The 167,694-nt window shown below is 37.6% G+C and carries 145 protein-coding genes and 1 tRNA gene; 73 read left to right on the plus strand and 73 right to left on the minus strand.

What is annotated here, in order from left to right; genetic code table 11:
- The 7 genes from M0R16_03520 to M0R16_03550 all read left to right on the plus strand — a co-directional run.
- On the plus strand, positions 1-284 hold a 284-nt coding region (locus M0R16_03520), incomplete at its 5' end, for a T9SS type A sorting domain-containing protein (GenBank protein MCK9611951.1).
- 97 nt (positions 285-381) lie between these two features.
- On the plus strand, positions 382-660 hold the full coding sequence (locus tag M0R16_03525) for a hypothetical protein (protein MCK9611952.1): 279 nt from the start codon (positions 382-384) through the stop codon (positions 658-660).
- 16 nt (positions 661-676) lie between these two features.
- On the plus strand, positions 677-2,104 hold the full coding sequence (locus M0R16_03530) for a T9SS type A sorting domain-containing protein (GenBank protein ID MCK9611953.1): 1,428 nt from the start codon (positions 677-679) through the stop codon (positions 2,102-2,104).
- Positions 2,105-2,115: 11 nt separating this feature from the next.
- Entirely contained in the window at positions 2,116-8,499 is a 6,384-nt protein-coding gene (locus M0R16_03535; GenBank protein MCK9611954.1) for a PKD domain-containing protein, read from the plus strand.
- A 483-nt stretch (positions 8,500-8,982) separates the two neighbouring features.
- Positions 8,983-10,323, plus strand: a complete 1,341-nt coding sequence (ffh, locus tag M0R16_03540; GenBank protein ID MCK9611955.1) for a signal recognition particle protein — start codon at positions 8,983-8,985, stop codon at positions 10,321-10,323.
- 98 nt (positions 10,324-10,421) lie between these two features.
- Entirely contained in the window at positions 10,422-13,970 is a 3,549-nt protein-coding gene (locus tag M0R16_03545; GenBank protein ID MCK9611956.1) for a PKD domain-containing protein, read from the plus strand.
- 82 nt (positions 13,971-14,052) lie between these two features.
- Complete coding sequence (locus M0R16_03550) at positions 14,053-14,886, plus strand: DUF4339 domain-containing protein (protein MCK9611957.1); 834 nt, start codon at positions 14,053-14,055, stop codon at positions 14,884-14,886.
- Positions 14,887-14,926: 40 nt separating this feature from the next.
- Here the strand turns inward: M0R16_03550 and mtgA are convergent, their stop codons facing one another.
- From mtgA to M0R16_03570, 4 genes are all read right to left on the minus strand, one after another.
- Entirely contained in the window at positions 14,927-15,610 is a 684-nt protein-coding gene (mtgA, locus tag M0R16_03555) for a monofunctional biosynthetic peptidoglycan transglycosylase (GenBank protein ID MCK9611958.1), read from the minus strand.
- Entirely contained in the window at positions 15,611-16,564 is a 954-nt protein-coding gene (locus M0R16_03560) for a transketolase family protein (protein MCK9611959.1), read from the minus strand.
- Positions 16,565-16,654: 90 nt separating this feature from the next.
- Complete coding sequence (locus M0R16_03565; GenBank protein MCK9611960.1) at positions 16,655-18,052, minus strand: VWA domain-containing protein; 1,398 nt, start codon at positions 18,050-18,052, stop codon at positions 16,655-16,657.
- Positions 18,053-18,063: 11 nt separating this feature from the next.
- Complete coding sequence (locus M0R16_03570) at positions 18,064-18,909, minus strand: transketolase (protein MCK9611961.1); 846 nt, start codon at positions 18,907-18,909, stop codon at positions 18,064-18,066.
- A 151-nt stretch (positions 18,910-19,060) separates the two neighbouring features.
- Here M0R16_03570 and ychF point away from each other — a divergent pair, with 151 nt between their 5' ends.
- Positions 19,061-20,158, plus strand: a complete 1,098-nt coding sequence (gene ychF, locus M0R16_03575) for a redox-regulated ATPase YchF (protein ID MCK9611962.1) — start codon at positions 19,061-19,063, stop codon at positions 20,156-20,158.
- A 4-nt stretch (positions 20,159-20,162) separates the two neighbouring features.
- On the opposite strand, the gene M0R16_03580 is transcribed toward ychF, so the two are convergent.
- Together M0R16_03580 and M0R16_03585 are read right to left on the minus strand one after the other, a co-directional pair.
- Positions 20,163-20,567, minus strand: a complete 405-nt coding sequence (locus M0R16_03580; protein ID MCK9611963.1) for a tetratricopeptide repeat protein — start codon at positions 20,565-20,567, stop codon at positions 20,163-20,165.
- Positions 20,568-20,670: 103 nt separating this feature from the next.
- Positions 20,671-21,219: a hypothetical protein gene (locus M0R16_03585; GenBank protein ID MCK9611964.1), complete on the minus strand. Its 549-nt coding sequence runs from the start codon at positions 21,217-21,219 to the stop codon at positions 20,671-20,673.
- A 165-nt stretch (positions 21,220-21,384) separates the two neighbouring features.
- Between M0R16_03585 and M0R16_03590 the strand changes: the two genes are divergently transcribed.
- The 4 genes from M0R16_03590 to M0R16_03605 are packed head-to-tail and all read left to right on the plus strand — an operon-like array spanning position 21,385 to position 23,908.
- Positions 21,385-21,636, plus strand: coding sequence for a hypothetical protein (locus M0R16_03590; GenBank protein MCK9611965.1), 252 nt, complete (start codon positions 21,385-21,387; stop codon positions 21,634-21,636).
- Between the two features lie 59 nt (positions 21,637-21,695).
- Positions 21,696-22,280, plus strand: coding sequence for a nicotinamide riboside transporter PnuC (gene pnuC, locus M0R16_03595; protein MCK9611966.1), 585 nt, complete (start codon positions 21,696-21,698; stop codon positions 22,278-22,280).
- Positions 22,244-22,792 carry an ATP-binding protein gene (locus tag M0R16_03600; protein ID MCK9611967.1) on the plus strand — a complete coding sequence of 183 codons (549 nt, stop codon included), beginning with the start codon at positions 22,244-22,246 and terminating at the stop codon, positions 22,790-22,792. The genes pnuC and M0R16_03600 overlap by 37 nt, the downstream gene beginning before the upstream one ends.
- A gap of 48 nt (positions 22,793-22,840) precedes the next feature.
- Positions 22,841-23,908 carry a T9SS type A sorting domain-containing protein gene (locus tag M0R16_03605; protein ID MCK9611968.1) on the plus strand — a complete coding sequence of 356 codons (1,068 nt, stop codon included), beginning with the start codon at positions 22,841-22,843 and terminating at the stop codon, positions 23,906-23,908.
- A 6-nt stretch (positions 23,909-23,914) separates the two neighbouring features.
- Here the strand turns inward: M0R16_03605 and M0R16_03610 are convergent, their stop codons facing one another.
- Complete coding sequence (locus M0R16_03610; protein MCK9611969.1) at positions 23,915-25,144, minus strand: hypothetical protein; 1,230 nt, start codon at positions 25,142-25,144, stop codon at positions 23,915-23,917.
- Between the two features lie 35 nt (positions 25,145-25,179).
- Between M0R16_03610 and M0R16_03615 the strand changes: the two genes are divergently transcribed.
- Both M0R16_03615 and M0R16_03620 read left to right on the plus strand, forming a co-directional pair.
- Positions 25,180-26,220, plus strand: coding sequence for a DUF2027 domain-containing protein (locus M0R16_03615; GenBank protein MCK9611970.1), 1,041 nt, complete (start codon positions 25,180-25,182; stop codon positions 26,218-26,220).
- Positions 26,221-26,284: 64 nt separating this feature from the next.
- Positions 26,285-27,496: a hypothetical protein gene (locus M0R16_03620; GenBank protein MCK9611971.1), complete on the plus strand. Its 1,212-nt coding sequence runs from the start codon at positions 26,285-26,287 to the stop codon at positions 27,494-27,496.
- Between the two features lie 16 nt (positions 27,497-27,512).
- On the opposite strand, the gene M0R16_03625 is transcribed toward M0R16_03620, so the two are convergent.
- The 7 genes from M0R16_03625 to M0R16_03655 form a co-directional block, all read right to left on the minus strand.
- A complete protein-coding gene (locus M0R16_03625) occupies positions 27,513-28,496 on the minus strand; it encodes a YfiM family protein (protein MCK9611972.1) in 984 nt (327 codons plus the stop codon).
- A 50-nt stretch (positions 28,497-28,546) separates the two neighbouring features.
- Entirely contained in the window at positions 28,547-29,887 is a 1,341-nt protein-coding gene (locus M0R16_03630; protein ID MCK9611973.1) for a phosphomannomutase/phosphoglucomutase, read from the minus strand.
- A gap of 10 nt (positions 29,888-29,897) precedes the next feature.
- Positions 29,898-30,725, minus strand: a complete 828-nt coding sequence (locus M0R16_03635) for a lysophospholipase (protein MCK9611974.1) — start codon at positions 30,723-30,725, stop codon at positions 29,898-29,900.
- A gap of 180 nt (positions 30,726-30,905) precedes the next feature.
- On the minus strand, positions 30,906-32,018 hold the full coding sequence (mltG, locus tag M0R16_03640) for an endolytic transglycosylase MltG (protein ID MCK9611975.1): 1,113 nt from the start codon (positions 32,016-32,018) through the stop codon (positions 30,906-30,908).
- Between the two features lie 2 nt (positions 32,019-32,020).
- Positions 32,021-32,542, minus strand: coding sequence for a GNAT family N-acetyltransferase (locus tag M0R16_03645; GenBank protein MCK9611976.1), 522 nt, complete (start codon positions 32,540-32,542; stop codon positions 32,021-32,023).
- Between the two features lie 6 nt (positions 32,543-32,548).
- A complete protein-coding gene (gene dapF, locus M0R16_03650; protein ID MCK9611977.1) occupies positions 32,549-33,331 on the minus strand; it encodes a diaminopimelate epimerase in 783 nt (260 codons plus the stop codon).
- Positions 33,328-34,065 carry a hypothetical protein gene (locus M0R16_03655; protein MCK9611978.1) on the minus strand — a complete coding sequence of 246 codons (738 nt, stop codon included), beginning with the start codon at positions 34,063-34,065 and terminating at the stop codon, positions 33,328-33,330. The genes dapF and M0R16_03655 overlap by 4 nt, the downstream gene beginning before the upstream one ends.
- A 155-nt stretch (positions 34,066-34,220) precedes the next feature.
- Here M0R16_03655 and M0R16_03660 point away from each other — a divergent pair, with 155 nt between their 5' ends.
- Both M0R16_03660 and M0R16_03665 read left to right on the plus strand, forming a co-directional pair.
- Positions 34,221-35,669 carry a Do family serine endopeptidase gene (locus M0R16_03660; GenBank protein MCK9611979.1) on the plus strand — a complete coding sequence of 483 codons (1,449 nt, stop codon included), beginning with the start codon at positions 34,221-34,223 and terminating at the stop codon, positions 35,667-35,669.
- 147 nt (positions 35,670-35,816) lie between these two features.
- A complete protein-coding gene (locus tag M0R16_03665; GenBank protein MCK9611980.1) occupies positions 35,817-36,683 on the plus strand; it encodes an RNA polymerase sigma factor RpoD/SigA in 867 nt (288 codons plus the stop codon).
- 10 nt (positions 36,684-36,693) lie between these two features.
- Here M0R16_03665 and M0R16_03670 read toward each other — a convergent pair whose 3' ends face one another.
- From M0R16_03670 to rsfS, 6 genes are read right to left on the minus strand one after another with little or no spacing between them, the layout of a single operon-like run.
- Complete coding sequence (locus M0R16_03670) at positions 36,694-37,356, minus strand: phosphatidylserine decarboxylase family protein (protein ID MCK9611981.1); 663 nt, start codon at positions 37,354-37,356, stop codon at positions 36,694-36,696.
- Positions 37,353-38,183, minus strand: coding sequence for a phosphatidate cytidylyltransferase (locus M0R16_03675; GenBank protein ID MCK9611982.1), 831 nt, complete (start codon positions 38,181-38,183; stop codon positions 37,353-37,355). Before M0R16_03675 ends, M0R16_03670 begins: the two co-directional genes overlap by 4 nt.
- Complete coding sequence (locus M0R16_03680) at positions 38,180-38,383, minus strand: DUF2007 domain-containing protein (GenBank protein MCK9611983.1); 204 nt, start codon at positions 38,381-38,383, stop codon at positions 38,180-38,182. Before M0R16_03680 ends, M0R16_03675 begins: the two co-directional genes overlap by 4 nt.
- Before the next feature lie 5 nt (positions 38,384-38,388).
- Entirely contained in the window at positions 38,389-39,039 is a 651-nt protein-coding gene (locus M0R16_03685) for an LUD domain-containing protein (GenBank protein ID MCK9611984.1), read from the minus strand.
- A gap of 17 nt (positions 39,040-39,056) precedes the next feature.
- Positions 39,057-41,315 (minus strand): ATP-dependent zinc metalloprotease FtsH, encoded by a 2,259-nt coding sequence (ftsH, locus tag M0R16_03690; protein ID MCK9611985.1) that lies wholly within the window; start codon positions 41,313-41,315, stop codon positions 39,057-39,059.
- Between the two features lie 54 nt (positions 41,316-41,369).
- On the minus strand, positions 41,370-41,747 hold the full coding sequence (gene rsfS, locus M0R16_03695) for a ribosome silencing factor (GenBank protein ID MCK9611986.1): 378 nt from the start codon (positions 41,745-41,747) through the stop codon (positions 41,370-41,372).
- Between the two features lie 100 nt (positions 41,748-41,847).
- On the opposite strand from rsfS, the gene M0R16_03700 reads away from it, so the two are divergent.
- The gene (locus tag M0R16_03700; GenBank protein ID MCK9611987.1) at positions 41,848-42,585 is read left to right on the plus strand and encodes a biotin--[acetyl-CoA-carboxylase] ligase; all 738 of its coding nucleotides are present in this window, start codon (positions 41,848-41,850) and stop codon (positions 42,583-42,585) included.
- Between the two features lie 62 nt (positions 42,586-42,647).
- Here M0R16_03700 and M0R16_03705 read toward each other — a convergent pair whose 3' ends face one another.
- From M0R16_03705 to pyrE, 5 genes are all read right to left on the minus strand, one after another.
- Positions 42,648-43,565: a T9SS type A sorting domain-containing protein gene (locus M0R16_03705; protein ID MCK9611988.1), complete on the minus strand. Its 918-nt coding sequence runs from the start codon at positions 43,563-43,565 to the stop codon at positions 42,648-42,650.
- Between the two features lie 167 nt (positions 43,566-43,732).
- Entirely contained in the window at positions 43,733-44,401 is a 669-nt protein-coding gene (locus M0R16_03710; GenBank protein MCK9611989.1) for a fibrobacter succinogenes major paralogous domain-containing protein, read from the minus strand.
- Between the two features lie 511 nt (positions 44,402-44,912).
- Positions 44,913-45,776 (minus strand): hypothetical protein, encoded by an 864-nt coding sequence (locus M0R16_03715; protein ID MCK9611990.1) that lies wholly within the window; start codon positions 45,774-45,776, stop codon positions 44,913-44,915.
- Positions 45,777-45,905: 129 nt separating this feature from the next.
- A complete protein-coding gene (locus tag M0R16_03720) occupies positions 45,906-46,319 on the minus strand; it encodes a hypothetical protein (GenBank protein MCK9611991.1) in 414 nt (137 codons plus the stop codon).
- Position 46,320: 1 nt separating this feature from the next.
- Positions 46,321-46,962, minus strand: coding sequence for an orotate phosphoribosyltransferase (pyrE, locus tag M0R16_03725; protein ID MCK9611992.1), 642 nt, complete (start codon positions 46,960-46,962; stop codon positions 46,321-46,323).
- A 22-nt stretch (positions 46,963-46,984) separates the two neighbouring features.
- On the opposite strand from pyrE, the gene M0R16_03730 reads away from it, so the two are divergent.
- A complete protein-coding gene (locus tag M0R16_03730) occupies positions 46,985-47,590 on the plus strand; it encodes an NUDIX domain-containing protein (protein ID MCK9611993.1) in 606 nt (201 codons plus the stop codon).
- A gap of 341 nt (positions 47,591-47,931) precedes the next feature.
- On the opposite strand, the gene M0R16_03735 is transcribed toward M0R16_03730, so the two are convergent.
- Complete coding sequence (locus M0R16_03735; GenBank protein MCK9611994.1) at positions 47,932-49,782, minus strand: tetratricopeptide repeat protein; 1,851 nt, start codon at positions 49,780-49,782, stop codon at positions 47,932-47,934.
- Positions 49,783-50,080: 298 nt separating this feature from the next.
- Between M0R16_03735 and M0R16_03740 the strand changes: the two genes are divergently transcribed.
- The gene (locus M0R16_03740; GenBank protein MCK9611995.1) at positions 50,081-51,415 is read left to right on the plus strand and encodes a T9SS type A sorting domain-containing protein; all 1,335 of its coding nucleotides are present in this window, start codon (positions 50,081-50,083) and stop codon (positions 51,413-51,415) included.
- Positions 51,416-52,047: 632 nt separating this feature from the next.
- On the opposite strand, the gene M0R16_03745 is transcribed toward M0R16_03740, so the two are convergent.
- On the minus strand, positions 52,048-54,156 hold the full coding sequence (locus M0R16_03745) for a M3 family metallopeptidase (protein MCK9611996.1): 2,109 nt from the start codon (positions 54,154-54,156) through the stop codon (positions 52,048-52,050).
- 188 nt (positions 54,157-54,344) lie between these two features.
- On the opposite strand from M0R16_03745, the gene M0R16_03750 reads away from it, so the two are divergent.
- Entirely contained in the window at positions 54,345-55,184 is an 840-nt protein-coding gene (locus M0R16_03750) for a hypothetical protein (GenBank protein MCK9611997.1), read from the plus strand.
- A gap of 25 nt (positions 55,185-55,209) precedes the next feature.
- Here the strand turns inward: M0R16_03750 and M0R16_03755 are convergent, their stop codons facing one another.
- From M0R16_03755 to M0R16_03780, 6 genes are all read right to left on the minus strand, one after another.
- Positions 55,210-55,797: a class I SAM-dependent methyltransferase gene (locus tag M0R16_03755; protein MCK9611998.1), complete on the minus strand. Its 588-nt coding sequence runs from the start codon at positions 55,795-55,797 to the stop codon at positions 55,210-55,212.
- Positions 55,794-56,762, minus strand: a complete 969-nt coding sequence (locus M0R16_03760) for a class I SAM-dependent methyltransferase (GenBank protein MCK9611999.1) — start codon at positions 56,760-56,762, stop codon at positions 55,794-55,796. The genes M0R16_03755 and M0R16_03760 overlap by 4 nt, the downstream gene beginning before the upstream one ends.
- Positions 56,763-56,804: 42 nt before the next feature.
- Complete coding sequence (locus tag M0R16_03765; protein MCK9612000.1) at positions 56,805-60,218, minus strand: hypothetical protein; 3,414 nt, start codon at positions 60,216-60,218, stop codon at positions 56,805-56,807.
- Positions 60,219-60,224: 6 nt separating this feature from the next.
- Positions 60,225-61,619 (minus strand): hypothetical protein, encoded by a 1,395-nt coding sequence (locus M0R16_03770; protein MCK9612001.1) that lies wholly within the window; start codon positions 61,617-61,619, stop codon positions 60,225-60,227.
- Positions 61,620-61,736: 117 nt separating this feature from the next.
- On the minus strand, positions 61,737-63,224 hold the full coding sequence (locus M0R16_03775) for a B12-binding domain-containing radical SAM protein (GenBank protein MCK9612002.1): 1,488 nt from the start codon (positions 63,222-63,224) through the stop codon (positions 61,737-61,739).
- A 22-nt stretch (positions 63,225-63,246) separates the two neighbouring features.
- The gene (locus tag M0R16_03780; protein MCK9612003.1) at positions 63,247-64,809 is read right to left on the minus strand and encodes a B12-binding domain-containing radical SAM protein; all 1,563 of its coding nucleotides are present in this window, start codon (positions 64,807-64,809) and stop codon (positions 63,247-63,249) included.
- Between the two features lie 19 nt (positions 64,810-64,828).
- On the opposite strand from M0R16_03780, the gene M0R16_03785 reads away from it, so the two are divergent.
- The 3 genes from M0R16_03785 to M0R16_03795 all read left to right on the plus strand — a co-directional run bounded on the left by M0R16_03785 (position 64,829) and on the right by M0R16_03795 (position 67,934).
- Positions 64,829-66,559, plus strand: coding sequence for an HAD-IIIC family phosphatase (locus M0R16_03785; GenBank protein ID MCK9612004.1), 1,731 nt, complete (start codon positions 64,829-64,831; stop codon positions 66,557-66,559).
- A 78-nt stretch (positions 66,560-66,637) separates the two neighbouring features.
- On the plus strand, positions 66,638-66,880 hold the full coding sequence (locus tag M0R16_03790; protein MCK9612005.1) for an acyl carrier protein: 243 nt from the start codon (positions 66,638-66,640) through the stop codon (positions 66,878-66,880).
- 151 nt (positions 66,881-67,031) lie between these two features.
- Positions 67,032-67,934, plus strand: a complete 903-nt coding sequence (locus tag M0R16_03795) for a class I SAM-dependent methyltransferase (GenBank protein MCK9612006.1) — start codon at positions 67,032-67,034, stop codon at positions 67,932-67,934.
- 96 nt (positions 67,935-68,030) lie between these two features.
- Here the strand turns inward: M0R16_03795 and M0R16_03800 are convergent, their stop codons facing one another.
- From M0R16_03800 to M0R16_03810, 3 genes are read right to left on the minus strand one after another with little or no spacing between them, the layout of a single operon-like run.
- Positions 68,031-70,226, minus strand: a complete 2,196-nt coding sequence (locus tag M0R16_03800) for a hypothetical protein (GenBank protein MCK9612007.1) — start codon at positions 70,224-70,226, stop codon at positions 68,031-68,033.
- Entirely contained in the window at positions 70,207-71,946 is a 1,740-nt protein-coding gene (locus M0R16_03805; GenBank protein ID MCK9612008.1) for a hypothetical protein, read from the minus strand. The genes M0R16_03800 and M0R16_03805 overlap by 20 nt, the downstream gene beginning before the upstream one ends.
- Entirely contained in the window at positions 71,946-73,259 is a 1,314-nt protein-coding gene (locus tag M0R16_03810; GenBank protein MCK9612009.1) for a hypothetical protein, read from the minus strand. The genes M0R16_03805 and M0R16_03810 overlap by 1 nt, the downstream gene beginning before the upstream one ends.
- 294 nt (positions 73,260-73,553) lie before the next feature.
- Here M0R16_03810 and M0R16_03815 point away from each other — a divergent pair, with 294 nt between their 5' ends.
- From M0R16_03815 to M0R16_03835, 5 genes are all read left to right on the plus strand, one after another.
- Positions 73,554-73,961, plus strand: coding sequence for an FdtA/QdtA family cupin domain-containing protein (locus M0R16_03815; GenBank protein ID MCK9612010.1), 408 nt, complete (start codon positions 73,554-73,556; stop codon positions 73,959-73,961).
- A 13-nt stretch (positions 73,962-73,974) separates the two neighbouring features.
- The gene (locus M0R16_03820) at positions 73,975-75,084 is read left to right on the plus strand and encodes a DegT/DnrJ/EryC1/StrS family aminotransferase (GenBank protein MCK9612011.1); all 1,110 of its coding nucleotides are present in this window, start codon (positions 73,975-73,977) and stop codon (positions 75,082-75,084) included.
- Between the two features lie 27 nt (positions 75,085-75,111).
- Complete coding sequence (locus M0R16_03825; protein MCK9612012.1) at positions 75,112-76,047, plus strand: glycosyltransferase family 2 protein; 936 nt, start codon at positions 75,112-75,114, stop codon at positions 76,045-76,047.
- 166 nt (positions 76,048-76,213) lie between these two features.
- Entirely contained in the window at positions 76,214-76,969 is a 756-nt protein-coding gene (locus tag M0R16_03830) for a methyltransferase domain-containing protein (GenBank protein MCK9612013.1), read from the plus strand.
- A gap of 69 nt (positions 76,970-77,038) precedes the next feature.
- Entirely contained in the window at positions 77,039-78,751 is a 1,713-nt protein-coding gene (locus tag M0R16_03835) for a hypothetical protein (GenBank protein MCK9612014.1), read from the plus strand.
- A gap of 11 nt (positions 78,752-78,762) precedes the next feature.
- On the opposite strand, the gene M0R16_03840 is transcribed toward M0R16_03835, so the two are convergent.
- The 7 genes from M0R16_03840 to M0R16_03870 form a co-directional block, all read right to left on the minus strand.
- Entirely contained in the window at positions 78,763-80,289 is a 1,527-nt protein-coding gene (locus M0R16_03840) for a radical SAM protein (protein MCK9612015.1), read from the minus strand.
- Positions 80,290-80,313: 24 nt separating this feature from the next.
- Complete coding sequence (locus M0R16_03845) at positions 80,314-82,449, minus strand: glycosyltransferase family 2 protein (protein MCK9612016.1); 2,136 nt, start codon at positions 82,447-82,449, stop codon at positions 80,314-80,316.
- A 113-nt stretch (positions 82,450-82,562) separates the two neighbouring features.
- Positions 82,563-83,300 (minus strand): ATP-binding cassette domain-containing protein, encoded by a 738-nt coding sequence (locus tag M0R16_03850; protein MCK9612017.1) that lies wholly within the window; start codon positions 83,298-83,300, stop codon positions 82,563-82,565.
- 5 nt (positions 83,301-83,305) lie between these two features.
- Complete coding sequence (locus tag M0R16_03855) at positions 83,306-84,061, minus strand: ABC transporter permease (GenBank protein ID MCK9612018.1); 756 nt, start codon at positions 84,059-84,061, stop codon at positions 83,306-83,308.
- 86 nt (positions 84,062-84,147) lie between these two features.
- Entirely contained in the window at positions 84,148-84,717 is a 570-nt protein-coding gene (locus M0R16_03860; GenBank protein MCK9612019.1) for a UbiX family flavin prenyltransferase, read from the minus strand.
- Entirely contained in the window at positions 84,714-85,334 is a 621-nt protein-coding gene (locus tag M0R16_03865) for a PorT family protein (GenBank protein ID MCK9612020.1), read from the minus strand. Before M0R16_03865 ends, M0R16_03860 begins: the two co-directional genes overlap by 4 nt.
- Positions 85,334-86,299 carry a hypothetical protein gene (locus M0R16_03870; GenBank protein ID MCK9612021.1) on the minus strand — a complete coding sequence of 322 codons (966 nt, stop codon included), beginning with the start codon at positions 86,297-86,299 and terminating at the stop codon, positions 85,334-85,336. The genes M0R16_03865 and M0R16_03870 overlap by 1 nt, the downstream gene beginning before the upstream one ends.
- Before the next feature lie 292 nt (positions 86,300-86,591).
- Here M0R16_03870 and M0R16_03875 point away from each other — a divergent pair, with 292 nt between their 5' ends.
- The 4 genes from M0R16_03875 to M0R16_03890 all read left to right on the plus strand — a co-directional run bounded on the left by M0R16_03875 (position 86,592) and on the right by M0R16_03890 (position 90,401).
- Positions 86,592-87,020: an Hsp20/alpha crystallin family protein gene (locus M0R16_03875; GenBank protein ID MCK9612022.1), complete on the plus strand. Its 429-nt coding sequence runs from the start codon at positions 86,592-86,594 to the stop codon at positions 87,018-87,020.
- Positions 87,021-87,185: 165 nt separating this feature from the next.
- Positions 87,186-88,361 (plus strand): molybdopterin molybdotransferase MoeA, encoded by a 1,176-nt coding sequence (locus M0R16_03880; GenBank protein MCK9612023.1) that lies wholly within the window; start codon positions 87,186-87,188, stop codon positions 88,359-88,361.
- Positions 88,345-89,145 (plus strand): radical SAM protein, encoded by an 801-nt coding sequence (locus tag M0R16_03885; protein ID MCK9612024.1) that lies wholly within the window; start codon positions 88,345-88,347, stop codon positions 89,143-89,145. Before M0R16_03880 ends, M0R16_03885 begins: the two co-directional genes overlap by 17 nt.
- Positions 89,145-90,401 carry an Nramp family divalent metal transporter gene (locus M0R16_03890; GenBank protein ID MCK9612025.1) on the plus strand — a complete coding sequence of 419 codons (1,257 nt, stop codon included), beginning with the start codon at positions 89,145-89,147 and terminating at the stop codon, positions 90,399-90,401. The genes M0R16_03885 and M0R16_03890 overlap by 1 nt, the downstream gene beginning before the upstream one ends.
- A 7-nt stretch (positions 90,402-90,408) precedes the next feature.
- Here the strand turns inward: M0R16_03890 and M0R16_03895 are convergent, their stop codons facing one another.
- Together M0R16_03895 and M0R16_03900 are read right to left on the minus strand one after the other, a co-directional pair.
- Complete coding sequence (locus M0R16_03895; GenBank protein MCK9612026.1) at positions 90,409-91,245, minus strand: hypothetical protein; 837 nt, start codon at positions 91,243-91,245, stop codon at positions 90,409-90,411.
- Positions 91,246-91,253: 8 nt separating this feature from the next.
- Positions 91,254-93,011, minus strand: coding sequence for a M20/M25/M40 family metallo-hydrolase (locus M0R16_03900; protein ID MCK9612027.1), 1,758 nt, complete (start codon positions 93,009-93,011; stop codon positions 91,254-91,256).
- Between the two features lie 131 nt (positions 93,012-93,142).
- Between M0R16_03900 and M0R16_03905 the strand changes: the two genes are divergently transcribed.
- The 4 genes from M0R16_03905 to M0R16_03920 all read left to right on the plus strand — a co-directional run bounded on the left by M0R16_03905 (position 93,143) and on the right by M0R16_03920 (position 98,912).
- Entirely contained in the window at positions 93,143-96,364 is a 3,222-nt protein-coding gene (locus M0R16_03905) for a DUF2723 domain-containing protein (protein ID MCK9612028.1), read from the plus strand.
- Positions 96,365-96,384: 20 nt separating this feature from the next.
- Positions 96,385-97,002, plus strand: a complete 618-nt coding sequence (locus M0R16_03910) for a polysaccharide deacetylase family protein (GenBank protein ID MCK9612029.1) — start codon at positions 96,385-96,387, stop codon at positions 97,000-97,002.
- A 33-nt stretch (positions 97,003-97,035) separates the two neighbouring features.
- On the plus strand, positions 97,036-97,797 hold the full coding sequence (locus tag M0R16_03915) for a class I SAM-dependent methyltransferase (protein ID MCK9612030.1): 762 nt from the start codon (positions 97,036-97,038) through the stop codon (positions 97,795-97,797).
- A gap of 350 nt (positions 97,798-98,147) precedes the next feature.
- A complete protein-coding gene (locus tag M0R16_03920; protein ID MCK9612031.1) occupies positions 98,148-98,912 on the plus strand; it encodes an energy transducer TonB in 765 nt (254 codons plus the stop codon).
- 48 nt (positions 98,913-98,960) lie between these two features.
- Here the strand turns inward: M0R16_03920 and M0R16_03925 are convergent, their stop codons facing one another.
- Positions 98,961-100,007: a glucosaminidase domain-containing protein gene (locus tag M0R16_03925; protein MCK9612032.1), complete on the minus strand. Its 1,047-nt coding sequence runs from the start codon at positions 100,005-100,007 to the stop codon at positions 98,961-98,963.
- A gap of 86 nt (positions 100,008-100,093) precedes the next feature.
- On the opposite strand from M0R16_03925, the gene rsmG reads away from it, so the two are divergent.
- Positions 100,094-100,717, plus strand: coding sequence for a 16S rRNA (guanine(527)-N(7))-methyltransferase RsmG (gene rsmG, locus M0R16_03930; GenBank protein MCK9612033.1), 624 nt, complete (start codon positions 100,094-100,096; stop codon positions 100,715-100,717).
- Between the two features lie 65 nt (positions 100,718-100,782).
- Here rsmG and M0R16_03935 read toward each other — a convergent pair whose 3' ends face one another.
- Positions 100,783-101,046, minus strand: coding sequence for a hypothetical protein (locus tag M0R16_03935; protein MCK9612034.1), 264 nt, complete (start codon positions 101,044-101,046; stop codon positions 100,783-100,785).
- Positions 101,047-101,398: 352 nt separating this feature from the next.
- Between M0R16_03935 and M0R16_03940 the strand changes: the two genes are divergently transcribed.
- The 8 genes from M0R16_03940 (at position 101,399) to M0R16_03975 (ending at position 108,616) form a co-directional block, all read left to right on the plus strand.
- Positions 101,399-102,517, plus strand: a complete 1,119-nt coding sequence (locus tag M0R16_03940) for a glycosyltransferase (protein ID MCK9612035.1) — start codon at positions 101,399-101,401, stop codon at positions 102,515-102,517.
- Positions 102,480-103,757: an O-antigen ligase family protein gene (locus tag M0R16_03945; GenBank protein ID MCK9612036.1), complete on the plus strand. Its 1,278-nt coding sequence runs from the start codon at positions 102,480-102,482 to the stop codon at positions 103,755-103,757. Before M0R16_03940 ends, M0R16_03945 begins: the two co-directional genes overlap by 38 nt.
- A 370-nt stretch (positions 103,758-104,127) precedes the next feature.
- Positions 104,128-104,610: a hypothetical protein gene (locus M0R16_03950; GenBank protein MCK9612037.1), complete on the plus strand. Its 483-nt coding sequence runs from the start codon at positions 104,128-104,130 to the stop codon at positions 104,608-104,610.
- 127 nt (positions 104,611-104,737) lie between these two features.
- Positions 104,738-105,997, plus strand: coding sequence for a site-specific integrase (locus tag M0R16_03955; GenBank protein ID MCK9612038.1), 1,260 nt, complete (start codon positions 104,738-104,740; stop codon positions 105,995-105,997).
- 6 nt (positions 105,998-106,003) lie between these two features.
- Positions 106,004-106,486 carry a hypothetical protein gene (locus tag M0R16_03960; protein ID MCK9612039.1) on the plus strand — a complete coding sequence of 161 codons (483 nt, stop codon included), beginning with the start codon at positions 106,004-106,006 and terminating at the stop codon, positions 106,484-106,486.
- 453 nt (positions 106,487-106,939) lie between these two features.
- Positions 106,940-107,275, plus strand: coding sequence for a helix-turn-helix domain-containing protein (locus M0R16_03965; GenBank protein ID MCK9612040.1), 336 nt, complete (start codon positions 106,940-106,942; stop codon positions 107,273-107,275).
- 1 nt (position 107,276) lies between these two features.
- Positions 107,277-108,278, plus strand: a complete 1,002-nt coding sequence (locus tag M0R16_03970; protein ID MCK9612041.1) for an AAA family ATPase — start codon at positions 107,277-107,279, stop codon at positions 108,276-108,278.
- Positions 108,279-108,349: 71 nt separating this feature from the next.
- Positions 108,350-108,616 (plus strand): hypothetical protein, encoded by a 267-nt coding sequence (locus tag M0R16_03975; GenBank protein ID MCK9612042.1) that lies wholly within the window; start codon positions 108,350-108,352, stop codon positions 108,614-108,616.
- Here the strand turns inward: M0R16_03975 and M0R16_03980 are convergent.
- The 3 genes from M0R16_03980 to M0R16_03990 all read right to left on the minus strand — a co-directional run bounded on the left by M0R16_03980 (position 108,611) and on the right by M0R16_03990 (position 110,435).
- Positions 108,611-108,943: a hypothetical protein gene (locus M0R16_03980; protein MCK9612043.1), complete on the minus strand. Its 333-nt coding sequence runs from the start codon at positions 108,941-108,943 to the stop codon at positions 108,611-108,613. The genes M0R16_03975 and M0R16_03980 overlap by 6 nt on opposite strands.
- Complete coding sequence (locus M0R16_03985; GenBank protein MCK9612044.1) at positions 108,940-109,920, minus strand: RimK family alpha-L-glutamate ligase; 981 nt, start codon at positions 109,918-109,920, stop codon at positions 108,940-108,942. Before M0R16_03985 ends, M0R16_03980 begins: the two co-directional genes overlap by 4 nt.
- Positions 109,921-110,361: 441 nt before the next feature.
- Positions 110,362-110,435, minus strand: a tRNA-Pro gene (locus M0R16_03990).
- A gap of 211 nt (positions 110,436-110,646) precedes the next feature.
- Here M0R16_03990 and M0R16_03995 point away from each other — a divergent pair.
- The 4 genes from M0R16_03995 (at position 110,647) to M0R16_04010 (ending at position 117,069) form a co-directional block, all read left to right on the plus strand.
- Positions 110,647-113,019: a TonB-dependent receptor gene (locus M0R16_03995; GenBank protein ID MCK9612045.1), complete on the plus strand. Its 2,373-nt coding sequence runs from the start codon at positions 110,647-110,649 to the stop codon at positions 113,017-113,019.
- Positions 113,020-113,033: 14 nt separating this feature from the next.
- Positions 113,034-113,915: a DUF4249 domain-containing protein gene (locus M0R16_04000; protein MCK9612046.1), complete on the plus strand. Its 882-nt coding sequence runs from the start codon at positions 113,034-113,036 to the stop codon at positions 113,913-113,915.
- A gap of 11 nt (positions 113,916-113,926) precedes the next feature.
- Positions 113,927-114,862, plus strand: coding sequence for a thioredoxin-disulfide reductase (gene trxB / locus M0R16_04005; GenBank protein ID MCK9612047.1), 936 nt, complete (start codon positions 113,927-113,929; stop codon positions 114,860-114,862).
- Positions 114,863-115,014: 152 nt separating this feature from the next.
- Complete coding sequence (locus M0R16_04010; GenBank protein ID MCK9612048.1) at positions 115,015-117,069, plus strand: HDIG domain-containing protein; 2,055 nt, start codon at positions 115,015-115,017, stop codon at positions 117,067-117,069.
- On the opposite strand, the gene M0R16_04015 is transcribed toward M0R16_04010, so the two are convergent.
- The gene (locus M0R16_04015) at positions 117,032-117,667 is read right to left on the minus strand and encodes a WbqC family protein (GenBank protein MCK9612049.1); all 636 of its coding nucleotides are present in this window, start codon (positions 117,665-117,667) and stop codon (positions 117,032-117,034) included. The two genes, M0R16_04010 and M0R16_04015, sit on opposite strands and share 38 nt — an antisense overlap.
- A 153-nt stretch (positions 117,668-117,820) precedes the next feature.
- On the opposite strand from M0R16_04015, the gene M0R16_04020 reads away from it, so the two are divergent.
- Both M0R16_04020 and rlmB read left to right on the plus strand, forming a co-directional pair.
- A complete protein-coding gene (locus M0R16_04020; GenBank protein ID MCK9612050.1) occupies positions 117,821-118,702 on the plus strand; it encodes a hypothetical protein in 882 nt (293 codons plus the stop codon).
- A gap of 83 nt (positions 118,703-118,785) precedes the next feature.
- The gene (gene rlmB / locus M0R16_04025) at positions 118,786-119,532 is read left to right on the plus strand and encodes a 23S rRNA (guanosine(2251)-2'-O)-methyltransferase RlmB (GenBank protein MCK9612051.1); all 747 of its coding nucleotides are present in this window, start codon (positions 118,786-118,788) and stop codon (positions 119,530-119,532) included.
- On the opposite strand, the gene M0R16_04030 is transcribed toward rlmB, so the two are convergent.
- The gene (locus M0R16_04030; GenBank protein MCK9612052.1) at positions 119,529-120,425 is read right to left on the minus strand and encodes a DMT family transporter; all 897 of its coding nucleotides are present in this window, start codon (positions 120,423-120,425) and stop codon (positions 119,529-119,531) included. The genes rlmB and M0R16_04030 overlap by 4 nt on opposite strands.
- A gap of 91 nt (positions 120,426-120,516) precedes the next feature.
- On the opposite strand from M0R16_04030, the gene M0R16_04035 reads away from it, so the two are divergent.
- Positions 120,517-121,578 (plus strand): sulfotransferase, encoded by a 1,062-nt coding sequence (locus M0R16_04035; GenBank protein ID MCK9612053.1) that lies wholly within the window; start codon positions 120,517-120,519, stop codon positions 121,576-121,578.
- Between the two features lie 6 nt (positions 121,579-121,584).
- Here the strand turns inward: M0R16_04035 and M0R16_04040 are convergent, their stop codons facing one another.
- The 13 genes from M0R16_04040 to M0R16_04100 all read right to left on the minus strand — a co-directional run bounded on the left by M0R16_04040 (position 121,585) and on the right by M0R16_04100 (position 131,324).
- Positions 121,585-122,673 carry a T9SS type A sorting domain-containing protein gene (locus tag M0R16_04040; protein MCK9612054.1) on the minus strand — a complete coding sequence of 363 codons (1,089 nt, stop codon included), beginning with the start codon at positions 122,671-122,673 and terminating at the stop codon, positions 121,585-121,587.
- A gap of 56 nt (positions 122,674-122,729) precedes the next feature.
- Positions 122,730-123,362 carry an SDR family oxidoreductase gene (locus tag M0R16_04045; protein MCK9612055.1) on the minus strand — a complete coding sequence of 211 codons (633 nt, stop codon included), beginning with the start codon at positions 123,360-123,362 and terminating at the stop codon, positions 122,730-122,732.
- A 4-nt stretch (positions 123,363-123,366) separates the two neighbouring features.
- The gene (locus M0R16_04050) at positions 123,367-124,032 is read right to left on the minus strand and encodes a GNAT family N-acetyltransferase (GenBank protein MCK9612056.1); all 666 of its coding nucleotides are present in this window, start codon (positions 124,030-124,032) and stop codon (positions 123,367-123,369) included.
- Positions 124,029-124,946, minus strand: coding sequence for a glycosyltransferase family 2 protein (locus tag M0R16_04055; GenBank protein ID MCK9612057.1), 918 nt, complete (start codon positions 124,944-124,946; stop codon positions 124,029-124,031). Before M0R16_04055 ends, M0R16_04050 begins: the two co-directional genes overlap by 4 nt.
- Positions 124,947-125,008: 62 nt before the next feature.
- Positions 125,009-125,746: an SDR family oxidoreductase gene (locus M0R16_04060; protein MCK9612058.1), complete on the minus strand. Its 738-nt coding sequence runs from the start codon at positions 125,744-125,746 to the stop codon at positions 125,009-125,011.
- Positions 125,747-125,751: 5 nt separating this feature from the next.
- On the minus strand, positions 125,752-126,807 hold the full coding sequence (locus M0R16_04065) for a ketoacyl-ACP synthase III (GenBank protein ID MCK9612059.1): 1,056 nt from the start codon (positions 126,805-126,807) through the stop codon (positions 125,752-125,754).
- Positions 126,807-127,043: an acyl carrier protein gene (locus tag M0R16_04070; GenBank protein MCK9612060.1), complete on the minus strand. Its 237-nt coding sequence runs from the start codon at positions 127,041-127,043 to the stop codon at positions 126,807-126,809. The genes M0R16_04065 and M0R16_04070 overlap by 1 nt, the downstream gene beginning before the upstream one ends.
- Before the next feature lie 180 nt (positions 127,044-127,223).
- A complete protein-coding gene (locus M0R16_04075) occupies positions 127,224-128,225 on the minus strand; it encodes a ketoacyl-ACP synthase III (protein MCK9612061.1) in 1,002 nt (333 codons plus the stop codon).
- Positions 128,226-128,240: 15 nt separating this feature from the next.
- Positions 128,241-128,654 (minus strand): type II 3-dehydroquinate dehydratase, encoded by a 414-nt coding sequence (gene aroQ, locus M0R16_04080; GenBank protein ID MCK9612062.1) that lies wholly within the window; start codon positions 128,652-128,654, stop codon positions 128,241-128,243.
- A gap of 226 nt (positions 128,655-128,880) precedes the next feature.
- On the minus strand, positions 128,881-129,255 hold the full coding sequence (locus M0R16_04085) for a TerB family tellurite resistance protein (GenBank protein ID MCK9612063.1): 375 nt from the start codon (positions 129,253-129,255) through the stop codon (positions 128,881-128,883).
- An 82-nt stretch (positions 129,256-129,337) separates the two neighbouring features.
- On the minus strand, positions 129,338-129,970 hold the full coding sequence (locus M0R16_04090) for a virulence RhuM family protein (GenBank protein ID MCK9612064.1): 633 nt from the start codon (positions 129,968-129,970) through the stop codon (positions 129,338-129,340).
- 177 nt (positions 129,971-130,147) lie between these two features.
- Positions 130,148-130,609, minus strand: coding sequence for a hypothetical protein (locus tag M0R16_04095; protein MCK9612065.1), 462 nt, complete (start codon positions 130,607-130,609; stop codon positions 130,148-130,150).
- A gap of 139 nt (positions 130,610-130,748) precedes the next feature.
- Complete coding sequence (locus M0R16_04100) at positions 130,749-131,324, minus strand: rubrerythrin family protein (protein MCK9612066.1); 576 nt, start codon at positions 131,322-131,324, stop codon at positions 130,749-130,751.
- A 252-nt stretch (positions 131,325-131,576) separates the two neighbouring features.
- Here M0R16_04100 and aroB point away from each other — a divergent pair, with 252 nt between their 5' ends.
- The 5 genes from aroB (at position 131,577) to xdhB (ending at position 138,683) form a co-directional block, all read left to right on the plus strand.
- Entirely contained in the window at positions 131,577-132,653 is a 1,077-nt protein-coding gene (aroB, locus tag M0R16_04105) for a 3-dehydroquinate synthase (GenBank protein MCK9612067.1), read from the plus strand.
- Positions 132,654-132,888: 235 nt separating this feature from the next.
- Complete coding sequence (locus M0R16_04110; protein MCK9612068.1) at positions 132,889-134,133, plus strand: 3-phosphoshikimate 1-carboxyvinyltransferase; 1,245 nt, start codon at positions 132,889-132,891, stop codon at positions 134,131-134,133.
- A gap of 24 nt (positions 134,134-134,157) precedes the next feature.
- The gene (gene xdhC, locus M0R16_04115) at positions 134,158-134,919 is read left to right on the plus strand and encodes a xanthine dehydrogenase accessory protein XdhC (protein ID MCK9612069.1); all 762 of its coding nucleotides are present in this window, start codon (positions 134,158-134,160) and stop codon (positions 134,917-134,919) included.
- A 1-nt stretch (position 134,920) separates the two neighbouring features.
- Positions 134,921-136,351: a xanthine dehydrogenase small subunit gene (gene xdhA, locus M0R16_04120; GenBank protein MCK9612070.1), complete on the plus strand. Its 1,431-nt coding sequence runs from the start codon at positions 134,921-134,923 to the stop codon at positions 136,349-136,351.
- Positions 136,254-138,683 carry a xanthine dehydrogenase molybdopterin binding subunit gene (gene xdhB / locus M0R16_04125; GenBank protein MCK9612071.1) on the plus strand — a complete coding sequence of 810 codons (2,430 nt, stop codon included), beginning with the start codon at positions 136,254-136,256 and terminating at the stop codon, positions 138,681-138,683. The genes xdhA and xdhB overlap by 98 nt, the downstream gene beginning before the upstream one ends.
- Positions 138,684-138,777: 94 nt before the next feature.
- Here the strand turns inward: xdhB and M0R16_04130 are convergent, their stop codons facing one another.
- Positions 138,778-139,959 (minus strand): T9SS type A sorting domain-containing protein, encoded by a 1,182-nt coding sequence (locus M0R16_04130; protein ID MCK9612072.1) that lies wholly within the window; start codon positions 139,957-139,959, stop codon positions 138,778-138,780.
- A 276-nt stretch (positions 139,960-140,235) separates the two neighbouring features.
- On the opposite strand from M0R16_04130, the gene M0R16_04135 reads away from it, so the two are divergent.
- Positions 140,236-140,883, plus strand: coding sequence for a DUF4290 domain-containing protein (locus M0R16_04135; GenBank protein MCK9612073.1), 648 nt, complete (start codon positions 140,236-140,238; stop codon positions 140,881-140,883).
- A gap of 155 nt (positions 140,884-141,038) precedes the next feature.
- Complete coding sequence (locus M0R16_04140) at positions 141,039-141,512, plus strand: hypothetical protein (protein ID MCK9612074.1); 474 nt, start codon at positions 141,039-141,041, stop codon at positions 141,510-141,512.
- An 81-nt stretch (positions 141,513-141,593) separates the two neighbouring features.
- Here the strand turns inward: M0R16_04140 and M0R16_04145 are convergent, their stop codons facing one another.
- Positions 141,594-143,192, minus strand: coding sequence for a T9SS type A sorting domain-containing protein (locus M0R16_04145; GenBank protein MCK9612075.1), 1,599 nt, complete (start codon positions 143,190-143,192; stop codon positions 141,594-141,596).
- Between the two features lie 219 nt (positions 143,193-143,411).
- Here M0R16_04145 and M0R16_04150 point away from each other — a divergent pair, with 219 nt between their 5' ends.
- Genes M0R16_04150 through M0R16_04165 form a run of 4 tightly spaced genes read left to right on the plus strand, consistent with a single transcriptional unit; the run spans position 143,412 to position 146,585 of the window.
- The gene (locus M0R16_04150; GenBank protein MCK9612076.1) at positions 143,412-144,866 is read left to right on the plus strand and encodes a sodium:solute symporter; all 1,455 of its coding nucleotides are present in this window, start codon (positions 143,412-143,414) and stop codon (positions 144,864-144,866) included.
- Entirely contained in the window at positions 144,863-145,105 is a 243-nt protein-coding gene (locus M0R16_04155) for an ATP-binding protein (GenBank protein MCK9612077.1), read from the plus strand. Before M0R16_04150 ends, M0R16_04155 begins: the two co-directional genes overlap by 4 nt.
- Before the next feature lie 42 nt (positions 145,106-145,147).
- Positions 145,148-145,498: a YbjP/YqhG family protein gene (locus M0R16_04160; protein MCK9612078.1), complete on the plus strand. Its 351-nt coding sequence runs from the start codon at positions 145,148-145,150 to the stop codon at positions 145,496-145,498.
- Between the two features lie 34 nt (positions 145,499-145,532).
- Entirely contained in the window at positions 145,533-146,585 is a 1,053-nt protein-coding gene (locus tag M0R16_04165) for a thioredoxin family protein (protein MCK9612079.1), read from the plus strand.
- On the opposite strand, the gene asnB is transcribed toward M0R16_04165, so the two are convergent.
- Both asnB and M0R16_04175 read right to left on the minus strand, forming a co-directional pair.
- On the minus strand, positions 146,586-148,601 hold the full coding sequence (gene asnB / locus M0R16_04170; protein ID MCK9612080.1) for an asparagine synthase (glutamine-hydrolyzing): 2,016 nt from the start codon (positions 148,599-148,601) through the stop codon (positions 146,586-146,588). It lies immediately after the preceding gene.
- An 8-nt stretch (positions 148,602-148,609) separates the two neighbouring features.
- On the minus strand, positions 148,610-149,260 hold the full coding sequence (locus M0R16_04175; GenBank protein ID MCK9612081.1) for a protein-L-isoaspartate(D-aspartate) O-methyltransferase: 651 nt from the start codon (positions 149,258-149,260) through the stop codon (positions 148,610-148,612).
- A 127-nt stretch (positions 149,261-149,387) separates the two neighbouring features.
- Here M0R16_04175 and M0R16_04180 point away from each other — a divergent pair, with 127 nt between their 5' ends.
- Genes M0R16_04180 through M0R16_04190 form a run of 3 tightly spaced genes read left to right on the plus strand, consistent with a single transcriptional unit; the run spans position 149,388 to position 152,735 of the window.
- Positions 149,388-150,368: a Gfo/Idh/MocA family oxidoreductase gene (locus tag M0R16_04180; protein ID MCK9612082.1), complete on the plus strand. Its 981-nt coding sequence runs from the start codon at positions 149,388-149,390 to the stop codon at positions 150,366-150,368.
- A gap of 59 nt (positions 150,369-150,427) precedes the next feature.
- A complete protein-coding gene (locus M0R16_04185; protein ID MCK9612083.1) occupies positions 150,428-151,315 on the plus strand; it encodes a hypothetical protein in 888 nt (295 codons plus the stop codon).
- Positions 151,316-151,319: 4 nt separating this feature from the next.
- Complete coding sequence (locus M0R16_04190) at positions 151,320-152,735, plus strand: sugar transferase (GenBank protein MCK9612084.1); 1,416 nt, start codon at positions 151,320-151,322, stop codon at positions 152,733-152,735.
- A 2-nt stretch (positions 152,736-152,737) separates the two neighbouring features.
- On the opposite strand, the gene M0R16_04195 is transcribed toward M0R16_04190, so the two are convergent.
- The 4 genes from M0R16_04195 to M0R16_04210 are packed head-to-tail and all read right to left on the minus strand — an operon-like array spanning position 152,738 to position 158,096.
- Positions 152,738-153,322 carry a DUF4294 domain-containing protein gene (locus tag M0R16_04195; protein ID MCK9612085.1) on the minus strand — a complete coding sequence of 195 codons (585 nt, stop codon included), beginning with the start codon at positions 153,320-153,322 and terminating at the stop codon, positions 152,738-152,740.
- A gap of 46 nt (positions 153,323-153,368) precedes the next feature.
- A complete protein-coding gene (locus M0R16_04200; GenBank protein ID MCK9612086.1) occupies positions 153,369-154,148 on the minus strand; it encodes a C40 family peptidase in 780 nt (259 codons plus the stop codon).
- Positions 154,149-154,208: 60 nt separating this feature from the next.
- On the minus strand, positions 154,209-157,397 hold the full coding sequence (locus M0R16_04205; GenBank protein MCK9612087.1) for a S8 family serine peptidase: 3,189 nt from the start codon (positions 157,395-157,397) through the stop codon (positions 154,209-154,211).
- Between the two features lie 45 nt (positions 157,398-157,442).
- Positions 157,443-158,096, minus strand: a complete 654-nt coding sequence (locus M0R16_04210; GenBank protein ID MCK9612088.1) for a DUF2461 domain-containing protein — start codon at positions 158,094-158,096, stop codon at positions 157,443-157,445.
- 124 nt (positions 158,097-158,220) lie between these two features.
- Between M0R16_04210 and M0R16_04215 the strand changes: the two genes are divergently transcribed.
- The 7 genes from M0R16_04215 to M0R16_04245 all read left to right on the plus strand — a co-directional run bounded on the left by M0R16_04215 (position 158,221) and on the right by M0R16_04245 (position 167,446).
- Positions 158,221-161,325, plus strand: coding sequence for a gliding motility-associated C-terminal domain-containing protein (locus M0R16_04215; GenBank protein ID MCK9612089.1), 3,105 nt, complete (start codon positions 158,221-158,223; stop codon positions 161,323-161,325).
- A 68-nt stretch (positions 161,326-161,393) separates the two neighbouring features.
- Entirely contained in the window at positions 161,394-162,329 is a 936-nt protein-coding gene (cysK, locus tag M0R16_04220; GenBank protein ID MCK9612090.1) for a cysteine synthase A, read from the plus strand.
- Complete coding sequence (locus M0R16_04225) at positions 162,322-163,203, plus strand: serine acetyltransferase (GenBank protein MCK9612091.1); 882 nt, start codon at positions 162,322-162,324, stop codon at positions 163,201-163,203. The genes cysK and M0R16_04225 overlap by 8 nt, the downstream gene beginning before the upstream one ends.
- A 238-nt stretch (positions 163,204-163,441) precedes the next feature.
- The gene (locus M0R16_04230; GenBank protein MCK9612092.1) at positions 163,442-163,906 is read left to right on the plus strand and encodes a pyridoxamine 5'-phosphate oxidase family protein; all 465 of its coding nucleotides are present in this window, start codon (positions 163,442-163,444) and stop codon (positions 163,904-163,906) included.
- A gap of 125 nt (positions 163,907-164,031) precedes the next feature.
- Positions 164,032-165,498 carry a tyrosine-type recombinase/integrase gene (locus tag M0R16_04235; GenBank protein MCK9612093.1) on the plus strand — a complete coding sequence of 489 codons (1,467 nt, stop codon included), beginning with the start codon at positions 164,032-164,034 and terminating at the stop codon, positions 165,496-165,498.
- 441 nt (positions 165,499-165,939) lie between these two features.
- Positions 165,940-166,752, plus strand: a complete 813-nt coding sequence (locus tag M0R16_04240) for a hypothetical protein (GenBank protein MCK9612094.1) — start codon at positions 165,940-165,942, stop codon at positions 166,750-166,752.
- 52 nt (positions 166,753-166,804) lie between these two features.
- Complete coding sequence (locus tag M0R16_04245) at positions 166,805-167,446, plus strand: hypothetical protein (GenBank protein ID MCK9612095.1); 642 nt, start codon at positions 166,805-166,807, stop codon at positions 167,444-167,446.
- Positions 167,447-167,694 lie beyond the last annotated feature (248 nt).

The raw sequence follows: 167,694 nt of genomic DNA on the forward strand, positions 1-167,694 counted from the left end.
ATGGTATTTCTGGATTTGAAAAAATAATCCACCTTAATTTAACGTGCATCGTATATCCAAATCCTTGTAAAGGGATTTTGAATATTCAGATGAATAACTTTTCAGGCAATGACTTTTTAATAGAATTATTTAATATTAATGGTCAACTTGTTCATGCTGAGAAATATGAAAATAATAATTCAACATCTAATCAATTAAACCTCACAAATTATCCCAAAGGCTTTTATCTGTTGCGAATATGTGCTAATAACCAAACAATCATTAAAAAAATTATCTATTATTAAACCAATTAAGATGAAAAACAAAAAATCATTCTTTTACTTACTTCTGACGTTTGCACTTTTTTGCATTGTTGATAGTAATCAAGCTCAAACACAATCAATGCTTCTACCCATAAGCGGCTCATCAACTCTATCCGGGCCCACTAAAGTAATAAATTTCACTGATAATACAAATCCAGTGATGACAAATTTACCTGCACATTCTTTTTCGGTTCCTGGCGTTCCACAAACACAAGTAAATCCACACATTGAACAGCATTTAGAATTTGCCATCCCCTCCATGAACGAAAAATACCTCGGCCAGCACCCGATGTATGCCCAGCAAGTGGTGCATGATAAGGATGGAAAAATCAGTGAACAGTTATCAGTTAACAGTTAAAAGAAAAAATCAATTTATGAACACAAAAAACTTTTTACTTATCGCAACGCTTTTGCTTTCGCAAATTGCAGATGCGCAAACCATGTTTCAGAAACATTATGGTGGTCAATACGACGATGGCGGAGGCAGTGTTTTACAAACAGATGACGGAGGTTATATTGTCGCTGCGCAAACATTTAGCTTTGGAACTGGCACAAGTGATATTTATATTATTAAAACGGATGCTTTTGGAAATGAAATTTGGTCAAAGGTTTATGGCGGAAATGGTTGGGATGCTCCCTTTGGAATAATACCCGCAAATAACACTGGTTATATTATTGTTGGCCAAACTTCTAGTTTTGGTGCGGGAGCATCAGATGCTTTTTTGATGAAAATTAGTTTAAATGGTGATTCAGTATGGTTTAAAACTTATGGAGGGATTAAGGATGACGGAGCCAATAGTATAGATATTTGCACTGATAGTGGTTTTATTATTTGCGGAACGACTTGCAGCTATTCAAATGTGTTTTCAGCAGCTTATTTAATAAAAACTAACTCAAACGGTGATACTATATGGACAAGAACTTATGAAGAAAAGGATTACAATAATGCAAGTAGTATAATAACAACCCATGATGGAGGTTTTTTATTAGCTGGTATTGCTGAAACGGGGGGTGCACTCGGGGCTGATGGTTTAGTAATAAGAACAAACAGTAATGGCGATACTCTTTGGATGAAAATTTACGGAGGGCTTTCATATGATAATTTTTCTTCAGTATGTGAAGATAATAATGGTAATTTTCTCTTATGTGGAACTACTTATAATTTAGTATCAGGAAGCTATGATGCTTATATCTTAAAAATAAACTCAAATGGACAAGAATTGTGGAGTAAAACTTATGGTGGTTTTGATGTTGATAATGCAGGTTCAATAAAACATACTAATGACAATGCATTTATAATTGCTGGTTCAACCGAAAGCTACGGAGTTGGAGGGAAAGATGTTTTATTATTGAAAATAGACCAAAACGGAGACACCTTATGGTCAAAAACATTTGGTGGAACATCAGATGATGTTGCGGGGAGTGTACGACAAACAAATGATAATGGATTTATTATTACCGGTTACACAAAAAGCTTTAGTGCAAATAGTGATGTGTATCTAATAAAAACAGATGCCAATGGTTATTCCGGATTTGAAAAAATAATAAATATTAATAAAACACTCGCAGTTTTTCCAAATCCTTCAAATGGTTTGTTTTATATAAAAATTCCTGAAAGTCCAATAAGCAATCCTATAGTTGAAGTATATAACATTCAGGGGCAAAGAATTTTTGAAAATCAATTTTTCGGAATTATATCTGACAAAATAGAAATTAATATCAGAAACAATTCCAAAGGCATTTATATTATTTGTATTAAAAATAATAACTATTATAAATCAAGTAAAATAGTTATTAATTAAATCCGAAAACGATGAAAACACACAATTTGTTAAGCAAAACAATTATCATGTTGCTTCTTGCATGGCAATCAATGGCAATTGCACAAAACCAGTCAATATTGCTTCCTTTTTCAGGGGATACTTATCCTGCAACAGGATCGAAAACGCTAAACTTCATAAATTCAACGAATCCGGTTATATCAACCTTACCCAAACATATCTTTTATACAGACGTTAATCAGACAATTGAAGGTGACCCACATGATGAAGGAGATTTACACGCACCAGCAACTGACCCAAACAACCTTTACCTTTTCAACGAAAAATACCTCGGCCAGCACCCGATGTTTGCACAAACTGTGGTCCATGATAAAGACGGGAACATTTTATTCTCTATCATTGACTATAATATCTATAACAGGTATGGAGAATACTTTTCTTTAGCTAACGATTTTCAATTAGATTATTATCTGACTCGTTTTATAAATCCAACTTCCGCTTATACAAGCCTTGACCCGGAAATTGTGGTTTTTCCAATTTATAAAGAAGAAGAGGGGGGAGCGCCTGCATGTTATAAATATGGCATAATATACTCGTTTTTTACACGAACCAATTCAATCTCATTTGGTATATGCTATAGAACCCTGCAGTACGTTAATGACCAGGAAATTGTATTATCAGACCCAATTAGTTTAAATCAGACCTTCCAGGATGCTATAGTGAACTTTGTAGGTTTTTCGCCTGGCGGGTGGTGTGATGATGAGTCACATAGGAACTTGGCAATTGTGGAAATTGGGAACAATGAACATATGTTATTTATTCGTCTGTGGCATTTTCTGTGTGCAGTTAAGATATTTGATAACGGAATGATTGCCGACAATATTCACGTTGAAAATATCTTACAGGGCATGTATGTACAAGAACAAAAGAATCAGCCAGCTTCTGAAATGGAAGCCGTTTTTTATAATAATTATTTCTATGTCGGTTTGGGGTCTTGTTATAAAAACCCTGACAACCCTGTAAGCGGCAGCTATGCTCATGTTTGTATCTTGAAATTCGATAATAATTTAAGCTTAGAAAGCGGTTATCCGATTAACCATTGGATGCCACAGGGGAACAGCTCGCCGGAACGCATCAAGGGGCTTGAGTTTTCACCGAATTGCGACAGGCTGTTTGTTACTTACTCGGGTCAAAACAATTTGTATGCAATTAATACATCCGGTGCTATAAGCAACACCATTATGAATAATCCAGATTTTACTGCCGACCTTTATCAATACTCTGAAATTGAAACGGGCGCTGATGGAAATTTGTATTATTTACATGCTGAAAATAACGAAACCGGTGGAATTTCTCAGTATAACCCAAATTCTAATCAGTGGGCAACAAATGACCTGCAGGGGGTGAATAAGGTATATTTCTCACATGATTATGGCCAGGTTGGAGATCCGGATGCAAAAATACTTCTTTTTCAGGACCAGAGGGATTATGGGGATTATTCTCTGTATTTTAATAATATGAGTCAAAGCTGCTGTATTGATCATATTTATTACAGCAATTGGCCTAATATGGAGGATGATGCAATATGGGATATGGCAACCAATCCATTTCCTGACTTTAATGGCGTGGTTCGTATCAATGAGGATGTGGTAGTTCCCGCAGGCCGCGAGCTTACTATCAGGAATATGATATTTAAGTTTAGTGCCGGGAAAAAGCTGATAGTTGAACCTGGGGCAAAACTGGTACTTGATAATTCTACGATGACATCAGTTGATGATTGTGGTCTTCATAACCTCTGGCAGGGAATCGAAGTACAGGGCAACAGTACCCTAAGCCAATATCCGCAGTTAGTAGGTGGTAGTTGGGTTTTGGATCAGGGGAAAGTAGAGATAATAAACGGTAGTACCATCGAAAATGCGGTATGCGGTATTAAAACAATAAATGCTGACGGCACTGCTTCCGGCGGAATAATCCGTGCTAATGATGCAACATTTCATAATTGTAAAACAGCCATTGAATTTATGCCCTATCAGAACCATCATCCGACAAACCCCACCTTGAAATTAACGAACTTCAGTTTAATTAGCCAATGCACCTTTGAAACCGATGATAACCTTTATGCACAGGGCGCTGAGCCAGTAGCTTTTATTTCTTTAGCAGGCGTGCAGGGTGTAAAAATATATGGGAATACCTTTACGAACACCATCACACAAAACTACATCAACCGCGGTATAGGCATTTTGAGCACCTATTCGAGTTTTTATTTATTGCCTGTTTGTACATCACAGATGTATCCTTGTCCAGAGGAAAATTATAAAAAGAATACATTTAATGGCCTGCAATATGGGGTATGGGCAAGTTCACCGGCTTCACAATTTAATATTAAAATAAAAAATTGTATTTTCACTCGTAATTTCGGGAGTATTTCACTAAATGGAATAACCAATGCGGAAGTAATTGATAATTACATAGATGTCGGGCCAAGGTCTTTTTCAGGTGATGCGCCTTGGGACTTGTCGTATGGTTTGATGTTGGAACAATGCACAGGATATACTGTTGAAGAAAATAATTTTTTAACCAATGACAATGGTTCCTATGGTGTAATTGTAAGGAACTCGGGTCCTTCTCCGAATATAATTTATAGAAATACTTTTGATGGTTCTATTATACCTTTTCATGTGGAAGGAAAAAATGGTTTTTCTTCAATGATATTGCGCAGTGATAACGGAGATATTGCGTTACCTACTTTTTCCGGGTTGGTATTAAAGTGTAACGATTTTCAAGGTACAAATAATGAACTTTGGGATATTGAAATACCATGGGGTAGTATTTCCCCTTTCCAGGGAAGTTGTTATAATGATCAAACACCGGCAGGAAATCAATTTGACCATCCTGTTGGTCCTTATGGAAGAATAGCTGTAAACTATTATGTTTCACCTTTCACCTATTTTCATCATAGCGATCAAATTACGACTCCTTATATTTCGTCGTTTTTTATTAATTCATATCATGTTATTACATTAAATCCTTGCGGACCAATGTCGGAAAACACATGCCTTTCAAATTTCTCGAACTGTAATCCAGTCTGCTTAATAAATAATATTAATTTCTATTCAAGCGTATTGGCGCCTTGGAAGAATCAAATTATCAAAGGCAACAATCAAAATTTATTAAACAGAGTAATGACGGTTAATACAGCCGGAGGAATATCGTTTGCAGCATTAAGAGATACACTTTTGAGAGTTTCTCCGTATGTGTCGGATACTATCCTTATTGCTGCCATTGAAAAATATGACACCCTCGAACCGGAAATGTTGAAAGATATCATAGTTGCAAATTCACCGCTTACTTATAAAGTAAAAACGGTATTGGATACAAAGGCATTGCCCGATAGGGTAAAACAAGCAATTGATTCAGTTCAAAATGGTATTTCTGCAAGGAACGAACTGGAGGCGAAGATATCAGACACCGCCATGCTGATGGGATTAGCGGAAAATGAACTGATGCGGCAATATATGAATGATACCACAATAGTTGGAATTGATAGTGTTATTTCGTATTTTTTACAAAAAAAAGACAATATTTCAAGAAAGATTTTGGTACAAGCTTATTATTCAAAAGGAGACAGTTCAAATTTAATTTTGGCATTGGATTCCCTGAGATTGCAAACAATTGATGACACTCTGTTCAAGGAATTCTACAGCCTGATGGCAGATTTTTGTACTAACAAAAATTTATTGTATAACATTGATTCAATACAGGAACAGACGATAAGAAATATTGCATCTTCTAAAACAGAAGCGACCGTTTTTGCACAAACTGTGCTGGCAATGGTTTACAAAGAAATTCCTTCAATAGAATTAGAAAAAATATATATACCAGATAGCCTTAGCATTCATGGGTACCTTAGGAGCGACAGTTTATGCAGCGGATTACCCTTAGCCGGTGATACTATTTTTTTATTGGATGCAGATACCAACAGGATAACTTTTTTAACACCTGTTATAACAGATAGTGCAGGCTATTTTGCATTTTACCTGCCAGAACTCTTACAATTGAGTGATAACGCATCATATGGCTTTGGCACAACATACGCAGCGCCTGTAAAGAACTTTGAATTGAAAACCATCGAACAGTGGATTGCGGCAAGTCCTTTAAATCTGACACTAAGGAAAACCGAGGCAGATTTTATTTATGATACAATACGATGCTATGCAGGCAGTGTCCATTTTACCTCAATCGTTACAGACGGAAAAAAACCATATACGTATAGTTGGGATTTCGGCAACGACAGCGTTTCGACGAGCCCAAACCCAGCCATGCTCTTTGATACTACAGGGGCTTATCATGTTACACTTGTAGTTTCAAGTACAGACGGATGTACTGATACTGTTGATAAGACGGTTATTGTAAATCCTTTACCTGAAATTACAATAACGACATCAGATTCAACTATCTGTAAAGGAGATAGTGCAATATTGACTGGCTCCGGTGGTGCAACTTATTTGTGGAGTACTTCAGATACATCAGCGGTTATTACTATTGCCCCCGATTTAACTACCACATATACGGTAACAGTTACAAGTGCGGAAGGATGTACTAATACTGCAAGTTTTACAATTACTGTAAATTCTTTACCCACCGCTGCAATTAATTCATCAGATTCTACAATTTGTGCCGGGGATAGTGTAACTTTGACTGCATCGGGAGGTGTTACTTATTTATGGAACACGGCTGATACTACAGCAGCAATTATTGTTGTCCCCAATACAACTACCACATATACCGTAACCGTGACAAGCACAGAGGAATGTATAGATTCAGCAAACAAAACCGTTACTGTAAATATTTTGCCGACTGCTGCAATAACTCCGGCATCTTCATCTATATGCACCGGGGATAGTGTAACATTAACTGCATCGGGAGGTGTTACTTATTTATGGAACACCGCTGATACAGCGACAGTTATTACTGTTGTCCCCGATTCAACTACTACCTATAAAGTAACAGTGCTAAGTGCAGAAGGATGTGAAGACAGCGATACTGCAACGATTACAATTGATTGTGCCAGTATCACCGGGAGAACCATGTATGCAGGAAAGGCAAATGTCAACACGGCGCCTAACCCGCCAACATATAACTCAAGAACTTATGACATTAATAAAGAAATTGTAATACTGAAGAATCAGTCAGGCACCGAAATAGCCCGTGACACCTCGGATGCAAACGGCGCTTTTTCATTTACTAATGTGGATAATGGCACTTATACTTTGTTTTATGACAAATACACCGCAGATACGATGCAGTGGTGTAATAATGTGAACGCAGTGGATATAGCCTTGATCAAGTATTTAATTGCCAGTGATACCACTACAGACCCTTCGAGAAACTTCTCAAGGATATATAAAAAATCGGCGGATGTTGACAATAACGGTACCGTGGATTCAATTGATAGAGCAAGAATACAAGCCAAGGTAGCTTTCCCCAGCGATCCTACTAAAAACTTTCCAAAGGGAAACTGGGTGAATCTGGATACAACGGTTATCGTTAATGGCGCTAACCTTAATGTGACAATTCCTGTCATCAGCTATGGCGATTACAATGCTTCCAGCAGTAAATACAAAGATTCTGCTAATACATGGTCGCAGGTAAAATCTTTAACAGATGAGAACATTATCACTATTTCTGATGAAAGCCTGATACTTAATAACACCGGAATAATAGCAATCCCCCTTCAAATAAGCTCATCGCTGGATGATTTTGCTGCCATGAGTCTGGAATTATTTTATCCAAAAGAAAAGTTTAAATTAGTGAGTGCTTCTATGCCAAACACCAGCGATAGCAATGGGGTGTTTAAGATTAATCCTACCTTACAAGAAATTATTGATAATAACAATGATTTGCTGGTAACGGATGATAGCGGGATCATCAGGGTGGTGTTTGCCACAACTAATTTCTTTGATGTTACCAATAACGATATTATGATCTACCTTGGATTCCGCCCGCTTTATGAGCTGAAATCGGGAGAGCTAAATTTTAAACTATTCGGAACAGGAATAATTACAGACCAATATGGTAAAGAGGCAAAAGATATGGATTACCTTTTGATGCCCAAAATTTTCGTTCAGGGTAATCACACTGAAGCCGGGTTTGACTTTACGGGCTACCCAAATCCATTTAACAACAGTACAACGTTAACCTATAATTTACCTAAAAACGGAACGGTAAAACTCAGGGTTTATAATGTCTTTGGCGTATGTGTTTCCGAACTTGTAAATGAGGAACAAATGAGTGGAAAACACAGCGTTGTTTTTTCTGCAAAGAACCAACCGGCAGGTATGTATTCCTTCCGACTTGATTTTACCGGTGAAAACGATTCAAATTGTGTGGTATTGAAGATGATTTATTATAAATAAAATAGTATGCAACAAGTAATAATTCAGAAAGGCTGGACTATTACTTGTTGTTTATCTGATTGTTAGTGAGTAAAAGCATCGGCTGTTTGCCAAACCCTTCAATGATGACAAGGGTGTACCTAAACTACTCCCCATCGGTATTACAAATTGTAGTTGCTCATTAATCTCCCCTGTTAAGTCATCCCTGAAAAGGTTCCGACTCAAGCGGTCTTCTGTTTTGATCAATGGAATTGGCTCTTGTAGGGTTCGGCTGATGTTGGATAGCTTTACATCCTTTGAGGCCTGAATGCCGTATAGCATTTCTTTAACTAAACGTTTTTGAGTTTTACACAAATTTTTTGAGATTGTTCCTGAAAATTTGTTGCGTTGTAACTTTTTTGAGGAAACTCCAGAAATAATACATTTACATTTTATTTTTATGAATGGTTTTAAAATTTTGTTTGTTTTTATATATTTGCAAAAACAAATCATTAAACAATAACGATGTTCGAGAATCTGAGTGAAAAGTTTGACAGGGCGTTTAAAATTATAAAAGGCCAGGGGCATATTACTGAAATTAATGTTGCAGAGTCGTTGAAAGAAGTGAGAAAAGCATTGCTTGATGCCGATGTTAGCTATAAAATTGCAAAAAATTTCACCGAGGAAGTCAAGGCGAAAGCTTTAGGGCAAAATGTGCTGACCGCTGTTTCGCCCGGGCAACTTATGGTAAAAATTGTTCATGATGAACTCACACAACTCATGGGTAACGAAAAATCAGATATCAACATCAAGCAAAACCCGTCTGTAATTCTGATTTCCGGCCTCCAGGGCTCAGGGAAAACCACTTTCTCAGCGAAACTTGCAAATTACCTTAAAACAAAAAAGAATAAAAATCCCCTTCTCGTTGCTTGTGATGTTTACAGGCCTGCCGCCATTGAACAGTTGAAAGTCCTCGGGCAGCAAATTGATGTAAAAGTTTTCAGTGATACCGAAGACAACAAACCTGTTTCTCTTGCTAAAAAAGCCATCAGCCATGCCAAAGATATGGGCTTCAATGTTGTAATCATTGATACGGCCGGACGCCTTGCCATAGATGAAGAGATGATGAACGAGATATCTAATATCAAAAAAGCTGTAAACCCTCATGAAATTTTATTTGTGGTTGATGCCATGACAGGGCAAGATGCAGTGAACACAGCAAAAGCTTTTAACGATGTGTTGAACTACGATGGTGTTGTCCTGACAAAACTTGACGGGGACACCCGCGGTGGAGCAGCACTCACAATAAGGGCTGTAGTGAATAAACCTGTGAAGTTTGTCGGACTCGGGGAAAAAATGGATGCCATTGATGTTTTCTATCCTGAACGTATGGCCAGCCGCATCCTCGGCATGGGAGATATTGTATCTCTGGTTGAAAAAGCTCAGGAACAATTTGATGCCGAAGAAGCTCAGAAATTGCAAAAGAAAATTGCAAAAAATCAATTTAATTTCAACGATTTTATAAATCAGATACGACAGATAAAGAAAATGGGCAACATCAAAGACCTGGTGGGAATGATTCCAGGAATGGATAAGGCGATGAAGGATGTTGACATTGACGATAATGCTTTTAAAGGAATAGAATCCATCATAGGTTCAATGACACCACTGGAAAGGGAAAACCCTGACATAATTAACGGGAGCAGGCGTAAACGCATATCTCTTGGCAGCGGCACTTCGATACAGGAAGTAAACCGGCTGATAAAACAATTTGAAGACACACGAAAAGTGATGCGCTCCATGAGCCAGGCAGGGAAAAATCCTGTAAAACAAATGAGAAATATGAGGCAAATGATGAGAAAGTAAGACAAAATATTTATAAGAGAAATAAATTTAATGCATAAATAGCTTTTCAGTATATCAATAAAAAAATTTTATAAGTATTAATTTAAAAATATAATATTATGAAAAAAGTTTTTATGTTCATTTTTGCAATATTGATGATATATCATTTGCAAGTTTTTTCACAGCCGGGTTCTTCCTGTACAGACCCTTATGTAATAACGACACTGCCTTTTAATCAGAGCAGTATGACCACATCGGGCTTTCCCGATATATTTGATAATACAGATGCCTGCAACAGCGATTATATGACAGGAAATGATTTCATTTTTAGTTATACTCCTTCTGTTAGTCAGTATATTAATATAACACTATCCGGTACTGGGATAGGTGTAGGACTTTTTGTAACTAACGGTTGCCCCGACCCAAGTGGGATTTGCGTGGCAGAAAATGAAGCCATATTAGGAAACCCTGTCTTAACTAATGTTTTGCTTATCGGCGGAACAACTTATTTTATTATTGTATCCACATGGGATCCTATTTATAATTACATTCCCAATCCTTCAACTAATTTCAGCATTGATATAACAATGGAAAACCCTTTTAACCTGGCAATTGATGAAATTGTGAGTCCGGTTTCTTCCTGTGGTCTGACTAGCACTGAAAATGTTGAAATCAGTATTACAAATTACAGTTTAGTGCCCCTCGACAGCATAGCTGTGGAATACACTATCAACGGTATTATTCAGGCAACCGATACCATTTTCGACACCATAGACCCGAGCAGCACGCTAAATCATATTTTTTCTGTGCAGGCTGACCTTTCTCAGACAAACACATCTTATATACTTAAAACATACATAAAATTTACTGATGACAACCCTGTAGATGACACTACGACAGCCTCCATTACCAATTCCGTTTTGATAGATGCTTTCCCCTATTTTGAAGATTTCGAAACCGACAATGGCGGTTACGGCTCTGGTGGAACAAATTCTTCCTGGGCTTGGGGCGAACCTGACAAAACTGTGATTACTAATGCTTCTTCTCCCACCAAATGCTGGGTAACAAACCTGGTAGGCAACTATAATCAGAATGAAATATCACATTTATTATTCCCCTGCCTTGATTTCTCATCTTTAAGTGCACCTGTTATAGAATTTGACTTATGGGTAGTCACTTCAGGATTGTTAGACTACTGTCGTTTGGAATACTCAAAAGACAATGGTTCGAGCTGGCATACTGTCGGGCAGCAAGGTGACCCTATCAATTGGTACGATAGCGACAATGGCTGGTCAACAGCTCAGGCAAATTTTGTAACAGTACGCCATCGGATTGACAGCCTGGCTGGAGTTGCCAATGCCAAGCTACGACTGTACTTTTTCGGAAGCCTTGTTACTCAAGCCGATGGTATAGCTTTTGACGACATAAAAATTTATCAGGCTCCGGCATTCGACCTTGGTATTTCACAGGTTGTTTCGCCTGTAACATCTTGCGGTCTAACAGACAGCGAATATTTTGAAGCAAAGATTAATAATTATGGAGCAGACCCGCAAAGTAATTTCTTTGTTGCTTATTCTGTCAACGGCGCTCCATCAACTCCCGAACAAATAACAACAACCATTGACCCCGGAGAATCATTATTATATACTTTTACAACCCCCGTTGATATGTCTGTTATGCAACAATACAACATCCTTTGTTACACAAGCAATGCCGGTGATGCAGACCCTAGCAACGATACAACAGCCCTAACAATTAACAATTTACTCAGTGTAAGCACCTATCCTTATCTGCAAGATTTTGAAAACAGTGACGGAGGATGGGTAGGCGGCGGCGTTAATTCATCGTGGGCATGGGGCGAGCCTATAAAACCTGTGATTAATCATGCAGCATCACCAACAAAATGCTGGACTACAAATCTCACGGCTACTTCTAATATTCTCGAAAATTCATATCTGACCGGCCCGTGTTTTGATTTTTCAACACTTACACTGCCCGAAATTGACTTTAATATATGGTATGCCACATCCACTTTTGCACCCGGAACAGACAGTATTGTCCTAAAAGTTTCTGTTGATAGTGGGGCAACATGGACCCGTGTGGGCAGTATGGGCCAGGGAACCAATTGGTACAATACTCCTGACGGATGGAGCGGCAATTCCGGCGGATGGATACATGCCAAGCATGTTTTGACAGGTACCGGCGGTGAACAAAATGTACAACTGAGGTTTTATTTCTTCGGACCGTTATCAATCCCGGTTGATGGGCTGGCTATTGATGACATTCATATTCGTGAATCCCCTCAAAATGATTTAGGTGTTGTAGAAATTACAGCCCCTCAAAATGGATGCAACCTTAGCATCAATGAATTCGTCAGCATTCGTTATCACAATTACGGGCAAGTTACGCAAAACGATTTTGAGTTAAGTTACCAGGTTGATAACGGCCCTTGGGTAACACAAACCATGACATGGGACATTTATGCTGGGGAAACCATTTACCACACTTTCAGCCAGACCTACGATTTTTCAGCGCTGGCCTCATACACCATAAGAGCCACCACAGGCCTTGCAAACGATGAAGACCATTCCAATGATACAATATCCGTAACCATAGTTAATGAACCCGCAATTGACACTTTCCCCTTCGTTGACGACTTTGAATCCGATGATGGAGGATGGTATACTGCAGGAAATTCAAGCTGGGCATGGGGAGTTCCGGCAAGTGTTACACTCAACTATGCACATTCACCTGTCAATGTTTGGAAGACTAACCTGACAGGAAATGCCCTTACCAGCGAAGATTCATACCTTTACAGCCCTTGTTTTGACTTAAGTAATATGAGCGTACCTACCATTGAACTATATGTTTGGCATTCTACAATGCCTATGATGGGCTCTGCCGGCACACTTGAAGTATCAGTTGATGGCGGCGTATATTGGTCTGTGGTGGGCTACAATGATTTTACCAACTGGTATATTCAGGATATGACCGGAACAAATAATGGCTGGACAGGAGCTTCCTCAGGCTGGACATATAAAAAACATATACTTGATGGCTGCGCTTTCGAGTCCTCAGTAAAACTTAGAATACATTATAAACCCGGGCAAGTTGCCATAACACCCGAAGAAGGCCTTGCTATTGACGATATCAGAATCTTTGACGATTGCACCCCGCCCGATGCTAACTTTTCTTACTCTGCAAGCGGAACCAATGTTGTCTTTACCAACCTTACCACTGGCGGCACAGACTATTATTGGGAGTTCGGTGATGGAAACACCAGCCAGAACGCAAGCCCCGCACATATTTATTCTGACCTGGGTGTCTATAGTGTTACTCTCATTGCCAGCAATATTTGTGGCTCTGACACTTCAGAGCAGCTTATAGATATTACCAGTATTGACGAGAATGACTTCAATACATATATTAATTGCTCCCCTAATCCCAACAATGGAACATTTACACTTACTATTAATACGGCAGTTCACGAAAATATCTTGTTGGAAATTAATGATATGAAAGGAAGCACCGTGTATTCAGAAATATTAAAACCGAGTAATAGCGGAATTATTAAACAATTTAACTTTTCAGAACTCGGTAAAGGTGTTTATTTCATGAAACTGCAAGGCGAAATTATTCAAGCTTTTAAGAAAATTGTAATCAAATAACCTACTTCTTGCTTTGTAAATAAAATAAAACAAGTATAAAAGAGTAAATAATTTCCTTAAAATTTTATAAAATCATAATCACATGAACAAGTATTTCGTTCACGATGGTAAGAACCAAACAGGCCCTTTTACCCTTGAGGAATTAGCCAGCCAAAAAATTACCGCGAATACTATGGTATGGTGCGAAGGCATGAGTGACTGGGCAGAAGCTTCCAAAGTGGAAGAGTTAAAGTCTTTGTTGCCATCCACACCTCCTCCTTTGAAAACTTCAAGCACTCCTCCACCTTTAAAAATCAAAACTCCCCAAACTGCCGCAGAAGACAAATCAAAAAAGAAAAAACTTTTATATATACTTATTGGTGCAGGAGCAGGAGCAATTCTTATTACTGTGCTGGCGACACTGTTAATAGTGAAATCATGCAATTCAGAGAAAAGCAATAAGGGAGATGAAGAGTTTGGAAATAATGATAATACGGAGCAAATTGACGAGGGCACCATGGGAACTTCTGAGGGTGATGAAGGCGGAAAAAATGGTAAAGTTTCAGATGATGCAAAATTACAGGATAATAAATCTAAAGAGCAGAAAGAAGAAGCCGAAAAAGAGGCTTACCGAAAAAACTGGCGTAAATATGTATATGCCAAAAGCGATTATCAAACAGGACCCTTCAATAGTTTGATAAACCCCACAGTGACCGTAACCAATAGTTTACCTTATTTTGTAAATAAAGTAACTGTTGTAGTAACTTATTATCTATTTAATGGTGAAAAAGCAAAAACAGAAACCCTTACATATTATAACCTGAACGCCCATGGCAGTGAGCTTAAAAATACCCCGCCACCGAGCCCGGGTTGTTCATCAATAAAATCGTATATCACACATATTGAGTCAAGCTCACTTGGCCTTAATTCGAATTAAAGTAGTATGAATAAGGTTTCGTAAACAACCTTATAAGTAATTATAACTTCATTAAGGGAACGTAGTCCATCCTCTTCAGAATTGCCTGCCTGTACCTTAAGGTGTATTTAGAGGGATTGATAACCCTGAACTTTCGTGGATTGGGTAAAACAGCAATAAGAGATGCAGCTTCATAAGGGGTTAATTTTGATGAATGCTTTCCGAAATATTTCAAAGAAGCAGCTTCTGCGCCATATATTCCAGGCCCGAATTCCACCACGTTAAGATACATTTCCATGATGCGTTTTTTACCCCATACTATTTCTATTAATACCGTAAACCATGCTTCCAACCCCTTGCGAAGATAATCCCTGTGCGGCCATAAAAAAACATTTTTAGCCGTTTGCTGACTTATGGTGCTGCCGCCTTTGATGCGCTTTGTATTTTTTTGATTCGAATAATAGGCCTTCTTTATTGCCTTAAAGTCAAAGCCATTATGCTCCAGAAAATTATAGTCCTCTGCTGCTATAGCAGCTCTGAACAGGTTGGAAGACATTTTTTCAATTTGCACCCATTTGTAAGCACTTTCAACTTTCTTGTCATAACCCCGCAAAACCATAATTGGTGTGGCTATAGGGTGTACAAACTTATAGGTAAGAACAGGAATAAAAGTAATTATAAAAAAAATAAATAAAAGCCAAAGTAGAAATCTTATAACCCTATTTCTCTTTTTTCTCTTTTTCATTTATTTTCTCTGCAAAACTTTCTGCACAGCATTAACAATATTAATGGTATCAAGGCCGTATTTTGTCATTAGTTCAGCGGGAGTTCCGCTCTCACCAAACTTATCATCCACAGCCACCATTTCCAAAGGGGCAGGAAATTTTTTCACAAGCAACTGTGCGATGCTATCGCCCATCCCACCGTTCATCAAATGCTCTTCGGCAGTAACCACACATTTGGTTTTAGCAACGGAACTCAAAATTGCTTCTTCATCAAGAGGTTTGATAGTATGAATATTAATAAGTTCCGCGCTTATGCCTTTCTCAATCAGGATTTTTACAGCTTCCAGCGCTTTCCAAACTAAATGCCCTACGGCAAAAATGCTGACATCAGTTCCTTCAGATAATTTAAGGGCTTTGCCAATAATGAAGCGCTCATCCGCTGGAATAAACACAGGCACTTTAGGCCTTCCAAAACGCAGATAAACAGGCCCGATATGTTCAGCGATAGCTTTTGTGGCAGCCTTAGTTTGGTTAAAGTCACAGGTATTAATTACCACCATGTTCGGCAGCATTTTCATCAGGCCGATATCCTCCATAATCTGGTGAGTGGCACCATCTTCTCCGAGAGTTATACCTGCATGCGATGCGCATATTTTTACATTTTTATTCGAATATGCCACCGACTGCCTTATCTGGTCATAAACCCTTCCTGTGGAAAAATTGGCAAATGTACCCGTAAAAGGTATTTTACCTGCAATGGCAAGTCCTGAGGCTATCCCAATCATATTGGCTTCGGCTATCCCTACTTGAATAAATCGTTCGGGAAATTCTTTGGCAAAATCACCCATCTTTAATGAGCCTGTTAGGTCGGCACAAAGCGCAATAATATTAGAATTGGTTCTTCCCAATTCAAGCAATGCTTCTCCAAAACCCGAACGGGTATCTTTTTCTCCGGTTTTCTGAAATCTGTTCATGTTTTTTATTATTATTCACAGATATTGCAGATATTTTGAGGATAAATAATCCATCATCATCTGCATCATCTTCGGATTCTATAACATATATTAATAAAAATTTACACGTGTTGTAACTCCTGATTCAATTTTAAATGCTTTATCAATAGTATAAAAAGTGTGTGTTGCTCGTTTTGACCGGAAAATGATACGGTATTTGCCAGGCAAGATGTAGAGGGTTTCCTGAAGACCTTCCTCATTCAGTTTATATATCCAGGTAAGTTTGTTGTTTTCTTCAAGATAGAGGTCTCCGTATCCGCGCATACTAGCCTGTATCACAGCAATGCCGGGCATAGGAATCTCTACGGAAGTAGTATAACTTTGTTTGATGTCCACATCGGAAATATACATTCTCGGCAAACAAAGCACTTCAAGGTCGTACTTTCCTATAATGTATTTCGTTTTCTGGTCGAAGGACTGCACATTCAGTGTTTCCATTTTCCCCTTCTGGCGCACAATACATTGAAGGTTTTTTATTGTAGGATACTTCCCTCCTATTTTCAACTCGAGAGTTCCCTGTGGTGTGCTGAGAGCGATGGTAGTATGTTTCCCGGGAGTGATGGCTATACTATCACTGCTCACAGAGGGTATAGTATGTACCACAATGTCGTATGCCAGCAACGGGTCAAGCATAAGGGTGTCGGGAGAGCCTTCATTATTAAGGGTATGTACGAAATTGTATTTAATTGTCTTTGAAAAATTATCGTATAATGTCATACCAACGTTTGTCTCTGTTGGATTCCCTTCTGAATCCAGCAGGTTAATCTGTGCTGTTGTAGAGTTAAGCGCCTGAGAAATTACTACATTCAATGCTTTGCTAAATTCACTTTCTGTAGCAGCGTCGAAATATGTTCCCACGCAATCAAAAGATTCTTTAAAGCTTTTACCTATACCTATAATAAAAGGCTTGAGAATTATTCCTTTCTTTTGAAGGGCTTGTGACACTGCGCAAGGGTCTCCACCACATTCTTCCAAACCGTCAGTAATCAGAATAATTATGTTCCTGCAATTTTCACAAGGGGTAAAATCACTGCCGGCAGCTTCGAGAGATGCGGCTATGGGTGTTGTGCCCCGTGGATTAACCATTTTTAATTTATGTTTAATTTTTTCGGCATTATCAAATCCAAGAGGTATTTCTAATTTGCTGTCATCGCAATCCTGAGGTGGATAATATTTTTGATGCCCGTAAATCCTTAAGCCCAACTGCAGGTCAGTAATATTTTTCAAGCTATCGAGTAACTCCGACATCAACTTGCTTGCGATGGAAATTTTGCGGTCGCTTTGCCATGTTCCCAGCATACTCTGTGATGCGTCATACACAAACAAAATTCTTGTTGTAGGCTTTGGTTTGGGTTTTTCTTTTTCTGTAATTGTTACTTGTGCAGTCGTATAAAAAAAATTTAAAACAACTAATACAATGAAAAAAATATTTTTACGAAGCATATTCATGACAACAAGAATTAATAATCGCCCAGTGTTTCAGGCAATTGAGCCAATGCCAGTTTCAGCTGTTCATCGTTAGGTGCTATTCCATGCCATTTGTGTGTGCCCATCATAAAATCAACTCCATAACCCATTTCTGTTTTCATAATGATAACGACAGGAACCCCTTTAAAGGTATTCGCTTTTGCAATTATTAACATATCCAGAATTTCAGAGATGTCGTTACCATTCATTTCAAATACTTTCCATCCAAAAGCAGTAAACTTTGCTTTAATATCACCTAAAGAAAGTACATCATCCGTGTTACCTTCTATTTGCCTTCCGTTGTAATCAATAATGCTGATGATATTGTCAATTTTTTTTGCAGAAGCAAACATTATGGCCTCCCAAATTTGGCCTTCCTGTATTTCTCCGTCACCATGCAGGCAGTAAACAATATGATTGTCTTTTTCAAGTTTTTTTGCAATGGCCATACCTATCGCTACCGACATGCCTTGCCCCAGAGAGCCGGAAGCTACTCTGACGCCTTTAGTTTTTTCAGCCGTTGTGGGATGCCCCTGTAATGATGAATTTAGTTTGCGAAATGTTGCCAAATCCTTTATTTCAAAATATCCTGAACGTGCCAGTACACTATACCATGCAGCAGAAAGGTGTCCGTTCGAAAGGAAAAAAACATCTTCATTCCGGCCTTCCATGCTAAATGGTTGAGGGATATGCTCCATTACAGAAAAATATAGACAGGTCAGTAAATCAGAACACCCAAGCGAACCTCCGGGATGTCCTGAATTGACAGCATGTATCATACGCAGTAAATCGCGCCGCACTTGTGTCGCAATTTTTTTAAGTTCGTCAACCGTACGCATAAATATTTTTTTTCAAATATAATTTTTTAATTCACCTTAAACATCATTGTTAAAAAGTAATTGAATAAGTTTTTATGGCATTGATTATCAGTAGACTATTTTACAAAACCAAAAGCATTTATAAAATTAATACTTTTGTAAAAAAAATTATATGGGATTGAACTGTGGAATTGTGGGATTAGCCAATTGCGGCAAAACTACTATTTTCAATTGTATGTCAAGTACCAAAGCACAGACAAGTAACTTTGCTTTCACTTCCAATAAATCAAATCATGCTATCATCAATGTACCTGACGACCGTTTGTACGTGCTTGCCAAGCTTGTGAAAGCAGCAAAAGTAGTGCACGCCACAGTTGAAATTGTTGACATTCCAGGTTTAACAAAAGGAGCAAGCCAGGGAGAAGGCATGGGGAATTCCTTTCTCGCTGACATTCGTCAAACGGAAGCAATAATTCATGTGATACGCTGCTTTGATGATGTAAATCTGCCACATATTGAAGGTTCGGTAAATCCTGTCAGGGATAAGGAAATTATTGACCTTGAATTACAGATTAACGATCTGGAACAGGTGGAGCGAAAAATGCAACGTGTTGATAAAGCTGCCAAAACGGGTGATAAAGAGGCCAAACATCTTTTTGAAGTTCTCAAGTTGTATAAAAATCACCTTGAATCATTTCAATCAGCAAGAACACTTTCAATACCTGACGAAGAAAGAAAACTTGTCAGAGACCTCTGCTTGCTAACAGAAAAGCCTGTCATGTACGTATGTAATGTTGATGATGCTTCAGCAAGTACCGGGAATACTTATTCCGAACAATTGAAAGAATCTGTAAAAAATGAAAACACCGAAGTACTCGTCATAGCCGGAAAACTGGAGGCGGAAATTTATGAATTGGAATCGGAAGAAGACCGCATGGCGTTTCTTAATGATGTAGGCCTGACGGAGCCCGGAGTAAACAAACTCATCAAATCGGCATATCATCTGCTAAATCTTCGAACATTTTTTACTGCAGGCCCCAAAGAATCAAAAGCCTGGACAATAAAAACAGGGATGAGCGCCCCGCAGGCCTCTGGAGTTATTCATTCCGACCTTGAAAAAGGATTTATACGTGCAGAAGTGATGAAGTACGATGATTTTGTAAAACTTGGTTCTGAAAGCGCTTGCAAAGAAGCAGGGAAATTTAATGTTGAAGGGAAAAATTACATTGTTGAAGAAGGAGATATCATGCATATCCGCTTCAATGTGTGAGCGACTATCGACAAAATCGAAGCTTATCCCGCATATTCGCTTTACCTAGTTCATCCGCTTTTCTCCAGTCAGCGCAGGCTTTTTCATGCTCATTGATCGATTGATAAAGATTTCCCCGGTTTGCATAAGCGTCTGTAAAAGCAGGATTAATTTCTATCGCTTTGTTGTAATCAGCTATCGCACCCTGATAGTCAAGTGTACTGAATTTTAAATTTGCACGGTAATAATAAGGTTGGTCGAACAATGGATCCAACTCAATGGCTTTGTTAAAATCTTTTATTGCCTCTTCAATTGAATGGCTGTACATCTTGCGTATTCCGCTCTTGTTAAATTCAATTGCCTTCTCATGTTTTGATGTACAAGAACAAAGTAAAACAATACTTATCGCAATAAAAAATACTTTTTTCATTTTTGAAGTTTTCTATTGCAAAGTAAATATTTATTTAAGCAAATAAAAACTTTTTAAATAAAAAAAGCTCCCTAAGGAGCTTAAAAAATGAAAATCAAAATAATTATTTTTTCCATTTACGATATTCATCAAGCAGGCTTGCCGAAGACTCTGAGGGCTTGCTGACACTTGTTGACACAATGAGTTTCTTGAGTTTTGATGGCCATAATACTACAGGCATAACATCGCCACCGTAAGAGCCATTGGACTCAATGTAACTTTCTCCATCCACAGAACTGGCGTAAAACATAAATGGACTTTTTTTATCGAACTGATAAAGTCTCGCTGCCTGCAGATTCGGAAAATTCATTATCACTTCGCCACACAAAACACCATTCTCTTCATAAAGACGCTTTGAAATATTTTGTGCTTCCGGATATGATTCTTCAATCTTGCTGCCATTAATATAACTGCTCAATAACTCGTCAAAATCCTGTACCCTGGTATATCCAGCCGAATCCTCATCGGACATAATGTTGATATATTTTATAGTCAGTTTCCCTGAATTTTTACCGGTAAATTCAAAAGTGTATTGCTTACGCTCAACAGTAAGGCAACTTACCATAAAAAACACAAAAACTCCGATAGCCAGTAATAAAAAAATTCTTTTCATATTATTTGTTTTTTAAAAGCCGGAAGCAATCCTTTCTCCTGTAATGAGCCCGCCAGCCTTTGGTTAATAATTTATTTTTAAGGATTTGAAACATACAGGAATTTCTTTTCAAATATAGTAATAATTTTGCATGTACATTTGTAACCAATAAAAAATAAGTTTTATATGAAAATTTCTATAGAAATGAGTTATTATCCGCTTACAGAAGAATACAAACCTGAAATTCTTGATTTTATTAAGCGCATTAATACATACAAAGAACTTGTAGCTATTACAAACGGAATGAGTACGCAGATTTTTGGCGAATACCGATATGTGATGAACGCTATTACCAACGAAATTGAAAAATCATTTGAACTGCCACATTCCGTATTTATAATGAAAGTTATTAATGCAGATTTGCAGACGATAATTTAGATATAACAATAGCCAGAAGCCAATTATCGTTGGCATTTGGCTATTGACCCCAAAATAAAATGAACTGGATTACCGAACACTATATTGAGGTCACTGCCGCTATACTTGGAATCACCGGAGTGTTTCTCACTACCAGGCAAAACATCTGGTGCTGGCCCATAGGCTTGCTGAATGTAACACTATCCATATATGTATTTTTTATTGAAAAGTTATATGCAGATGTGATATTGCAGTTTTTTTACCTGGGAATGACATTATATGGATGGTACAATTGGATTTTTGGAGGGAAAAAGAAATATGAATTGCCGGTGCGCAGAATCAAAGGCAGAGAAGTGAGTGTTATGCTAATCATCGGGATTATTTTTTCTTTTGCCATGGGTTACATTATTGCTAATTATACCGATGCTGCATATCCTTACTGGGATTCAAACCTGACGGTGTGGGGTATCATTGCCACCTATGCCATGGCAAAAAAAATACTTGCACATTGGTTGATGTGGATAATTATTGATATAAATTGTACCGCTCTGTATTTTATTAAGCAGATGTATGCATTTTCACCTTTATATTTTATTTTTACTTTACTTGCTGTTTACGGATACTTTCAATGGAAAAAAGATTACAAAACCGAATATTCCGTATAGCTGTCACCGGACCTGAATCTACAGGAAAATCTGAATTGTCCGAACAACTGGCTAAGCATTATAAAACCATATTTGTTCCGGAATATGCCAGAGAATACATAAGCCAGCTTGGCAGGGAATATAAATACAAAGATCTTGAAATCATTGCCCGGGAACAAATAAACCTTCAAAATAAAGCTGAACATAAAGCAAATAAAATACTTATTTGCGATACAGAGCTCACTGTGATTAAAATCTGGTCAGAACACAAATTCAATAAATGCTCTGAATGGATAACAAAAAACTTCATAAAAAATACTTACGACCTGTATTTACTTTGCAATATTGACTTGCCTTGGGAATATGACCCTCTGCGAGAACATCCTCACCTGCGTAAGCATTTTTTCGACTGCTATGAAAATGAGCTAAGAAAAAGAGATGTCAGGTATATTATTATCAGTGGTAAAGGAAAAAAAAGATTACAAAATGCCATCAAAGAAATTGAGAAAGTTTTTTCTGATTTTAGAGTATAAAAAATATATTTTAAACATTAGTTTATTAACTTTGTAAAAAAGTTTTTAATGAAATATTGCATTCAGTTATTGTTTTTATTGTTATCATTTTCTTCTTACGCACAGATAGTGATTGACAGCACCGATATGCCTGACCCCGGAGATACGATAACCCGCAGATTTACTTATGACCTCAATAGTTTAAACTATCAACAAACGGATACCGCCTGTACTTGGGATTTTTCATCATTATCATCCGATTATTTAGTCAGCGACTCCTTTGTTACTGTGGGATCAACTGATTTTGCCTATGAAGTGATGTTTAACAATTTCTTATACCCGCAAAACAGGGCAACTGTTGCTTTACCACAGGAATCGCAAAACATTCCTTTTATTGATATTGAAATCACTGAAAGGTATAATTTTTATAAAAACACACATACACGTTTTACTATGTTGGGCATAGGTGCCAAAATAAACGACATTCCTATGCCCCTGAAATATAGCAATCCTGAAGTTTTATATAAATTTCCGATAACCTACAATAACCGTGACACCTCTGATTCTGAATATCATGCAAACATTCCGGGCATGGGATATTATGGTCAAAAAATCCATCGCGAGAATCACGTGGACGGATGGGGCACTTTGTTTCTGCCTGCAGATACTTTTGAAGTCATACGCGTAAAGTCAAAAGTAATTTATTCTGATACCATTTATTCGGATTCACTTGGATTCGGATACGAATTTGACCGCACTGAAACAGAATACAAATGGTTTGCAAAAGGTTTTCATGGCCCCGTGCTTCAGATAACAAAACAAGAATATGGCTTGGCTTCAGCAAAGTTTTATTACAATCCACCTCCGGACTTATCAATAAAACAAACAGAAACCGAAGAAATAATAAAAATTAACCCCAACCCTGCCAATGATTTCATACATATTTATTTCCCCAACTCCCCGGATGATTTCAGTATCATCATTACAGATATTACAGGCAGAGAAAAAGTTTGTTATGATTACCAACAGAATCAACAAAACCTTAACATCTCTGTGGCAAAACTTACAAAGGGATTGTACTTTTTAAGCATCGTAACACCTGATATTAAACTCACTAAAAAGTTTATAAAACTATAAGCTAAATTATTTTATAATTTTATCCAGAACACTTTTTGCAGCATATTTATAAAGCAACAAGTTCATCATTTTCAGCTTCACGTAATCCTCACTCATAAAACGGTATCCTTCGGGTTTTTTCCCAAAAACACCCGCCCCGGAGTCTTTGATGAGAAACCAGTATTTTCCCTCATAAATACAGTACCCGACGAGTTCCATACAGTGGTCGTCAGTAGTTCTTTCATCTGAAAGGCGCATCTGGCGGGAGTTGTCGTTAATGTATTCGGAAGGTATATCAAAACTCGGAATGATGCATGTTCGGTTTTTTGAGTCTATGCCCGGCTCACTCACATCGCCGCAAATACATATAGTATAGCCATTTTTTACCGCATCGGTAATAATTCGCATGTAATCATCAAGGCAAACATTGTAATAGTCTTGACTGTGCCACCAATTATCTTTTTCAACCAGTTCTCCTTTCTGATTAAAGGGCGCACTTTGGGTTGACATAAAACTGAAATAATCAGAAGGAATGATTTTTAGGTATTCTTTTAAAAAGGTTTCAGGAGAATAAGCTACACCATCGTATTGGAATTGTGCCGGTGGCTCTCCCATATATGAATTCAAAATTGACTTAATTGTATTTAATACTTCCTGCTCATTCCAAAAATTATCCTCTTTAACCTTTTCAAGATATGAAAGAATAGTTTCTATCATCACACTGTGGTCATATACTCTCTGCTCCGAAAGCAATCCGGAGTATGCGCTGTAGGGTACTATCCCATGCAATTTCATCATCCTGACCAGTGCATTGGATTCGGAACCTTCGGCATAATATGTTTTACCTCTTGTTTTTACAAAGTCCCTTGCACGTTCTATATAATCATAATAAACAACATACATCTCCGATAGTTTAACTTTAATTTTATACTGCCTGTAAATATCCGACTCCATCATAGCTATCGAACCAAAAGCCCAGCAGGTTCCTGTATTACCTTGAGATACCGCAGGGTTATGCCACATTTTTGTATACAAAGACGTGTCGTTTGGGTAAATATTTTCACCATTAACAACAGACAAATATTTGTAAGGTTCATAAAGAGTATTATTTTTAATAAGCTCCCTGAGAATAACATTTTCATAATACCCGGGGACATATTCCTTAAAAACGGCTTTATCTTTTTTTAGTGGTTGTTGTGCTTGTAATTGCATTGCTGTCATCAGCAACAAAGCAAGAATATTAAGATTTTTTTTCATACCAGAAGTTTTATACTTATATTTGAAATAAAAAAATGAAATTTAAAGTCGGTGATAAAGTTAAGTTTTTAAATGAAAAGGGTGGTGGAATTGTAAGTAAAATTATCAGCAATACTTTAGTTCATGTAGCCGTGAGTGATGGTTTTGAAATACCGGTGATGGTAAATGAACTAATATTAATAAATAGCAATACCGCCGCACAAAAATATTTCGACAACGAGCCTGATTTACCCCCGGCAAATATTTCAGACACTTCATCACAAAACTTTAACACGCCCGAACCTGCAAGGAAACCTTATGATATTCCCGCTGGAATTTATATTTGCATTGTTCCGCTCGACCAACGCCTGCTGATTGCCGGTGATGCCGAAATATGGCTTATCAACAACACCGGTTTTGATATGATATATGCATTATTTCTGAAAGACATAAACGGGTACCTGGGAAATGATTACGGGAGCATTCCTGCATTCAGCAAAACCAACATTCAACTGGCCGACAGGGAACAAACGGAATATTACACCAATGGAGTATTACAGCTGTTGTTTTTCAGCGATTTTATCGAAAATATTGCAGCTCCGGTAAACAAAGAATATAAATTTAAAGCTGTAAAATTGCTAAAAGAAGACAACTATATCGAAAATTCCGTTTTTAACAAAAAAGCTTTTATATATAAAATTTACGAGCTACCCGCAACTGACTCCAAAGATGTTGAAAAGCCCGCTTCCATTACTGATGTCCAGCTTAAAAGGGATTCACTGATACACAAACATAAAATAGAAGACGGCTTTGCAGAAGTGGACTTGCACATAGAAACCTTGTGCGAAGAACATGTATCCCTTTCTAAACACGAAAAGATGCAGGTACAACTTGATTATTTTACACGCTGCTTAGAGAATGCAATATCTGAAAATTATGAACGGGTAATTTTCATTCATGGAGTGGGTGCAGGAGTATTAAAACTGGAAATCACAAAAATTCTCGAACAGTATTCTTTCCTGGAATATTTTGATGCCAGCATTGCCAGATATGGCATTGGGGCTACAGAAGTTTTGATTTATAAGAAAAATAAGTGAATTATTATTTTTAACATAATAGGAAAAACCAGAGAAATTTTTAATAGTAAAACTGAATATTTTTATGCGGTTTTTATTATTTGTTTTTTTTATCGGCGTTAGCTATTGTTTTGCACAATCAGTAAAGGACACTAACCATATAAATTATATTGAAACCCATGAGCAATTTATTCCCTGTTTGCAATCAACACATCCGCTTGGGGTTTTTATTTCAAGGGTTCAACATAATTTCCAAAAGGAAGCGGCAAAAAAAATATCCTTTAGCTTTAATGTATCCAGCGGAAATGTATGGTTACCCTATGTGAAAGCCTACAAACCGGTTAATGAATCTGACAAAGATGTGTTAAGCTCTTATGTCTGGCATGAGCGAGAAACTTATTTTGATGAACTAAATACTCCTGCGCGTACCATTGAATTTATTGCCGACGGTGTTATCAGGCTTTACCAGCTTGAACTTAATATTCCTTTATCTGCAAATCAGGAACTCAAAATCAACTCACGAGCCATTTCGCTTGACCCCGGCAAACCGCCCTTTTCACTCCTGACCAGCGATCAGTTTATTGAATGGTTTCACAGCAATATCGCCGGCGGCGAAGACCCCTTTGGCCGAAAAGTACATGGACTAAACAGAACAGATTTTTTTTATAAAGATGAAAACGGAAAAACACTGAAAATTAAAAACGGTGATCTTGTTCTTACAGGCATTGATATATCATATTATTACTATCCTCGTTTTAATGTATTACAAAAAAAAGGTTTTTACACAAATTTCGGAATTCAACTTGGCGCAAACTTAAGCCCAGCAAATCCTTCCATGGATATAGGAATCAATTCTTCTCTGATGAAACAATTCAAACTTCGAAAAAAAAATGATATTCATATTGGGTTAAGTGCGGGGGCACTTCTACAGAAAGTTCTTAAAACAGGCGAAGGAGTTCTTTTAAGCAACAACAATTTTATATTTACAGCTGAATTATTTCTGAGCTATCGCAAACAAATCGGCACTAAGAGCAGCATATCCATTACCACCACATACTTTTTGCAAAGCCCTTATAACAAGAGAAAAGACTTTGAATACATAGTTTTGACCGGCGACAGAATACGCCCGCACTGGCATTATGCCCTATCACATCTTTACAGGATGCTTACCTGTCATAACTTTATCATTTCTTATTCACGGGGAGCATACTCTATAGCTGTTTATCTTAGGGAAGACCTGTATGTGGATAATGCACCGGATTCACAAACCGGGATAGCATTTCATATTGCTTTTTGATTTTACCAGATTATTTTCAGAAATACAGATAATGAAATTTAAACTGTCCTTTGGTATTATATTCAAGGGTTGGAAAAGGTACCTTTAAAACATTGACTGCAAGCAATAATGCACGTACCCATTTTTTATTTGTTTTCACTTGAGCAAAGTCCACATCAAAAGAGAGATAAAACTGCCGGTAACGCTCAAAATGCGGCAATGCTTCCCCTTTTTCGTTGAAATCAGGGTTGTGAAAACCACCCAGCATCCCTTCTGCTCCATAGCCTACTGAAATACACAACCATTTTGGAATTTTCGGCTGATTGGGAAACATAAGCCCGGAACTTACCGAAAGCCATTGAGTCTGCCCGTTATAATCTTTCAATATCCTTTCAATGACATTTCCACCAAGAACATCCGGCCTGTATTTTGCAAAATCAGTATGGTGGTAAGACATTTTAAGCTTCAGGCTACGATCACCTAAAAAGATTTCCTGTGAAACAAAAATGGCTGTACCGAGGAGGTTTGCCGTCATATCAGCCACTGAAAACCCCCAGTGCTCTGAACAGCCGTCAAGAATTTCTATGGTAGTCATATAAGCAAAACTAAGAGCACCCCCATACAATGCAGCCTTTCTTTTTTCAATTCCTGACCAACGAAAAGGATAATAACAGAAAGAGGATAAAAAACCGGCAGCTTTCATATGTGCCAATTTGTCCATCTGCATCCACTCACGGCTGTCATTAAAAAAATGAAAAGACGATCTTGGGTAATTTTTGTACCACAAATCATTCAAACCATATATTGATGCCGCATAAAGCGCTCCATCAATAGAAAGAACAGTAGCCAAACGCTTTTTGTTTAATTCATCCGGGTACCTGAAGAATGAATTTTCACCTTTACCCTGATGCAAACTTTCAAAACGATGGTTCATGTTGTCCAGAGTAATTGTTGTATGAGCAAAACCGGCATTCATATTTTGTTCCAAAGCAGGGGCCTGCGACAAAACATTATCCTTCATTAAAAAAAGTAATTGAATTACAATCAATATAAAATATTTGTTTTGCAAAGTCAGATGCTATAAGGTTTTAGTATGGCATTTGTTTTCTCAATTATACTTTTGAGCAATTCCTTATTATCGGCTTCAGCAATAAATCTCAGATAAGGCTCTGTGTTGGATGGACGCACATTAAACCACCAGTGTCTGAAATCAGCACGGTATCCGTCAAAGTCATAAAATGTCAGTGGTTTTTCATTTTCTGTAAAATGCTTCAGCAGAGCATCCATAGCATCTTTTTTCTGTTTAATTGTATAATTCAATTCTCCGGAGCTATGGTAAGCAGAAATATTTCTAATCAGTTGAGAAAAAGTCACTCCATTATCTTTCATATGCGAAAGCACATCCAATACTATCATACATGCGAGTATGCCGGAATCTGAATAAAAAAAATCCCGGAAATAATAATGCCCTGCATACTCTCCGCCAAAAAGTCCATTTATCTCTTTCAGCTTCGGGGCAGCATAAGCACGACCGACGCGCCACATAGCAATGCTATATCCCAGTTTGGAAATATATTCTCCGACAGCTTTTGAACTGCGTATATCCTGCAGCACCACACCTTTTTCTCTTTTAGCAAAATAATGTGCTATTACAGCAATAATAAGGTCGGGAGAAATAAACTGCCCTTTCTCATCCACAAACATTACCCTGTCGGCATCGCCATCAAATATTACACCCAGGTCATTTTTAAGGGCTATCACATCTTTTTTTAGTGAAACAACGTTTTCTGGTTCTAGTGGATTGGCTTCATGGTTTGGAAAAGTGCCGTCAGGTACAAAAAAGAGATAGTGAGGCTTCTCACCAAGAAGTTCTTTAATAAATAAGGAAGCCATGCCGTTTGAACAATCTATGCTTATATTAAGGTTGTTGATATCCGGCACAAATGGTTTCAAAAAATCAATATACTCTTTATGCTTGCTGAAAGAAATAATTTTCCCTTTGTGGTGCTGCCTTGAGGATAAATCTTGCTGAACATACCTTTCCAATTCTTTCAATCCTGTATCATAGCCAACAGGAAGTGCATTTTCTTTGGAAATCTTCAGGCCATTGTATTCTTTAGCATTGTGAGAGGCTGTAATCTGCACGGAAGCCTGAAAACTATATTTTGCTGTTGCCCAATAAACATAGGGCGTTGTAGCCAATCCAAGGTCATATACATCGGCACCGGCATCTGTAATACCTGCGGCCAGAGTTTCAAAAATCTCCGGAGAAGAAGTTCTCACATCACGTCCAACAAGTATCCTTGAAGTTTTTAGTAATGCCGGAAGATAAAAACCAATTTTGTAAACATCATCCTTATTGAAATCTGTATTGTATATACCCCTGATGTCGTATGCCTTGAAAGCGTCCATTCATTTCATCTTAGTTAGGGTCTTTGAGAAAAGACCTTATGTTTTCAAAATATTTGTTTTTGTCTTTAGTAAATGTTTCAGAAACATTAGCTCCTTTGACGATGAATGTTGTGGTGCGGTTTTTCTGAACTTTGCCCAGGTTTTTAACTTCAGTAACCGAATAAACCGGTTCCAGCTCCCCTGCAATAAGAAGTACGTTGTAAATGGATGTTCCGAAAGACTCAAGGGCATAATAAGGTTCGAGCATGTATTTGTTATAACCTAATGGCAACAGCACGTCAATATTCGCAAAATCTTTCAGGTTCTTTTTGATACCTTCCAGTGTAGAATATGGCGAATCCGCAATAATCTGCCAGATATCCTTGCGGTTACACCCTACACCAATGGAAAGCCCGGCTCCCATTTCTTTACCCCACAGGTTCACTCTTTTCATCTTTGAATGATATTTTCTTACGTAATCAATAGCTGCATTCAGGTCTTTTTCAAATTGAGCATAGATATAGAAATTATTGTTAATTGTAAAATCTTCGCTCTCACCATAGCCACGGTAATCATATGTTAGCACGTAATAACCCAATGTTACAAAATTGCTTGCTATTTCAATCAAATCCGCCATATTGCCATCACCGCTGCCACTTAAAATAACCATCTTAAATGATTGTTGCTGAGGTTTGTACAACCATCCTTTCAGTGTGAGGTTGTCAGAAGTGAGTATGGAAACCTCTTCGTAATCCAAACCGAAATCGCCAGGCTTTGCCGTATATGTACGTGAAGGCTTCAAGGCATAAGCAGATGAAAAAACCAATAAAACTAAAACTGCAAAAAGAAACTTTTTCATAATATATCATTTTTGGGTTTGTAAAATTATGCATTTTAAAAATATGTGGATTGCCGTATGTTTCATTTTTCAAACACATTTATTAACGAAACTCTCCTTTTACCAAAAAAGTGCCAAAGTCAAAAAAAAACAGGGTTTTGTCTTCACAACTGAACCAAACTTAATTGCGCTGAAGTTTTATTATTTTTTTATCTTCATCCTGTTGAGTGCTGCATGATATTTTTGTGCATTCTGAGAATGCTGTGCTCCTGTTTTGGCAAAATTGTGATACCCCGACAAATCTTCCTTCGCACAAAAATACAGATAGTCATGTTTTTCGTAATCCAGTACTTTGTCAATTACGTATGGTTCCGGTAAACAGATTGGCCCGGGGGGAAGGCCGGCATATTTGTATGTATTATATGGTGAATCGTATAATGTCTGTGATGTAAGGACTCTTCTGATATTAAAATCGCCAATTGCAAAAATAACAGTTGGGTCCGCTTGCAAGAACATTCCTTTGTTAATTCTGTTCATGTAAACACCCGCAACCCTTGACATTTCATCTTTTTTTCGCGTTTCCTGATAAACTATGGAAGCCAGAATAACAACTTCATCAGGAGTCAGCCCCATGTGAACCGCTTTTTCCCTGCGGGTTTCATTCCAGAATTTCTGGTATTCGTCATACATTCTTTTTATGAATTTATCGGCCTGTGTATTCCAAAAAAAGTCATAAGTATTTGGTATAAAAATGCACATAACATTTTCTGCCGTCAGGTTGTATTGAGCAAGTGCAGAATCATTATTCATAATTTCCATTAATGAGGAAGAATCCGCTTCCAGCAATTTGCCAACTCTGCCAGCTAATTTTTGCTTTATCCGGATATTATTGATGGTAAGATTTATAGGCTCCTGCCTTCCAGAACGTAACAAATTAATCAATTCATTGTTGTTCATATTGTTTTTCAAGAGGTAGCGCCCCGGTTTCACTTCAAGAGTGTAGTTTTTTTTTCCACAAAGCCATTCAAAAGAATCCATGTCAATAACAACGGAATCCTTGTTTAATAAAGACTTCACATCATTAAAATCTGAACCAGTGGGTATATACAAATACATGGTTTCCTTGTCTCCAAGGTTCACATTACTGATAAAAATTAATTTATAATATTTATAACCTATAATTGCTGCCCCCGAAAATAAGAGCAAAATCAATACAATAAGCCCCCGAAAAAAATTCCTTCGAACACTATTTTTCTTTCGGGATTTTTTTTCGGTTTTTACAGTTATGTGTTTTTTTTTCTTCTTAACAGGCATAATCACTCGTTAATGAATTGCAACATAAAAACATTTTTCCATATTTGGTTGTGACGCAACCAATGTTTTTTCAACCCGATATCCTTATATCCCATCTTTCGAAACAAGGCAAGACTTGTGAGATTATCTTCGGATATGTTGCAATAGAGCTGATGTAATCCTAAAGTGTTGAAAACATAATCATGCATCATTTCGAGAGTTGCTTTTGCGTATCCAAGTTTTTGTTTTTCAGGAATTATTATGATACCAATTCCTGCCCTTAAGTTCACGGCATCTGCATCAAAAAGTTCCACTGTGCCTATTCTCTGTGACTTTTCGGTGTCGTTAGTGGTGATAATCATTCTCAGTTGTTTCATGACAAAAAAATCCTGTTCACAACTCAGAATATATTGCTCAATGGCATAACGTGACAAAGGTGTGGTATTTTCGCTTAATGTCCAATTCGCGGTGTCATTTTCAAGCTGATACAGAAAATCGATATCCTCGGGTTCGGGTGCCCTAAGGCAAATGCGTTTATCATACATAATAAATCAAATTTCTATTTGTCCTGAAAAAACATGAGTGACAGGTCCTTCAAGCCAAATATCCTTATACGTATTTTCATTTTTTGTAAAACTAACTTTAAGATTCCCCCCTTTAGTTTGAATATTGTAGGTTGTTCCAATCATAAAGCAAGAGGCTGCAATTGCTGCAGCAGTAACTCCCGTGCCACACGAAAGTGTTTCTTCTTCCACTCCACGCTCATAAGTCCTAACATACAAATCGTTATCTCTTATCTCAACAAAATCCACATTGGTGCCCGCAGGAGCAAATAAGCTGCTATAACGAATTTCCCTGCCTTCTTTTTCAAGGTTAATTTCATCCGCATTACGAACAAAAGCAACATAATGCGGAGAGCCCGTATCCAGAAAATAATAATCAGGGCTTTGCCGTACTTCTGTAACATCATTCATTCTGAGCCTTACCATTGCTGTGTTTTTTTCCACAAGAATAACTTCTGCATGATGAATTCCGTCAACAGCTTTAAAAATTATTTTTTTATTAATATCAAAATGCTGATATGCGTAAGCAGAAATACAACGTCCACCGTTACCACACATGCTCCCCTCATGTCCATCAGAGTTAAAATACCGCATTGAAAAATCATATTCTTGGGAGTTTCCCAAAAGCAAAAGCCCATCAGCACCAATTCCAAAACGCCTGTCGCATAATAATTTTACGACATCTGTTGCCGGGTCAAATTTTTTGTCTTTGTTGTTAATAAGGATAAAATCGTTGCCCGTGCCATGAAACTTCTCAAAAACAACCGTCATAAAGTACTGAGTGTTTTTATTATGGATTCGTTCCTGACCTGATTAAATGGTTTGAAATTATCAGTATAGTCAATGGAGTAATAGTCTTTGTTATACTTGATAAATAATTGGTTATTATGTCCGAGCAGCGACAAATTGTTTACTTCGAGCAGACCAAAAACCACCAGTTTATTATCATCCATTTTATATCCCTTGTAATTTAAAGGAGACCTCCAGAATTCAACACGTAACATATCCGGTGACTTCCTTTTTGTTTTGTAATTTTCTGTCAGTATTGAATCCAATTCATACTGTTCATTGTCGGAAGGGACTTCACCGATTATATTAACCATTCTTGAGGTTATCATTTCGTCTTTTGTCACAACGATATTTTCGTGAGAAACCGGTCTGTCATCAAGAGTATCTTTAGTAATTTCGTTATTATATAATTCAATGAGCTCTTCCACACTTAACTTAGATGTATCGGATTTCAGGCTGTCAATAAATGTGTCAGGGATTTTGAATTTGGCTTTTTGATATTCATATTTCTTCTTTATAAATTCTTTCTCCTGTTGTTTATCATCATTGTAATCATTTTTGACAATAATATTCTTACTAAACAAATCACTGAAAAAATTATGCTTATCCAATTGCCACCAGATGACACCGCCTGCAACAAAAAAACCCAGGATAAGTCCAAGTAAAAGATATATTATTTTATTATCCTTGTAATTCATTCGTGTGGAAAATGACAAATTTTACACAAAGATAATACAAATAAAAAGATTTTGGTTGAACAAATTTTTTACTGAAATTTATACTATATGTGCTCTGAAGGCGTTTTTTTAATGCTAAATATTTAAAAATTAGGTATAGAATTTGATAGAAAAAAATTTCAAAATAAAAAGCAATGAAAAGAATAGTAACAACCATCGGAATTGCTCTGGCAACGAGCCTCATAACTATTTTGGCTTTCAGGTATGCCGACAATAAAAACCAAAATATACAGACCTATTTTAAAAATCAGTTGCCTGCTTATCCGGCATCATTCAGTCATGCGTCTTTCTCAACAAACCCTGATTTCACGGCAGCTGCAGAAAAAACAATACACGCCGTGGTTCATATACAGACTCAGTATTACTATAAAAATTCATATTATGACCAGTTTTTCGGTTATGACCCGTTTTTTAACTTTTTCAACCAGCGGCGTTATAACAACACACCCATTGAAACTATGGGTTCAGGTGTTTTAATTTCTGAAAACGGGTACATCGTTACCAATAATCATGTTGTAAATGAAGCTACTAAAATAATGGTCACATTAAATGATAAAAGAACTTATGAAGCAAAAATTATTGGCACTGATGCCGGGACTGATCTGGCTTTAATTAAAATTGAAGAAAATAATCTGCCCTATATCACCTATGGAAACTCCGATGAAGTTAAAATCGGGGAATGGGTTCTTGCTGTAGGCAACCCCTTTAACCTGACCTCTACCGTAACAGCAGGAATTGTCAGTGCCAAGGCAAGAGATATTAATATCTGGGGAGACAAAACTACTGTTGAATCTTTTATACAAACAGATGCAGCCATTAATCCGGGGAACAGCGGCGGGGCACTGGTAAATACCACTGGCGAACTTATAGGTATCAATGCAGCCATTGCCAGCAATACAGGTTCGTTCACAGGGTACTCTTTCGCTATACCTTCAAATATCGTTCGCAAAATCATTGCAGACATTATGGAATTCGGTCAAGTGCAACGGGCATTTATGGGACTCAGTTTTACTGACCTCGACAATAAGCTGGCAGAAGCAAAAAAACTTAAGGATTTAAACGGTCTTTATGTGCAATCCATTTACGAAGGCGGCTCCGCAGAAATTGCAGGCATTAAACAGGGCGATGTGATTGTTAAAGTCAACGGGAATAACATCCACAGTTCATCCGAAATGAAAGAAATTTTAATCCGCCAAAGGCCGGGAGACAAAATTGATGTTACCGTGCTTCGGGAAAATGAAGAAAAAAATTTCACTCTAACACTTCAAAACAGGGAGGGAGGCACTGCCATCCTCAATAAAAGTGCTGAAAGCCAAAATGTTTTCGGGGCAACGCTTACTGAGATTGATGAAAACACTAAAACCCGCCTTGGAATAAATAACGGAGTTAAAATAAGCAAATTAGAACGCGGAAAATTATCTAATGCAGGAATTAAGGAAGGGTTTATTATTACGCGCATTGATAATAAAACAATGAAAACGGTGAACGATGTAACCAATATTCTCTCAAGCAAACAAGGAGCCGTGTTAATTGAAGGCATTTATTCAAATGGGATGCAGGCATATTTTGCCTTTGCACTGTAACAATAAATGTTTCAATTCGTAAACAGTCATTTATAAGACATTATAAAAAGATTTGGTGGTTACAGAAAAAAGTTGTACCTTTGTACCCGTTTCCCATCAAAATTAAATTACTGAAAATCAATTATTTACAAGAAAGGTTTCTGTTAAATGAGGCAATTAAAGATAACAAAATCAATCACAAACAGGGAAACGGCTTCCCTTGACAAATATTTGCAGGAAATTGGCCGTGAAGAACTTATCACAGCCGATGAAGAAGTGAAGCTGACTCAGCAGATAAAGGCAGGAAATCAGGAAGCACTTGAAAAGTTGACTAAAGCCAATCTGCGTTTCGTTGTTTCTGTTGCGAAACAATATCAAAATCAGGGCTTGAGCCTTCCCGACCTTATTAATGAAGGTAATCTTGGACTGATAAAAGCCGCCAAACGTTTTGATGAAACCAGAGGCTTTAAATTTATCTCTTATGCCGTTTGGTGGATACGCCAATCCATTTTGCAGGCGCTTGCAGAACAATCCAGAATTGTCCGCTTGCCTCTGAATCAGGTTGGATCCTTAAATCGTATTTCCAAAGAATTATCACGCCTCGAACAAAAATTTGAACGTCCTCCCCTTCCCGATGAACTTGCTGAATCTTTAGATATTCCTCAGGAGAAAATAAATGCGGTAATGAAAATCTCCACCAGGCATGTTTCCATGGATGCTCCCTTAGCTCAGGACGAAGAAACCAAGTTCATAGATGTTTATATGAACGAAGACGGCCCAACTACAGATAATAACCTTATGTACGAATCTTTATCAAGAGAGATACAGCGTTCTTTATCCACACTTACGGATAAAGAAAGGGATGTCATTAACCTGTATTTTGGCCTTGGCATGAACCACGGGCTTACTCTTGAAGAAATTGCCGTAAAATTTGACCTGACACGTGAACGCGTTAGGCAGATTAAAGAAAAAGCCATCAGAAGATTGAAGCACACCTCACGAAGTAAATTGTTAAAAGCGTATTTAGGACAGTAAAATTTACCTTTTAATCTTTGTAACGGGCAATAGGAGTTATTCCTCCGCGGACTTTATCCTTAATTTTTACCAATATCTCGGTATCCAAAGGTAAAAGAATATCCACACGGGATCCAAATTTTATAAACCCCAGTTGGTCACACTGCATTGCTTGCATTTTTTCTTCTGCATAACATATGATACGCCTTGCCACAAAGCCGGCAATTTGTCTGACCAGAATCGGTGACCGCCCCTCGGGTTTTATGATGGTGGTTGTTTGCTCGTTCATATATGAAGACTTTGGTTTTCGGGCAACAAAATACCTTCCATAATAATCTTCTGTTTTAATGACTTTCCCGCTAACAGGGAACCAATTAACATGCACATTATTTAGCGACATAAAAACCGAAACCTGAATGCGTTTTTCATTCAGATATTTTTCTTCATTAATTTCTTCAATAGCAACAACCACGCCGTCAGCGCCGGAAAAAATAATCTTATCATCTAAAACAAAATCCCGCGAAGGCTCTCTAAAAAAACGTATGATAATAATGAGCCAGATAAACGTAAAAGCAAGCATCAGTATATCAAACAAAAGATAATCCTGAAAAAATAAAAATAAGGGGATATTTATAGCGAAAAATATCAGAATAAAAATCAGTATGATAACCTTACCTTCTTTGTGTATTTTCATAGGCTGTTAGCAATAAAAATATAAATGTATAAAAAAACAAAAGGAGCTGCAAACAAAATGCTGTCGAAACGGTCGAGCATGCCGCCATGACCGGGCAATAAACTGCCGGAATCTTTTACCTGACAACTACGTTTAAACAAAGATTCTGCGAGGTCGCCAAAAGTTCCGGCTAAAATAATGAGCATTGCTATTGCAAGCCAGTGGCAGAACAGAAAATCTTTAAACACCATAGAAAGGATAAATGCTGTAATTATCCCAAATAAAACAGCCCCAATAATTCCTTCCCATGTTTTTTTAGGAGAAATGCGTTGAAACAACAAATGTTTTCCAAATAAGTTGCCCGCAACATAAGCTGCTGTTTCTGTGACCCAGGTAATGATAAAAAAGCCCAGCAGAAGCTGTACCCTGAATTCACCAGTTATCTGAAAAGGACTGTAAAAAAAGTTAAGCAGTGATAAGGGCAGGGCAATATAATACACGCCAAGTAATGTTATGGCAATGTTAGTGAAAGGGGTTTCATGTTTGCGGTACATCTCTGCAACAAATATTAAACAAGCCAGAGGGATATTTAACAGAACCAATCCAAAACCTGAAATATTATGTGCATATAAAGCTACGCTTAAAAATAAAAATGCCCCTAAAATAAATCCTGCAATTTTTTGTGGTTTGATGTTGTCAGAATGTATTAAAAAATAAAATTCATGCTGGCACAACATGGTAACAAGCAAAAAAACCAACATGAATGAATATATACTCCAGCAAACCGATGCAATAACGATACTTATAAATATCAGGCCGGTAATTGTACGTATGATAACTTTTTTCACAGATTAAAATTATGAATCAGTGATTTGGCTTTAATCACATTATCCTGCAAAACATATAATTCAAATTCGCCAAAAAGGTATATAGAATCCTGTTTATTGACAATAAGTGCTTCAATTTCATTTTCCAGAAGCATTCCTTTAATAATTTCAACCTCATAAGACTTATTACTCTCATAAATATTTACCCAGTCACTTCCCATTTTTTTTATTCGAATGTATTATCATCTATTAAGAAAAGAAACAGTTCTCTCGGGCCGTGTGCTCCCATAACCAGAGTTTTTTCTATATCGGCAGTGCGGCTGGGGCCTGATATGACAGAAATCAGGGATGGCAAATTGTCTTTATATTTTTCTGTTATACCTGACAAAGCGTCGGGGAGGTCGGCAACTATCTGAGAAGAATAGGCCACTACAATGTGAGTGTCGGGATAAACAATAAGGCGGCGCCCCGAGGCCTGTGCCGATGAAACCATAATGCTTCCCAGCCTTGCTATGAGAAATTCGCAGAAAGTAATCCCCTGTTCAGCTTCTGTAATTGTATTCACATCCTGATGAAATGGCACACTGGCAACAGTAAGCATCTGCTTGATAATTTCCTCAAAGCAGTAAAGCTGATGCCATTTGTACTCTTCAGCAAAAGCTTTGATGTTATAAAAAAACTCTTTTTCATCAGCACAATAGACAAACTTACCGGCTATCGCAGTGAAAGCTTTAGCGAAAGCTACATCAAGCGGTGCTTCCGGTTGCTTAAATACCTGAGAAGAAAAATCAATTTCGCTGTAAGGGCATTCCGCTTTGTGGATGCCGGCATTTCGTACATTCTTCAATACTTTTTCCCTTGAGGTATATTCTTCCATAGGTGGGGCTTTAACGGTTACTGGTTTTCTTCCCTTGCTTCGTTTTCCGATGTCAATTCCTTATCTTCATTTGCATTTGCTTTTGCTTCTGTTTCTATTTTTATTTCGGGTTTTATTTCTGTGTCTCTTGCTTCCTGAAATAATGATTCAGGTGGCTGCAAATCTTCATTTTCGGGTTCCTGAAATATTTTTGGTTCAGAATTTACATTTTTGGGGGGTCTTGGTTTTCGTTTTGCCTTAGGGGTTTTTGCCTCCTGTTCTGTAGATTTTCTTTTTAATGTAAATTCAATGTCTCTGGCAATATCGTCAATATTGTGGCGGTCGGTAAATTTTCGTTTTCCGAAAATATGCTCCACATCTTCGCGGAATATCACTTCTTTTTCAAGCAGGAGGTTGGCCAGGGCCTTCACCTTTGGTTTATTGTCCCTGATTATCTTTTTTGCTCTTTCATATACGGTTTCCACTATTTTTCGGACCTCTTCGTCAATTGTTTGCGCCGTTGTTTCGCTATATGGTTTTGTAAGTGCATATTCCTGCTGCCCTGAGGAATCATAAAAACTCAGGTTGCCGATTTTTTTATTTAAGCCGTAATACATAACCATGGCGTATGCCTGTTTTGTAACGCGCTCCAGGTCGTTAAGAGCTCCTGTGGATACTTTTCCGAAATTTATTTCTTCCGAAGCCCTGCCTCCCATGATGGCACAAAGCTCGTCGCACATCTGTTCCGCAGTGGTAATTTGCCTTTCTTCGGGAAGATACCATGCGGCGCCTAAGGCTTTTCCCCGAGGAATAATAGTAACTTTTACCAAGGGCGCCGCATGCTCAACCAGCCAGCTGATGGACGCATGCCCTGCTTCGTGATAGGCTATCACCTTTTTTTCTTCTGAGGATATAATTTTGCTGCGCTTTTCCAGCCCCCCTACGATACGGTCAATGGCATCAAGAAAGTCCTGTTTGTCAATAGTTTTCTTTTCTTTGCGGGCGGCTATCAATGCCGATTCGTTGCATACATTGGCAATGTCAGCGCCCGAAAAACCCGGTGTCTGGCGTGAAAGAAAATCAACATCTATTTCCGGAGAAAGCTTCAGAGGTTTCATATGAACCTTAAATATCGCTTTCCGTTCTTCCAGGTCCGGCAATTCAACATGTATCTGTCTGTCGAAACGCCCTGCCCTCAAAAGGGCGCGGTCAAGTATGTCGGCACGGTTGGTAGCGGCAAGAATAATAACTCCGGCATTGCTCGAAAAGCCATCCATTTCAGTTAATAACTGATTCAAAGTATTTTCTCTTTCGTCGTTGGCTCCCGTCATAGGATTTTTACCTCTTGCACGGCCTATGGCATCTATTTCGTCAATAAACACAATACAGGGAGCTTTTTCTTTGGCGGTTTTAAAAAGGTCGCGCACACGCGAGGCACCTACGCCAACAAACATTTCCACAAAGTCGGAACCTGACAATGAGAAAAAAGGTACTTTTGCTTCACCGGCAACGGCTTTTGCAAGCAAAGTCTTGCCTGTTCCCGGAGGACCCACTAACAAAGCTCCTTTAGGAATTTTTCCACCAAGCTGTGTATATTTTTTGGGGTCTTTAAGAAACTCCACTATCTCCATAATCTCTACTTTGGCCTCCTCAAGTCCGGCAACGTCATTGAAAGTTATCGAACTACTGGTGTTTTTATCAAAAAGCTGTGCTTTGGACTTGCCCACATTGAATATCTGCGAGCCCCCGGTACCTCTGCCCATCATTCGCATAATAACAAACCACACAACTATCAATATCATAATGGGTATTACCCAACCCAGAATATCTCCGCCCCAATTGCGGCGTGTTTCGGGTATGATATCTACAGGTATGCGGGTCATAATAATGGTTTTCTCTTCTGCAGTTTTACCAATGGTGTCGTTCAGCATTATTGTTTTTTCCACTTCCCGCACCTTGCTTTCAAAATTATCAGGTGACAATATCTCAAATATATAATGCGGCCCCTTGTTGGAAGAACTGCTGCCAAAGCCTTTTTTACTGGCTACTTCTTTAAAAGCCGTATCACTTGCTAGGGCTTCCTTTGTGATATAAATTTCAGCTTTTTCTTTATTTACAACAACAACTTTTTCAACCTGCATCTTCTCGAGGTATGAAACAAACTTATTCCACGTGGTTTCCTTTACGCCACCGCTTCCCGAAAAGAAAAAATTCATTCCAATAAAAACTATTGCGAGCAAGGCATATATCCAGTAAAAGCTGAATTTCTTTTTCCCTCCCGGTTTATTGGAAAACATAGTGTTTTTCTTATCCTGATTCTGTTCGTTAGCCATGTTGTATCTCTCTGTTTTTTATTTTTCCGATTCAATATAATTCAACTTTGCGTCTGCCCATAATTCTTCGAGTTTAAAGAACTGCCTGGTTTTATCCTGAAAAATGTGAGCCACCACATCCACATAATCGAGCAATATCCACTCGGCATTTTGAAAACCCTCGCGGTGTGAAGGTTTCTGTCCCATTTCTTTCCGCACTTTTGCTTCCACGGCATCGGCAATAGCTTCGGCCTGCACACGAGATGTACCGTGGCAAATAACGAAATGCGAAAAGAAAGTATTATGCAGGTTCGAGAAGTCAATGCATACCACATTTCTGCCTTTTTTTTCGGCCATTTCTTCAGCTATGATATTGGCAAGACGCTCATCTTCCGTTTGTTTTCTCTTTCTTGGCATCAGCAAATTTTTGTAAATTTGCAAAGTTACTTATTTTTATCAATATTTGTTAATAAATTAATAGTACAAAGAGACTTGTGCAAAATTCCGGCACACAAAAATGAAAATAATCTTCCTTGAAGAAACCGACTCGACAAACAATCATGCCGAGAAGCTTATTGAGAGTGGTGCTGTTAACGAGCCATTATGTATTATAACAAACAACCAGATTTCCGGCAAGGGCCAGGGTAAAAATGTCTGGTTGTCGGAACCGGGTAAAAACCTCACATTCAGCATTGTTTGCTTCCCTGATTTTTTACCTGCAACTCAGCAGTTCTACCTTAACAAAGCCGTAGCATTATCCGCACTTGACCTGTTAAGAAAAATGCTTCCCATGCAGAGTATCAGTATCAAATGGCCCAATGATATATTTATTGAAAACAAGAAAGCTGCGGGAATACTCATAAAGCTGTGCGTTCAGGAAAACCTTATTAAATACGCCATAATCGGTATCGGCATGAACGTGAACCAGCAACAGTTCCCTTCGGAACTGAGTTCAGCGGTTTCGTTGATAAACTACCTGAACAGAGAAACCAATCTCAAAGAAGCTCTTGAAAAATTTCTTACACTTTTTGATGTGCGTTACAGCCAACTTAGGCAGGGCAAAAAAGCGCCCGTTGACAATGATTACAGAAATGCTTTATACAAACTGGGGAGAACAAACTTGTTTGAATATGACGGGAAACAAGTACATGCAAAGCTCAAGGGTGTGAACGAATACGGATGGATACAGCTTGAAACAGCGGATGGAGAACTTATTGAAGGTGATATGAACCGGGTGAAAATGATTTTGGACTAACGGGCCGTTGCCCTATTGCACGCGTTGCGAACGCGCGCGTACTGGGGGTTATGCACCGTAAATTATTCTTTTATTATCTTTTTCTGCAATGTCCTGTCATTACATGAAAATATAATAATGTACATGCCTTTCTTCAAAGTGCTAATGTCTAATTCTTGCTTATTATTGTATAAAACGCCTTGAAGTATTAGTTTTCCATCAATACTATAAATATAAAAGTTTTGGTTTTGTTTACCAACAGCGTCAATTGTAATTTTATCAACAGCTGGATTTGGATATATGTCTATTTCTTTAATAAGTTCATAATCATTTATATTGCTTGTCAGAGTATCACAAACACATCTAATGCTTAAACCATTAGTCCAACTATGAGATACTCTATATACAGTTGCTGTAAAGTACAATATATTGTAACCCCAAGCAGTAGTTGGATACGCTATAGTTGATGTCCAGAAATCAGCTTCATAATTAATTCCAACGAATTCACCTCCTGCAAATTCACGAAAACCACCGGGTAATGCAGTAAATTCGCTTTCATTTGTTGCATAGTTTGGGCTCATCCAATGGGATGTGCCAGCTTCTCTTAATTTTGTGCCAGCTACACTTTCGCCACCTAGATATCCAATAAGCGTAACCCAGTCAGCATCGGTTGGTACATGCCAGCCTGTCGGACAAATTTTATAGGTAGTTACAGCATACCAGTTGTATAATCCACCATACGTGGCATTAAATGTCGTAGAATCATTGTTATAATATGAATATGCAGGTGTTGTAAGATTAATCCAAACGGAATCAACTGTAACATTTGGTATTGGAGACCCATCGTTGAATGTTATTGTCTTGAGGTTTGAACCTAACCAAACCTGTGTGCCTATAATAACTTTGTTGTAAACATTACCATCAATGTCTGTTACCGTCTGACAAAAAACATGAATTGTCAGGAATGTTGCTACTACAAATAGAAAGATTTTTGTTCTCATGGTATTTTTCTTTTTTTATGGTGCATAACGGACATGTGCTGCTGCATGGCGGGGCGTCAAACGGGCGTGTCCGGCGGACACTGCACGTTTTGATGTCCCGCTTAAGTGTCCGGCAGGACAGTTTTCCCGCTGGCAGCAGCACAAAGTTAGCGTTTCGTTGGTTTTTATTAATCCTTAATACAACGTACAGATAATCCACTTCTCTTCCAGTCGACATTTTTGTATATATTGGCGTAATTATTGAGAATGATCATGTACCATGCTTTGTCTGTATTGTATTCAGTAGAACTCCACCAGTAGCCCTTCCATTTAATGAGGGTGAAGATGCCACTAAATCGGTAACCTCCTGGAAGTGCTGTAAATCCGTATTCATCAGTAGCTCCGGTATTAGGACTTTCCCAATGTTTTAAACCACTTTCTTTCATCTTTCCACCGGCAATACTTAATCCTCCTAAAAAATCTATTAAGGTAATCCACTCAGCATCTGTGGGTATATGCCAGCCTTTTGGACAAAGTTTGTCTGATTTTACAGCCCACCAGTTGTAAAGTGCGCCATAAGTGTTTTTGTTGCTATTGGGATTGTTTTCATACCAGCAATAACCAGGTGTAGTTAAATAGACCCAGTCCGTATTATCGGTCACATAAGGTATTGCTGTACCATCGTTGAAATGAGTGGTTTTTAAGTTCTCAGTCATCCATGTTTGATTTCCGATTTTTACAGTTTTGTAAACATTACCATCAAAATCTTTAACTGATTGCTCAGTTTGTGCTTTAATTAATGAATTTCCTATCACAATAAAGCAAAGTACAATTAACATTCCCTTTATATGTCTCATTTTTTTCTTTTTAATGATTAATAATTATTATTTGAATTTTTCATTTGTCTGTTTCCTAATCCAATGAACGCTAACGCCTGTGTTAGCGTATTACGTTTATTTTTACTTTAGTTTACGGTTACGTTTATTCCATTTTAACATCTTAAATTACTTATTATTAGCACTTTAATTTTTTTAATATCCGTTTGCAATCATTTGTCCCATAGGGATGCCTTTGGCATAAGCGTTTGTAATCGTCTCAACAAATATAATAATTATTTGAATTGATATAAAACTCGGAAAGTTTTTCTCGGAAGTATTTTTTGCATCTTCCGCTTTTTGGCAGGCACAGAAAATACATTTTACCGATTGCACATTCAATATAGTCCAATGTCGCCTTTTTCTTATTGGACTATTTTCATGTAGCATCGGCACTAACCATTGTAATTTATTTTTTGTCTTTTGACTAAAAAATAAATACAATTGGTATTACTTAGCCAGGGCTAATGCCGACGCAAAGTAAAAAATGCGCTCAATCCTTAACACATCGAACTGAATATGCAAAATCCCACATTGCCAGGCAGGTCCAGTCGAGGTAGCTGAAGCGTGAGTATAGTGTCAACGACCAGGAGGTTTGGGTGGCATTATAATCCGTGTCCTGCGTTGCACTCCACCAATAGCCATTTTCGCCTATTTTGCTGTATGCCTTTGGTCCGCCCCGCCATCCGCCGGGCAGCGCAGAAAAACCGCTTTCATTATTCCCGTTGCCATCAGCCACTATGCAGTTTTTGGCCTGCCATGCTTTTTGTTTGGCGGTCAAAGAGTCATTTTCTACTCTGACAGCCCAGCCTGTGGCAGATTTAAGTTTCGCCGGCGCTTCCTTTTTTCCGCCCAAATGCTGAATCATCGCAATAAATTCCGCTTCGCTGGGCAAATGCCATCCGACAGGACAAACGGTTTTGGCCGTTTCCCAGTTATATAAATAGCCGTATTTGGCTACGTTGGCCTCATTATCATCATAGGCCCAGCAGCCCTTGGTAGCTTTATAAGCCAGATTTTCGGCCATCCAGGTCTGGTTGCCAATAATTACCGTTTTATAGGTTTTACCATCGCGGGCATCAGTAAAAGTTCCGTTGGTATACCCCGGCAATACATCAAACTCATCACGGGTTCCGTTGGCATAGATGATGACAGAGATTTCTGATTTTTGCAATGAGTAAGATGGGCCTTCCGGATTATCAAATCTTTTATACTTTATAACCTCGGTTTCAATTTCTTTGACATAGGCTTTGATTTCATTCCCGTTTTTCAGGCGGATAACATCCTGCGAAAATGCCTTGGAAATTCCTGTGCAAACGATTAATATAACGCAAATCCATAAAAGTGTTGTTTTCATTTTTTCAAGGTATTATGCATGTTTTGCAGTGCTAATTCTGCGAACACGCGCGTACTGGGGAAAAGAAAAAACATTTGCAAACGCAAACTCTACCCTTACCTATTGCCTTACACCCTCTACCCCCACCTTCTAACTCTTCTCAAAATACTCTTTGAGCTTCTGCCCAAAGATATCCACCATATTTTGCAGCGGCCGCGAGGCCATCATGCTTATCATGGGAGGCATTTCGTGTTCAAATATGAATTCCGTTTCTGTTTCTGTTTCACTTGTAGCATTGAGTAAACATACCAGCTCAAAAGTAAAAGGTATTTTCGTGCCGGTGTCAGGGACTATCCTTAATTTGGAATTTGGGATTCTTTCGGTCATTTTGAGAGCAAGGGAGCCCATGCCACTAATGTCAAAACTGCAGGTGTCTCCTGTTGATTTCCAATTGCCGACCTGCTCGGGCATGAGGGTTTTAAAGTTGTTGAAATCGGAAAGAAAACCGTAGATATTTTCTGCCGGCTTATTGATTTTTGTTTTTTCACTTTTTATCTGTGCCATATCACTTCCCCCATTTTTCGGGAGCTTCGCGCCATTTTGCCAGTTGCGGAAGGTCTCTTTCGTTTATATAATTGTTTTCCACAGCTTGCTCCAGCAAGGCGTTATAATGAGATAGGGTAAACAAGGGGCATTTTGCTTTAGCAAAACCTTCTTCAGCGACAGGAAACCCATATGTAAATATAGCGACCATGCCTTTCACATTACATCCTGCATTTCGCAGGGCTTCTACTGCTTTGAGGCTGCTGCCTCCCGTAGAAATAAGGTCTTCGATAACCACCACCGACTGTCCTTTTTCCACCACGCCTTCTATCAGGTTTGTAAGCCCGTGATCTTTGGGCGCCGAACGCACATATGCTAAAGGCAATCCCATATCCTGTGCCACCAGCGCGGCATGAGCAATAGCGCCGGTAGCAACACCTACGATAACGTCCGGGCTACCGAACTCATCATTGATAATACCGACAAATTGCTGGCGGATATAGGTGCGAACCGCAGGGTAAGACAAAGTTTTTCTGTTGTCGCAATATATCGGGGATTTCCATCCTGATGCCCAGGTAAATGGTTTTTGCAGATTCAGTTTTATTGCTTTAATTTGCAAGAGGTATTCTGCAGTTTTTAATAAAGCATCGCTGTATTTTTTCATGCGACAAATGTACAAAGTTTACATGAACGACAAAGAAATTTTCTTCACAAAGAAGAAAGACATTGTTAATGAACATAATACATCACTTTTTCTGACCGACCCTGATATCAATAGAATTAATAACAACATCATAGAATTTATTAGCGACAATAAAAACAACAAATTATATTTTGTTCACAGAAGCCCAAAAAAATTATTTAAAGCCTTTGCTAAAAAATATAAGATTGTGAAAGCTGCAGGAGGCATAGTAAGAAATAAGGATGACAGGATACTATTTATTTTCAGAAGAGAAAAATGGGATTTGCCAAAAGGCAAGGTCGATAAAAAAGAAACAAAAAAACATGCCGCATTACGCGAAGTAACAGAAGAAACGGGACTTGAAACGCTTGCAATTCTTCGGAAAACTGCTTGTACTTATCACACCTATACCGAAAAGGAAATACAAATACTCAAAAAAACATACTGGTATGAGATGTTTGCCGACAAAGATGAGCCCTTACATCCACAAGCAGAGGAAGATATAACAGAATTAAGATGGGTTTCCTCACATGAAATGAGTGATATCATCCGTAATACGTACCCTCTTATTAAGGACCTGATTAAGGAATTTGAAGAGATTGGAGATTAGAGATTGGAAATTTTAAATTGAAAGTTGTAAATTTAAAATATTGTAAGAAGCGTTTTTTTATGCGATATTACTAACTATTTTGGTTGTTTTGTATTTTGTTTCTTCGCAGCCGTTTTTAGTAACCCGCCAACTGGTAGATACTCTTACTGACTACAAAAAAACACAAGCAGGAGTTTTTGATACGTCAGCAAACCCCTTCGCCGCTATAAAAAAGCATCACTAAGGTTTTAAACACAAATTCGTCATTTAAAAATTTATTTCTAAAGACCGTCATTGAAAAATTAATCATATAAGCGTAAGTAAATCAGCACATTGTAATGACGTTTCCGGGTAAAAACGATTTATTCTCTGCAATGTTTATATAAAACATTGTAGGCTTCTTTTATGCCCAGTTCGCCGGCTTTGCTGATATCTGTACACCCTTTTTCTTTTTCGCCCAAAAACAAAAATAAAATTCCGCGGTTAAAATATGCTTCTGCAAAAGTTTTATTGTAAAATATGCTCACGGTATAGTCCAGCACAGCGCCACCAAAATCATTCAACACACATTTCACATAAGCACGGTTATAATAAGCAAAGCAAAATGTGCTGTTTTTTTCTATGGATTTTGAAAAATCCAGCAGCGACTGCAGGTAATAATTGTTGTCTTTTGTGCTTGCAGGCGGCATGAATAATTGCCTGTTAAGTTGTTCGTCTTCTTCGTGCCGGCCTAAGGCAAAATGCATATTTCCTTTAAAAAAATCAATCAGGTAAGCATAGGCAGAAGTATCACTGATTTGCGCCGAAGTATTCAGAAATTCTTTGTAATTTACCATGGAGCCGGCAAGAAGGCAATCCCAGATTTCACATACCTCCGAAGCAGAACCCGCAAGTACGATGGAGTCAATTTTTTTTCGTTCGTCAGGCAGTTTCTCAACATCCACAATAGCGCTCCCTGTTGTGAATATCCATTTGTACGCCATGGGTTTAATTTTATTGAGCGCCTCCAGTTCTGTATTGTAAATGTTATTAGAATGGACATTAATTTTTTCAGTAAGGCTGATGCTGAACAAGGGTTTCATGATTATTTCATAAGGCCTGAACTGAATCTTGCCGCGCGTAGTATCAGTATTCTCAAACTCTGTCCTGAACTCAAAAAGTTTTTTAAATGAAGCTATCTCTTCCTCGCTATATTGTATGGAATCATTCCTGGACATAAGCATTTCAGCCATTTTTTTATCTTCCAGGCTGGTTCTGTAATTCTTCACTTCCTGATAGGCAGCCGCTCTGAAAAAATAAGCGTAGTAGAATGCCGGATAGAGAGTGATTACCTTAGAATAGTCATCAATTGCGCCATAGTAGTCGTTCAACTGATGTTTTATCTGCGCCCGGTAAAAATAAGCAAAAAGATTATCAGAGTTCAGTTCTGCTACCCGGTTGAAATCTGAAAGGGCATCATAATATTGCTCATGCTCTGCATAAAGGCAGGCCCGGTTATAATAACATTCTGCATTGAAAGGATTCAGTTCAATAACCTTTGCATAATTATGCAGAGCGTTTTCATATTCCTGCCTGCTATGGTAGTATGCTGCAAGATAGTAGTATGCCATCACATTTAAGCTGTCTTTGGATACGACGAAATTGAAATCATCTCTCCCGCTCACAGAATCGGCCAGAAAAAGTTTAATCTGCCCTCGCAAAATATATGCATTGTAGTTTGCCGGCTCAATGGTAATGGCTTTGTTACAGTCAGCCAGTGCTTTTTCGTATTTTTTAACGCTCATAAACAGGATGCTCCGGTTAAGGTATGCGTTGACATTGGCAGGGTTAAGCAAAAGCGCCATATTAAAATCTTCGAGTGCATGGATGCTGTCCCACATTTGTGTCCGGGTGTAACCTCTTGCATTATAATAATCCGAACTGGAGCTGTTCAACGCAATGGCTTTGTCGAAATTTGATATTGCATCAAAATAATCATTTTGTAATGTTTTTATGATACCCAGATAATAAAATGCAGGACTGAAGCCATGATGAATCCGGGTTGAGTTTTCAAAATCCGCCAGAGCGCCACGATTATCCCCTAATTCCATTTTCGCAATACCTCTGAAATAATATGCATGATGGTTTTCCGGCACCTCATCAATTATCTTGTTAAACAACAATATGGCTCCGGTATAATCGTTTTCCTGTATCCTCTCCTGCCCCTTCATCATATAGTGCTCAATATTGTACTGGGCATTAGCTGAAAGGCCTAATAATACTGTAAATGCAAAAAATAATAAAATATTTTTCTTGTAAAAATTCAAAATAACAGAGAAAATACGAGTGGATTAATTAGAGAAATAACAGCAAAAATAGCCTTTTATTGTTGTTTATTTATCAACAAATAAATGTTGACGTGCATTTAAACACCCTATATAATAACACAATTTCAGTTTTTTTATTTTTTTGCTTTTTAAAAGCAAAAAAAATATAATATATTTGTACCATAAACCAAATAAATAATTAATTATGAAACATTTAAAATTACTTTTTTTACTTCCGGCTTTCATATTGTTAGCCTGGAACACCTGGGGCCAAAACAAAACAACCTCAACAGTGAATGATGCATTGGAACAGGAGTTTGCAGATATTACAACTTATGCCGGTGATACAGTAAGAATAGCTTTTAGATATGAAGGAAATTATGCACATGAAAGGTATGTTGATGATATTTTGATAGAAGAAATACTCCCTCCTGTTATAAGCCCCGACAGCACAACCTTTGACCTCGCTTTTGCTGATGACGTTAACACCACCATAACCTGGAATGCAGCAACAGCAATTACAACTATTGCTGACAACCAGCTTACGCCCTTTACACTTATAGAAGGTACTGACTTTGATGTCTCAGGTAATACACTAACCATATATAGTACTTATCTTGCCGCTGTGTTGCTCGCAGAAAATGACGAAATAATACTTAGCCTGTCTTTTGATGAAGGCACCATACTGAGTTTTACAATTACAGCTATTCTGACCCCTCCACCTCCTGTGGTGATTGCCAACTGGAATTTTGAAAACAGCACCAAAAGAGAACTCATTACTGACGATGCTACATTTCTTTCCAATCCTTATACTGCCGATGACGGCATTACTTCCAACATTGATATTGCTCCAATAACTCTGGTTGGAGGAAGTGTTTTCGCCGGATGGGTAACAGGCGCTGGTGGAACAGGCACATACGCTGCTAACGCCGAGGCATGGAACGAAGGCACTGACACCAAATACTGGATGGTTACATGTAGCACACTTGGGTATGAAAACATTATATTAAGCTCAAAACAAAGAGGTTCAAATACCGGTCCCCGCGACTTCAAAGCACAATACAGTACTGATGGCACAAACTGGACAGATATTCCCGGTGCTACTATCACTGTTGGAGCAAACTTCACTTCCGGTGTCCTGAATGAAGTTCCTTTGCCTGTAGCATGTAATAACCAAAGTTCCCTTCAAATCAGATGGCTAATGACTTCAGAAACATCCGTTGCATCAGGCTCAGTGGGCGCCGGCGGGACTGACCGTATTGATGACATTTTGATTACAGGAACAGAAGTTAGTGTTTCTGTGGAAGAATTTTTATCAGGTTTTACGGTTTATCCCAACCCTTCAAACGGAAATTTTGTGATTGATGCCGATGATAATTTCCTGATGCAAATCACCGATATAACAGGCAGAATTATTTCTGAGCAAATATTGGTAAAAGGCAAAAACACTATCAGTATGACGAATCAGGTTTCAGGCATTTATCTGCTTCGCCTCACAAACAATAACAACACAAAAACGATGAAAATTATCATCAAATAAATTTTTGATTTGTTTTAAACAAGAAAAAGCCCGGATGATTCGGGCTTTTTTTTTAAAAAAAAGTCAGATTAAGAAACTGTTATGATTTTTTTAATAGCAAGCATAAATTTAAAATTTCACCTGTCAGACTGAGCCGAAACTCCTGAAACGACAGTAAAAGCAGTTTCGTGTCCCAGCCTGCCGGAGTACCCTGCATGCAGGTAGGTAAGTCGACCGTATGTTAATAATAAAAATACTCTTCCCTAAGAGCCCCACTTCGACAATCCCGATAAATCGGGATGCTCAGTGTAACTCGAAGTTTTTATATCTGATTTTGATAGCAATAGTAATATATAAATTCAAAAACAAAAGAGTTTCTAAATATTAGAAAAAAACCTATTGAGTAATTTGGGTTAATACAATTACTTGATATAATTTAACCCATCTTTATATTGTATAATGCCGATAGAGTAACTGTTATAGTACAATTTATTGGACTATTACAGATACCGTATCGGTATAAAATATTTTATTTGAATAATTTTGCTTAGGCTTCATCCTTAGTTTTTTTATCTTAACTGGCTCCGCCAATTTGTAAAAAAGTAAAGGCACGAATCTCTCCGTGCCTTTTATCTTTGAAATAATTGAAAATGTTATTTCTGATCTAAACCTCTGCGCTTCAGTAAAGGTTCAATAGCAGGATCCTGCCCACGGAATTTGCGGTACTGATCCATACCTTCGCCATCGCCGGATTCCTGCAGGCAGTATTTGCGGAATTTGGTTGCAAGGTCTTTATTGAATATATCGCCCGACTGCTTGAACGCTTCATAGGCATCGGCCACGAGGACTTCGGCCCAGAGGTACACATAATAACCGGCAGCATAGCCACCGCCCCAGATGTGTGAAAAATAAGTGGAACGGTAACGCGGCAATATTTCAGGTATCAAACCTATTTTGTCCATGGCTGCTTTTTCAAATTCTTTAATATTGATATCTGTGGGCTCTGTCAGGTTATGATAGTCCATATCCAGGATAGCAGCGGCAAGCAGCTCGGTCATATCAAACCCCTGGTTAAATTTTGAGCTGTTCTGAATCTTTTCAATCAGTTTGTTGGGAATCACTTCATCGGTTTTGTAATGTTTTGCATAATACTTCAGCACTTCTGTTTCGCTGGCATAACTTTCCATAAACTGAGAAGGAAGTTCCACATAATCACGGGGTACATTCCCTGCAGTACGGCTGTATTTTCCTTCGGTGAACAGGGCATGCAAACCATGTCCGAATTCATGGAAAATGGTTTCCACTTCGTCCCAGGTCAATAACGAAGGAGTATCTCCTGTTGGTTTTGTAAAGTTGCAAACGATAGATACAATAGGATCAACTTTTTTTCCGTCGCGCCATCCTGCTGATTCAAAGCCGCCGCACCATGCCCCGCCGCGTTTGGAATCACGCGGAAAATAATCAAAATAAATTATTCCAAGGTGTTTTCCGTCGGCTTCTTTCACCTCATACGTTTCAACGTCATTAAAATAAACCGGGAGGTTGGTTAACTTATCGAAAGTAATGCCATAGAGTTTGTTAGCTACATAGAAAATCCCGTTTTTCACATTATCAAGGCTGAAGTATGGTTTCATTTCATTTTCATCCAGATCATATTTTTCTTTACGGACTTTTTCAGCATAATACCACCAGTCCCACGGCTGAAGTTTGAATTTTCCGCCTTCCTTATCAATGATTTTCTGCATTTCAATTAATTCATTTTTAGCCATAGCAAGCGAAGGCGCCCATAATTTTGCCAGAAAATCATTAACAGCCTGTGGTGTTTTAGCCATGTTGTCATCAATGACATAAGCGGCATAGCTATCAAAACCAAGCAATTTGGCTTTCTGAACACGGAGCTTTGCCATTTTAGCGATCACTTCATTGTTATCGTTTGCGTTGCCGTTATCCCCTTTCATAAAGTAACCACGGTAAAGCTTTTCGCGAAGATCACGATTCTTGGCATATGTCAGGAAAGGCAACATGCTGGGTTTGTCGATGGTGAACAACCACTTGCCTTCCATGTTTTTAGCTTTGGCGGCCTCAGCGGCAGCATCAATAGAACTTTGTGGCAAACCATCCAGGTCTTCTTTTTTATCAATGGCCATCTGAAAATTTTTATTCTCTGCCAATAGGTTTTCACCGAATTTTGTTGTGAGTGTAGAAAGCTCTTCGTTGATCTTCTTCAGTTCTTCCTGCTTATCTTTGGGAAGATTGGCGCCAAGGCGTTCAAAGTCACGGTAATGTTTCTCTACGGCACGAATCTGCTGTTCATCAAGGTTCATTTCTTTACGTTTCTCATAAACCGCCTTAATGCGTTCAAAAAGCTTGGCATTCATGTAAATCTCATCGTTGTGTTTCGAAAAGCGAGGACTTATTTCCCGTTCTATTGCCTGCAAACGCTCATTTGTGGTTGATTCCGTCAGGTTAAAAAACACATACGCAGCTTTTGATAACAGATAACCGGATTTGTCAAACGGTAGAATAGTGTTGTCGAATGTCGGTGCTTCGGAATTGTTCACAATTTTATCGATTTCCTCATTCTGTTGTTTCATGCCCTCTTCAAAGGCAGGCATAAAATGCGTGGTATCAATCTTGTCGAAAGGAGGCACCTTAAAAGGCGTGTCATAATCCGAGAAAAACGGATTGTCATTTGCTTTTTTGGAGTTACACGCCCCAAAAATAATTGCGGCTAAAGCCATCATAATTAATGTTTTTTTCATTGGTTAAATTTTTGTTTAGTTATAAATTATCATTTTGATAAATAAAGGAAGGCAAAGTTACAAAATCATCATGTAAAAAATACGCAACAAATAAATTTATATTCATGTTAAAATGATTGACATTATCAAATTTTTAATTTTATATTTGTATTAAAAATCAATCCGTAGATTTCTTAATATGTAATTTTATGTCAATCAAAAAGGAGAATCATATCATGGCAGACAAAGGCACAAAAAAGAAAATCACCCGGGTAGGAGGCCCCGAAACCGCTTCGACTATTCCTGCATCAAACACACCTCCCCCAACTGAAGCCACAAAACCATATGTTACAAGTGACGAAAACAAAGCCAAAGCTAAAAAGTATCGCCTTATCGCGGTTATTTCATGGATTATTGCCATTGGTCTTGAAGTTGGAGCAATCCTTCTTTTGAACAAAAAGCCCGTACCCATGGTTTGGCTTATCGTTCTAATCGTGGCCGACCTCATCTTTGCCGTTATTGGTTCTATGTTGTGGAAAAAATCCAACAAGTTTAATCCTGCCTCCCAGAAAGAACCTATCAGATTTTTCATACAGAACCAGTTGGGCGCCATCATCAGTGTCATAGCTTTTCTGCCCCTCATTATCCTTATCTTCACCAACAAGAACATGACAGGTAAGCAGAAAGGGCTTGCCGGAGCCGTAGGTATAATTGCTCTTGTAATCGCAGGCTTTTTAGGCATTGATTTTAATCCTCCCTCGCAGGAAAAATACCAGGAACAAGCTCAGCACGCGAAGGATTCTATGCAAACCGAACAGGTTAAAGAACTTAATAATGGCATTGACCACGTGTACTGGACAAAATCCGGAAAAAGCTATCACCTGTATTCCGATTGCGGCTATATAAACACCGACAGGACCGACGAGATATTTGAAGGTACGGTATATCAAGCCAAACAACTGAAAAACATCACCGATATTTGCGACCGTTGCGCAAACAGGGCAAAGAAGGAGAAAGAAGCGTTGCTAAGAAACGATAGTGTGAAGTGAATTGTTAGAAGTTAGAGGTTATCAGTTATTTTTTTCTTTCAGGCTGTTGTCTTTCCAGAATAGTTAAGCCGTGCCCTGATTCGATATGGTCTTTTATCTGCCATTCGGGGTGGTCGTCAATAAACTCAAATATAGCGGCTTTCATTCCAGGTCTGCCATCGAATGGGTTTTTAAGCCCGAAGGTCTCGGTGCTGTGCATCATAATCCATTTCTTCACCCTGAGATGATGATGTTCCAGTTCTGCTTTAATTTGTCCATACCAATGATCGGTATCTATATACAGTAAGTCGGTTTTTTTTATTTTAGCTTTCAACACATCTTTTTGTATCATTTTAAAAAACATGTCATCATCTTGGGCAGCCTGCTTTATCATGCGGGCATTTTCAGTAATCACAAGGTCATAAGAATAAACTTTTTTACAACCGGATATCAAAAACGCCAACGTTGAACAACCGGTGTCAATACCAAACTCTGTAACTTTTTCGCATTGTGACGCATAGTATTTCAATATTTCAAGATGAAGTTTAACCGCTTCAGGCCTGAAACCCAAGCTGCCTTTTTTCATGCTGTCGTATAACTTGATAAGGTTTTTAGGGGTTAACTTTTCCATCATCCAAATATCAGATTATTTTTTTTATGAGCAAATAATAAAGTAGCATTGGCCAGTTCAAAATTTTTCTCCCGCTCCAGTTCTCTTACAAATGCCTTGTGGTAATATTTGTCACCTTCTTCCAACAATTCAGATACTTTCATCCGAAGGAATTCCTCTTTAGCCTCATCCTTCAATCCATTTGCCCAGTTTCTCAAAATCCATGTGAGCGACCAGATAGGCAAGCCATAAGGGCTTATATCGGTTTTGTCTGTAATGAGTAACCCATCGAAAAGGTTTTCAAGGCCACGGCTTGTCATATTATAATAATGGTGAGGGTAACCATGGTAAGGCTGAAGGAAAGGCACGCTACACAACAATTCCCCACCTGGTTTTAACACCCGTGCAATTTCTTTAGCACATAAAAACGGATCTTTCACATGCTCTAAGACTGAAAGAGAGATAAGTGCGTCAAAAGCATTATCCTTAAATGGTAGTTGTTCCCCAACAGCTAATACATCAGTAGTGTCGTAATCCACAATCTCAAGGTTTACCACATTATCATAATAAATATCTCTCTGCCCTGCCCCGCAGTCAAGTATGAGGCCGTGTTCATATTTGTTTATTAAATCCAAAACAAAAGGCTCGTAAATATTGCTGCTGACCATATCGGTATCCACAATATTATAAGTTTCACGGAAATCGTCACTTAAAAAATCAAAATTCAGGTTTTCCGTTTCGATATAAGGCATATCATTACGCAGCAAAGGTTTCACTTTTTCCTGTTTGCATATTTTAGCATCAACAATGGTAGAGATTGGCAGTCGTATGTTCCTTCCTTCTTCTTTGCCGAAAAGTTCAAAATGCTGGCGTCCCGAGGCGGCTACTCCTTTTTTAATGGCAATGGCGACATCGAAATTTGCAGCCAGGTAGGCTTCTTCCGTAAAATTTTCTTCTGTAGCTTTCTCAATTAATGTATAATTAGCCATTTGAACTGATTGGTTTGAACAAAGTTATAAAAAAATACAAATTTATTTTGAAACCGTATCATTTCTGTGAATAGGTTTTGGTTTTGATAACAATAAATGATTAATAATATCAATAGACATTTCCTGGATAACAATATCGGGCTTTTCTATAATAACAACTTCATGACAAAATTCAGGAGTCCAAAAATAAGATATTCGCTGAAAATTATGACTTAAATAATGACTTAACCAATTAGAAAAAGAGTCCCTGAACATCAGTACGGAAGGAGTTGAAATTTTATTGTTAACATAACTAATGGCTGGATTATTAGAAATAGAAATGGGGTAATTCAAATATTGTATTTCTGTAGGCATGGATAGTTTTTTGCTTAGAGGATATAATACCTCATTTTGATAATACTCGTTGATGAGCATTATTTTGTACATTCCATTAGCCACACCCTCACCACCAAAGTTTCTATTCATAAACTCTTTGTAATCTTCAGAAATCAAAAAAGAATCAGGCACGGCATCGCCAAATTTAAACCATTCAAAATCATTATAATTAGCAGGGGACGGGATTCCGGGGAAATCTTTTTTAATAGCTTCCACTATTGTTTTATATGCGTAATAAGCTCCATAAAAATTCCAATGCGGGTCGTCTTTGTAATAAATATCTTTGGGAGATGCCTGCCTTAAATCGTAAAGTGTTTGATAAACGTCAATAATGTTCAGACGGGTATTTTTCTTTAAATAGGAAAGAAACTGCTCTAATTTTGTAACTCCATTATGTTTATATATAGAAGGCCTTAACTTATCCTCATAAATCAGCAGTGCAGAAGGAGGAAAAACCAAATAAAATTTTATTCCTTTTTTTTGCAGCCAATTGTTTCGTTCGACCAATATATCGGACATTTTTTTCAATTCTGCTTCTGTTAATGGTTTTCGGTTTTCATAAGTTTCCAATATCCATCCCTGAATAAAAAACATCCAGCCATCTTTACCAAAATGTATTTTTTTGTTATTAATTAGTTCGTTAAAGGTTTTGTATTCAATCAGGTTATTTAAAGTAATGATATTGGTTCGTCCGGGAACATTATCAACAATAAAATTATTTATTTTGTTCGTAAAAGACTGGCATGAATCGATAGAAAAATCAGGGAAACTCTGTGCATTTCTTTTTTCTTTAACGATATAATTTTTTTTAGTACTAAAAATACTAAAACCAATTACATTTGAGATAAAAACAATAAAGAATATGTTTATAATGGCATGCCGGTAGTTGACTATTGGAAGTACTTTGCATATTACGAGTAACACCAAAAAAAGCACCATTGACAAAAAAATAAATATATGTTTCTTTAAAATCAACAAATATTCTGCATCATCAGATTGTGCAGCAGAGTTTAAAATAAAATAAGGGTCGGGGCCTGTAATATGATAAGTATTTCCTTTTTTCACCATATCATTGACAACGAGATAATCATATGGGATGCGCGAATAATTCCATGTTTTTTTAATCAACCCGGAACTTAATGCAATTTTGGGTTCTTCAATTGTTTTTACATTACCCTCTAAATCAACACGCTGAAATTTATATTTTTGTAAAAGTACCTGAGAAATAAAAACGCCCTTATGCTTGCCAGACAAGAGTTTCCATTCGCTCCAAAATTCGGGGGTATTATAATAATATAAAAAAGATGCCTCTATATTGTTTTTTGACGAAAGCTTCACATTAAATTCATCATCTTTTCCAATCCAGTAAAATATAAATACAAAGATTGATGTAAGCACCGAAATCAGTACATTTTTTTTTGGGTTCAGATTAAGAATAGCCGCAAATAATATCAGAATAAAAATAATCATCAACACGATAACAAACGCATGCTTGTTTTGATTCTCAGTTTGCAAAATGTTGAATGGTTTTAAATTAATCCTGACGGGCGTTTCGGATTTTGAAACTACAACATTATAATCAAGTGGCGATGACAGTAGCTGAGCGTTCGATATGTTGAACAAATTGGTATCTTTAGCAAGTAAGTTTTGTACTGTTTCTCCCTTGCAATAGTTTACAGAATTAAGAAAAATAGTGTCGTTGGCTGAAAGGTTTTCAATAAGAAGAAATAGTCTGTTGTCGGTGTTAATAGCTTTTTTATATTGAAATAATTTAAACCCGGGCTGAGATATTTCCCATTTAGCCAAACATTCATTAGAGTTGTTAATGCTGATAAATCCAGGACTTGATGTTCTTGCGGAAAAATAAATGTATTCGCTTTTATTGTCGGCAACAGGTGATTTCCATGGCTGACAAACTAAAACATAGGCAGCAGGTATGAAAAATAGTGTCAATTGCGAAATGTGAAATTTTGATTTTTCGATAAAATTCATGTAGCGACTCAAACAAATCAGGAGCATGAAAAATATCAGAGAAACAAATAAACATAACTTGTCTTTTAAAAATAACAGCCATTCTATACGCGATAAAAAATAACTGGTTGTAATTTTAAAATACGGGTCAGTTCCCGTAATGATGTATTTGTCTCCCTGCAGCACTATATCATTTAACAATATACATTTTTGGGGAATTTTGCTTAAAGAAAATGTTTTACAAATAAATGTATTTATAAAACTTATTTTTAAATCATCAATTACACGATTGTCTGATTCTATGTCAAATCTCAGGTATTTTTCTTCGTGTAAATTAATTGGGGTAGTGTAATTAAGAATATTTCCGTATTTATAATACTTTTTTTCGCCCGAAAACAAAGGCGTATGGTTATGAAAAACCTCAGGGTTTTTTATTTCATTTTGACTGCTTATTTTAACTTGCCAAATATCGTTGTGGTTAAGTACATAAACCACTACCATAATCATTGATGAAATAAAAACAGTGAAAAAGAAGTATTTTGATTTTGGTGCAAATATGAATATCAGCAAAAAGCATAGAACAAAAATTCCAATTATAACTATTTTCTTATAAAGGCCTAAATCATTGGTCTCCCATGAATAATAAGGAAAAAATGTAATACAGGCAGATTGGTTAGCTTGGATTGCAGTCAGTTGTATCTCATCTTTTTTAACATTGACCAATGCATTTGCAACCAGTGTTTTTTCTAAAAATGATTTATTCAGCGAAAACAAGCGATTATCACGATACAGATTAACACCAAGTATTGAAATAGTGTCGTGCGGCGAAAGATGTTCAATAATCAGGCTGATTGAAGAAGCATCTTTTAATGATCCATAAAATTCAAGGCTTTTATAACCGCTACTGTCAACCTTCCACGAAGTCATAACTTTATTGCCCGACAACAATGTAATATTTGTGTGAGAATTTGTTTTAACGGAAAAATAAAAATAATCATTGGTATCGGTATCAATGGGAACAGAAGATTTATAATCATCTTTAAGCAGAAAATACAAACAGGGTATGAACAGAAAAAGGAGATATATATATTTTATTCGGTTTTTAAACATCGCTTATCAGAATTTAAAGTAGAAAAACGGGTTAAATGATACGGTAATTAATCGCATAACCGAAAGTAAAAAAACGACTATCAATCCAAAAGTATAAACAGAATCAAACACTTTTTTTGTTTTCTCTTTTTTCAAAAATTTTGAAATTGATATAGGTACGCAAAGCGCAATTCCAACAGCCATAATCAAATAGTGTTCTTTCATAAAAAAAGAAGTTAGTCCCAGAGTGCCTTCTCTTGGAAAGCTGAACATAACGGAATAATAATCTAATGCCTGCTTCAAATCTTGTGTTCTGAACAAAACTCCTACAACCAAAAGAATAAACCATGTGTACAACATTCCAAAACCTTTGATACGTTTTAATAGTTTTAGCAGAAACAAAGCCTCAAGCCCCATCAATATCCCCTGAGTAAGCCCCCAGATAATATAATTCCATGTAGGCCCGTGCCAAATTCCGCAAACTACAAATGTTACAACCAAGGAAAAAAAAACTCCGGCATTACCCCAGTATCTTAATGACAAAGACAATGGGCTAAAGATGTAGTCTTTAATCCAGTTGGATAGTGTGATGTGCCAACGGCGCCAAAATTCTGTGATTGACCTGCTAATGTATGGATAATTAAAGTTTTCGGGGAGTTCAAATCCAAGCATTTTTCCTACGCCAATCGCCATATCAGTATATGCAGCAAAATCAAAGAAAAATTGTAAGGCAAATGCAAGCATGCCTACCCAGGCAACTTCAGGGCCAATACGCCAAAAATCTGTCTCAATAATTTGAGTTACTACATAACTGATTTGATCGGCTATCAGTACTTTTTTTCCTAATCCAATAATAAATCTTCTGACTCCTTCGGTAAAACGCGGCAAATCAAATTGGCGTTTTTTTAACTGTTGTTCAATTGCAGGATATCGTACAAGAGGCCCGAGAATAAGCTGAGGAAACATTGTAATGTAGAGGATAACATAAGCAGGATTTTTTTCAAAACGCTTGTTGCGCCTGTAAACTTCAATATTATACGAAATTGCCTGAAACGTAAAAAAAGAAAGCCCAAGCGTACTTATCGTTTTAATTTCGGGCAAATTTTGAACTCCGACATATATAAGATTATCAATGATAAAGCCGATATATCTGAAGTAAAATAAAATCCCACTAAAAGTGCACACAGCAAGGATAAGAAATATTTTTTGAAATTTTGTTTTTACAATAAAAAATGAAAATAACCATGCCAGAATGCTAATAACCAACAGAAGAACAACAAGTTTACCTGCTCCCCAAAAATAAAATACCAAACTGGCAATAAACAGAAAGAGGTTTTTAGCCCATATTTTTGGCAATAAATAATATCCTGCGAGAAAAACAGGAAAGAATATAAAAATAAAAACTATCGAACTATAGACCATCTGCAGCTTTTATTTCAATTATTTATTATATTCATTATCAATAAAAAGCATGTTTTTTAAAGTTTTTCCTGACAATACTCTCAACTTATGCAACCATTCAATCCTTAGAAAAACATATCATATTTCTAGCAGCTTTTTCAGGTCGTTCTCGTTAAATTTCGGTTTATCAAAAACATTCCTGTAATATTCCAGTATCTTTTCAGTGTCGAAATGTTTTTTTATCACCTGGTAACTTTTCTGAATACGTTTAGTGTTAATGTTGACATAACGCATCCAGTAACCCAGAAGCTCTTTTAAATCATTACTTGTCAGGGGCACTTTTTCCCTTGGAAAAAGATCGCCGTAAAACTCAATATCATTAAACATTTCCAGGTGTATGACTCTTTTTTCCTGTTCAGCTATCTGCCGGTATTGCTCTTCTGTTGGTTTCAGCAAATTGAAGACTCTGGAGTTATTATATATCCGTAACACGCTCAGCATGGGTTGTGCAACATATTCAAAGGAACCTGCATAATTGATGGTCTGCATCGCTTCTTCGTAGGTTTCGGTCGGGAATCCGATGATAAAAAGTGTCCGGGTTATAAAGCGCCTCGATGCGGCATGTATCGCTACTGATGCTTTATCTACATCCAGGTTTTTTCCTATCAGCTTTTGTAAACGGGGCACAGCGCTTTCAACAGCCAGCGCCATTTCCACTGTTCGAGCTTGTTCAAGGAGGTCTATCATTTCTTCATCCACCTGGTCGGCACGAAACCCGTTTGGAAAATTCACCCTGACATCAGGTAGTTCTTTAATGATCAACGCCAGTAGCTCTTTAGCAGCAGGCATTGGGACATTGAAAGTGTCGTCCAGAAAGACAAAATTGAAAATACCGCGCTTGTCACGCCGCTCTTTCATCTCAGTAACCACGTTTTCAGCAGATCGCCGCCGTATTCTTTTTCCGAACAACTGGTGGCAATAAAAACAATCATAGGGGCATCCGCGCGTAGCCAGAACAAAGGCACATTTAGACACTTCCTGCAAAGCCTGATTTTTAATGCCCCGATAATCATCCAGATTAATAAAATCATAATCCGGAAAAGGAATACTATTAATATCTTTTATATAAGGGCGCGCTTCATTCACCCGCACAGTTTCGTCTTCCAACACAGCAGTGCCTTTTATTTCATGAGGAATTAACGGGGAATTCATAAGATGACTTATCAACTCTGTAAAAGTTACTTCTCCCTCTCCTATCACGACGATGTTTGCCATATTATCTCGTAAAATATCTTCAAAACATGTTGATGGGTATGGCCCTCCGGCTACTATTGGAATATCAGGTTTAAGTTCACGTACCTTTTCTGACACAAGTTTAAAAGGAACCTTGGCTGTTGATAGCGCCCTGAGGCCAACCATATCGGGATCGAATGACCGGACAAGAGATTCCACACTTTTTACAGGATCCTTGCTTGTTGAGGTATGAAAAACGCTAAACTCTATCTCGGGAAATTTTTCTCTGGCAGTTGAAACAAGATACATCAACCCTACGGGATGATGGCTAAAATATACATACTTGGGATCCCCGAAAATATCAACATCTATTAAAAGTATTCTTTTTATCATCGGTCAAATTAAAAGTTGCAATTTAATATTTAAGCAGGTTTTGCAGGTCTTTTTCATTAAATTTCGACCTGTTAAAAAGGCTTGCATAAAATTCTATGGTCGTTTTCTCATCAAGATATTTCTTTAAAACCTGATGGCTTTTCTGCACTCGCAGGGGGTTGGTTAAAACATCGCGCATCCATATATACAGGAGTTCTTTGATATCATCGCTTTTTAACGGCACTTTGTCATCCGGAAAAAAATCGCCGTAAAATTCCACTTCCCCAAACATCTGCAGGTGCAATACTTTTTTTTCCTGATGGGCGATGGCAGCAAATTGTTCTTCTGTAGGCTTAAGAATATTAAATAGTCTGGAATTATTATACAATCGTAACATGCTTAAAGTGGGTTGGGCAACATATTCAAATGAAGCAGCAAACCTGACAGTATCCATTGCTTCATCAAAAGTTTCTGTTGGAAATCCTATCATATAAAATATGCGGGTAATAAACCTTTTTGATGCTGCATGAATTACTTTTTCAGCTTTTTTCAGGTCTAGGTTCTTTCCCATCATTTTTTGCAAGCGTGGTGTAGCTGTTTCCACAGCCAGTGCCATTTCAACAGTACCTGCCTTTTCAAAAAGGTCAAGCATTTCTTCATCCATCTGGTCGACACGCAACCCATTCGGGAAATTCAGCCGAACGCCAGGTAGTTCTTTAGTAATTAAAGATAACACTTTTTTCGCCTCCTGCATGGGAACATTAAAAAGGTCATCCAGAAATACAAAATCACTAATTCCCAGACTTTCTTTGCGTTCCCGCATTTCGGCAACAACATTTTCCGCTGACCGGCGCCGAATCCTCTTTCCAAAAATCTGGTGACAGTAAAAACAACCGTAAGGGCAACCGCGTGAGCTTAAAATATATGCGGGTTTGGAAGTATCCTGCATGGTATGATCTCGTATACCAACATAATCTTTCAGGTCTATATAACTATAATCCGGAAATACAATAGTATCAATATCCTTTATCAAAGGACGCGGATCATTAACAAAAACCTTTTCATCTCTGAGTACAGCAGTTCCCCTAATATCACCTGGTATGGAATCTGATTCCATCAGACGGTCGATCAGTTCCACAAAAGTGTCTTCACCTTCTCCGATTACAGCGATGTCAACACACCCATTCAATAAAATTTCAGCATAAGAAGCGGAGGAATAAGGCCCGCCGCCTATTATCGGCAGTTCGGGCTTCAATTCCCTGATTTTATCTGCCACCAACTTAAAGGTAGATTTAGCTGTGGATAAAGCCCTTAACCCAACAATATCAGGATTATACGAAAACAAAAGCTCTTCAATACGTTTTAGTGGATCTTTGTAAGTATAAGTATGAAAAACTTTAAACTGAATATCAGGAAACGATTTTCTGGCTGCAGAAACAAGATACAAAAGCCCGACAGGATGATGACTGTAATGAAGGGTTCCGGGATCATCCTTGTCCTCGAAAACTTCAACATCAATTAAAAGTACCCTGTTTATCATTATACCAACGACATTAAAATGTGCCCTTCCAGCTGCAAATATAATATTTATTGCTAATTTTGACACAAATTAGCGACATGTGTTTATGAAAGATTTCACTCACTTACGAAAAAATTTAAAGAAAGATTTTTCGGGTTTAATACAGGTAAAAGTGGCTGTGTTAGGCGACACCTCAACACAGTTTTTAGCTGAGGCCATTCGTAGCATGGGATATGAAAAAGACTTCAACATTGTGATGTGGGAAGCCGATTATAACCAAATTGAAAGGCAGGTGTTTGATAACACATCTGAATTATATAAATACAAACCAGAAATTATAATCATTTTCCAGTCTTCGCATAAATTACTATCCAAATTTAATAAGCTACAGCCGAATCAATACAACACACTTGCCCGAACAGAATTAGGGATAATTGATAATACATGCAACACTTTATTCCACAACCTCAACACAAAAATAATTTTTTACAATTATTCAGAAATCAACGATGCTGTTTTTGGCAATTATTCCAATAAAACTGAATCGTCATTTTTATTTCAACTTAGAAAACTCAACTACGAGTTAATGGAATATGCCATTAAAAATCATGATTTCTATTTGTGTGACCTTTCTGCGATACAGAACAGGTTTGGCAGGGCTGTTTTTTTTCAGCCATCAGTATACGTGAATGCTGAAATGGTACTTAGCATTGATGTTCTGCCAGAAGTGGCTTCCAAAACCATTGATATCATCAGCGCATTACGTGGGAAGTTCATAAAGTGCGTGATCCTCGACCTGGACAATACCACTTGGGGCGGAATCATCGGTGAGGACGGGATTGAAAATATTCAACTTGGCAGCCTCGGCATCGGAAAAGCCTTTACCGAATTCCAGTACTGGATAAAAAAACTCAAGAACAGGGGAATCATCATCGCAGTTTGCAGTAAAAACAGCGAGCACATCGCAAAAGAACCTTTTGAAAAACATCCCGACATGGTTCTGCAACTGAAAGATATTGCTGTATTTATTGCTAACTGGGGCAACAAGGTGGATAACATCATTCAGATCCAGAGCATCCTGAACATAGGTTATGATTCGATGGTCTTTATAGATGACAGCCCTTTTGAAAGAAATATCGTGAGAGAAAGCCTGCCTGATGTTTGTGTGCCGGAATTGCCCGAAGACCCGGCAGATTACCTGGAGTATCTTTATGGGCTGAACCTGTTTGAAACAACATCTGTTTCCGGCGCAGATGCTGAAAGAACCAGGCAATATCAGATTGAAGCACAGAGGAGTATCGTACAGCAAAAATTTACCAATGAAGATGACTATCTGAAAAGCCTGAATATGCTGTCAGTGGTTGAACCATTTAATAAATATAACACACCCAGAGTCGCTCAACTTTCTCAACGCTCAAATCAGTTTAACCTCAGGACTGTTCGCTTCACGGAAACTGATATTAAAAAAATTGCAGAGTCTGAAACCCATTTTACTTTTGCATTTACCCTTGAAGATAAGTTTGGAGATAACGGATTGACAGGCGTGATAATCCTTCAAAAAGAAGACACCGATACGGTTTTTATTAATACATGGTTTATGAGTTGCAGGATTTTAAAAAGAAGGATGGAACAATTTATGCTTAACACGATTGCATCATTTAGCATTGATAACGGATACAGTTACTTGAAAGGAGAATATATTCCAACAATAAAAAATGAAATGGTGAAAGAACATTATAAAAATTTAGGATTTGAAAAATCAGGAGAATTTTGGGTGTTACCTTTAAAAGATTATGAGTATAGAAAGTGTTTTATTAACAGGAAATTAGGTGAATAATCAGTTAGCAGTGAACAGTTAGCAGTGAACAGTGATAATGCGCAATAAATAATAAAATTGACATAAAACAAATAAAAAATGGAAAGAAACGAAATTTTAAAACAAGTCAACGAAATCTTTATTGATGTCCTCGACAAGGATACTATCGTTTTAAATGACAATACAACCGCCAATGACATCGAAGAATGGGACTCACTGGCTCATATACGCCTGGTAGTAACTATCGAAAAAAAATTCAATGCTCATTTTTCATCAAAGGAAATTCAAAGCTGGGATAATGTGGGTGAGATGATTGATTGTATTTGTGAGAAAGTGAAATAACAGTCGGCAGTTGTCAGTTATCAGTTATCAGTTAACAGTTAACAGTTATCAGTTAACAGTCGATAGTTGGAAAGCGGTTAAAATTAATTTTAAATAATGGCAACGGGTTTCAGAAATTTATTATTTTTTTAAAAATATTCGTAGCAAAAACATGCAAAAAACCCTGGATTATATTATTGATAGCATAAGTTCGAAGAACAAATTACATGCTAAAAAAATAAAAAACAACATAAAAAACTTTGACGAAGAGTATTACACACGTGCTGACAATTTCTTCAAAAAATACCTGACTATACTTCAAAAAGACAATAAAACCATTGATTACGCTATAGATTGCTACCTTCAGATGATTGCAGATATCAATTATGAAACGGTGCAGTTTGCTAAAACGGGAGAATATTCCAGTAAGTCATTCGAAGAAGTAAATAAAAGGGTTTACAGCAACCCTGAAGTGATGAAGTATTATGTTCATGGCATCCTTATGTCACAGTTTTTATGGGCACACCATTACAAAATTCATACATTCTTCAGCAAAATCATCAAAGAAAACAGCAACCACATTTCACGTTATCTTGAGGTGGGCGGAGGACATGGCCTATACGCATCCGAAGCCATTAAAATAATCGGCAAACAATCTACATTTCATTTGGTAGATATCAGTCAAAGCTCACTTGAACTGGCAAAGATGATGATTGATAACGACACCGTCAGTTATTTTCACTCGGACATTTTTCATTTTGAACCCTGCACCAAATATGATTTTATTACCATGGGAGAAGTTCTGGAGCATGTGGAAGAGCCCGGGAAACTTTTAAAAAAATTATATGACTTACTTGAAGATAACGGAAAATTATTTATAACCGCCCCTACCAATGGCCCTACCATTGACCATATTTATCTTTTCAAAAATGCTGACGAAATAAGAAATTTGATTGCGTCTGCAGGTTATTTTATTGAAAAAGAGTACTGTGTATATGCTGAGGATGTTAGCCCGGAAATTGCTGAAAAATATAAGGTATCTATGATGTTTGCAGGGATTCTGAAGAAAAAATAGCAATCGGTTTTTGTTGCCTTCCTAACCTGAACATTGTTCATCAATTAAAGGTTGCAGCAGCTTACTTTTGAGTAAGCTTTAAGATTTAATCACATTTTATCTTTTACTTTTCAGAATAAATCCCGTAAACAAAACCATTAACAAAATTGAAACAGTTACAAACAAGTACATATTCTGTCTCAACAAAACTATCCACTCTATTTTTTCGGTGAAATAACCGGATGTAAAACAAAAATACGGGTCAGTACCAACCTGATAGTATATTCCATTTCTTATGTCAATATCATTCAGTAATAGTTTTTCAGGTTTTATTTTGCAAATATCAAAATCATTTCTAAAAACCCCTGTTTTTGTTATCAGGCTCATGCAACTTATATCTGCGGTACTGTCGTTAATGTCGCAACGCAGGAATTTATTATCGTTCAGGTTTAAATCCATTTTGTAAAACCGCCTCCAGAGATACAAAGAATTAACTTTCTCCGCATCAAAAAACGGGTTATTGCTGTAATAAATATCTACTCCTCTCACTACACGCTCTGTTTTCACCGCCAGCTTGCCACTTTCATCAGGCACTGCAAAATAGACAATTAACATTAAAAATGTGGCCGATATGGTTGCAAAAATAGTATTAAGTCTGGACGGAGATGCTGCAACAATAATTATTAAAACTAAAATAAAAATAAAAAACACCAATACCCTCATTTGTTCATTAGTCTTATTATCATGCCAGGTAAAAGCAGGAGCAAATCTTATCGTTACAGGTGTATTTGAATTTTCAACAAGGACATCCATACCGGCACCTTTTATTTTTTTTGCATTAGTAATCCGGCAGTTTTCCATCTGCCCTGGGTACAACGTTGCAACTTTTCCTTTCGTATAATAATTCATTGATAGCAACGAAACAGTGTCGCCCGCATGAAACCCGCTGAGGCGCAACAGCAGGCATGCTTTATCATCCAATGCTTCACATTCTGTCTGCAGAAGTTTATAGGCCTGCAACGAGTCTGTTTGCCATTCGCTTAAAGGCTTGCCTCCACCGAACAATTCAATATTTGCAGCTTTTGCCGTTTTTATCGAGAAATATAATTTATCCTTTTCTGCAACAGACTGCTTTGTACCGCTTTGCCATGTAACAAAAGCCCAAAAAGCCGGTATCACTATAAATAAAAGATGTATTCCTTGTAGACTGTTTTTAAATTTTTCGGGCAAAATAAAATGCAAAGAAAGGAGTATCATAAAAGCCAGAAGAGAAGCCAGTAAGAACATATTTTGCCGGGAAAATAAAACCAGCTTAAAACTTTTTTGAAATCCGGCATGTGTAAATAAAAAGTAAGGGTCATTGCCGCATACAATATATTTTCCGTCTTTCAAAATCAAATCATTCAGTATCAAATTTCCTGTAACAACATCAGAAATTTTCCAAGATTTATTTAACACACCCGAGCTAAGTCCAAAACTCAAGTCAAACGCAGCATGTTTAGCACTTTCCAAATCAATGCGCATAAAAGGCTTACTTTCAATATCTGTTGGATATTCAAAAACATGAACTCCCGAATCGCTTTCAAAAACCATATCTCCCGAAAAACAAGGAGTTGTACTGCAAAATGTTTCAAATCTTTGAACAGGTTTATCTGAAATTATTTTTGCTGTATATGTATCATTATGCCATAGGAAATAAAATAACATCATGAGCAAGGCCCCGAGCAGACAAGAAAAAACAAAGTGTCTTACCGGGGGCGCTATGAGAAAAATAAAAATCAAAACAACAACAAACACAATGATGATAATGTTGTACTTCAACCCGCTTTTATCTGCTGATTGCCACACTTTACAACTTTGTATTTTTACTATAATTGGTGTTTTTGTTCCTGAAGAAATAAGATGTAAGGCTTCATCTTTTTTGAATGCTCCTGCATTCATAATAGTGCAATAAGGATCTTTGTAATCATTAAGGGAATAAAGTTTTCCGTTCCGGAACATATTAAAAGCATTGATAACAGCAGTATCTCCGGCTTTCAGGTTTTCTATTTTCAGTGTCAGCCCTTTTGAGTCATCAATATCTCTTAGAATATCACAATATTTATAACCCTGAGAATCAATGCTCCATGAAGCAAGGGAATCATTGCCGTCAAATAATGAAACGAATACAGGGCTACCTGCCTGCATTGAAAAATAAAAATAATCATACGGTAATTTAAAGGCTTGCTTTGATGTGCGCTCATGCATAACAAAGTACAGAAGCGGGAACAGCAAAAAAAGCAGATAGGCCGGTTTAAAACTTCTTCTGAACATAATCTGAATTTGTCTTTATTGGAATTAACAAATCATCCAGGAACAACTCACCCACTTCAAACAATACCACATCCGGTTTGAAAGCCATAATTTCCTTCATGCTCATGTTATGCTCCCAAACAAATCTGCTTTCTCTGAAATGATGAACGAAAAAAGACGCCCATTGAACCATATATGAATCTCGGTAGCAAAGTAACCTGCCATGGCCTTTTGCATTGTAATAAGTATTTGTTCTTATCATCCGTTTATCCTCTATAGATTCCTCATACACAGTATCAGGGGTTAAAGGTTTGACATCAAACTTCATCCTGACATATTTTTTGTTCACAATAATGCATTTTGCAAGGTCGGCACGCTTGTCAAGTACTGTGTCCATAGTAACTTCATGGTCTTCAAGGGGACTGTCGTACAAACTGTCTAGGCCATATATATAGGCCATTACAGGCTGGTAGGCTTTAAAGGCACCATATTCATTCCAGTGGGTGTCGTAATCATAAAAAAGTTTTCGGCCGGAGTTTTCTTTTTTCAATGTGGCCAAAGTATCGTCCAGATGAATAAAATAATCTATCCCTGCTTTATTCATTTCTTCTATCAACTGGTCGGAAGCTGTTGGCCTGCATTGCTGAAGCCTATAATATTCGGGCATAAGTTCCGGATAGATATGCTGTTTAGCAGGTGGCAGCACAATCAAAAACTTAATTCCGTATTTTGCGAGCAGGTCATGCTTTTGTTTTGTTGCCCTGATAATCTCCTGAAGTTTGTTATCAGACATGCGGTTTTTCCCCATAAAATCAAATAATACAGAGCCAAGCGCAGGAAAAAAAGTCAGCTTCTCACCAATAATCACAACGGATGGCAATGGCGATTGCCTGAATAGTGAAATATAAAGTAACGACCTGCTGCCAATCAATAAATTCCGGTATTGAAAATGGTCGAAACACCATTGTGTGTTTCTGGTAAAAAACGAATCAGGCTCGTGAATCATTAATTTCCAATCAGGATATTCTTCAAGGCGACGGTTTTCAATATTCGGCTGGTCAGGATAAAAATCAAATATGTTATCAAGCCAGAACATCGAAATTCCAAGCAAAAAGGCAGAAATAAAAAAGAATCTTGTAATGCCTGTTTTGTCCATAAAATACCAGAGCATTTTCTTTCTAAATACGATAATCAATATTGTAATGTCAAAACAAAGCATTAAGATGATATAAATAATCTCTATGATTTTCAATTTATACCTCACTTTACTGCAGCGTTCGGGAATGTTTATAACAATGTTTGGAGAAACCTCTGCTTCATTTTCATATAATACTGCTCCATCACTTTTCTGCATCAAGCGCAGGCCTTCATGTTTGTTTTTTTCGAAACCGGAAAACTTTATCGGGCACGGTAAGCCATCTACAACAACGCTATGTAATACCGCCATATCAAAATTTTCCGGAAAATCGATATGAAATGATGGTAGAGTATCTAAATGCCGTATTTTATATGTGTATATATTCCTGCCTGTTTTAAGGTCAAGCCTGATTTGCTTTTTTCTGTCCCATCCTTCACCCTGCCCAAGACGTATGGCAAGTGCACCTTTTCCGTATGAAGTAAAATCTATTTTAATTTCAACTTTTCCATAATGTAATACAAAACGAAAAAGCAAAAAAGCTGTTCCGGCACTAAACAAGAACCACAAGAAAACAATCTGAATGATGTAACTCCATTTTTTCATCAGAACCGGAAATAAATGAATGGATTATAAGCCATGGTAGTTATTGACATCACCGACAATAAAAAAACAAGCAGTAGTAAAACTCCTTTTATAATTTTAAATATTGTTGCAGCAATACCTTTTTGCAACCATTGCGGTAAGGGTAGCGGCATGCTGAAAACGATTCCGAACAAAAAAACCACTTTCTGCTCATTGGTAACAAAAGCACTTAACCCAAGCTGGCTGATATCGTCAAACGTGAACATGGCATTGTAATATTTCGCAGCAACATTAAGGTCAGGCGTCAATACCAATATCCCACTGTTAATTATTATAAAAAGAGAATATATTACAGCAAAAGCTTTAAGTTTTTTGAGGTATTTTAAAAGAAATATCTGCTCCAGTCCAAGGAAAAAGCCAAGACTCGTGCCCCAAAGAATGAAATTCCATGTTGGACCATGCCAGATACCACAAACAAAAAAAGTTATTATCAGCGCGATAAAAATTCCAGCATTACCCCAATGGCGCATATTCATTGCCAGCGGTGTAAAAATATACTCTTTTAACCAGTTATATAATGTCATGTGCCAGCGCCGCCAGAATTCTGTTATTGAACGGCTTATGTATGGATAGTTGAAATTCTCCGGCAGGTTGAAACCCAGCATTTTGCCAACACCTATTGCCATATCGGTGTAGCCTGCGAAATCAAAAAATACCTGCAAGGCAAATGCTATAGCTCCTGTCCATGCTACAGCAGGACTAATAATACTCAGGTCCGTTTCAAGTATCTTTGCCGTGAGCAAACCGAGCGGATTGGCAATCAGTACTTTTTTACCGAGGCCAATGATAAAGCGTTTTATACCTTCGGTGAAACGACCTGCATCAAATTTTCGTTGCGAGATAAAAGGTTCAAGCTGTTTATAGCGTACCAAGGGCCCGGAAATCAGCTGGGGGAACATTGTAATATAAAGTATAATTTTCCCGGGGTTCTTCTCAAAACGATTATTCTTGCGATAAACATCAATATTATATGATATGGACTGAAAAATAAAAAAAGAAAGCCCAATGGTTGAAATTGTTTTTATTTCAGGCAAGCTTTCAACTCCTGCATATATCAAATTGTCAAAAATAAATCCAAGGTATTTAAAATAAATCAAAATTCCAACATATGAAATGATGGCAATAATGAGAAATCCTTTTTTGAATTTTGTTTTTGCAATGAGCAGTGAAAAGAGCCATGCAGCGAATGCTACAATAATTAACAGCGCCACAAGTTTCCCTGCTCCAAAGGCATAAAAAATTAAACTGGCTAAAACAAGAAATGTGTTTTTCATCCATAAACGTGGCAACAGGTAATAACCTATTAAAAGTAGAGGGGAAAAATAAAAGATGAAAATAATGGAGCTGTAAACCACGGTTTTTAATTATAATAAATTATTTACAACTATTGCCATTCATAAACCCAATAAGGATAAGAAAGCAAAGATAACAATAATGAATCATCTAAAATTTATAGTATCAAATATTGGCAAATGAATAAGTAGTAATTTTACACTTAGAATATTTCTGATAAATAGTATCTTTGTAATAGTTGAAAATGTACTTAACTGTTCAAAACCGAAAATTTGATGAGTTTTCAAAGAGTAAAGATAATTGATATTCCATGCCACAAAGACAACAGAGGAACTCTTGTCGCTATTGAACAGAACAAGGATGTCCCTTTTAAAATAAAACGGATATTCTACCTGTATAATATAAAGAAAAACCGAGGGGGCCATGCTCTTAAAAATACAGACGAGATGTTGATAGCCGTTTCGGGCAGCTTTAGCATCAGATTGTCAGATGGCAGAAAAACAAAAACATTTAGAATGAGCAACCCATCCAAAGGGCTTTTTATACCCCATAGGATTTATCTTGACATGTACGATTTCACTGACAATGCGGTATGCCTGGTTCTTGCCAACCGAAAATATGACACAAAAGAATATCTGAAGACTACGGACGAATTTTTATTGTATCTGAAAAATACGGAATAATAAGTACATTATAGTGGTAAAAGCCTGGGACTACATCGAAGAATATAAAAGTGAAAAGGAAGAAATCTTATCTGCCATTCAGGAGGTATTAGCGTCAGGCTCCCTGATACTGGGAGAAAAAGTAAAAAAATTTGAAGAACAATATGCCTTGTATTGCGGAGTAAAATACGGCGTGGGTGTTGACAATGGCACTAATGCTATTTTTTTGGCATTAAAGGCCTTAGGTATTGGTTGCGGTGATGAAGTCATTACGGTTTCAAATACTGCGATAGCAACAGTATCTGCCATTGTTTCGGCAGGAGCTACACCTGTATTTACAGATATTGAAGAAAAATCATTTTTGATAGATACAACTAAAATTGAGAATACTATCACTCCGAAAACAAAATGCATACTTCCTGTTCACCTGTTCGGGCAATGTGCCGACATGGACGAAATAAACCGGATTGCAAAAAAACACAACCTTAGTGTGATTGAAGATTGTGCACAAAGCCACGGAGCTGTTTATAAAGGGCAAAAAGCAGGTTCTATGTCAGACATTGCAGCTACTTCCTTTTATCCGACAAAAATTCTGGGGGCTTTCGGAGACGCAGGAATGGTACTGACAAATAATAAAGAATTATATCAAAAAGTAATAAGGCTACGTACCTACGGAATGTCAAAAACAAATTATTCTGAAGAACACGGGTATAATTGCAGGCTGGATGAGCTTCATGCCGCCATACTTCTGAAAAAGTTACTATATATTGAAGAATATATTAATAAAAGAAGAGCACTGGCCGACCGGTACTATGAGCTTCTGAAAGACACTTCGCTTAAACTTCCTCATGAAATGCCTTATGGAAAACATTCCTATTACTTATATGTTGTCAAGCACCCTCAAAGAAATCTTATTTTAGAAGAATTAAAGAAAAAGGAAATATTTCTTAACATTCATTATCCCTATCCTATTCACACCATGAAGGGCTATAAATACCTTGGTTTTCATATAGGTGATTTCCCTGTAACCGAACAAGCCGCCGCCGAAATATTCTCACTACCTATATACCCTTCACTGACCTTTGATAATCAAGAATACCTCGCTGACATCATTCATGAAATATTGATAAAACATAACTTATAAAAACAAATCCGAATAACAAATATGCCCATGACAAATTCCGGTATTAAAATTTCGATCGTTATTCCTGTCTTTAATGCCCAAAATACGATTGCCAGGCTGGTTGATCAATTAATTTCTGAAATACCCCAAAAATACGATAGTGAAATAATTCTGGTCAATGACTGTTCATCTGACAATTCGCATAGTACATGCCTCAAGCTATATGAAGAACATAAAGGAAAAGTGAAATACTTATCCCTGGCAAAGAACTTTGGCGAGCATAATGCAGTTATGGCGGGATTAAATAAAGCTTCCGGAGATTATTCTGTTATCATGGATGACGATTTCCAGAATCCCGTAAGCGAAGTAATAAAATTGGTTGAATATGCTGCAAGCAATGATTTTGATGTAGTTTACACTTATTATGAAAAGAAAAAGCATAATCCCTGGCGCAATTTCGGAAGCCGTTTGAATAATGCAATGGCCAACATTTTATTAAAAAAACCACGTCATTTGTATCTTTCGAGTTTTAAATGCATCAACCGTTTTCTTGTCAATGAAATCATCAAATATGATTTGCCTTACCCTTATATTGACGGGCTTATCATGAGGACAACATCCAATATCGGGAAAATTGAGGTGCAACACGACAACCGCGAACATGGAAAATCAGGATATACTTTGAGAAAGCTTATCAAATTATGGTCGAACATGTTTACCAGTTTCTCGGTAATTCCTTTGCGTATTTCCATTTTTGTTGGTTTGTTTTTTGCCATCACCGGGTTTTTATTTGCCATATATTCGGTAATAGAACATTTCATTGTTCCCACACTGCCTCCTGGGTTTTCGCTCACCATCACTTCCATCATGATTTTTGCAGGAATTCAGCTCATTTCGCTTGGGATGATTGGGGAATATATCGGGCGAATTTTCATTTCGCAAAACAAACAGCCACAATACACTATTAAGAAAGAGTATTTGTAATTATCAGGACAACATTAGCATAGTGATAAGTTCCAAATTCCAAGCCCCAAGTTCCAAATTCCAAGGGGAAAAATATATGAAAATTGAATTATGGATTTTGGATTTTGAGACTTGGGACTTGGGGCTTTTTAAATCTCAACACCCTTAACTATAAAAGAAAACCCACGTGGAACCAAACCAATACAAGTACATGTTCGATGCCGAAGACCGCCACTGGTGGTACGTAGGTAATCATGAGATTTTTATTGAATTACTAAAAAAACATCAACTTTTAAAAGAAAACATTAAGGTTCTGGATGCGGGCTGCGGCACAGGAAAATGGCTGCAACGATTGACTTCACAAGCTCAAGTAAACTATACAGGTATTGATTACCATCCGCAAGCTGTTTCACTGGCAAAAAGCAGAGGGGTGAACAACGTCATGCAGGCCGATTTGAATTCTTATGATGCTTCGCATAATTCGCTGAATTTAATTACATCTTTTGATGTGATATGCAGTAAAGATGTTGATGACAAACTAGCTGTTCCCAATTTTTACAATTGGTTAAGTGAAGATGGGAATTTGCTGCTCAGCGTTCCGGCATACCGTTTTCTGCTCGGAAAGCATGACGATGTGGTGCATCAGAACAAACGTTACTGTAAAAAAGAAGTGAAAAAACTTTTAGTAGAAAACGGTTTTGAAATCATTAAAATTTCTTATTGCGTATGCCTGCTTTTTCCTGTAGCTGTGTTAAAAAGATGGTCTGATAAGGTTTTCAAATCAAAAAACGCTGAACATAATGAGGTAAAAATGCCTGGAAAGTATATCAATAAATTTTTTCTCACCATAATGCGCTTTGAGAAGTTTCTACTAAAGCATATGTCTTTGCCCTTTGGTTTGTCAGTAATAGTGCTGGCAAAAAAGTCAGTTATTGATAAATAATTATCATCCCTAATTATAAAAAATTATTGTTTTTTCGCTTTTATAAATAATTTTACAGTATTGATTAAGATGGTTAAAAAAGAAAAATTATTAATACTGATTCCAATATTTTCATTGGCGTTATCGGTTTTTTCTGCCGGCTTAATCCTCTATTTCATTCTAAAATACGGCGTAGATGTCCCTTATAACGACCAATGGAACTATGCTGAGTTTTTTGTCCATTATTTTGATGGCACCCTGACATTTGAAGAGTTATTCCGCCTGCAAAATGAATACAGGCAGTTTTTTCCCAACATTATCTTTCTGGGTCTCGGCCTGCTTACCGACTGGAATGTTAAATATGAAATGCTCGTGGTTTTCCTGCTTGCCTGCCTGACTTCATATAACATTCTCCGGCTATCATTTTTTACCCTGAAAGGAAATAAATGGATAAATTGGGTTTTATTTTTCATCGCCAACTTGTTCATCTTCTCTCCTATGCAATATGAAAATTGGTTGTTCGGAGTACAGATACAGTACTTGTTGCCCATGGCATGCATCAGCAGTTGCCTACTTTTAGCACTTACCAAAACAAACAAATACGTTGCACTTATAGTTTGCATACTGTTGTCATTAATCAGTTCTTACTCAACGCCCAATGGGTTTCTTTGCTGGCTCCTGACATTTCCTGTTTTACTAATACGTAGCCCCAAAAAAAGTTTTTTCAGAAAATGGCCTGTTGTTCTCATCTGGTTAATGGGAATTGCACTTACGCTGTTTTTTTATTTTTTTGATTACAAAAACCCTCCTGATTATCCCAGCACATACAGCATTTTTGAGCACCCAATAGATGCAATAAGGTATTATTTTGCATTGCTGGGCAACCCAATACGTATCGTACACTCCCTGCAACACATCACGGCGGTTGGAGGAGTTGTATGCTTCATTTTCATTCTGATTCTGACTTACCTATTCTATCACCGCAAAGACAAACTATTAATTCAAAATTCAATAGTATGGTTAATGCTGGCAACATACTCACTGGTTAGCGCCGGACTTGTAACTATTGGGCGCCTGGGTTTTGGATTGTACCAGTCGTTATCATCACGATATACTTCTTACACATTATATCTTATTGTGGCCGGTATATTTCTTCTTGCCCTAATCATCAGGCACAATAAAATCAATACCAGATTTGTTATTTATAGAAATATTTTTCTTGCAATCTTTATTGTTTATATTATTTCTGTAAAGATTGACACTTATCCTGTCGCCGTAAGCGACCTGAAAATCTTTCATTCACGTATTCAACATGGCAAAGCTGGGTTGCTGTTCATCAATCATTTTCCTCATCAGGAATGTGAAAATAAAATTTACCCTTACAATCCCCGTCAGCTTTGGTGTTGGGCTAACCTGCTGAATGATTTGGGGTATCTAAGGCCGGCTTTGCTTAAAACAGATGTGATACAGGATATTGAAGGAGAAGAAAGCGGGGAAGTTGCTTATGGCTCGCTTGATAAAATTGAAAGGCTGCAAGGCAATGAATTCAAAGCCTATGGTACTGCAATGATGCCTGACAACAAAAGGCCCGCCGATGCTGTACTGCTGAGTTTCGATAATTACGAAGGAAAATCATTACTTCTTGATTTGTATAATGGAGACAGCATCAACTGGACAAAAACATTTTCACTGGGCATGGTGCCTTATGACACTGTAACTATAAGTGCCTGGGCATTTGATGCAAATAATGCGAAAGCATACAGGCTTCATGGAAATTACAAACTTGCAAAAATAGTTTATTAGAGTAAATTTATTTATTTGATAATATCTGTCGGTAATAAGTTAGATTTAATGGGACAATGCATACAATTAAAGTCAAAAATTGAAAAATATTTCTTTCTCCTTGCTTTCGTAAATTTTTCATTTCTGAAGATAGTGCCCAGTGTATTTTTTTCATCCAGCACACCAACTTCCTCGCTGTAATAAGAGCACGGCCTTATTTTGTTTTGCTCCCTTATCATAATTTCATTGAAAGGCCTGTTACATGAAACACTATTTAAAAATTTAAAATCACTGTCTTCTCCATGGGTGTAATAAACTTCTTTTACATTGGAAACCTCAATTGTTTGTTCATCAGGCTTAATTTCATTCCGTTGTAATATGTCAATATCCGGTAAAGTTTCTGGTTCGTATTCGCCTTGAACAACGTAAGCATCAGGTATTCTGATAGGGATATTGTATTTCACAGACTCCTGTAAAATCAAATTCCGGTAAAAGTTAAACTTTTCTTTATGGTTGGAGAGCATCTCTTCGTGTTCACTGAAATAGGTATTTCCAACCATATGGCGAAAATCAATTAATTCCATCCCTAATTCTTTACAAAAACCCACGAAGGCCGGAGCTTCATGTATATTAGAATTCATAAGTACAAAGTCCATATACATCAGGGGAAATGTCCTGTTGAAAATTCTTTTCAGGTCGCGCAATGCCATAATGTTGCCTACAATTCTTTCAAAATTAGCCCCAACCCTTATTCTTTCAACAGTGCTCTTTTGCACGCCGTCAAGAGAAAACAAAATTGTTGTAACCTGGTTTTCGATAATGTCTTTTCTTATCTTTGAACTGAGCAACATCCCATTAGTACAAACACCTATTTCCATGTGCGGAAAATCTTCATGTATCATCTTCACTATCTCTGAAAAGTGTTTTGACATCAGGGGCTCATAGCCACAAGAAAGCATAAGGTGCCTGACATAAGGTGCTATATCCATCAGTTGCTGTTTCAACTCACCGGCTGTGATATTCTGCGCGGGTTTTGAATAAATTTCTTTTTCCCTGCAATGGCACATGATGCATCTGAGGTTGCATTTATTGGTAATGTCCATGCGTATTGTAATCCAAGGGTGTTGTTTAAGTGTTTTAAAATATTTTTTTTCGTTAATCTTCAATTTCCATTCGGTGAGCACCCTGTTGCTTTCTACATCGACATCCTGAATCGTATTTGTGGAAAGGATTATATTTATTTTTATTTTTTTTGTACAGGTTTCTGATATTTCAACTTCAACTTCAAGTTTCATTATTTCACTCCGGTTGATGGAATTTTTTTGCGCACGTATTAAAATACCGCAATGTTCATTCTCAGAAAAATCTTTAAATACTGCAGCAACATCAAGGCGATGCCTTCCATATTCTATGGAGAGTTCTTTGTTTTTTAATTTGTCGGCAAAAGTAATATTCCTTATCTTTCTGGAACAAAGCAGCCATCCGGAAATTTTATCTGTTTTCTCTGTAAGATGGTTTTTGTCAGGATAATCTATACAGTATAAAAAATTTATTATCATTAAGTAGTAATGTAAAATCGCAAATTATTTCATTCCAAAATTATGTACCCCAAGTGATAAATTTGGGTTGTAGCAGGGGTCATGTTCAATATATGTTTTCCATTTCTTCCTGAACATGTTTACCTCTTTTACATGCTTCTTGTAGGATTCGCTGGTGCTGTGCGGGTGCCCGCGCGACATGGATTCAAAATGGTAAAGTTCACAATGCGGCACATACAGGTTGTAATATCCTGCTTCCCTGATCTTCAGGCAGAAGTCCACATCATTATACTCGGTGCCGAAACTCTCATCGAATCCTCCGACTTCATCAAACACGGATTTGCGGACCATAAAACAAGCTCCGGTAACTGCAGAATATGTGTTTAGCATATTCACATAATTAAAGTAGCCGGGGCCGTCACGGTCTTCGCCCACAAGCACATGCCCTGCTGCGCCGCCTAATCCCACAATAACTCCTGCATGTTGAATGGTATCATTATCGTATAATAATTTAGCGCCAACCACTCCTATTTCTTTTCTTTGTGCATGCTCCATCATGGCTTCCAGCCAATCCGGCGAAATCACTTCTGTATCGTTATTGAGCAGGAGTATAAATTCCCCACTCGCATTCTTTCTCCCCAGATTAATAAGCCGCGAAAAATTAAATACTTCCTTATCCTGAACGCATTTAAAAGGTATTTTGCTCTGTTTGGTATATTGTTTAATCAGGGTAAAGAATTCCTTTTCGTCGCTGTTATTATCAATGACAATTATCTCAAAATTTCGGTAGGTAGATTTCTTATCAATGGAACGTAAACATTTTCTTAGCATATCAGCTTTATTCCTTGATGGAATAATGATGCTGACTTTTGCGTTCTTATTGTTCAAACCAAACCTGATGCTGTACCCCCTGAAACTGTCAAGGAAATCAACTGTAGCTTCCATTCCCCGCCTTGCCATGGCTTCATACAGAGCGCTTTGCGCAGCACGGTATGCATAGGGTTTCACGGCTTCACTCAGAGCAGCGCTTTCGCTGTGAACACGCCAGTGATAAAGCACTTCAGGTATGTGAATGACTTTGTTGTATATTTCCGTGTACCTTAAAACAAGGTCATAATCCTGGCTGCCTTCAAAACCCACGCGCCAGCCGCCCACATCACGTAACTGTGCTGTTTTGAATGCACAAACATGGCCCAGATAATTGCGTGAAAGAAGGTTGTCGGGGCACCAATCAGGTTTAAAATGCGGCTCGGAATGTATTCCCCATTCATCAATTTTATCTTCATCAGTATAAATAAGGTCGGCACCGTCTTTCAGGTTAATTGCTTTAGCCAACTGATACAAAGCATCCTCACGCAAAATGTCGTCATGGTCCATCAATACGGCATACTCTCCTACAGCTAACTCAAGCGCTGAATTGGAGGCGCGAGAAATATGGCCATTATCTTCGCGATAAACCACTTTGATGCGCTCATCAGCTTGGCAATACTTTTCAAGTGTTTCCCTCACTTCAGGGTCAGAGGATTTATCATCTGCGATGCAAAGCTCCCAGTGCTCATAAATCTGTCCGATAACAGAGTCGATGGCTTTGGTAAAAAGGTCTATACGGGGATTATATACCGGCATGATGATGCTGAACAAAGGTTTTTGATTGTAGTTTGTTAACTGCCTTTTATACTGCTTTATCATGTCTTTGTTTAGTTTTTTTCTCAGCAAATATTGAGAATACTGGCTTGTGGTAGCAAGGTAATTACCAACGACCTCAATGATAACAACCTTACGTGTTTCAAAAATAAGGTAAAGCGATTTAAACACTCTGGTAAGAAATAACCTTAGCAGACGGCCTCCACGTTTAAAAACGTAGTTGTAAAGTATGGAAAAAAAATTTCGTTTTTCACCTTTCTTAACATTCGAACGCAGGCGGTTTAAATACAAATAAAAGTACTTTCGGAATTTTACCAGTTTGCTGCTCTCCAGTTCAGCTAATTGCTTAATAAGCTTGTCCATGCTTTTCAGCGCTGTGGCAAGCTGTTTGTTTAGCTCGGCTATCTCTTTTCTGGCTCTTTTGTATTTTTTTTCCCAGTTATGATCTTTGTCATCGTCCTTGGGTTCATAAGCAGAATACAATATATTACTACCTGATTCGTCCGATTCTATTAATTTATCTTTCTTATAACCCATTTTGTCGCTGATTCATGCTTTGCAAAATTATGAAAATTCATGATAAGGCTGATTAAAAAATTGAAGGACCATAGTGAAGGTCTGATATAATGTCGGTAAAACGTCTCACTCGGTTAATTAAACATTTTTAAATAAATATCCGTTGCTTCCTCTGCTGTTCCATTGCAAATCATTTTGCCATCTTTAAGGCAAATGCCCCGCTTACAAATTTCTTTTATTTCGTTGACACTATGCGACACAAAAAGCAAGGTGGCACCTTTATCCAATATTTCGTGTATGCGGTTCATACACTTTTTCTGAAAACCCTTATCACCCACGGCAAGCACTTCGTCAATCATCAGCAGTTCCGGCTGGGCTATCATCACACTGCTGAAGGCAAGCCGTGCCAGCATCCCTGTGGAATACATTTTGGCAGGCATACGCAACTGTTCTTTTGTAAGCTCGGCGAACTCTGAAATTTTATCCACCATTTCCTTACGGGTGTCTTTTTGATAGTTGCCTGTAAGAGCCAATGCTATACGGATATTTTCATAGCCCGAAAGTTCTAGTTCAATACCTGCACCCAAAGCAAGAAGTGGAGATACCGGTACCCTCGAATATACCCAGCCCTTATCGGGCTTGATTATTCCCGCAATAGTGCGCATCAGGGTGCTTTTTCCGCTACCATTGGGTCCTAAAATACCAACGGAATCCCCTTTATATATTTCCAGGTCAATATTGTGTAAAACCCTGTTCTTCTGAAACGGATTGAATAATGAGGCTTTAAGAATAAAGTCCTTAACGGAATGTACTCCTTTCCTGTTCTGCAGATAGCTCACCGACACATCTTTCATCTTTACAACATATTCCATAGCAGCTAAATATTTGAAATGAATCCGTTTCTTGTTTTACGATAAATAATAAAGGCCAGAACGATAGCAACCGTAGTAATAATAAGGCAATTATTCAGATAATGTATGGAGGGTGCGCAGCCATTATGTAACACATCTCTTACTATTTCAAGAAAATGGTACAGGGGGTTATATTTTACAATAAATCTGTATTGTTCGGGAATAATTTCATAAGAATACGCAATGGGAGATATGTAGAATAATGCAGGATTTATGGTATTCCATAAAATACCTATATCCCTAAAAAAAACATTTAATGAGCCAAGTATAAGTCCCACAGAAAAAAGAAATACTGAAAACAACAATACTATCGGAATAAGATACATGAGATTCCAGGTGAACTGCATGCCCATATAAATCATGATGGCCATGAAAGGCACCAGTGCTAGCAAAAAATTAATAAATTCACTTCCCAGTTCTGTTAACGGATATATTAATTTAGGTAAATTGAACGACTTGATAAGGTGTGTGTTTTTTATAAACACATTGCAAAGCTGATTAGTAGCTCCGGAAAAATAAATCCAAAACACCATTCCGCTAAGAACATATAACGGATAATTCTTAATCTCCGGAAAAGCTGTTGAAAATATTATTAGAAATATAAGAAGGTATATAAAAGGATGTAACAGGCTCCATACAAACCCCAGCAGCGAATGCTTGTATTTTAACTGAAGGTTCTTATAAATAAGAAAAAAAACAGTATATCTGCGGTAACCCGCCATATAAAAAATTTTGAGCAAAGGTAAAATTTATAATGTATTTTGTATAACAAAAACCTTAAATTAATAGCTGCTGAATTTGTGGTTAATTATTTCATATTTTCACCCCAGCGAAAAGTTGTAATCGAAAAACCGGCAAGCGAAAGAAGTTTGTCAACCACAGTATTTATTATCTCATTTTTACTATGGGGCTTTGAGTAAAATGATGGTGATGCCGGGCAAATAATAGCTCCCGCCTGAGCCAGTATCTTAAAGTTTTCAATATGCACTAAATTGTAAGGCATTTCACGAACAAGTAATATCAGTTTCTTGTTTTCTTTCAACATAACATCGGCAGCCCTTGATATCAAGTCGTCAGCATAGCCATGTGCTATTCTTCCAAGTGTGCCCATGCTGCAGGGGCATATAAACATTACATCATAATTAGCAGAGCCAGAGGCAAAAGGTGCAAAAAAATCATTATTCTTATACACTTTTTCTGTTGAATACGTTTTTAATGTATCCCCAATTTCATGTTTCCATACCTCTTTTGCATTTTCAGAAAACACTATTCCATAATCGCTAATTTGTTCCTTCATTTCTGAAATACACTTTATCAATTGCTTTGCATAAACAGCGCCGCTTGCACCGGTAACCGCTATCACAACTTTCTTCTTCATATTTCATAAATTACTGATAAAGAAATGGTGCTGTTGTATTGCCAGCGGTCAAGGCGCCAGCCCGTACCCACCTGAGGCTTGCGAACAGGAAGAAATGAATTTTCAAAACGCACATTGGCTTTCAAATGTGGGATGATATTTATACCCAAGCCTGCCAATGCACAATAATCAAACTGGTTGAATACAGGGCGTTCGGAATCCATTACCAGGCCGTATTCATCCTTTTCGGTGTATTGTCTTTTAAGCAACACACCAAGTACCGGCCCGACTTCCAGGTAAAATCGCTTCACAAATTGCCACTTATATAATAATGCTGCTTCCACATAATGAAGATTAAGCTTATACACAATATAATCATTATTTTTAGGATGCTGGTTTTTGCTGCTGCCCTTTAAAATATAAGATAATTCGAACTGCAGAAAAGATTTTTCTGTAAAGCCATAATTAACAAAGCCTCCGGCATACCATCCTGCTTTATTGAAACCTGATAGTTGGTCGCCCGAAATTTGCGAAGCAGCTATGCCGGCAAAAAAGCCTCCGCGAAATTTCTGCGGGAATGCAGAAAATGAATACGAAAACAGTATAGTTATTATCGCTATTTTATAATGAATACGCATCACTCTTTACAGTATTGTTTAATAAAAGATTCACCCATTTTGCCACTAAGTTCATGATATTTTTTGGCATCTTCACACGCACCGGCATCATCATGGAAATAACTCCTAACCATCATGCGCTCTTTGTAAAAATAAGGGTCATCAACATCCACCGAAACAGCAAAGTCAAGGTCATCCAGAATTTGTTTCTTCTGTATATCGGAAATTTTACCACTAAGATAATATAAATAAGTAATCGCCCTCAGGTAATGCGTTTCGGCATCCTCAGAAGCATGAATAACACCCTTTTCTGCATATTTGTATGAAAGTTCATAATTGGGCAATGAAATATGAGTCATCGTCAGATTATTAATGTAATTCAAATTCGTTGTGTCAAGAAGGTATGCTTTGTTAAAATAATAAACAGCCGAATCAAATTCTTTTTTTTCGTTTTTAATAATCCCCAACATATTCCATGCTTCATCATATAACTTGTTAATGGATGTGGCTTTTTTAAAATGCAAGTATGCCTCATCCATATCGGTTTCCACCACTTCCATGCCTTTGTTGTATGCAATCATGTCTTCTCCCGCAATTTCCTTAGATATAAATTTAACTTCCTGCCCTTTAACAAAGTGGTTCTTTTTAACTCCGTTTTCGGTAATTATGCTTAACTCCTTAGTAATATAAAAAGTAACTATATCTTTTGATATTGACTTTACACTAACCTCAGCAATAGAAAGCCAGCCGTTAACTGTAGCCCCAAACATCTGCGTCTCGAAGCTTTTTTGCAACTCGCCCTTAGTTCCTATTTTACTTACGTAATTTATATGATTACCAAAAACAACCTTAAGTTCATTTTTATTTTTGGAGATAATGCTTCCTACTATTTCAGTAAGCAGAGTATCGCCATCTAACTTTTGTGTTTGCGCTATTGTTATTGAACAAAAAAAACATATTAATATAATTGTAACGAGATATCTCATACTTTTTTTTGTAAAGATACAATAAATGACCAATTATTATTTAACTTTTTAAACATAAAAAAGCAAACAAAAGTATAGAATAAAAAAATATAATATGTCATAATGTCCCATTAAATATTACACGACCTGTCATTATGACCGTCTTTCGCATATACCATTTTAAATATAAAGTGTTGATTTTCTGATTTTTAATTTTTCTCAAAGTATTTTAAATTCAAAATTGCATAAATTTTGAATGAAAGCAAGCAGAATAAACAATAAATAAAAACATAAAAAATAGGAGGAAAAAATCATGAAACTAATCAGATGGAACAACGAACCGTTTTTCTCGGATTTGGTAAACAATTTTTTTGAAAACGAATCCGACAATTTTCTCAGCAGAAGGCATTGCCTGACACCGGCTACAAACATTGTAGAAAATGAAGAGTCATTTGAACTGGAGATGGCCGCACCCGGAATGAAAAAAGAAGATTTTAAAATTGACATTGAAAACAATGTGCTTACCATTTCTTCGGAACAAAAGGAAGAAACAGAAGAAAACAACAAAAACTACACCCGCAGGGAATTCTCATACGGATGTTTCAGCCGTTCTTTCATTCTTCCCAAAATCATTGACTCGGACAAAATAAAGGCTGAATACACAAACGGTGTTTTATGCCTGAATCTGCCGAAAAAAGAAGAAGAAAAAACCAAACTTAAAAGACAGATTGAAATTGGCTAAAAGCTAAAATGAGCTCTGAAGAACTCATAACCCCTCCCCCTGATTAAAAACATCAAAAAATCAGGGGGTTATTTTTTAGATTTTTATCTGTACTTCTCTCTTAAATGCTCTCTTGTCTTGCGTATTTGTCTGGCTTTAGTAATTTTGCATTCAAACATACAGGAAATGATACATTTTGAAGAAGCGTTTAAGGTTGTTTTAAATCAGGCAAAGCAAAATGCTTCAGAAAAAACAAACCTTACAAGAGCTTATGGCCGCATACTGGCACAAGACGTTTTTTCGGATGTGGACATGCCGCCATTCAACAAATCTGCTGTTGACGGCTATTCTTGCCGCAGGCAGGATATACTGAACGAACTGGAGGTTATTGAAACAGTTGCTGCGGGTTATGTTCCAAAAAAAACGGTATATGAAAACCAGTGCATAAAAATCATGACCGGCGCCATGTTGCCTGATGGTGCCGATTGTGTTCTCATGGTGGAGCATACTGAAAAAACAAATGAAAACCACATCAGGTTTTTAAAAAATGACACTCCCAATAATATTTGTTATAAAGCAGAAGATGTTAATAAAGGCAGCAAAGTCTTGTCAAAAGGCTTGCTTGTAAAGCCTGAGCATATAGCAGTTCTTGCCTCTGTAGGATGTTTTGAGCCCAAAGTCTCCTTAAAACCAAAAGTAGCTGTTATAACCACGGGCGATGAACTTGTGGAACCCCATGAAATACCCGGAATATCACAAATAAGAAACAGCAACGCATGGCAGCTTATGGCACAATTAGAGAAAACAGGAGTTGCTGCTCATTATTCAGGTATCGCAAAAGACAGCAAGGAAGATACCTTTCGTAAGGTTAACGAAGCCCTTCAAAATAATGATATCCTTTTAATTACGGGAGGTGTATCCATGGGAGATTTTGATATGGTTCCAGAAATGATGGAAAAAGCCGGCATAGATATATTGTTTCGCACCATAGCCGTACAACCAGGAAAACCAACTGTTTTCGGATTTAAAAACAATAAATATTGTTTTGGCTTGCCCGGAAATCCGGTGGCTACCTTTATGATTTTTGAATTGCTGGTAAAACCACTCATTTATAAGATTATGGGGCATGATTTTATACCGCAAACCATTCCAATGAAGTTTGGCACTGAATACAGCCGCCGTGCATCCGACCGCATGTCGGTGCTACCGGTGCAAATACAACCAGACGGAACAATAGCACCAGTTGACTACCACGGTTCTGCTCATATTCATGCACTGGCATTTGCACAAGGATTTGTTTTTATTCCAATCGGGCAAACCAAACTCAAAAAAGGAGACATCATTAATGTTAGACTCATTTAACCGCAATATAAATTATCTTAGAATTTCCGTTACCGACCGCTGTAACCTCCGGTGTTTTTATTGTATGCCGGAAAAGGGAGTGCGCCTTCTTTCCCATAACGAAATATTGAGTTTTGAAGAAATAACCGAAGTTGTCAAAGTCGCTTCGGAAATGGGAGTCACCAAAGTAAGAATCACGGGAGGCGAACCACTTGTCAGAAAAGGAATAATATCATTAATAGAACAGATAAAAAGAATCCCGACAATCACCGATCTGTCAATGACCACTAACGGCATATTGCTCGAGGAATATGCGAAAGACATTGCCGGAGCAGGAATAAAACGTATTAATATCAGCCTTGACACCGTTGACCCTGAAAAATACAAAGAAATTACCCGCGGAGGTGACCTGAGAAAAGTAATAAAAGGCATCATAGCCGCTAAAAAAGCAGGGTTGCATCCGATAAAAATAAATTGTGTGGTTGAAAAATCTCCAGAAAAACCTGATGCTATTGGAGTTAAAGATTTTTGTAAAAAAACCGGGTTGGAAGTACGCTTTATCAAAATTATGAACCTCGAAAAAGGGCATTTTTCTATCGTGAACGGAGGCTCGGGAGGCGACTGCCTGCATTGCAACCGTCTAAGACTGACAGCCAACGGAAAAATTAAACCCTGCCTTTTCAACGACATTGAATTTGATGTCAGAAAACTGGGGGCAGCACAAGCACTTCGCGAAGCAATAAAATACAAACCCGAATGCGGCACTTTCAGCAAGAACGGAAGCTTCAATAAAATCGGCGGATGATGCTGAAAAAACTCTTCGATAAAAGCAAACACAAGCCCCGTTTCGGCGGGTTGGAAATCCTGAAATATATCGGGCCCGGAATGCTCATCACCGCGGGATTTATTGACCCGGGTAACTGGGCATCAAACATCGCCGCCGGCTCGGAGTTCGGATATTCTTTATTGTGGGTGGTAGCACTATCTACCATAATGCTGATTATGCTTCAACATAATGTTGCCCACCTTGGTATTGCCAGCGGATTATGCCTTTCGGAAGCCGCCACAAAATACACTCCCAAATGGATTTCCCGCCCGGTACTCTCCATTGCCATGGCTGCTTCTGTTGCAACTTCGCTGGCTGTAATTACAGGTGCATCCATTGCTTTGAAGATGCTTTTCAGTATTCCCATACAGGCCGGGGCATTGCTCACTACATTTTTAGTGCTGATTTTATTATTTAGCAATTCTTACAAACGAATTGAAAAGTGGATAATAACTTTTGTTTCCATCATAGGGCTTTCTTTTATTTATGAATTGTATATGGTAGACATTGACTGGTCATCAGCCGCTATTTCCTGGGTAACACCAAAAATCCCTGACAACTCTATAATCATTATTATGAGCGTATTGGGCGCAGTGGTGATGCCTCACAATCTTTTTCTGCATTCAGAAGTTATTCAGAGCAGGCAATGGAACCTGCAGGATGATAAGATAATAAAGCGGCAACTTAAATTTGAATTCACCGACACCCTTCTTTCCATGTTAGTGGGATGGGCCATCAACAGCGCCATGATACTGCTGGCCGCCTCTGTTTTTTTTAAAAACAACATTGTTGTTGACGAACTTCAGCAAGCTGCCAATATTTTGAAACCTCTACTGGGCGACAGTGCCGCTTTGATATTTGCAATAGCCTTACTTTTTTCCGGCATCGCCTCAGGGATAACTTCCGGTATGGCAGGGGGCAGTATTTTTTCAGGTATCTTCCAGGAACCCTACGATATTAAAGATAACCATTCACGTTTAGGCGTAATGATTTCCATGATTGTAGCTCTGGTTATCATTATGCTGGTAAGCAATCCTTTTATGGCACTGATATATTCGCAGATGGCTCTGAGCATAGCCCTACCTTTTACTTTGTTCGTGCAGGTGTATCTCACATCATCAAAGAAAGTAATGGGAAAATACGCAAATACCGTCTTTATGAAAATTGTACTGTTTGTGATAACGGCTATAATTTCAGGATTGAATTTATATTTGCTTTACGACAGTATTTTTTAATGTGCTTTCAATTACCTGTCGTTACCGTTCCCGTTGCATGGTTAAGTTCCGAACCAAACATACTGTGAGGGATGGAAAAGATTATCAGAGTTATCAGCGCAGCAGCAATAATATAACCCGGGCGGAATTTTCTCCTGTTGGCCAGCAAAGCAACCACCCATGCCAGAAAAGCTATCAGGGTTTTGTTGTCTGTTAAATCCCAGCCAAAAGGCACCCCTGTCCAAAAATCACCAAAAGCATATTTTTGGATGATGGGCCCAAGTATCATTCCTCCCAACAACAACAAAATAAAAGTGATAAGAGAATACAAACGTGCTTTCTCAAACTTAAAAAAAGCCATCAGCCCTGCCGTATTTGACAATAGCATCGCAAGAAAAATCAAAATCACATGTGGAACAAGCGCCCAGGCAGGCACATCGTCCTTATATCTTATAATTACCGGCTGTTGTTTTGTTGCAGAAATGGTTTTGCCGTATGCTTTAAACAAAACATAATATTCTAATTTACCCGCCGCCGACTGTTTTGGTAATGTTGCCGCCAAACCCCCAGGGGCATAAATAAATGAAACGGTATCCCACTTATCATTTGTTGGGTACTTACGATATACCAGCTTTGCCTTGATATTGTCATCACGCACCGGCAAAAACACTTCACAATCCTTCGAGCTGCTATAGCTGGTAGGTAGCGATAAATTAAATTTATGGCCATACACATCAGTCTTTACTTTTTTTGGATATGTTGGCCCGGTTATTCGCTGATAGAAAGCTGCCAGCAATGTGATGAGGATAGCCCCAACCCATATAAATAATATCTTCAGTCTTTTTTTTGTCCTTTGATTTACCATATCATAATTTATAGTTGAACCAATAACACTTCTTTTTCCCCGTTACGCATCACGTCAACATTTACAGCTTGTCCTGCAGATAACATTTTCAGGCGTTCCATGTAATCATAAATATTTGTTACTGGGTTACCGTTAATGGCTGTTATTATGTCGCCTTTAATGATACCGGCATGGTATGCAGGCCCATCCTGATTCACAGCCAAAACCAATACGCCTTTAATATCAGAGTTAGCAACATCTGGCATAATACCGAACGTCACTTTCAAACTGCTTCGTTCACTACCTTTTGTCTTCAGCCCTGCTTCACGATAAGTCAAATCGTAATCCTCTTTATTGATTTCTAAAATAAGCTTTTCTGTGAACGATAAAATTGTTTCAAGTCCTTCACAATTTATTTTTGAATAATCATCGAAGGGTGTATGGTAATCGGCATGCACCCCCGTATTAAAATATAGTACAGGAATGCTGTCGCTATAGAATGAGGCATGGTCGGAAGGCCCGTAGCCGTCTTTGGTGAATGCCAGTTTTATTTTGTTGGTATCAAGGCAGGCCGATAATATTTTTTCCACATCAGCAAAAGTTCCCGTACCACCCACAGATAATATTTTATTTGTTCCCAGCCTGCCAACCATGTCAAAATTCAGCATCAGCCTGATATTTTTCTTTCCTACAGGCAAATGTTTCAGGAACCATGCCGAACCCAGCAAGCCCATTTCTTCGGCACCAAATGCAATAAAAATTATATTGTATTTTTCAAGATTTTTATTTTTCGATAGTGATGACACTAAACCCATCATGCAGGCAACTCCCGAAGCATTATCGTCGGCGCCGTTATGAACTGCTGTGGTATCCGGTTTGCGGGAACTTGTAGCCGGTCCTCCAAAACCCAGATGGTCGTAATGCGCACCTATAACAAGATATTCATCTGTTGGGACTGTACTTCTTAATACCCCAATAACATTCGATGTTTTAATCTTTTTTTCATTCAGATTGACAGAAACATATAATTGCTTTTTAATTTCAATTTGGCCTGTCAGTTCTGCTTTGCCAGCAGAAATTTCCAGAGCTTCAATACTAAGCTTTGAGGTGTTTAAAATCCTGTTGGTAGCACCACGGGTTACACTTATTGTTGGAATTCCGTTTCTATTTTTGTTCATTTCATTTTCCGGTCCTATTAAAACATCCTGTTTCATATAAGCTGTTCCATTCACAAAAATAATACCTGCAGCGCCATGGTCTTTTGCAGTGAGCATTTTTGAGCGATCTCCGCTGAAAGAAGCAAACCTGTCGAAATGTTTTTTCATATCGGGGCTTCCACGAAGAACCATTACCCATTTGCCTTTCACATCCTTACCTGAATAATCATCCCATACCAATGAATCGAATTTTACAGATAATCCATACCCGGCAAACACAATTCCGGTGTTTATAAGAGTATCATGGCTGTATGGGAAAGGTAAAAAATCGTTGTTGAGCAGAAATTCTTCCCCATTAAACACCATTTTATTATTCTCTCCGTTTTCAAAACCGGTATGCACCTCAAATGTTTGCAAGCCTTTATCTCTTAATAATTCGAGTTTGGTGGACTTAAAATATTTAAGGATATACTCAGCTGCCATATCTGCGCCCGGAGTACCCGGCATTCTGCCCTCAAGTGAATCAGAGGATAATATTCGCAGATGAGTGCACACATCATTCTGCCCGAAGCAAGGCCGGTTCAAAAAACATACTGATGAAACAAGGTATATTAAATAAATTTTTTTCATGCTTTACAATTCGGATACAAAACTAATCATTTTGAAAAAATCTTCTGCACTTGTTATTTAGCTTAAGTTGTTTTTATCATACCTATGTTTTTTTTAAGTATTTTCGCAAGGCATTTTTATTCAGTAATTACATGAAACAATACAAGTTTCTCAACAATATTTTAGGGCTTGCTGTCTTCATACTGGCATCTGTTGTTTATATCATCACTTCCGAGCCTACAGCAAGTTATTGGGATTGCGGAGAATACATTTCAACGGCTTATAAACTGCAGGTTGGCCATCCTCCCGGCGCACCTTTTTTTCAGTTGATGGGACGTTTGTTTTCTATGCTGGCTTTCGGTGATGTAACCCTCGTTGCACGAATGATTAATACCATGTCGGCACTGATGAGCGGACTTACAATACTGTTTTTGTTCTGGTCAATTACAGCACTTTCAAAAAAAATTATTACCAAAAATAATGTGTTGTCTCAGTCTGAAATGCTTCTTGTATTTGGTTGCGGCATGGTAGGAGCACTTGCATATACATTTTCCGATTCTTTCTGGTTCTCAGCCGCTGAAGGCGAAGTATATGCCATGTCTTCTTTTTTTACTGCTTTTGTTTTTTGGGCAATACTAAAATGGGAAGCTGTTGCCGATGAGCAGGGTTCATACCGATGGTTAGTGCTGATTGCCTTTATGGTGGGTTTGTCTATAGGGGTTCACTTGCTCAACCTGCTTGCGATACCGGCAATCACCATGGTTGTTTATTTCAAAAAATTTAAACAAAGTAAAAAAGGTGCATTCTTGGCTTTTGTAATATCCCTGGCAATAATTGCCTCCATCATGTATGGCATCATTCCGCAGCTTGTAACATTGTTTGCAAAAACAGAACTGTTATTCGTCAACACTTTTGGGTTGCCTTTTAACTCAGGCACAATTATTTTCGCCATATTAATTACTCTCTTGTCAGTTACAGGCCTGCTTTACACTGAAAAAGAAAAAACAATCTATCCTGTTTTATTTTTTATTTTCTACGCTTTTCTGGCATTTCTTGTTTTGTATTCAGGTAAGGGGTTTGTGGATATTATTTTGAGGATACTGATACTTGCTGGCATCACAGCCTTAATTTATTTCGGAAGGCAGAAAAAAGAAATGCTAAAAACAGTACTTCTCAGCATAATTTTCATAATAATAGGCTACTCCAGTTTTATGGCACTTGTCATTCGCTCCAATGCCAACACACCCATTAATGAAAATGCACCCGGTGATGCTATCAGCCTACTAGGATACCTCAACCGTGAGCAATACGGGGACTGGCCTGTATGGTACGGCCCATACTTCAATGCTCCTCTTGACAGCAAAGAACCTTATATTGACGGCAACCCGCTTTATGCTCGTAATGACACACTTAAAAAATATGTCGTCATTGACGACCGCAAAAAATCCATTGAAAACTATGATTCAAGGTTTTATACTTTTTTTCCACGTATGTGGAGCAAGCGCTCAAACTTACATGCTACCGGGTACAGGTCATGGGGAGAAATAAAAGGAACCCCTGTCAGGGTTACCAACAGAAACGGAAATACAGAAATAATTAATAAGCCTACATTTATTGAGAACATGAGGTTTTTCTTTTCCTATCAGATTGGTCATATGTACCTGAGATATTTTATGTGGAATTTTGCCGGCAGACAGGATGACAATCAGGGTCATGGCATTCTAAACGGAAACTGGATGTCGGGAATCGGGTTTATTGATAAATTCCGTCTGGGCCCGCAGAAAAACCTTCCTGATGTTTTTCAAAACAACAAAGGGAGAAATTATTTCTTTTTCTTACCGTTGCTTCTCGGCTTATTAGGATTTTTCATCCAACTTAACAAAAACCTGCGCGGATTTATCATTGTTTCCCTCCTGTTTGTTTTTACCGGGCTTGCCATCAATGTGTACTTGAACCCTGTTCCTTACCAGCCCCGCGAAAGGGATTATGCCTATGCAGCGTCGTTTTATGCTTTTTCCATTTGGATAGGTATTGGCGTTATTAGTATTAGAAATCTAATTTGCAAGTTCAGAAAAAAAATCGCTCCTCTTCTTCCTCCGCTTTTGGCAAGCATGATTTGCTTTCTTGCAGTTCCATTCATTATGCTGTATAACGGATGGGATGACCATGACCGTTCCGGAAGAACCACTGCACGAGACATCGCAGCGAATTATTTAAACAGTTGCAAACCAAATGCAATTTTATTTACGCTCGGAGATAACGATACTTTTCCACTATGGTATGTTCAGGAAGTGGAAGGAATACGAACCGATGTTCGTGTGGTTAACCTGAATCTGCTTAATATGGACTGGTATATCAACCAGATGAAACGAAAAGTTTATGATTCGGAACCCCTGCCAATATCGCTGAGAAATGATAAATACATGGCATCTAAGAGGGATTTTGTTTTAATTTATAACACCGGAGCTATTGAAGACAGCAATACATATTATGATGTCAGCAAACTGATTAATTATGCTGCCAGTGATAATGAAGAAAATATGCTAAGCACCATCAAAGGAAATTATAACTTCATCCCAACAAACAGGTTTGCTCTTGCTGTTGACAGCGCTTATGTTGTCAGCAAAGGAATAGTGCCCGAATCATTCCGGGATTCTTTGAAACCACAAATTACATGGGTTTTTGATGATTACGGCATACAAAAAAACAGCCTGATTGCTCTTGACATCATTGCCAATACCCAATGGAAACGCCCTGTTTATTTTGCAGTAACGGCCGGGGATGACTCTTATCAGTTTCTGAACAACTATCTTCAACTCGAAGGGTTGGCATACCGCCTGATGCCCTTTCCGTGCCATTCATCAGACATGCAAACAGGGATAGTAAACTCTGAAATTTTGTATGACAACCTGATGAATAAATTTCAATGGGGTAATATGGATAAGCCGGGAATATACATGGATGAAGTAAACATCAGGATGGCAAAAACATTGAGAAACCTTTTTTCACGACTTGCACAAACACTGGTATCAGAAGCTCAGACAGAAAAAGCCATTTTGGTTTGTGATAAATGCATTGAAGTGATTCCAGACTTTAATATTCCATACGACGAATATCTGATACCAATTGCCACAGTATATTTTCAATGCGGAGAGACACAAAAAGCGAAAAATATTACTGAGAAGTTGTTTTATGACAACACACAAAAGCTGGAATATTTCGATAAATTCAGGGGAATTGATGCCGCATACTTAGGCTCTGAAAAAGCCGATGCCCTCACACTTATTGAAAAACTTATTTTGTTGACACAAACATACAACCAAAAGGAATTGTCTGATAATATGAGTAAAACTTATAATAAGTTCAAAGATTAATTAAATCTAATCGCTTCAGGATGTATTTCAACAGGATTCCTCTACCTCTAAAAAAACTTTATGCTCCAGATGCTTTATGGCTTGTTGAAACTAATGAAAAAGATTTATTCCTGACATTTGACGATGGTCCTGATTCAGAAACCACACCTGATATTTTAAAAATACTCGATGAGTACGAAGCCAAAGCAACATTTTTCTGCATCGGAGAAAAAGTTTCAAAACAGCCGAAGACTTACTGTGAAATTTTAAAAAGAGGCCACACTGCGGGAAACCATACCAACAGCCACCTGAATGGATGGGATACCCCTTTAGATGATTATATTTGTGACATTGAAAAATGTTCAGCATTAATTCATTCAGATTTATTTCGACCTCCTTATGGTAAAATAACAAGAAAACAATATCACTACATCCGCCAGAAAAACAAAATTATCTTTTGGACAGCCATGACTGGCGATTTTGACAATAAAAACTCCGGGGAAGCCTGCCTGAAAAATGCAATCAAAAACACCCGAAAGGGTTCAATTGTTGTGTTTCATGACAACAAAAAAGCTAAAAGAAATTTAGAATATGCGCTTCCCCGATTTTTGGAATATTTTAAAGAAAAAAATTATAATTTTAAAGCCATTTCTTACTAAACTATCTTTATTTATTTTCAACTAATTAGGACAATGAGTATTAAAACTGCGGAACGTAATTCCGGAATATTACCCGAAGACAATGTAATACATCACCGGCATCTTATTGCATATTATGAAGCTGAAAAACACATTTCGGGAAATGTTCTTGAAATCGGCAGCGGTGAAGGCTATGGACTTAAAATACTTGCACCGAAAGCCGAAACCTATGTCGCTGTGGACAAACACAAAACTCCCCTGGAGTTGGGGTTTCCCAATGTCAAGTTTTTGCAGATGAATGTTCCTCCCCTGTTAGGCTTAGATAATGACAGCTTTGATATGGCGGTCTGTTTTCAGGTTATTGAACACATAAAAAAAGACACTTTGTTTCTGGATGAGATAAAAAGGGTGTTAAAACCCGGAGGAAAGCTTATACTTACTACCCCCAATATTAAAATGTCCCTCACACGTAACCCATGGCATGTTCGCGAATATACTCTTGAAAAAATAAGCACCTTATTAAAAAAATTCAATTCTGTGCAGATTGACGGTGTTTTTGGCAACCAGAAAGTTATGGCATATTACGAACAAAATAAACGCTCCGTACAAAAATACACCCGTTGGGATATCTTACGGCTACAATACATTCTGCCTGGCTGGATGTTGCAAATTCCTTACGATTTAGCCAACAGAATGAACCGTAATAAGCTCATGAAAAATAATACTTCACTCGTAAACAAAGTACAAACATCCGATTATTATATCAGCAAAGCTGATGAGAATTGTCTGGATTTTTTTGTTATTGCGCAAAAATAAAACCTGCTTAAAGGATACTTGCATTCTTGAGTTTTAATATTGTTTATGACAACTATAAATGGTGCCGAAATTTCAAAACCCCATTAAGCAGATTTTTCCTTAATTCCAGATTGCGTAATAGAAACGTAGTGAACTATTGAATAGTGTGTTATATCGTGTGTTGAATCTGCCTGTCCTGCACACAAAGTAGCAGGGGTAATCCCGATAAAAAATCAAATTCCTTTTACTGTTTTTAGTGCTCCTTTAACTGCCCGAATCGGCAGTATTACTGTTTTCAGGCCTTTTCAGGTATGACTTTATTATAATATTGTATTAAAAGCACTAAAAGTTAAACCATAAAAAATAAAACCATGAAAACAAAAAATGTCAATTTAGAAGATATCATCTTCGAAAACAGAAATAAGGATTACGGTGCCTATGTTCTCCGTAAAAATTACAACAAAAATATGATATCTGCAATAATTATTGCAGTAGTAATTTTCTTATCGGGAATATCTATACCCTTGATAGCTGGTTTATTCAAAACAGAAGTCCCCATTAAGGATGACAGGTCCATTGAAGGTGTAATTATAAATCCCCCCAAGGAAATACCCGAAATAAAACTTCCTGAACTTCCGAAAGAATTGCCCAAAATCACAGCTTTTCGGCCACCGGTGATTGTTGCCAACCCTGATGAAGTAACGGATGACCTGGCAGAACTTATTGAAAACGCTCAAAATGAAAATCTCGGTGAAACCGGCGAAATTGAAATTAGCGACACTATTAAAACCAGAACTATAATTGATGAAGGCGAGGCTTTGAAAATACATACTATCGTTGAAGAAATGCCTGAGTTTCCGGGAGGCGAAAAAGAACGAATCAAGTTTCTAACAGGAAACATGCATTACCCTGATATTGCCAAAGAAATGGGCATACAGGGGCCTGTATATCTGACTTTTATTATTGAAAAAGATGGCACCGTTACCGGAGTTAATATTTTGAGGGGCATTGGAGGAGGGTGTGACGAAGAAGCCTCACGCGTTGTAAACATGATGCCCAAATGGACCCCCGGCAGACAAAACGGCAAAGAAGTCCGGGTACAATTCAACATGCCTGTATTATTCACCCTCAAGTAAATAATTTCAAGCTTTCTGAATAAAGGCAAAAGATTTTGTTAAAGTTTTTTAATTTTCAGGCTTATTATTCTTTAGCCATATTTTCTGCAAATGAACAGGCTCCTGATTGACAGCCATGTGGTTTTTTTTCAATAAGGAACTGAGTTGGATGGCATATTTTTGAGAAATGTCACGCATGGTTTCTCCCTGCAGTGCAGTATGAAATTCAATATTATTTCTTTTCTTTTTGGGCTGAATATAAATTATATCCCCTTCTCTTACAGCATTTTTTTGTGTGGCATCATTGTACTTCCTAACATCATAAGCTTCCAAATCAAAATCCTTTGCAATAAGATAATAAGTATCATATTTTCTTGCGATGATATAATTTACCCCGTTATTAGTATAGACTTTCCTTGAGCATTCACCTATAATTATTTCCGGAAAATCGTTTTCATTTTTTATATTTGACTCAATGGGATGCTGAAGTGCTTGTTTATGATCCGAAGTTTTATTAGTGGAGTCTTTTAAAATTATTGTGGCCTGTTCCGATGAAATCTTCTTTTCTAGCTGAACATCAGTTTTATTCATTGAGATATCAATATTAAAAGCAACAGAATCATAATATGACAATCTGTTTTCCTGAATAATTTTAATCAGCAGTTCTGCATATTTGGGATTCGTAGCATAACCGGCTTTTTTAAGTCCATAAGCCCAGGCTTTGTAATCCATAGGGGAATACTGAAATAAAAAAGCGTAATTCTGCCTTGTTGTTAAGAAAACAGAATGGTCAAGATACGATGCACTATCGGAGCTGTATTTTCTGAAACATTCATTTTTTTCATCGTCATCATAATAATATTTCTGACCCGTCCAGTCGCTTTTGCATTTAATACCGAAATGATTATTAGCTTTTACAGCAAGTTCACTTTTTCCGTTTGCAGATTCCAACAGGCCTTGGGCGAGTGTTATGCTTGCAGGAATCCTGTATGCCCTCATCTCCTGTATTGCAATCCCTTTGTACTTCGCAATATATTGTATAACAAGCGGGTCCGGCTGTGCGCTACAAAAAAAACACATCAACACAAACAGCATATAAAAGGATGTTTTTTTCACGTTAATAATTTTTTCAAAATTAATTATTGTTTTTGTTGAGTTGATGTTAGTTTTCGCTAATTTTCCACACTTAAATGTTAAAAGCCATGGAACTCATAATAAAATATTTTCCACAACTCAACGCCAACCAAATACATCAGTTTGAGCAACTACAGCCTTTATATAATGAATGGAACGAAAAAATCAACATCATTTCCCGTCAGGATATTCAAAATCTTTATCTGCATCATGTTTTGCATTCATTAAGCATTGCAAGGCTGATTCAGTTCCATAAGGGAACCACCGTTATGGATGTAGGTACCGGCGGAGGTTTTCCGGGCTTACCACTTGCCATTATGTTTCCCCTGACAGATTTTTACCTTATAGATTCAACAGGAAAGAAAATAAAAGTGGTAAACGAGATTACAAAATCATTAGGGCTTACCAATGTTGTTGCCGAACAAAAAAGAGTTGAGGAAGTGCATCATACTTTTGATTTTATTATTTCCCGGGCCGTAACCAATCTGACAGACTTTATTAGTTTGACAAAAAAAAATATCAGTCCCGACAGCTCAAATAATATTACTAATGGCATCTTATACCTGAAAGGCGATGATGCCCTGAAAGAGATAAAAAAAATACATGCCGGAAAATTCATGTTTGATATATCTCAATATTTTCCTGAAGAATATTTCCTGACAAAAAAAATAGTTTATCTGTATAACTTGTAAACCAAGCAATACATTACACATAATAGACAATCTCTATAAAACAGGCTGTGTTATTTCGAAAAAAATCACCTGACTGTATCGGGAGGGATTATGAGAAAGACGTCTTCATTATCTTTTTTCATAAGGTAATTTTCTCTTCCATATTTTTCCATGGCTTCTTTATCTTTTGTAAGCGCTTCTGTAAGAGTCTTCATTCCTTCAATCCCGTCTGTATAAAAATTTTTAAGTTGCAATAAAGAGTCATTATATGCCCGTTGTTTTATTTGTTTGGGAATCCTGTCGCTATCAATAAACAAAATCCAAATAATAAAAAATAAAGTTGATAGCACATACAAGTTTTTCAAATAACTCCAGATTTTTAAAATAATTTTTTTCATTGCAGATACAAATATAAGATTATTTGAGCCATAAAAAATCATCTGTATAAAAAATTATCTTCAAAAATATCAACAAATGGTTTAAACATCCCTTTAGAAATAATTTAAATATGCTGTATGGATTATAATTAAGATTTTATTAAGCATTTTACTTATCTGTATAAAAACGAAATCACATTAATTATTTTATGGCATAAATAAAAAATCTCAGAAACTGGTAAGTTTTTAAAAAAATAAATATAATTTTGACAAAACTGACTGAAAATCTCTATTCAATATTACTGAATACCTACTTTAATATATTATGCCTAAAATAGCTCTTGTACACGATTGGTTTAACGAAGCAGGAGGTGCCGAAAAGGTAGTAAGAGAGATTTTACATTGTTATCCTGATGCTGATATATTTTGTTTATTTGATTATTTTGATACAAAAAACCGTAACGAATATCTAAAAGGGAAAAAGACACATACAAGTTTTATTCAATATATCCCTTTTGCGCGAAAAATTTACCGTAATCTTTTTCCATTATTTCCATACGCAATTGAGAGCCTGAATTTAAAAGATTATGATGTAATAATATCATCATCTTCCTGCGTGGCTAAAGGAGTTAAGCGCAAACCAGACCAGTTGCACATTTCATATTGCCACAGCCCTGCACGTTATGCCTGGGACCTTAAAGAAGATTATTTGCGGGTAACAAATACAAGGTTTACAAAAGCTGTTTTGAGTCATTTTTTTGATAAATTGCGCCGCTGGGATTTAAAAAGCAGCGACAGGGTTGATTACTTTATTGCCAACTCAAATTTTGTGTATGAAAGAATTCAAAAGTTTTTCGGGCACAGAAGCACTGTTATTTACCCCCCTGTAAATGTTGAAATGAAAGAGTCAGCATTAGAAAAAAAAGATTTTTACATTACTGTATCACGCCTTGTAACCTATAAGAATATTGACCTTATCGTAGAAGCTTTCAGGCAAATGCCCGAATTAAAACTGGAAATTGCGGGTGAAGGGCCTATGAAACGTAAAATAATTAAAAACCTCCCTCCCAATGTTACATACCTTGGTTATATTGACGAAGATACAAAGCACCTAAAAATTTCACAGGCCAGAGCTTTCATTGCGGCAGCTACAGAAGATTTTGGCATATCGGTGGTGGAAGCTCAGTCGTATTGCACACCGGTTATAATTCCATCTAAAGGAGGTTACAAAGAAACTGTAAATAAAAATACAGGCGTTTTTTTTCATGAGCAGACAGTGAATGAAATGGTTGAAACCATCAGGGCTTTTCACTCAGGGAACACAACATTTCTTTTTGATAATTTTAAAAACAACATTCAGCCTTTCAGCACCGAAAGGTTTCGAAATGAGTTCAAGACTTTCGTAGATGATAAGATTAAGCAGCATTTTGCCGGAAAGCAATAATAAAGCCAGGTGGCTGCATTTGACAACAACATTGCTTTTCCTGGCACTGTTTGCTTTTCCCTTATTTCCGTTCGCGGTAACAAATTTGATTTTAATTCTTGTATTTTTCCTGACGTTAATCATTTATTTCATCAGGCCTGTTCCTATTGGCAAAAAGCTATTGTTAAATAGTATTTATATAATTCCTTTCATCCCATACCTTCTGGAGTTTTTTATTTCCGGATTTGACCCGGTTGCAGGGTTTGAGTTAGAGAAAAAATTATTCTTTTTTACCGCTCCACTTGTATTGCCCTTATTTTTAGAAGTAACTAAATTCAGCAACTACAAGCTTCCCATGATGATATTCTCTTTCTCCATGACAGCCCTTGCTATTTATTCAGTTGCAGCCTTGTTTATTGAAAACAGCATGTTTGAACCACAAGCATATGAAAACGGAGCCTATTTACTGAGAGATCGCTTTCAGAATTATTGCGGCATACATCCGACATACTTTTCAATATTTGCCATTTGTGCCGCATCTTTTTTATGTTTTAAACCTGTTTATAAAAACAAAGGATTTCGCATCATTACGATAATTTCTGCATGTTTTCTCTTTGCTGTCGTTATTTTACTTGCTGTCCGAGCATCTATTTTTATTCTGGCTGCTTTTGCAGTTGCATGGATTGTTTTCAAGAAATTTCCATTGCTAAAAAAGACCTTGCTTATAATAACATCTTTATTGTTACTTGTAATTTTAACTTTTTCTATACCTTCGCTAAACAAGCGTTTCGGAGAAATCACCTCATGGATTTCAGGCAACACAGATTATAACAACACCCTTTCACAACGGGAAATTATTACATCCTGCTCGCTAAAAGTGTTTTCCAAAAATATTTTAAGCGGAACGGGAAGTAAAAACTTTCAGCAAGAACTTAATAATTGTTACAGAGATAAAGGCTGGCCCATTTGCGTTGAAAGAAATTACAACCCACATAATCAGTTTTTATCCATCGGGATAAATTATGGAATTTTCTTTATGTTGCTTTTTATCGCCTGCCTTTATTTTATTTTCAGAAAAGTAATTCACCATCCCGAAGCAAGATATTATACAATTGCCATAATAATCATATTTTTCAGTGAGTCTTTTCTTGAGAGACAGATGGGAGTTTATTTTTTCGGATTGTTCTCACTTCTTTTTTATAACATAAACATGCAAAAATCAATTCTTTCAATAAATTGGACACCCTCTGTTTTCATTTAATTTAACAACAACATTTATCTCATTAAACAAAAACAATTAAATTTTCAGCATTTACAACATGAACGACCGAATCAGGGTATGCTTCAATTAAAACCTTTTTCTGTTTTGCAGAACAGGGTTTTTGTTTTAATGTTCGTAAAAAAAATCGAGAAGATTGTCCCGATTTGCAGTCGGGACGGACTTCCGTGAGGGGACTTCAATCAAAACCTTTTTCTGCTTCGCAGAACAGGATTTTTGTTTTAATGTCCGTAAAAAAATGTGAGAAGATTGTCCCGACTTGCAGTCGGGACGGACTTCCGTGAGGGGGGCTTCAATCAAAACCTTTTTCTGCTTCGCAGAACAGGATTTTTGTTTTAATGTCCGTAAAAAAATGCGAGAAGATTGTCCCGTCTTGCAGCCGGGACGGACTTCCGTGAGGGGGGCTTCAATCAAAACCTTTTTCTGCTTCGCAGAACAGGGTTTTTGTTTTAATGTCCGTAAAAAAATACGAGAAGATTATCCCGACTTGCAGTCGGGACGGACTTCCGTGAGGGGGGCTTCAATCAAAACCTTTTTCTGCTTCGCAGAACAGGGTTTTTGTTTTAATGTCCGTAAAAAAATGCGAGAAGATTGTCCCGACTTGCAGCCGGGACGGACTTCCGTGAGGGGGGCTTCAATCAAAACCTTTTTCTGCTTCGCAGAACAGGATTTTTGTTTTAATGCTCGCTCAGGCAAGCCTGGCTCACTTAAAACAAAAACCCTTCCGTTTAGCGGAAAGGTTTTGATTGGTCGGGGCGAGAAGACTCGAACTTCCGACCCCTTGCACCCCATAAAATATTTTTGTCTTATCGAAAATTATTTTAATTTATATTAGCTTGTATTACAGATATTTAAAAAATACCTTATTATATTAGCTTGTATTTATCAATAAGGTTTTATTATCTTTGTGTTACCTTTTATGTTACCCTGAAAAAATCGTATAACTCAATAAAATTAACACAATGGCAAATATAAGAATCTTTTTAAGAACAAACCGAATTATTTTAAAAGATAAACACCCGGTTGTTTTAATACTAACTATTGAGGGTAAAAGAAAATATTTTTCTCTTGGTGGTAAAAACAAAGGTTATGCCTGTACTCAAAATGAATGGGATTTTGAAAAAAACAGATTTAAAAAAAATCATGATAAGTACAAAATAAAAAATCAGATATTAGATAATTTAGAAAGTCAGGCAAATGATATTTTTATCAAAGCTGAATATGATAAAATACCAGTATCATTTGAGTATTTTACTAAGCAATTTTCAAAAAAAACAAAGAAATATACTGTATTTACTTTTTTTGATGAAGAAATTGAAAGGCTTAAAAAATCAGGTTCATTAAGTTATTCCGATACTTTCAAAGCTACAAAAAGTATTATCAATAAATTTTGTGATAATGAAAATCTTAAATTTACTGATGTAGATTATAATTTTCTTAAAAGGTTTGAAACATACTGCTTTCAGCATAAGGCAAAATCAAATACTGTTAGTGTATATATGCGAACTTTCCGAACTCTTTTTAATTCGGCAATAAAAAATGAAATTTGTTTTGAAGTATCCTACCCTTTTAAAAGTCGAAACAATCCAAACGGTTACAGCTTGGAACACCTGAATACTGAAACACAAAAAAGAGCAATTACACTGGAACAAATGAAACTAATAATAAATTATAAAGTAAAAAAAGAAACAGATTTATTTCATGCAAAAAACATTTTTCTTTTTAGTTTTTATGCAATAGGAATTAATTTTATTGATATGGCAAATCTTAAATGGAATAATATCATTAATAATAGAATTGAATACAACAGAGCTAAAACCGGGGGGCAATTTTCAATATTAATACAGCCGGAACTAAAAAAGATTATTGATTATTATAAGAAAAATAAAAAATCAGATTATATACTACCTATCTTTAATGATACTCATGTTACAGCTTTACAGAAATACAATAGAAAAAAGAAAATGCTAAGAAAATTTAATAGTGATTTGCAAACTATTGCAGAAAATTTAGGAATTGATTTTAATATTACTTCGTATGTAAGTCGTCATTCATGGGCTACCATACAAAAAGAAAAAGGCACACCCACTGCAATAATCAGCGAGGGCTTAGGACATAAAACAGAGGCAATAACACAAACTTACCTTAAGAAGTTTGAAAATTCCGTACTGGATGAAGCAAATAGAAATTTGCTTAAGAAATTACAGCAAAAACGAAAATAGGTAAGTATGAGCAATGAACATTTGAAAGTAAAAGTTTTTGTTAAACCTTTTGTAAAAAAAGTTTTAGAAAAAAAATGTGGTAATCCAGTAGATTTGAATTTATGGGATATGAAAAATTACATAAGGTTATTTTTATTGGATTCAATCAAACACCCCAGTAAGCATTATGATTATACTATCAAAAAAAAATATAATTATTCAAGAATGACAACAGTTAATATTAAATTAAGCCCTTATGAATTTTTTAAAATAGGGCATGAACTAACATTAACTGACCAAATGAAATTAAATAGAGTTTTACAAAAACTTGTAAAAAATCAAATATACATAATGCTTGATGTAGGTGAAAAATATCAAAACAAAATTTCAGAGCGAATAAAAGTGGTCAGAAAAACGCTTAATTTGTCAGAAAAGGATTTAAGCGATTATGCAATAAAAAAAGATTATTACAGATATAGAAAAAAAAGAGGGGAAAATTTTTACACTTAATTTCAACAACTTAAGTAATTTTTATTATTTTTTTTTGCACAACTTGTCCTCTCCCAAGTTTATGTATTTTTTTATCATAATTTATTTAACAAAACTCTGAATTAACAGGGCTTTCAGAAGTTTTCAATTAATACAATAAAAATATTGATTTTAATTATATTGTTTTTGTAAAGCATTATATATTAGTATTTATGATGAAACGCCTTGTCCTTTTTTTCGCATAAGTGTAGATATAATTTTGCTCATATATTTTAATATAAAAAATTATGACAGCAAAAAATTTACTACCTATCCCGCCAAAAGAAAAATTATCAAAAAGAATTATTGTAGCTTTTACTGAAAAGGATTTCAACAATTTTTCAGTATTATGCAAAAAGAGTAAAGTAACAAAGAGCGATTTAATAAGATTCTTTGTAAATAAACTTTTGTACGAACAAAACAAAAATTAATAATATGGAAAATCAAAATGAAATTCTTTATTCTTTGTTGCAGGAAATTAAAAGGGATATTTCAGAAATTAAAATATTGATACCCGGCAAAGCAAATGATGATCCGGTTAATGATTTAGGGCCTATTGAAATGGCAATGCAAATAACCAATCTTGCGAAACCTACCATTTACGCATTGACCAGTAAAAATGAAATACCTTTTATAAAGAAAAACAGAAAACTGTATTTTTCTAAAAAGGATCTGTTATCCTGGTTAAGCCAGGGTAAACAAAAAACAATCCAGGAAGCAACCGACCAGGTTAATGAGTACATGAGTAAAAACATTAAAAAGAGGGGTTAAAATGGACTATGAAATAATTGATTCGATTGTTAAGCGAAACTCTAATAAGATAAAGATTCCAGAGGTTATACAAGAAATTACAGGAACTGATTTATTACTTAATGATATAGAAAAAATACCATGCTTATTAGACCCGATATTTCAACAAACAGGAATTGCAGGTTTGGCAGGGAGTTCTGATACTGGAAAGAGTATGTTATTAAGACAATTTTTAATTGATTTAGTTACTGGAAATGATAATTTCTTAGGATTTCCGATATATTCGAGATACAGAAGCGGAATTTATGTTTCTTCAGAAGATTTGTATAATGAAACTTCATATATATTGAAAAAACAAGCAAGCCGATATAAGCCAGAGGATTTAAAAGAATTAAGATTTGTATTTGATATTGAAAATCTTATTGAGAAATTGGATTCAATGCTAACTAATAAAAAAGCTGATGTAATCATTATAGATTGTTTTGCTGATGTATATGGAGAGGAATTAAGAGATACTTCAAAAATCAGGCAGTATTTGCATAAATATCAGGAATTAGCACAAAAACATGAATGTTTAATAATATTTATTCACCATTCAATAAAAAGAACGGAAACCTTAGAACCAAGCAAAAATAATCTTAATAGCGGACAAGGGTTTGAATCAAAAATGAGGGTTGTAATTGAATTACGAGCGGACAATATAAACCCTGATAAAAGGCATTTATGTATTGTAAAAGCAAATTATTTGCCAGCCAGTTACAAAAAAGAAAGTTATGTCTTAGAGTATGATAATGATAATTTTTCCTTTTCAAACACCGGGGAGCGTATACTGTTTGAATTTTTATCGAAAAAAACTGATTCAGATCAGGGTAAGGCAAAATATGAGATAGCAAAGGAACTAAAAGCAGAGGGATATACTCATGAGAAAATTGGCAAAGAGTTAGGTATTGCAAAGAGTACAGTTTCAAAATTATTTAAAAAATATGAAAATGATGTTTCCAATGTTTCCAATGGAAACAAATGAAAAATTACCTTTTTAAATACGTGTTTCCGTTTCCATTCTCTTAGGATATGGAAACGGAAACGTGAAATAATATGGAATTGTTACAAACATATAAGAAACTTTATAATAAGATAAAATTTTTGGCAGACAATGACAAGCTAAATGACAGGTCATTAAAGGAATATAATGAAATTCTAAAATCAATTTATAATGCTTATTATGATTATGAAAATGAAATTTTTGAATTACAAATGCAGGTATTTGTATTAGCAAGACAAATTACAGAATTTCATGAAAAGCAAAAGATCTTTGCAAATAATATAATTGAAATAGAAAGAAGAAGAACAAAAAAATTATAATCTCTTACGATATAGCAACCATATCATTTCTCTTGCATGGGCTTCACCATGTTCATCCCTTATACTTTCAAAATCCTTTTTAATTTCCATATCTTTTAAATAACGATTATATTCTAATATTGCCCGGTATTGATGTAATTGTAAAGCCCTGAAGCGTAAATTTTCAAAGTACCAATTATGATATAATATTTTGTATTTACTTTTGGTGTACTTCGTTTTTATTTTATCAAATAATTTTTTGGCTTCAGTATGCCCGCTTTCAGCTTTTTTTTTCAGCTTAAGGAAATCAATATAATTATCAATTTCTTTATAGAAAACGGCTTTCATATTTGCGAAAGTTTAAGACCACACGAAACCATTTGAGCGTTAAAATCTTCAATAAATTCCTGCTTTTCCTGAGCTGATGAGTTTGCAACATCTTGTTTGTCTTTGTGATGTTTTTCGCAAAAGTCCAAAATATCTTCAAAGTAATTATGTCCGGTTACTTCAATAATGTGCGTGCCTGGGTTGCTATTAATTTCGATTAAATAATTGTTGTCTTGATGTTCGATAATATCAACACCGGCAAAGTTTAACCCTGGTATTGAAGCAACGGCATCAACACAAATTTTTTCTACTTCTTTACTTGCTGTTATTTTTTTCGCCGTGCCTTCTAAACTGACATTTGCCCTGATGTCATTTTTCGGGGCCTGTCGCTCCATCGAGCAGACCACTTTATCACCCACCACAATATGACGCTGGTCCTTCCCGCCGTTGTTAAGATATTCCTGCAGTATAAATTTCACACCTTTTTTATAATACGATTCCAATGTTAAATTGGTTTGTAGCGGGGATTCCAATAAAATGATATTTGCACCTTTTGAGCCGCTAATTTCCTTCAAGATAACGCTTAAGCCCCCAAGCTTTTCAATCATAAATGCAATGTTTTTAGGTTGTACTGCATACCATTGTTTAGGCACTTTGATTTTATTAGCAGAGCATATTTGAGCCGTTTTAATCTTATTAGCACATGTATTGATGGCCCAGGCACTTTGCAAGCTCCATTTGTGCATATTGACTTGTAATTGAATCAAAACCTGGCAGGCATAATCTCTGTTAGTTCCTATCCTGGTTATCACACAGTCCCAGTTTTTCGCCTTCAGCTTTTCATTTTCATTGTGATAGAGTGCATCCCAGCCTTTAGGATTATCACTTAAATAAATATTGAAGTCCACGGGGTCGAATACTTCAATATAATGTTTTCTTTTTTCTGCAGTTTCGACCAATTTCTTTTGGCTACTGCCGGACAATACAAGTATATTCATTTTAATAAGTTTTAATAATTTCGACAAACTTACTTACTGAAATTGTCATTTGAAAGGACAAAAAAATTATCCGTTTGTAAACGGATAATTTCAACATATAACATAAAAAAAAAAACGTCATGACGAAAACCTGACAGGGCGGTGCAGGGTCATTTGAGTAAAATTGATACTATTTTATTGTTTTCGCACTCAATGAAAATACATATTCAATTGAAAATTAAAGAAGTACAAAAAAATATACTTAATAAAAATGGGAAAAGTATGTTTTTTTTGAAGTATAATGACATTGAATAACAGGAATGACAATGAATACAACTACTTTGTTTATATAAAAAGTTAATTTTTGAAAGTTATAACCAAAATAATATTTAATGTTACCCTTTATGTTACCCTAAAATAAAAAAAGGTTTTAGAAAACTCTAAAACCCTTTATTTTGTAAGTCGGGGCGAGAAGACTCGAACTTCCGACCCCTTGCACCCCATGCAAGTACGCTAGCCAACTGCGCCACGCCCCGAAATTTTTGCAAATATATAATTTTTTCACAATACTTTGCAATCACTCAAAATATTTAACGACAAAATGACAGTTGCTATTGAATTTATACTTATGGTACACTTTTCGTAAGGTATCAGCGTTAATTACTTTTGTAGATATTATACAATTATTAAATATGCAAGAATAACTATTTTCGATATTTTTGCATTTATTACAGCACTGATATAAAGATGAGAACAAATACTACAAAACTATTTTTTACTACTTTTCTCTTTTTTGCTTTGCTTGAGCTGTCTTTTTCTCAAAAATATACTATCAGTGGATATGTTAAAGATGCAACAACCGGCGAATTCCTCATTGGCTCCAATGTTTACATAAAAGAGCTTATGAAAGGTACCTCAGCAAACACATACGGATTTTATTCCATTACCATTGAAAAGGGAGAATATAATCTTGTGTGTTCTTTTGTCGGTTATAAAGACTTTGAAGAAAAAACAACCTTAGATAAAAATATAAAGCTGAACATCAGCCTCGAGCCTCGCGTAATCACCACTCAGGAAGTTGTAATTTCCAGTGAGCGGGAAGATAAAAATATACAAAGCTCTGAAGTCGGTCGTGTTGATATTCCTATCGAGACCATCAAACGCCTGCCTGCTTTTTTCGGAGAAGTTGATATTATTAAAAGCATACAACTAACACCCGGTGTGCAGTCGGCCGGAGAAGGAAATACAGGCTTCTATGTCAGGGGGGGAGGGCCCGACCAAAACCTGATTTTACTTGATGAGGCAGTAGTATATAACGCTTCGCATCTTCTTGGCTTCTTTTCTGTGTTCAATGCCGACGCCATTAAAAATGTTGAGCTTATTAAAGCAGGAATGCCTGCAAACTATGGAGGCCGACTCGCTTCTGTTCTTGATATTTCGATGAAAGAAGGAAACAACAAAAAATTTGAATTCGACGGGGGCATTGGGCTTATATCTTCAAGGCTTACCATACAAGGACCTATAAAAAAAGAAAAGTGTTCTTTTATCGTATCGGGCAGAAGAACTTACCTTGACCTGATCATGCGTCCCTTTGTAAAAAAAGATTCCCCTTTCAAAAAAGGTGGTTATTATTTTTACGACATCAATGCAAAAATTAATTACTATTTCTCCGATAAAGACAGGTTATTTTTAAGTGGCTATTTTGGTAAAGATGTCTTTAAACTTAAAGGCAATAGTTCTTTCTCAAATCAGATTGACTGGGGCAATGCCACTGCTTCTCTGCGATGGAACCATCTATTTAATGATAAATTATTCCTTAACACTACACTTATATTCAGTGATTATAAATTTAATCTCGGTGCCGAACAGAATGTTTACGAAATGAAACTTCATTCAGGCATTACAGATTACAGCGCCAAGCTCGATTTTTCTTACCTACCATCCATACGCCATAATATCAAATTCGGAGCTTTATATATCTACCATATTCTTATGCCCAACAGCGCCTTTGCACGCTCCGATACAACCGAATTTGACCTCGGCGGAACTGTAAAACTCCATTCTCATGAACTTGCAGCATACATCACTGATGACTTCGATGTTACCGAAAAAATAAAAATAAGCGGCGGGTTACGTTACTCCATGTTTTTCCATGTAGGGCCTTTTGACCGTTATACTGTTGATGATGTAGGTAAAATATCTGACACAACTACTTTCAAACCCGGAGAGTTGATAAAAACTTATTGGGGACTGGAACCAAGAATTTCTGTTAAATTCGGAATCAACTCAAAACAATCCATCAAAGCATCATTTACAATGAATTATCAATACATCCACATGGCTTCCTATACCTCAGTATCTTTGCCAACTGACATCTGGGTACCAAGCACATCAATTGTCAAACCACAGATAGGGTATCAGTATTCTTTGGGTTATTTCAGGAATTTCTATAAAAACATGTGGGAAACCTCCCTTGAGTTGTATTATAAGGATATGCGAAACCAGATTGAATTTAAAGAAGGTTCATCTGCAACAGACAATCTAAAAAATAATACGGATAACAATTTCACCTTTGGCAAAGGTTGGTCATACGGAGGCGAAATATTTGTCAAGAAGAAAGCAGGGAAATTTACAGGGTGGGTAGGATATACTTTATCCTGGACTAAAAGAAAATTCCCTGAAATCAACCACGGGAATACATACCCCGCAAAATATGACAGAAGACATGATGTTTCAATAGTTGTTTCCATTCAACTTGGAAAACGCTGGTCCATTTCTGCCATTTGGGTATATGCAACTGGGAATGCAATGACACTACCGCTGTCAAGGTATTTCCTTTCCGGAAATATTATTAATGAATATAGTGAACGTAATTCTTTCCGTATGCCGGATTATCACCGTCTTGACATCTCTGCTACTCTCCAAGGCAAAGACAAACCTGGAAAAAGATTTCACTGGTACCTGAACTTTGGTGTTTACAATCTTTACAGTCGTATGAACCCCTATTATATTTATTTTGAAACGACAGGAGATATCACAACATTTAATTTGCAGACAGTTGCCAAGCAAGTTTCGCTTTTCCCCATTATACCATCTTTCACATGGAACTTCAAATTTTAAAGATGTCAAGAAAAATGAAAACAATAAAATACATTTTCTTCAGCATGTCATTGCTTCTGCTTCTCACTTCATGTGAGAAAGAAATAACTCTTGACCTGCCCGTTGTGGAGCCAAAAATTGTCATTGAAGGTTATATTGAAAATGGAATGGCTCCTAGCGTAATAATTACCAAATCTGCACCCTACTTCGACCCTATTGACATAAACACACTTTTGAATTCGTACGTGAGCAATGCAATCGTTACAGTGAGCGATGGAAATAAAACAGAGCAACTTTCCCTTGATACTGTATCCACTTACCCTTTTTACATGTATGTTAGAAAAAGTGTTTACCGTACAAAACATATCATTGGAGAAGTAGGCAAGCGATATGACTTAAGGGTAGAGGTTGATGGAAATGTTTACACTTCCAGTACTACTATATCGCCTTTGGTTGCTTTTGATTCATTATGGTATATTCTTGGACCGGAAAATGACACCATTGGCGACCTTTTTGCTCTAGGTACTGACAAGGGTAATGAATATAATTATTACAGGGTTTTTACAAAAATAATTGGCAAGGATTTTACCTTTGTGCCAATTTTCGGCTCGGTATGGGATGATAAATTTTTTAACGGGGAAACATTTACAGTTCAGTTGTACCATGGCTTTGCAAGTAATATTATGAACCCTGATGAGGATTGGACCATGGGATATAAAAAAGGCGATACCGTTATAGTTAAATTAAGTACTATGGACTACGATAGTTATAAATTTTGGTCTGCCGCCGAATCGGAAATATTATATGGTGCAAACCCTTTCACGAATACCACTTCTGTCCCCACAAATATTCAGGGTGGCGCCATTGGTTGCTGGACTGGAATGGGTTCTTCCTATGCAACAATAATCTGTAATTAAACATTATAACTATGACAACAGAAACCGAAAAAGCTAAAGTGCTCATTATTGGCTCAGGCCCTGCTGGTTATACCGCAGCAATTTATACAGCCCGCGCCGATTTAAAACCTGTTTTATATCAGGGTCTGCAACCCGGCGGTCAGCTTACCATTACTACGGAAGTTGAAAATTTCCCCGGCTATCCCGATGGAGTGGATGGCACTCAAATGATGGATGATTTGCGTAAACAGGCTGAACGTTTTGGTGCTGATATCCGCTGGGGTGTTGTCAGTAGTGTTGACTTCTCTCAAAAACCTTTTCATATTATGGTTGATGAAACAAAGACTATCCTGGCCGATGCTGTCATTATAGCTACAGGCGCCTGCGCCCGCTGGCTTGGTATTGATTCGGAACAACGAATGAGAGGCTTCGGGGTGTCGGCATGCGCCACCTGCGATGGATTTTTCTACAGAGGGAAAGATGTGGCAATTGTCGGTGGTGGTGACTCAGCAGCAGAAGAAGCCACTTATCTGGCAAAACTTTGCAAAAAAGTTTATCTTATCCATCGCCGCTACGAAATGAGAGCCTCTAAAGCTATGCAACACAAAGTAATGAATACTCCAAATATCGAAAAATGTTTTGGCTATGTTCCTGTTGAAATCACCGGAGAGAAAAATGTTGATGGTGTAATAATTAAAAATGTGGAAACAAACGAGACAAAAAAACTGGAGGTGCAGGGATTCTTTGTCGCAATAGGCCATACTCCCAATTCGGAAATATTTAAAGGCCAACTCGACATGGACGAAGCAGGATATATTAAAACCATTCCCGGGACAACACAAACCAGCATCCCCGGTGTGTTTGCAGCCGGAGATGTACAGGACCATGTTTACAGGCAAGCTACTACAGCAGCAGGAACAGGATGCATGGCAGCTATTGAAGCAGAAAGGTATTTGTCCTCAAACTAACAATTTATTTAAGGAAATATTCATTCCCGAATTTATAGTGCTTTTTCTTTAACCGGACTTTTTTTAAAAATTTTGTGATAAAACTCAATGTCACATAATCAGATTATTTTCGTATAAATTTTCCGTATGTTACTTTAAGAAAATAAATATTAATGAATTTAACTTCAGAAAAACAGGCAGGCAGATTAAACTACGTCTTTAAAACGCTGCTTTTTGCCGGAACAATAATACTCATTGCCCTCTTGTTTCCTAAGGATTTCAAATTCAAGTACAATTTTACACTGGGGAAGCCATGGATGTATGATGACCTGTTTGCCCCTTTTGGTTTTTCAATTAATAAACCACAAAATGAAATTGACCAAGAGGTTAATAAGATTATTAAAAGTACTCCCCCATATTTCATTGTTGACCAAACTATCGATAAATCAAATAGAAATGAAATCATTTCACGGTTTCAAAGCAATGCAGAATTCAGGTCTGAACATGACAGGCAACGCCACATGAAAATTTGCCTGATGATATTTGACAGCATTTATAATAAAGGAATTATCGGATATAACGATGTGCTTAAAAATAAAAGCCAGGACTATACCATTTATGTTATAAGAAATAACATTGCAGAAGAGAAAATGGCAAACAATTTTTATTCACTCCGACAAGCTTATGAATACACAGAATACAAGCTTGGAGAATATAAAAATATAAACAAAGAAATACTCGATAAGATTTTAAATGAAGCATTGACTCCAAACATTATTTACAGTTTTGAATATACATATAAACAACAGCTGGCAGCTATCAGGAAGATATCTACTACACGAGGCTATCTCCAGAAAAATCAAAAAATTGTTTATAAAGGAGAACTGGTTAATTCTGAAAAGTATGAAATATTGCAATCGCTGAGAAAGCAATATGAAGAAAGTAAGGGAACAAATTTTAACTATTATATTATTCTTTCAGGTCAGTTGATACTAATAACTCTGGCTATTATCATGCTGGTGTTTTTCCTGATAAAATTCCGGGCTGATATTATTGCTGACAACAAAAAAACATCACTTATTTTAAGCATTATTCTTTTTATGTCACTCGGCGCAGGTGTGATGATTCGTTTTTACGGATATGAATATATATACGTACTTCCCTTGTGTATTGTGCCTCTGATGATACGGACTTTTTTCGACACACGCCTTGCCCTATTCGTCCATCTTGTCAGTATCATCATTATAGGGTTTCTTGCACCAAACGGTTTTGAATTTATTTTTTTGCAGCTTGTTGCAGGAATTGTCACCATCATCAGTATTGTACGCCTTGAAAAGCGCTCACAGTTTTTTATCACATCATTATACATCTTTGGCACATATTCACTGATATATACAGGTATGACTATGATGCAAAGCGGCGGTTTCAATGAATTTATGCCGGAAAACCTGTTGCATTTTGCTGTTAATTCTGTGCTAACCCTTCTGGCATATCCATTGATAGTTATCTATGAAAAAATATTCGGTCATGTCACAAATGTTTCCCTTCTTGAATATTCTAATCCTAATAACAAACTTTTACGTGAGTTATCATTGAAAGCTCCGGGAACCTTTCAACATTCTTTACAAGTAGCGAATCTTGCCGAAGAAGCTGCACACCGCATCAATGCAAACGCATTACTTGTAAGGGCTGGTGCGATGTTCCACGACATAGGCAAAATTGAAAAACCTTTGTATTTCATCGAAAATCAATTGTACGATATAAACCCTCACTCCGCATTAAGTATAAAAGAAAGCGCAGAGATAATTACCGGACATGTTGAAAAAGGAGTGGAACTTGCGCGTAAGTTTAATATTCCTCAACAGATAATTGACTTCATTCGGACACACCATGGAAACAGGCGAACAGAGTACTTCTATTCTTTATACAAAAAGCAGCAAAATGTTGTTTTACCGGAAGAAATTTTTTATTACAAAGGCCCTACACCTTTTTCTAAAGAAACATCAATACTGATGATGGCCGATTCTGTTGAAGCAGCTACACGTAGTTTGAAAAAGCCAGAGAAGAAAAAAATTGACGAGCTTGTTGATAATATTATTGATGGATTGATTGAACAAAAGCAGTTTAAAAATGCGAATATTACCATGAGGGACATATCTCGTATAAAAACTGTTTTAAAAAACAAGCTGGTCAGTATGCACCATGTCCGGATTGAATATCCAAATTGATACTTCTAAGATAATCTTTACTTTCGGGGCCTTTATTAAACAATAAATCTACGATGCTCAGGTTGGGTATGAACCCACATTTATACGTAAACACCTGAGAATATTCTTTAAAATGCATAGCCGTTTTTTCCCTTGGGTTGATAGCATATCGCATATCCGTTTCTTGAGGGTAGTCCTTTTTATAAGTTGATGTCTCTATTGTACAAACATATAATTTCAGAAGACGAAAACATTCCTGCATAAGCTCATTGTTAAAATCAAGAAGCCAACGGAACTTTGTAGTGTAATATTTTTCAAAGTAATCCTGATAATAAAGAAAAAATGGGGATTTGTTGTAAGCAGATTCTATGGCTCTCCAATGCATTTTTTGCCAGGGCATAGTATATGAGATTTTAACATCCTTCAAGGGAAGTCTGTTTTTTCGGCAGTGCTCCAGTGTAATTATCAGGTCAAGTTTGCCATTGGCAGAATAGATACAACAGCGGTTTCTGTAGGTTTGTTTTACAAAATTCTCACAGGCTTCGATATATATTTTATCGAACCGTGAGGCATAAATAAAAAACTCTATGGGGGGCAGATATGCTGAAGAAAATATCAAAACAAATTTTTTACAAAATTGTGAAAATTAGTTTGAACGAAGCAATTTCTCATAAAAAAGTTACGTTTTAATTACATAATTTATAAAATGCTAAAAACCTGAAATTTTTCGCCTATGACTTAAAAATTACACCAACCCAAAAAGCCATTAGCCATGAAAAAAATATTTTATGCAATTTTCAGCGTTATCATCTTCGGCGCAATTGCTCAGGCAAAAACTGTTTCATATACATTATCCGAAGCAATACAAAAAAAATTGGTTAAAGCTGTCTTTAAAGGGCGTGGATTTACTTCCAATGCAGGAAGCTCGCACTATGGAAAGTGCATTTCACTCAGTTTAAAAAACCTCACTTCTCAGCGGTTGGAAATTAATTTAGAAACAGGCAGGGAATTAAGAAGTTTTAACGACAGCGTACAAGATATGATTATTTCTCAAAGTGAAGTTTTTGCGCTTGGACCTAATGGCAGCAGCGATTACACCATCAATGCATTCTGCACCGAGAAACACGAAACTTCCCCAAAAGAAAGCAGCATTTACCAAATGGGAAGAATGACTTCGGGATACCTCTACGAGCTAGTACTTCTTATAGAAACACTTGGCTGCCAGGACAATATGGGACAAAAGGCAGTTTGGGTTCTCACTGACAGTATTTCTTCAGATGAAATCTCGGGAGGCGACGTAGCTAAAGCAAAAAAGCTGAAAGATTTTGTTGACTTTGCATTAAAAAAAATCAAAGGTGGAAAAATGGACGGATACATCTATGATTATTCATTCCCCGAAAAAACCGCCGAAGGTTTTAAAGTCAGCGGTGAAATAAACTGGACAATGCCTTATAATGCAAATGTTTCTCTGGCTATTTATGATAACAAAGGCAAAAAGGTGGCTGACATTTTCACAAACATCTTGTATAAATCAGGCTTCCAGTCTTACGAATATGAGATAGCAAATACTTTTTTCAGGGAAGGCGAGTTATACTGGCTCCGTGTGGAAGGTTGCGGCCAGCGCCTTAAAGAGCTAGCTGTTAAGATGGAGTAACATTATAAGCTATCAACGAATTCGGTATCAATTTGGCACGTCCCCATTTTATATCGCCAAATAGTCGTAAGTTTGCCTTGTTTATGAAAGATGAAAAAGATACACTAATTTTCGGGCTAAGGCCGGTCATTGAAGCAATAAACGCTGGTAAGGAAATTGACAAAATACTTATACAGAACGGACTGCATTCAGAGCTTTTTGGGGAGTTAAAAAAACTTCTTGCTGGGAAATCCATACCATACCAGTATGTTCCTACCGAGAAACTTAAACGCACAACCACAAAAAACCATCAGGGTGTCATTGCATACGTTTCAAACATAAGTTATTCCGACATTGAAAAAATTATTCCTTTTATTTTTGAGCAGGGAAAAAACCCATTAGTACTTATCCTTGACCGCATCACAGATGTCCGTAATTTCGGTGCTATAGCACGTACGGCAGCTTGTGCAGGAGTTGACGCGATTGTTATCCCCTATTACAATAGTGTCAGAGTCAGCGCCGATGCTATAAAAAGTTCAGCAGGAGCTTTGCATCAAATTCCTGTTTGCCGCAGTAAAAGCATGCTACAAACTGTTGAATTCCTGAAATCATCCGGTCTCAGTATTATCTGTTGCACTGAAAAAGCCAAAACGGAATATTATAATTCGGATATGTCATTACCGGCTGCTATTATTATGGGCTCGGAGGAAGACGGTATTTCAGATATAATATTGAAGTCAACCGACCAGCAAATCAGCATACCTATGCGGGGCGCCATAGCTTCGCTTAATGTTTCGGTAGCAGCGGGTATTATACTTTTTGAAGCGGCCAGGCAACGAAAAAACTCTTAAAATTCTACTTTATCGATTTTCTGCGGACGGGTTTTTACATAAGTATAAGCGATTACAGAGCAAAGTATAATTGCAGCACCGATATAAAATTCAGGTGTCATCTTTTCCGACTCTCCAAAAATAAAATATGCCGCAAGGATGCCATACACAGGCTCAAGATTGATAGCCAGTACCACCTGGTATGCTGATAGTTTCTGCATGACTCTTATTGTAGCCGAAAAAGCAAATGCCGTACATACAGTGCCAAGAATAATAATAAACAACACATCATAGGCAGAAACATCAAAATGTAATGACTTGACATCATTAAATGCAAATAGATAAACACTCACGGCAAGCAAACCTCCGAGCATTTCATAGAAGCTGGTAACATCCGGCCTGTATTTCAAAGATATCTGTTTGTTAATAACACTGAATATGCTTGCAAGAAGCGCCGCCAGCAGAGAAAAAATAATTCCCGTCACATAACGCGTTTCGAAGCGAAAGATGATGTAAATGCCAAGAATAATAATCAGCCCAATAAGCACTTCAAAAAGTGATATTTTTCTTTTTTGTACAAGAGGTTCAATAAAACTTGTAAATAAAGTGGTAACAGATAAACATCCCAGTGTAACCGACACATTTGACACTTTTATGGCATGGAAAAAACATATCCAGTGCACGGCAATAATAATTCCGATAAACATAAGTATACCCACAGCTTTAATTGGAAGGCGGAGCTTCTGCTTCGTAAAGGCAATTATAAGCAGCAGTGAAAGCACAGCTATCAACATTCTCGACCAAACAAGTTCATAAGCAGGCAAAGAAATGAGTTTACCCAGAATTGCTGTAAATCCGAGTATAACTACAATAAAGTGTAATAATATATTATGCTTCAGTGATTCTTTTCCCATAGGTGTGAAATCTGTCAAAATTAAAGATATTTTTCAGACAGCAATTGAACAAAAACATTGTAAATTTACAGCTGGAGATTGAAATATCCGTATGATAGAGAACCTTAAAGAAAATATTAAAAACCTGCCTTTTTTCTTTGTTGTTGGCCGCGCCCGTTCGGGCACTACCCTACTTAGGTATTTGCTCGAAGCGCATCCAAATATAATTTTTCCGCAGGAGGCCGACTTTATCATCACGCTGGCTAACAAGTATCAAAAAAAAACTGTTTGGGAAGAAAAACACCTGATGGAATTTTATAATGATGTTATTCATTACCCCAAGTTTCAGTTTTGGCATATTGATGAAGAATATTTACAAAAAACACTTCTTAAATTTAAGGGTAACAGCACTTATGCTGATATATGCAAAGCAGTTTATTATTGTTTTATCTCAAATAACCCTAAAGAAAACATTTTATGGCTTGGAGATAAAAATCCCGTTTATTCGCTGCACTTAAAAAAACTCCTCATACTTTTTCCTGATTCAAAGTTCATACACCTGTGCCGTGATGTCCGTGACAACGTGGTTTCTATGAGAAAAACAAGGTTTGAGCGCAGCTTCTTCCCTACCCTTGCTTACCGTTGGGGTTATTATGTCAGAAAAATTTCCAGAATGCAGAAAAAATTTCCAGAAAAATTTTTCCATTTGCGCTATGAAGACCTGGTTGCTGATACAGAAAACAAACTCAAAGAAATATGCACTTTTCTTCAGATTCCATACAGTAACAAAATGCCCGGATATTATGAAAATTTAAGAGAAAGTATTCAATCATATCCAAAGGAATTGCTGGAAAAATACCATGTAAGCCTTCTGGAGCCATTAAATACCAAGCAGGTTGATAAATGGAAAAATGTACTGACAAAAAAACAGATACAGATTATTGAACAATGTGCCGGAAAGTCAATAGAGAAAATGGGCTATAATAAAGAAAACTGCAAGATGCCATTTTACTTATATTTATATTGTCTGCCGGGTTTGCTATACGGTTGGATGCAGTTTCCTGTTATCAGGTTCATCAACCTTTTTCCTTTCACGATGAAAACAAGGATGGTGAATTTTGTTGCAGCGATATTTAAACAGGAATTGAATAAGTTCAGAAAAAAACCTTTATGAAGTTTATTAAGGTGCAAATATTATCTTTTTAACAAGCACAACATTTTGTTGTTTATCCCTAAGTTGCAAAAAATACAAGCCCCTGCTGCAAACACCCGAAATATTAATAATCATCTCTTTTGACCTAATACTTTTACGATAAACTTCCCTGCCTAACTGATTAAAAATTTTTATATCTCCATTATCAAACTCAGAATCGTTTTCAAAATCAATATTAATAACTCCATTTCCGGGATTAGGCCAAACATTCACATCAGGGTGTTTTGATTCATATTCATCATTCCCTGACCAATACTGCCTGTTCAGGCTGTCCACAGCATCTTTGCAGTTTCCCGTTTCATAAAAATCCACCGCAATAAAATTCGGAAATTTGTTTTTCTCAATCATACATGCTGTAAGCCGGTTGATCAGATAAGGGCTCGCGTTTACAATAGCTGCTTCATCAGGCATTCCCGTACCCGTGATCGAATTCGTAATGAAATGATTTAAGATAAACAATTCATTAATAGAATCCCCCCTGTTAAAATCACAACTAAACTGAGAGGAATCAGAAAAGGAAAAATCTGTTTCAACGGCATGTTCCCAAATATAATGATACCAGTCCTGGCCGGGTATAGCGTTATCGGCTTCACTGAAAATCACAAGCCTTTTACCCATGTTTATCATTTCCTGTAATGTCGGCCATTCAGTTAATGCATCTTTTACAAATAGAAAATTCATAAGCCCTGTTTCGGTAAGAGCAGTTTCAATAAGCCCGGAGGTTGTATGGCACTCAAAAATAATGGTAACAATTTCATTAGGATTATTATCAAGAAAACTTTTTATCTCAACAAGATTGTATGTAAGCGGCTTTGAACCAAGATATGAAAAACCATGATAAACCGTTGCCACACCATCCTTATTGTAAACATCAATCATAAACGCCCTAACTCCATCATTGAGCTGCTGTGTTATGGTGTTGTTCTGATTGGGGAGCATAAAACCATCGGCACTATTGTTAAAAGCATTATGTGTGGTAAGGTAAGCTACATCATCATATTTACGACCGCACAGGAAAGAAAAACCGTTGCACTGTGATGCGCAATCAGTAATCACAGAAAAAACAATACAATTACTGCAAAAAAATTATTCGACATACGATTACTGTACTACTAGTTGCTAATTGCCGGCGCTTTGCAAATATATGATCTGTCTTCAACCTGATCGACGAAAAACTTTGCCAGGTCGTTGCGGGAAACCATCAGGTTGATTTTATCTCTACCATAATAACCAATATGTTTTATTCCTTTTGCAGAGCCATGAGTCAGTAAAGTAAGGCGTATCAATGTCCAGTCGAGGCGTGAACTTTTTATGACACTGCCCATGCGCCTGATTTCATGATAGGCTCCTGGGATTATTTTTTTTACCATGGCTACCACCATTCTGAATTTAAAAACAGGCCGGTCATTTTCATCATCGACGCTGGCCGTTCCCATAGCAACAAGCCTTTTGACATTGTACTTTTTCATGGCATTCACGATGCTCTGTGTCCCCTCGCTCAACTCGGTAGTTTTTACGTTTGTGCTGGGGCCCAATATGCTCACAACAGCATCCGCAACCTTCACCGCTTCTTCTATTGCAGAAATATTGAGCAATGTTCCTTTGACCATGCGGAGTTTATCATCCTGAAACTTTATTTTTGATGGATTGCGGGCAAAGGCAGTAACCTCATAGCCTTTTGAAAGCGCATACTTTACTATAAGCTGCCCTGACGGGCCTGTTGAGCCAAAGACTGTTATTTTCATGGTATTATTTAATATATTTTATCTCAACGGAGCGGCTTAATTTTTCCGGAGGTAGTAATTTAATCATATTTTCAATATGCTCCGACACCCCATTATTTTTATCATGGGGTTCAAAAACAAGTTTGATTTTTTCGCTCTCAGGAAAATGTGATAAAGACTTTTTAAGCTTTTCATAACTACCTGCAAAAAATTCTCTGGTCATTTCCATTTTGATATAATCACAATCCGGCAAATCCTCAGTAGTTATGTAGCCTAAGCTTTTGTTATAAGATATAGCTTTTTTATTGTCTTTTCTGACTTTAATAAAAGCGCTATGCCAGTCAAGAAAAAGGTATGCAGCTTCAAACATCAGCATCGACGCTAGAAACGGCAGGGCAGAATTCAAATACCTCTTATCCCAAATAAACAGGCCACTTTCAGCAGTTTTCTTTTCCCAGTTGATATTTTTATCATTTACCAGGCCTATTTTTTCGTTTTTGTATTCAATAACAAAATAAAAATTATTGATATTATCAATCTTACGAAACCATTCTTTCTGCATTTCAGGAGTGATGTGTTCCCTGTAATTCATAAATTTCCGGATTCCCGGCGAGTTTCGTTTCTGCCTCACCAGCTCGATATCATCTTCCCTGAGGCGGTTTAATGTTATTCCATACTTGCACAACTTCATAACAATTCGCTTTTTACGGCATAGGCAGGCTTTTTATGTTGTGCTCTGTAAATCCTTACCAGATAACCGCCAATAATTCCAAGACTGAAAACAATCAGCCCTGTGGAAAACAAAATGGCGACAATGATGGATGTATATCCATGGGGAACATCAAAAAGTATTTTTCTGATAATATAATATATGCCAAGCAAAAATGACAGGCCTGATATCAGCAACCCGACATACACCATAAGTTTTAATGGTATTGCCGTATAATACATTATCAGATTCCATGTGAGGCGCAACAGCTTAATTCTGGTATATCCAGATTTGCCGGATTTTCGTTTTTTATGTTGAACAGACACATACGAAATATCACCGGTGTACCACATCAACAGTTCATCAATATAAACAAAATCAAGAGTATGTTCCAATATTCGTTTGCCCAGATGCTTTGTAAACATGCGAAATGACGAGCCATCACCCTGTGTGTGATAATGTGATTTGGTGGCGTTTTGTATCATACGAGTTCCTGCATTCCTGAAAAGGTGATAGCTTTTTCTTTCGTAACAGCCATAAATCAGCTCCGACTTTGTTTCCTCATATTTTTGAATCAGTTTGGGGATATCTTCTGGAGCATGCTGCAAATCATCATCAACGGTGATAAAAAAATTTCCTGTAGCATAATGGAGGCCGCAGAAAATGGCATTGTGCTGCCCGAAATTGCGAATCAGGCGTACCGCTTTTATATTCTGACTAAAATCATTCTTTAATTGGGTGACAAGCTGCCAACTATGGTCACTACTGCCGTCATCCACAAAAATCACTTCGAAAGAAGCCCCTATGCCATCAAAACAATTTTTTATTCTTGTAAAAAGCTCTGCAAGAGTAGCTTCACTATTATACACCGGAACAATTACTGAAAATTCGGGCACTTGCTTTGTGATTTTTGTTTTATCAAAAGTAAAAAAAATAATGAAAATGGTAATATCAAAAATCAGATGCTTGCACCCAGAGGAATATTAACTCCTGTGAGCCATCTTGCCGCATCCGACAATAGAAAACAAACAGGCCCGGCAACATCTTCCGGGTCACCGAAACCAAGCGGGTGCAAGTCTTTGAATTTTTTCATGGCTTCTTCGGAAGTATGTTTCAGGGTTTCATCAAACATTGGGGTTTTCACAAAGCCGGGCAGCAGGCAATTCGAACGTATTCCCCTTGGAGACAATTCCAAAGCCAGCACTGCCGAATAACCCTGCAGGGCAGATTTTGAACTTACATAAAGGCTTCCACCAAAATAAGGAAAACGGGTAGCTATAGAAGAAATAAAAACTATGGAAGCATGGTCTGAGATTTTTTTTCCACTCAACATCTGTGATGTAAGCAGCACAGCTGCATTGTAATTAACTTCCATCACTTCATCAATATGCTTTGGCTTTATAAATTTCGCCGGCATCAAAGGAGTAATGCCTGCACAATGCACCAAGCCGTTCACTTCAGGGAGATTTTCCACCAGGTTTTTGATATCGCTTTCATTTGTCAGGTCGGCAATCATGCTTGTATGCCCTTTGCTTTTGAGCATTTTCATGGTTTCTGAGAGGCGTTTGTTATTGCGGCCTGTTATCACGCAACTTCCTCCGCATTCCGAAACTGCAATGGCCGTTTGCCTGCCTATGCCCGAGGAAGCCCCGGTGATTAATACTATTTTGCCTTTTAAATCAAACCTTTTATTCATAAGATTTATTTAAGTTCAATGATATCGGGACAATACACATTTTCGGTTTGCAACATTACAGAGCCCCATGACAAGCCGACACCGAAACCGGAAAACAACAGTGTAAGTTTTTCAGAAGAAAACTGTTTCTGAATCGTCGTATTAATTGTCAATGGTATTGAGGCAGAGCTGGTATTTCCAAACTTATCAAGTGAGTATGGCACCTTTTCCGGCTCCAGTTTCATTTTTTTTCTTATTGAATCATTTATCAGCAGGTTCGCCTGATGAAAAATAAAATAATCAATATCATCCTGCCCACATCCCGAAAAATCAAGTAAAGTCCTGATGTTAGGCACTACTTCACGCAGTGAAAAATTAAACACTTCAAACCCATCGAGTGATACCTGTATCTGGTTTCGTATCACCCCTTTTGCATATCTTTTATAATGAAACATTTCCTTAGTAAGAAAATGCCGCATGCCGCCTCCAGGAATATGAATTGCCTTATGGCCCGAGCCATCGGTCTGCAGGTTAAAATACATAAGCGGGACATCCGCATTATGCTCCAGGGCAACAGCTGCGCCCGCAGAACCAAACAAAGGGTAAGTGGTTTTATCGCGGTAGGAGGCATAAGGATTTACATCGCCAATAAGCAGTAGGGCCTTATTTATGTTGCAGTTTGAAACATAATTTCCCGCAACCGACAAAGCATAGACAAAGCCGGAACAACCCAGGTTGACATCAAAAGCCAAGCAATTCTTCGACAATCCCAGTCTCTCCTGTAAAATGCATGACGTGGCCGGCAGAACATAATCCGGTGTCTGTGAAACAAAAAGCAGCAATCCAATTTCTTCTTTGTCCCATCCAAGGCCTGCGATAATTTTTTCTGCCGATACAAAGCAAAGGTCTGAAGTGGCCATTCCATGAGGAGCCTGACGTTTTTCAACCACACCTGTTTTTTTTATCAGCAACTCACGTTCTTTGTCTCCCAGCCACTTATAATCTTTGTTGGATACAGCGTTTTTCGGCACGCAACAATTCAGGCCGGAAATGTTAACCCGTGGAATGCTGAACAGTGCCATTATTTTTTCATTCTGCTGACAATAATATTGTAAACATCCTGAACCGTTTCGGATTTCATAAAGTCCTCGGCAGTAAGCAGCACATCATAATCGCTATCCACCAATGCAATGATGGTGAGCGCATTCACCGAGTTCCAGTCGAGAACTTTTCGAAAACGGCTTTCGGGTTTCAGGGAGCCGGGTTTTAAATCCTCAAATTCTGCTTCTATCTTTTTTATTAATTCATTAATGTCCATCGCAAGCTGTTTATATTGATAGTAAATATTTCCTGTTGTGTTGTTTTAACGGAGTAAGCAGTCCCGGTATGTTAAGATAAAATAACGTTTGTTCAGACTTCGGCTATGCAAGTCTGACAAACAGACACTTATATCATTAACATCACAACCGGATAAAATTATTTTCAAAGATAATATAAATTATAAATCAATAACAGTTCCTGCCCACGACAGGCCGATGCCGAAACCGCAGCACATGACCTTGCGCCCGCGGCTTATAATGCCTTTGTCCATGGCGTTCTTCAGCGCGATGGGTATGGTGGCGGAAACGGTATTGCCGCAGTTTTCCATATCAATGATGAACTTTACCGAAGGGATTTTCATTTTTTTCCTGATAACTTCCAGCAGTTGGGCATTTGCCTGGTGAAATACAAAAAAATCAATTTCTTCAAGGGAAAGGTTTTCCTTTTCAAGGATTTCCTTAATCATAGCAGGAACAACCCGCACAGCAAACAAAAATATTTTGTTGCTGTTCATTTCCATTTTGCCCCACTTCATGCCACCAGCATCTTTGTATTGTTCAAGCCATTCTTTAGTCATAAATTCACGTGCGCCGGAACGCCTGACAATAAGGTGCCCACTCCCGCTGCCGTCGGTGCCGAAAACGAATTGCCCGATACCTTTTTTTTCTGACGCCGTGATTAAGGTGGTAGCGCCGCCGTCGCCAAAGATTGTTCTAAGTTCCGCATCGTCGGGATGAATAACTTTAGATGGCACATCGGCGGTGAGCAGCAGAATATTTTTAGCCTGCCCGCTTTCTATCAGCCCCTTTGCCACACTCAGCCCGTAAACAAAGCCCGTGCAACCATAAGGAATGTCCAATGTACCGCAGTTTTTTAGCAGACCCAGGCGGTGTTGAAGAATGCAGGATGAAGCAGGTGCTTTGTAGTCGAGTCCCTCGGTGCAGAAAAGTAAAAAATCAATATCCTCTTTTCTGACAGGGTGTTCCTCGAAAAACCTTTCCGCAGCATAAAAAGCCATGTCGGAGCCTATCTCATCCGGAGGCGAAATATGCCTGAACCTGACGCCGGAACTTCTGAAAAACTCATCTTCATTAAGCCCGGGGAATTCATTGCACAAATCCCTGTTGCTAATTATTTTGTCAGGCAAATAATAACTGATAGCTTTTATGTTTGCGTTCACCCGTATATCAATTTATTAAAAAAAAGATTCTATTGCCAGGCGGTATGTATCCAGCCCGAAGCCCGAAATCACTCCTTTGCATACCGGCGACAACAAAGACTGCCTGCGAAACTCTTCCCTGCTAAAAATGTTTGAAATATGCACTTCAACCACCGGCGACTTAATGGAAGCAACAGCATCGGCAATGGCAACGGATGTATGGGTGTAACCTCCGGCATTCAAAATAATTCCATCGTAAGCAAAGCCTACTTCATGAAGTTTGTTAATGATTTCGCCTTCTACATTGTTCTGGTAATACTCAAGGATTATATTCTTGAATTTCTCCTGCAACTCTGCAAAATACGCTTCAAAGCTTTTATCACCATAAATATCTTTTTCACGCACACCCAGCAGGTTCAGGTTAGGGCCGTTTATGATAATTAATTTCATTTGATTTATGTTGCAATTTAAAACGTCTACAAATATAAATTGAGATCTTTTGCTTTAGCAAACTTAGAGATTTTTATGCTTAATACAAAATTTCAGAAATTATAATGGGACTACTTAGGGAGTAAAGGACGTGTGCTGCTGCATGGCTGGGCATCTTTCATGTTACGCTTAAATATCCGGCAGGTGAGTTTTCCTGCTGGAAGCACAAAATTATTGGCAGGTTATTTTATGATTTCATTTCCAAGTATTTCGAATTAACAGTTTCCCAATCAATATCTCCAATTCTCATAGCTATTTTTAATAAATAATCCTTTTCATCATCTGACATTATACCATCAGCCATAACAATACCAAAACAAATTGCAAGAGCCTCAATTTGGTCATCTTTTGAGAGTTTTTTCAAAGTTTCAATAGCATAGAACTCATTTAGCTCACCTGATTTAACTTTTGATAGTCCATCCAATGCAATATATTCTTCGAATGCTTTAGCATACGCTGGATTTTGCATTGCAACTGTTATTTCTTGTTCTGTGAACTCTCCATCTGAGCTACCCACATTATTTGCCAAAAAGACAATGGCTTCGGATTTTGAAATAGACATAATTTTATTTGTTTATTTTCTCCTACTCTTATGGCTTTTCGGTTATGCCCCCCGAAGTTCCTGTCGAGGCAGGCCGTTTTTGTCATGGTGTCTGGGCTCCATGTTCAATTTTGTCGTCATATTGCAATTGATAAGTTTCTTTCCCTGAAGTATGCTGGATTCTCAAGCGCTGGTAATCATATTGATCAAGCACGTCCAGAGCGTATGCATAATCGGAAATTATCCTCAACAATCCAGTACTTTCGCTGTCTGACAGTATCTTCTGATTTAACACCTCTCCAAGTATTTTAACCGATTTTTGAAGCTCTTTAAGCTGTTCATTTTGTTGGGTCAACCTTTTTTCATTTATGGAATAACCTTTTATCAGATAATCCTTTAAAATACGGTTAGCCCATATCCTAAAATCTATTCCTCTTTGTGATTTTACACGGTAACCAACTGAAATAATAACATCAAGATTAAAATATTCGATACTCCTTGTAATTTCTCTCTCCCCTTCAATTTGAACTGTTGCAAAATTTGCAACAGTCGATATCTTTTCCAGTTCTCCATCATTAAATATATTGTGAATATGCCTGGATATTACTGATTTATCGCGCTGAAATAGGTCTGTCATTTGACTTAAACTCAACCAAACAGTTTCACCATCAAGAATAACCGATATTTCGGTATTTCCACCTTCCAGCTTATAAAATACTATTGATGAAGTGTTCATTTAGCCTTTTTTCAAACCATTATAAATCTTTGCAAATATACACAAGCCTGATATAAAACAACAAATTTATAAAAGCTAAATAGTATGCCAGTGTTGCATATGTGAGAGCGTGTTAAAAAATAATTTAGTTGTCTAGAAGAATTAAAGTGAATCTTTTGATTTAAGTTTTCAAAACAGTCAACTCACTTTTTCTTTCATAAATGCCGCCCGCACCGATGGTAATAAGGCAATAAATATTATCAGCAAACCATAAATTACATAAAAGATGTGCGCCAAAACCACAGCTTGAATAAAATATATTTGAACAAGTATCCATATAATTGTTGCAAAAGCTATATAAATACAATAAGACCAGGCCCAATGCATATCTTTAAAGAAATTAAGGATTTCACAAAGCTTACATTGTGGTTTTTTTATTAAAGCATATATCAAAATCCCCGGAGCAATGCCAAGAACAGAGAAAAGGATAAGGCCGGGTATAAAAAAATTCCCGAATGGAGAGGACTCTAACATAGAGACAGGCATTTTCAGCAGTTCTCCATCCGGGGAAATTATCAAGGCTCCGCCACCGAATAAAGCACCTATTGATAGAAATCCCAGTAAAACAATTAGGGTGATAAAAAATACTTTTTTGTACATTGTTGACTTTTAAAGAGTATTTTTTTGTATAACCAAAAAACTTTTGTGCTGCCTTTGTAGTGTTATTTTCACCTTATCATTACCGATCGAAAATCCGTTTTTTAATATATAAACCATTTATAATCCATCAATTTTAATTTTAGTAATTCGTAGCCTTTCTCTCAAAATATGCTTTGGGGTGTTCGCACACAGGGCAGTTTTCAAGAGCCTTTTTGCCTTTGTGCAAATAACCGCACTTGCGGCAAATCCACTCCTGCTCTTCCTCACTCTCAAAAACCGTATTGCCTTCCACATTATACAATAATTTCAAAAAACGGGCTTCATGCTCCGCCTCTACCTTTGCTATCAGCCTGAACATCGTGGCAATCTTTTTAAATCCTTCCTGCTCTGCCGTTTCGGCAAATTCAGGATACAAATCCGTCCATTCTTCGTTCTCGCCGTTGGCCGCAGCAATGAGGTTTTCCTCAGTGGTGCCAATTATACCTCCGGGATAAGTTGCAACTATCTCAACAGGCCCTCCTTCGAGAAAACGGAAAAATATCTTGGCATGCTGCTCCTCCTGCAAAGCGGTGAGGATAAATATCTCCGCTATCTGCTCATAGCTGTCTTTCTTAGCCTGTTTGGCATAAAAAGTATAGCGGTTCCTCGCTTGCGACTCTCCGGCAAAAGCCTTCAGCAGGTTTTTTTCGGTCTGGGTTCCTTTTAGTGTCATTATTTATCAGTTATTGAGTTTTGAGTTTGATTTTTTTATTCCAGTTAGTAATTTAGCCACTAGCCACGAGCCACTGGCCATGAGCCACGAGCCATTAGCCATTGGACATTAGACATTTTTTTACAGAAATTATAATTATCATCCTGTTATTTACAAAACTATTGGCCAATGGCTCTTGGCTCTTGGCTTTTAGCTATCTTATCCGTAAAATTAAGTAACAAAGTTATAAAAAACATTTATAAAAATAGTATCTTTATGCTTAATTATTTACCCGTGAATACCGATAAGAAATATCTTTTTGCAGAGGCTGACAAAAAATCCTTTGACCGGTTTCTGCAGGATAAATTGGCTGATAAATGCAGTATGTTTATACTCATGGACGCCAACACTAAAAAGTTTTGCAAAAGCAAACTCATACATAATTTTCCATTGCTGCAGTCAGCCCAAGAGGTTATTATCAAAAGCGGTGAAACCCACAAAAACCTTGAAGCTTGTAATTTAATCTGGAAAAAACTTATAGAAGCCCATGCCGACAGGCACTCTCTGCTTCTCAACCTCGGCGGCGGAGTTATTACAGATATCGGGGGCTTTGCCGCTTCGGTGTATAAACGAGGCATTACTTTCTGCAACATCCCCACCACTCTGCTGGCCATGACAGATGCTGCCGCAGGAGGAAAGACAGGCATCAATTTTCAGAGTTTGAAAAATGTTGTAGGGAGTTTTAGGACAGCAGAGATAACATACATTGACACCACATTCCTGAAAACTCTTCCCTCAGGCCACATGCGGTCGGGCTTCGCCGAACTGCTGAAGATTGCGCTGGTCGCAGATAAAAAGTTTTGGAAAGAACTTGTAAAGATGAATTTCTATGAGCTGGCAGACAATCCGAAAATAATTCAAAAAGCTCTTGCCTTGAAAGAAGGCATAGTGTCTCAAGACCCTGAAGAAAAAGGGCTGAGAAAATTGTTGAACTTCGGACATACCATAGGCCATTCCATAGAATCGTATTCGCTGTTACATGAAAAAGAATCTTTACTGCACGGCGAAGCTGTTGCCATTGGGATACTCTGCGAAGCATACATCTCATATATCACAGGAATGCTGCCCGAAAAGCAACTGAAGGAAATCGCAAAAACCTTACTCACAATCTTTGGAAAATATAAAGGTAACTTGAAAGAAAAAGAGCTGCTGCGTTTTATAAGGAATGATAAGAAAAGCGTTAATTCAAAGCATAATTTCACATTGTTAAAAAATATCGGTGAAGGTTGCATAGATAATTTTGTGAATAAAAAAATGATATCAGCATCTTTACAATATTATGTACATCTTTAGAAGGGAAAAGGGAATATGATACTCTTACGGAGTCATGTTGTTGGGGGATTATGTTTTGTATAAATATGCGAATCCTACGGATTCATTTTGGATAATGTTATCATGTACGTAGAAAATCAAAAAGAGCATCATAAAACCAAAACCTTTCAGGAAGAATATATTGGCTTTTTAAAAGAATTTGATATAGAGTTCAGCGAGAAATATCTTTTTCAATGGATATAAAAACAAGATTACTATGCTAGCTGCAAAAAATTCCGTCAGCAACAGAAATATAAAAGCAAACGTCAGCCTGCCTGCCTCAAAAAGCATCAGCAACAGGCTGCTTATCATCAAGCATTTATGCAGAGATGGTTTTCATATTCAAAACCTTTCAGATTCTGATGATACCAAAACATTGGAAGCGTGCCTACAGAACATCAGCCATCATGATGTTTTTAATGCTGGCGATGCCGGCACTCCCCTGCGTTTTCTTACAGCGCTTTTTTCCATAACTCCGGGAACAAGAATACTCAAAGGCTCCGAACGTATGCACGAAAGGCCTGTGGGACCATTGGTTGAAGCTTTAAAAAGTCTGGGAGCCAAAATAACATACCTTGAAAAAAAAGGATATCCGCCATTATCCATAACGGGGAAAAACATCAGAGGCGGAAAAATCTCTGTGGATGCAGGCATCAGCAGCCAGTTCATCTCTGCCATATTGCTCATCGCACCTATTCTGCCTGAAGGAATAATAGTTAAGCTTAGAAATAATATTGCTTCTGCATCATATATCAGAATGACTCTTGAACTGATGAAACATTCTGGTATCGAATCAGAATGGAGCAACAATATCATTAAGATAAAGTCACAAAGCTATGTAAATAAAAATTACATTGTTGAACCAGACTGGTCTGCAGCCGCCTTCTGGTATGTGTTTGCAGCACTGGCAGAAGAAGCTGAAATTGAGTTGAGTGGACTGTCAAAAGACTCACTTCAGGGAGATTTATATGCAGCAGAAATATTCGGCAAACTTGGTGTAAAAACCACTTTTTTACCGAACTCTGTCATGTTAACAAAAAAATGTGTTATAACAGATTTGCTGGATATTGATTTTTTTGAAACACCGGATTTATTGCCTGCGGTTTTAACTGCTGCTGCTGCTTTAAAGTTTCCTTTTCACTTTTCAGGGCTTTGCAACCTCTCCATCAAAGAATCAAACCGGGTTGACGCCATGTTAACAGAACTTGGAAAATTTGGGTACCGTTTCAGGTTTGTGAATAATGATGAACTGTTTTTCGAAGATTTTACCGTCACTCCTGAAAAAGAAATCATTTGCGATTCCCACAATGATCACCGTATCGTAATGTCGCTGGCACCGCTCGCACTGACAGGTAAGACGGTAATCATAAAAAACGCTGCCTGTATATCAAAATCATATCCCGGTTATTTTGACGATTTAAAAAGTGTCGGCTTTAGTGTTGATTTTTCAGGAAATGAGTAACTTTGATAGATAAAACTTTTTTTTATGAATATTTACCAGCAAATCTCTGCACTTATCTCACAGAATAAAGAGGCGGTTGTTTGTATTATCACAGAAACCACAGGGTCATCACCCCGCAAGGCAGGCTCCAAAATGCTTGTGCACTCCGACGGAAAAACCACCGGCACTGTCGGTGGCGGCAGTATTGAATACCAGGCAATCGCCGATGCCATGGAAGTACTTAAAACCTGTATCCCCCGCAAAAAAATTTACAAACTCGAAGAAGACCTTGCCATGCACTGCGGCGGCACGGTAGAAATTTATTTTGAGCCAATAAAAAGCAGCAGCGACTTATTCATTTTCGGTGCAGGGCATATAGGAAGGGCTTTGTCCCGTTATGCGGCTGACTTCGGATTTCGCATCACACTTTTCGACCAGCGTGAAGAAATTCTGAAAGAATTTGATTCAGCACCTTACCACTGTGTGTGTGAAGATTTTTATACAGCCATAGAAAAAGCGAAATTCACCGAAAAAACATTCAGTGTGATTGTGACACCCAAGCATGAATACGACGAAAACATTGTAATGATACTGGCAAAAAAACCCTTTGCTTACCTTGGCATGATAGGAAGCAAAAGTAAGGTAGCCGAAGCAAAGAAAAAGATGCTGGAAAAGGGATTTACACAAAAAGAAATTGACCGTATTGATATGCCTATAGGCATAAAATTCAATGCAGAAACACCGGAGGAAATTGCCATCAGTATTATTGCTAAACTTATAGATGTCAAAAACAGCCTAAACAAATAATATGAACAAAGTAAGTTTTGTTCTTGACGACGAAATTAAGGTAATCGACTTCAGCCAAACTCCCTTTTCTCCCACTACCACTGTCCTGAAATACTTACGTTCTCTCACTTCGCATAAAGGAGTTAAGGAAGGCTGCGGAGAAGGAGATTGCGGAGCCTGCACTGTGGTTATAGCAGAACCTGACAACAATAAATTACATTATCGCACTGTTGACAGTTGTCTTATATTTCTTCCTATGATTCATGGCAAACAGCTGATTACGGTTGAAAACCTCTCGGACGGGTATGGCGGGCTTCATCCTGTACAGCAAGCCATGGTAGATGCTTACGCTTCACAATGCGGCTACTGTACTCCCGGTTTTGTGATGTCGCTTTTTGCTTTATACAAAAGCCCAGAAAAAGTAAACAGGGAAAATATTCTTGATGCAATAAGCGGAAACCTTTGCCGCTGCACAGGGTATCAACCTATCATAGAGGCTGCTGAAAAAGTTTGCAGAAAAAGAAAAGATGACATCTTCAGCACAAAAGAAAAACAATCCCTCCGCTTGCTGAAGCAAATCAATAAAACCGAGACTATCTCTTTTATCACCAATAATCAGAAATATTTTAAGCCTTTCTCTCTGAATGAAGCCTTGTTGTTAAAGAGCAAATACCCTGAAGCCATCATCGTCTCAGGCAATACGGATAATGGGCTGCGTGTGAACAAAAAGCACGAGTTGTTGCAGGAAATAATTGACATTTCTGATGTTCAGGAGTTAAAAAATATTACCGAAACAAAAGAAAATCTTTCTGTGGGTGCAGGAGTTACAATGGAACAATTGAAGCAAGCCACAGCATCATGTTTCCCTGCACTGCATAAAATGCTAACTGTTTTCGGTTCCAAACAGATACGAAACATGGCCACTATTGGCGGAAATATAGGTTCAGCCTCACCTATCGGAGACTCCTTGCCGTTGCTAATGGCTTATGATGCTGTCATGGCCGTATGCAATCAAAATGAATCACGTGTTATTAAACTATGTGATTTTATAAAATCATACCGTAAAACAGATCTTCGTAAAGACGAAATTATCTGTTCTGTGGGAATACCTTTTCCGAAAAAAAATCAAATCATCCGTTCCTACAAAATATCCAAACGTAAAGACCTCGACATTTCCACCTGCAGTGCCGGATTCATGCTCGACATAGACCAAAAAAACAGGAAAATAAAAAACATGGTGCTTGCATTCGGAGGTATGGCCGCAACTACAAAAAGAGCAGTTGAAACTGAAGAATTTCTTATCGGGAAAATCTGGAGAAAAGCAATTGTTGAAAAAGCATCAACTATTTTGTACAATGAATTTTCTCCTTTGTCGGATGCCCGTTCCGGGGAAGAGTTTCGCAGGCTTGCCGCACGCAACTTACTTTTTAAGTTTTATAAAGAAACATCCTGATGATATTTTTATGAAACAGGCAAAAGAAAAATATCTACACCACGAAAGCGCCACCCTGCATGTTACAGGCAAAGCCATTTATATCAACGATATGGATGTTAGCGGGCAGACACTTTACGGAAAAGTGGTTTACAGCAGTTGCCCCCATGCAGATATTGTCAGGTGCGATGTGAACAAAGCGAAGCAGGTAAAAGGGGTACAAGCAGTGCTAACTTACAAAAACATCCCGGGTGCAAACCAGATGGGGCCTGTGTTTCATGATGAGCCCTGCCTTGCCGAAAAAAGTGTTACGGCTATTGGACAGGCAATAGCGATCATTGCTGCCGACAACGAAGAAAGTGCACTGGAAGCAGAAAAACTTATTGTGATAAAATACAAGACTTTGAAGCCACTGCCCGACATACAGTCTGCCATGGCTGCAGGAAGCAGGATAGCTCCTACAAGAAAAATGGAACGCGGTTATGTTGAAGAAGCTTTAAAAAAATCAAAACATCAAATTTCCGGAGAACTATATACCGGGGCTCAGGAACATTGGTACCTTGAAACACAAAGCGCCTTATGTGTTCCGGGAGAAGGCAAAGAAATGACTGTCTATGCTTCAAGCCAACATCCTTCCGAAACACAATCCATAGTAGCTGAAGTTCTTGGCATTTCAAAAAAAGAGGTTACCTGTGAAGTGAAACGCATGGGCGGTGCTTTTGGGGGAAAAGAAACACAAGCAAACCATGTAGCCGCCTGGGCAGCCTTGCTTGCCAACTCAACCCGCAAACCGGTCATGATACATTTGTTTCGTGATGACGACCAGAAAATTACCGGCAAGAGGCATCCTTTCTTTTCAACTTATAAAATAGGTTTTGATGATGAAGGTAAGATAATGGCCTACGATGTTGACCTAAACGCCGATGCAGGGCATGCTGCCGACCTGAGTATGGCCATATTGGAACGCGCCATGCTGCATGCCGAAAATGCTTATTACATTCCTAATGTCAGAATAACAGCAACTGCCTGGCGTACCAATCATTTTTCGAATACTGCTTTTAGGGGTTTTGGCGGACCACAGGGCATGGCAGTTATAGAGCATGCTGTTGAGCGCATTGCACGCTACCTTAAAAAAGATGCTGCAGAAATACGCTTTATTAATTTTTATACAAAAGAAAAAAATAATATTACTCCTTACCATCAACAGATCGAAAATGTCAGGCTGCAAAAAATATATTTGCAACTCGTCAAAAGTTCTGATTATAAAAAACGAAAACACGAGGTTGATCTTTTTAACAAGAAAAATGAATACATAAAAAAAGGCATCGCCCTGACACCTGTCAAGTTTGGAATTTCATTCACTACTTCATTTCTCAACCAAGCAGGGGCTTTAGTTAATATTTACCGAGACGGCAGTGTGCTGGTCAACCACGGAGGCACGGAAATGGGACAAGGTCTGAACACTAAAATAATTCAGATTGCAGCAGCCGAACTGGGTATTTCTCCAGAATTCATAAAAACCAACGCGACAAATACATCAAAGGTTCCAAACACTTCGGCAACGGCGGCATCCAGCGGTTCTGACCTGAACGGTGCAGCGGTTAAGAATGCCATCGACAAGCTGAAATCACGTTTATCTGTTATAGCTCTGGAAATGCTGAAAACAAAATACCCTAGTAAGAAATTTGTTAAAAACAGGATAATATTTTGCCAAGATAAAGTTTATGATAAAAAATACACAGAACATGCTGTATCATTTCCTAAACTTATTGATGCTGCCTATTTAAAACAAACAAGCCTCAGCGCCACAGGATTTTACAAAACTCCGGATATTTTCTTTGACAGGGATAAAGGAACCGGAAAGCCTTTTCATTATTTTGCCTATGGCATGGCAGTAGCCGAAGTGGAAGTTGACGCACTGACGGGCTCACACAAATTGCTGAGGGTTGACATTTTGCATGATGTTGGTGAAAGCCTGAACAGGCCCATTGACATGGGACAGGTTTGCGGGGCTTTCATACAAGGACTGGGTTGGGTAACCACCGAAGAAATCAAATGGGATGAAAACGGAAAGCTGCTAACTTACTCTCCTGACACCTACAAAATACCAACTGCACAGGACATTCCGGAGATTTTCAATATTGAGCTGCTTGAAAATGCAGCCAACTTTAACACCATCCGAAAAAGCAAGGCTGTCGGAGAACCTCCATTTATGCTGGCTTTTTCGGTATGGATGGCATTACGTTATGCTGTTGCTGCTGTTTGCAACCATAAAATTGACCCAGATTTATCCATCCCGGCGACCAACGAAAAAATATTATTAGCCATTGAGGGTATGCAAAAAACAAAATAAAAATATTATTTCGTTAAAAAAAAACGCCCCACCGAAATCGGCGGGGCGTTTTTTTTTAACATAGCTTTAGTTCTTTAAGCTCTAATGTAAACTACTATAGTTTTATCAGTTTTAAAACCCATAATTTTTCGTCAGCCTGTATCTTTAGGTAATAAACTCCGGCAGGTGCATTTAGTTCCAGCTCCATTTTTTTCAATAAAATAAAATGGCTGTTTTCGACTAACCTTCCTGATATATCAGTTATACTAACAGATACATTATTAAACATTTTTTCAAACTCAATAAAATATTTGTCGGTTAATGGGTTTGGATACACAAAAACCTGAGTATCGCCTGTTATATCGGCAATTCCCACAGAGGAAACTGTATGGCACAAAGATGTGTCAACACATCCGTTAAATGTCAGCTCAACGGCATAACTTCCATTTACTGTCGGAGTGAAACTCTGTTCATCTGCACCGCTAATAACACTGTAGTTATTATTACAGTCAAGCCACTGGTATGCTGCACCGGCCTGATTGGCTGTAAGAAGCACATCGTTTTGTACCACAGATGTATCTATGTGTATCACAGTAAGGTCAATGGTAATGACGCTGTCGCAACCTGCCACATTCTGAATGGTGTCGTGATATATTCCGTCAGTATCATAAATATTGCCTTCGGGTGATAAATAGAATTCGCAAGCCTGTGGTGATATTGAGGTTGATGATGGACTGCTTACAACAACAAGCAATTCGGCACGTTCCCCTTCGCAGTTGTTTAATGTCTGGTTTACATAATACTGAGTGCTTCCCAGTGTGGATGACAAAGGTGTGGGGGGTGTCACAGAACCAACGCCTCCTGACGGCACATCATACCAAAGTAAATCCGCTCCCGTAGCTGACAGTGGAACCGTTGGGTCATCAAGGCAATAATGCACCGGGCTGGTAACTCCGGGCAAAGGAGTTTGGGGGTGAATGACCACAGTCGTAACCGTTGAAGTATCTCTGCATTCGAGGGCGTTATATACCACAACCTGGTAATCTCCGCTGAGTTTGGCATACATCACAGGCTCTGTTTCATCAGCTATCGGTGTACCGTAATAAAGCCATGTATAACTCAAACCTATGGCATTGGTACAGGAAAGTTTCACAGAATCGCCATAACATGCATATTGCGTGCTGCTTTGTATGAGTTCCAGCGGACGTTTTACCAGAGAATCAATATTCGTATGGCTCCATTTCCCGCCCTGGTCCATGGTTCTTACATAAAAATACGCCCAGTTTCCATCAGCCATACAACTTTCATCCACATAAAAAGCCAGGCTGTCAATATTAAATGAAGGCCCTATGTTGAATCCTGTGGCATTATGAAACCCGGGATCCGTGCCAAAAAAGTATTCGACTTTGATTAATATTTGGTTTATTTAAGGAATTAAAAACAAATAGCCATCAAATATATAAATTATAATTCAAAATAGCAAATAAATAATGTACATTATCACAATACGTTTGAACCTGATAAATAAAAATACTACCTTTGCAAGCAGAAAACCAATTACAGTACTATGGAAATGGAATACAACACGCAACGATCTTTACTAAGTATAACTGAATACGGAAGAAATGTCCACAAGATGATTGAATACGCTCTGACATTGGAAGACAGGGAGCAAAGAAACAAAGCTGCTAAAACCATTGTCGCCATTATGGCTTCATTAAATAATCCGCAAAAACAGGATAATGTTGAATTCCGCCAAAAAATATGGGACCACCTTTTCATTATTTCCAACTATCAGCTTGATGTGGACTCGCCTTTCCCAAAGCCGGTGCCCGGGGAGCATGAAAACGAAAAATATGCTTGTTCCTATCCCAATAAATTTATCAGGTACCGCCAGTACGGAAAGAACATTGAAAATATGATTGAAAAAGTTAAAGAATATGATGAAGGCCCTGAGAAAGATGCTTTAATTAAATACGTTGCAAACCACCTGAAAAAACTTTATATAAGCTGGAACCGAGACTCTGTGAGTGATGAAGTGATACTGGAACATTTGTCAATTTTATCGGATGGCCAACTGAAACTGCCCGAAAATGTCCAGCTCGAAAATACACGCGATATTCTTGTCTTTAACAACCGCAGCAAAAAAAGCGGAGGATACGGCGATAATAAAAATAATAAGCACAGGGATAAAAACTGGAAAAGAAAAACCAGCCAATAGTAATTCGATTACTTGCCTGGCTAAGTTTTATTCTTATAATTTACTCTGACGTAGTTTCTTGATACACTACAAGCATTTATTACAATAAGGTGTTTTGCCACATATTAAAACCACACTAAATAACAAGCAGGCAATTTTAACGCGAATTTCAACCGATGAAGGCTTCCTCACTTAAAGAACTTAAAACAGAACTCGAAACGCTCTCTCAAAGACAAATAATTGATGTATGCATGCGCCTGGTAAAATATAAAAAGGAAAATAAAGAACTGCTTACCTACCTGTTATTTCAGGCTGGTGATGAGCAAGCTTACATTAACGAAGTTAAAGAACATATCAATGAACAATTTGAAGGCGTAAATAAAAGTAATTTATACCTGTCAAAAAAAATGTTGCGAAAAATCCTCAGAACATCTAATAAATTTATCAGGTATTCGGGTTCCAAACAAACCGAAGTGGAATTGCGAATCTTTTTCTGCAAGAAACTTAAAAGTTCAGGAATACCTTTGCATACCAACAAAGCATTAGACAATCTTTACCAGCGGCAAATTCAAAAAATAAATACCGCATTAGCTTCCCTTCATGAAGATCTGCAGTATGATTATTCTGTAGAATTAAAAGAGTTGTATTAATAATCTGTTTGCTTAGAAAACAAGTGGTGATAATCTTGTTTCACAAATATGTTTAAACCTGAATAAAACGGCAAAATTGCTTTATAGTATTACAACTTTCCTATAATAAACAGTTATCCCGCTAATTAACTTTACAATATACAAGCCGTTATTTAAGTAACTCAGATCAATACTATTGTGCGTATTTTTAAGACTGTAGGTTTTTACTAGCGAACCCTTCAAATTATACAATTCAAGAGTTGCTTCTTTGAGAGAAGGGTTAAAGTTGAAATTCACCATGCCTTTTGAAGGATTGGGATAAATCTCAAATTCGTCAACAATTATTTCCGGGGGCGGAGGATCGTTATAAAATCGTGCAAGGAAATTACGTTTATAATTATAATAATTATTATTACCACTATCCAAGGTACATAAATAATTGCCAAAATATGTTGAGTCTGAATACCATCCACTCACATATAAGGATTCGTTCACAGATATAAAATCAGTGCTTGCACCTACAGTTTTTTTGCCAATTACTTTTTTCACAACCTCATTTTGTCCATTCAAATCATACTGAACAATAAAGCCATGAGCATAAAATTCAAACAGATGCCCTTCAAAAGCAACAATACTATCCGTATTAAAGAAAATTTTTTTTGCAAAAGTTCCGGTCATCAGAATATGATCGTCTTTAACAAAGAGAGATTTGGGGCGAGAATACTTTGGGCTACCGGCAGAGATAGCCCAAACGGGATAACCGGAGGAATCGTTTTTAATCAGTATAATATCATTACCTTTAGAAATAAATGTTTCATCGCCGACTACTAAAGTATCGGAATAATACCCTGCATAATAAATATTGCAAAAGCGATCAGTCAACAATAATGGTATGTAACAATCAATATAATAATCATAACCAAGAATATTTGCAAAAATTTGTCTATTCCAAATCAGGTCACCATCGGGCGAAAGTTTAATAAAATCATTACCAGAAGTATCAGACCGTTTTATTAACAATAAGTTGTTCAACCTGTCATTTGTCATTTGATAAATATCATTATTAAAGCCTCGTGCCCATTTAAAAGCACCATCCGAATTATACTTTGCCACATAAGAAAATATCCCCATGCTATCAGCTATGATTGTATCCGGAAATATTACATTCCCATTTGGAAATATTGTCCCATAAACATAAAAATTGTTTTCATTATCAATACTCGATAGCCTTGGATGGAAACAACTTTCACTATATACCGGGATCATTGACCAGATATAATCTCCATCTTTAGAATATTTAATAATTAACGGACAATGGCCACCTGTGTGTGAAATAGTGTCACCCTCAATTATCGTATTATAATTAAAACAATTAGTCAGCAAAAGATCGTTATTGTTATCGATTTTCAGGCCCATAACCCAATCACCATCAAGACCACCGATTTGTTTATACCATAGTAGGTTGCCTGAGCTGTCATATTTTATAACAATAATATCCGGGTAAGTTCCATTACTTGTTAATATCACACTGTCAAAAACAATTGTTCCGGAAAAATCTCCAGCTATATAAATATTATCCTCAGAGTCGATTACCTGACATTTTACACCAAAAGGAAGTGTTTTCAACCACTTTAAATCAGGTATCTGAGCCTGCAGGCTATAAGAAAAAACGATTAATAATAAAAGTAAAATTCGTTTCATAATTAATATTTACTACCAAAAGATTTTTTTACTATGTTGATATAATATTCCAAAGCTACAAAAAATATATAACATATTATTATTTTTCTGAGAAAAAATTAGTATTCACAACTAACACAAAATAAGCCTCAAAGAAAAATATTTATTGCAATTTGCCGGAGTTAATAAACACATTTCTCTGATACATGCAAAATACTAACTTTGCAAAAAAACCAAACCGTGACTCCTTCCATACTTCTTATTTGTTTTTTAGGATATACTTTTCTGTTGTTCCTGATTACATTCATCACCGCCCGCCGTGCCAACAATGATGGATTTTATATCGGCAATAAACGCTCACCTTGGTTTGTTGTAGCTTACGGTATGATAGGCGCTTCCATGTCGGGGGTAACATTTATGTCCGTCCCCGGATGGGTGGGCGACAGTCAATGGTCATATTTTATGGTAGTAATTGGCTACCTGTTCGGGTATATCATCATTGCCAATGTGCTGTTGCCGCTATACTACAAGCTAAACCTCACTTCCATTTATTCTTATCTTGAACAGCGTTTCGGGTTCTGGTCGTACAAGACCGGCGCTTTTTATTTTCTTCTTTCGCGTGTGCTGGGCGCTTCGCTGCGCATGTTTCTTATTATCTATGTTTTACAGCGTTTTATTTTTGATGCCTGGGAATTTCCTTTCTGGTTTACGGTAGTAATATTTATCACACTGATCATCTTATATACTTTCAAAGGCGGCATAAAAACCATTATATGGACCGATACCCTGCAAACCACTTTTATGCTGCTGGCGTTGGTGCTTTCCATTGTCATGATATCAAAAGACCTTGATTTCGGTTTTGCAGAACTCGTCAGAAAAATATTTGACAGCGATTACACGAATATGATCGTTTCCGACTGGGCTCCTCGCAACAATTACCTGAAACAGTTTTTCAGTGGCATGTTCATCACTATTGTTATGACAGGCCTTGACCAGGAAATGATGCAAAAAAACCTCAGCTGCCGCAACATCCGCGATGCCAAGAAAAACATGATAAGCTTCAGTTTCATTATGGTGGCCGTGAATTTTATTTTCCTGTTTCTCGGCGCGGCACTATTTACTTACGCCAATGCCAAAGGCATAAATCTCTCTGCGCTTGCAAGCAGTGATGAGATTTTCCCCACCATCACCATTAACTATCTTGGGCCTTTTGCCGGGCTGATATTTTTCATCGGCTTAATCTCTGCAGCCTACCCAAGTGCAGACGGTGCACTTACGGCGCTTACAACCTCATTTTGTATTGATTTTCTTGGCATACAGAAAAGAAACGATTTGTCAGAGAAAAGCAAAACCCGCATGCGTTACATGGTTCATATAGGATTTGCGATAGTAATGCTGGCGGTCGTGCTTGCTTTCCGTTCGTTTTACGACAAAGCGCTTATTGATAAACTTTTTACTATTGCCGGCTATACTTACGGGCCTTTGCTGGGGTTATACGCTTTCGGGCTCTTTACAAAGTTAAAGGTGAAAGATAAATGGGTTCCTGTTGTTGCAATACTTTCGCCAGTTATTTGTTATATCCTCAGTGACAATTCTTTTGCATGGTTTGGTTACAGGTTTGGATTTGAACTGCTGATATTAAACGGCCTTCTGACTTTTGCCGGGCTTGTTATTTTACGGACTAAAAAAGTGTGATACATAAAAAATCACATATTCGCCGGCTTATTGAACAAGGCGAACACCAGTGCCTTGATTTTAAGTTTGAAATTTCGGATGCCCGGAAAATTGCAAGAAGTATTTCCGCTTTTGCAAATTCAAACGGCGGTGTTTTACTTATAGGCGTAAAAGACAACGGGAAAATTGCAGGCGCGCAAAGCGAAGAAGAAATATACATGGCGGAAGCAGCAGCACAGATGTACTGTAAGCCAGTCTAGAACCTGAAAATAAACCATTGGACTGAAGAAGGAAAAACAGTATTGGAAATCATAATACCCAAACTAAGCGATGAAATTTGTTACGCTCAAGATTACGATGGAAAATGGCTTGCCTATGTGAGGGTTGAAGATAAAATTTTTTTGGTTACGCCCGTGCAGCTTCGTGTCTGGAAACGAAAAATCAGAGGGCATCCCACACATATAACTTACACTGAAAAAGAAAAAAAGCTCCTTGATTACCTTACTAACAACCCTCAAATTACCCTGAGAGATTTCTGCCGACTGGCAGGAATAAAGAAACATCTCACCGAAACTATCCTCGTCAATCTGGTCATGCTTGATATCATCGAAATGATATACACCGAGCAGTGCGTTCTTTTTCGGATTAAATGACAGGTTTTGTATCTTTGTACCCGAAATCACCATCATGCCAAATAAAATTCTTTCGATTCCTGTATATTTTACTTTTAAAGCATTTAAAGTACTAATGCTTTGTTTTGCAATACAAGTTTCCGCACAGACCTCAGAGCCTGAAAATACAGGGCTTGTAAAATGGATGGATTTGAAAACCGCTCAGGAATTGAATAAAACACAACCAAAACCCATTATTATTGATGTTTATACCGACTGGTGCGGCTGGTGTAAACACATGATGAAAACAACATTTTCAAACCCCAACATAGCAAATTACATCAACACCTATTTTTATCCTGTTCGTTACAATGCAGAAACTAAAGACACTGTGGAATTTCTCGACAAAAAATACACCAATAAAAATACAGGGAACCGTTCTCCTAACGATTTCAGCATCATGTTACTCGAAGGAAAACTCTCCTATCCGACCATCGTTTTTTATAACAACAACTATAAATTCAAACTTCTTTCCCCCGGCTATATGTCGCCGAAAGATATTGAGCCCCTGCTGGTTTATACAGTGGAATATATTTTTAACACCACACAGGTAAATGATTTCCGAGATTATTATAATAAGGCCTTTTATCCTGACTCAGGATTTGTAAGCAACGACACCATAAAATGGCTGAAATCATTTGAAGAGGCAAGTATTAATAATAAAAAGAAAAAGCGAAAAACAATATTATTTATTAATACCAACTGGTGTAATGGTGGAAAAGTCATGCTGCGCAGTACATTTAATAACAGCAGCGTTACTTCCTACATGAAAGAGAATTTCAACACTGTTTTTTTTGATGCCCAGACACATGACACAATAACGTACAACAATCAGAAATTTGTTAACGCTTATGACAACCAAGGGTTTCATCCACTTTTTCAGCATTTGTTAGGACAACAGATTGTATTGCCCTCCCTGTTGTTTTTCGATGAAGATATGAAATTGCTTTCAAATGTCGGGCAATACCTCACTCCGGAATCACTGGATCCCATATTGCATTATTTTGCAGAGAATCATTATCTCACGAAAAAGTGGGAAGATTACATCAAAGAATTGCAAAATAAATAACTATATTTTATTCAATTTTCTCCAGAGCAAAAAATTCGCATAACGCCACACAAAATCTATTTGCTTACTATTTGACTGCTTGCTAAAAATATCATCCCATTGTTGCAGAATGGCATTGCTGTCAGCAAATTTTTCATTATCCAGCATAGCATGCTCCTGAATAATCTTCTTCAACTCCTGATTGGACTGAACCAGCCATTTTGTCTGCGGTGTTGTGAAACCCAGTTTATCACTTCTGCGGTAAACAGCTTCAGGCAGAAAATCTTTCATTGACTCACGTAAAAGATACTTACTTCTTCCGCAGTGAATTTTATATGCTGAAGGTAACGAAAAAATATATTCAATCAGCCCGGTATCGTCTGAAAAAGGAGTGCGTGACTCAATGGAATATTGCATGGAGCACCTGTCTTCCCATCGAAGCAAATTGCGCAAATACCCGTCTACAAAGTAATCATACAACAAACTATTGAGTTCCAAACGGCTGGTTTCGTGAGAAAGCGACAAGCTTGAAATATTTTCCGCCCACAAATCATGATGAATGTATTTTGATTCTTTGTGAATAGTTTTTAATGCGGCATTTCGGTGCTTTGAAAGAAGAATTTTATTTAAAACAACTTTAGCAGAATGATGCATGAATATTTTAAAATTCAGAGGAGAATTTTTGAGATTAGATAATTCCAACATCAAAGAACCTATATGAAAATTCTTCAATAGTTCAAAATAATATGCGATAAAAAACGGGACATAACCACCAAACAATTCATCGCCGCCCTGCCCATCCAGCAATATAACAATGCCTTGTTCACGGGCAGTTTTCATCACGGTATTTTGTGCAAAGGTGCTTGAATGCATCAAAGGAGAATCCTGAAAATAAATGATATTTTCCAGATCTTCAAAAAGTTTGTCAGCAGTGCAATTTGATACATACCAGCGAAGATTGTTCATTTTAACCACTTCTTCTGCCCAGGGGCTTTCATCAATCTTTTTATCATCTGTTGCAGCAGTAAAAGCCACAAGGTTGCCCATCAGCTGCTGAGGATTATTTTTCACATTTATTTGTTGTGAAACACCAATAATACTGCTGCTATCAATGCCGCCGCTCAGGCAAAACCCAACAGGTACGTCCGAGCGCAGACGTATGTTTACAGCTTCAATAATTTTTTCACGTGTTTGTACAACAGCTTCATCGGCAGAAGGTTTTTTAAAAGTTCCCAATTGCTTATTATAACTCAGAGTATAATACTTTTTTATCTCAAACTGCCATGTATTCAGGTCATAAACAAAATAATGGGATGGCATAAGTTCTTTAATGCCGGAGTACAGGCCTGTATCGCTGTTTTCAATTTTTCCGCAGGCAAGATAATCAAATACTGCGGTAGGGTTTATGCCTTTCTGAAAAGGCAATTTCATCAATGCTTTCTGTTCGGAAGCAAAAGCAAATATCTCATCAGACTTATAATAATAAAAAGGCTTTACTCCAAAACGGTCGCGGCAACCAATAAGATAATTATCACGCATATCATAAATGACAAAGGACCACATGCCGTTGATTTTATCAAGAAAGCGCAAGCCGTAATGTTCATATCCTTTCAACAAAACTTCCACATCGCTTCTGGAAATGAATGATATGCCTTTCTCTTTCATTTCTTCACGCAGTTCGATGTAATTATAAATTTCTCCGTTGCAAATTACCCATATATTTTGAGCATCATTACACATGGGCTGATGTCCGGCGGCTGACAAGTCAATTACCGACAAACGCCTGTGTCCAAGACCAAGGAAGTAATCACCTGTTGCCTCTTCAATTTGCTTTAGGGGAGAATATTTATAAAACGAATTCCATGCATCATAGCTTGTATCTTTCCCTCCAAATATGCCAGCCTGCGAACCTTCAAACAGTACATAACCTTCATCATCTGGGCCTCTGTGCCTTAACGCATAAGTCATATTTTCCAGGTAGGAAGGTACATTCACTTCCGCTGATTTTAATTTGAGCAGTCCTGTGATTCCACACATTTTAAAGGTTATTTGTCATTAGCCTTATCGCTCAGAAGTGGAACAAAACGGAATGTCCCATGCTCGCGTTTCAGTAGCTCGCCGCTTTCGGTTTTGTAAATGCATATCATATTCTGAACACTGCCACTTCCAACAGGAATAACCATGATGCCACCGACTTTCAGCTGTTCAACTAAAGCCTGAGGAATGTCAGGCGCTCCTGCCGTAACAATTATTTTATCAAAAGGAGCAAAAGCGGGAAGCCCTTTATAACCATCACCATAAAACAAGCGGGAATTATAGCCCAGTGCGGCTAAAAAACTCTTTGTCTTTAAATAAAGAGCTTTCTGCCTTTCGATGCTAAATACAACAGCGCCCAGTTCAAGCAGTACGCAAGCCTGATAGCCAGAACCTGTGCCAATTTCAAGTACTTTATCCCGTTTTTTTATGTGAAGCAATTCTGTTTGAAATGCGACGGTATAAGGCTGAGAAATAGTTTGCCCGGAACCTATTGGAAACGGTTTATCTTCATAAGCATGGTTTTGAAAAGTAGAATCAAGAAATAAATGCCGTGGAATATTTTCAATGGCTTTCAGCACATTTTCATCAGCGATTCCTTTTTGACGTATCGTTTCAACAAGTTTTCTTCGTAAGCCCTTGTGTTTATATGTATCAAGCATTTGTTCTAAAAATATCTTTTTCAGTCAGTTACACCCTTCGGTTATCGTATTGAAAGTGTTCATTTCTATTGCGAAATTACAAAATATGCTTGTATAAAAAACGTAATTTTGCAAAAACACTTCCAGCATGTTAAAAATTGGAGTTTTGGGTGCCGGGCACCTTGGAAAAATTCATATCAAATGTATTCAGGAAATAAGTAATGCCGTTTTGTGCGGCTTTTACGACCCCGACCCTGAAGTAATTCAAAAAGTAGTTGATGAATTTGGAGTAAAAGCTTACCCTTCTATTGAAGAACTTGTTGCAGAAGCTGACGTGGTTGACATAGTAACACCCACGATATCACATTTTGAATGTGCTGCCGCCGCCATGAAAAATTCAAAGCATGTTTTTATTGAAAAACCTCTTGTTACTACGCTGGAAGAAGCCAAAGAACTTATTGCCATATCGAACGAAGCCCGCGTAAAAGTTCAGGTAGGCCATGTGGAACGATTCAATCCTGCTTACATTGCCACACATTCATTCATTTTGCAACCCATGTTCATCGAAACACACCGGCTTGCACTTTTCAATCCCCGTGGCACTGATGTTCCGGTAATTCTCGACCTCATGATTCATGATATAGATATTGTTCTGAGCATCGTAAAATCCAATATTAAAAAAATCAGCGCCAGTGGTGTCCCCATCGTAAGCGACACACCGGATATTGCAAACGCCAGGCTTGAGTTCAACAACGGCTGTGTGGCAAACCTCACTGCCAGCAGGATTTCGATGAAAAATATGAGAAAAACACGTATCTTTCAACATGATGCTTACATTTCCATTGATTTTCTGAACAAATATTCTGAAATCATACGCCTGAAAAATATTACCGATGAATCAGAAATCAATCCTCTTGATATGATAGTGGACCTTGGGCCGGGAAAGGGGAAAAAACAAATATTTTTTGAAAAACCGGAAATTAAACCCATGAATGCCATAAAAACCGAGATGGAAACATTCCTCCATTCCATAGAAAATAACACCGAACCTGCGGTTAGCATCATTGACGGATATAAAGCCCTTGACATCGCTTACAAAATCATAGAAAAAATAAATATTCCGGATTAATCTTTTGTTAAGCAATAAACAATAATTTCATTCGTTAAAGCATTTAATAACGGAAAATAATGGGAAAAAAATATCTATTTTTTACTTCCATAAAAATAATACCATACGTCCTTGCATGCGTAATGTTTTGTTATGTTTGTTTTTCATGTAAAAAAACCAACCTGATTCCCGCCTATATTCACATCGACAGCATCGGGCTTACAACTACTTATGAACTTGACGGCACTACTTCGCATAAAATTACTGATGCCTGGGTTTACATTGATGGCAGTTTGCAGGGGATTTATGAATTACCAGCTACTTTTCCCATACTGACTACAGGAAAGCACACCATCCATATAAAGCCAGGAATAAAAATTAACGGTATTGCAAAGTCACGCGGGTACTATCCTTTTTTTCAACCTTATGAAGCAAGCATTGACCTGCAACCCGAAGAGACAGATACGGTAAATCCGATTGTTACTTATTATGCTGAAAAAATACAGTGGAAAGAAGATTTTGATGCTGCCGGCATTTCGCTGGCTAAATTCGGCCTGAGCGACACTAATTTCATTCAGACCAGCGAAGCAAGCAATATTTTTGAGGGATACGGCTCCGGTATTGTTACATTTGATGCCAATTATGATTATTTACTTACCGTAACAAATGACATTTACGATATTCCACAAACACAGGCGCCCGTTTTTCTGGAAATGAACTATAAGACCGATGTAGAATTTGCTGTCGGACTTTTTGCCATTTTATCAAACAACCAGACAGAAAAACTTGAATCGCTGATACTCAACCCAAACAGTTCCTGGAATAAAATATACATTAACCTAACCGGAGTAGCTAACATGACTTCAAATACGACCGGTTTCAGGGTTTATTTTGAATCCATTAAACCTGACAGTATTGCAACTGCAAAAATTTTAGTTGACAATCTCAAACTTTTATACTCAAAATAACGACATGAATAAAAAATGGCAGGTATTAAAATACGTTCTTGCTGATGGATTTTCAGCCATGCTTGCATGGATTTTATTCTTCTCATTCCGAAAATATAACATAGACCATAATATTATCCATTATCCACGGCAGATACTTGAAGATAAAAATCTTTTTATCGGGCTGGTGTTTATTATATTTTTCTGGCTGACACTTTATTTCATCACGGGAACTTATCAGAAAATATACAGAAAATCAAGACTCCGGGAACTGGGACAAACATTTGTTGCCTCCCTGTTTGGCATGATTGTCATTTTCTTTCTTTTTATCCTGGACGACAAAGTGGTTTCTTACAAATATTATTACCTGTATTTCTTTGTTATTTTCATGCTGCATTTTGGTATCACATCAGCATTTCGGTTTGTACTTTCGTCCAGGACCGCTTACCTTATTCATCACAAACTGATAGGATTTAAAACCCTGCTGATAGGCAGCAACGGGAACGCTCTGGCTATATACAATGAGATTGAAAATCAGTGGAAGTCATCAGGAAATAAATTTGTCGGTTTCGTGGATGTTCACAACGGCAACAGCCACCCGATGAAAGAAAAACTTCCGCATCTTGGAAATTACAAAGAACTGAAAAAAATTATTAATGAAAATGAAATTGAAGAGGTAATCATTGCCATTGATAAATCTGAACACACTTTTATTGAGCAAATTATATCGCTGCTTGAAGACACCAGTGTAGTTATCAAAGTAATACCCGACATGAAGGATTATCTGTTGGGAAGTGTAAAAATGAGCTCGATATTTCATGCTCCTCTCATACAGATATCTCCCGAACTGATGCCCGCATGGCAGCGATACATGAAAAGATTTATTGATGTTTCCGTCTCAATTATTGCCATTATTATTCTCCTTCCTGTTTACATACTTGTAGCACTTGCTGTAAAATTATCATCAAAAGGCCCTGTGTTTTATTCGCATGAACGCATAGGGTTACATGGAAAGCCTTTTATCATGTATAAGTTCCGCTCCATGTTTGTTGATGCTGAAAAAGATGGCCCTCAGCTTTCAAGCAAGACTGACAAACGTATCACGCGTATAGGCCACTTTCTGCGGAAAGTAAGGCTGGATGAAATACCACAGTTTTATAATGTCCTTAAAGGAAATATGTCAATAGTCGGGCCAAGGCCTGAAAGGCAATTCTATATTGACCAAATTGTAAAGGCGGCTCCTCATTACAGGCTGTTGCATAAAGTTAAACCCGGCGTAACATCATGGGGACAAGTGAAATACGGTTATGCCGAAAATGTGGAGCAAATGGTAGAAAGGCTTAAATTCGATGTATTATACATTGAAAACATGTCGCTGCTGGTTGACTTTAAAATTTTGATTTATACGGCACTAATCATTTTGCAGGGAAGGGGCAAATAATGCTAAAGTTCCCCGTTTTCAAGCATCACAACTATTTGTTCAATATCTTTGTCGGCGCCAAAGGGGTCATAAGTTGATTTCAGGTTATATCCGAATAAGCGGCTGAACGACTGATAAAACATGGCAACAAGCCCACCCCTGAATTCTTTGATGATATCAAAAGAACTGGAACCCGTTTCGCGGTCAATAAGTTTTAGTAAAACTATCCCCTGGGTTTCATTCATATTTTTTACATCATCTTCGAATTGTTTTTTCAGTTCTTCTTCGGCGAGTTTCATCTTCTGTTTGCGTTCCTTTTTATTTGAGGTATTCATAACAATGTTGTTATATTCCTTAACCTTCTCACTAACTATCAGGGCATAAGGATATACTTTTTTGACATGATAAACCAGTCTTGAAAACTTCAAAGCTTCCAGCTTGCTTGAAAAAATAACCGGGCCAAATATTTTCACTTCATTCAATGCGATAATCGGAAGCGTATCTCCATTAATCACGATAGCACGGGCCACCACGTTGGTTGTGTCCTGCGCAGCTCCATATTTAAATGACAAAATACCCAGAATGATATACAGGATTAATTTTCTCATTAACGGGTTTTTATCATAAAAAATCAATTTCTGTGCCATGAAACAATTATATAAAGCGGCGGATAATACGTAATTTGTGAGTATATTTATTTAGTTCTCCGTTGTATATCCCTTCATGGTCAATATCATCAATTCTGACATTACCTGACGCATGAATTATTTTCTGATTATTCAGAATAATGCCTGTGTGCACAATAAGGTTTTCTTCATTTTCAAAGAAAGCAAGGTCGCCCGGAACAGCTTCAGAAATAAAATTCACTGCTTCGCCCTGGGTGGCCTGTTGTGAGGCATCTCTCAAAATGGTAATGCCGCATATTTTCATAACAAGCTGTGTAAAACCGGAGCAATCTATACCAAAGGGTGTCCGCCCTCCCCAACGATAAGGGGCATTATAGAGCTGTTTTGCAACATCCGGAATTTTCCTGTTTTCTTTTGATATGAGTTCACGGGTGTATTCGCCCTCGTAAATATATTCATTCCCTGCAATACATAAGTTCGTATCGACAATTGATGGCAGACTGCTGCCTATCAGCACTGGATAATAAATTTTATTAGTTTTATTATAAATTATTTGCACCAGTTCGGTAGTAACCGCCTGGTTATTTTTAAGGTGTTTTTCAAATTCATCATCGCTTAACAAAGTGCATTGTTTAATATCTACCCAGCCTTCGTATCCGTCATAAACGGTTTTGATATTTATCCATGAATCAACCACCTCCCTTACTTCGAATAATTCGCCAAACAACAGTTCGCTAACCAGTTCCGATTTATCAGCAGGCATGGCACGAATAGGGACCACACTCAGGGTGCAAATACCATTTTTCATTTGTAAAAAAATTGCCGGGTTAATACTTTATATAAAACTTTTAATTATAGTGTTTTTAAATTATTGCTTCAAAAATTTCTGTCTTGTCAGAGCATCTCTCGATTGGACTTCTATCATATAAATACCATCCGCCCAGTTCGAAATATTCAGAGATGTTATTTTCTCTGTTGTTTCACTGTTATCCCAAATAAGTTTTCCTGTCATATCGTAAATTCTTATCTGTTCAGGTTGACAAGTCGTTGCAATGTAAATTTTATCCGTAGCAGGATTTGGGTAAACCACTACATTATCATACACAATATTTTCGTTTATTGAAGCCCCGTCAGTTACGTGGATATATGCCGTTTTAGTTTTCGTAACCAGGGTATCGCTGTTGGAGCATACCAGTGTTACTTCATAATCGCCTGCTGTATTGTAAACAATATTCTGCGGATGTTGATCGCCCGAGGAAGCCGGTGTACCACCAGTAAATGTCCACTGCCATGAATTTATATCTCCAAGTGACAAATCGGTGAAATTCACACTACCTCCAACCAAAATATCAACATGGTCGGCAATAAACTCAGGGTAAATAACCACACTATCCTGAAGCAGGCCCATCCATTTCCAGATGCCTTCAGAAGTCTGGCTTTGATTAAAACCTCCAGCCCATCCGGTGTTAAAGTCAAAAAACTTTACACAAGTATATTGAACCGAGTCGTCAATTTCCGTCCATGTATGCCCATAGTCGAGGCTGAAAGAAGAGCCGCACCAGTCAAGGTCCTGAAAAGAACCAATGGAAACATACATGCCGGGTTTTCCGGGAACAGCGTCAATATCTGATTTATAAATATCACCCTGAGGTGTCAAGGTTTGCCATGTGGCCCCGCCGTCACTGGTTTTTTTCATCAGAAAGGTTGTCAGCAGTCCTGTGCCTGTGTTGTAAACTTTATATTCAACAATACCATTATTTTCATCCGAAAAAGTAATGTTATTAACTTCGTTTAAACCTGTTGGTGCGCTGGTCCAGTTCAGTCCCTTGTCAACAGATTTGAAAACATTTCCTTTGTTGGTTCCAAACCATATTGTATTACCTACAACGCAGTAATCTTTACCGCCGTTGTAACTGTATTCTCCTGATACTGGAGCGGGGATATTTGCCTGCGGCACCCTTATCCAGTTTTCGCCTCCATCATTAGTTGTGTATATTTCAAAGTACTCGCCGTTTGGGTCTCCTAAACAAATGCCGTTGTTTGCATCCCAAAAATATACTGTATTCGGAAATGCCTCACTGCCCGAAAACTGTGCTGTTGTCTGCGGAGTCCATGTAATACCGCCATCCACAGTTTTAAATATTGCGTTTCCACCTGTCGTATTTCCCCATAACGCCAACCATGCCGTATCCTTATTAATAGCAAAAAGTTCCGATATATCAAGTCCCGAAGGTACACCTGTTACTACTCCCGGAGTCCATGTAGCGCCGCCATCGGAAGTTTTTGTAAACTCAAGCACTACAGCGCCCATACCGGAACCATCGTAAGCAGAGGCCCACACAACATCAGGGCTGACGATGGAAATATTTCGTATGCCACGGTATTGTGTTGCAAAAGCTGTTGCCTGGGGTATCCAAACACTGGAGGGAAGGTTTTTAACGATTATGAAATTTGTTTTTGTTTCGGTATTCGTATTTGTGCCATCTGAAACAGTAAGTGTTACAGGATAAATACCGGGAATATCATACACAATACCAGTAGGATTCTGATCCAAACTTGTTGTAGGATTGCCTCCGGGAAAACTCCATTCCCATGTGGTGGGAGTTCCTGTTGACATGTCGGCGAAATTAATACTGCCGTTCATTAGAATAACTGTTTCACTCGCCGTGAAATCGGCAACAAGAGTTTTAATAGAATCTATGGTCATCTTTACTGCTTTAAAAGCATTTACCCTTCCCGCACCAAGTTTCCCAATGTTTCCAGAATTCTGTGCATCAATATTATCGCATGAAAGTTTCAGGATGTTTTCAAGTTTTTCGGGTGTGAGTGTTGAGTCTGACCCCAGCATGAGGCCGCAAAGGCCTGCAACCACTGGGCATGACATGGATGTTCCCGACATAACATCATATTTCCCGCTTATACCCCAAAGCGATGCCGTTAAAGCATCACTGTATGTGGTGCTTAACAAATTAAACATACCCATATTGCCATCGGCAGCGCCCCCCGGACCACAAACATCTATCCATGTGCCATAACAGGAAAATGAAGAGAGTTCATCGCTTTCGTCGGTGGATGCAACAGAAATCACATGATGCAAGCCGGCAGGGTATTGTATCACTTCGTTGCCGTCATTGCCAGCAGCAGCCACCATTACACAACCTTTATTATATGCATAATTGACAATGTTCTGCATGGTTTGGTAATACTGGGTGGTGCCCCATGACATACTGATAACATCAGCACCATTATCGGCTGCCCATAAAATTCCTTCATAACCGGCAATGAGTGCACCGTCTAAATCACGGCCCACCTTTACGGCCATCAGGCCGGTATTAAATCCTATGGAAGCGACACCAACATTGTTATTTGTTTCTGCACCCACAAGGCCGGAAGTATGCGTACCGTGCGACCATGTCATATCATCAGTCGGAGGCGTGGGGTCGTTATCTCCGTCAGCTATATCAACTGCAGCCACAATCTTATTTACAAGGTCGGGGTGGTTTATCCATATACCATTGTCAAGCACAGCAACTTTTATATTGCCACTTCCCTGATTATAATTCCATGCCGAATCAGCCTGAATACGGTCGAGATGCCACTTAGCATTTGCTGTCAGCCAGGTACCTACTGTCCCATAATAGGGGTCGTTGGGTTCGTAAAAAAGCTTGAAAACGGGAAGTTTTTCGGCATACTCAATTTCAGGGTTTGCGGACAATTCCCCAAGAAGTTCATCAATCTTTGAATACTCTGAAAATACCAGCAAATAAGTCTTTTGTAATTTTTCATCTTTAATATTATAAAAGGGGTTAGCCAGGGATGTAATGCCATACTTTTCTACCAACACATTTACAAAAGAAATTTTTTCGATATCTGAAGCTCCATTTACCGTATTATAAGGCAAAGTAACATTATCCCTCACCTTAAAATAAATTTTACCATCCTGATGAACAGGAGAAAATGTCTGGGCGAAAGATAATGACATACTAAAAAACAAAATTGAAATCAGCAATAGAAGTTTAAAATAATTTTTCAAAATGATTTTAATTTTAAGTTTCATGGCAAATTTAGTGAATTATTGTCAATGAAAAATGGGGAAAAAATGTCATGTTATCAATGCCTGATTTAAAAAATCGTTGAAGGGCTTCATTGCTTTGAATATTTTTATGCAATAGTTAAGAAATTGCTCCATATTCATTTTTTCAGGATGATAAGCATGCACGACTGTATAATCTTTCAGTTTAAGATAGCCCATTCCTTTAAATTCTTTGGGAAAGTTTTTGGGCGGAAGTAATAAACTGTCGCCTTCAATTCTTTTGAAAAACTCAACAAAATCACTTGCTTTAATAATTTTTTCAAATTCATCAAAGTTGTAATAAATCTCCTGCCGTAAAAGCTTTAATACATTATTATCCGGCATATAAATACCTCCTGCCAAAAAGCTATTTCCCGGTTCCAGATGGCAATAATATCCTGCTTCATGAACTTTTTTCCCTGATTTATTAAAAAATGCACCGAAATTAGTTTTGTAAGGTGTTTTATCCTTAGAAAAACGCGTATCTCTGTATATCCTAAAGATACACTGCCTGGAGTTTAAACCAGAGATACCCTTATCAAATGAAGAAATTCCTGCAATAAGCTTATCAGCAATTTCAACAAAATATTTCAAAGCATTTTCATATTGCTTTCTATGAACTTCAAACCAATCCCTGTTATTATTTTTGGAAAGTTGCCTTAAAAAATTAAAAATATCATTCATAATTGTTTTTTTAATTTATTTGTTTTATTTTTACAAAATAAATATAACTTTATGTTCACATACAACTCATTATGTCAAAATTTTATATCATCTAAAATAATTATACTGTAAAAATATATTTTTCATGTTAAATACTAATAAGTTATTACTCACCTTAGTTATATTATTAACTACTTTCTATTTTATACAAGCACAACCGGGTTGTCCAAATGTTGAAGCGGGAAACAATGTTACGGTAAACTGTAACAGTCCCTGCACAACACTGACTGCTTCCTGCCTTGCCACGGGAGCTACAACAACATACACTGCTTCATCCATACCTTACAATCCTCCGTATCCTTATAATGCCGGAACACCAATTCTTGTAAACATTGATGACAAATGGAGCAATGTTATTAATTTGCCTTTTACTTTTTGTTTTTATGGTAATGCATACAACCAAATTATCTGCGGTTCAAATGGAGTTATTACTTTCAACACCAACGTAGCCAATGGTTATTGTGCCTGGTCATATTCCGCGTCCATACCCTCAACTTCGCTTTTTGCCAATACTATTTTCGGGCCCTATCATGATATTGACCCTGCTGTGTCAGGAAATATGTATTATTCCATACTTGGTTCTTATCCGTGCAGGACTTTCTGTGTAAGTTGGTACAATGTTGCTATGTATTCCAGTAGTTGCAATTCCATGAAAGCCACCCACATGATTGTTTTATATGAAAACACAAATGTTATTGAAGTTTACATGAAAAGCAAACCGGTTTGCTCTTCATGGAATGGCGGCAGGGCATGTATTGGTGTGCAAAACTCCAGTGCATCGGCAGGTGTTGTTGCACCGGGGCGCAATACAAGTGTTTGGACAGCTACCAATGAGGCATGGCGTTTTACTCCATCGGGAACACCCAACTATACTTTGACATGGTGGCAGGGTGGTACTCAAATAGGAACGGGGTCAACTATTACTGTTTGCCCAACCACGGCAACCACTTATACTGCCCAGGTTGATTACAGTTTATGCACGGGGAGCAACCTTACATTAACAGATAATGTTACTGTAAACGTAAATAATGCTACAAATGTTAGTGTCACACCAACTTCTGCCACGGTATGTAACGGACAAAGCACAACGCTTACAGCATCGGGAGGCACTTCATACACATGGGCTCCGGGCACTGGATTAAATACTACAAGCGGCCCTACCGTTATTGCAACACCAACACAGACAACAACTTATACCATGACAGGAATTTCTCCTAACGGCTGTACTTCCAACATTCCCATTACTATTAACGTAAATCAAAACCCCGCTCCTTCCATTACGCCTTCAGCTCCATCAATTTGCCCCGGAAATTCGGTCAATCTTGTCGCAGGAGGAGCAAACTCATATTCATGGTCGCCTTCAACCGGCCTCAGCTGTACAAACTGCCCTAACCCGACAGCCACATTATCCAGCCCAACAACTTATATTGTTACTGCACAAAGTTCTGCAGGATGTACAGGTTCCACAACTGTTACCGTTTCCATTTATCCTGTACCAAGTGTTACAGTAACACCGGCTTCTGCTGCCATCTGCAACGGGAACTCAGTGGGTCTGACAGCAAACGGTGCAAGCACTTATTCATGGACACCGTCCACAGGGCTCAGTTGTACAAATTGCCCCAACCCAACAGCAAATCCTACAGTCCAGACAACTTATTCCGTTACAGGCACATCAACACAAGGTTGCACAAACTCCACTACTATTACCGTATCTATAAACCCCAACCCAAACGTAACTATCACACCTGCCAACCCCGTGATATGTTTCAGTGACTCCATAACATTAACCGCTAATGGTGCCACAGCATATTCATGGTCACCCGCAACAGGGCTGTCATCAACAAGCGGTAGCGTTGTTCACGCATCGCCACCGCAAACAACCACTTATACCATAACAGGAACTTCCGGTGCAGGATGTGTTTCAACTGCAAACATAACGCTGGTAGTGCATCCCATCCCAACATCGTCCTTCACTGTGTCGGCACCCAATTGTACGGGTAACACAGCCACAATAAACTATACAGGAACAGGCACTGCAGGGGCTTCGTACGCATGGAATTTTGCCGGAGGCAACGCCAGTCCGGGCACAGGGCAAGGGCCACATCAGGTTACATGGGCATCGCCGGGAAGTTATAATGTGTCTCTGACAGTAACCGAAAATAACTGTACATCTCCAACTACATCACATACGGTGCTTGTAAGCAATCTCAGCACCAACCCCGCCTCACATACTGATGTCATCTGTTTCGGCGAAAACAATGGTACGGCAACAGTATATCCCATTAATGGTTCTGAACCATACTCCTACTATTGGAGCACATCCCCACCTCAGTCTGGGCAAACAGCCAGCGGGCTCATCATAGGAACTTATTATGTTACCATAACTGACAGCGTTGGATGCACCACCACCGAATCGATAACTATATCTCAACCACCCTTGTTGCAACTTTATGTAACTCATCAGGACGAAGGCTGTGAAAGCAGTTGTGACGGAACTATCTCTACCAATGTTTCCGGTGGTGTAATGCCTTACGATTATGACTGGAGTTGTTCCGGTATGCATACATCAAGCATCATGAATGTCTGCACAGGAACCTGCGATATAACTGTTACCGATGCAAACAATTGCACCGTGAATGGCTCGGCCACTATCATAACCAATTCTCCTATTGAAGCGGCAGCCATTACCGACTCAAGGACAGTTTTGATGCCGGGTGTTATCACTTTCTACTTCACAGGAAGCGGGGCATCAAGTTTTATGTGGTATTTCGGCGACGGGAGCACATCCACGCAAATGAATCCAACACATCAATATACCGAAGAAGGCGAGTACACGATGCTGCTTGTTGTTAATTCCGGAGCACCGGACTATTGCCTGGATTCCATCACCATGATTATCACTGTTGTTCAACCATCCGAAGTTACCATTCCAAATTTTTTCTCCCCCAATGGCGATGACAGCAACCCTACTTTTAAAATCGAATCAAAAAGCATGAAATCCGAACACATGGAAATCTATAACCGCTGGGGCAAAAAAATATTTGAATGGAGTGAAGTAGGTGGTGAATGGGACGGAAAAAGCCAATCGAGTGTGAACGAAGCCGAAGGAACTTATTTTTATATCTTCACCGGGGAAGGTAATGATGGCAAGGATTTCAGAATGCGTGGCTGTGTGACACTGATGAGATAATTTTTATCTTTACTTTTGTAATTAATCAGGAATAAACCGAATGTTTTTATTTCTTTAAATTTTTATTAATGAAAGTAGCTAATAACATCCTCGAACTTATAGGTAAAACGCCTCTAGTAAAACTTAACCGCCTTGGAAAAGATTGCCATGCAACACTCTACGGGAAGCTGGAATATTTCAACCCTGCTTCATCCGTAAAAGACAGGATAGCCCTGACGATGATTGAAGATGCCGAAACTCAAAAGAAAATCAATAAAGACACCATCATTATAGAGCCTACGAGTGGCAACACAGGTGTCGGCCTGGCCATGGTTTGCGCCGTAAAAGGCTACCGCCTTATTCTTACTATGCCTGCCAACATGAGCGAAGAACGTAAAAAAATTGTGAGGGGATTTGGAGCTGAAGTTGTAACAACACCTGCCGCTGAAGGCATGAGCGGAGCTATTAAAAAAGCGGAGGAATTGGCAAGCATTCACAAACCATCCTTTATTCCCATGCAGTTTGATAACCCTTCAAACCCTCTGGCACATATAAAAACCACAGCCGAAGAAATATGGAACGATACGGATGGAATGGTAGATATTTTTGTTGCCGGTGTGGGCTCCGGAGGTACTATTGCCGGAGTAGCTGAAGCATTAAAAAATAAGAAAAAAAGCATTAAAATAATTGCTGTAGAACCAAAAGATTCTCCCGTATTGTCAGGAGGGAAACCCGGAATACATAAAATACAGGGGATAGGAGCTGGCTTTGTCCCTAAGGTACTTGATATCAGCAAGCTGGACGAAATCGTTGAAGTTTGCTACATTGATGCTATTGAAACCACAAAAAGACTAATTAAGGAAGAAGGAATTTTCTGCGGTATTTCTTCCGGGGCCAATGCATGGGCTGCAAGACAGGAAGCTTTAAAACCGGAAAATAAAGGAAAAATCATCGTTTTTATTGTATGCGACACAGCAGAAAGGTACCTTACAACAGAATTGTTTAATTTTGACGATCATGGATAGACACAACAACAAAAATATTTTTGACACCGTAGTTGCCGAGTTAGGAAATAAAGAGAAATATCAGGTTCTCCACCACCGGACAGCTAACAGTATGCCTATGCCTTCTATTGAGAGTTTGAATCAGTTGATGGAACTTCTTAAAGCAGTATTGTTTCCCGGATTTTACGGGCAGTCAGAAGTTCAGGGCGAAAACATAAGCTACTATGTGGGAGCCAATCTGGACAATGTGTTACGCATACTCTCAGAACAAATTAAAAGAGGGTTTTGTTTTTCCTGTGAAAAGGAATTAATGCTGTGCAACGACTGCGAAATAAAAGCCAAAGATGTCTCCATGAAATTCCTGTCACGCCTTCCACATATCAAGTACATGCTCTCCACTGATGTTGTGGCTGCCTTCAATGGCGACCCGGCAGCAAAAAACTTCGGAGAAGCCATTTTCTGCTATCCCAGTATTTCAGCACTTACCTACTATCGTATTGCCCACGAATTGCTCTTGCTTGAAGTGCCACTGATACCACGCATCATCACAGAAATGTCACATTCACTCACCGGAATTGACATACACCCCGGGGCTACCATAGGAGAATATTTTTTTATTGACCACGGCACAGGAGTAGTTATCGGAGAAACAACAATAATTGGAAATAATGTCAGGCTGTATCAGGGTGTTACACTGGGCGCCAAAAGTTTCCCTCTGGACGAAAACGGCAAACCCATCAAGGGAATACCCAGGCATCCCATAGTGGAAGACAATGTCATTATTTACTCCAATTCTACCATACTGGGGCGCATCACTATTGGCAAAGGCGCTGTCATAGGCGGCAACCAATGGATTACTCACGATGTGCCATCCGAAACAAAAGTTGTGGAATAGGCTTTATTAAAAAAGTTTTGAATCTAATAATGAACACTGAGAACATTGATTTTTAACATTTATACCGATACGGTATCTGTAATAGTCCAATAAATTGTACTATAACAGCTACTCTATCGGCATTATACAATAAAAAGTTGGTTTAAATCATATCAAATAATGGTATTACCCATTCTCTAAAGGGATTGTTGAAAATCAATTTCAAAATTCAAACCAGTTTTATAAAAAATTTAAAATTATGCGAAGAAAAGTTTTGTACGAAGACCCTGAAAAAATAGAGCAGATTATAAAAAAATGTGATGCCTGCAATGTGGGTATGGTTGATGAAAACAACCTTCCCTATGTTGTGCCTTTTAATTTTGGTTATAAGGATAAATGTATTTACCTGCACTCAGGGCAGGAAGGGCGTAAGATGGACATACTGCGCAAAAATAAGCAGGTGTGTGTTTCGTTCAGCACCGACCATCAGATGGCATACCAGCATCCTGATGTGGCCTGCAGCTACCTTTTGAAATACCGAAGCGTTCAGGCTTTCGGGCATGTGGAATTTATAGAAGATGCTGAAGGGAAAGTGGAAGCCCTGAACATCATCATGAAACATTATACGGGAAAAGAATTCAAATACGGCGCCCCGTCAATAAGGGAAGTGGCGTGCTATAAGGTGGTGATAGATAAAATGTACGGAAAGGAGTTTGGGTATTAGGCTGTTAGGTGGATAGGTTGGAAGGTTGGAAGGTTGGAAGGTTGGAAGGTTGGAAGGTTGAAAGGTTGGAAGGTTGGAAGGTTGAAAGGTTGGAAGGTTAATAAGTTTGAGTTATTTTTGTTTCGATGAAAGAAATAGTATTAAAACCGGTAAATCATCGTGGGGCGGAGCGTCTGCTGGTGATTTTTCCTTACGATAAGGAGTTAATACCGCTGATAAAGAAAGTGGACGGCGCTACCTTCAGCGCAACGCATAAGAGCTGGCATGTTCCGAATACGATGGAAACCATCCGGGAGTTGTTCGGCATCTTTAAAGGCAAAGCATGGGTGGATACATCCGCAGTTTTCAATGTTAACCCCTTTACCGGCGAAAGCCAGGCGGATACTAAAACGAAAACTGCATGCATGGATGTGAAATTGCCTAACAACAAAACAACAACTGAAGGTAACGAAAAATCTGATGTCACCCCCTTGTTCAGGTATAAAAAAGCAAGTGGCAGTGTGATGATGGAAATTTTGGATGAGAAAAAGATTATACTGAAATTTCCTTTTGCAAAACATCATGTTGCCAGAATGAAGATGCTCCCTTACTACTTCTGGGATAAAGAGAAACAACACTGGACTTTCCCCTATTCACCAAGCATTAAAGAAGAAATAGAAAAATATTTCGGGCGGTTTGGTTATGAGATTAAATGCAGGCTTGTAACAAGAAAAACAACAGAGCAAAAAGAGAAGAAAAATTATGGGAATGAAAGAAAAATTCCTGACGAGTATCTCGAAAAACTCAAACTGAAACGATATAGTGAAAATACCATAAGGACATATACCGGTGCATTTTCTGATTTTATCAATTATTTTGGCACGAAGGAACTGCATGAAATAGGTGATCATGACATTAAGGATTACATGATGTATCTTGTTGATAAGCGTAAGGTGTCTGCATCGTTTCAGAACCAAATAATCAATGCGATAAAGTTTTACTATGAAAAAGTTCTTGGCCGTGAAAAAATGAAGCAAATTTCTATTGAAAGACCTTTCAAGGAAAAATTTCTTCCTGTTGTTCTCAGCGAAGAGGAAGTACAAAGACTCTTAAACAGTATTGACAACCTGAAGCATAAATGTATACTACTGACCATTTATTCTGCAGGATTACGAATAAGTGAAGTTGTCAATTTAAAAATTAAAGATATTGACAGGAACAGAATGGATATCATTGTGCATAATGCCAAAGGCAGAAAAGACAGATATACCCTGCTTTCAAAAAAGTTGCTCGGCTACCTTGATGAATATTTAAAAATACACAAGCCAAAAGAATGGCTTTTTGAAGGGCAGGATGGCGGCGCTTATTCAGAGAGCAGCATCCAAAGTATTTTCAGGCAGGCCTGCCGCAATGCTGGTATTAAGAAAAAAGCCACAGTTCATACGCTCCGGCACAGTTTTGCCACACACCTTCTGGAGCGCGGAACGGATCTGCGTTATATACAGACCCTGCTCGGACACTCATCGAGCAAAACTACCGAGATATATACCCACATCACACGGAAAGGAATGGAGCAAATAGAAAGTCCGTTGGACAAAATGAATTTTGAATAGTGTTATTATTTTGAATATTAAGAGATTAATTTTGATTTTTAAATAGCTATGATCACACATGCAACTTTTTGAAATAAATTTTATTTTTTGTAATACTGATATAAAATTTTTATATAAATTTACAAGGAGAAATAAAAGGAGATACAAAGTTTTAAGAACTTATATTACTAATAATTAACTGATTAAAAACAATAAATAAAATAGCTGCGACCAAAAGGATAAAGTAGGAATATCAGCAATGCGGCAACACAATAGTTATGGGCAAGTTTATGAAACAACCAAACGGACAGCGGACAAGAGAACCACCGTAATTATATTACGACACTCGGACAAGGTATCATTTGACCTTAAACAAATTGAAGTGAAGACCAGCCATCACTTTAAAAAACGGGGCGCGACCGAAAAGCCAGACGAGTAGGAAACTTTAAATCAATTAAAAAGATGAAGATAAGAACAATAAATACAATCGCAATCGCTGTAATGACAGCATTTTTAATGACCGCTTGTGGCGGTTCAGGTAATTCGGACAAAAAGAAAAGTGGCGACCTTCCACTTGAAGTTGACAAAACAATTAGTGGAGCATTTTCGGAAAGTTTTGAAGTGACTAACGCAGTTTTGAAGATTAGCGAACAATCTTTTGGAACTAAGTTATTAGTAGAAATTAAAAGAACTTCTGCCGATTTGCCACTTGACCCAAATGATGCACAAGTTTGCGGAGTTGGAGCAGGTAAATCGTTTGAGTGGTGTATTTCTGCTGATGTTTTAGGTGAGAGCAATATGCCTGTTGAAACTAATCTTGACAAGTATGGCTATGACCCGTTTGAAAAATCACTTTCATTAAAGAGCGGAGAAACTATTTGGCTTGAGTTTTCTCTTGGCTACAATTCAGAGTTAGAAACTGACCCTTCTAAAGCTAAAAAAGTAAAGCTAACTTCAAGTTTAGAAAAGCGTGATATGTCAGGCTATTCTTCATCTTCAAGCAGTTCAACTTCTTCAAGTTCAAATAGTGGTAGTGAAGATTGGGACGCAGTTTTGAAAAGCTATGAGAACTATATTGACCAATACATCAAATTGATGAAAAAGGCAAAAAATGGAGATGCTTCAGCTATGACAGAATATGTTGAAATGATGGAGAAAGCAACAGATTTGGCGGAGAAAATGGAAAGTGCAGGTGACGACCTTTCAACAACACAAATGAACAAATTTTTGAAACTTCAAACGAAGTTGACAAATGCAGCAATGGAAATGTATTAAAACTATTCAAGTGGTTTGGCTTCGCCAAACCACTTGTTTTTTTTAATTAAATATGAACTATTTAATCTATCATCCGAAAAGACAAGTTTCAGAAATTGGAAACCTAAAAGTTTATCACGACAGTTTTGGGCATAACGAAGACCCTTATGTTTGGAACAAGAAATTTTTGCATTCATTCTGCCACATCACGCAGATTAAACCAGAAGTTGGAAGTCGAATATTTTGGATTTCAGGCGACACTTATCCCGACTTTAATAAACTAAATTGTGATTGTGTTTTTGTAGTTAAAGAGAAAAGATATTGGACAACAGCAAACAAAATTGAAATTACTGACCCAATCGTTGACAATGAACAAACCTTTCGACATCATTATAATTGGGTTAATCCACCTTATCACGAACACCCATTTAAAAAGAGAAGACGATATACATTAAAAGCAGACGAGAATAAAAGTTTCCAACCGCAGGACAAAAATCAGAACCTTATTGACATTGTTCCATTTCTAAACGACAAAGGAATTTCCGTTGAATTTTTAAGAAGTTCAATAAGCAGAACAATAAATGGTAAACACGCATTAAACTCACGACCTTTCAAATTGCCTGATAAATTGACAGAAGAACTCTATACTTATCTATTAAATTCTGACATAATAATTATAGGTCAAATGATTGAATATAAACATCCTAACAGCTAAAATGACAAGAAAACCAGCCCATAACAGCACCTATAAGAAATTGGCGGTTCAGTGGTTAAATCAAGCTTTGTGCTTCTATCAAAGTTCGTGCTTGGCTGACAGTTTTATGCTTCGAAATCGCCAACTTCTTATAGCTGCAAAACGTTACCATTTATATTAAGAAGACTTTCTGGAAAATTGATGAATTTATATTAACTTTGTAATAACTAAAAAAGTTGCTTTATGACAGAAAACATTGCTTACGAACA

The organism is Bacteroidales bacterium, assembly GCA_023228145.1.
Classification (GTDB): domain Bacteria; phylum Bacteroidota; class Bacteroidia; order Bacteroidales; family CAIWKO01; genus CAIWKO01.

Excerpts from the sequence above, each read along its gene's own strand:
- M0R16_03525 (MCK9611952.1), top strand. The coding sequence starts at position 382 with ATGCTTCTACCCATAAGCGGCTCATCAACTCTATCCGGGCCCACTAAA.
- M0R16_03530 (MCK9611953.1), top strand. The coding sequence starts at position 677 with ATGAACACAAAAAACTTTTTACTTATCGCAACGCTTTTGCTTTCGCAA.
- M0R16_03535 (MCK9611954.1), top strand. The coding sequence starts at position 2,116 with ATGAAAACACACAATTTGTTAAGCAAAACAATTATCATGTTGCTTCTT.
- ffh (MCK9611955.1), top strand. The coding sequence starts at position 8,983 with ATGTTCGAGAATCTGAGTGAAAAGTTTGACAGGGCGTTTAAAATTATA.
- M0R16_03545 (MCK9611956.1), top strand. The coding sequence starts at position 10,422 with ATGAAAAAAGTTTTTATGTTCATTTTTGCAATATTGATGATATATCAT.
- M0R16_03550 (MCK9611957.1), top strand. The coding sequence starts at position 14,053 with ATGAACAAGTATTTCGTTCACGATGGTAAGAACCAAACAGGCCCTTTT.
- mtgA (MCK9611958.1), bottom strand. The coding sequence starts at position 15,610 with ATGAAAAAGAGAAAAAAGAGAAATAGGGTTATAAGATTTCTACTTTGG.
- M0R16_03560 (MCK9611959.1), bottom strand. The coding sequence starts at position 16,564 with ATGAACAGATTTCAGAAAACCGGAGAAAAAGATACCCGTTCGGGTTTT.
- M0R16_03565 (MCK9611960.1), bottom strand. The coding sequence starts at position 18,052 with ATGAATATGCTTCGTAAAAATATTTTTTTCATTGTATTAGTTGTTTTA.
- M0R16_03570 (MCK9611961.1), bottom strand. The coding sequence starts at position 18,909 with ATGCGTACGGTTGACGAACTTAAAAAAATTGCGACACAAGTGCGGCGC.
- ychF (MCK9611962.1), top strand. The coding sequence starts at position 19,061 with ATGGGATTGAACTGTGGAATTGTGGGATTAGCCAATTGCGGCAAAACT.
- M0R16_03580 (MCK9611963.1), bottom strand. The coding sequence starts at position 20,567 with ATGAAAAAAGTATTTTTTATTGCGATAAGTATTGTTTTACTTTGTTCT.
- M0R16_03585 (MCK9611964.1), bottom strand. The coding sequence starts at position 21,219 with ATGAAAAGAATTTTTTTATTACTGGCTATCGGAGTTTTTGTGTTTTTT.
- M0R16_03590 (MCK9611965.1), top strand. The coding sequence starts at position 21,385 with ATGAAAATTTCTATAGAAATGAGTTATTATCCGCTTACAGAAGAATAC.
- pnuC (MCK9611966.1), top strand. The coding sequence starts at position 21,696 with ATGAACTGGATTACCGAACACTATATTGAGGTCACTGCCGCTATACTT.
- M0R16_03600 (MCK9611967.1), top strand. The coding sequence starts at position 22,244 with ATGGAAAAAAGATTACAAAACCGAATATTCCGTATAGCTGTCACCGGA.
- M0R16_03605 (MCK9611968.1), top strand. The coding sequence starts at position 22,841 with ATGAAATATTGCATTCAGTTATTGTTTTTATTGTTATCATTTTCTTCT.
- M0R16_03610 (MCK9611969.1), bottom strand. The coding sequence starts at position 25,144 with ATGAAAAAAAATCTTAATATTCTTGCTTTGTTGCTGATGACAGCAATG.
- M0R16_03615 (MCK9611970.1), top strand. The coding sequence starts at position 25,180 with ATGAAATTTAAAGTCGGTGATAAAGTTAAGTTTTTAAATGAAAAGGGT.
- M0R16_03620 (MCK9611971.1), top strand. The coding sequence starts at position 26,285 with ATGCGGTTTTTATTATTTGTTTTTTTTATCGGCGTTAGCTATTGTTTT.
- M0R16_03625 (MCK9611972.1), bottom strand. The coding sequence starts at position 28,496 with ATGAAGGATAATGTTTTGTCGCAGGCCCCTGCTTTGGAACAAAATATG.
- M0R16_03630 (MCK9611973.1), bottom strand. The coding sequence starts at position 29,887 with ATGGACGCTTTCAAGGCATACGACATCAGGGGTATATACAATACAGAT.
- M0R16_03635 (MCK9611974.1), bottom strand. The coding sequence starts at position 30,725 with ATGAAAAAGTTTCTTTTTGCAGTTTTAGTTTTATTGGTTTTTTCATCT.
- mltG (MCK9611975.1), bottom strand. The coding sequence starts at position 32,018 with ATGCCTGTTAAGAAGAAAAAAAAACACATAACTGTAAAAACCGAAAAA.
- M0R16_03645 (MCK9611976.1), bottom strand. The coding sequence starts at position 32,542 with ATGTATGATAAACGCATTTGCCTTAGGGCACCCGAACCCGAGGATATC.
- dapF (MCK9611977.1), bottom strand. The coding sequence starts at position 33,331 with ATGACGGTTGTTTTTGAGAAGTTTCATGGCACGGGCAACGATTTTATC.
- M0R16_03660 (MCK9611979.1), top strand. The coding sequence starts at position 34,221 with ATGAAAAGAATAGTAACAACCATCGGAATTGCTCTGGCAACGAGCCTC.
- M0R16_03665 (MCK9611980.1), top strand. The coding sequence starts at position 35,817 with ATGAGGCAATTAAAGATAACAAAATCAATCACAAACAGGGAAACGGCT.
- M0R16_03670 (MCK9611981.1), bottom strand. The coding sequence starts at position 37,356 with ATGAAAATACACAAAGAAGGTAAGGTTATCATACTGATTTTTATTCTG.
- M0R16_03680 (MCK9611983.1), bottom strand. The coding sequence starts at position 38,383 with ATGGGAAGTGACTGGGTAAATATTTATGAGAGTAATAAGTCTTATGAG.
- M0R16_03685 (MCK9611984.1), bottom strand. The coding sequence starts at position 39,039 with ATGGAAGAATATACCTCAAGGGAAAAAGTATTGAAGAATGTACGAAAT.
- ftsH (MCK9611985.1), bottom strand. The coding sequence starts at position 41,315 with ATGTTTTCCAATAAACCGGGAGGGAAAAAGAAATTCAGCTTTTACTGG.
- rsfS (MCK9611986.1), bottom strand. The coding sequence starts at position 41,747 with ATGCCAAGAAAGAGAAAACAAACGGAAGATGAGCGTCTTGCCAATATC.
- M0R16_03700 (MCK9611987.1), top strand. The coding sequence starts at position 41,848 with ATGAAAATAATCTTCCTTGAAGAAACCGACTCGACAAACAATCATGCC.
- M0R16_03705 (MCK9611988.1), bottom strand. The coding sequence starts at position 43,565 with ATGAGAACAAAAATCTTTCTATTTGTAGTAGCAACATTCCTGACAATT.
- M0R16_03710 (MCK9611989.1), bottom strand. The coding sequence starts at position 44,401 with ATGAGACATATAAAGGGAATGTTAATTGTACTTTGCTTTATTGTGATA.
- M0R16_03715 (MCK9611990.1), bottom strand. The coding sequence starts at position 45,776 with ATGAAAACAACACTTTTATGGATTTGCGTTATATTAATCGTTTGCACA.
- M0R16_03720 (MCK9611991.1), bottom strand. The coding sequence starts at position 46,319 with ATGGCACAGATAAAAAGTGAAAAAACAAAAATCAATAAGCCGGCAGAA.
- pyrE (MCK9611992.1), bottom strand. The coding sequence starts at position 46,962 with ATGAAAAAATACAGCGATGCTTTATTAAAAACTGCAGAATACCTCTTG.
- M0R16_03730 (MCK9611993.1), top strand. The coding sequence starts at position 46,985 with ATGAACGACAAAGAAATTTTCTTCACAAAGAAGAAAGACATTGTTAAT.
- M0R16_03735 (MCK9611994.1), bottom strand. The coding sequence starts at position 49,782 with ATGATGAAGGGGCAGGAGAGGATACAGGAAAACGATTATACCGGAGCC.
- M0R16_03740 (MCK9611995.1), top strand. The coding sequence starts at position 50,081 with ATGAAACATTTAAAATTACTTTTTTTACTTCCGGCTTTCATATTGTTA.
- M0R16_03745 (MCK9611996.1), bottom strand. The coding sequence starts at position 54,156 with ATGAAAAAAACATTAATTATGATGGCTTTAGCCGCAATTATTTTTGGG.
- M0R16_03750 (MCK9611997.1), top strand. The coding sequence starts at position 54,345 with ATGTCAATCAAAAAGGAGAATCATATCATGGCAGACAAAGGCACAAAA.
- M0R16_03755 (MCK9611998.1), bottom strand. The coding sequence starts at position 55,797 with ATGATGGAAAAGTTAACCCCTAAAAACCTTATCAAGTTATACGACAGC.
- M0R16_03760 (MCK9611999.1), bottom strand. The coding sequence starts at position 56,762 with ATGGCTAATTATACATTAATTGAGAAAGCTACAGAAGAAAATTTTACG.
- M0R16_03765 (MCK9612000.1), bottom strand. The coding sequence starts at position 60,218 with ATGTTTAAAAACCGAATAAAATATATATATCTCCTTTTTCTGTTCATA.
- M0R16_03770 (MCK9612001.1), bottom strand. The coding sequence starts at position 61,619 with ATGGTCTATAGTTCGATAGTTTTTATTTTTATATTCTTTCCTGTTTTT.
- M0R16_03775 (MCK9612002.1), bottom strand. The coding sequence starts at position 63,224 with ATGATAAAAAGAATACTTTTAATAGATGTTGATATTTTCGGGGATCCC.
- M0R16_03785 (MCK9612004.1), top strand. The coding sequence starts at position 64,829 with ATGAAAGATTTCACTCACTTACGAAAAAATTTAAAGAAAGATTTTTCG.
- M0R16_03790 (MCK9612005.1), top strand. The coding sequence starts at position 66,638 with ATGGAAAGAAACGAAATTTTAAAACAAGTCAACGAAATCTTTATTGAT.
- M0R16_03795 (MCK9612006.1), top strand. The coding sequence starts at position 67,032 with ATGCAAAAAACCCTGGATTATATTATTGATAGCATAAGTTCGAAGAAC.
- M0R16_03800 (MCK9612007.1), bottom strand. The coding sequence starts at position 70,226 with ATGTTCAGAAGAAGTTTTAAACCGGCCTATCTGCTTTTTTTGCTGTTC.
- M0R16_03805 (MCK9612008.1), bottom strand. The coding sequence starts at position 71,946 with ATGAAAAAATGGAGTTACATCATTCAGATTGTTTTCTTGTGGTTCTTG.
- M0R16_03810 (MCK9612009.1), bottom strand. The coding sequence starts at position 73,259 with ATGAAAAACACATTTCTTGTTTTAGCCAGTTTAATTTTTTATGCCTTT.
- M0R16_03815 (MCK9612010.1), top strand. The coding sequence starts at position 73,554 with ATGAGTTTTCAAAGAGTAAAGATAATTGATATTCCATGCCACAAAGAC.
- M0R16_03825 (MCK9612012.1), top strand. The coding sequence starts at position 75,112 with ATGACAAATTCCGGTATTAAAATTTCGATCGTTATTCCTGTCTTTAAT.
- M0R16_03835 (MCK9612014.1), top strand. The coding sequence starts at position 77,039 with ATGGTTAAAAAAGAAAAATTATTAATACTGATTCCAATATTTTCATTG.
- M0R16_03840 (MCK9612015.1), bottom strand. The coding sequence starts at position 80,289 with ATGATAATAAATTTTTTATACTGTATAGATTATCCTGACAAAAACCAT.
- M0R16_03845 (MCK9612016.1), bottom strand. The coding sequence starts at position 82,449 with ATGGGTTATAAGAAAGATAAATTAATAGAATCGGACGAATCAGGTAGT.
- M0R16_03850 (MCK9612017.1), bottom strand. The coding sequence starts at position 83,300 with ATGGAATATGTTGTAAAGATGAAAGATGTGTCGGTGAGCTATCTGCAG.
- M0R16_03855 (MCK9612018.1), bottom strand. The coding sequence starts at position 84,061 with ATGGCGGGTTACCGCAGATATACTGTTTTTTTTCTTATTTATAAGAAC.
- M0R16_03860 (MCK9612019.1), bottom strand. The coding sequence starts at position 84,717 with ATGAAGAAGAAAGTTGTGATAGCGGTTACCGGTGCAAGCGGCGCTGTT.
- M0R16_03865 (MCK9612020.1), bottom strand. The coding sequence starts at position 85,334 with ATGCGTATTCATTATAAAATAGCGATAATAACTATACTGTTTTCGTAT.
- M0R16_03870 (MCK9612021.1), bottom strand. The coding sequence starts at position 86,299 with ATGAGATATCTCGTTACAATTATATTAATATGTTTTTTTTGTTCAATA.
- M0R16_03875 (MCK9612022.1), top strand. The coding sequence starts at position 86,592 with ATGAAACTAATCAGATGGAACAACGAACCGTTTTTCTCGGATTTGGTA.
- M0R16_03880 (MCK9612023.1), top strand. The coding sequence starts at position 87,186 with ATGATACATTTTGAAGAAGCGTTTAAGGTTGTTTTAAATCAGGCAAAG.
- M0R16_03885 (MCK9612024.1), top strand. The coding sequence starts at position 88,345 with ATGTTAGACTCATTTAACCGCAATATAAATTATCTTAGAATTTCCGTT.
- M0R16_03890 (MCK9612025.1), top strand. The coding sequence starts at position 89,145 with ATGCTGAAAAAACTCTTCGATAAAAGCAAACACAAGCCCCGTTTCGGC.
- M0R16_03895 (MCK9612026.1), bottom strand. The coding sequence starts at position 91,245 with ATGGTAAATCAAAGGACAAAAAAAAGACTGAAGATATTATTTATATGG.
- M0R16_03900 (MCK9612027.1), bottom strand. The coding sequence starts at position 93,011 with ATGAAAAAAATTTATTTAATATACCTTGTTTCATCAGTATGTTTTTTG.
- M0R16_03905 (MCK9612028.1), top strand. The coding sequence starts at position 93,143 with ATGAAACAATACAAGTTTCTCAACAATATTTTAGGGCTTGCTGTCTTC.
- M0R16_03910 (MCK9612029.1), top strand. The coding sequence starts at position 96,385 with ATGTATTTCAACAGGATTCCTCTACCTCTAAAAAAACTTTATGCTCCA.
- M0R16_03915 (MCK9612030.1), top strand. The coding sequence starts at position 97,036 with ATGAGTATTAAAACTGCGGAACGTAATTCCGGAATATTACCCGAAGAC.
- M0R16_03920 (MCK9612031.1), top strand. The coding sequence starts at position 98,148 with ATGAAAACAAAAAATGTCAATTTAGAAGATATCATCTTCGAAAACAGA.
- rsmG (MCK9612033.1), top strand. The coding sequence starts at position 100,094 with ATGGAACTCATAATAAAATATTTTCCACAACTCAACGCCAACCAAATA.
- M0R16_03940 (MCK9612035.1), top strand. The coding sequence starts at position 101,399 with ATGCCTAAAATAGCTCTTGTACACGATTGGTTTAACGAAGCAGGAGGT.
- M0R16_03945 (MCK9612036.1), top strand. The coding sequence starts at position 102,480 with ATGATAAGATTAAGCAGCATTTTGCCGGAAAGCAATAATAAAGCCAGG.
- M0R16_03950 (MCK9612037.1), top strand. The coding sequence starts at position 104,128 with ATGCGAGAAGATTGTCCCGTCTTGCAGCCGGGACGGACTTCCGTGAGG.
- M0R16_03955 (MCK9612038.1), top strand. The coding sequence starts at position 104,738 with ATGGCAAATATAAGAATCTTTTTAAGAACAAACCGAATTATTTTAAAA.
- M0R16_03960 (MCK9612039.1), top strand. The coding sequence starts at position 106,004 with ATGAGCAATGAACATTTGAAAGTAAAAGTTTTTGTTAAACCTTTTGTA.
- M0R16_03965 (MCK9612040.1), top strand. The coding sequence starts at position 106,940 with ATGGAAAATCAAAATGAAATTCTTTATTCTTTGTTGCAGGAAATTAAA.
- M0R16_03970 (MCK9612041.1), top strand. The coding sequence starts at position 107,277 with ATGGACTATGAAATAATTGATTCGATTGTTAAGCGAAACTCTAATAAG.
- M0R16_03975 (MCK9612042.1), top strand. The coding sequence starts at position 108,350 with ATGGAATTGTTACAAACATATAAGAAACTTTATAATAAGATAAAATTT.
- M0R16_03980 (MCK9612043.1), bottom strand. The coding sequence starts at position 108,943 with ATGAAAGCCGTTTTCTATAAAGAAATTGATAATTATATTGATTTCCTT.
- M0R16_03985 (MCK9612044.1), bottom strand. The coding sequence starts at position 109,920 with ATGAATATACTTGTATTGTCCGGCAGTAGCCAAAAGAAATTGGTCGAA.
- M0R16_03995 (MCK9612045.1), top strand. The coding sequence starts at position 110,647 with ATGAGAACAAATACTACAAAACTATTTTTTACTACTTTTCTCTTTTTT.
- M0R16_04000 (MCK9612046.1), top strand. The coding sequence starts at position 113,034 with ATGAAAACAATAAAATACATTTTCTTCAGCATGTCATTGCTTCTGCTT.
- trxB (MCK9612047.1), top strand. The coding sequence starts at position 113,927 with ATGACAACAGAAACCGAAAAAGCTAAAGTGCTCATTATTGGCTCAGGC.
- M0R16_04010 (MCK9612048.1), top strand. The coding sequence starts at position 115,015 with ATGAATTTAACTTCAGAAAAACAGGCAGGCAGATTAAACTACGTCTTT.
- M0R16_04020 (MCK9612050.1), top strand. The coding sequence starts at position 117,821 with ATGAAAAAAATATTTTATGCAATTTTCAGCGTTATCATCTTCGGCGCA.
- rlmB (MCK9612051.1), top strand. The coding sequence starts at position 118,786 with ATGAAAGATGAAAAAGATACACTAATTTTCGGGCTAAGGCCGGTCATT.
- M0R16_04030 (MCK9612052.1), bottom strand. The coding sequence starts at position 120,425 with ATGGGAAAAGAATCACTGAAGCATAATATATTATTACACTTTATTGTA.
- M0R16_04035 (MCK9612053.1), top strand. The coding sequence starts at position 120,517 with ATGATAGAGAACCTTAAAGAAAATATTAAAAACCTGCCTTTTTTCTTT.
- M0R16_04045 (MCK9612055.1), bottom strand. The coding sequence starts at position 123,362 with ATGAAAATAACAGTCTTTGGCTCAACAGGCCCGTCAGGGCAGCTTATA.
- M0R16_04050 (MCK9612056.1), bottom strand. The coding sequence starts at position 124,032 with ATGAAGTTGTGCAAGTATGGAATAACATTAAACCGCCTCAGGGAAGAT.
- M0R16_04060 (MCK9612058.1), bottom strand. The coding sequence starts at position 125,746 with ATGAATAAAAGGTTTGATTTAAAAGGCAAAATAGTATTAATCACCGGG.
- M0R16_04065 (MCK9612059.1), bottom strand. The coding sequence starts at position 126,807 with ATGGCACTGTTCAGCATTCCACGGGTTAACATTTCCGGCCTGAATTGT.
- M0R16_04070 (MCK9612060.1), bottom strand. The coding sequence starts at position 127,043 with ATGGACATTAATGAATTAATAAAAAAGATAGAAGCAGAATTTGAGGAT.
- aroQ (MCK9612062.1), bottom strand. The coding sequence starts at position 128,654 with ATGAAATTAATTATCATAAACGGCCCTAACCTGAACCTGCTGGGTGTG.
- M0R16_04085 (MCK9612063.1), bottom strand. The coding sequence starts at position 129,255 with ATGTCTATTTCAAAATCCGAAGCCATTGTCTTTTTGGCAAATAATGTG.
- M0R16_04090 (MCK9612064.1), bottom strand. The coding sequence starts at position 129,970 with ATGAACACTTCATCAATAGTATTTTATAAGCTGGAAGGTGGAAATACC.
- M0R16_04095 (MCK9612065.1), bottom strand. The coding sequence starts at position 130,609 with ATGTACAAAAAAGTATTTTTTATCACCCTAATTGTTTTACTGGGATTT.
- aroB (MCK9612067.1), top strand. The coding sequence starts at position 131,577 with ATGCTTAATTATTTACCCGTGAATACCGATAAGAAATATCTTTTTGCA.
- M0R16_04110 (MCK9612068.1), top strand. The coding sequence starts at position 132,889 with ATGCTAGCTGCAAAAAATTCCGTCAGCAACAGAAATATAAAAGCAAAC.
- xdhC (MCK9612069.1), top strand. The coding sequence starts at position 134,158 with ATGAATATTTACCAGCAAATCTCTGCACTTATCTCACAGAATAAAGAG.
- xdhA (MCK9612070.1), top strand. The coding sequence starts at position 134,921 with ATGAACAAAGTAAGTTTTGTTCTTGACGACGAAATTAAGGTAATCGAC.
- xdhB (MCK9612071.1), top strand. The coding sequence starts at position 136,254 with ATGAATTTTCTCCTTTGTCGGATGCCCGTTCCGGGGAAGAGTTTCGCA.
- M0R16_04130 (MCK9612072.1), bottom strand. The coding sequence starts at position 139,959 with ATGGCTGATGGAAACTGGGCGTATTTTTATGTAAGAACCATGGACCAG.
- M0R16_04135 (MCK9612073.1), top strand. The coding sequence starts at position 140,236 with ATGGAATACAACACGCAACGATCTTTACTAAGTATAACTGAATACGGA.
- M0R16_04140 (MCK9612074.1), top strand. The coding sequence starts at position 141,039 with ATGAAGGCTTCCTCACTTAAAGAACTTAAAACAGAACTCGAAACGCTC.
- M0R16_04145 (MCK9612075.1), bottom strand. The coding sequence starts at position 143,192 with ATGAAACGAATTTTACTTTTATTATTAATCGTTTTTTCTTATAGCCTG.
- M0R16_04165 (MCK9612079.1), top strand. The coding sequence starts at position 145,533 with ATGCCAAATAAAATTCTTTCGATTCCTGTATATTTTACTTTTAAAGCA.
- asnB (MCK9612080.1), bottom strand. The coding sequence starts at position 148,601 with ATGTGTGGAATCACAGGACTGCTCAAATTAAAATCAGCGGAAGTGAAT.
- M0R16_04175 (MCK9612081.1), bottom strand. The coding sequence starts at position 149,260 with ATGCTTGATACATATAAACACAAGGGCTTACGAAGAAAACTTGTTGAA.
- M0R16_04180 (MCK9612082.1), top strand. The coding sequence starts at position 149,388 with ATGTTAAAAATTGGAGTTTTGGGTGCCGGGCACCTTGGAAAAATTCAT.
- M0R16_04185 (MCK9612083.1), top strand. The coding sequence starts at position 150,428 with ATGGGAAAAAAATATCTATTTTTTACTTCCATAAAAATAATACCATAC.
- M0R16_04190 (MCK9612084.1), top strand. The coding sequence starts at position 151,320 with ATGAATAAAAAATGGCAGGTATTAAAATACGTTCTTGCTGATGGATTT.
- M0R16_04195 (MCK9612085.1), bottom strand. The coding sequence starts at position 153,322 with ATGAGAAAATTAATCCTGTATATCATTCTGGGTATTTTGTCATTTAAA.
- M0R16_04200 (MCK9612086.1), bottom strand. The coding sequence starts at position 154,148 with ATGAAAAATGGTATTTGCACCCTGAGTGTGGTCCCTATTCGTGCCATG.
- M0R16_04205 (MCK9612087.1), bottom strand. The coding sequence starts at position 157,397 with ATGAAACTTAAAATTAAAATCATTTTGAAAAATTATTTTAAACTTCTA.
- M0R16_04210 (MCK9612088.1), bottom strand. The coding sequence starts at position 158,096 with ATGAATGATATTTTTAATTTTTTAAGGCAACTTTCCAAAAATAATAAC.
- M0R16_04215 (MCK9612089.1), top strand. The coding sequence starts at position 158,221 with ATGTTAAATACTAATAAGTTATTACTCACCTTAGTTATATTATTAACT.
- cysK (MCK9612090.1), top strand. The coding sequence starts at position 161,394 with ATGAAAGTAGCTAATAACATCCTCGAACTTATAGGTAAAACGCCTCTA.
- M0R16_04225 (MCK9612091.1), top strand. The coding sequence starts at position 162,322 with ATGGATAGACACAACAACAAAAATATTTTTGACACCGTAGTTGCCGAG.
- M0R16_04230 (MCK9612092.1), top strand. The coding sequence starts at position 163,442 with ATGCGAAGAAAAGTTTTGTACGAAGACCCTGAAAAAATAGAGCAGATT.
- M0R16_04235 (MCK9612093.1), top strand. The coding sequence starts at position 164,032 with ATGAAAGAAATAGTATTAAAACCGGTAAATCATCGTGGGGCGGAGCGT.
- M0R16_04240 (MCK9612094.1), top strand. The coding sequence starts at position 165,940 with ATGAAGATAAGAACAATAAATACAATCGCAATCGCTGTAATGACAGCA.
- M0R16_04245 (MCK9612095.1), top strand. The coding sequence starts at position 166,805 with ATGAACTATTTAATCTATCATCCGAAAAGACAAGTTTCAGAAATTGGA.